This window comes from Actinokineospora alba, from assembly GCF_004362515.1.
GTDB classification, from domain to species: domain Bacteria; phylum Actinomycetota; class Actinomycetes; order Mycobacteriales; family Pseudonocardiaceae; genus Actinokineospora; species Actinokineospora alba.
In genome coordinates, this window is sequence record NZ_SNXU01000001.1 from 1,031,060 (window position 1) to 1,257,124 (window position 226,065).

The window sequence follows — 226,065 nt, forward strand, 5'->3', positions numbered from 1 at the left end:
TCGGCCAAAGACTTTCCAGTGGCGGTGACCCTGGCCATGAGGCGCATGGCGGTCAGGAGGCCGTCGCCGGTGGTGGCGTAGCCGGGGAGCAGGACGTGGCCGGACTGCTCGCCGCCGAGGGAGTAGCCGCCGTTGCGGAGTTCCTCCAGGACGTAGCGGTCGCCGACGGCCGTGGTGCGCAGGGCGATGCCCGCGTCGCGCATCGCCAGGTGGAGGCCGAGGTTGCTCATGACCGTGACCACGAGGGTGTCCTCGACCAGTTCGCCCGCGTCCTTCAAGGCCAGGGCGAGGACGGCCATGATGTGGTCGCCGTCGATGACGTTGCCCGCGCTGTCCACGGCGAGGCAGCGGTCGGCGTCGCCGTCGTGGGCGATGCCCAGGTCGGCGCCCTCGGCGAGAACGGCCTCGCGGAGCTGGTCGAGGTGGGTGGAGCCGCAGCCGTCGTTGATGTTCTCGCCGTCGGGCAGGGCGTGGATGGCGATGACCTCGGCACCCGCCTCGCGGTAGGCCTGCGGGGCCGCGGCCCAGGCCGCGCCGTTCGCGCAGTCGACGACCACGCGCAGGCCGTCGAGGCGGTTCGGGATGGACTTGAGCAGGTGGGCGACGTAGCGGTCGTGCGCGTCGGCGATGTCGTAGACGCGGCCGACGGCCGCGCCGGTCGGACGGGGAGCGGCGCTGTTGAGGCCCGCTTCGATCTCGTCCTCGATGGCGTCGGCGAGCTTGTGCCCGCCCGCGGTGAAGAACTTGATGCCGTTGTCCGGCATGGGGTTGTGCGAGGCGGAGATCATCACGCCCAGGTCGGCGCCCAGTTCGTTGACCAGGTACGCCACGCCGGGCGTGGGCAGCACGCCGACCTGCATGACGTCGACGCCCGCGGAGGCGAGGCCCGCGCACACGGCGGCCTGCAGCATCTCACCGCTGGCGCGCGGGTCGCGGCCGACGACGGCCACCGGTCGGTGGGAGCCGTCGTGTCCCGCGAGGACCCGGGCGGCGGACGCGGCGATGGTGAGCGCCAGCTCCGGGGTCAGGTCGGAGTTCGCGAGTCCACGCACCCCATCGGTACCGAACAGCCGTGCCATCGTCGGAAAACCTCCGCTGCGCTGGGGAGAGGAAGAGAGCGGTGAAAAGACCGGCGGGAGCAGCATCGAACGTGCTGCTCCCGCCGGGTCGTGCGTGTGGCTGACGCGCAGGGTCAGCGCTTGCTGTACTGAGGCGCCTTGCGGGCCTTCTTCAGACCGTACTTCTTACGCTCCTTGGCCCGCGGGTCACGGGTCAGGAAGCCGGCCTTCTTCAGGGGCGGGCGGTCCTCGCTGTCCAGCTCGATCAGCGCGCGGGCGATCGCCAGGCGAAGCGCACCGGCCTGGCCGGTGATGCCGCCGCCGTGCAGGTTCGCGCGGATGTCGAAGGACTCGGGCTTCTCGACCAGCACCAGGGGCTCACGGATGAGCTGCTGGTGGACCTTGTTCGGGAAGTACTCCTCAAGGGACTTGCCGTTGAGGAGGAACTTGCCGGTGCCCGGGGTGAACCGGACGCGGACGATGGCCTGCTTGCGGCGGCCGACCGTCTGCGCGGTCTCCGAGGTCAGGTGCGGGATCGCCGGAGCGTCCGCGGCCTCTTCGGTGGCGTCTTCGGCGACAGGAGCCTCGTCCGCGACGGGGGCTTCCTCGTCAGCGGCGGGGGCGTCGGCCTCGACGGCCTCGGTCTCCGCTGCCTCGGTCTCGACGGCCGCGGGGGCTTCGTCGGTCTCGACGGCGGCGACGGCCTCGTCGGTCTCGGGGGTCACGGCGTCCTCACTCACTTGACGACCTTCGCAATCTCGAACGGCTTGGGCAGCTGGGCGGCGTGCGGGTGATCAGGGCCTGCGTAGACCTTGAGCTTCTTACCCTGGGCGCGGCCGAGCTTGGTCTTCGGCAGCATGCCCTTGACGACCTTTTCCAGCAGCCGGTCGGGGCGAGTGTCGATCAGTTCACCGAACGACTGCTTGCGCAGACCGCCCGGGTAACCGCTGTGTCGGTAGGCGAACGCCTGGTCCCGCTTGTTGCCGGTCAGGAGGACCTTCTCGGCGTTCACGATGACGACGAAGTCGCCAGTGTCCATGTGGGGGGCGAACGTGGGCTTGTGCTTGCCTCGCAGGAGCGTGGCAACATGCGTCGCGAGACGGCCGAGCACCACGTCCTCGGCATCGATCACGTGCCAGGCGCGGTCGACCTCGCCGGGCTTAGGGCTGTACGTGGGCACGGGTCTACCTCATCGTCAACTTGCGTCATGGGTGTGCGTGCGGGCCTCACCTCTGGATGGGGTCACCCAGAGGCGCGCAACGCGGCTCGACTCGCGTTCGACCAGTCGAGCAATGCGCCCCGCGCCGCACAACAAAGTAAGAAGATACCGGGTGGCCCACCGAAGGGTCAAAACGGGTCCCCCGACCAGGCTCCGACATGGCGATTGCCACGGATTGTGACCAGACTGCGACCCGGTTCTCGCCCGCACCCCCAGTGCGGGCGAAAACCGAATCCCACGACCAGGCAGGCACCTGACACCCCTAGGGTGCGGACTGGACCATGAGAAAACCTTGAACGGACCTGGACCTGTGTCTCAGGACACTGATAGGGGCGGTGGCAGAGCGGCGATGGTGACGACCTTCCGGTTGCTCGGTGAGATCGAGGCCACCGTGAACGGTGAACCCGCCGACCTCGGCCATGCCCGCCAGCGGTCGGTACTCGCGGCACTGCTCGTCGAACCGAACCGGCCGGTCTCGACCGGTGCGCTGACGGACCGGGTATGGGGCGACCGGGTTCCCTCCAGCGCCCAGAGCAGCGTGCACAGCTATGTGTCCCGGCTGCGCAAAGCCCTCGCCGGTGCCGATGACGTCTCCCTTTCCAGGCAGTCCGGCGGCTACGTGGTGCGGGTCGACCCAGAGAAGGTCGATCTCCACGAGTTCCGGGCACTGGTCGCGGCGGCGAAGGACGCGAACGCGGAGTCCCGGCTCGAGCGCGCGCTCGGGCTGTGGCGTGGGCGCCCGTTCGGCGACCTCGAGACGCCGTGGCTCGACCGGGTCCGCGACGAACTGGAGCGCGAACGGTTCGCCGCCGAGCTGGACCACAACGACATCCGACTGCGCGGCGACGGCCACGGGTCCCTCCTGGCCAGGCTGTCCACCCTTTCCGCGGCGCATCCGACGGACGAGCGCGTCGCGGGGCAGCTCATGCTCGCCCTCTGGAAATCGGGCAGACAGGCCGACGCGCTGACCCATTTCGACCGACTCCGCCGTCGGCTATCCGAAGAGTTGGGCATCGACCCGGGCAAGCCCCTGCGCGACCTCCACCAGCGGATCCTGCTCGCCGATTCGAAACCGGATCCGCCCGCTCGGCAGGCGCCCGCCCAACTGCCCGCGGACGCCGCCCACTTCACCGGCCGCGCGGCCGACCTGGACGAGTTGGCGCGCGCGGTCCGCGACCACGACAGCAGCCGGGTCACCATCTGCGCGATCGAGGGAACGCCGGGTGTCGGCAAGACCGCGCTCGCGGTGCGCTTCGCCCATCGCGGCGCCGACGCCTTCCCGGACGGCCAGCTGTTCCTCAACCTGCGCGGCTACGGGCTGGGCTCGCTGATCTCACCGGATGCCGCACTGGCGACCTTGTTGCACGGAGTCGGAGTCGCGGGCGCCCACATCCCGGCGGGGCTCGACGCCCGCGCCGCGCTGTGGCGGACGCAGACCGCAGGCCGAAAGCTGCTGATCCTGCTGGACAACGCGGCCGACTCGACACAGGTCCGGCCACTGCTGCCGGGACCGGGCAGCGTCGTCATCGTCACCAGCCGGGCCCGGCTGCGCGGGCTCGTGGTCCGTGAGGGCGCCCACCAGCTGCGGCTCGACCGGATGCCGACCGACGACGCCTTGGAGATGCTGCGCAGCATCGTCGGGCCCGGCCGGGTCGCCGAGGCGCGGACCGAGGCCAGGAAAATTCTGGACGTCTGCGCGCGGCTGCCGCTCGCGATTCGCATCCTGGGCGAGCGCGCCGGCTTCGACCCAGAACTCGGCTTGACCGGCCTGCTCGACGAACTCGGCGACGAGACGGGCAGGCTGGCCGCGTTCGACTTGGAGGACGACGAGGACAGCGACCTGCGCTCGGTGTTCCTGCATTCCTACAAGGCATTGGGTGAGCGGCCCGCCCGACTGTTCCGGCTGCTGGGCGCGCAGCACGTCGCCGACTTCACCGCGGCCTCAGCGGCGGCGGTCGGCGGGATCACCGAGGTGGGCGCGGCGGCTCAGCTGGACGAGTTGGTTGCCAGGCACCTGGTGGAACAACCCAATCCCGGCAGATACCAATTCCACGACCTCATGCGGGATTTCGCGCGCACGCTGGCCCGGGAAACCGATGCACCGGACGCAATCCAGGTATCCACGCGGCGCCTGCTCGGGTATTACCTGTCCGGGCTGACCAATGCCGGGACGCGGATGAACTCGAATAAGCCCCCTTTGACGCTCCCGTATCCAACAGACGTCCTGGACACGCCATTCAGCGGTCTAGAATAAGCCATCACCTGGTGCGACGACGAGAGTCAGAACATCGTCGCACTGGTCACGAACACCCACGACGTGACTTTGCTCGACTATGTGATGCGCTTCCCGAAGGCCATCTTCGATTACATGGTCGCCCGGGCGCACAAGTCGGCCGAATGGATCGCGCTCCATGTGCACGCGCGGGCCGCGGCCGCCGCCGTCGGCATGCCCGATCACGAGATGCTTTCCCTCAATGGTTTGGCGATCGCGCATAGCGTGTCCGGCGACCACGACGCGGCCATCACGTGCCTCGAAGACATGCTGCGTATCGCGCGTGCGGAAGGCGACACATCGCGCCTATACCTGGCGCTGAACAACCTCGTGATAGCGCATCTGCGCTCGGGAAATGTTGGCGAGTCTCTGCGCTACGGCACGGAACTGCTGAATTCGCCATGGGTCACAGGGGATCCCAGGAACGAAGGCAGCGCACGCGTGACCATGGCCAGTGCGTATCTGCTGGGTCAGAACTATGCCAAAGCCATCGAACAAGCGCGGGCGGCGCTCCCGCTGTGCACTGAGGTCGGGTTGCGGTTGGCAGTGGCTTCCGCCCGCCAAACGATCGCCAGTGCCCTCGCCGGGCAGGGCGACCTCGCGTCAAGCGTGGCCGAGTACGAACTGGCCCTCCTCGCATACCGCGAGCTGGACGTCCCCTACCTGGAAGGCGACACCCTGCTCGAACTCGGCGATGTGCACCACCGCCTCGGTCAGGACGGATCCGCGCGCGAGTGCTGGCGGGCGGCGCTGGACTTGTTCGAGCGCACCGGCAGTCCACGATCGACTGAAGCTCTGGGCAGGCTGGCGGATGGAACAAACCCGAGTGGGGCCCAGGAGTCGCCTCCGGGCCCCACTCGGGTGGTGTAGCACTAAATCAGCGAAGCGGGTTTAGCCCCACTTGGCGGCGTTCGCCTTCTCGGTGGCCTCGTAGTTGTCACCGGACTGCTGCACGGCCGAACCGATCGAGGCGAGGACCTGACGCAGGTCGTCCTGCGCGCGGTTCCACTCCTGCTGCTTGGCGTGCCAGGCCTCCTTGGCGGCACCTTCGTAGCCCGCCTCGAGCGGCGCGAGGCGCTGCTGGAGCTCGCCGAGCAGGGTCTCGAGCTTCCCGGCGGACGAGGACAGGGCCTGGGAGGCGTTGGCCACCTCCGCGAAGTTGACCTTGATGATGTCGTTAGGCATTGCGATGCTCCCTTGGAATCAAGTCTTGGATATGCGGAACGAAGCTGAGAAGCGAAGAGCGGGGCAGGTCAGCCGCCGAGCACATTGGCGATGTTCGACATCGACTGCGCGGCCTCTTCTTCCTGGCGTACGTAGGCCTCGTTGGACGACTTGAGCTGCTCGGAGATGCCCTGCAGCGCATCGGCCAGCTTCGCGGCGTCGGCGTCGAAGCGCTGCATCAGCGTCTGGAAGGCGCGAGCGGCCTCACCGTTCCAGTTGTCCTCCAGCGGCACGAGGGCGCTGCGGAGGCTGGACAGCACGCCGCGCGACTCCTCGTTCACGTTGTCGACGTCGACAGCGGCCTTAGCCATCTCTTCGGGCGAAATTCCGTAACCGGCCATTGGGAAGTAACCCCCTGGTTAGTAGTTGGTCGTACATGTTCTTCGTTCGTACAACCCTTACGACGGAACCCTGCCAGGTTCGGTTCCGACTCGGTGCCGGGATCAGTCAGGTAGTTGCTCTAGTGAACGCTCTTTTCAGGAACCCGCAGGTCACAGCGGGTTCCGCCATCGCGAACGCACCCGAACGTGGTTCACAATGGCGAATTCGGACCTGATTCGACGGGCCGGTGGGAGCTTTCAGCGACGTTCCGCGGCGAAGTCAGCCGCGGAAAAGCACGGAGTGCTGAGAGAAGTCCTCGTCATCATCATCGTCATCCGGGCGGGGCGCGTGTTCGGGCTCAGCCGGTTCCGCGACGCGGTCGGCGTCGGGCGGGAACTCCGTGACCGGGAGTCCTTGGGCGCGGCGCCATTCCTCGGCGGCCGCGCGGCGGTCCTCGTCGGTCCGCTCGGCCGGGTCCACCTTGGACTTGCCGATCCGCTTCGCCAGGTCGTCGTTCTCGGCGCGGAAGTTCGCGGACTGGTCGCGGGCCTCGGCGGCGGCCCGGCGGGAGCGGGTGACCGCGGCGGCGAGTTCGGCCCGGTAGCGGGCGACCGCCTCGGCGAATCCCTGGTTCTGACCGGTCATCTCCACCTCATCCCTCGATGGCCATCGTGCGGACCACCGATTCGCAGGCCTGGCGCACCTTGTCGCGGCCGCTCTCGGTGTACTGGCAGCCGACGCTGACTTGCGACTTGCCCTTGAACAGTACGTACCAGTCGACAGTCGCGTCCTTGCGATCGAGCCGCTCGCGGTAGTTGACGACCTCGCGGCCGCCGAAAGTCACTTTCTCGGTGAAGTCCGAGAACTCGTCGCCGCCGGACTCGAAGTCGCTGCGCAGCTTGTCGACGGCTCGCGCGCGATCGGTGTCGCTGTCGAAGACGAGCCGCTTCTCCTCGACGAGCACGAGGTCGTCGCCCCGCTCGGCGCCGACCGGCTTGATCTCGGTGCGCAGCAGGCCGGGGTTGCCGCCGGTCTGGGTCCAGCCGTCGGGCCGGGTGAAGCGGTACTCGTACTGCGCGATGACCGGCCCCGTCTCCGCGGGTGGGGTCTCACGGCCGAGCAGCACCACCATGGTCACGGCGACGGCGGCGATCACGACGACCGCGGCGCCGATGAGCAGTGCGGTGCGTCGCGGCTTCGGCGGCGGCGGCGTGGGGCGCGGCAGCGGCAGCGGTCCGGACGGCGGTCCCATCGGCCGGGGCGGGAGCGGCGGCCGGTGCGCGACCGGCATGGTCGGCTCAGCGGCGAGGACACCGCCCGCGGGCACGGTTCGGCCCGGATTCGCGGCCATGGCGCCGGTGTTGTCCGGTTCGACGGCCACCGCCCGCAGCGCGCCGCGGGCGACCACGGTCTCGGGCTGGTCGAGCGTCACCGGGACCATGCCGGTCCGCTCGGCGACGAGGCGTGCGACCAGTGGGATCCGGCTGGAACCGCCGACGAGGAAGATGCCCGAGAGCTGCTGCGGCGCCAGGCCCGCCTCGCGGATGGTGGCCAGCGTCAGGTCGACCGCCCGGCCGACCGGGACGCCGATCAGCCGTTCGAGGTCGGTCCTGGTGACGTGCGCGTCGGGGAACGGTGAGGGCAGCGGCACGTCGGTGTACGGGTGGCGGGACAGGGTTTCCTTCGCGCCGCGGATGTCCTGGCGCAGCACGCGCCTGCGCCTGCGGTCGGCCAGGTCGCGGCCTTCCACGAGCGCACGCCAGGAATCCGGGTCGTCGGTGGAGACCATGTCGCCGACGTGGCCGAGGAGCAGTTCGTCGATGTCGGCGCCGCCGAAGTGCGGGTCGCCCCTGGTCGCGAGGACCGTGTACGCGGGCGGCAGCCCAGGGCGGGCGGCCCGGGTGGTGCGCACGACACTGACGTCGACCGTGCCGCCGCCGAGGTCGAGGACGGCGAGGGTGCGGCCATGGGGACCGGTCGGCGCCGGGTAGCTCGCCGAGTGGAAGACCGCGGCCGCGACCGGTTCGGGCACCAGCGCGATCCGCTCGGCCAGACCGGCGGCGGCCTGCCGGAGAACCTGGGTGCGGACGCCGCCCCAGTCGGCGGGGTGGGTCAGGACCAACTGCGCGACCTGCACGCCGCCCGCGACCCGGCGGGCCTCGTTGACCGCGCGGCCGAGCACGGACCGGAACACGGAGCCGACGGGCAGCACGGTGTCGCCGAGCAGCAGTTCCTTCTCGTCGATCCGCCGCTTCGGATGCGGCTCGTAGCGCGAGGGGTCTAGCGCGGCCTGGCGGTCGGCTTCCTGACCGACGAAGAGAGTTCCGTCCGACGCGGCGTAGACCGACGACGACAGCAGCGGCTGCCCGTCGACCACGACGACCTGAGGCTCCCGACCGTGCACGGACACCGCGACACACGTGCTCGACGTCCCAAAGTCGACCGCGACGCGCAGTGCCACTCTCTTCGCCCCTTGACCCGCCTGATCTCGACCCGCCTGATACTGCCCGAGTCACCCTACGTGATCGCCAACGCGGATGAATCCACCCACAGCCAAGGGCTCTGGAGTGCCCCGTGATTCGGTGTGAGCCCCTACGGCGCCCGGTGGGCCCGGGTCGGCCCGGCCATTGCCGCCCCCCAGCGCAGGCGACGGGCAGATCCCAACGGCCTGTTTGGGTGGTTTGCCTTGATTTGGGGTGAAATGGGCCAAAATCGCGGTGCGGGTGAGGTTCCTTGACCTCGCCTTTTGACCCGCACGGCCCATTTCGAGGGGCCCCAAATCAAGGCAAACCACCCAAACAGGCACCCACCAAAGAAAATCCCGGTTGGCGGCACAAAACCGCGCCGCCAACCGGGAAGACACGCCACGGACTACTCCGGCGGGATCCACGCCACATGCATCAACGCCTGCCCAACCTTGCGGCTGACCAGCGTTCCACGACCCGGCGGCATCGCCGACGGCTTCACCGTGCCGAGCAGCGCGCCCTCGTCCTTGCTGCCGCTCATCACGATGCCGGGGCTCGCGATCTCGCGCAGCTTGCCGAGGATCGGGTCGAACATCGCCCGGCTGGCACCACCGGAACGACGGGCGGCGATCACGTGCAGGCCGACGTCCTTGGCCTGCGGCAGGAACTCCGCGATCGGCTGCAGCGGGTTGTTGCCCTGCGGGGCCACGAGGTCGTAGTCGTCGACGATGACGAACAGCTCGGGGCCCTTCCACCACGACCGGTTCCGGAGCTGGTCCTGCGTGACATCCGGTCCCGGCAGCCGCTTGAGCATCGACCCGCGGACATCCTTGACCATGTCGCCGAGCTGGTTGGACGAGACCGCGTAGCCCAGCAGGTGGTTGGTGTCGATGAACCCCAGCATCGTGCGCCGGTAGTCCACCAGCAGGATGACCGCTTCCTGCGGGGTGTAGCGGTCCATGATGCCGCGCACGATCGTGCGGATCAGGTTCGTCTTGCCCGACTCGCCTTCGGCGAAGGCCATGAAGTGCGGCTCGGCGTCGAAGTCGAGGTACACCGGGGCCAGGTCGTTCTCGTCGATGCCGATCGGCACCAGCTTGGAGTCGCGGCGGGTGTCCTGGGTGAGCAGGTCCTCGTAGCTGATGACCTCGGGCAGCAGCCGCACCTTGGGTGCGCCGCGGCCACGCCAGGCTCCCTTGATCTTGGCGACCGCGTCCTGGACGCCGGTCGCGACGTCGTCGGCGTTGCTTGAGCCGTCGATGCGGGGCAGGCCGGTCAGGAAGTGCAGCTTGTCGCGGGAGAGGCCGCGGCCCGGTCGTCCGGCGGGGATGTTGACCGCCACTCGACGGTCCACATCGGACTCACTCGGGTCACCGAGGCGCAGTTCGAACCGGGTGCCGAGCAGGTCCTTGAGCGCGGGCCGGATCTCGGCCCACCGGTTGGCCGCCACGATGACGTGGATGCCGTAGGACAGACCCTGCGCGGCGAGGTTGACGACCTGCGACTCCAGCGACTCGAACTCCTGGCGGAAGTTGAGCCAGCCGTCGACGATCAGGAACACGTCACCGAACTGGTCTTCCGGGATCCCGCCCTGCCGCTTGCGGTTGCGGAAGTCGGTCATCGAGTCGATGCCCAGGTCGCGGAAGCGCTGCTCCCGCTCGCCGATCAGGCTGCTGACCTCGGCGACCATGCGGCGCGCCTTGTCCGGGTCGATACGACCGGCGACACCACCGACGTGCGGCAGCCCTTCGAGCGTGCCCATCGTGCCGCCACCGAGGTCGAGCACGTAGAACTGGACTTCCTCGGCGGTGTGCGTCAGCGCCATCGACATGATGAGCGTTCGCAGCATCATCGACTTGCCGGACTGCGGGCCGCCGGCGATCGCCGCGTGGCCCGCCGCGCCGGAGAAGTCGGCCCAGAGCAGGTCGCGGCGCTGCTCGAACGGCTTGTCGATGATGCCCAGCGGAACCTGGAGCCTGCCGTTGCCGTAGAAGCCGACCGGCGACAGGCCGCGGTCCTCGGTGGGCTGCAGCGGCGGGAACAGCGTGTCGAGCGAGTTGGGCTCGTTGAGCGGGGGCAGCCACACCTCGTGCGCGGGCGGGCCCTGCCCGACGAGCCTGCCGACGATGACGTCGAGTTCGCTGGCCTCGGTGCCGCCCTCGGGCTTCTTCTCCTCGACGACCGGAACCAGCGGCTTCTCCGGCTCCTTGGGGATCTCGACGTAGTCGGGCACGAAGAGCTTCGCGCGCCGGTCGCCGGACACGGCGGCCGCGGGGCCCGCGACCTGCATGCCCGCCGGGCGGTACGGCCCGGAGACGTAGGCGGCCTTGAACCGGACCATCGTGCTGGTGTCGAACTTCAGGTAGCCGGAGCCGGGGATCGACGGGAGTTCGAACGCGTCCGGCACACCGATCGCGGCGCGCGACTCGGCGGCGGAGAACGTCTTGAGACCGATCCGGTAGGACAGGTGCGAGTCGAGGCCGCGCAGCTTGCCCTCTTCGAGCCGCTGCGAGGCGAGCAGCATGTGCATCTGCAGCGAGCGGCCCAGTCGACCGACGGCGACGAACAGGTCGATGAAGTCGGGCTTCGCGGCGAGGAGTTCGGAGAACTCGTCGACGACGATGAACAGCGCGGGCAGCGGGTCGAGGTCGGCGCCGTTCTCGCGGGCCTTCTCGTACTCCCACACGTTCTTGAAGTTGCCGCCGTTCTTGAGCGCTTCCTGGCGGCGGTTCATCTCGCCCGCGAGGGCGTCCTTCATGCGGTCGACCAACGTCAGGTCGCCCTGCAGGTTGGTGATCGTCGCGGCGACGTGCGGCGCGTCGTCGAGGCCGAGGAAGGTCGCGCCGCCCTTGAAGTCGACGAGGATGAAGTTCAGCGTCGTCGACGAGTGCGTGGCCAGCATGCCGAGCACCAGGGTGCGGAGGAACTCGGACTTACCGGAACCGGTGGCGCCGATGCACAGGCCGTGCGGGCCCATGCCCTCCATGGCCGATTCTTTGATGTCGAGTTCGACGAACTGGCCGAACTCGCCGATGCCGAACGGCACCCGGTACCGGTCGCGGACCGGTCGCGGCCGCCACGCCTGCTGGACGTCGAACGTCATCGGGTCGCCCGGGATGCCGAGCAGTTCGAGCAGCGTCGGGTTGGCGTTCAACGGCTCGTCGTCGCCGGAGTCGGACGCGCCGACACCGAGCCGGTACGGCGAGAGCTTGCGGGCCAGCGCCTCGGCCTCGGCCACGCTGAGCGTGTCGGGGTTGGCGAACCACTCGACGCCGCTGGCGCTGCGCGCGCCGAGCCGCTCCTCTTCCACGACCAGGCGCAGACCACGCCGCGCGGTCAGGTTGCCGAGGCTGTCGGAGAGATCCATCAGCGTGACGCCGACCAGCCCCTCCTCGAGGATGATCTGCTCTTCGCGGGTGACCTCGCCGTCGTCGATGACGATCACGATGTGCGGCTGGTCGGGCTGCGGCGGGGCGTTGCGGGTGAACCGCTGCCGGTCGCGCAGCTCCTCGTCGAGCCACTCCTCGATCTGGGCGAGCGACCCGGCCATCATCCGCAGCTGGCCGATGCCGTCGGCCATGGTCGGGTGCTGGGCGTGCGGCAGCCACTTCGCCCACTCCCACTCCTGCTTGGCCTTGCCCGCGGTGACGACCGCGACGAGCACGTCCTCAGGGGTGTGGAAGGTGACCAGCTGGGCGATCAGCGCCCGGGCCAGGCCACGGGTCAGCTCGCGGTCGCCGGTCAGGCCGACGGCGGCGAAGCCGCGGATGGCGACCTGGATGGGCAGCTCGGGGACGATCGAGTGCGCGCGCACGAACCGGCGCAGCGCGAGCGTGGCGATCGGCTCCAGTTCGTCGACCGGGCCGGTCTGCGGCGGCACGAGCCGGGTGGCCAGCCGCTGCGAGCCGCGGCCCGCGCGCAGGTGGCAGAAGTCTGGGTCGGCCTGGCGGCGCTCCCACATCCGCCTGCTGGTCGCGATCGACCACAGGGCCTGCGGGTCCGGGTGGGTCCACTCCAGGGAGGCGCGCTGGTCGAGCGAGGCCTCACGGGCCCGGTCGCGCATCTGGCCGAGGTAGCGCAGGTAGTCCTTGCGGTCCTCGTTCATCTCGGCCTTCTTCTGGCCGCCGCCCTTGCCACCCATGCCGCCGGCCATCATGCCCACCGTCGACATCACCATCATGCCGCCGAACATCAACGAGGTGGGATTCCTCCCGCCCGTCGTGAACATGAAGACCATCATCCCGACGGAGGCCAGGATCATGACCGCGGGCAGCATCTTCATCACGATGCTGCCGGGAATGACCCTGGGCACCTCGGGTGGCGGCTCCAGGTGAACCTCACCGCCCGGCTGGCGGGGCGCGGCAAGGCGGGGCGAACGCTTGAACTGCAGCGTGCTCACCGGTCGGACACCTCTTTTATCTCGACAGCTGCTGGGGAGAACCTACCGAACCGCAAGGTCACCGGCGGCCGGATCGGTCGATTGCCGTGCCTTGCCCAGGTTGAGCGTGACTAAAAGGGCCACCAGGGCCGCGCCGCCGAGGCCGACCCGGCCGACCTTCGTCCCGCCCATGGGAGTCCAGTTCTGCGCCACCGTCGCGGCGAGGAGGACCAGGCCGGGGACCACAGCGGCGGGATGCCTGCCCGCCTCGGTGAACGAGAACACGGCCATCCCGAGCGCGCCCAGACACATCAGGACGGAAAGCAACCGCAAAGCACTGCTTCCAGGCACGACTGAACCGTCGCCCATCGAAGATCATCCCCCAACTCGACACGCTTTCTCGGAACCGCCGTACTCGCCGATCCCGGTGCGGCCATACTAGGGGCGGTCCCGGCACGGCCGGGACCCTTCGCGCATACCTGTGGATAACTCAAAGGGGGCAGGCGTGGCAACCGGGACGACCGTGTTCAGCCGGGTGACGGTGGTGGCGCCCAGAACACGCATCGACGTGGCGCTGCCGGCGGACGTGTCCGTCGCGGACCTGCTGCCCATGTTGTTGGAGATGGCCAAGGAGGCCACTCCCGACGGCGGCGCGCGCCACGGCGGCTGGTGTCTGGCCAAGCTCGGCGACAACCCGCTCGACCCGAGCCGCACGCTCGGCTCCCTCGGGATCGTCGACGGCGACATGCTGCAGCTGCGCAAGCGGGCCGAGAACCCGCCGCCCGCGCTCTACGACGACGTCGTCGACGCGATCGCGGAGTCCACGCCGGACAGTTACCGGCCGTGGACCAAGGAGACCGCCAACCGGATCGGGCACATCGCGGGCTCGCTCGCGCTGATCGCCGGTGCGCTGGCGGTGTTCATGGCGGGCCCGATGTGGGGCGGCGGCAACATCGGCCCGGCGATCACCGCCGGTGTGGCCGCGGTCGTCGCGGTCGCGCTCGGCGCGACCATCGCGCGGGCGTACCAGGCGCAGTCGACCGGCGTGCTGATCGCGGCGGCCGGCGGGCTGCCGATGGCGTTCGCCTGCGGCCTGTCGATCGTGCCGGGCGTGCCCGGCCGGGCGAGTCTGCTGCTCGCCTGCACCCTGGTGCTGATCGTCGCGTCGGCCTCGATCATGCTGATCGGGGCGGGCATCACGACGTTCGTCGCCGCGGGCAGCGCGGCCACGCTCGGCGTCGTCGCGTTCGGTGTGGCGACCCTGATCGCGCACCCGGCGCACGGCATCGCCGCGGGCACGGTCGCGGTCGCGCTCGGCGCGCTGTCGGTGCTGCCGCGGCTGACGATCCAGCTCGCCCGACTGCCGCTGCCCAACGTTCCGGGCAGTGCCGAGGACCTCAAGGAAGACACCGGGTTCCCCGACTACCGCTCGATCGAGCGGCGCGCGGGCCTGGCGCACGAGTACATGACCGGCATGATCATCGGCTGCGGTCTCGCCGCGGCCATCGGCGCCATCGTGGCGGCCGCTTCTCCGGGCATCTGGGGTGTGATCCTCGGCGTCGTGGCGACCGCGGTGCTGCTGCTGCGTGCCCGCACGTACGCCAACGGCAGCCAGGCGGTGGCACTGCTCGCGTCGGGCTTGATCAGCGCGTCGGGCATCCTGCTGGGCTGGCTGATGACCGCCGACCCGTTCTCCCGCCTGCTGTGGGTGTTCGGCGTCCTGGTGCTCCTCGGCGCCACGGCGCTGGTGCTCGGCGTGATCTTCCCGAACCAGCGCTTCTCGCCGCCGCTGCGGCGCACCGTCGAGATCGTCGAGGCCATCTGCATCGCGTCGGTGCTGCCCATCGCCCTGGCCGTGATGGACCTGTACAGCACGCTGCGCCACATCTCGATCTAGGGGAAAGCATGCGAGTGGGAAAGAAGCGGGGCACAGCCGCGCTCACGGCCGCCTTGCTGGTGACCGTGGTCGCGGCCCCCGGTGCGGCGGCGCAGCAGGAAAACCAAGAGCCGACGTCGATGGCGACCCCACCGCCGCTGGAGCCGGGCTGGCCCGTTCCCCGGGGTATCGCGCCCGACACGAACTACGAGATCAAGACCCAGTGCATCTCCTCGCTCGACAAGGGCGTCGACCTCAAGAACAAGCCGTGGGGCCAGCAGCAGCTGCGGTTCGACGAGCTGCACAAGTTCTCCACGGGCAAGGACGTGCTGGTCGGCGTCATCGACACGGGGGTGAAGGCGCACCCGTTCTTCCAGGACCGGATCAAGGGCGGCGGCGACCTCGTCAAGGGCGGCGACGGCCTCGAGGACTGCGACGGGCACGGCACGGAGGTCGCGGGCATCATCGCGGCCAAACCGCCGGTGGAGAAGGGCATCGGATTCAAGGGAATCGCCCCGGATGCCCGGATCCTCTCCATCCGACAGTCGAGTACGAACTACCAGGGCAGGCGGGCGGGTGAGCAGCAGGATCACGGCGCCGGGTCGATCGACTCCCTCGCCCAAGCTGTTGTGCACGCGACCGACCAAGGTGTCCGGGTCCTGAACATGTCGGTGGACAGTTGCCGACCTGTTTCGCAAGGGGGGATCAAGCAGGCGGAGAAGAACCTTCAGGCCGCCCTGCGATATGCCTTCGAGAAGGACGTCGTGCTGGTCGCCTCGGCAGGCAACTCCGGTGAGAACTTGTGCCCGGACGCGAGGAACGGGGACGACCCGAACAACCCGACCCATCTGGTGACGCCGCCGTGGTTCTCCGAGTACGTCCTCTCGGTCGCCGCGACGGACCGCAATGGCGACCCGGCCAAGTTCTCGGTGCAGGGCCCCTGGGTGTCGGTGGCCGCGCCTGGAACGGAGATCATCTCGCTCGACCCCGCCTTGGGCAGCGACGGACTGGCCAACCTTCAGGTCCTCAAGGACGGCAAAACGGCCCCGATCCAGGGCACCAGCTTCGCCGCGCCCTACGTGGCCGGGCTGGCGGCGCTGATCCGCGACCGCCACAAGCACCTGACGGCCAAGCAGGTGATGGACCGGATCAAGATCACGGCGTCGCATCCGGCGGCGCCGGGCGGACGGGACAACCTCGTCGGACACGGCGTGATCAACCCGATCGGCGCGCTGACCGCGACCATCCCCAGCGAGCACGGCATCGCGGCCGACTCGAAGCTGGACATGAAGCTCGACCTGCCGCCCGCCGTGGAGACGAACTGGCTGCCGATGCGGGTGGCGGTGATCGGGTCGAGCGCGGGCGTGGTGGCCTTGCTGCTGACCCTGTTCATCGTGCGCACCGTGCGCCGCAACAACGGCGACACAGCCGAGCCACGCGGTTCGGCGTAGGGCTGACACCTGCACGCGGCCCCGCCGTCGTCTTCCGACAGCGGGGCCGCGTGGGTTCAGATCTTTAATCCTCGCCGATTACCGACGGGGAAGTCTTGGTGGGCTTGCCGAAGATGTCGACCGGGTCGGCCATCACGCGGTTGCGGGTCTTGTGTTCGGAGTCGCCGCCCTGCTGGCCGCCGCCCATTCCGCCCATCATCGGCATGCCGCCCATCATGCCGCCGCCCGTTCGGCCGTCACCGCCGCCGGCCGCGTTCGCCGCCGCGGCGGGCGGCATGCCTGTCGCGGGGGCGGGAAGGGCCTCTCCCGCCATGACATGGCCGCCTGGCTGTGGAGTGGGGGGATTCGCGGCGCCACCGCCGCCGCCACCGCCGCTGATCGCAGCGCCACCACCACCGCCGCCGCCGCCGGAACCGCCGCCGCCCTTGATCGCATCCACCTGCTCGGGGGCGGGTTCCTCGGCCGCGCCGACCTTCGCCGGGATGGCAGGCAGTTCCTGGCTGAACGCCCAGTTGTCGACGGGCATCGGGTGCGCCATGGTGATCTTGTCGAAGACCTCGGAGCCGTCGATCCCCTCGCACAGCCGCACCAGCGCCTCAAGGACCTGGCGAACCGACTCGAAGAGCTCCTTGGTGGGCCGCTTCATGTGGTCGAGGTAGAGCCGGGTCCGGTCCTCGCCCTGCAGCGGCATCGCCATGGCCGACGACGCCGTGTCGGCCGCGTCGGCGAGCAGGCCCGCCATGTCCGTGACGATCTCGCGCAGGGCGTCGGCCGTGTCGTCGAGCACCTCGGACATCGCGACCATCGCGTCGGACATGTCGTGGCCCGCGAGGCCGATGCCGTTCATGTAGTCAATGAAGGAGTCCGCGTCGGCGCCCTCCCAGGCGGCGTCGAGCCCGCCCAGGGGTTTGGTGAGGTTGTCGGCGACCTTGTCCGCCCGGAGGCCGACCGTGCGCCAGCGCACCGCCTCGTCGTGCATGTCGCTCCAGCGGCCGACGACCGGGGCGAAGTACTCCTCGACCGGGTCGGGCACGCCGAGTTCGCCGCAGAGCCTGCTCAGGTAGTCGAGGTAGCCGCTGACGTCGGCCTCGACGTCGGCGCCGTTCGGGCCGCCGCGCTCGGGACCGGCCGGGGCCGCGAAGTGGTCCGACTCGACCACCGGCCTGCCGGGCCGGTCCTGGTCGAACCGCTCGACCACCGGCCGCTCCGTGCCGAACCGCTCGACGCCGGACCGCTCCGCCACCAGCCGGTCGGCGACCGGCCGCCCGTCGGCGAACCCGTCCTGGTCGACTCGTTCCGCGACGACCCGCTCCGGTCGTTCGGCCGCGCTGCGCTTGTCCATCGGAGCCCCTTACGCCTGGCCGCTGCGGTTGATCTCGCGCACGCTGTCGCCCTCGGAGACGGCGTACCGCTCGGCGACCTGGCCGAGGCTGTCCGCCGCGGACTCCAACGCCTCCACGGCCCGCGTGAGCTGACCGCGCAGCACCTCCGCGGCGCGACCGTACGACTCGGCGATGCGCACCGTCCGGCCCAGCGACCCGAAGGCCTCCGCGGTCAGCGGCGCGGTGTTGAGCACGTCGGCTCCCGCGCCGAGCGCTTCCGCGTTCTCGGCGACCTTCTTCGCGTAACCACTGACCCAGTCGGGATCGACCTTGATGGCAGTCATCGACTACCGACCTCCTCGCACGCCCTTGTCACGTTCTGACGGTAATGCGCGCGAGCCGGTTCCCGAAGTGCTCAGCCGCCTGGAGCTTTAGGGGTCGCGGACGGGAACTGCCCCGGTTGCACGGCCACGGAGTCGAAGGTCTGCCTGACGTCGCGGGTGTTGAGCGACGCGCCGTTGGGCAGCAGGCGCATGATCGCGTCCGGCGCCGGGCGCTGGTTCGCCAGGCCGAGTGCCGTCGCGGTCTTCGCGTCCGGCACGCCGAACTTCACGCCCCGGTCGGACACCAGGTAGATCGGCCCGGTCGCGAAGTCCACTTTGGACGTCGCACCGCGCACGACCGCGGCCCGGCCCGGCGGCATGTAGAAGTGGTCGAGGCGCTGACCGTCGGCGCTCGGGGTGCTGATCGGCACCGTGGCGGGCTCGCCGCGCGGGGTGCGCGGCAGCGGCAGCTGCGTGCCCACGTGGACCTGCGTGTGCTCGTCGGCGTCCGGGCCTTCGCCCACCACGTTCCAGCGCAGGCAGGCGACCGGGAAGTTCACCGGATCGAGTGCTTCCGGCACGACCTTAGGGAAGGTGCTCTCGTCGATCTCGTTCGACGGCGACGCGCCGGGGATCTGGTCCGGGCGCACCTCCGTGATCTTGTCGCCGCCCGCGGTCGACTTGAACCGGATGAGGTCGGCCGTGGTCTTCTTGATCTTCTGCACACCGTCGCGCAGGATCACGTAGTAGTCGTTCTCGACCGCCGCGGCGCCCGCACGCTGGATGGACACGATCGAGCCCACCGGCAGGCCCTCGATGTCGACCTGGCCCACGGTGCCGTGGCCCGGGATCTCCGGCGACGCGAGCCGGGGCGCCTCCGGGATCGCGTTGAGCAGTCCAGTGGTGATCTGCCGGATGTTCTCGGTCCGCAGGTTCAGCGCGGTCGTCACCCGGTTGTCGCCCATGTCGACCTCGGCGCGCACCGTGTTGGCGTTCTTCTTGACCGCCGTCTCGGGCGTGCGATAGACGAGGTAGACCTTCTTGTTCTCGGCCTGGACCAGCAGCGCCTCGTTGACCGCGAGTTCCGGTCCGAAGTCGGTGTGGCCCGCCGCGACCGTGGTCTCGATCTTGTTCTCGCTCGCGGGCTTGTTCAGGCTGCGGTCGAGCTGGTACTCGTCGCACACCGCCCAGTCGCTGTTGATCCGCTGGTCGTCGCCGGGCAGCATCTGCGGTCCGTCCGGAATGCCGGTCAGCCGCTCACGCGTGATGTCGACGAGCTTCGAGTCGGGAACGACCTCGACCTTGGCCGGTCCGCCCGCGGCGCCGCCGCCACCGTCGTCGGTCTGGCTGCCGGGCTGCTCCTGCTCACCGCCGTTGCTGCCGCGAGCCAGCAGCAGCAGCCTCGCGGAGGCGAGGTTGAACGTCGGGACAAGCACCTTGCCCCGATCGGTGTTCGTCAACAGCACATAGATCGCCCCCGAAGGCTGGGCGATGACGATGCCGTCCTGGTTGGGCGCCTTCGGCGCGGGCTTGAGCAGCCCGAAGATCAGCACGCCGATCATCCCGATGGCGGCGATGCACACACCCACGATCGTGGCTCTGGAATGTGTGCGCATCGGGTCGTGGAGCATCACCGCGTCCTTGCGGACCAACGCCGACTGCATCCTGCGCAGTACGAAGCGGTATGCCTGAACCTGAGACTTGGTAGTCGGTGTTGATGGCATTCTCGGCCTGCTGCTCTCCCCGTCGCGGTACGGTTCCGGAGGATAGCCGTACGGCCGTCGCCGTATGTGGGGTTCTCCACCAACCGAGGGGAAGAGATCTAGCGGATGTCCGTGACCACTCCTCCGCGACAGGGCCGGACGCCACCTCCCGGTGGCCCGGGTCGACCTCCCGGCCCAGGCGGACCCGGCAGACCAGGCGGTCCCGGTGGACCCGGCGGACCTCCCGGACCAGGGGGTCCTGGGGGACCCGGCGGGCCTGGCGGTCCCGGTGGGCCTCCGCCCGTGGGTCCCGGCCCGGCCGCCGCCGCGCAGCCGCCCGCCGGACCGCGGGTCCGCGTGTCGGCGCGCAGGCGCCACCGCGGGTCGAGCCTCGGCAGCCTGCCGGTGTCGAACCTTGTCGTGCTCGAAGTCGGCCTGGCACTCGGGCTGGTGCTGCTCGCCATCGACCTCAAACTCCTCTACGTGTCGATCGGCATCGTCGTCGCCGCGCTGGTTCTCGCGTTCCTGCGCTGGCGCGGCCGCTGGTTCACCCAGTGGATCGGCCTGACCGCCCGCTATTCAGTGCGTTCACACGCTCGCGTCACCAGGCCACCGAGCCCGGTGACCATGGAGGCCGTCGCGGCGCAGGACGAAGCCGCGGTGACCGGCCCGGACGACCCGCGGGTCAACCTGCTGCGGCTGGCGGTGCCCGACCTGGTCGTGGCGCACGCGGTCGACCACGAGCAGCGTCCGCTGGGCCTGGCCTGGCACGAGGGCACGTGGACCGCGGTCCTGCTGGTCGACCCGGCGCCCGCGCTGGTCAGCCAGGTCGGGTCCACCCCGAGCCTGCCGCTGGGCGCGCTGGCGCCCTGCCTGGAAGACCGCGGCGTGGTACTCGACGCCATCCAGGTCATCTGGCACTGCTACCCCGGAAGTGTCGCGCTGCCACCGAGTTCGCCCGCGCTGGCGTCCTACCTGGAGGTGCTCGGCCCGCTGCCCGCGGCGGCCCGGCGCACCACCTGGGTCGCGGTCCGGCTCGACCCGCGCCGCTGCCCGGCCGCGGTCCGCGAACGTGGCGGCGGCGTCGTCGGCGCCCACCGCGCGCTCATCGGCGCGCTGTCCCGGGTGCGCAACGCACTCGAGTCGCGCGGCGTCCCGACGCGGCCGCTGGATCCGGACGAGCTGCTCAAGGCAGGCATCTCCGCCGCCGAGCTCACCTCGGTGGCGGGCTCCAACACCCGGGTGTCGCTGCGCGAGCGGTGGACCGGGGTCACGGCGGCGGGCATCGGCCACGCCAGCTACGCGATCACCGGCTGGCCGCAGGGCAAGCTGGCGACGAGCCTGAACTCGCTCACCGGTGTGCGCGCGATGTCGGCGACGGTCGCGATGTCGATCTCGCCCGGCAGCGACGAGGGCAAGGTGGGCCTGCGCGGCCTGGTCCGGGTCAGCGCCCGCAACCCCGACGAGCTCAGCGACGCCGACGACCGGCTCTCGGCGATCTCCGACCGGCTCGGCATCACCCTGACCCCGCTGCGCGGGCTCCAGGTCGCCGGGCTCGCGGCGACGCTCCCGTTGGGAGGACAAGCGTGAGTGGTTCCAGCAGGCTTCTCGACACCCAGGGCGGCAACGGCGGGATCGCGCCGGAGTTCATGGTCTCGCCCGAGATGCTCGACGCGGTCAGCCCGTCCGGCGACCGCGGCGGCATGGTCCTGGGCTCCGGCCTGCAGGGCGAGCCGCTGACCATCTCGGCGCTGCGCCCCGCGCCGACGAGGATCGTGCTCGTCGGCGGGCTCTACCTGGCTCGCCAGGTGGCGCTGCGGGCGATGGCGGTCGGCGCGTGGGTGGTCGTGGCCACCGGTCGTCCTGGCGCGTGGCAGGTGCTGCAGAAGGCGGCGGGCAACGGTCCCGACGGACGCCCCGCTCCGCTGGTGCAGATCCGCAGGCTCAGCCCGGTCGAGCTGCCGCGGCCGTCCGAGGACGGTCCGCTGCTCGTCGTGCACGACGGCGGCCCGACGCCGCAGGAGCTCTTCCCGCCGCGCTCACCGTGGCAGACCACGGTGTACGTGCTGCCCTATATGCACCCGCAGGCCGGGGCAACGGCCAACGCTGCCGACCTCGTGCTCCTGCAGCGGCTCCCCGTGGGCCAGGCGCAGCTCGCGGCCCGGATCTGGCGGCTGCCGCCGCCGATGGTCCAGCAGCTCACCACGCTGGCCGACGACCAGGTCGTCGCTCTTGGCCGCAACCTGTGGCGGCCGCTGCGGCTGGTCACCACGGCGAAGGAACAGCAGATCCTGGGTCCGGTCCGCCGAGGCGACTGACCAGGCTCGATCCGGCTCGATCTCCGCCCCGGCACCCATGTGGTGCCGGGGCGGAGCCATGTGGGTGACCGTTGTCCGGTTTGGGCGCTCGACCGTTCCGGCGATACTGGACCGTTCGGAGGTCTTGGATCGCCGCGAATCGGTGTAATCAGCGCATCCGAACGGCCCATCGACTGACCAAACGCGATATCTACTCATAAGTACCTCAAGCCGGATGGCGAACACCTGCCCGACGACACATCCCGGACGTGGTCTGCCTTGCTACCAACGGGTTCAGCCGCCAAGTCGCTTTTCCGCGATTCCCCGAACAATACGTCGGGCAATTTCCAAAGAATGGCCGAAACGGTCCTGTGAATGAATTCTGGCACTGAATGGACACCGGCGCGTCCGGCGGGGCAAACCGGACCAAACGGACAACGTCCGGCCAAACTGTAGCTTTGACCAGGACTGTTCGGCGGCGGTAAATCCACCGAACGGTCCAACTCGTTACCAAGAACGGTCAACTGGCGAAAAGAGGACTTCTTAAACACGGTAATTCTCTTGCGCGCCCAAGTGTCGCTGTCTCAATGTTATCCGCGTTCGCGCGAACACCTTCAGCACCCTCTCGAGCAGCACCCGACCTGTTGTGAGGCAGGTTGGCGTGCCCCTGGCCAAAGGAGAACGTGCAATGGGTATGTCTCGCGCCAAAGCGCTGCGGCGGTTCGCCGCCGCGGGCATCACGACCGCCGCCTGTGTGGCGTCCGTGATCACGCTGGCGACCCCCGCGACGGCGGCCGAGGCCCAGATCCTGGGCGCCGACGCGGCAAACGTGGTCAAAGACAGCTACATCGTCGTGTTAAAGGATGGCGCCCAAGCTCAAGGCGCCAGCGCCGACAGCCTCGCCGCCAGGTACGGCGGCAAGGTCAACCACCGGTACTCCGCCACGGTGACCGGCTACGCGGCGACGATGACCGAGCAGCAGGCCAAGCGAGTCGCGGCCGACCCCCAGGTCGCCTATGTCGAGGCCGACCAGACCATGAGCATGTCGGTTGACCAGCTCAACCCGCCGTCGTGGGGCCTGGACCGAGTCGACCAGCAGTCCCTGCCGCTGAACCAGAAGTACTCGTACTCGACGACCGCGTCGAACGTGAACGCGTACATCATCGACACCGGCATCAACCTCACCCACTCCGACTTCGGCGGGCGCGCGGTCAGCGGCCGCGACACGGTCGACCACGACGCCGACGCCACCGACTGCCAGGGCCACGGCACGCACGTGGCGGGCACCGTCGGCGGCGGCGCGTACGGCCTCGCCAAGGGCGTCAAGCTGATCGCCGTGCGGGTGCTGAACTGCCAGGGCTCCGGCACCAACGCCGGTGTCATCGCGGGCATCGACTGGGTGACGGCCAACCACGTCAAGCCCGCTGTCGCGAACATGAGCCTCGGCGGCGGCGCGTCCACCACCCTCGACGACGCGGTGCGCCGCTCCGTCGCCGCGGGCGTCAGCTACGCGGTCGCGTCGGGCAACTCCAACGCCAACGCGTGCAACTACTCGCCCGCCCGGGTCGCGGAGGCCCTGTCGGTCAACGCGAGCGACAGCGCCGACGCGCGCGCGTCGTTCTCCAACTACGGCACCTGCACCGACCTGTTCGCGCCCGGCGTGAGCATCAAGTCGGCGTGGATCGGCGGCAGCGCGGCCACCAACACGATCAGCGGCACCTCGATGGCCTCCCCGCACGTCGCGGGCGCCATCGCGCTGTACCTGGCGGCCAACCCGTCGGCGAGCCCGGCCACCGTGCACAGCGCCATCGTGAACGCGGCCACCGCGGGCAAGATCACCAACCCGGGCACCGGATCGGCGAACAAGCTGCTCTTCACCGGCACCGGCGGCACCGAGCCCCCGCCGCCCACCGGCTGCGCGGCGGTCACCAACGGCACCGACGTCAACATCCCGGACAACACCACCGTGAGCAGCTCGATCACCATCTCGGGCTGCAGCAGCACCCCGTCGACGGCCGCCACCATCGCGGTGGACATCCGCCACACCTGGCGCGGTGACCTGGTCATCGACGTCGTCGCCCCGGATGGCACCGCGTACCGGCTGAAGAACTCGAGCTCGAGCGACTCGGCCGACAACGTGATCACCACCTACACCGCCAACCTGTCGTCGGAGGTGGCCAACGGCACCTGGAAGCTGCAGGTCCGGGACGCCTACACCTACGACACCGGCTACATCAACAGCTGGACGCTCGACCTGTAGGCCCTGAGCTCCGGTCGGCTCCTCCCTGCTGGGGGCCGACCGGGGGCCTGAGTCCGGCAAGGCCCGTTTCACACGCCGGGCGCGGCAATCAGCCGCGCCCGGTTTTTACCCTTTCCCAGCTCGACGCCATCCGTCCAGGTCACGCCGGTGTGCCCGAATGGCCCAGGATGATCGTCGGTTACCCCTCGCTCAGCGCGGCTCTAGCGTCCGCGGTCGACGCCTGTCCCCTGCAAAGCAGGCGCGCCAGCGAGGGAGCTTTCATGAACGTTCTCGTGAAGATGGGCGCGGTGGCGGCCTGCGCGGCCATCGCCACCACGGCCGCGGGGTTATCCGCGCAAGCGGAGCCGTCCGCCGAAGCCCAGTACATCGTCGTCCTCAAGTCCGACGGCGCCCGCCAGTCCTCCGCGGACGCGGCCGCCGCACTGACCGCCCGGCACGGCGGAAAGGTCGAACGCACCTACTCCGCGGCCCTGCACGGGTTCGCCGCGGCGATGACCGACCGGCAGGCCCGGCGGCTCGCCGCCGACCCCGCGGTCGCCTACGTCGAGGCCGACCAGGTTGTGCGCACGACCACCGACCAGCTGAACCCGCCATCGTGGGGCACGGACCGGGTCGACCAGCGGGCCCTGCCGCTGGACCAGAAGTACGCGTACTCGACCACCGCGTCGAACGTGACCGCGTACGTGCTCGACACCGGCATCACCATCACCCACGAGGACTTCGGCGGCCGCGCGGTGCACGGCCGCGACACCGTGGACAACGACAACGACTCCAGCGACTGCAACGGCCACGGCACGCACGTCGCCGGAACCGTGGGCGGCACCAAGTACGGCCTCGCCAAGGGCGTGAAGCTGGTCGGGGTGAAGGTGTTCGGCTGCGACTCGGGCAGCACCAACACCGCCATCATCGCCGGGATCGACTGGGTGACGGCGAACGCGGTCAAGCCCGCCGTGGCGAACCTGAGCCTGGGCGGCGGCAAGTCGCAGGCGATGAACGACGCGGTGCAGCGGCTGATCGACTCCGGGGTGACCGCGGTCGTGTCCGCGGGCAACTCGAACGAGGACGCCTGCGGCAACTCGCCCGCCAGCCTGGCCACCGCCATCACCGTGGGCGCGTCCAACATCAACGACGCCCGGTGGCAGTACTCGAACTGGGGAACCTGCCTGGACCTGTTCGCCCCCGGCCAGGACATCCTGTCGGCGAAGTGGGGCACGACCAGCGGCTCGTTCTCGACCAGCGGCACCTCGATGGCCGCCCCACAGGTCGCGGGCGCGGCGGCGCTGTACCTGAGCGCGAACCCGCAGGCGACGAACCAGCAGGTCCGCGACGCCCTGGTCGGGGCGACCACGCCGAGCGTGCTCACCGCGATCGGCACGGGATCGCCGAACAAGCTGCTCTACATCGGGTCCGGCACCACCGAGCCCCCGCCGCCCACGGGCTGCGCGACGGTCACCAATTCCGCCGACCTCGCCATCCCGGACGCCGGCGCGGCGGTGACCAGCCCGATCACTGTGTCCGGTTGCTCGGGAACGGCGTCGTCGACCAGCAAGGTCGCCGTGGACATCACCCACCCGTACCGCGGCGACCTGGTCATCGACCTGGTGGCGCCGGATGGCAGCAGCTACCGGCTCAAGGCATCGTCGAATGATTCCGGGGACAACGTGGTGCAGACGTTCACCGTGAATGTCTCGTCGGAAGCCCGCAATGGTGTGTGGAAGCTCAAGGTGCAGGACATCTACCGTGCGGACACCGGCACCTTGAACAGCTGGAGCCTGACGCTCTAGGTCAGAGGGTGCGGACGTTGCGGGTCAGCGTCGCGCGCGTGGCCAGGTCCTCATCGGCGGGGTAGTCGACGCCGATGAGGGCCAGGCCGTGTGCGGGGGCCACGGTGATCGCGCTGGGGCGTTCGGTGGCGCTGAGCATGGAGGCGGGCCAGTCCGCGCCCTTGCGGCCCTCACCGACCGCGAGGAGGGCACCGACGAGGCTGCGGACCATCGAGTGGCAGAAGGCGTCCGCGGAGACCCAGGCCGCCAACAGGCCGTCGGATTCCCGCGTCCATTCCAACCGCTGCAACTCACGGATCGTCGTGGCGCCCTCGCGGCGTTTGCAGAAGGCGACGAAGTTGTGTTCGCCCAGGAGTTTGCGCGATGCCTCGTTCAGGGCGTCCAGGTCCAGCTTGCGCGGCCAGGCGACCACGTGGCCTCGGCGCAGAGGGTCGGCGGACCAGGCCGTGTCACAGATTCGGTAGACGTAGTGCCTGCGCAGGGCGCCGAACCGCGCGTCGAACTCCGCGGGGACGCGCCGCATCGCGGTGACCCGCACGTCTGCGGGCAAGGCTCGGGCCAGCCTCAGGACCAAGGCGTCCGGGTCCGTTTCCGTCGGCAGATCCGCGTGCGCCACCTGGCCGGTCGCGTGCACCCCGGCGTCCGTGCGTCCCGCGACAGTCAGGCGGACGTCGTGGCGCAACACCAGCGACAGCGTGTCCTCCAGGACACCACACACCGTGCGCCGCTCGGGCTGGCGGGCCCAGCCGGAGAAGTCCGTGCCGTCGTAGGCGATGTCCAGGCGAATGCGGACGAGCCCGCCGCCCCCAGCGGGGGTGACGGGCTCGTCCGAGGTGTTCTGCGGTGTCAGGACTCGTCCTTGGCGGACTCGTCCGACTCCTCTTCCCGCTGCGACGGCGGCAGCTGGAAACCAGCGGCCTCCGCGGCCTCGGCGGTGGCGAACCACACCTCGGCGACCGTGCGGTCGTAGAAGGCGCTGTCCGGCACGTGGTACAGCATCGAGTCGGCGTTGCCCTTGATCGGGAAACCCTCCGGCTGCGAACCGTCCTCGAGCGGCAGGTGGCTGCCCTCGCCGTACGACTTGGTCTCCTCGGACACCTCAGTCGCCTCGACGTCAGCTGCCTTGTCGGCCTTCTTCGGCTTCTCGGCGAACTTGGTCTTGCGGGCGGCCTCGGCCTCCGCGGTGACCGTCTTCTCGCTGATCAGCTCGATGACCGCCATGCTGGCGTTGTCGCCCTTGCGCGGCATGGTCTTCGTGATGCGCAGGTAGCCACCCGCGCGGTCGCTGAAGAACGGGCCGATCTCGACGCAGAGACGCTGCACGACGTCCTTGTCGCGGATCACCTTCATGATCTCGCGACGGTTGTGCAGGTCACCGCGCTTGGCCTTGGTGATCAGCTTCTCCGCGAACGGACGCAGCCGACGAGCCTTGGCCTCAGTGGTCTTGATCCGGCCGTGCTGGAACAGCGCGGTGGCCAGGTTGGCCAGAATCAGCCGCTCGTGGGCCGGGCCCCCGCCGAGACGGGCGCCCTTGGTTGGGGTGGGCATTCCTTGCTCCTTGTGGAATTCCGCTGCTCAGCCAGTCCGGAATGGACTGGATCAGAGCTGCTCCGTCTCTGCGTAGTCCTGGCCGTCGTCGTTGCCGGTGTCCGCGCCTTCCGACCAGCCGTCGGAGGCGTAGTCCGCCGCGGCAGCCGTCGGGTCGAACCCGGGAGGGCTGTCCTTGAGCGCGAGACCGAGGCCGACGAGCTTCATCTTGACCTCGTCGATCGACTTCGCACCGAAGTTGCGGATGTCCAGCAGGTCCGCCTCGCTGCGCGAGACAAGCTCACCCACGGTGTGGATGCCCTCGCGCTTGAGGCAGTTGTAGGAACGCACCGTCAGGTCGAGGTCCTCGATCGGCATCGCGTAGGCGGCGATGGTGTCGGCCTCCTGCGGCGACGGGCCGATCTCGATGCCCTCGGCGTCGATGTTCAGCTCGCGGGCGAGACCGAACAGCTCGACCAGCGTCTTGCCCGCGGACGCCACGGCGTCGCGCGGGGTGATCGACGGCTTGGTCTCGACGTCGAGAACGAGCTTGTCGAAGTCGGTCCGCTGCTCGACACGGGTGGCCTCGACCTTGTACGTCACCTTGAGGACCGGCGAGTAGATCGAGTCGACCGGGATCCGGCCGATCTCGGCGCCTGCCTGCTTGTTCTGCACGGCCGGGACGTAGCCGCGACCGCGCTCGACAACGAGCTCGATCTCCAGCTTGCCCTTGCCGTTCAGCGTGGCGATGTGCAGGTCGGGGTTGTGCACCGTGACACCGGCGGGAGGAACGATGTCCCCCGCGGTGACCTCACCGGGTCCCTGCTTGCGCAGGTACATCGTCACCGGCTCGTCCTCCTCCGAGGAGACGACAAGCTCCTTGAGGTTGAGGATGACGTCGGTGACGTCCTCTTTGACGCCCGGAACCGTGGTGAACTCGTGCAGCACACCGTCGATGCGGATGCTGGTCACCGAGGCGCCGGGGATCGAGGAGAGCAGCGTGCGCCGGATCGAGTTGCCGAGCGTGTAGCCGAAGCCGGGCTCGAGGGGCTCGATGACGAAGCGGGAGCGGGTCTCGTTGACCGGCTCCTCAGCCAGGGTGGGTCGCTGTGAGATGAGCACTTCTTGGTTCTTCCTTCCCGAGGACGCCCGCTATTTGACGTCACTGAAATGGGATAACGGGCCGGCGGCATTGGCCGCCGGCCCGGTCACGATTACTTCGAGTAGTACTCGACGATGAGCTGTTCGGTCACCGGAACGTCGATCTGCGCGCGCTCGGGGAGCTGGTGCACCAGGATCCGGAGGTTGGACTGCACGACCTGCAGCCAACCCGGGATCGGGCGGTCACCGAAGGACTCCTTGGCGGCCACGAACGGGAGGGTGCCCAGCGACTTCGGCTTGACGTCGATGATGTCGAACTTCGACACCTGGTAGCTGGGGATGTTCACCTTCTTGCCGTTCACCAGGAAGTGAGCGTGGCTCACGAGCTGGCGGGCCTGGCGGCGCGTGCGGGCGAGGCCCGCACGGTAGACCACGTTGTCCAGACGCGATTCGAGCAGCTGGAGCAGGACCTCACCGGTCTTGCCCTCGCGGCGAACCGCCTCTTCGTAGTACTTGCGGAACTGACGCTCGAGGACGCCGTAGGTGTAGCGCGCCTTCTGCTTCTCCTGCAGCTGGAGCAGGTACTCGCTCTCCTTGATCCGACCGCGGCCGTGCTGGCCGGGCGGGTAAGGACGACGCTCGAATGCCTGGTCTCCGCCGACAAGGTCGACCTTGAGCCGACGCGAGATGCGGGTCGCGGGGCCGGTGTAGCGTGCCATCTCTTCTTACTCCTCCCCGTTCCTCAGACCCGGCGCCGCTTGGGCGGGCGGCAGCCGTTGTGAGGCTGCGGGGTCACGTCCTGAATGGTGCCGACCTCGAGGCCCGCCGCCTGCAGCGAGCGGATCGCGGTCTCCCGGCCGGAGCCGGGGCCCTTGACGAACACGTCGACCTTCTTGACGCCGTGCTCGGCGGCCTTGCGGGCCGCGTTCTCGGCGGCCATCTGGGCGGCGAACGGCGTCGACTTACGAGAGCCCTTGAAACCGACGTGGCCGGACGAGGCCCACGCGATGACAGCACCGGTCGGGTCCGTGATGGACACGATGGTGTTGTTGAAGGTGCTCTTGATGTGAGCGTGGCCGTGCGTGATGTTCTTCTTTTCCTTGCGCCGGACCTTTTTGACTCCGGCGCCGGTACGCGACTTCGGTGGCATGTCTCTGGGTTTCTCCTAGCTGCTTCGCGAGGTGGTGATGACTGGAGCTGCGTGCCGGATTCGAGTTCCGGCGTCCGTGTAGAGGTCGCGCAGTGCAGCCGGACGGGCGCACTTGGGCGCGACCATGAGGGCCACGAATGGCCTGTTGCGTCGCCTCTGTGGAACAACGGCGACCACGGTCTCGCAGCTCTTGCTCACTTCTTTCCGGCCTTCTTCTTGCCGGCGACCGTCTTCTTCGGGCCCTTGCGGGTACGGGCGTTGGTCTTCGTCCGCTGACCGCGGACGGGCAGACCGCGGCGCCACCGCAGGCCCTCGTAGCAGCCGATTTCGATCTTCCGGCGGATGTCGGCCTGAACCTCACGGCGCAGGTCACCCTCGACCTTGAAGTTCTCTTCGATGTATTCACGAAGTTTGACGAGCTCGTCGTCGGACAAGTCCTTGACGCGCAGGTCCGGGCTGATCTCGGTGGCGACCAGGAGCTCCTTGGAGCGGGTCCGGCCGATACCGAAGATGTAGGTCAGCGCGATCTCCATCCGCTTTTCGCGGGGGAGGTCTACGCCGGCGAGTCGTGCCATGTCGGCGGTTTCTCCTCTGATTCGTCTTCAGGTCTGCTCCCCTACCGCCCTGAGACCGACTCGATGGTCTCAAGACCCGGCCTGAAGTCCGGGCGTGAACCAGGTCCGTCTGACCTGGCAGGTGCGGGAAGTTCGTCTGTGTAGCTGTCGTCGTCCGAACTACGACGGGGAACTGCTCAGCCCTGGCGCTGCTTGTGGCGCAGGTTCTCGCAGATCACCATGACCCGGCCGTGACGGCGGATCACCTTGCACTTGTCGCAGATCTTCTTGACGCTCGGGTTGACCTTCACGTCTGCTTTCTCCTGCTTCGGCCGCGTGCCCCCGAGAAGCCGAGGGCACCGATAGTGGCATCCCAGTCAGAGCGACTGGGGAGTCACTTGTAGCGGTAGACGATGCGGCCGCGGGACAGGTCGTAGGGCGAAAGCTCTACGACGACCCGGTCCTCAGGCAAGATACGGATGTAGTGCTGCCGCATCTTGCCGCTGATGTGCGCGAGAACCTTGTGGCCGTTCTCCAACTCGACGCGGAACATCGCGTTGGGGAGTGGCTCGACCACGCGGCCTTCGACCTCGATGGCCCCGTCCTTCTTGCCCATGTCCTCCGCGTTTCGTGACGTGTTGACTTTGCATCGACGGGCATGACACACGGCGACGACCTGCACCACTGAGTGACACGCACGGCGAAACCGGCACTCGAATAGTGCCAGCGGTCAAGTGTACGCGCCGGTCACTTGGCGCCCAAATCGGGTCGTCAGAACTCGTCGATGAACCTCAGGATCCGGTCCCACAGTGTCTCAGGCCTGCTGGGCTGCTGCGCGGCCGGGCGGCTCGGGCAGCCCAGGATGTGGAGATAGCGCTGGTCGTCGGGAATCGCTTGGCGACACCACACGCAGGGCTGGGGGGTCTGGCGCGCGATCGAAGCCTGCTGGTTGGCGACGAGCTTGCCGAAGTTGGTCGTGGCAGGACGGGTGGGCTGCGGCCGGGTAGCGAGGAGCTTCTTGAAGTCAGTCGTGGCCGCGGGACGCGTGACCTGCGGCTTGGTGGCGAAGAACGTGCTGTAGTCGGGCTTCCCGGGACTGGCGGACACCGCGGTGATCCGGGACCGCAGGGGCAGGTCCAGCGAACTGTGCTGACCGACCTGGACCGTGGTTCCCGACACGCCGGTGTAGGGATCGGCCAGGGTGAACAGCGAGTTCCGGGTGCCGCCGAACGCGCTGAGCGAGTAGCTCCCGCGGGGCACGGCGACAGTCAGCGGGCTGCCTATCCGCGCCGGGATCACCAAGCCGCTGCGCCCTTGGACGAACCGGTGTCCGGAGACGACGACACTGACCGGGTCGCCAGCGCGCAAACCCAGGGCACGGGCGGCCGGGGTCAGCGCTGGGTTGATCGACAGCGATCCCAGCTGGGACGAGCCCCGGTCGTCCAGCGACCCGAGGCGCAGCGGTGCGCCTCTGGCGGTGAACGCCTGCACCGGCATACCCGACTGAGTGAAGATCAGGTCGCGCCGGTCGTAGAGGTACTCGAACGCCCACAAAGCCAGCGGACCGAGCGGGCCTGCCAGCGCCGAGACGATCTCCAGCGACGCGAACACGCCCTTGCGCTTCTCCGCGCTGGTCAACCGCCAGGACGGCGAATCCTCACCAGGCATCGTCCCCCCAACTCCCGCCGGAAATGACCTTCGCGAAGTATGTCGCGACCAGGCGGCGAGGGGTTACGGGTTATTCGGGGGCGGTCAGGACCCAGGGGCCGTCGTCGGTCACCGCGACGGTGTGTTCCCAGTGGGCGGCGCGGGAGCCGTCGGCGGTGACGACGGTCCAGCCGTCCTCCAGCTCCACCGTCTCCTCGGCGCCGAGGGTGAGCATCGGCTCGATGGCGATGGCCATGCCGACGCGCAGGCGCGGGCCCTTGCCGGGCTTGCCGTAGTTCGGCAGGAACGGGTCCATGTGCATGGAGCTGCCGATGCCGTGGCCGCCATATTCGCGGACGATGCCGTACGTGCGGCCGTCGGCGCGCTCCGAGGCGTGGACCGAGGTCTCCACGGCGTGGGAGATGTCGGTGAGCCGGTTGCCGGGGCGGATGGCTTCGATGCCCGCGAGCATGGACGCCTTGGTGGCGTCGGACAGCGCCTGGTCGGCGTCGCTGATGCTGCCGACGAACAGGGTCACGGCCGAGTCGCCGTGCCACTCGTCGAGGATGGCGCCGCAGTCGACGGAGATGAGGTCGCCGTCGGCGAGCACCTGGGACTTGCTGGGGATGCCGTGGACGATCTGCTCGTTGACCGAGGCGCAGATGCTCGCCGGGAAGCCGTGGTAGCCCTTGAAGGACGGCACGGCCCCGGCGTCGCGGATGGTCTGCTCGGCGATCTCGTCGAGCTCGGCGGTGCTGACGCCAGCGCGCGCCGCGGCCGCGACGGCGGCCAATGACTTGGCCACCACCAGGCCCGCGGCGCGCATCGCGTCGAGCTCGCCAGGGGACTTGATCTCGATCATGCGGGAACGCCAGGTCGAGATCGCCATGCGGAGGCCGCCGAACATGCCACCGCCGCTCACGTCCGAGCGCGGATCGAGTCCAGCACGCGACCGGTGATCTGGTCGACGTCGCCGACCGCGTCGATCGTGATGAGCACGTCGGCGTAGTAGTCGAGCAGCGGGGCGGTCTCCGAGCGGTACACCTGCTGGCGGTGCCGGATGACCGACTCGTTGTCGTCGTCGCGGCCGCGGGCGAGCAGCCGCTCGACCACGACCTCTTCGTCGATCCGGAACTCGACCACAGCGTCGATCTTGGTGTCCGCGGCGCTGAGGATCTCTCCCAGCACCGCGGCCTGACCGACATTGCGCGGGAAGCCGTCCAACAGGAAGCCGTCGACGGCATCCGGCTGGGCGAGCCGCTCGCGGACCATCTCGTTGGTGACCTCGTCGGGCACGAGCTGCCCCGAGTCGAGGTACCGCTTGACGTCCTGGCCGAGTTCGGTGTTGTTCGCGATGTGCGCCCGGAAGAGGTCACCGGTGGAGATGTGCGGTACGCCGAGCTTGTGGCTCAAAGCGGTCGCCTGGGTGCCTTTTCCCGCTCCGGGCGGGCCAACGAGAACAACACGAGTCACTTGAGGAACCCTTCGTAGTTTCGCTGCATGAGCTGGCTCTCGATCTGCTTCACCGTGTCCAGACCGACGCCGACCATGATCAGCACCGCGGTGCCGCCGAACGGGAAGTTCTGGTTCTGCCCCTCGGCAGTGATGTCGAGGAAGAAGTTCGGCAGAACGGCGATGGTGCCGAGGTAGAGCGAACCGGGCAGGGTGATCCGGCTCAGCACGAAGCTCAGGTAGTCGGAGGTGGAGCGGCCCGGGCGGATGCCCGGAATGAAGCCGCCGAACTTCTTCATCTCGTCCGCACGCTCGGTGACGTTGAACGTGATCGTGATGTAGAAGTACGTGAAGAAGATGATCAAGCCGAAGTACACCGCGATGTGCACCCAGCTGGACTGCTTCGTCAGGTGGTTGGCGACGAACTGGTTCCACCAGGAGCCGCTCTCGGTGCCGACCAGCTTGGTGATCAGGTCCGGCAGGTAGAGCAGCGACGAGGCGAAGATGACCGGGATGACGCCCGCCTGGTTCACCTTGAGCGGCAGGTAGGTCGAGGTGCCGCCGTACATGCGGCGCCCGATCATGCGCTTGGCGTACTGGACCGGGATCCGGCGCTGGCCCTGCTCGACGAACACGACGCTGGCGATGATCAGCAGCGCGAAGACGCAGACGACCGCGAAGGTCACGCCGCCCTGGTTGTCGAGGATGGTCTTGCCCTCGAACGGGATGCGGGCGGCGATGTTGACGAACATCAGCAGGGACATGCCGTTGCCGATGCCGCGCTCGGTGATGAGCTCGCCGAACCACATGATCACCGCGGTGCCCGCGGTCATCGTCGTGACGATGACGATCAGGGTGAAGGTGCTGCCGTTGGGGATGACGTCGTCCGGGCAGTTGCCGAAGAGCTGGTCACCGTTGGCCATGGCCACGATGCCGGTCGCCTGCAGGACGGCGAGGGCGATCGTCAGGTAGCGCGTGTACTGCGTCAGCTTGCCCTGACCGGCCTGGCCTTCCTTCTTGAGCTGCTCGAACCGTGGAATGACCACGGTGAGCAGTTGGATGATGATGCTCGCGGTGATGTAGGGCATGATCCCCAGCGCGAACACCGAAAGTTGGAGTAGGGCGCCGCCGCTGAACAGGTTCAGCAGCTGGGTGATGCCCTCGGTCTGGACGCCCTCGATGCACTTCTTGACGTTCGGATACGACACACCGGGCGACGGCAGGGCCGCGCCCACGCGGTAGATCGCAATGATGCCGAGCGTGAAAAGGATCTTGCGGCGCAGGTCCGGCGTCGCGAGAGCCGAGCGGAAGGCGCTGAGCACGCAGGAACCTCCATCGGCGTCACCGGCAACTCAGTGCCGGTGAACGGCTTAACCGGCTGGTCGCCGGCAGGGAACATGTCCCGACTGCCAGGTGCTGGCAAGCCAGGAACGCTTCGGGGTACCTACCCCGAAGCGTGCTGACGACTGTAACAGCACTACCGGGGCATCTATCACCCATGGGGTGGCCAAACCTGCCACACGGATGGCCCTAACGCGGTGATGAAGCTAACATCCCGGCCATTCCCAGCAGAATCACACCTGTGCCCCGGTCCAGGTTGCGCTGGGCACGCTTGCTCATGCGGACCGCGCGGACGATCGCGCCGATGCCGACGTAGATGCTTCCCGCCGCCAACTCGGCCACCAGGTAGACCGCGCCCAGGGTGAGAACCTGGGCCGTGACCTGGCCGCGAGCGGGGTCGATGAACTGCGGGACGAACGCGGTGAAGATCAAGACGGCCTTCGGGTTGGTGACCGCCGTGATGAACTCTTTCCTCGCGAGCGCGAAGAGGCTCGGTGCCGTTGTCACGTCGTCGGCCGCGGTGAAGGCGCCTGCGCGGAAGCTCGTGTAGAGGATCCGGGCGCCGATCCAGACCAGGTACGCGACGCCGACCCATTTGATGACCGTGAGGGCGTGCTCGGAGGCGGCGAGCAGGCTGCCCAGCCCCGCGGCCACGGCGGCGATAAGGATGGCGAAGCCGGTGAGCCTGCCGAAGAGGCCGGTGACACCGCTCGCGGGGCCGTAGCGCATGCCGTGGTGCATGCCGAGCAGGTTGTTCGCCCCCGGGGTCATGGCGACCAGGAAGGCGGCGCCGAGGAAGACGAGCAGCCACATAGGGCCATGCCTACCAGGGGCGATGCCGGCGGCGCGCGTGGATTTCGGCTATCTCACTGTTCGGGCTTGCCGCGGGTTCCTGCTGCGTCCCCGGCTTTCGTGAGGGTTCCGAGGGATGCGGGTGGTCGGGTGCGAGTCCGGGGGCCGTTCGGCTTGATCTGGGGACCCCGGAGAAGGACCTGCGCGGGAAAAGGGGCAGGGTGATGAAACTGCCCCGCGCCACGCGAGTTTAGGTCCTTCTCCCCCCAGATAAAGCCGAACGGCTCTGCGTCGAAGAAGCCAACTGTCTGGAGGTGGCCTGCTTCGGGTGGCGGTGAGTGGGGGGCTGGTTTAGGACCAGGAGCCATTGCCTTGCCTAGGCGGGTTGGCTCGCCTTCCCTCGCCCTCTCCGCACGCTCTTACTCGCCTTCCCTCGCCCTCCCCGCACGCTCTTACTCGCCTTCCCTCGCCCCTCCCCGCCTCTCACCGCATTCCACTCGCCCCATCGCACGCGCCACCCCATCTCACGCGTCCAGCGGGCGCGGCAGTGGGTCAGGCCGTGGGGTGGGTGGGGATTTCGGCGGTCACCTTGGTCGGGGTGGTGGTCAGGGTGGCCCCGCAGCGAGTGAGGGCCCTGATGGCCGCTGTGTTGTCCGGTGTGGTGTCCGCCCGGACCTTCTGGATGCCCGCCTCGGCGGCGATGTCCAACAGGATGCGCAGGGCGTCCACGCCGATTCCCTGGCTGCGCATGTGCCTGCCGAGCCACATGCCCGTCTCGGCCGTCCCAGGTTCCTCCAGGCGCCGGAGGCGGATCATTCCGACCGTTTCCCCGCGCAGCTGGATCGCGTACATCAGCGTGCCCTTGGCGCCGTCGGCGTGGGAGCGGTGGAAGGCGCGGAACGCGGTTCGCCGGGCGTCGGTCCAACCGGGTGGGCCCTCGACGGGCGGCATCACGTCATCGGGCTCGGCGTAGGCCACGGCGACCGTCAGGAGGTCCTCGGTCAGGGCTTCGTCGAGCGGGGTCAGTCGAACGATCACACCGAGGAGTGTGTCCCTCACCCGCCGCTGAGCCAACTCTTATCCAGGCACGACAAAGCCGGGCACGCGAGTGCGTGCCCGGCTTTGTCGGGTGTTTCTGGCTGGATCAGACCAGCGCGATGGCGGAACCGCCACCGGCGTTGAGCTTCTCCACAGCGCTGCTGGAGAACTTGTCAGCAGTGATGTCCAGCTTGACGCCGTTCAGGTCCCCGTTGCCGAGGATCTTCACGAGCGAGTTCTTGCGGACGAGACCGGCCTGCACCAGGTCCGGGATACCGACGGCGCCGCCATCGGGGAACGCCACAGCGACGTCTCCGACGTTGACGACCTGGTACTCGGTCCGGAAGCGGTTCTTGAAGCCCTTGAGCTTCGGGAGCCGCATCTGGATCGGCATCTGGCCACCCTCGAAGCGCGCGGGGACGTTCTTGCGCGCCTTGGTGCCCTTGGTACCGCGACCAGCCGTCTTGCCCTTGGAGCCTTCACCGCGACCGACACGGATCTTGTCGCGCTTGGCGCCGGGGGCCGGACGCAGGTGGTGGATTTTGATCGACATCAGGCGTCGACCTCCTCAACGACTACGAGGTGGCGGACACAGTGGATCAGGCCACGCACCTCAGGGGTGTCCTCGCGCACCGTCGACTGACGAATCTTGCGCAGGCCGAGAGTCCGGAGGGACTCACGGTGGTTGCGCTTCGTGCCGATGGTGCTCTTGATCTGGGTCACCTTGAGCTGTGCCATGTCATCCCACCTGCCCAGCGGCCGCGGCCGCCGCACGGGCGCGGAGCATGCCTGCCGGAGCGACGTCCTCGAGGGGGAGGCCACGACGGGCCGCGACCTCTTCCGGACGCTGCAGACCCTTGAGGGCCGCAACGGTGGCGTGCACGATGTTGATGGCGTTGTCGCTACCCAGCGACTTCGACAGCACGTCGTGGACGCCCGCGCACTCCAGCACGGCGCGAACCGGGCCACCGGCGATAACACCGGTACCGGCGCTGGCCGGGCGCAGGAGCACCACGCCGGCAGCCTTCTCGCCCTGGATGGGGTGCGGGATGGTGCCACCGATACGCGGGACGCGGAAGAAGTTCTTCTTGGCTTCCTCCACACCCTTCGCGATCGCGGCGGGCACCTCCTTGGCCTTGCCGTAGCCGACACCGACCATGCCGTCGCCGTCACCGACCACGACCAGGGCGGTGAAGCTGAAGCGACGACCACCCTTCACGACCTTGGCGACGCGGTTGATCGCCACAACGCGCTCGAGGTGCGGGCTCTTCTCCTGAGCCTGACCACGACCGCCACCATCGCGACGGTCGCCGCGACCGCGACGCTCGCCACGCTCGCCGCCCTGGCCACCGCCCTGGCCGCCCTGGCCGCCAGGTCCGCCCTGGCCGCCGAACTGCCGCGTACGTCCCGGCATCAGGCGTTCCTTCCCTTGTTGCTCTGCATGATCAGAACTCCAGCCCCGCGCCGCGGGCCGCGTCGGCCAGCGCCGCGATACGGCCGGTGTACTTGTTGCCGCCGCGGTCGAACACGACCGCGGAGATGCCGGCGTCCTTGGCCCGACCGGCAACCAGCTCGCCGACCTTGGCCGAACGGGCCTTCTTGTCGCCGTCGACCGCGCGGACATCCGCCTCGAGGGAGGTTGCCGACGCGAGCGTGCGGCCCGCGAGGTCGTCGACGATCTGCACGGTGATGTGCCGCGCCGACCGGTGAACGACCAGGCGAGGACGCTCCGGCGTACCGCTGATCTTCTTGCGGAGCCGGAAGTGCCTGCGGGTCTTCGAGACGCGGCGCTTGGTGGACACATCGGTGCCCACCGGCTTGCGCTTCGTGATAGTCGCTTCGCTCATGATCACTTACCCGTCTTTCCGACCTTGCGGCGGATCTTCTCGCCGGAGTACCGGACGCCCTTGCCCTTGTACGGGTCGGGCTTGCGCAGCTTGCGGATGTTGGCGGCGATTTCGCCGACTCGCTGCTTGTCGATACCCGAGACGGAGAACTTGGTGGGGCTCTCCACGGTGAAGGTGATGCCCTCGGGGGCGACGACCTTCACCGGGTGGCTGAAGCCGAGCGCGAACTCGAGGTCCGAACCCTTCGCCATGACGCGGTAACCGACGCCGTGGATCTCAAGCTTCTTCTCGTAGCCCTCGGTGACACCGACGACCAGGTTGTTGACAAGCGAACGGGTCAGACCGTGCAGCGCACGGCTCTGCCGCTCGTCGTTGGGGCGCTTGACCTCAAGCGTGCCGTCCTCGGCGCGCTCGACGACAATGGGCTCCGAGACGGTGAGTGCCAGGGTGCCCTTGGGGCCCTTCACGCTGACGTTCTGACCGTCGATGTTGATGTCGACCCCAGCCGGGACGGGGATCGGAAGCCTTCCGATGCGAGACATACGTTGCTCCCCCTTCCCTTACCAGACGTAGGCGAGGACTTCTCCGCCCACGCCCTGCTTGTTTGCCTGACGGTCGGTCAGCAGGCCACCGGACGTGGAGATGATCGCCACGCCCAGGCCACCGAGAACCTTCGGCAGATTGGTCGACTTCGCGTACACCCGGAGACCGGGCTTCGACACCCGGCGCAGACCGGCGATGCTGCGCTCGCGATTGGGGCCGTACTTCAGCTCGACGACGAGGTTCTTGCCCTTCTCGCCGTCTTCGTCGCGGAAGCCGGTGATGTAGCCCTCACGCTGAAGGATCTCGGCGATGTGCGCCTTGAGCTTCGAGTGCGGCAGCACGACCTCGTCGTGGTATGCCGAGTTGGCATTACGCAGACGGGTCAAGAAGTCTGCGATCGGGTCGGTCATCGTCATGGTGACCTGTCAACCTTTCTCGCCGTGGTTCCCTTTCAGGCCTACGGCGAACTGGGGGTAAAGCGGGCTAGGCAGCCCGGTCCACAGCGGACTGTGGACCGGACGGTCCTACCAGCTGGACTTGCTGACGCCGGGCAATTCGCCCGCGTGGGCCATCTGGCGCAGGCAGATTCGGCACAGGCCGAACTTGCGGAACACCGAGTGCGGACGGCCGCAGCGGTTACACCGGGTGTAGCCGCGCACCTTGAACTTCGGCTTCTTGGAAGCCTTGTGGACAAGAGCCTTCTTCGCCATCGGCTCAGTTCTCCTTGAACGGGAAGCCCAGGTGCTTCAGCAGCGCCCGGCCCTCTTCGTCGTTGATCGCGGTGGTGACGATGGTGATGTCCATGCCGCGCTGGCGGTCGATCGAGTCGGGATCGATCTCGTGGAACATCGACTGCTCGTTGAGGCCGAACGTGTAGTTGCCGTTGCCGTCGAACTGCTTGCCCGACAGGCCGCGGAAGTCGCGGATACGCGGCAGCGCGATCGTCAGCAGGCGGTCGAGGAACTCCCACATGCGGTCGCCGCGCAGGGTGACCCGGGCGCCGATCGGCATGCCCTCACGCAGCTTGAACTGCGCGATGGACTTGCGGGCCTTGCGGACCTCGGGCTTCTGGCCGGTGATCGTGGCGAGGTCGCGGACCGCACCCTCGATCAGCTTGCCGTCGCGGGCGGCGTCGCCGACACCCATGTTGACGACGACCTTGACCACGCCGGGGATCTGCATGACGTTGGCGTAGTTGTACTCGTCCCGCAGAGCGACCGTGATTTCCTCGCGGTAGCGCGTCTTGAGACGGGGGATGATCTTCTCAGTGGTAGTCATGATCAGATCTCCTTCCCATTGCCGCTGCCGCGAGCGATACGGACCTTGCGGCCCTCGTCATCGAACTTGTAGCCCACGCGGACCGCCTTGCCCTCGGACACCAGCATCACGTTCGACACGTGGATGGGCGCTTCCTGGGTGACGATGCCGCCGGACTGGGCGCCGCGCTGGGTCTGCGAGATCCGGGTGTGCTTCTTGACCCGGTTCACACCCTCGACGAGGACCTTGGAGGTCTCGGGGTAGGCCTGAATGACCTTGCCCTTCGCGCCCTTGTCCTTGCCCGCGATGACGACGACCGTGTCGCCCTTCTTGATCTTCATCTTGGTCTTCATGAGTCAGAGCACCTCCGGCGCGAGCGAGATGATCTTCATGAACTTCTTGTCGCGCAGCTCGCGGCCGACCGGGCCGAAGATGCGGGTCCCACGGGGCTCACCCTCCGGCTTGATCAGCACGGCGGCGTTCTCGTCGAACCTGATGTAGGACCCGTCCGGACGGCGACGCTCCTTGACGGTGCGAACGATGACCGCCTTGACGACGTCACCCTTCTTCACCGCCGCACCGGGGATCGCGTCCTTGACGGTGGCGACGATGATGTCGCCGATGCCCGCGTAGCGACGGCCCGAGCCACCGAGAACACGGATGCAAAGGATTTCCTTCGCACCGGTGTTGTCGGCGACACGCAGCCGCGACTCCTGCTGGATCACTTCAACTCCTGACCATTCTTGGCTCGCCAGATTTCCGACCTGACAAGCTCGGTCTTACCTGGAACAGCTTGTGGTTACTTGGCCTTCTCGAGGATCTCGACGAGCCGCCAGCGCTTGGACGCCGACAGCGGGCGGGTCTCCATGATCTGGACCCGGTCGCCGATACCCGCGGTGTTGCCCTCGTCGTGCACCTTCACCTTGGTGGTGGAGCGCAGGACCTTGGAGTACCGCGGGTGCTTCTTGCGGTCTTCCAGGGCGACGACGACGGTCTTGTCCATCTTGTCGGACACGACCAGGCCCTCGCGGACCTTGCGGTTGTTGCGGACTTCGGTTTCAGTCTCGTTCACAGTGTTCTCGCTCATGCTGCGCCCTCAGCAGACGCGTCGGGGGCCGACGAGAGGCCGAGCTCGCGCTCGCGCATCACGGTGTAGATCCTGGCGATCTCGTGCTTGACCGTGCGCAGCCGACGGTTGTTGTCGAGCTGCCCGGTGGCCATCTGGAAACGAAGGTTGAAGAGCTCTTCCTTCGCCTCACGCAGACGCAGCACGAGCTCTTCTTCGTTGAGCTCGCGGAGGTCTGCCGCGGTGGTTCCCGCTGCCATCAGAAGTCACCACCTTCACGCGTGACGATGCGGCACTTCATCGGAAGCTTGTGGATCGCGCGGCGCAGTGCCTCGCGCGCCACGGTCTCGTTCGGGAAGCTCATCTCGAACATGACGCGACCCGGCTTGACGTTGGCCACCCAGTACTCGGGGGAACCCTTACCGGAACCCATGCGGGTCTCGGCAGGCTTCTTGGTGAGCGGGCGGTCGGGGAAGATGTTGATCCACACCTTGCCGCCACGGCGGATGTGCCGGTTGATGGCGATACGAGCGGACTCGATCTGCCGGTTGGTGACGTACGCGGGCTCGAGCGCCTGGATGCCGAACTCGCCGAACGTGACGCGCGTGCCGCCCTTGGCAGCGCCCGATCGCTTCGGGTGGTGCTGCTTGCGGTGCTTTACCCTGCGCGGGATAAGCATGACTCAGCTCTCCCCGTTGCCAGAGGCTTCTGCCGCGGGGGCTTCTGCCTTCGTCTGCTGCGCCTCGGCGGCCGCACGGCCCGCCTCGGTGCTGGTAGCGGTGGTGCCGGAGGCACCGGAGCGACGCGCCCGGTTCGGACGCTCACGACGCGGCTCGCGACGGTCGGCCGACGGAGCAGCCGAACGCGCCTCGTGCTCGCGGCGGCCGCCGACGACCTCGCCCTTGTAGATCCACACCTTGACGCCGATACGGCCGAAGGTGGTGCGGGCCTCGAAGAAGCCGTAGTCGATGTCCGCGCGCAGCGTGTGCAGCGGGACGCGACCCTCGCGGTAGTGCTCCGAGCGGGACATCTCGGCGCCGCCGAGACGGCCACCGCACTGCACCCGGATGCCCTTGACCTGCGGCGAGCGCATGGCCGACTGGATGGCCTTGCGCATCGCGCGCCGGAACGACACACGGTTGGACAGCTGCTCGGCGGTCACCTGGGCGACCAGCTGGGCGTCGGCCTCGGGGTTCTTGACCTCGAGGATGTTGAGCTGGACCTGCTTCTTGGTGAGCTTCTCGAGCTCGCCGCGAATACGGTCAGCCTCAGCGCCACGACGGCCGATGACGATTCCGGGACGCGCGGTGTGGATGTCGACGCGAACCCGGTCACGGGTCCGTTCGATCTCCACGCGGGAGATGCCGGCGCGCTCCATGCCCTTGGACAGGAGGCGGCGGATCTTCACGTCTTCCGCGACGTACTCGGCGTACTGCTTGTCGGCGTACCAACGGGACCGCCAGTCGGTGGTGATCCCAAGCCGGAAGCCGTGTGGGTTGATCTTCTGCCCCATTAGCGGGCACCACCCTTCTTGGCAGCCTTGGCTGCGGGCTTCGGCCGGGACTCGACCTCGACCGTGATGTGGCTCGTGCGCTTGCGGATCCGGTAGGCGCGCCCCTGGGCACGCGGACGGAAACGCTTCAACGTCGGACCCTCGTCCACGTACACCGTCGACACCCAGAGGGTGTCCGGGTCGAGGTTGAGGTTGTTCTCGGCGTTGGCAATGGCACTGGCGAGCACCTTCGCGACCGGCTCACTAGCTGCCTGCGGCGCGAACTGGAGCACGGCCAGGGCCTCGCTGGCGCTACGGCCCCTGATGAGCTCGACGACGCGGCGCACCTTCATGGGCGTGTCGCGAACGTAGCGAGCCCGAGCAACGGCGCGAGGAAGTTCCTCCTGCGCCGGAGCTTCGTTACGGGCGTTCATCGCTGCTTCCCCTTGCTAGGACTAGCCCCGCTCACGCGGGGAGAGTTTGCTCTGTTAGTTCGAGCCGCCTGCTAGCGGCGACGGGCCTTGCGGTCGTCCTTGATGTGGCCCTTGAACGTGCGGGTCGGGGCGAACTCGCCCAGCTTGTGACCCACCATGGCCTCGGAGACGAACACCGGGACGTGCTTGCGGCCGTCGTGCACGGCGATCGTGTGCCCCAGCATGTCGGGGATGATCGTCGAGCGACGCGACCAAGTCTTGATCACGGTCTTCTTGCCGGACTCGTTGAGAGCGTCCACCTTCTTGAGCAGGTGGTCGTCCACGAACGGGCCCTTCTTCAGGCTGCGTGGCATTGCTTCTACCTCCCTGCTCAGCGCTTGTTCTTGCCGGTGGTCCGGCGGCGGACGATCAGCTTGTCGCTCGGCTTGTTGCGGCGAGTGCGGCCTTCGGGCTTACCAGCCGGGTTCACCGGGTGGCGACCACCGGAGGTCTTACCCTCACCACCACCATGCGGGTGGTCGACCGGGTTCATCGCGACACCGCGGACGGTCGGGCGCTTGCCCTTCCAGCGCATGCGGCCCGCCTTGCCCCAGTTGATGTTGGAGTGATCGGCGTTGCCGACCTCTCCGACCGTGGCGCGGCAGCGAACGTCCACGTTGCGGATCTCGCCGGACGGCATACGCAGCTGGGCGTAGGGGCCGTCCTTCGCGACGAGTCGCACGCTGACACCGGCGGACCGGGCGATCTTGGCGCCGCCACCGGGGCGGAGCTCGATCGCGTGGATCACGGTGCCGACGGGGATGTTGCGCAGCGGCAGGTTGTTGCCCGGCTTGATGTCGGCGCGGGGGCCGTTCTCAATCGGGTCGCCCTGCGACAGCTTGTTCGGCGCGATGATGTAGCGCTTCTCGCCGTCCGCGTAGTGCAGCAGCGCGATGCGGGCGGTGCGGTTGGGGTCGTACTCGATGTGAGCGACCTTGGCCGGCACGCCGTCCTTGTCGTTGCGGCGGAAGTCGATGAGGCGGTACGCGCGCTTGTGACCGCCACCCTTGTGCCGGGTGGTGATCTTGCCGTGCGCGTTACGCCCGCCCTTGCCATGCAGGGGACGGATCAGCGACTTCTCCGGCGTCGACCGGGTGATCTCGGCGAAGTCCGACACGCTGGAGCCACGACGGCCCGGGGTGGTCGGCTTGTATTTGCGGATGCCCATGTTTTAGTCAGTCCCTTACGCGGCCGGGCCGCCGAAGATCTCGATCGGCTTGCTCTCCGGGGAGAGCGTGACGATCGCGCGCTTCGTGTCCTTGCGCTTGCCGAACCCGGTGCGGGTGCGCTTGCGCTTTCCGTTGCGGTTGAGCGTGTTGACGCTCACCACCTTCACGCCGAAGACCTTCTCGACCGCGATCTTGATCTGGGTCTTGTTGGCGTCCGGAGACACCACAAAGGTGTACTTGTTCTCTTCGAGGAGCCCGTAGGACTTCTCGGAGATCACCGGCGCGAGCAGGATGTCGCGGGGATCGGGGATCACTTGTCCTCCTCAGACTTCCGCTGCGACGGCGGCAACTGGAAGCCAGCCTTCTCAGCGTCCTCGGCGGTGGCGAACCACACCTCGGCAACGGTCCGGTCGTAGAAAGCGGTGCCCGGCGCGTGGTACAGCTTCGAGTCGGCGTTGCCCTTGATCGGGAAACCCTCCGGCTGCGAGCCGTCCTCCAGCGCGTCGTGGCTGCCCGCACCGAAGCGCGAGTCGCCGACGAGGCCCTGGACCTCGGAGCCCTTGGCCGAAGCCTTGGCGCCGCGGGTCGGGGCGGACAGGAACGAGTCGAGCGCGGCCTTCGTGAACACGATGTCGTCGTTGACGAGCACGTCATAGGTGTTCAGCTGGTCCGGCGCGATCACGTGCACGTTCTGCAGGTTGCGCACCGACACCCAGGCGACGTCCTCGTCACGGGTCAGCACGACCAGAACGCGCTTGGCGTCGGTCAGCGTGGCCAGCAGGTTGCGGGCGGTCTTGGTCGAGGGCTTGTCGCCGTCCACCAGGCCGGTCACCACGTGCACCTGGCCGGAGCGGGCCCGGTCGGAGAGGGCACCGCGCAGAGCGGCGGCCTTCATCTTCTTGGGGGTCCGCTGGGCGTAGTCGCGCGGCTGCGGGCCGTGCGAGATACCGCCGCCGACGAACTGCGGGGAACGCGTCGAGCCCTGACGGGCGCGGCCGGTGCCCTTCTGGCGGTACGGCTTCTTGCCGCCGCCGGAGACCTCGCCACGAGTCTTCGTCGAGTGCGTGCCCTGGCGGGCCGCGGCGAGCTGCGCCGTGACCACCTGGTGCATCAGCGGAATGTTCGCCTGCACGTCGAAGATCTCTGCGGGAAGCTCGGCAGTGCCGTCGGTCTTGCCCGCGGGGGTCTTGATGTCAATGCTGGTCATCAGGCACCACCCTTAGCTGCGGAACGCAGGAACAAGAGGCCGCCCTTGGGCCCCGGAACGGCGCCCTTGATCAGGATCAGGCCGGACTCGCCGTCGACCTGGTGCACCTTGAGGTTCTGGGTGGTCACCCGGACGTTGCCCATCCGGCCCGCCATCCGCAGGCCCTTGAACACGCGGCCCGGGGTGGCACAGCCACCGATGGAACCCGGGGAGCGGTGCTTGCGCTGGGTGCCGTGCGAGGCGCCCAGACCCTTGAAGCCGTGCCGCTTCATGACACCCGCGGTGCCCTTGCCCTTGGTGGTCCCCGTGATGTCGATGACCTGACCGGCCTCGAACACCTCAGCGGTGATCTCCTGGCCGAGCTCGTATTCGGTGGCGTCGGTGGTGCGCAGCTCCGCGAGGAAGCGGCGCGGCGTCACACCCGCCTTGCCGAAGTGGCCGGCTTCAGGCTTGTTGACCTTGCGCGGGTCGATGGCGCCGAACGCCAGCTGGACCGCGACATAGCCGTCGGATTCCTGGTTACGGATCTGCGTGACCACGTTGGGTCCCGCCTTGACGACGGTCACCGGAACGATCCGGTTGTTCTCGTCGAAGATCTGGGTCATCCCGAGCTTGGTGCCCAGGATTCCCTTCATCTGCCTGTCAGACATGGCTATCGTTACTCTCCGCCGCTCTCGCCACGCACGCTTTACTGGATGTTGACGTCGACACTGGCCGGCAGGTCGATGCGCATGAGCGCGTCGACCGTCTTCGGCGTCGGGTCGAGAATGTCGATCAGACGCTTGTGCGTACGCATCTCGAAGTGCTCGCGCGAGTCCTTGTACTTGTGCGGCGAGCGAATGACGCAGTAGACGTTCTTCTCGGTGGGCAGCGGCACTGGCCCGACGACCCGCGCGCCGGTGCGCGTCACGGTCTCCACGATCTTGCGCGCGGACGCGTCGATCGCCTCGTGGTCGTAGGCCTTGAGCCGGATGCGGATCTTCTGTCCCGCCATAATGGCTTGCCGTTCCTCTGTCTCGTACCGCTGCGGTGCGGTTGCGATCCCCGGCGGGCCCGCAAAGGCCGTGCCGCGCCGCTTCCCTGTTCATAAGTCAATTCGGTGTTCGGATCCCTGGCTTCCCCGGTCCACGCGGTCGGGCGTGTCGCGCCGACTCCACATGCGGGTCCCTTGTCGATTCCGAGCTCCACTGGTGGAGGACTCATCGCCACGGGGGCCAAACCAAAGATCCGAGGGTCGTAATAGACCCCGGCACTCGTGCCGAGGCGGCCGGTAAGAAGCTGACCGGCCGCCCCGCAACGAGCAACCCATAAAGAATGCCACACGAGGGTGCGGCAATCCAAACCGGGGTGTCCGAGCTAACTCGGACACCCCGGATCGGAACTAAGCGATGATCTTCGTGACCTGACCGGCACCCACGGTGCGGCCACCCTCGCGGATGGCGAACCGCAGACCCTCGTCCATGGCGATCGGCTGGATCAGCTTCACGGTCATGGAGGTGTTGTCGCCCGGCATGACCATCTCGGTGCCCTCGGGGAGGGTAACGACACCGGTCACGTCGGTGGTGCGGAAGTAGAACTGCGGGCGGTAGTTGTTGAAGAACGGGGTGTGACGTCCACCCTCGTCCTTGCTCAGGATGACCGCCTGCGCCTCGAAGTCGGTGTGCGGGGTGGTGGTGCCGGGGCGAACCACAACCTGGCCGCGCTCGACATCCTCACGCTTGACACCGCGGAGCAGCAGCGCCGCGTTGTCACCCGCCCGACCCTCGTCGAGGAACTTCTTGAACATCTCGATGCTGGTGACCGTGGTCGACAGCGCCTTCTCGCGGATTCCGACGACCTCGACGGTCTCGTTCACCTTGATGATGCCGCGCTCGATACGGCCGGTCACGACGGTGCCGCGGCCGGTGATCGTGAAGACGTCCTCGATCGGCATGAGGAACGGCTTCTCGGTCTCCCGCTCGGGCTCCGGGATGCTCTCGTCGACCGCGGTCATGAGCTCCATGAGGCGCTCGCCCCACTCGGCGTCACCCTCGAGGGCCTTGAGCGCGGAGACGCGCACGACCGGCAGGTCGTCGCCCGGGAACTCGTACTCGGTCAGCAGCTCGCGAACCTCGAGCTCGACGAGCTCCAGGATCTCCTCGTCGTCCACCATGTCGGCCTTGTTCAGCGCGACAACGATGTACGGCACGCCGACCTGACGGGCCAGGAGCACGTGCTCCTTGGTCTGCGGCATCGGACCATCGGTCGCGGCGACCACGAGGATCGCGCCGTCCATCTGGGCGGCACCGGTGATCATGTTCTTGATGTAGTCCGCGTGACCCGGGCAGTCGACGTGCGCGTAGTGACGCTTGCCGGTCTCGTACTCGATGTGTGCGATCGAGATCGTGATACCGCGCTGCTTCTCTTCCGGCGCCTTGTCGATCTGATCGAAGTTCATCAGAGGGTTCACGTCGGGGAACTTGTCGTGCAGGACCCTGGAAATCGCCGCGGTCAGCGTGGTCTTGCCGTGGTCGATGTGACCAATGGTCCCGATGTTGACGTGCGGCTTGGTCCGCTCGAACTTCGCCTTCGCCACTTTGTGTCCTCCTGGACTAGTACTTCCCGCCTGACCGGACATTCGGTGGCGGCTATTCAGGGTCAAATGTGCGGACCCCGGGGAGACCCCCCGGAGAGCCCGCACCTATCGTGCGGTGCTCCGGTTGGGGGTCATTCCCCCGTAGCCTTTGCGATGATCTCCTTGGCGACGTTCGTGGGAACCTCGGCGTAGGAGTCGAACACCATCGAGTAGTTCGCGCGGCCCTGGGTCTTGGACCTCAGGTCGCCGACATACCCAAACATTTCGGACAACGGCACCAGTGCCTTGACGATCCGGGCACCGCTGCGCTCCTCCATGGCCTGAATCTGGCCACGGCGGGAGTTCAGGTCGCCGATGACCTCACCCATGTAGTCCTCGGGCGTGGTCACCTCGACCGCCATCATCGGCTCGAGCAGGACCGGGTCGGCCTTCCTCGCGGCTTCCTTGAGCGCCATCGAACCGGCGACCTTGAAGGCCATTTCCGAGGAGTCGACCTCGTGGTACGCGCCGTCCAGCAGGGTCAGCTTCAACCCGACGAGCGGGTATCCGGCGAGCACGCCGTAACGCATGGCGTCCTGCGCACCGGCGTCGACCGACGGGATGTACTCCCGCGGCACGCGACCACCGGTGACCTTGTTGTCGAACTCGTAGAGCACGCCGTCCGTGGTGGCCAGCGGCTCGAGCTTGATGATGACCTTCGCGAACTGGCCGGAGCCACCGGTCTGCTTCTTGTGGACGTAGTCGAGCTTGTCCACCGTGCGGCGGATCGTCTCACGGTAGGCGACCTGCGGCTTGCCGATGTTCGCCTCGACCTTGAACTCGCGACGCATGCGGTCGACGAGGATGTCGAGGTGGAGCTCGCCCATACCGGCGATGATCGTCTGACCGGTCTCGTCGTCCTGGTTGACCCGGAAAGTCGGGTCTTCCTCGGCGAGCTTCTGGATCGCCGTGCCCAGCTTCTCCTGGTCGGCCTTGGTCTTCGGTTCGATCGCGACCTGGATGACCGGGTCGGGGAACGTCATGGACTCGAGGACGATCGGGTTGGCCGGGTCGCACAAGGTCTCACCGGTCGTGGTGTCCTTGAGGCCGATCACCGCGTAGATGTGACCCGCGATGGCCTCTTCGACCGGGTTCTCCTTGTTGGCGTGCATCTGGAAGAGCTTCCCGATGCGCTCCTTGCGGTCCTTGGTCGCGTTGATGACCTGGGAGCCGGAGGCGAGCCTGCCCGAGTAGACCCGGACGTAGGTCAGCTTGCCGAAGAACGGGTGCGACGCGATCTTGAAGGCCAGCGCGGAGAACGGCTCTTCGGTGTTCGGCGCGCGGAGGACCTTGGTCTCGCCGTCCTGCAGGGTGCCCTCGACCGGCGGCACGTCCAGCGGGGACGGGAGGAAGTCGATCACGGCGTCGAGCATGGGCTGGACGCCCTTGTTCTTGAACGCCGAGCCGCAGAGCACGGGGTAGGCCGACCGGTTCGTGACGATCCGGCGGATACCCGTCTTGATCTGCTCGACCGACAGCTCCTCGCCCGCGAGGTAGAGCTCCATCAGGTCGTCGTCGGTCTCGGCGACGGCCTCGATGAGCGCCTCGCGGTACTCGTTGGCCTTGTCGACGAGGTCGGCCGGGATCTCCTCGACCGTGTAGTCCTCGCCCTTCGAGACCTCGCCACGCCACGTCAGCGCGCGCATCTGCACCAGGTCGACGACGCCGATGAAGTCACCCTCGCTGCCGATGGGCAGCTGGATGGGCAGCGGCTTCGCGCCGAGGCGCTCGGAGATGGTGCGCACGGTGAAGTAGAAGTCCGCGCCCAGCTTGTCCATCTTGTTGACGAAGCAGATACGCGGGACGTCGTACTTGGTCGCCTGGCGCCAGACCTGCTCGGACTGGGGCTCGACACCCTCTTTGCCGTCGAAGACGGCGACAGCGCCGTCGAGGACGCGCAGCGAGCGCTCGACCTCGACGGTGAAGTCGACGTGACCGGGCGTGTCGATGATGTTGATCTGGTGGTTCTTCCAGAAGCAGGTCGTCGCGGCGGACGTGATCGTGATGCCGCGCTCCTGCTCCTGCTCCATCCAGTCCATGACCGCGGCACCGTCGTGGACCTCGCCGATCTTGTAGCTGATCCCCGTGTAGAAGAGGATCCGCTCCGTCGTCGTGGTCTTGCCCGCGTCGATGTGAGCCATGATCCCGATGTTGCGGACCTTGGCCAGGTCGGTGAGCACGTCGAGTGCCACGGGTTTCTTCCCCTGTCTTTGCAGCTACGGCGCCGCTGGAGCCCCGGCCGGGAGGCCGAGGCTGGTTGTCACCAGCGGTAGTGGGCGAAGGCCTTGTTCGACTCGGCCATCTTGTGGGTGTCCTCGCGACGCTTGACGCTGGCACCAAGGCCATTGGAGGCGTCGAGGAGTTCGTTCATGAGTCGCTCGATCATGGTCTTCTCGCGGCGAGCCTGCGAGAAGGAGACGAGCCAGCGCAGCGCCAGGGTGGTGGAACGACCGGGCTTGACCTCGATCGGCACCTGGTAGGTGGCGCCACCAACGCGGCGGCTCTTGACCTCGATGGTCGGCTTCACGTTGTCCAGCGCACGCTTGAGCGTGACCACGGGGTCCGTGCCGGTCTTGTCGCGGGCACCCTCGAGGGCACCGTAGACAATACGCTCGGCGACGGAACGCTTGCCGTCCTTCAGCACCTTGTTGATGAGCTGCGTGACCAACGGCGAGCTGTACACCGGGTCGGAGATCAGCGGCCGCTTAGGGGCCGGTCCCTTGCGGGGCATATCAGCTCTTCTCCTTCTTCGCGCCGTAACGGCTGCGGGCCTGCTTGCGGTTCTTCACGCCCTGGGTGTCCAGCGAGCCGCGGATGATCTTGTAACGAACACCCGGCAGGTCCTTCACTCGGCCACCGCGAACGAGCACCATGGAGTGCTCCTGCAGGTTGTGACCCTCACCCGGGATGTACGCGGTGACCTCGATGCCGCTGGTCAGCTTCACGCGTGCGACCTTGCGCAGTGCCGAGTTCGGCTTCTTCGGGGTGGTTGTGTACACACGGGTGCACACGCCACGCCGCTGCGGGCTCCCCTTGAGAGCCGCAGTCTTCTGCTTGGCGACCTTGTCCTGGCGGCCCTTGCGGACCAGCTGCTGGATCGTGGGCATAGACCGGCTTTCTCTGCTTCATGTCGACACCCGGTATCGGGCACCGATATGCACTGTGTACTTACGGTTCCTGCTGTTCCGCCCGTCCCCCGAGGTCGGGCGTGTCGCCCGTTCCCGGCAGCACCCCACGCGGGAGTGAAACATCCCAGCGGGGTTCGGAAGGAACTCCGGCGTGACTGACAGGAGCCCGCTTCGTGGCGATCGGGTAAACGACCATCCAGTTCGCGGACCGCGCGGCACAGGCACACGGATCGACCCGACATGGGTCGGGCGCGAGTAGCAAAGATACCTTCCCGACTGGCACGGGGACAAATCGGGGTCCTGTTACGGCGCTCAACGCCAGGACACGCACTGTGTCGACCCGGAGGGGGTACTTGATTCCGATGGTAGTCGGAGCGTCCAGTCGATCTCATGAAATGGGCCGCGACGCGCCGACACAGGTGCTGCGTCGGCCCGCCGCGGCCCGGTCTTCCCAGGTCAGATGCCGCAGTTGGGCGCCGACCAGAAGCGGCTGGAGCGGCCGTCGAGGTGCGTGTGGTCGTTGTGGCCGGGGTAGCCCGGCCCGAGGATGCCCGTGAAGCCGTGGCTTCGGGCCTGCTGTGCCAGGCGACACAGCGAGTGCGGGCCGGAGCCGAGGTCCGCGGCGTCCCCGTACAGGTGACGGCTGTTCGAGGCTCCCCCGACCGCGTTGTTGCACGCGTGGCTGCGGAAGCCACTGGTGACGGTGATCGACTGGTCACCCAGGGCATGACGCATGGCCTGCAGCTTCCACATCGTCACCCGGGCGTTGAATTTCGCCGTCGACGCCGAGACCGCGCCGCCCGACCAGTCGCTGTTGCAGCGGTTCAGCTCGGCGTAGGAGAAGTTGACCGGCGTGCAGTCGTCGTCCTGCAACGCGTAGATCTTGCTGTAGGTCGCGGAGCCCGCGACCCCGTCGGCGCCGAGACCGTAGGCCTGCTGGAACCTGGTCACCGCCGCCCTCGTGCCGGGACCGAACTGGCCGTCGATGGCGACCACGCCGCCGTAGCCGGGGTAGCCGGAGACGCGGATCTGGAGTTGGCGCACGTCCTCACCGGACATGCCTTCGGACAGGGTGCGGCCCCAGGTGTAGCAGCCGTCGGCCTGGGCCGGGGCGGCGGTGAGCACGAGGGTGGACAGGATGGCGGCGGCGAGGATGGGCAGGGTGGATAAGAGTCGGGCCAAGCGTCGGTTCACACGGCACCTCACTGATCCGAGCGACAGGACTCACTCAGCGTCGTCAGGCACATTCGCGGCGGTCAATGGACCACGACGTTGTTAGGGGTCCGATCGCCGCACACCAAGGGGTGCGCGGGCGCGCGGGTGAACCGCCGATGAAAGTGGGGTGTCGCGGCACGGTCGGTCCCGTGCCGCGACACCCGAGCCCGCTGCCTAGTACCTCCCGAAGTAGCCGGTGACGTCGACGACGAGGTCGGTGGTGGCATCACTCCCGTTATGGAAGGCCACGGTCCCGCTGCCCACGACCGCGAGATTGGACACGATCCCCCCTGGAGTGAAGTTCAGCGTCGAGGTCGAGGTGGCCGACCACGGCGCTTGCGGGGCGTGGGCAGTCAGATATCCGCTCGTCCGAGGATTCACCACGGTGACGTTCATGACCGCTGCGTCCGGCACGAAGGTCCCGGGCGGGCTGACCCCCTCGAGAACCGGGAAGTACGTGCTGACCCGGGGATCCAACGGCTTCGGGGCGCCCTGTCCCGTCCCCATGCGGGTGTCGACCTTGCGCACCGGCGTCACCGGGACGAAGTAGGTATCGCCGCCCACGTAGCCGACGATGTCTACGACCAGGTGTGTGGTCGTCGTCGTGAAGTAGCTGATCTCCCCGTTCACTCCGACCGGCACGACGACCGCGTTGGTGAGGATCTGACCCGCGACATAATTCAGGTTGGACGCCAGCGGCTTGGCCTTGCCCGTGGGGAACACGGTGAGATGTCCACTCCCAGCAGGACCGGCGGCCGTCACGTTGAGGACTACGGCCGTGGCCGACGTCGGCACGTTCCCGCCGACGATCCGCCGCGACCAAGTCTGTCCGGCAGGCAGCTGTGCTGGTGCGCCCGTGGGCGTGCCGGTGCCCTGGCGGGTGTCGAGCACGCGCGACGCGTCCATCGGCGCGTACCCCTCGCTCCGCTCCCGGACGAAATACCCCGCTACGTCCCCGACGAGGTCGACCGTCCCCGAACTTCCGTTGTGGAAGTCGATGGCACCGCCCGCGCTGACCGGCAGGATCACCAGGTTGGACACGGTCTGACCGGCCCGGAAATTCACGATCGACGCCAGTGGGCGCGCCTCTCCCGCCGGGTACCCGGTGATGTGTCCCGGCTGGGTGGGATTGGTGACGGCGACATTCACCGCCACCGCGGTCACGCCGACCGGGATGCCCGCCTGGCCGCCGACCGCGAGCCGAATCGACTTGAATGGGTCGATCTTGCGCACGGCGCCGCCCTGCCCGACGCCGGTCCGCGTGTCGAGCACGCGGGTCGGACCGAACGGCACGATGCCGGAGCCGCGGGTGGCGAAGACCGTCGAGGTGACGGCGGTCCGGCCGCCCGCGTCGGTGACCGTGGCCCGGACGGTGTACGTGCCCGGCGTGCGGTAGCTGTGCCATCCACGGTCGGACGACTGGTTCTCCGTGACCCCGTCCCCGTAGTCCCAGACCACGCTGACGACATTCCAGGGCGACGTGCCGCCATCGGCCTGGAAGTTCGCGCTCATGACTCCGTTCTGGGTGGCGGTCACCGACGGGGTGAGTGCGCCGCCCGCGGCCACTACCTCGATTCGCCAGGGCAGTGCGTAAGTGAGCTTCGACGCCGTGCTCGCGGTCACGGAGATTTGGTAGGTGCCCGTGGCCGAGTACGCGTGTGGGGTCTCGCATGGCGCGTCATCGAGTTTGCTGCCGTCACCGAAGTCGATGTCGCAGGTGACCGGCAGGCCCCAGCGACTGGTGAGTGTGCTGACGACCTTCACCTCGCCGCCCACTGGGGCCCTGGTGGCGCTGAACGAGAGATGACCATCGAGCTGATCTTGAGTCTCGCGGGCGCCGCGGTCGTGATAGGTGACCGCGCCACCGCCGAGATCGGCGACGTGGGGATTGTCGACCCTGGGGTGTCCATCGATGTCGTCCGCGAGCTGTCCTGGCGCGTCCGCGTTCGCGGAGTCCACCCAGGCGGTGACCGTGTCCGGATCGACGTTGTAGTCGTGCCCGCCCTGCCCGGTCGCGGCGGTCAGTTCCGCGGGCGAGGCGTAGGTCGTACCAGCCCACAGGTACACGCGATTCGACGAGGTATGAACGATGTTGTAGTCGACCGTGACGCCGGGCGCGGCGGCGGCGTCGACCGCGAGGGGGTAGGTGTATCCGCTCTCGCAGAGCGAACTGGACGACGCACTTGTCAGGTGGGAGATGATGTTGTTCTGGATCGAGGTCCCTGCGGCGTCGCCGGTCACTGAGACCGCCTTGTTGCAGGAGCCCCGCACGGTGTTGCCGGTGAAGGCGGTCCCCGGTGCGTTGTTCAGCGTGACGCCCCGGTGCGGCGCCCGCGATGGCAGCTCGTTGCCCGTGATCGTGACGTGACTCGCGCCGTCGACAACGATCCGCTTGCCGTAGCCCCAGATCGAGTTGCGGCTGAGCGTGACCGCGGAGGATCCCCCGTCGACCCGCATCCCGTCGCTTCCCGGGCTCCCTTCGAACTGCCCCCAGGTCGTGAGGCGGTCAACCGTCACCCGGCTCGCCCCCGCGACGTGGACCGCGGGAATGCCGACGGCACCCGCCACTCGCATGCGCCGCAGCACGACATCGTGTGCCTCGCGCACGGTGATCGTGGGAACGGTATCGCCCTCGGCGCGGCGCACGGTCGCGTCGCCTTCGAACACGATGGGCGCGGTTTCGGTGCCGGAGCGGGTGATGGTGACAGTCTCGCGATGGTCACCTTCGATCTTCACGGTCTGGCCCGCCGTGACGATGTCCGCGGCTGCCTGGACGGTGCAGAACGGCTGTTCAACGGTTCCGGCACCGGTGTCGGAACAGGCACTCTTGTCGCTGACATGCAGAACGGATGGCTCCGCGAGAGCGGGCCGGACGGCCAGGGGTCCTGCGGCGAGACTCAACGCGCAGACCACCACTAAGCCTCGTCTGGTGAACGAGGTCATGATCATTACCCCCAGAGGTCAGTTGTAGCTCAGATATCCCGTGAGATCGACGACAAGATCGAGTGACCCGTCGCTTCCGTTGTGGAAAGCCACGGGATCGCGGACCACGGCCAGATTCCCCACGACCGCGCCGGGCTGGAAGTTCAGTGTCGAAGCCGTGGGCGGCGTCAGGCCAGACGGATACGCGGACAGGAAGCCTGCCGCCTTCGGGTTCACCACCGTCACGTTGGCCACGGCGTGCTCGGGAATGTCGATCTGGCTGCCGGGTACGAGATCGAAGGCCTCACTCGAGCGTGGGGCAAGCGCATGGGCCGACGACTGCCCGGTCCCGATCCGGGTGTCCACGACTCGGGTGGGAGTCAGTGGGGCGAAGAACTTGCGGTACGCATTGCTCTCGGTGGCGTAACCGACCACATCGACGACCAAGTCGGTACGGGTGGTGGAAAAGTAGCTGATGGCTCCGCCCGTGCCCACGGGCACCAAGACCGCGTTGGATACGGTCTGCCCAGCGACGTAGTTCAGGTTCGACGCGAGCGGTTTGCCGCCACCAGCGGGAAAGACCGTCACATGACCGCTTGCCGCGGGGTTCGTCACGGCCACGTTGAGCAGCACCGCCGTCGCCGAGTCGGGCACGTTCTGAATGGTGATGTCCTGCGTCCACGTGCCGCCGCCCGGCAACGGTTTCGCGCCGCCATCCGGCGTGCCCAGCCCGGTCCGAGAGTCGAGAACCCGTGACGGGACAACTGATTCGAAGCCGGAGACGCCAGCGGTCCGCGCGAAGTAGCCGGTGACGTCCGCGATCAGGTGCACCGTGCCCGCGGCGGCGTTGTAGAACTCGACGGCGCCGTCCGGGCCGACGGGGAGGATCGCCATGTTCGGCACGGTCTGCCCAGCCACGAAGTTCAACGTCGAGGCCAGCGGCCTTGCGGCGCCCGACGGATAGGCAATGATGTGCCCGGAGGTCGTGGGGTCGGTGACCGCGACGTTCATGGCGACGGCCGTGACGCCCGCCGGAATTCCGCCCTGCCCCGCCACGGCGAGTCGGATACCGGAGTACGGCTTGATCTTGCCCGTCGTACCGCCGGTGCCCACGCGGGTGTCCAGCAGACGGGTCGGCCCGTACGGCACGAGCCCGGATCCCACGGTGGTGAACTCGGTGGCCGCCGTCGTCGCGGTGTTGCCGCCAGCGTCGGTCACCGTGGCGCGCACGGTGTAGGTGCCGGGCATGTAGTAACGGTGATGGAGCGCCGTGCCCTCCACCGTCCGCGTGCTTTCGCCGGTTTGGAACTCCACCTTGGCGATGTTCCACGGGGTACCGCCGCCGTCGGCGCGCAGCACGACGCCCATCACATTGCTGGCGGTCACGGTCAACGTGGGCATCAAGGCGCCGCCCGCCTGCACCACCTGGATCGTGCTGGAGCGGTGCTCGACACTCCCGCCGTCAGTCGACGCGGTGGCCCGCACGGTGTAGGTACCGGGCTGCGTGTATGCGTGGGTGGCCGAGCACGCGCCCTCGATGAGGGTGCCGTCGCCGAAGTCGATGTCGCACGTGACGGGGATGTTCCAGGAACTGGTGAACGACCCTTCGAACCTCACCTGGCCACCGACCGGCGCCTTCGTGGCGGACTGGGCAAACGAGCCCGTCACCCGGTCTGTCGACTCCGTCGCGCCGCGGTCCTGGGTCGCGACCTTGCCGACTCCGGTGTTCGCCACCTGGGGCTGGTCGACGGGGCGCACGCCGGAGCGGTCGGTCGGCAACTGGCCGGGCGCGTCGGCGTTGGCCGAGTCGATCCAGTTCGTGTTTGTGTCGGGGCCGTTGTTGAAGTCGTGGGCGGCCTGCCCGGTGACGGCGTGCAGATCCTTCGAGAACGGGTAGGTGCGGCCCGACCACGCGTACGCCTTGCCCCAGGCGTACACGATGTTGTAGTCGGTGATGACACCCTGCGCCGCCGCGATGTCGACGACCACGCCATGTACCTCGGTCGAAGCGGGCCGACAGGACGTGTTCCCGCTGGTGGCGATGCCGTTGATGATGTTGTTCTGAATCGAGGTCCCGGTGGCGTCGCCGAAGACGCCGATGGCCCGGTAGCACGCGTTCTTGATCGTGTTCCCGGCTATCGCGACCCGTGGGGCGTTCACGAGTTCGATCCCCGTCCCATGGTCTCCGGTCACGTTTCCCGCGATCGTCACGTCGTTCGCGCCGTTGACCACCAGCGTCTTTTCCTTGGCCCACAAGGACGAGCGGCGGAGAGTCACGGCGCTGGACCCGTCGTCGATCAACAATCCGCGCGCGGTGGAAGTGTTCCAACTCGTTCGCACTGTGAGCGCTTCCAGCATCACCCGGCTCGACCGCGCGACCCGCAGGGCGAGCCCTTGGGTGTCGCTGCTGGACTCCGTCTCCGTTCCACGGACGACGATGTCGTGGGCGCCGTGGATCAGCAACGCGGGGACCGTGTCGCTCGCAGCGCCGCGGATGAAGCCGCCCTCGAACACGATGGGCGCGGCTTCGGTGCCGGAGCGGGTGATCGTCAGCCTGCCGATGTCCGACCGGTCCAGCTTGACCGTCTGCCCCGGCTCGACGACATCGGCCGCGGCCTGCGCTGTGCAGAACGGCTGCGCGCTGCTGCCCACGCCGGAGTCCGAACAGCCCGAGGTGTTGCTGACGTACAGCACCGACGACTCGGCCATGGCGGGCCGTACCGCCAGTGGGCCCACGGCGGCACCTACCGCACAGGCGATGGCTAACGCTCTACGCGAAAGTGTGGTCACGATGGATGCTCCCCCAGGAGTCAGCTGTTGCTCAGGTAACCGGTGCCGTCAACGACAAGATCGGTTGAGCCGTCGTTTCCGTTATGAGAAGAGCCAAAATCGCGCACGACGGCGGCGGCGAACCCCGACTATCCACGTGACGTCCCCAAGATCCCAGGCCCACCGAGTGGGCGACGAGCGGACACTACCTTGTGGACAGTCGGGGAAGAAGGGCCTTGTGTTCCAAGACGACTGGTCGTATTGTTCCCGGCATGGCGCGACCGCGACTCAGTGAGGGCACCCGCAAGCGGCTGCTCGAAGCGAGCACGCACGCGTTTCTTCGGCAGGGCTACCACGGCACGGGCTTGAAGGACCTGCTCGACAGCGTCGAGATCCCCAAGGGCTCGTTCTACAACTACTACCCCAGCAAGGAAGCGCTCGCCGTGGCCACGATCGAGCACACCCAGCGATGCACCGCCGAAAGCCTGACCGCGGCATTGGAGAACGCGCCCAACCCGGTCACCGGGCTGCGGGCGTTCTTTCAGGCCCAGGCCGCCGAGTTCGAGCGAACCCGATTCGAGGGCGGCTGCCTGCTGGCCAACCTCGCGGGCGAGCTCGACGAGAGCGAGGCCTGCCGGGTCGCGCTGTTCACCGCCTTCCTGCACTGGCGCGACGGCGTCCGCGACGCCATCGCCGACGCGCAGCGACTCGGGCTCATCCGGGCCGATGAGGACGCCGCCGAACTGGCGGACATGCTCATCGAGGCGTGGGAGGGCGCGGTGATCCGAATGAAGGTGGAGCGGTCGGTCGAGCCGCTGCACAAGTGCCTGCGCAGGCTGCTCGACGGTTACTTCCGGCCCTGAGCCGGTCTCTTTTTTTTGCCCCAATTCCAAGACGACTGGTCGTCTTGTTCTGACAGGAGTTCCATGAGCACCGCGATCATCACCGGAGCATCGAGCGGCATCGGCCTCGACGTCGCCCGCGAATACGTCAAGCGAGGCGGAAACGTCGTCATCAACGGCCGCGACGCGGACAAGCTCGCCGCCGCGGCCGCCGACCTCGGCTCCCCCACCCAGGTCGCCACCGTGCCGGGCGACATCGGCTCGGCGGCGACCGGCGCGGCCCTGGTCGCCGCGGCCGTCGACCGCTTCGGCGGTGTCGACCTGCTCCTCAACAGCGCGGGCATCTTCGGCGTCAAGCCCTTCGTCGACGTCACCGAGGAAGAGCTCGACCAGTACCTGTCGATCAACCTGCGGGGCACGTACCTGGTCACCCAGGCCGTGGTCCGCCGGCTGATCGCCCAGGGCAACGGCGGCGCGATCGTCAACATCGGCACCGTCTTCGTCGACCACGCCAAGTCGGGCGTACCCGCGTCGGCGCCGCTGGCCGCCAAGGGCGGGGTGCACTCGCTGACGGTGAGCCTGTCGGCCGAACTCGCGCCCGAGCGCATCCGCGTGAACATGGTGGCGCCCGGCATCATCCGCACTCCCCTGCACGACGGGATCAACGTGGACGACCTGGCGGGCCTGGCCCTGCTGAACACCGTCGGCGAGGTGTCGGACACGACTGCGGCGGTGCTGTACCTGGCGGACGCGGACTTCGTCACCGGCCACGTGCTGAACGTGGACGGCGGCTACGTGGGCGGGCGGGCCTGATGCCGTACGTCAACATCAAGATCACCGAAGGCGCGACGGTGGAAGAGAAGGCGCTGCTGATCAAGGGCGTGACGGAACTGCTGGTCGAGGTCCTGGACAAAGACCCGGCGCTGACCCACGTGATCATCGATGACGTCGCGCTCACCGACTGGGGAGTGGGCGGACGCAGCACGGCCGAGATCCGCAAGACCTGACAGTCGCGGATGGACATCTAAGGGCGGCACCCCCGGTCAGTCGACGGGGGCGCCGCCCTCGTCCATTGTGGATCGTCAGGGGTGGACCCGGAACGAAACGCGCCCCCGGCCGAGTGGCCGGGGGCGCGTTCCCTGTCTGTCTACTTCGGACTAGCGGTAGTCGCGGCCGAAGTCGTAGTCGTCCAGCGGAACCGCCGCACCAGTGCCCGCGCCGAACACGTCCGGCGTGTAGTAGCCGTCGTCGTAGGACGGGATGGCGTAGGCCGCCACTCGCGCCTCTTCGGTCGGCTGGACCTGGATGTTGCGGTACTTGTTGATGCCCGTACCAGCCGGGATCAACTTACCGATGATGACGTTCTCCTTCAGACCCACGAGCTTGTCGCTGCGCCCGTTGATCGCGGCGTCGGTCAGGACCCTGGTCGTCTCCTGGAAGGAGGCGGCCGAGAGCCACGAGTCCGTGGCCAGCGAGGCCTTCGTGATACCCATCAGGACCGGGCGACCCGAAGCGGGCTCGCCACCGGCGCCCACGACGCGGCGGTTCTCCGACTCGAACACGGCGCGCTCGATGAGGGCGCCGGGCAGGAATTCGGCGGTGCCGCTGTCAAGGATCGTGACCCGGCGCAGCATCTGCCGGACGATGACCTCGATGTGCTTGTCGTGGATCGACACACCCTGGGCGCGGTAGACCTTCTGGACTTCCTCGACCAGGTGCAGCTGCGCCTCACGGGGACCCATGACTCGCAGGACCTCGTGCGGGTCGCGGGTGCCTTCCAGCAGCTGCTGGCCGACCGACACGTGGTCGCCGTCGGCGAGCGGTCCGGTCGGGGTCGCGGCGAGCCGCTGACGCTTCGACAGCTTCTCGAAGATGATCTCCTCGCTGCCGTCGTCCGGCGTGAGGGTGATCTTCCAGAAACGGTCGCCGTCCTCGATGCGCACGCGGCCGTCGACGTCGGCGATCGGGGCCTTGCCCTTGGGGACGCGGGCCTCGAACAGCTCCTGGACACGCGGCAGACCGGTGGTGATGTCGTCTCCGGCCACACCACCCTGGTGGAAGGTACGCATCGTCAGCTGCGTGCCGGGCTCACCGATGGACTGCGCGGCCACGATGCCGACGGCCTCGCCGATGTCGACGAGCTGGCCCGTCGCCATGGAGCGGCCGTAGCAGGTGGCGCAGACGCCGACCGCGGCCTCGCAGGTCAGGACCGAGCGGACCTTGACCTTCGAGACACCCGACTCCAGCAGCTTCTCGATCGCCGGGTCGCCCAGGTCGTCCGCCCGGTTGAGCAGGACGTTGCCTTCGGCGTCCTTGACCTCGTCGGCGACGCAGCGCGCGTAGACGCTGGTCTCGACGTGCTGGTCGCGCAGGACCTTGCCACCCTCGATGGGGTCGCCCAGCGTCATCACGATGCCGCGGGTGGTCCCACAGTCGACCTCGCGGACGATGACGTCCTGCGAGACGTCCACCAGACGACGGGTCAGGTAACCCGAGTCGGCGGTACGCAGCGCGGTGTCGGCCAGACCCTTGCGGGCACCGTGCGTGGCGATGAAGTACTCCAGCACCGACAGGCCTTCACGGAAGTTGGCCTTGATCGGTCGCGGGATGAACTCACCACGCGGGTTGGTGACCAGACCGTTCATGCCCGAGAGCTGACGGATCTGGGTCATGTTGCCCGCCGCGCCCGACTTCACGATCGTGGGGATCGGGTTGTCGTCGGGGTAGTTGTCCTCCATCGCCTTCGCGACCTCTTCGGTCGCGTTGCTCCAGACCTTGACCAGCTCGTTGTTCCGCTCGGTGGCGGAGAGCTGACCACGCTGGTAGCGCTTCTCGACGGTGTCGGCCTTCTTCTCGTAGTCCTCGAGAATCCCGACCTTGGCCGGCGGCACGATGACGTCGGACATGGCGATGGTGACGCCCGAACGCGTGGCCCAGTAGAAGCCCGCGTCCTTGAGCTTGTCCAGGGTCTGCGCGACCTTGACCATCGGGTACCGCTCCGCGAGGTCGTTCACGATCGCGGCCTGACGCTTCTTCGGCATCGGCTCGTTCATGAACGGGTAGTCCGGCGGGAGCAGCTCGTTGAACAGCACGCGGCCAAGGGTGGTCTCGGCCAGCCACGGCTGACCGGGAGCCCAGTCCTCAGGCTGCATGCCGGGGCCCGGGGTCCGGTCCGAGATGCGGATCTTCACCATGGACTGCAGGCCGAGGACCTTGCGGTCGTAGGCCATGATCGCCTCGGCGGGCGAGGAGTACGCGTGCCCGGCGCCGAGACCGTCTTCCTTGAGGCGGGTCAGGTGGTACAGACCCGTCACCATGTCCAGACGCGGCATCGCCAGCGGGCGACCCGACGCCGGGGACAGGATGTTGTTCGACGACAGCATCAGGATGCGGGCCTCGGCCTGCGCCTCGGCCGACAGCGGCAGGTGGACCGCCATCTGGTCACCGTCGAAGTCGGCGTTGAACGCCTCACAGACCAGCGGGTGCAGCTGGATGGCCTTGCCTTCCACCAGCTGCGGCTCGAAGGCCTGGATGCCGAGACGGTGCAGCGTGGGCGCACGGTTCAGCATCACGGGGTGCTCGGTGATGACCTCTTCGAGCACGTCCCACACGGCCGGGCGCGCACGCTCGACCATCCGCTTGGCGGACTTGATGTTCTGCGCGTGGTTGAGGTCGACCAGCCGCTTCATGACGAACGGCTTGAACAGCTCGAGCGCCATCGCCTTGGGCAGACCGCACTGGTGCAGCTTGAGCTGCGGGCCGACGACGATGACCGAACGGCCGGAGTAGTCGACTCGCTTGCCGAGCAGGTTCTGGCGGAACCGGCCCTGCTTGCCCTTGAGGAGGTCGGACAGCGACTTGAGCGGGCGGTTGCCCGGTCCGGTCACCGGGCGACCGCGGCGGCCGTTGTCGAACAGCGCGTCGACGGCCTCCTGCAGCATCCGCTTCTCGTTGTTGACGATGATCTCGGGCGCGCCGAGGTCGATCAGTCGCTTGAGGCGGTTGTTGCGGTTGATCACGCGGCGGTACAGGTCGTTCAGGTCGGAGGTGGCGAAGCGGCCACCGTCGAGCTGGACCATCGGCCGCAGGTCCGGCGGGATCACCGGGACGCAGTCGAGCACCATGCCCATGGGCGAGTTGCGGGTCGCCTGGAACGCCGCGACGACCTTGAGCCGCTTGAGCGCGCGGAGCTTCTTCTGCCCCTTGCCGTTGCGGATCGTGTCGCGCAGGATGTCGGCCTCGGCGTCGACGTCGAAGTCGCGCGCCAGGGTCTGGATCGCCTCGGCGCCCATGGACCCGGTGAAGTAGTCGCCGTAGCGGTCGATGAGCTCGCGGTAGAGCATCTCGTCGGCGATGAGCTGCTTGATGTCGAGCTTGGTGAAGGTCGACCAGATCTCGTCGAGCCGGTCCAGCTCACGCTGGGCGCGGTCGCGGAGCTGGCGCATCTCCCGCTCGCCGCCCTCCTTGACCTTGCGGCGGACGTCGCTCTTGGCGCCCTCGGCCTCAAGCTGCGCGAGGTCGGCTTCGAGCTTCTGCGCACGGGCCTCGATGTCGGCGTCGCGCTTGTTCTCGACCTGCTTGCGCTCGACGCCCATCTCGTTCTCGAGCGTGGGCAGGTCGTTGTGGCGCAGCTCGGTGTTCACCGTGGTGATCACGTACGCGGCGAAGTAGATGATCTTCTCGAGATCCTTCGGCGCGAGGTCGAGCAGGTAGCCCAGGCGGCTCGGGACACCCTTGAAGTACCAGATGTGGGTGACCGGCGCGGCCAGCTCGATGTGGCCCATGCGCTCACGGCGAACCTTGGCGCGAGTGACCTCGACACCACAGCGCTCGCAGATGATGCCCTTGAAGCGCACGCGCTTGTACTTGCCGCAGTAGCACTCCCAGTCCCGGGTCGGACCGAAGATCTTCTCGCAGAAGAGCCCGTCCTTCTCCGGCTTCAGGGTGCGGTAGTTGATCGTTTCGGGCTTCTTTACCTCACCGAAGGACCACTGACGGATGTCGTCTGCGGTCGCAAGGCCGATGCGGAGCTCGTCGAAGAAGTTGACGTCCAGCACGTCGGTTCCTTCTCCCCTTCTTGGTTACAGCACGAAAATGGGGGGATCAGTGCCTGCCCGCCGGGAGGAGTTTCCGGTTCCTCCCGGCGGCGGCAGCGAGGTTAATTGACGACGTCGTCCACGGACGGCGACTCATTGCGCGAGAGGTTGATGCCCAGGTTCGCGGCGGCGCGCTCCAGGTCCTCGTCGTCCCCGTCGCGCATCTCGATGGCAGCGCCGTCCGAGGACAGCACCTCCACGTTGAGGCACAGCGACTGGAGCTCCTTGAGGAGCACCTTGAAGGACTCCGGGATACCCGGCTCCGGGATGTTCTCGCCCTTGACGATGGCCTCGTAGACCTTCACGCGGCCGAGCACGTCATCGGACTTGATCGTCAGCAGCTCCTGCAGCGTGTACGCCGCGCCGTAGGCCTGCATCGCCCAGCACTCCATCTCACCGAAGCGCTGGCCACCGAACTGCGCCTTACCACCGAGCGGCTGCTGGGTGATCATCGAGTACGGGCCGGTCGAACGCGCGTGGATCTTGTCGTCGACCAGGTGGAGCAGCTTCAGGATGTACATGTAGCCGACCGAGACCGGGTACGGGTACGGCTCGCCGCTGCGGCCGTCGTACAGGACCGCCTTGCCGTCCGAGCCCACCATGCGCTCGCCGTCGCGGTTGGGCCGCGTCGAGCCGAGCAGACCGGTGATCTCGTCCTCGCGGGCGCCGTCGAACACCGGCGTGGCGGTGTTCGTGTCGGGCTCGACCTCGAAGAGCTCCTCGGGGATCTTCTTCGCCCAGTCCGGGTTGCCCTCGATGGACCAACCCTGCTTGGCGATCCACCCGAGGTGGGACTCCATGATCTGCCCGATGTTCATACGACGCGGAACACCGTGGGTGTTCAGCACGACGTCGACCGGGGTGCCGTCCGGCATGAACGGCATGTCCTCGACGGGCAGGATCTTGCCGATGACGCCCTTGTTGCCGTGGCGGCCCGCGAGCTTGTCACCGTCCTGGATCTTGCGCTTCTGGGCCACGTAGACCCGGACCAGCTCGTTGACGCCGGGGGGCAGCTCGTCCTCGTCCTCACGGGAGAAGACGCGGATGCCGATGACCTTGCCGGTCTCGCCGTGCGGGACCTTCAGCGACGTGTCGCGGACCTCGCGGGCCTTCTCACCGAAGATGGCGCGCAGCAGGCGCTCCTCCGGGGTCAGCTCGGTCTCGCCCTTGGGCGTGACCTTGCCGACCAGGATGTCGCCCGCGCCGACCTCGGCACCGATGCGGATGATGCCGCGCTCGTCGAGGTCCGCGAGGACCTCCTCGGAGACGTTCGGGATGTCCCGGGTGATCTCCTCGGCGCCGAGCTTGGTGTCGCGCGCGTCGATCTCGTGCTCGTCGATGTGAATCGAGGTGAGCACGTCGTCCTGCACGAGGCGCTGCGACAGGATGATCGCGTCCTCGTAGTTGTGGCCTTCCCACGGCATGATCGCCACGAGCAGGTTCTTGCCGAGGGCCATCTCGCCGTCTTCGGTGCACGGCCCGTCGGCGATGACCTGTCCGACCTCGACCCGGTCGCCTTCGGCGACGATGGGCTTCTGGTTGATGCAGGTGCCCTGGTTCGACCGGCGGAACTTGTGCATCCCGTAGGTCTGGCGGGTGCCGTCATCGGCCATCACGGTGATGAAGTCGGCGGAGAGCTCCTCGATGACACCGGCCTTCGCGGCGGTGACCAGGTCGCCGCCGTCGACCGCGGCGCGAAGCTCCATGCCGGTGCCGACCAGCGGGGACTCGCTGCGCAGCAGCGGGACCGCCTGACGCTGCATGTTCGCGCCCATGAGGGCACGGTTCGCGGCGTCGTGCTCGAGGAACGGGATCATCGCGGTCGCGACCGAGACCATCTGGCGCGGCGAGACGTCCATGTAGTCGACGTCGAACGGCTCGATGAACTCGACCTCGCCGCCACGCTTGCGGACGAGCACGCGCTCTTCGGCGAAGTGGTTCTCGTCGTCGAGCGGCGCGTTCGCCTGGGCGATGACGTGCCGGTCTTCCTCGTCCGCGGTCAGGTAGTCGATCTGGTCGGTGACCTGACCTTCGACGACCTTGCGGTACGGGGTCTCGATGAAGCCGAACGGGTTGACCCGCGCGTAGCTCGACAGCGAGCCGATCAGGCCGATGTTCGGGCCTTCCGGCGTCTCGATCGGGCACATGCGGCCGTAGTGCGAGTGGTGGACGTCGCGGACCTCCATGCCCGCGCGCTCACGGGACAGACCGCCGGGGCCCAGAGCCGAGAGCCGACGCTTGTGCGTCAGACCGGCGACCGGGTTGGTCTGGTCCATGAACTGCGACAGCTGGGAGGTTCCGAAGAACTCCTTGATCGCGGCGACGACCGGGCGGATGTTGATCAGGGTCTGCGGCGTGATCGCCTCGACGTCCTGAGTGGTCATCCGCTCGCGGACCACGCGCTCCATGCGGGAGAGGCCGACCCGGATCTGGTTCTGGATCAGCTCACCCACGGTGCGCAGGCGGCGGTTGCCGAAGTGGTCGATGTCGTCGACCTCGACCGGGATCTCGCGCTGGTTCTCGCCCTCGCCCGCCATCATCGAGGTGTCGCCCGCGTGCAGGCGGACCAGGTACTCGATGGTGGTGACGATGTCGTCCTCGGTCAGCACGCCGGTGTTCGTCGGCATCGCGAGGCCAAGCTTCTTGTTGATCTTGTAGCGACCAACCTTGGCGAGGTCGTAGCGCTTCTCCTTGAAGAACAGGTTCTCCAGGAGCGTCTGGGCGCTCTCCTTGGTCGGCGGTTCGCCCGGGCGCAGCTTGCGGTAGATGTCGAGCAGCGCCTCGTCGGTGCCGGCGGTGTGGTCCTTCTCCAGGGTCGCGAGCAGCGTCTCGGAGAAGTGGAACCGCTCGCGGATGGCCTCGGTGGTCCAGCCCAGGGCCTTGAGCAGCACGGTGACCGGCTGGCGGCGCTTGCGGTCGATGCGGACGCCGACGGTGTCGCGCTTGTCGACGTCGAACTCGAGCCACGCGCCGCGGCTGGGGATGACCTTGACGCTGAAGACGTCCTTGTCGGTGGTCTTGTCAATCGCGGTGTCGAAGTAGACACCGGGCGAACGGACCAGCTGCGACACCACGACACGCTCGGTGCCGTTGATGATGAACGTGCCCTTGTTGGTCATGACGGGGAAGTCACCCATGAACACCGTCTGGCTCTTGATCTCGCCAGTGGTGTTGTTGGTGAACTCGGCCGTGACGAACAGCGGCGCGGCGTAGGTCATGTCCTTGTCCTTGCACTCCTCGACGGAGGCCTTGACCTCGTCGAAGCGCGGGTCGGAGAAGGACAGTGACATGGAGCCGGAGAAGTCCTCGATCGGGGAGATCTCGTTGAGGACTTCCTCAAGGCCGCCGACAGGGTTCTCGTCACCGGCATCGATGCGGCGCTGGAACCACATCTCGTTGCCGGTGAACCACTCGAACGACTGGATCTGCAGGTCCAGCAGGTTGGGCGTTCCCAGGGGCTCGCGGATCTTCGCGAAGGAGACCCGACGGGGCGCTCCCGGGATACCCGAGTTCGAAGCAGTGGCGGAGTTGGTCGCAGCAGTGGCCTTGGTCGCGCGGGAGACTGCCAAGATGCGTCCTTCCAGGACTATGAGCGGTTGACAGTCACATGCTCTGCTCGCGCTAGCAAGCTGAATACGCGCCTGTCAAGGGTGCCGTGGTGCCCAACATCCTAGCTCTTGGCAAAGGGCGTGCGGAAAGTGGGCAGCGCAAAGGGGCAGTCTAGCCACTAAATGGGCGACTGTCGAGGCCCGCCGCTCAATCGGTCCTCCCGCTCAGTACGTGCTGGGTATCAGCGTGACCCCGGACGGTCGCGTAGTCAAGATGCCACGCCTGAGAATCCACTTTTGCAGCAGCGCCACGCCGCTCACAGATAGCCGCTTGACCTGGGGAAACTTGACTGCTACAAGCAGGGACTCAGCACGATGGAGCAGGCTTGCCGTCGGGTAGTGGCTGATCAAGCATGTCGAAATCGGTGATCTTCCAGGCCCCGTCGAGCTTCTCCGCGCGGATGCCGAACTGGGCGCCGCTGGCGGTGGTCTGGTTCTGGTCGGTGCGGGTGGTCGACTGGTCGACGAAGACCAACAAGTCGGCCTTGTCACCGTCGAGCCGGGTCACGCCGAGCTGGCGGACCTTGGTCGTCAGCACCAACTTCTGGGCGGGTGCGAGCTCCTTGAGCTGGCCGAAGAGCTTGTCGTACTCGCACACGGCGTTGCCCGCGAGGTGCTCCTTGACGGCCTTGGCGGTGTCGTCGAGGGCGGTGAAGTTGTACGACAGGGTCTTCTCGATGGCGACCGTGAGCTTGCCCTGGACCTCGCTGGTGGCCGCGCTGTCGGTCAGGGCGCGGTTGGTGCCGTCGGCGCCGCCGGTGAGCGAGCCTGCCTCGCCGCGGAACCACAGGGCCAGCCCGGCGAGCACCAAGGCGAGCACGGCGAGGGTGATGGCCAGGTTGATGGACCGGTTGCGGGCGGCGGCGGCCACCTCTTCCGGCGACCGCTCGTCGACAGCGTCCTCATCGTCGGCGTCGCGACCGCGTTCGGCGGCCTCGAGGTCTTGGGGAACGCGGATCCCGGTGGCCCGTCGCTTGCCTGAGGGCCGCGGGGAGGGCACTGCGGCTTCAGCGGCCTGGTCGTCCTCGTCGACACCCAGCACGGCCGGGCTCACAACGTCGACATCGCCCTCGCCGCCCACCCGACGCGCCTCGGCACCCAGCTCGGACTCACCAGCCGCATCCACCACAGTGGACTCTTCGGGCTCATCCGCCACAGTGGACTCATCGGCAGCGTTTTCCGCTTCGACCGAACCCCGCGCAGCCCCCACCCTCTCCGGGGGGACTGCCCCTGCCCAGTCTATCGGCGTGGCGGGGGTTTTCGGGTCCGGCTTGGTGGGCTGTGGATCAGTGGGCGCGGCTGTGGACGACTCGGTGGTCGGGTCCGTGGGCTCGAGTATCTTGCTGTCCGCCTGCTCGGCGTCGTGGTGCGGCCGGTGCAGGCCCGCCACCTTGGGGCGGCGGACGGGCGTCGTCGGGGGCGTGACCGGGCGGCGGCGCGACGGGGGCGTGGGCACTGTGTGGACAGTCCTCTCGGCGATCAGGCGGGGGTGAACGGGACGAAGCCGACGCCGCTGAGCTTCCAGCCCGCGTCGGTCCGCTCCAGCGACCCCTGGATGCGCTGGTACTTGGACGTGGTCGGCTTGCCGTCGGGGGTGACGTCGATCCGGATGGCGGCGATGATGACCGCCTTGCCCTCACGGTCGCGCAGATCGGTCACCGCGGACTTGAGCACCCGCGCGCTGGTCACCGTCTTGGCCTGCTGGATGGCCGTCTTGCTGGTCTCGCGCCTGCCGACGACCTCGTCGTGCAGCGGGCCGACCGAGGCGTTGAGCCACCGGTCGAGGTCCTCGTCGACCTTGCGGTAGTCGAGGGTGTTGAACGTGATGATCGCTTGCTCGCCGACCCGGGTGACCTCGTCGCGCATCCGCGACAGCTCGAGGTCGTCGTCGTTGGCGGCCTTGATCCAGGCGACGCCGAACCAGACCGCTGCGGCAGCGCTCACGACCACCAGACCGAGGGCGACGAGCACGAACGGGTTCAGCCTTCTGCGCGCGGGCTGCTCGTCGGTGACGTCGTCGATCTCAGGGTCCGTGCTGGTCATGACACTCCAGGGTAGACGGGTGCGAAACGGTCAGGCGGGCAGGCCCAGCAGGCCCGCCAGGCTGGACAGACCGCCGATGCCGGGCTGGGTCACCGTGCCGGGGACGCTGTTGGTCGCGAGCTCCTGCAGCTGCTCGGAGCCGCGGTTCTGGTTGGCCGCCAGCTGCTCCTGGGTCGGCGCCACCGGCTTGCCGCCGAACGGCGCGTTCGCGGAACCGCGCACGTTGATCGGGCTGCCGACCGGCTCGGCGCAGTAGGCCTGCTCGTTCACCGGCGCCGGCGCGGTCTCGTTGCCGTCGCGGCGCTCGGTGCCCTCGTAGCCGCGGGTGCACGGCGGCGGGTCGAACAGGTTGAGCGCCAGGCCCAGGTGCGTCTGGCCCTTCTCGTCGATGACCGTCTTCGGGCCCACCGCGACCAGCGGGTACGCGACCAGCGCCAGTTCGAGGCCGTCCGTGCGGCTGACCATGATGTTGGAGACGGTCAGCAGGTTGGCGAACACCGCGCCGAGACCGTTGCCCGACTCACGGAGCAGGCCGGTGATGGAGTCGGCCGCGCCGGGCGTGGCCGCGATCAGCGTGCGGATCTGCGGGTCGGACTGGCGCAGCTGCGCGGAGAGCGCCTTGAGGTCGCCCGCGAAGGACTTGATGTTGCCCGACTGCTGCAGCTGCGTGTTCAGCACGATCGAGCCGTCCTCGATCAGCTTGATCGTCTGCGGCAGGTGCTCGCGGGCGGTCTGGGTGAACGCCATCTGGTTGTCGAGCAGCACTTGGAGGTCGTCGCCGGTGCCGGAGAACGCTCGTTCCAGCTCGTCGACGACGGTGCGCAGCGAGTCGGTGGGGACCGAGGTGGCGAGATTGTCGAGATCGCGGATGACCTCGTCGGTGCTGATCGGCGTCTTGGTCCGGTCGGCCGCGATCAGCGAGCCTTCCTTGAGCACCTCGCCGCCGTCCTTGCGCGGACGCAGGTCGACGTACTGCTCGCCGACCGCGGACCGGTTGGCGATCACGGCGTCGAGGTCGGCCGGGATGTCGGGGGCCGACGGCTCGATCTCGAGGTCGATGCGCATGCCCTCGCGGGTCAGCTTGATCTCGCCGACCCGGCCCACGTTGACGCCGCGGTAGGTGACCTCGGCGTTGGTGAAGATCCCGCCGGACTGGACCAGGTCCATCTTGACCCGGTAGCCGTCGGCGCCGAAGACGCGGCCGAGGTCGGTGAAGCGGAACGCCGCGTAGACGACGGCGACCACGGCGATCACGAAGAACGCCACGAGCTGGAGGCGGACGGTCTTGGTCAGCATCAGGAACCGCCTCCGAGGAGCACGTCGAAGATGCCGCCCATGCCGCCGCCGGACTGCGGCGAACCGGGCTGCACCGGCGTGGACTGGCCGCTGTTGAGCTGCGGCAGCGGCAACACCGGCGGGGCGTTGCCGGGCACGCCGTCCTGGCCACCGCTCAGCCCGCCGGGCAGGCCGAGGTCCTGCAACGGGTTCTGCCTGCTGCGGCCGAGGTTGTTCACGATCTCGCCGAGGTTGAGGTCGAGGGTGGCGTAGAGGTTGAAGTAGTCGCCCTTGACGCCCTTCACGGCCTGGTCGGTGAACGGGTAGGTCACCAGCAGCTCCAGCGCGTTGGGCAGGTTGTTGCCCGCCTCCCCCAGCTTCTGCAGGGTCGGGGCGAGCGCCTTGAGGTCGGCGACGAGGTCGGCCTGGCTCTTGTTGACGGTGTCGACCGCGATGCCGGAGAGCGAGTCGAGGCTCTGCAGCATCGTCACCAGCTGCTGGCGCTGGTCGGTGAGGACCTTGAGGCCGGGGCCGATGTTGTCGATGACGCCCGCGATCTGGTCGCGCTGGGCGTTGAGCGTGCTGGCGAGCCGGTTGATGCCGTCGAGCGCCCGGGTGATGTCGGCCTTGCCCGCGTCGAGTTCGGTGACCATCACGTTGACGTTGTCGAGCAGCGCGCGGATGTTGGTCTCGTTGCCCGCGAGCGCGTTGTTGAGCTCCTTGGTGATGCTCTGCAACTGCTCGACACCACCACCGTTGAGCAGCAGCGACAGGGCGCCGAGGACTTCCTCGACCTCGGTGTTGCGGTTGGTCCGCTCGACCGGGATGAACGCGTTGTCCGCGAGCACGCCTTCGCCCTTGCCGCCGGGCGGCGGGCCGAGCTCGATGTACTTCTCACCCAGCAGGCTGGACTGGCGCAGCTTGGCCAGCGCGTTGGCGGGCAGCTCGACATCGCCGTTGACCAGCAGCGTGGCCTCGGCGGTCCAGCCGTCGGGGGCCAGCGCGATGTTGTCGACCCGGCCGACGGTGACCTCGTTGACCTTGACCCCGGACTGCGGGACCAGGTCGAGGACGTCGCGGAGCTGGACCTTGACCGTGTACGGCCGGTCGCCGAGGTCGGCGCCGCCGGGCATCGGGAGGTCGTAGATGCCGGTGAACCCGCAGCCGGACAGCGACACCGCGGCGGCCGCGGTCACGATCACACTGGCGAGCTTGATCCTGGTGGTCATCAGTTCCCCCCTCCCGATCCGACTGGGTCGCCCGCCATCGGCAGCGGCAGGGACGGCATGTGGCCGCTGCGGAGCCCGTCGATCACCTGGGCGGGCGACGGCAGCGGGACCGCGCCCTGCACGATCGGCGCGAGCTGGTCGCACACATCGGCGAGGGCGGGCGGCAGCGCGCCCGGGGTGCCCTGGCGGACCAGCTTGCAGACCGTGACGATCGGCGGCTGCGTCAGCTCGTTGAGGTTGGCCCGCGCGTCGCTCGTGCCGGACGAGGCGTTGTAGGTGTTGACCAGGTTGCTCAGGGCCAGGGGCGCGATGTCGAGTGTCTCGGCGAGCGCGGAGCGCTGGTCGACGAGCACCTGGGTCACCGTGGCCAGTTTGTCCACATTGGACTTGATCCGGCCGCGGTTGTCGTTGATGAACTGCTGGACCGTGGTGAGCGCGATGCCGAGCTGGTCGACCGACGCGGCGAGGTTGCCGCGCTCGCCCGCCAGGAACCTGGCCGCCTCGGCCAGCTGCTGGTTGAACTGCCGGACCTGGTCGTCGCTGCCCGCGAGGGTCGTCGTGAACTTCTGCAGGTTGTCGACCGTGGCGAACAGGTCCTCGGAGTTGCCCGACAGCGTGGACGTCAGCTTGCTCAGGTCGGTGACCGTGTCGTTGACCGCCTGGCCGTTGCCGTCGAGGTTCTTGGCGAGGGTGTTGAGCAGGTCGGACAGGGCACCGTCCTTGTTGACCCCGTTGGGGCCCAGGGTGCGGCTGACCCGGCTGAGGCTGGCGTAGAGGTCGTCGACCTCCAGCGGCGCGGCGGTCCGCTCGCGCGGGATGACCGTGCCGGTCGCCATCAGCTCGCCGCCGGTGAAGACCGGGGTGAGCTGGACGTAGCGGTCGGAGACCAGCGACGGCGCGACGATGACGGCCTTGGCGTCCGCGGGGATCTTGATTGCGCGGTCGACGAGCATCGTCACCTCGACGACGTCGCCCTTCGGTGTCACTTCCTCGACGGTGCCCACCTTGACCCCGAGCACGCGGACATCGTTGTGCTCGTAGAGGCCGACCGTGCCGGGGAACATCGCGGTGTAGCGCTTCTCGTTCGCCTCTTTCAGCAGCCACCACAGCGCGGCGGCGATGACCAGGCCGAGCACGCACACGATCGCGACTGTCCGGGCGGCGTCCTTGCCCAGCTTCGTGGAGAAACTGCTCATGACGGGTCCCCCAGGCAGCCGGTCTGGTTGAGCGGGCCGAACGAGGGCGGCAGCAGCCCGCAGATGTAGTTGTCGAACCAGCGTCCGTTGCCGACCGCGTTGTTGAACTGCCTGGCGAAGGGCGCGAACTTCTTGATGCCCTCAGCCAGGGAGTCCTGGTTGCGCTGCAGCATCGCGGTGAGCTGGTCGAGGCTCTGCAGCACCGGGCCGAGCTGCGCGTTGTTGTCGGACACGAGGCCCTGCAGCTCCTGCGAGAGCGTCTTGGTGCCGGTCAGCAGCGCGGAGATGGCCTTCTTGCGGCTGTTCAGCTCACCGAGCAGCAGGTTGCCGTCGGCGAGCAGCTTGGCCACCTCGGCGTCGCGGTCGGCGAGGGTCTGGCTGATCTGCCGGGTGTTGCTGAGCAGGGTCGCCAGCTCCTGGTCGCGCGAGGAGATGGTGCGCGAGAGGGACTGCAGGCCGTTGAGCGCGCCCTTCACCTCGTCCGGGGTGTCGGCGAAGGTCTCGGAGATCACCTCGAAGCTCTTGGCGAGCTGCACGGTGTCGACCTCGTTGACCGTCTCGGCCAGGCCGCGGAAGGCTTCGAGGACGTCGTAGGGGGCCATCGTCCGGTCGCGCGGGATGCGCACGTCGGGGTTGAGGACCTCGGCACCCTCGGGCTCGAGCGACAGGTACTTCTGCCCGAGCAAGGTCTTGATCTTGATCTCGGCTCGGGTGCGGTCGCCGATCCAGGCGTCCTTGATCTTGAAGGTGACCAGGACCTTGTCGCCGTCAAGCTCCACATCGGACACCTTGCCGACCTTGATGCCCGCGATGCGGACCTCGTCGTCGGCCTGGATGCCGGACGCCTCGCTGAACTCGGCGCTGTAGCTGGTGCCCCCGCCGATGACCGGCAGGTCGTCGGAGTTGACCGCGGCGACCAGCGCGAGCGCGATCACCAGGATGCTGACGATGCCGATCGGGATCGGGTTGCGTGACCGGAAAGGCTTCATGACGTGCACCTTTCCTGGGTCGCGGGCAGCGGCGTGATGTTGATCGGGTGGCTGATCAGACCGGGCACGCTGACCTCACCGGAGCCCTCGCACAGGAAGAAGTTGAACCACGAGCCGTAGCTCACGGTGCGGGTCAGGGTGCTGAGCTTGGTCGGCATGAACTGGATGAAGTGCTCGACCGTCTTCTCGTTGTCGTTGAGGTTCTTCGTCAACGTGCCGAGCGCGGCGATGTCCTGCTTGAGCGGCTCGCGGGCCTCCTGCAGCAGGCCGGTGGTCGTGGTGGCCAGGCCGCCGATCGCCTCGATGGCGTCGCCGATGGGCTCACGGTCCTCGGCCAGGCCGCTGACCAACTGCTGCATCTGCACGATGAGCTGCGAGAGCTGCTCGCCGCGGCTGTTGACCGTGCCCAGCACGCCGTTGAGGTTCGTGATCACCTCGCCGATCACCGCGTCCTTGTCGGCGATCGTCGTGGTCAGCGAAGCGGTGTGGGCCAACAGGTTCTCCACCGTGCCGCCCTCGCCCTGCAGGACCGTGATGATCTCGTACGACAGCTTGTTGACGTCGTCGGGCGAGAGTGCCTGGAACAGCGGCTTGAAGCCGTTGAACAGTTCGGTGAGGTCGAGCGCCGGGCGGGTGCGCTCCAGCGGGATCGACTCCCCCGGGTCGAGCACCGAGTTCGGGTCGTAGCCCGCGCCCTGGGTCAGCGAGATGTAGCGCTGGCCGACCAGGTTGCGGAACTTGATCTGCGCCATCACCGACTCGGGCAGCTTGCGGTCGGCTGCGACGGAGAACTTGACCTCGGCCTGGTTGCGGTCGGCGATCGCGACCTCCTCGACCTGTCCGACCCGCACACCGGCGATGCGCACGTCGTCGCCGGGAAGCAGCAGCGTCGCGTCGGAGAACCGCGCCGAGTAGGAGTTCGTGGAACTCAGGTTCGTGTTGGCGATGCTGATCGCGAGCACACCGGTCGCGGCGATGGTGATCGCCATGAACAGCGCCAGCTTGATCAGCGGAGCGGCCATTCCCCTCATTCGAACCTCACCTCCGCGCCGCGGAAGGCCGGGCCGAGCAGCAGTGTGCTCCACCTGGGGACCTGGTCGGGTTCGACGCCCATACCGGGCGCGAGCAGCTGCGACACGAACGCGATCTCCCCGGGAGAGTTGGGCAGGCCAAGACCTTCGCCGCCCGCCGCGCTGGGCGCGGTGTACTGCGTCGTGTTCGCGGGCGGCAGCAGGCCGTCCGACGACGAGCGGGCAGGCGGCGGGAAGCTCGACCCGTCGTTGAGCGGGCCGTCCGGCGGCGCCTGCGGGAACGGGTTCGGGAACTGGGTGAAGTCGTAGCAGCGAGGACCACGGTCTTCCTCGTAGCGCGGCTCGTCCTTGCCCGGCTTGTAGGCCCCGCGGTTGACCACCACCTCGATGTTGGCGTGCAGACCGGGCTTGTTGGTGCCCTTGCCGAGCGTGGTGTCGACCTGTTTGACGGCCTCGGTCATCAGCTGCAGCAGGCACGGGTACTCCGGGGAGTACCGCGCCAGGACTTCCAGCGTGGGCCGGGAGGTGTCGGCGAGCTGAATCAGGTTCGAGGAGTTGGCCCGCAGGAACGACTCCAGGTCACGCGAGGCGGTGGTCGCCGTGGCGAACAGGGCGTCGAGGTTCGCGCGCTGCTCGGCGACGGTCTTCGACGTCACCGTCAGGTCGGTCAGCGCCTGGACCAGGTCCGGCGTGACGTCGCCGTAGGTCTCGCTGACGGAGGCCAGCAGGCGCAGGTCCTCACGCAGCTTGGGCAGGTGCGGGTTGAGCTCGCCGACGAAGTCGCCGAGGTCGGCAAGCGACTTGCCGAGGTCGTCGCCGCGGCCCTGCAGGGCGGTCGAGATCGCGGTGAGCGTGCTCGACAGCTTCTGCGGCTGCACCGCCTGCAGCACCGGCAGCAGACTCTCGAACGCCTGCTCCAGCTCGACCGCGCGGATCGAGCGGTCCTGCTTGATCGTGTCGCCCGCGCGCAGCGCCTGGTCGTCGATCTCCTCGGGGATCTGCAGCGAGACGTAGCGCTCGCCGAACAGCGTCTTCGGCAGGAACCGCGCCGAGACGTTGCGCGGGATGACGTCGATCATCTCGGGGTTGATCGCGAGGTCGAGCGTGGCGCCGTCGGCCGTGGGCGTGATCTTGCGGACCTCGCCGACGATCAGGCCGCGGACCTTCACATCCGAGTGCACCGCGAGCTGGTTGCCGACCTTGTCCGTGGTCAGCGACACCTTCGCGACCGGGGTGAACGCCTTGTTGTACATCGCGATGCTCAGTGACACGAGCGCCGCGATCACCACGATGAAGCCCAGGCCGAGGAGCCTGCGCTTGATGACCTTCCCGGTCGTCTCCCGCCCGCTCATCCCGCGATCCTCACCGTCGTCGTGGTGCCCCAGATCGCGAAGCCGATGAAGAAGTTCACCAGCGCGACCGTGACGATCGTGGTCCGCACCGCGCGGCCCACGGCCACGCCGACGCCCGCGGGGCCGCCGCTGGCGTTGTAGCCGTAGTAGCAGTGCGTCAGGATGATGATGATCGCGAAGATCAGCACCTTGCCGAACGACCAGAACACGTCTTCAGGTGGCAAGAACAGATTGAAGTAATGGTCGTACGTACCGGCGGATTGGCCGTAGAAGTACACGGTGATCGTCCTCGAAGCCAGATATGAGGACAGCAACCCGATGATGTAGAGCGGGATGACCGCGATGAAGCCTGCGATGATCCGGGTGGTCACCAGGAACGGCAGGCTGGGCACCGCCATGACCTCGAGCGCGTCGATCTCCTCGGAGATGCGCATGGCGCCGAGCTGGGCGGTGAAGCCGGAGCCGACCGTGGCCGAGAGCGCCAGGCCCGCCACCAGGGGCGCGACCTCGCGGGTGTTGATGTAGGCCGACGCGAACCCGGAGAAGGCGGCCGTGCCGATCTGGTCGAGCGCGGCGTAACCCTGCAGGCCGACGACGATGCCGGTGAACACGGTCAGGCCAACCATGACGCCGATGGTGCCGCCGATGACCGCGAGCGCGCCGCTGCCGAAACTGACCTCGGCGAGCAGGCGCATCGTCTCGCGCATGTAGCGGCGCAGGGCGCGCGGGATCCAGGCGAGCGCGCGGATGTAGAACGAGAGCTGTTCGCCGAGGTCGTCGAGTGTCCGCAAGGGACGGTCGACGGCCTTCTTGGCGGTCTCTGTCACCGAGGCCATGGTCAGCTCCCCTTCGCCGGGACGACCGTGAGGTAGACCGCGGTCAGCACGAAGTTGACGAAGAACAGCAGCAGGAAGGTGATGACGACGGACTGGTTCACCGCGTCGCCGACCCCCTTCGGGCCGCCCTTGGGGTTGAGGCCGCGGTAGGAGGCCACGACGCCCGCGATGAAGCCGAAGATCAGCGCCTTGAGCTCGCTGATCCACAGGTCGGGCAGCTGGGCCAGGGCCGAGAAGCTGGCCAGGTAGGCGCCCGGCGTCCCGCCCTGCAGCACGACGTTGAAGAAGTAGCCGCCCATCACGCCGACGACACTGACCAGGCCGTTGAGCAGCACCGCCACCAACATGCAGGCCAGCACCCGGGGCACGACGAGGCGCTGGATCGGCGAGACGCCGAGCACCTCCATCGCGTCGATCTCCTCGCGGATGGTGCGTGAGCCGATATCGGCGCACACCGCACTGCCGCCCGCGCCCGCCACCAGCAGCGCGGTGACCAGCGGGGCGGCCTGCTGGATGATCGCGAGCACGCTGGCCGCGCCGGTGAACGACTGCGCGCCGAGCTGCACGATCAGGGTGCCCAGCTGCAGGGCCACGATCGCGCCGAACGGGATCGCGACGAGCGCGGTCGGCAGGATCGTCACGCTGGCGATGAACCAGCACTGCTGGATGAACTCGCGGGTCTGGAACGGCCGCCGGAAGACGTTGACGACGACGTCGAGACCGAGCGCGAACAGCCGACCGGTCTCGCGGAGCGCACCGGCACCGGGGAAGTTCGCGGGAGCGGTGCGCGTGGTCATGAAGCGCCGCCCGGGGGCTTCCAGTTGGTCTCCGGGAGCCGGGCCACCTGGGGATCAGCCAGATCGCCCTGGAAACCGCGCGGCGGATCCTCCACCGGTCGCGGCCGTGGCGACGGCTGCACGGGCTGGAAGTTCTGGGTCGGCTGGTCGAGCCGGGGCCGCGCCGCGGCATTGGCCGGGACCATGTGCGAGTGCACGCCGTAGCGGGCGCGTTCCTCGTCGGTCAGCGACTCGATGATGCCTTCCTGCGCGGCGTGCGGCAGCGTGTTCAGGATCCGCATGACGCGGTCCTTGCGGCGGCGCACACCGGCCCGCTCGGGCATGCCCGGGGTCGGCTCGATCTGCGGGACGACACCACGCACGTCCTCTTCGGACGAGCCGTCGGAGTGACCGGCGTCGGCGTGCGCCTGCTCGCGGGCCATCTGGGCGGCGTCCTTCTCCTCGGACATGCCGATCGGGCCGAGGCGGCGGCCGTTGAGGAACTGCTCCACGACCGGCTCGTCGCTGGTCAGCAGCACCTCGCGGGGGCCGAACATGACCAGTTCCTTGCGGAAGAGCATGCCCAGGTTGTCCGGGACGGTCCGGGCCAGGTTGATGTTGTGGGTGACGATGAGGATCGTCGCGTCGATCTGCGCGTTCAGGTCGATGAGCAGCTGCGAGAGGTACGCCGTGCGGACCGGGTCGAGACCGGAGTCCGGCTCGTCGCACAGGATGATCTCGGGGTCGAGCACCAGGGCGCGGGCCAGGCCGGCGCGCTTGCGCATACCACCGGAGATCTCGCCCGGAAGCTTCTTCTCCGCGCCCGACAGACCCGTGAGCTCGAGCTTCTCCAAGACGATCCGCTTGATCTCGGCCTCGGACTTCTTCGTGTGCTCACGCAGGGGGAACGCCACGTTGTCGTAGAGGTTCATCGAGCCGAACAGCGCGCCGTCCTGGAACAGGACACCGAACAGCTTTCGCGTCTCGTAGAGCTTGGCCTCGCTGCAGGTGACGATGTCGACACCGTTGATCACACACTTGCCACGGTCGGGCTTGAGCAGCCCGATCATGGACTTGAGGAAGACGGACTTGCCGGTGCCCGAGGGCCCGAGCATGACCGACACTTCACCCGGCGGCAGGGTCAACGTGACATCCCGCCAGATGGCCTGCTTACCGAAGGACTTCGTCAGACCCTCGATGACCACCTCGGCGCCCATCGAACCTCCCGACCTGTGGTTCTACCTGCCGCTTCGAGTGCGGACGGTGTCTTCCATGCAACGACAGCGGGGCCTTCGGGTTACTGCCGAAGTTACCGCTGAGTTGGGAACGTACCTGGATGGCCCTTGTCACAGGAAATCGGGTATGAGCTAGAACACAAAAGAGGCCCGGTACCAGCAGGTACCGGGCCTCTTTGGAGTGAAGTGAGAACTACTTCACGGAGATCTTGGCGCCAGCGGCTTCCAGCTTCTCCTTGGCGGCCTCGGCGGCCTCCTTGTTGACCTTCTCCAGGATCGCCTTCGGAGCGGCCTCGACCAGCTCCTTGGCCTCCTTCAGGCCCAGGCCCGAGACGACCTCACGGACGACCTTGATGACCTGGATCTTCTTGTCACCGGCCGACTCGAGGACGACGTCGAACTCGTCCTGCTCCTCAGCGGCCTCGGCCGGAGCAGCGGCGCCACCGACGGCGGCGACGGCGACGGGGGCAGCGGCGGTGACCTCGAAGGTCTCCTCGAACTGCTTCACGAACGCGGAGAGCTCCAGCAGCGTCATTTCCTTGAACGCGTCGAGCAGCTCGTCAGTGCTGAGCTTCGCCATGTTGGCGGTTCCTTTCACTTGCACACCCGGTAGAACGGGCGCGGTGTATTTCCGGGTGGTTGTGTTCAGCTCTCGGCTGCGACAGCGTCCTCGGCGGGAGCCTCGGCGGCGGGGGCGGACTCGCCCTCGGCGGCCTTCTTCTCCTGCAGAGCAGCGGCCAGGCGGGCGACCTGCGACGCCGGGGCGTTGAACAGGCCAGCGGCCTTCGCCAGGTTGCCCTTCATCGCGCCCGCCAGCTTGGCGAGCAGCACCTCACGGGAGTCGAGGTCCGCGATCTTCGCGACCTCTTCCACCGTGAGCGGGCGGCCATCCATGTAGCCGCCCTTGATGACCAGACCCTTGTTTTCCTTCGCGAAATCGCGCAGGGCCTTCGCCGCGTCAACCGGTTCGCCCTCGACGAAGGCGATGCCGGTCGGACCGATGAAGAGGTTTTCAAGCCCCTCCACACCGGCGTCGTCGGCTGCCCGCTTGACGAGGGTGTTCTTCGCGACGCGGTAGGTCGTGCCAGTGCCGAGAGCGCGACGCAGCTTCGTCAGCTGCGACACGGTGAGGCCCGTGTACTCGGTGACGACGGCAGCCGAGCTGTTGCGGAACTTGTCCGCGATCTCGGCGACTGCATTCACCTTGTCAGGCTTCGCCATGGTCGCCTCCTCTCGATGTGCATTGGGTATTCGCCGGCATCGAGGGCCCCGGAAACGCAGAACGCCCCGGCGCAGTGGCACGGGGCGTAAAAAGCGCGCGAGCGCTTGACACTTCCTCGTCCTCCTGCGCGGGCCGCCCGCCTGTCGCGGGACCTTCGCCCTCCTCGGCTTGCGCCTCGGGGGAACCAGCGGTCTTCGGTAGAACCACCGATGAGAGTACGTGGTGCTCTATGCGGTCTCCAAATCGGGTCCACGGCATGATGGTCAGGTGGCCGACGACGAAGAGCCCAAGGGACTGACCCCCGCGTCCGGTGACCGGGGCAAGCAGCCCGACCTGCCCCCTCCGCCGTTCGTCCCGCCGGGGGTGCCGCCGGGGCCGGTGCCGGACCAGCAGTGGCGCGAGTTCCAGGAGTTCCAGCGCTTCCAGGAATTCCAGCGGAACTCGCCGCCCCCTCGGAAGAAGCCGAAGTGGCTGGGCATCCTGCTCGGCAAGTGGGCCCGGCGGCTCATCTTCCTGCTGGTGCTGGCGTTGGCGGCGATGTGGGCCTACCAGCACTACCTGGGCGGACCGGACGAGGCGCTGCCCGCTTCGGAGACCGGCGGGGGGAAGACCGAGCGGACCGTGCTGTTCGCGTCCTCACCCAAGGAGGCGGTGCGGGCGCTGTACGACAACATCGCCCAAGACGTCCTGCCCGACGCCTGTACCCGTTTCGAGACCGAGGCGGTGGCGCTGAAGTTCGCGGACGCCTTCGGGGCCGCGAACTGCGACGCGGCCGTGCACATGCTGAACGAACAGGTCGGCACGGCCAATGAGTACGCGGAACCTTCGTTCCCGTCTCCCGCGAAGATGCTCCCGAACGCGGACGGGACAGTCGTGATCAGCTCGTGCGACATGGTGGTTCGCGATGGCCCGCGGCTGGGACGGTTCACCCTGCGCAAGATCCCGAACGCCCGGGGCGAACAGTGGACGATCTCGGGGTTCGCTTCCGAACCCGCATGTCCTACCCCTTGATCCGACTTGAGGTGGACGCGCGCTGAGACAGGCGCCTCATAGCTTGCTCGTCATGAGTGCGTATGACGGTGCTTCTTCGGCGGTGTTTCTGGTGGGGATCTACGAAGGCGTCGTGCCGTTCGTCTCCAAGGTGTTCGGGTGGCAACCGTTCTTGGCGTTTCCGCTGCGGCTGCCTTCGCCTTGGTGGTGGATCGTGTCGGCCGCGGTGATCGTTGTGGCGGTCGTGGTGCTGGATGTGTTGGACAAAGCCAAGAAGCGCGCTGCTTGAGCGGGGGCTGGGCCGCTCGGGTGGCGCGAGCAGGTTTCGCACTGGGCGCCCGGGCGCGGGGGTGCCTGTTTGGGTGGTTCGCCTTGATTCGGGGACCCCGCCAAATGGGCCTGGCGCGGGCTCAAAAGGTGGGCGAAGTACAGCCCACCCGCGCCGAAAGTTTAGGCCCATTTGCCCCGAATCAAGGCGAACCACCCAAACAGGCCGTTCTGTTCTGCCCCTTGCGTTCATGCTGGTGGCTGCGCTGCCATCTCCTCACCACAACCTCTTCACAAACAAGAAAGGCCCCGCCGAGGCGGGGCCTTTCTTCATGTCGCTGTCGATCAGGCGTTCGCGTCGTCCTCGAGGAGGTTGCGGGTGCGCGCCGGGTCGACGGGGATGCCGGGGCCCATGGTGGTGCTGAAGGTGACCTTCTTCAGGAACCGACCCTTGGCCGAAGACGGCTTGGCCCGCAGGACCTCGTCCAGGGCGGCGGCGTAGTTCTCGACCAGCTTCGCGTGGTCGAAGGACGCCTTGCCGATGACGAAGTGCAGGTTGGCCTGCTTGTCGACGCGGAAGTTGATCTTTCCGCCCTTGATCTCGTTGACCGCCTTGGTGACGTCGGGCGTCACGGTGCCGGTCTTCGGGTTCGGCATCAGACCACGCGGGCCCAGGACGCGGGCGATGCGGCCGACCTTGGCCATCTGGTCGGGGGTCGCGATCGCGGCGTCGAAGTCGAGCCAGCCGCCCTGGATGCGCTCGATCAGGTCTTCCGAGCCCACGGCGTCGGCGCCCGCGGCCTCGGCCTCGGCGGCCTTGTCGCCGGTCGCGAAGACGATGACGCGGGCGGTCTTGCCGGTGCCGTGCGGCAGGTTGACGGTGCCGCGGACCATCTGGTCGGCCTTACGCGGGTCGACGCCGAGTCGCATGGCGACCTCGACGGTCGCGTCGAGCTTGACCTTGGAGGTCTCCTTGGCCAGCTGGGCGGCCTCGAGCGGGCTGTAGAGCCGCTCGCGGTCGACCAGCTCGGCCGCCTGACGGTAAGCCTTGCTGCGCTTTGCCATTGCTGTTCCTTCACATTCATTGCACACCTGGGGCAGGAAACCGTCCCCGGCGTTACGGATCAGTCGTGGTGCGGACCAGCGCCTGGCCCTCCCACACTTGCTTGGTCTAGCGGGTGGTGCTTATTCGACCGTGATGCCCATCGAGCGAGCGGTGCCCGCGATGATCTTCGCGGCCTGCTCGACGTCGTTGGCGTTGAGGTCGGACTTCTTGGTCTCGGCGATCTCGCGGACCTGGTCCCAGGTCACCTTGGCGACCTTGACCTTGTGCGGCTCGGCCGAGCCCTTGTCCACACCGGCGGCCTTGAGCAGCAGCTTCGCGGCGGGCGGGGTCTTCAGCTTGAAGTCGAACGTGCGGTCCTCATACACGGAGATCTCGACCGGCACCACGGTGCCACGCTGCGACTCGGTCGCGGCGTTGTAGGCCTTGCAGAACTCCATGATGTTGACGCCGTGCTGACCAAGCGCGGGGCCGACCGGCGGCGCCGGGTTGGCCTGACCCGCCGTGATCTGCAGCTTGATGATCGCTGCAAGCTTCTTCTTCTTGGGTGGCATTTCCGTGCTTCCTGTTATCGCGTTGTCCACCGCGGGCGAATGGCTGCGCCCGGGTGGCCGGCCGGTCCGGTGCTCGGACCGGTCAGATCTTGGAGACCTGGGTGAACGACAGCTCGACCGGGGTCTCCCGGCCGAAGATCGACACCAGGACCTTCAGCTTCTGCCCGTCGGCGTTGACCTCGCTGATCGTGGCGGGCAACGTGGCGAACGGGCCGTCCATGACGGTGACCGACTCGCCGATCTCGAAGTCCACCTCGACCTGCGGGCCGCGCGACTGCGCCGCCGCCGAGCCCTTCGCGGGCTTGGCTTCCTCGACCTGCGGGAGGAGGAACTTCAGCACCTCGTCGATGGTCAACGGGGACGGCTTGGAGGTGGCGCCCACGAAACCCGTCACGCCCGGGGTGTTGCGCACCGCGGACCAGGACGGGTCGTTGAGCTCCATGCGGACCAGGATGTAGCCGGGCAGCACCTTGCGCTGCACCAGCTTGCGCTGGCCGTTCTTGATCTCGGTGACCTCTTCGGTCGGCACCTCGACCTGGAAGATGAAGTCCTCCATGTCGAGGGTCTGGATGCGGGTCTCGAGGTTGGTCTTGACCTTGTTCTCGTAGCCCGCGTAGGAGTGCACGACGTACCAGTCGCCCGGAGCGCGGCGCAGGGCGTCGCGCATCTCGGTGGCCGGGTCGGCCGGGGCCTCGTCGATCGGGGCGGCGTCGGCCTGAGCGCTCGCGGTGTCCTCGGACTCCACAGCGGTCTCGGCTTCGGCGGTCTCCACGGCGTCCGACTCGGTGGCTTCGGTGGGCTCGACATCGCCTTCCGGCGACGGGGTGACAACCTCGTCGTCGGTGAGGCTGGTCAGCTCACTGCCGCCCGCGGCGCCGTTCTCGGAGGTCACAGTTGGTCTCGCTTCCTTTCATACAACACGTATTCCGCTTATTCGACCGGCGCGCCCCGCTGGGCGCAAGCTCAGCCGAACAGCCAGAACACGCCCTTGCCGAGACCCAGGTCGAGGCCCGAGATGAGGGCGACCATGAAGGCCACGAACACCAGCACCACGGTGGTGTAGGTGATCATCTGCTTGCGCGTCGGCCAGATGACCTTGCGCAGCTCGGCCACGACCTCGCGGAGGAACCGGGAGATGCGGGCGAAGATCGAGCCCTTCGACTCCTTGCGGTCCCTGGCGGGGGTGGGCCGACCCTTGCGGTCGGCCGCGTCGGAGTCGGCCTTGGCGCCGGACTTCGCGGCCCGGGCCTTCGCCCGGTCCGACTTGCTGTCCGCGTCCTTACGGGCGGCCGGGCGAGCCGTGCCACGGCGTTCCCGCCGCGCAGCGGCGGTGACCGGACGAGAAGGGCGCTCCTGCTGCCCCTCTTCCCGTTCCTTGTCCTCGGCCACGCCAGTTCCTCCAACTCGGTGTGTATTCACCGCCCAGCCGGAGGTTCACCCGGGCTGGACGTCAAACGCAGGGGCGACAGGACTTGAACCTGCAACCTGCGGTTTTGGAGACCGCTGCTCTACCAATTGAGCTACACCCCTTCGCTGCCCACCAGCGAGCCGCTGGACCGCGTTCGGACGCCTTTGACTATCCCCACTCTAACCAAGCGGGGAGCGTCAGGGCGTTCAAGCACGGAAGCATACGGCACCGGGCCCGAGGTACCGCAACCGAGTACCTCGAGCCCGGCCGTGGGCTCAGCCCGCGGCGACCTGAAGCGACTTCAGGGCGTCGGCGAGCCGGGTGATGCCGTCTTCGATCTGGTCGACGCGAACGCCGGAGTACGCCATGCGCAGGGTCGACTGACCACCCTCGATGAGGAAGTCGGTGCCCTTGACGAACGTCACACCGCGCTCCTCGGCGGCGGGCAGCAGCTTCGCCACGTCCACGCCCTCGGGCAGCTCCACCCACATGAAGTAGCCGCCCTCGGGGGCGGTGAACTTCGCCTCCGGGATGTGCTTCTCCAGCGCCGCGCACAGCACGCCCACGCGCTCGGCCAGCGCCGCGTTGACGGTGGCGATGGAGCGCTCCATGCCGCCGCTGACGCAGAACTGGTGCACGATCGCCTGCGCGAGCATGTTCGGCGAGATGTAGGTGTTGGTCGCGCGCACGCGGATCTTGTCGATCAGCGCGGCCGACCCGACCAGGTAGCCGACGCGGGTGCCCGGTGCCACGGTCTTGGAGAACGAGCTGGCGAACACGACGCGGCCGCGGCCCTCGTCGAGCTCCAGCATCGAGGGCAGCGCCTCGCCCGCGAACCGGATCAGCCGGTACGGGTCGTCTTCGAAGATCGTGAAGTCGTACTGCTCGGCCAGCTCCAGCAGGCGCTTGCGCTTGGCCAGGCTCAGCGTGTAGCCGGCCGGGTTCTGGAAGTTGGGGATGATGTGCGCGAACGTCGGGCGCAGGCCGCCTTCGAGCAGGGCGGCCAGCTCGTCGGTGTCGATGCCGTCGACGTCGAGCGACACCGGGCGCACGTCGGCGTCGCGGCCGCGCAGGCCCAGCAGCGTGCGGTCGTAGGTCGGGCGCTCCACGATGACCGGCTGACCGGGCTTGGCCAGCTCGTCGAAGAGGAACGCGTCGGCCTGCATCGAGCCGTTGGTGACCAGCACCTGCTCGACTGGCACGCCGTGGAGGTCGGCGAGGTACTTGCGGAGCGGGACGTAGCCCACTGCCGTGCCGTAGCCCAGCGCGCCGCCGGGGTCGGTGGTGAGTGCGGCGTCCGCGGCGGCTTTGAGGCCGTCGACGTCGATGATGTCGAGGGACGGGGCACCGCGGGCGAAGGAGATCATTTCTGAGGCCGTCACCCTGTGAAATCTAGATGAGCCGCGCCTGGGGAGCCCGGTCGGGGCTCCCCAGCGCGGTGACGCTCAGGCCTGGAACGGCGCCAGGGCGGCGATGGCGGACGCGCGCTCGGCGTACTTCCACTTCGCCAGGTCGGCGACGGACTTGATGCCCAGCTCGGCGAGCAGCTCGTCGTGCTTGGGGGTCAGACCCTCCAGCGCCGAGGGCGGAGCGTCGAGCAGCTCGCTCAGGCTCTTGTCCTCATACGCCTTGTCGACCAGCTTGTTCAGGTTCACGGCCACGAACATCCTCCTGGAGCGTGTCACGACAGTCACGAAGCGTGCCCAGCCTGCACCCGTCGAGGTGTCACCGCAATGGCTGGCGATGACCTTCCCTGAAACAGCTCATGAACGCGGTCGGATAACCGCCACCGGCTTGCCGAGCACGGTCTTCCCGTCGAACTTCGCGGTGAGGTCGATCCGCACGGTGCCGTCGTCGTTGACCGCGCCGACCTTGCCGGACACCTCGACCAGCGCTCCCTTGTCGTCATCGGGCACGACGACGGGCCGGGTGAAGCGCGCGGAGTAGTCGACCAGTTCGCCGCCCCAGTCGCTCACCACGCGGCCCGCGATGGCCATGGTCAGCATCCCGTGCGCGATCACGTCGGGTAGTCCGACCTCGCGGGCGAAGCGCTCGTTCCAGTGAATGGGGTTGAAGTCGAGCGAGGCACCGGCGTAGCGCACCAGGTCGGCGCGGGTGAGGGTGACCTCGATCGTCGGCAGCGGGTCGCCGACCTGCGGGGTGCTCATTCGCCTGCCTCCTCGGCGTCGCGCACGACGAGCTGGGCCTTGGCGGTGACGACCGGGTCGCCGTTCGCGTCGGCGATCTCGGCCCGCAGGGTGATGAAGTCGTTGCCCGCGCGGCTCATGATGTTGTCCACGTAGCCCGTCACGAGGAGCTGGTCACCGGCGACGAGCGGGCGGTGGTAGGTGAACCGCTGGTCCCCGTGCACCATCCGGCTGTAGTCCAGGCCGAGTTCGGGGTCGCTGACGATCCTGTTGATCGCGGCGAGGTTCACGATGGTGGTGAAGGTGGGCGGCGCGATCACGTCCGGATACCCGGCGGCCCGCGCGGCCTCGACATCGACGAAGAGCGGGTTGGAGTCCCCGATCGCCTGGGCGAACTCGCGGATCTTCTCCCGACTTACCTCGTACACCGACGACGGCGGATACGACCGCCCGACAAATGATTGATCCAAGGCCACCGGCGAAGGCTACCCAAAGGGTTGTCCGCAAATGCCGAAGACCGCCCTACCAGCGGGTAGGGCGGTCTTCGGTGATCAGTCCTGGACCCGCGTCAGCGAGTTTCCTTGTGGAGCTGGTGAGTCTTGCAGTTGGGGCAGAACTTCTTCATCTCCAGGCGATCCGGGTCGTTACGCCGGTTCTTCTTGGTGATGTAGTTCCGGTGCTTGCAGCTCTCACACGCCAACGTGATCTTGGGCCGCACGTCCGTCGAAGCCACAGCAGTACCTTTCTCACATCACAACCAGGCGGGCCATTTCCCAGCCCAGGTTCCCACCCAAATCGGGTGGGGGTTCAGACCCATCGCGTAGCGGTGGCCGGACTTGAACCGGCGACACAGCGATTATGAGCCGCTTGCTCTACCAGCTGAGCTACACCGCTTTGACATGGATCAAGCCGCGACACACCGCAAGGATATCTCGGTGCAACGCGGCCGATCTGTCGAGCCCCTTTACGGAATCGAACCGTAGACCTTCTCCTTACCATGGAGACGCTCTGCCGACTGAGCTAAAGGGGCTTGTCCCTGGGGACGGGCGTAACTTTACACAGCCTCCCGGAAAGCTCCAAAACCGGGGGTGGCATCACGAGAGCAAGGTCAACACGGTCTCGTCGCGCAAGCCCTTGGCCTGCATGGTTCTGGCCTGTAGCCACGCTTCCAGCCGACTTTCCGACAGCGGGCGGGAGATCAAGTAGCCCTGCGCGACGTCGCAGCCCATGGCCGCGAGCTGATCACGCGCGACATCTTCCTCGACGCCCTCGGCGACCACGGTGAGGCCGAGCGAGTGGCCGAGTTCGACGATCGAGCGGACCACCGCGTGGTCGCCGAGGTCGGTGCCCATGCCGAGCACGAAACTCTTGTCGATCTTCACCTCGTCGACCGGCAGCTGGCGCAGGTAGGCCAGCGACGAGTAGCCGGTGCCGAAGTCGTCCACGGCGAGCACGACGCCGAGCGCGTGCAGCCTGCGCAGCACCGGGAGGGCCCGCTGCGGGTCGGCCATGACGCCGGACTCGGTCAGCTCCAGGGTGAGCAGCTCCGGCGGCACGCCGTGCCGGTCGAGCGCCTCGGCGACCCGGTCGGGGAACGCGGCGTCGTCGAGGCTGCGCACCGACAGGTTGACCGCGGCGGAGATCCGCAGGCCCCGGTCGAGCCACTTGCGGACCCGGATGAGGGACTGGTCCATCACGAACCCGGTCAGCGCGTCGATCAGCCCGGCCGCCTCGACGGCGGGGACGAACTCGTCGGGGTCGAGCTTGCCGAACTCGGGGTGGCGCCAGCGGACCAGCGCCTCGACGCCGAGGACCTGGCGGCTGGGCAGCGCGACCTTCGGCTGGTAGTGGACCTTGACCTGGCCGGTCTCCAGCGCCTGGCGGAACTGGGTGACGAGCTGGAAGCGGCGCAGGAAGATCTGGCCCATCGTGGGCAGGTACACGCGGACGTTGTCGCCGCTGGACCGCGCGGCCCGCAGTGCGACGTCGGCCCGCTGCAGCAGCGCGTCGACGTCGACGTCGGCGGCGAGGCTCTCGCCTTCCAGCGACTTCGGCGTGGAGTAGCCGACGACCGAGCCCGCCTCGACGGTGAGCCGGTCGACCGGGTACGGCGCGGCGACGGACGCGCGCAGGCGTTCGGCGATGGCGTGGGCGCGGTCGTCGTCGGTGTCGACGAGGAGCGCGGCGAAGGCGCCGCCCTCGAGCCGGGCCAGGGCCACGGCGGAGCCGAGTTCGTCGCGCAGCCTGCGGCCCGCGGCGACGACCATCCGGTCGCTCCACGCGTAGCCGAGGGCGTCGCTGACGGTGGCGAGCACGTCGAGGTCGATGCGCAGGACTACGGAGTCGGGGTGGCGGCGCAGCTGGTCGCCCGCGGCCCGGCGGAAGCCGAGGCGGTTGAGCAGGCCGGTCAGCGGGTCGTGGTAGGCGTCGTGGCGCAGGGTCGCGAGCAGCCTGCGGTTGTCCATGGCGGTGGCGAGGTGGCTGGCCATGGTGCCGATGAGCCGCACGTCGGGCCTGCCGAAGCCGCGCCAGCGCGACAGCTTGTCGTGCGCCTCGACGATGCCGAGCAGGTGGCTGCCGCTGCGCAGCGGGACCACGAGGGCCTCGTCGGCGCCGCGGCGCATCAGCGCGTGGCGGATCTCGGGCGCCGCGTCGCCGCGGCGGAAGTGGCGGACCTGTGAGCCGGGCAGGCGCAGCAGCGCGTCGGCGCGGGAGCCGGTGGCGTCGACGCCGTACATCTCGGCCGGGAGGTCCTCGCCGGAGACGACGGTGTGCAGCGGCTGCTGGGCGTCGAACCGCAGGCGCAGCACGACGCGGGCGGCGCCGAGCTGGTCTTTGATCCGGTCGGCGATGACCTGCCACTCGTCGTCGGTGCTCTGTTCGACGCGCGCGGACTCGCTGACCCCGAGCGACGGTTTCGCCGCGGCCTGGTGCCCGGCGCGGGCGACGATGAGGCTGACCTCGGAGAGCGCTTCGAGGTCGCGCTGTTCGCGCAGCATGCCGGAGTAGGCGAGGTAGAGGGCGGACAGGCCGCTGAGCGCGAGGACCAGCAGCGGCGCGCCGGACTCGGCGTGCACCGCGACCTGGTAGCCGATCACGCCCGCAGAGGCGTTGACCATGCCGAGGACCAGGGTGCGCAGGACCAGGCGGACAGCCGCGCCGACGCGCATCCGGCGGCCGAGGATGCGCACGCACACCAGGGCGAGCAGGGTGCTCGACAGCGGTGCGACGAGCGCGCCCGCGATCACTCCGGCCCAGGAGGGGCCGAAGCCGCCGAGCAGCTGGTTGACCAGGGTGAGCGTGGCGAACGCGGAGCAGATCTCGAAGATCATCGCGCCCGCGTTGTAGAGGATGCGGTCGTGGACCCGGCGCACGAGCAGCGTGCCGACGCCCGCGGCCAGGTGCGCGGCGAGGACGACTTCGAACGGCGCCACGAACAGGCCGATGACCAACGGGATCTCACAAAAGGAGATCGACCACGACACCCCGCTGCGGACGTCGATGTTGATCGCGAGCTGTTCGGCGATCAGGAACCCGAGGGCGAGCAGCAGGCCGATCCAGATCAGCTGCGGGCGCGGGTACGAGGGAAGCCACCACGACACCAGGCAGGCGGCGGTGACGGCGGAGACAAGAACGAGGAGGGAGAAGACCAGGAAGCGCCGGTTTGGAGCCGGATCCTCGGCAGGCCACTGCGGGACTTCAGACTGCGGGCTTTCAGCAGCGGGCGGCGGCGGTGTCGCCACCGGTTCGGCCGCGCCTGAGTGGTCCGGCATGCAACCTCCTCGGACGGCCGATGGTGGGCCCGGTTGGTGTACCCCGCACATGGCGGGTCCCCCGACGGCTCGCTGACTGTACCCCGATCAGGCGAAAGAGGCACGTGTGCTAGTTACCCGCCGACACCATGATCCGGCCACATTCCCCGCAGGTTGATGACACTGCGCCGACCGTGACGTGCGCGTGGACACTGTCCGACGCGATCGGCGGATTGTCATCGAATGACTACGGTCACCCCGTGCGGGTGATCTTTTCCCCTGCGCTTTGATGAGCGGCGTGGACCCTGCCGCGACCATCGCCGAGCACGCAGCCCGCGTCGGCGCGTCCGATCCCCTGCTTCCCGTCCCCGCGGAGTTCCGGGCGGGGACGCGGTTGTCGGTCGACGGTGGGGAGGCGGTGACCTGGTTCCAGCACCTGCCGGAGGGGCTCGCGGCCCGCAGTTGGGAGCCCGCGCGCTCGCACCACCTGGACGTCCGGCTGGCGGGCGCCGACCGGGCAGCGACCCTCGGCGTGCTTCTGGACCGGTGGCTGGACCTGATCAGGGACACGGTCACGCCCGGCGACAGCGACTCCGCGGCCGTGGTCGAAATGCCGAGTCGCGATACCGAGGCGGTGTCGGCGCTGGTGCACCGCGGGTTCGTGCCGTGCAGCGTGGTCGCGGTGCGCAAGGCGGGCCGCGGCGGTCAGGCGGGCGACCCGGGGGTGCGCATCCGGGCGGCGACCGCCGATGACCTGGCGGTGGCGACCGAGCTGAACCTGACGGTCGTGCGCTTCGACGCCGCCTTCGGCAAGATCACGCCGCGCGACAGCACCGAGGAGGTGCTGCGCAACCAGCTGGTGTTCCTGCTGTCCCAGCCGGAGCCCCTGGTGTGGCTGGCCGAGCGCGCGGGCCGGGTGGTGGGCCTCGTCCACATCCAGCTGCCGCCGGTGTCGAACTGGGCGGGCCGCTATGTCGCCGCGCCCGCCGTGGGTTACCTCGGGTGTCTCGGCGTGGTCGAGTCCGAGCGCGGGGGCGGGATCGGCGCCGCGCTCACCGCCCACGCGCACGCCGTCATCGACGCCGCGGGCGTCCCCGTGACGCTCCTGCACCACGCGTTGGCCAACCCGTACTCGACCCCGTTCTGGTACTCGGCCGGCTACCGCCCCCTGTGGACCACCTGGCTCCGCCGCCCCACCCTCCCCACCCCGCGAGTCGCCCCGCCAGGCAAACGAGTCGCCCCCTCAGGCAACTGAGTTCGACGTTCAGGACAACGAGTTCGCAATCCAGGACACCGAGTTCGCAGTTCAGCCCTCGAGGAACCGCGCGATGTCGACGATCTCGGCTTCGACGGCGTCGCCGATGCCTTTCGGCAGCTTCCCGAACGGTTCGACGTCGATCTCGCCGCGGGTCCGGCGCCAGGTCGCGACCGCGCGGCCGTCGACCAGCACCGCGGGCATGATGAACCCGCCACCCGCCTGGAGCTTGCGCGTGTGCTCGGCGGGCACCGGCCGCTCGCGGTAACCCAGCAGGTAGGCGTCGAAGTGGCCGACCAGCCGGACCGTCCGGCCGGGATCGGCGGGCTCGGGCGGCTCCTCGGCGTCCTTGAACGCGGCCCGGGCCTTCCCCAGCGGCAGTCCCGACCAGGTGGCGAAGTCCTCGGCGGTGGCGGGCGCGTGGCCTGCTAGGTACCGCTCCGCGAGCCGGGTCAGCGCGCGCTGCTCGTCCACCGCGGGGAGACCGCCGAACCGCACGTAGGTCGGCTCGTCGTCACTGCGGTCGGGACCTCGGCGGATCAGGCCGGTCATCGCGGCGTAGGCGATCAGGTGGGCGGGTGCCTGGGTGCGGGGGTCCAGGTCGATGCCCTCAGCGCGCAGGGTCTCGACCAGCTCGGCCCGGGTCCGAGGCGTGGCCGCGGCGTCGGCGATCAGCTCGGCGCCGCGGGTGGAGAGGTCGTCGTCCAGGCCGAGCCGGGACCGCCTACCGCGCAGGCCGTGGGCGAACCGCGGGCCGAGGAGCGCGACGATCCAGCCGACGTCCTCGGCGGCGAGCAGGTGCAGGGTTCCGCGCATCGCCCACGTGCGGACCACCTCCCCGGAGGTGACCGCCGAGTCGACGTCTGCGCGGGTGAGACCGTCGGTCCGGGCGCGGACGGCGAGGCGGTTGGCCCGGACATCCTGTGCCTGCAAGGCCACGACCCGGCGGACCGCGTCGGCCGTCGACGCCGGTCGACGGCCCGCGAGCCCTTGGGCGACAGTGCGGGCGACCAGCGGATTCACCGTCGTCATGGGCCAGAAGGTAGCGGTCATGGGTCCGATCGGGGAAAGTTCGACGATCGCGGCAACCTTTCGGCGCTCCCCACGGTCTAGGGGGTGGATCGGGACGGAAATCGGCGGCGGATGGGGGGTGGCGGTGTGCGGGAGGACCTGGATTTCGACGGGTTCGTCCGGGAGCGGTACGACCAGCTCCTGCGGTACGCCGTGATGCTCACCGGCCGCCGCTGGGACGCCGAAGAGGTCCTGCAGGAAGCGCTGGTGCGCTGCCTTAAGAGATGGCGCAAGGTGCCCGCGGACAACGCGGTGGCCTACGCCCGCAAGGCGATCTACCACGAGTTTCTGCGCTCAGCCAAGCGCAAACCGCTGGTGACGCTCGACGAGATCGCCGGACAGCTGGACCTCGAGGACTTCGCCGGTGCCGTGGTGGCGCGCGAACACGTCCTCGCGGTCCTGCAGATCCTGCCGCCGCGGCAGCGGGCCGCCGTGGTCGCGCGGTTCTGGCTGGATCTGACCGAGGCGCAGACCGCGATCGAGTTGGGGTGTTCGGTCGGCACCGTCAAATCACTGACAAGCCGGGGGCTGGCGAAGGTCAGGGAAACGTGGAAGGCGGGGGCCGTGCAACACGCGCAGGCAGTCACCTCGCTGGAGAGGAGGTGGGCATGATCGCGGACGAGCAGGACCGGACCGTGGCCCGGCTCCGCCACGAACTGGGGGCCATGGACGTGCACGCGCACGTCGATCAGGTCGACCGGATGCTGCGCAGGGTGCACACCCGCAGGCGGGAACAGCGGCAGCACACGGTGCAGATAGTGGCGGCGTTGGCCGTGGTGCTGATCGCGGTGGCGGGCGCGTTCGTCGTGAGCTGGCGGCCGACCGAGCCGGATCTGGCGACACCGGCGGCGCCGGTCGTCGAGTGGCCGATGCGCGGCAACCTGGTGGGCGACTTCGCGCTGCACGAGCGGGCCGAGGCGCTCTGGCGTGGCGCCGGGGAGAACGGGCCGACCGGGCCCGTGCGGACGATCTACGCGGGCAACCGGGTCGACCGGACGGCGAGCATGGTGGTCATCGCCATGGTGGCGCCGATGGACGCCGGGCGCAGCCGGGTGGCGTTCGTCACCAGCGCGGTCAGCATCCAGGGCATCGCCGACGAGACGAAGCTGTTCCTGCGGTCGGTGACGACGGTGGAGCCGGGGCAGCGGGCCGTGGGCTTCATCGTGGCCAAGCCCGCGTCGGGCGACGAGGAGCTGCGCGGCGGCGGCGCGGTCGGCTTCGCGCTGGCCACGCCGGGGGCGACGGCGGTCAAGTTCCGGTCGTCGATATACGACATGCACCTTGAGGAAAATCAGCCGATCACGTCGGACGGCGCCGTGTGGATCATCAGCCAGTCCGGGGTCGCGGCGTGGAACTCGACCATCGAGGTGGCCGCGCTGGCGTCGATCTCGGTGCGGCTGGCTCCGGCCCTGACCGACGCGAGTGTCGAAGCGGTGACGCTGACGACGTCGGGGCAGACGACCAAGGCGCTCGGCGACGTGCGCGAGGGTGACTTGATCGTCACCCCGCAGGGGCTGGTCGGCGTGGTCGGCTCGGACGGGACGGTGGACACCAGGCTCACCGGGCTGGGCTCCATCGGCACGGTCCAGATCGCCCGGTCGGTCATTCCCGGCGACCTGGTCGAGCGGGCAGGCGTGCTGACCTTCGCGGCGACCGGGCCGGGAGACGTGCTGCCCGGCAACCGGGTGGTGCTGGCCAACGGGGACCTGGTGGTCAACCTCGGCAAGATCGCCGCGGACCGCCTGGCCGTCGAGCGGATGGTCGACCCGAACACGGTCACGACCGCGATGCGGGTCAGGCAGCGATGAACAGGCTTACAACCGCGACGGAGGTGGGGCGCCAGCCCCACCCCCGCCATACCGCGTCAGTTCGGCGACGCCCAGCCGTCGCCCCAGACTCTGGAGGGGCCCCAGTCCTTGGTCAGGCGGAAGTAGTGCTCGTTGTACGGGTTGAGGCCGTACCAGCAGTACCCGTAGTAGTACCCGTCGAGCTTGTACCGGACGGGCAGGCCGATGCGGGTGTCGACGCCGTAGGCGTTCCACATCTCGACCTTGATTTCGCGCGACCAGTAGCTGGGGTCGGTGCTGCCGGTCGCGCGGAGGTTCACGCAGGCGGTGCCGTTGTACGACGGCCAGAACGAGCGGGAAGCCAGGCTCGTGGAGAAGTCGTACGAGAAGTTGAACGGCAGGTAGTAGGCCGCGACCGTGTACTGGGTCGTGGCCCCCGGACGATCCTTCCCATCGTCCGGGACCATTTCCAGCCAGGGCGCGTTCGGATCGGGGCGGCCGGGTACCGGTTTCGCCGCATCCGGCCGGTCACGGCGATTTCCACCATCATCGGCGACCGCGCTGGGCGCCGACACCGTAATAGACAGTATTGACAGCCCAACCAGCAAAAGACGCTTCATTTTCGAAGACAACACCATTACTCCCTCCCGGAGTCAGGAATGGAAAGTTAGTCACAGAGCATGGTGGTACACGTCCATCTTTCGGGTGACACCAGGTCGGCGCGGAGTGCGTCGGCCGGAAAGTGCGACAAATGGCCGCAGGCATCCAGTCCAAAGGGAGCAACGGGTGGACGCATCCGGCATACCCGGGGGACGCCGAAGTCACGGTCCCGCCACTGGCCGGCAGGGGCGCCCCGTGGCGGGACCGCGGGCGAACGCGTCCTCGACGGGGGACTCCCGACCCCGCATTCGCCGGGCGACATCCTGCCCGACGCTTCGCGGACACCTGTCATTCATAGAATTTCAGCGACGAACCATGGGGGCTGAAATTCAAGAGACGTCCGCCGGGAAGTGAAAAACCCGGCGGCACCTCCCGATCGCGCTGCCCTCGCGCGCGATGGGGACCGGGTCCGGCCGCATTTGCAGGGATGCGGCCGGGCCCGCCTTAATTCAGCGGGTCAGGTGCCGACATAAGTGGCAATTGGCATGCGGCACCCAACGGGCCCACCGGGCCGGAACACAACGAAACAAGCCTATGACCGTTCGGACAGGTCATAGGCTTGTTTCGTTGGTGTGGCGGGTGAAGGATTCGAACCTTCGAAGCTTTCGCGACGGATTTACAGGCCATTCCACGCACCCGCTCTGACCTGCGTGTTTAGGTCTCACGCCCGCCATTTCGGCACACATTCGGCACAGGAGCACCGCCTCAGGCCCCCACGAGCAGCCCGACTACGCCCCGATCGGGGCAACTTCCGCGCCTTGAGCAGCCAGTCCTAGCGCGCCTCTCATGGCTGCCCTCTCCCCCGGTTCCAGTGTCAGCGTCGTTCAGCCCCCTGGGCTGGACGCAACGGCACCGTCGTGCAGCAGCTCGACATGCTCCCCGAGTTCGACCACCTTGACCCCGGTGGCGCGTACGACGTCGCGCTGGACGGCGAAGGCGGCGAGATCCCATCCGATCCAGCGTTCCCGGCGCAGGCCCATCAGTGACGGCCGGTAGACCAATCGCGATCTCACCCGGACCGGGTTCACGGACCCTGATTTTGCGGTAACTGCGGTAACTGCGGTAACCATGCAGGTCAGATGGTTACCGCAAGAACTGTGGTTACCGATGTTGCGGTAACCAGCGGAGCGAACCCACGACCTGGTTACCGATGTTGCGGTAACCAGCCCTCGATCGGTAACCATCTGACCTGCATGGTTACCGCAGTTACCGCAGTTACCGCAAAATCAGGCTCCAGCGCGAAGACGCCGCACATGTAGACCAATCTCGATCAGCAGCCGTGGGAGCGATCGCAGAGCGACGCGCTCGCGCTCGTCACCTCCGGGACAGCCAAGGGCAACCCGTTCTCGCTAGCTTCCCCGCGGGCCCAACGGCAGCTCGAACAGCGCCCCGGACGGCCGCCACGACCGATAGACCGTACGCACGTGTTGCCATCCAAGCCGTTGGTAGTACCGCTGCAATGACGTGTTGTCCCGATTGGCATCCAGTCGCAAGCGTGACTTGCCATGATCCCTACCGAGCTTCGCCGCCCATTCGAGCATGAAGGCCCCAATGCCCCGTCCGGCATCTTCGCGTCGAACAGCCATCCTGTGCACGTACAGCGCAGAGTCCAAATCATCGGCTTCTGTCCAAAAATCCATGTCTGCGAACTCGTCGACGGTTATTGTTCCCACGACTTCACGATCAACACCCCGTTTGCCTTCCGCGAACCAGACGCGACCCGCCGCGATTCCGTCAGCAATTCGCTCCACACGGAACGGGCCTTGCCATTGGTCGACACCTATGGACTTCAGCCAACTGGCAGCCTCACCCATCAGGTCGAGCACAATATTAAGTTCGCCCGGCACCGCCACACGCATTTCCAGGCTCGAATAGTCAGTCATCGGGGTCCAGCCTGTCGCGCTCGAACACGATCACGTGCTTAGTTCCTGGCAGTACGGTCACCACGGCCCTGACAGGCCGATCGTCTGCCGTGTAGCCGGTCGAGCGGATCACAGCAACCGGCGTTCCTGGACCCAAATCGAGTTGTGTTGCCTCTGTAGGCGTGGGCATCCTCACTTCAATCTCGTCAATTGCGCGTACCTGTCGCGCACCAAGTTCCGCCAGAACCTCATTTGCGCCGCGCTGAATGTCATGTGGAACCATGATCTCTGACGTGCTTACGAGGGAAAGCGGGAAGTAACTGTCGTTTGCGTTAAATGGTTCGCCGTCAAGATACCGAATACGGCGACGAACAACGGTCATTTCGTCTGGCTTGAGGCCAAGTCTGTTTGCGATCTCGTGAGGCGGATTGACGATCTCAACGTTGATGGTCTGCGATGGCTCTCGCCCGTCCTCAGCCTGTTCTTCCATCCATTGATCCATCTCAGCGAAGTGCGGGCGTGGCCGAAACTCCGCCTGAGGTCGATAGATTGACCGTCGAATCTTGCGGACGAAATAGCCGCGCGGTCGAGCGGGAATGATCAGGCCCTCGTTCTTTAGGAGTGTCAGTGCTTGCCTGACCGTGGCCCGCGCCACTTCGTACTCCGCGCCGAGCGCATGTTCCGTGGGGAGCTGCTGCCCCGGTTCGAGCTGCCCGCTCTCGATCTGCCCGCGCAGAGCGTTCGCGATCCGTACGTACACGGCCTGGGGTGCGCCTCGTGCTGCCATACCCCAAGTCTTCACCCAGATGGACGCTTTGTCTATTCAATGCGCCCAACCGCTTGACACGCCGACGCCGGGCCGGGCAGAGTCCTGACTGTCAGATTGTCTAGTCAATGCGTTCAGGCTAGACAGCCCGCCAAGGTTGGAGCACTCATGAAGAAGCGAATCAAGAAGGTGCAGGGGCGGTTCAGGCCGGGTTCTTGCCTGGTGGACAGGTTGCTGATGGAGGTCTACCTGGAGTTGCGAGTGTCGCCGCCTGCGGCTCCGACGTCGGCGTTGCTGGATGGTTCGGCGTTGGAGCGTCGGGAGCGTCGTGAGGCGCGTCGGGCGTTGGACGCTGTTGTTCGCGCACTGCCAGTTCGTCGTGTGGTGTCGGACCTGGAGGCGGCGTGATGTCGGCTTCCGGGTTGACGTTCGCGGTGTTGCTGCCGGGGTTGCTGGTGGCACACAACGTGGCGGACCACTGGGTGCAGTCGAGCCACCAGGCGGGTTGTAAGGGCCTGCCGGGTTGGGCGGGTCGTCGTGCCTGTGCGGCTCACGTCCTGGGCTACACGGTCGTCACCGCGTGGTTGGTCGTCGGCCTGTGGGTGGCGTTCGATCTGTCGATCTCTCTGCCGGGTTTCCTGCTGGGACAGGTGATCTCTGCGGTGACGCACTACTGGGCCGACCGGCGCACCACGTTGGCGTGGCTGGCCCGCATCGTCGGCCGCGCCCAGTTCTACCGCATGGGCGCACCGCGCGAGAACCGTGACGACAACCCGTCGCTGGGGACCGGGGCTTATGCGCTGGACCAGTCGTGGCACTGGTTGTGGCTGGGTGTGGCCGCGTTCGTGACGGCGGTGGCCTGATGGCCAGTCGTGAGATTCACCCGCATCGGCTCGCGGTGGCCGTGCACGAGCTGGGGCACTGGGTCGTCGCCAAGGACGCGTCGATCCGCGTGCTGAAGGTCCGCCTCAGCGGTAGCGGTGCGGGGACGAACGGGTTGTGTCGGGTGCGGTGGCCGAATGACGACGACGGCGCTCTCGATCACGCCTACCTGCTGTTCTGGTTGGCCGGGTGCGAGGCGCAGCGGCTGCACTCGGAGAAGACCGGCACCAAGTTGGACACCAGCGGGTGGTCCGCCGACCTGGCCAAATTCAAGAAAGTGCGCCGCCAACACGCCCCATCGCGCAAGTGGTCGGAAAGCTCGCTGCGCGCCGACGCCCGCCGCCTGGTCCGCGCCCACTGGTCCGAGATCAGCCGTCTCGCCCCGCGGCTGGCTGAGCGCGGCCACCTCTGAGCACCCCACCTGTTTCACCAACCGTTTCACGATCGCTGACTGTCCGGGAAGGACACACGGAATGTCTACGGAAACCCGCTGGGACGCCCAGGTTCGCGAGTACACGAGCGGCGGATGGGTGCGACTGACCAAGGTGCGTTCTGGCCTGTCCTGGCAGGGCACCAGCCGCGCCGCGCAGGACAAGCACCTGACGCGCATGTTCCGCGAGAACAAGATCGAGCTGCGCCGAGAGCGGTCGGTATCCGCTGCGGACACGGCGGCCGCGTTGACCGTCTCCCGCACCACCTACCACTCGGTGCGGTGGGTCGGCCACCACTGACCAACCCGCACACCTGTTTTCCGACAACCGTTTCACCCCGATGGAAGGAACCACCTGATGTTCGGCAAGACCAAGAACCCCGGTATCCGCGTCCGTCCGATCGAGGCCCAGGGCCGTTGCCTCGGGTGCGGCAAGCACGTCAGCAAGAAGTCCAACGTCTGCTCCACCCGCTGCGCCAAGGCCGCAGCCAAGCGCTGGGACAACGAGAACGACTGACCGACCTACCCGCCCACCGTTCGCAAAGGAAGTTCGTAGATGACCGGCAACAACGTCCGCACTCGGAACGTGAACATGATCGACATTGGCAAGGGCGACGTCATTGAGGTCAAGGGGAGCTGGTGGCAGGTCCTGAAGAAGACCGTCGCGGACTGCGGCTTCGTGAGCCTCGGGGTCGTCGCCTGGCCCATCACCAAGGGCCGGAAGAGCTTTCGCTACATCAGCGGCGCTGCTGACTACAAGCGCCCCATCCGTATGGACCGTTAGGTCTGCCCCGGCTCGGAGGCTGTCCCGCCAAGAGCACCCCACCGGGCCGGGTCTGCCAACCCACACCAATCGAGAAGGAAACCGTTGTGAGCACCAGCTTCCGCACCAAACGCCGCAAGCTCATCCAGATCCACGAGGGCGATGTGGTCGAGCACTCCGGCCGCTGGTGGGTGGTGTCCCGCACCCGCCCCGAGGACACCGGCCGCATCCGCCTGGACCTGCACAGCATCGACGGCCGCGCCACCGGCGCCCGCGTCGGAACCCCCGGCGACAACCTGCTCATCCGCTTCTGAACCCAGGAAGGAAACACCGTCATGGCCGCACGCATCGCCTGCCTGCACTGGTCGTTCGTCGCCCGCCTGGTCAACACCACCGTCCACAAGCGCTGCACCCAGTGCGGGCACCGCTGGCGCGAACGCGCCACCAGCGCCGCCCGCAAGCGCACCGCCTGAGAGCCCCGAAAGGAACGTATCCGATGTCGACGAACAGCGAGAACACGGACGAGAGCGCCGAACGGCGCAGCCAGGACAAGCGCCCGCCGAGCAGGCGCGCGTCGGACCGTTTGCCTTGTGGCCACTACGAAGAAGGCGTCTGCAACGACAACTGCGACTGCTACTACGACTGAACCGAACCGCCTGAGTAAGCCCCGCCCCCGGTGGCTGTCCCGCCAAGAACACCCCACCGGGGGTGGGTCTCCCAACCCACACCAACTGAGAAGGAAGAACCCCAATGCTAGGCACAACCGTGAGCGCAGATCTATTGGCTGCCATGTACGAGTCGGAGCGCGACGCGCACCGGGTCACCGTGAACTGGGCTGCCGGTGTCTCCCTCGACAACTCCCACCTGCGGTTCGAGCTGAACCGGGTCCGCCGCCAGCGGGCCGCCCTCTGGACGTTGCTGCGCGAGCAGACCCGCACCGTCCTCGCCCTGCGCACTGAGGTCGACGACCTCGCCGCCGAATGCACCACCCACGAAGACGCCATTGCCGAGCTTCGCCACGAGATCGACGGGGGGAACCACTGATGAGCTGGCGTGAGGAGATCCGAGCCGACAAGGCTGCCGCCGCCGCGCAGCAATTGGCCGCCACGAAGTTGGACGCCGAGGAGCGTCGTGCCGACCGTGTCGCCGCCGCAGAACAGAAGCGGGTCGACGCCGAAGCGAAGATGAAGCGCAAGCGCGCGGCCAGCGCCGACCGCGCCAAGCGGACCACCGCACGACGCGCCGCTAGGTCCGCCTGGGTGCGTGCGCACCTCATGGACCTGTTGTTCGTCCCGGTGATCGTGGTCCCCGCGGTTCTGGCGTGGACGGCAATGGCCGACTACGGGCACACCGTGTTCGGCCCGGTCGGTGTGCTGCTGCCACTGTTCTCCGAAGCGGCCATGTGGGCGTTCGCCATGGCCGTCACGATGGCCGTGCGGGCAGGCAAGCCGACCGGTTGGCTCAAGGCCGGTGTGTGGCTCTTCGCCGCCGTAGCCGGGCTGCTCAACTACGTCCACGGTGCGGCCACCCCCGGTGGCGCGGCTGCCGGGGTCGTCATGGCCACCGTGTCCGTAGGCGGTGTCCTGGTCCACCAGCTGGTGACCGCAGGTCCCGCCCGGCCGCGCCGGACCAAGGCCGAACGGGCCGCCGCCCGCCTGACCCGGCTGACGCAGAAACGCACCGACGCCGTGCGCCGAGCCGCGGTTCGGCAGGCCGTGGCCGAGCTTGCCGAGGACGGCACCGCGCGCCTGGTGTTCCGCCCCGGCCTGGTCACCATCACCCACCACGGCCTGGCCCGCCGCACCCGGTTGGTGGAAGCCGTCGTCCCCGGCCTGGCCCCAGTGGACGAGGTCGACCCGATCGGCGACTCCCTCGCTGACGAGATCGCTCTGTACCTCTCCGAGCTTCCCGTGGGGAACACCCGGAACACACCGGGAACAGCACAAACAGAGCCCGTTCCGGCCGCCATCGCCAAGCGTGTACCGGGCCTGCTCGCCCGCGTGCGCGCCGCGATCGACGCCGGGAAACTCCCCGCCCACCCCACCCGCAAGGACGTCCAACGGCTGCTGCGCTGCCGCGCCGAAGTCGCCGTCGCGGTGACCCACGCGCTTAACGCCGACGAGGACGGCAACGGACAGGAGGTCTCCGCATGAGCACCCCGAACCTGAACAACCGGCCCGACGACGACATGGGCAACGTAGTACCGCTGCGACCGGCCACCGAACCTACGAACGAGATCGAACCGCAGATCATCGACGCTGAGATCGTCGACGACGACGCGCCCGGTTGGGGCCGTGTCCCCGGCACCGAGATCGAGCGAGCGACGCCGCGCACGGTCGCGTTGGTCACCGCCGTCCGGCAGTCTCAGCAACTCGCCAAGGTTCGTCAGGTCGCCGCGTACCGGGCGCGCCACGCTCACCGGGACGCCTGGCAGATCACCAAGTACACGGTGCGCGGGCATGCCCGCTGGTTCCGCAAGGGATGGGACTGGGCCACGCACGCGGACCTTCGTGCCGACGCCCGCGCGGCGAAGCTGTCGCAGGACCGGGAGACCCGCCGCGTGGCACAGGAGATGCTCAAAGCGGATGGCCGCGCCCGGTGGGAGCGGCTTGGTGTCGCCGCCCGCCGCACGGCCGTGGCGCTGGCCGTCGTCGCTGGTGTGGTGGCGGTGTTGTGGCTGCTGGGTCAGGTGATGCCGCGTGAACAGATGTGGCCATGGCTGGCGTTCCTCTACACCGTGCCCGCTGGTATCGCCGCTGCGGCAAACTTCGTGTGGGTGTGGCTGTTCTGGCCGATCGTCATCGCTTGGGTCGCAGCCGCCGTGTACGAAGGCCGCGACAAGACGCCGGGTGTTGGCTGGCTGCACCGCCCCGACCGCGACGACGCTGACTCATGGGTGGATGAGCGCATGATCTCCCAGGCGTTGGCGCACCTGGGTGTCCCGCCGCTGGACCGGTTCTTCAAGTCCGGTGGGGAACTGGTCTACAGCGTCCCTGCCCGCGTCGACGGCGACGGTACGTTCGCCCAGGTCCGGCTACCCATGGGCGTCACTGCGGAGATGGTCGCGAGCAAGCGCAAGACCCTCGCAGCGAACCTGGGCCGTGCGTCTCTGGAGACCTGGCCGACCCAGGGCGACGAAGACGGTGTCCTTGACCTTTGGGTTGCTGACAAGGGCAAACTTGGTGGCGGCGCTGGGATGTGGCCGTTGCAGCATGACGGCATCGTGGACCTGTTCGACGGTGTCCCGTTCGGCCTGACCCAGCGTGGGATGGTCGTCAACGCGCCGCTGTTCGAAGCGAACTGGCTCATCGGTGGCCGACCTGGCCAGGGCAAGTCCGCCGCCATGCGCACGTTGCTGCTGGGTGCCGGGCTCGACCCGACCGCTGAGCTGTGGGTCTACGTGATGGGCCAGTCCCCGGACTTCGACCCGTTCACCCCGCGCCTGTCCCGCTACGCCATGGGCATGGACGACTCCGTTGCCCTAGCTGTGCTCGATGGCTTGCGGGACCTGCTGTCCGAAATGGAGCGACGCGGCAAGGTGCTCGGGCAGCAGCCCGGCAAGCCGCCGAAGGTCTCCCGCAAGCTGGCGAACAACCCCAAGCTGGGTCTTCACCCGCTGGTCTGCGCCATCGACGAGTGCCACGAAGCGTTCATGCATCCCAAGTACGGCAAGGAAATCGCCGACCTCGCCGTTCGCCTGATCAAGCGTGGCCGCAAGTACGGGATCATCCTGGTCCTGGCAACCCAGTCGCCGACCAAGGACAGCATCCCGCGGGAAGTCACCCGCAACGTGAGCTGTGGTGTCGCGTTCGCCGTGGCCGACCACGTCGCCAACGACGGGCTGCTCGGCTCCGGCAAGTACAAGGCCGGAATCCGGGCGACCGACCTGCGCATGAAGACCGACCGAGGCACCTGCGTCGCGGTCGGAGTCACCGACAACGTGTTCGAACTCGTCCGCACCTTCTATGTGCCGTTCGAGGACGGCAACGACCAGGTCACCCCCGTCATCAACCGCGCCATGGCTGAGATCGGTGAACTCAACCGCACCGGACACACCGACCAGGCCGACGACGAGATCGAACAGGTCGACCACCTGGCCGATATCGCCGACGCGCTCCGCGGGGAACGCCGGGTCCGCACTCAGGTAGTGCTCGGTCGGCTCGCCGAGGCCAACTCCGCCGAATACGAAGACTGGTCGTTCACCGATCTCGCCGCCGCACTGGCCGAACACGGGATCGAGCCCCGCAAGTCTGACGGCTACAAGGTCATCCGCGCCGAAGACGTCACCACGGCACTCACTGAGCGTGACGAAGACGGCGACGAACGGGCAGGGATCTAGCCAGGGACCCCGGCAGGGAGGCAGGGAGTTCTCCCTGCCGGGTCCCTGACACCGGGTCCCTGTCCTGAGCAGGACTGATATCCGACAGGGACCCACTCCCACGGCAACGCCACAACCAGCGAAAACCCCAGAAAACGAGGACAGGCGACGCACGCCGCGCCTCCCTCCCTGGTTCCGCACGCCCACACGCTGCTACTCAGCGTTACCAAAGGACTTCACATGCCTAGCCCCACGATCGACCCGGAAACCATCGTCCTAGGCACGCTCATGCAGGCCACGCCCGCCAACGCGCGCCCGATCCTGGCCCGACTGCACTACCGCGACTTCGCCGACCCGCGCGGCCGGTACGTCTTCGACCTCATGGCCGCGTTCGTCACCGACAACGTGCCCAGCCTCGACCCGGCAACGCTGCTCGGGTTCGCCGACCGGATCGGCGCGTTCCGCGACACCAACCACGCGCACCTACTCACCCGGTGGGTCTTCAACGCCTACAGCGTCACCGTGCCGCTCGTGGCACTCGACTTCCACATCGCCCGGCTGATCGAGCACAGCTACCGCCGCACAGTGGCCGCCAACGCAGCCCGGCTGGCCCAGCTTGCCGAGAGCAGCACCCTTGCCGAGTTGGACGCCCACTGCGCGCACTTCACGGCCCAACTCACCGAGCACCGCGCACGCATCACCGACCCGCGACCGACCGGACCGAGCGCGATCCGACCGAACAGGAGCGCGGCATGACCACCATGACCGAATCCACAGTGGACACCACATTGTCGGCCATCGACGACGTCATCGGCGACACGTTCGCCGCGTGCCACCATTGCGGCCGCTCCATGGCCGGATCGGTGTCCGACGACTTCTGCTGCGAGGACTGCGAGACCGCATGGCTGGCCGCACGGTGCGAGCCGCCACCGGTCGACCGCGGGCAGGGTCCCGACCCGACCGTGCCGGAGACGACGCCGGAGCGGCCTTTGGCTTCCTTCCTGGGTGACCCGCCGCCTGGCGCGGTCGCCAAAACCGGGGCGGAAGTCCTCGACGAGGTCGCCACGTTCGTGGCGCGGTTCAACGTCTTCCCGGATGAGCACTGCGTGCCAACCCTGGCGCTCTGGTACGCCCACACCCACGCAGCAGCCCAGTTCTACGTCACCCCGCGGCTCATCCTCGACTCAGCCGAACCAGGGTCTGGCAAGACGCGGGTGCTCGAAGTGGCGGCGCTGCTGTGTGCGGCACCGGAGATGACCATCTCCGCAACGTCCGCTGCGTTGTTCCGCATGGTCTCCGCTGGGCCGATCACGATCCTGTTCGACGAAGTCGACGCCGTGTTCAACCCCAAGTCCGGGGGTAGCTCGGAAGACCTGCGCGGGTTGCTCAATGCCGGGTACAAGAACGGCGCGACCGTGGCCCGCTGTGTCGGCGACGCCAAGGCGATGAAGGTTCAGCGGTTCCCTGTCTTTGCCCCGGCCGCGCTGGCTGGGATCGCCGGGGGGATGCCGCCGACCATCACCACCCGCGCCATCACGATCCACATGCGCAAGCGCCGCCACGACCAACGGGTCGACCAGTTCCGGCAACGCACCATCGAACGCGAGTCCGCGCCCCTGCGGGATGCGCTCGCCGCGTGGGTGGCCAGCATCGCCGAACAGGTCGGCGAAGCCGCGCCGATCCTCCCGGACGGTGTGACCGACCGAGCTGCCGAGATCTGGGAACCGCTGCTCGCCATCGCCGACGCAGCAGGCGACCACTGGCCCGACACCGCCCGCGCGGCGTGTGAGCACTTCGTCCTCCACACCTCGACCGAGAGCACGTCGACCGGCGTAAGCCTGCTGGCCGACCTGCGCAACCTCTTCACCAAGCACAACACCGACCGGCTTCCGACCAAGACGCTGCTGGCCGATCTCGCGCAGATGGAGGAGGCCCCTTGGGGAGACCTTGACGGCAAGCAGCTCGACGCCCGACGCATGGCCAAGGAACTCGGCAGGTTCAGCGTCAAGCCGACCACCTTTGCCAATCCAGACGGAACCAAAAGCAAGGGCTACGTCACCTTCGCAACCAAAGAGCAGGTCGGACTCATCGACGCATGGGACCGATATCTCCCACCCGCCAACGCCGACAACGACGAGAACGGGGAGGGCTGAGCATGGCCACCGCAAAGCGACTCACTGTCGATGAGATCTGTGCCGACCTCGACATTTCTCGCTCCACGTTCTACGAATGGCGCGCAAAAGGAAAAGCACCGCGCATCATTCGACTCCCCAATGGAAAACTTCGAATCCGCCAGGCCGATTACGAGGCGTGGCTCCAGCAGCTTGAGGTGGCGGCATAATGGGCGAAACGTCGTTTGATGTGCGCATCCACAAGACAGACGTGTATCAGGGTGCCAGAACCACCACGTGGTGGGTGCGATGGTCTGTGGCACGAGAAACGTTCAAAGAGCCATTCAAGAGTTCAGCATTGGCGGACGGATTCAGGTCCGAGCTGGTTACCGCTTCCCGCAAGGGTGAGGCATTTGAGACTGCATCCGGCCTGCCGCCGTCGATGGTGCGGAAGACCAAAGCAATGTCATGGTTCGCGCTCGCTTGCTCGTACGTAGACATGAAATGGCCGGATGCCGCGCCCGGCCACCGAAGGACTATCGCCGACGCTCTTGTGCCAATCAGTATGGCGATGCTACGCGTGGAACCGTCCAGCACTGAGGTTTCCCGCGAGCTGCGCTCTCGTCTACGAATGGCGTTCAGCGTCACGAAGCGGCCAGATGCTGAACAGATACGTGAGCTTGAGCGCAACAGTATCCAGGTTTCGGATCTAGCAAAGCCAGACGTATTCCGACAGCGCTATTCCGCAATCATGCGGAAACTTGATGGCGGTACGGTCGCCTACGATACCGCCAGGCTCCGGCGCAACACACTACGGGAAACACTTGATTTCGCGGTGGCGGAAAAGGAACTGCTGGACGCTAACCCGCTCAGTCAGATCAAGGTCAAAAAGACCACCACCGTGGTGCGCAAGGTCGACCGACGCTGTGTCGCCAATGCCATCCAGATTCGTACAGTGCTGAACGAGGTCAGGTCCATAGGACGAACCGGACGCAAGCTGGTGGCTTTCTTCGGACTCATGTACTTGACCGGCGCTCGGCCAGAGGAAGCCGTCAATGTTCGCCTCTCCGATTGCAAGCTTCCGCCACGGGCGTGGAACCAAGCCGCGGGTGCATGGGAGGTCAAGGAGTGGGGCGACATCGTCTTCAGCGGCGCGCGGCCAGAAGTCGGAGCGGAGTGGACCGACAGTGGCCAGGCCAACGAGGAGCGCGGCCTCAAGCACCGCGAGGAATCCGACGACCGCACGGCCCCATGTCCCCCGGAACTAGCCCTGCTCATCTACGAACACGTGGATGAGTTCGGCACAGCACCGGATGGGCGTCTGTTCGTCGCTGAGCGGGGCGGTCGGATCAGCAGCAGCACCTACGGCCGGATCTGGGCGCTTGCGAGAGAGGCGGCGTTCACGGCCGAGGTGGCCGCCTCCCCGCTGATTAAGCGGCCTTACGACCTCCGTCACTCGTGCCTGTCCATGCACCTGAACGCAGGTATCGAGCCCACCAGGGTCGCCAAGTGGGGTGGCAACAGCCTGCGTGTGCTGCTGGAGGTCTACGCCGATTGCACCGACGCAGGGGAGCAGGCAGCCCGCGCCAGGCTCGGAGTAGCCCTCAACAACGCCACGGAAAACTTCGGCACGCATTCGGCACAGACGCCCGACGACGGTCGTTGACGACCGGACGCAGCCGGACAAACGAAAACAAGCCCGTGACCTGTTTACGCAGGTCACGGGCTTGTTTTCGCAGGTGTGGCGGGTGAAGGATTCGAACCTTCGAAGCTTTCGCGACGGATTTACAGTCCGCTCCCATTGGCCGCTCGGGCAACCCGCCGGGTTCGTCCAGCGCCGCTGGACGGAGGGAACAATACCTAACGCCCTCCACCGGGTTCCAATCGGTACCCCCAGTGCCGCGCGGCGGTAGCATCCTGGCCACCAGAACCCCTGATGTGGAGGTGCGAGACACGTGGCGGACCCGTCTTTCGACGTGGTGAGCAAGGTCGACCGGCAGGAGGTGGACAACGCGCTCAACCAGGCCGCGAAGGAACTGTCCACTCGGTTCGACTTCCGCAACACCGGCGCTCAGGTGAGCTGGAGCGGTGACGAGGCGATCACCTTCCAGGCCGACACCGAGGAGCGCTGCGCGGCGGCGATCGAGGTGTTCAAAGAGAAGCTGATCAAGCGCAACATCTCCCAGAAGGCGTTCGACGTCGAGGAGCCCGCGCTCTCCGGCAAGGTCTACAAGGTCACCGGCACCCTCGTGCAGGGCATCACCTCGGAGAAGGCCAAGGAGATCGCCAAGAAGATCCGCGAGGAAGGCCCCAAGGGCGTCCAGGCCCAGATCCAGGGCGACCAGCTGCGGGTCACCGGCAAGAAGAAGGACCACCTGCAGGACGTCATCACCCTGCTCAAGACCGGCGACTTCGGGATCGCGCTGCAGTTCACGAACTACCGGTAAGCACGATGGGAGACCCCGGCAGGGTGTCTCGGCGGCAAGGTGGAGTTTCACCCCGTCCCCCTGCCGGAGGTCGCCATGAGTGAGCACACCGCGGGCACCATTGACGTCGACGACATCGAGCGTCGGCTCTCGTTCGTGATGCGGTCGATCGATGTCGCGCTGGCGCTGCGCGACCGGGCGCGGTTCCACCGGGCGTGCGCGCTGCGGCGCGACTTGCTCACATTGAGGGCGAAAGCGGTTAACGAAAGCGGCCAAGGCTCGATGCTGGACGAGACACGACAGGAGCCGCGATGAAGGGCATCATCCTCGCCGGAGGAAGCGGGACGCGGCTGCATCCGATCACCCAGGCGGTGTCGAAGCAGCTGCTCCCGGTCTACGACAAACCCATGGTCTATTACCCGCTGTCGGTGCTGATGCTGGCCGGGATCCGGGACATCCTAATCATCTCGACCCCCACCGACCTGCCCAACTTCGAGCGGCTGCTCGGTGACGGCAGCCAACTGGGTGTGCGTTTCTCCTATGCCGTGCAGCCGGAGCCCAACGGGCTGGCGGAGGCCTTCATCATCGGCGATGAGTTCATCGGCGACGACCCGGTCGCGCTGATCCTCGGCGACAACATCTTCTTCGGCCAGAGCTTCTCCCACCAGCTGCAGGAATGCGTGGCGTCGCTGAACGGGGCCGTGCTGTTCGGCTACCGCGTGAAGGACCCGGAGCGCTACGGCGTCGGCGAGGTCGACGCCGAGGGCACGCTGGTGTCGATCGAGGAGAAGCCGGCGAAGCCCAAGTCGAACCGGGCCATCACCGGGCTGTACTTCTACGACAACGACGTCGTCAAGATCGCCAAGAACCTGCGGCCGTCGGCCCGGGGGGAACTGGAGATCACCGACGTGAACCTGGAGTACCTGCGGCAGGGGCGGGCCAAGCTCGTCGACCTGGGACGCGGGTTCGCGTGGCTCGACACCGGGACGCACGACTCGCTGCTGGAGGCCGGGCAGTTCGTGCAGGTCCTGGAGCACCGGACCGGGGTTCGGGTCGCCTGCCTTGAGGAGGTCGCGCTGGAGCGCGGGTTCATCACGGCGGACGAGTGCTATGCGCTGGGCGAGAAGCTGGCCAAGTCGGGGTACGGGGAGTACGTGATGTCCGTGGCCAAGGCCGCGGGCGCTCGCTAGACCGCCGACGCTAAGCCTCGGCCATCGCCTCCAGGCGGGCGATGCGGTCGTCCATGGGCGGGTGCGTGGTGAACCTGCGGGCGAAGCGGGCGTTGGTGCGGAACGGGTTCGCGATCATCAGGTGTGACTGCGAGACCAAGGCGGGCTCAGCGGGCAGCGGCGCCGCCCGGGTTCCCGCGTCCAGCTTGCGCAGGGCCATGGCGAGGCCCAGTGGGTCGCCGGTGAGTTTCGCGCCGGACTCGTCGGCCTGGTACTCGCGGGAGCGGCTCACGGCCATGCGGACGATCGTGGCGGCGACCGGGCCGAGCATGCCCACCACCAGCAGGGCGATCGGGTTGTCGTCGTCATCGTCGCCGAAGAAGCCGGTGAGCATGGCGATGCCGGCGATCATGCTGACGGCGCCCGCCAGCGCACCCGCGACGCAGGAGATGAGGATGTCGCGGTTGTAGACGTGGGACAGCTCGTGGGCGAGGACGCCGCGCAGTTCACGTTCGTCGAGCAGGTCCAGCAGCCCGGTGGTGCAGCAGATGGCCGCGGTGCGCGGGTTGCGACCGGTTGCGAAGGCGTTGGGGGCCAGGGTGTGGCTCAGGTAGAGGCGCGGCATCGGCTGGCGGGCGGCCGTGGCCAACTCCGCGACGATTCGGTACAGCGCCGGGTGCTCGGCCTGGGAGACCGGTCGGGCGCGCATCACCCGCAGTGCGATCTTGTCCGAGTTCACGAACGCGTGGACGCTCAGGAGGACCGCCACACCGCCGCCGATGATCAGTGCGGTGCGCCCGAACAGGGAGCTGACCAGCAGGATCAGCGCACTCATGCCACCCAGCAGCAGGACGGTTTTGAGCCCGTTGCCATGCGAGTGCACGTTGTCGCCTCCCCGATGTAAAGCTGCTGTTGGGTCCGGAAGACAAACGCCCGTGCCTACTGAGAAGTTCCTCAGTTGCCGCTCTCGCCCAGTCGCCAGTATGTGGTGGGGCGCACACGCTGCCTCGGGTAGCCGCGTTCGTCGAGCAGGTGGGCACGGACGGCGAGCATCGCGGTGCGCTCCCCCGCCATCCACACCTCGGGCAGGCCGTCGGGCAGTTCCGCGGCCCGGATGGCGTCGACGAGGACCGTGCTCTCACCCGCGGGCACACCGTCGCGGTGCAGCCACGTGATGGCGTGGCCGGGGTGTTCCTCGGCGGCGTCGGCGACCTCGACGAACGCCAGTGCCTGCTTGCCCTCCGGGAGCGCGCCCAGGATGGCGGTGATGGCGGGCAGCGCGGTCTCGTCACCGGCGAGCAGGTACCAGTCGGCGGCGGGGTCGGGCTGGTAGGCGGGCGAGGGGCCGACGAAGATCAGCTCGTCGCCGACCTTGGCCCGCTCCGCCCAGGCCGACGCGGGGCCGGAGTCGCCGTGCAGGACGAAGTCGAAGTCGACCTCGTTGGTCGCCGGGTCGTGCCTGCGGATGGTGTACGTGCGGGTCAGCGGGCGGACCTGCGACCACAGGCCACGCGCGGATTCGAGCGTCAGCGGCTCGGGCAGCACGACGTCGTCGGGGTAGAAGTAGAGCATCACGTTCTGGTCGGTCCCGGCGCCCGCGAGGTCGGCCAGGGAGTCACCCTGGACCGTGACCCTCGCCATGTGCGGGGTGATCCGCTCGACCCGGACCACGGGGACGCGCCAGAGGCGGGTCTCCTGCCTGCGGGAGCGGCGGCGGGCGGGGGTTTCGTTCGCGTTCATCGGTGCCATCCTCACGCGCGCGCCGCGCCGCCGTTCACCGAGGGTCGGGATAATTGTCACCGCCACCCCGTGGCCGGCCATTTAGAGTTCCGCGAATGACCTGCGTCTTCGACCAGGGCGATCCCGACGCGGTCTCGATCGGCGTGGACTGGTGACCATCGATCTTGGCGAATTCCTGTGTGCCGCGGCGGCGGAGACGCTGCGGGCGCCCCGCCGGTGGATCTCCGCCGACACGGATCTCACCGTGGACGTGGAACGGCACCCCTGAAACAGCAAACCCGGGTGGCCGATGGCCACCCGGGCTTCTCGCCGATCATCAGCTGGTCTCGAGCTCCCAGTGGATGTTCGCCTTGTAGATGCCGTCCGCGCTCCAGTCGCCGGTTTCCTGGTAGAACGTCGACGTGTGGGTGCCCGTGCGCCAGTTGTCCCAGCCCGAGGTGACCCCGTTGTCGTAGCGGTAGGCCCACTTCGACGGCAGCTTGACCGCGACGGTGACCGGCTTGAACAGGTCGTCGTAGAACAGGTTGATGATCCAGCCGACGAACGTGGTGACCAGCCAGGCCACGATCTGCCCGAGCGCCTCGGCGAGGGCCGCGCCGAGGAACGCGCTGGTCAGACCCTCGATGGCCTCTTCGATCACCTTCTTGACCTTGTCCTTCACCTTCGCCCACGCCGCGTTGAGCACCTCGGCGAAGCCGCCGTCGTCCTCCTCAGCCATGATCATCGTGACCAGGTACTTGCGCGGGTAGGCGCCCGGGTTGATGTCGAACCGGGTGTAGGACTTGCCAGGCGCGGCGTAGGTGAACACCTCGCCCTGGTCGAACGCGAACGGCGGGACGAACCGGGCGATCTTCTCCGTCGTGCCGTCGTTGTCGACGCGGACGCCGCCCAGCGCGATCTCGTCGGAGCCGAAGGCGTTGTTGTCGGTCTCCTCGACGACCTTGATCTTCTCCAGGCGCAGCCGCAGGTCGGTGACCTGGGGCAGCGCCGACCACTGCGACACCGGGATGCCGCTGTACTTCAGGTACCTCAGGTGAGCCGCGTCCTCGGCGCGGGACTCCTGTTCGATCCGGTCGGCGATGGCGCGGATCTCGGCGGTCAGCGCGTCCTTGTCCGCCATCGCGCTGTCGGCGGTGAACGCGCCGTCGAAGCCGAGGCGGGCGAACTCCTCCGGGCTGTGCGCGGCGTGTCTGCCGAACTCGGCCTTGCGGGACTCGGGCGAGTCGAGCAGCCGGGTCGAGGCCGCCTTCGCCTTGTCCCGCACGTCGGCGGGCGCGGCGGCGAACGCGGCGGCGAGGTCGGCTTCGACGCTGCCTTCCCGGTACGCCGCGGGATCCTGGTTGGCCGCCACGGTGGCGAGCGCGTACTTGAACGCGTTGTTGGCGTCGTCGGCCACGCGCGCCAATGCGGGTGTCTCCCGGAGGCTTCCCGCAGTTGGCGCGGGCGGGTACTCGATGAAGTCCCGGTCCTGCGCGATCGCCTGCCCAGGCACCAGAGTGGCGGTGAGACAGGCCGCGGCCAGCGCCGCGACCGCCGCGACACCGCGGCTTCGTTTCAAGGTCGACATCGGACTCTCCCCTGGTCACCGAGCGGGCCCCTCGCCCGCTCGTCGCTGCGCACAGCAGACGCCCGCACGGCTGTGGACCGGCTGCGGAACGGTTGTGACCCGGCACGAATCGGCCCCGATTCGCGATCTGACCAGTGCAAGCGCGTGGCCTAAGCTCCACGTGATCACACCGGCCGGGAGACCAGATGACCCAGCAAGGCGACGGCGGCTTACCCGACCTGCGGGTTCTCGGACCGGTCGAGATCGTCGGGCCCGACGGACCGGCCGCGCTGGTCGGCGCCAGGCAGCGGGCGGTGATCGCCGCGCTCGCCCTGCACCCCGGCACGATGCTGCCGTTCAGCAGGCTGGTCGACGCCGTCTGGGGTGAGGATCCGCCGCGGACCGCGGTGAAGACCCTGCACAGCCACGTCGCACGGATCCGGCAGGCGCTCACCGCAGGCGGCCTGCCGCAGCTGGTCCTCACCCGCGAGCCCGGCTATGTGCTCGCCGCGCCACGCCACGCGGTCGACGCCCACCAGTTCATCGCGGGCGTCGAACGCGGTCGGGCGCTGCGCGCGGGCGGCGCGCTGGACGAGGCCGCGGTCCAGCTGCGCGCGGCGGTCGCGCTGTGGCGTGGGGACGCCCTGGCCGACGCGCCGGTCGAGGGGTGGGCGGCGGGCGAGGTCGACCGGCTGCACGAGCTGCGGCTGTCCGCGTTCGAGGAGCTCTACGACATCGAAGTGCGGATCGGCCGACACCACGAGGTCATGGGGGCCGTGTCGGGCCTGCTGGCCGAACACCCGAGCCGGGAGCGGCTGACCGGCATCCACATGCTCGCGCTCTACCGAGCCGGTCGGCAGACCGACGCGCTGGACGCCTACCAGCGGCTTCGGCACCGGCTCGCCGACGACCTCGGCGTCGATCCGGGACCGGAGCTGTCCGGGCTGCACTTGGCGATCCTGCGTCGTGACCCGGCGCTGGACTCACCCGCGCCCAAGCCGATCCCCGCCGCGGTCGTCCCCGCCCAGCTTCCCGCGCGGGTGGGCCACTTCACCGGTCGCGACGAGGAACTCCAAGCGCTCGAAGCGGTGTCGGCGGCCGACGACGACCTGCCGGTGGTCGTGGTCTGTGGACCCGCGGGGATGGGCAAGACCTCGCTGGCCGTGCAGTGGGCGCACACCGCGACGAGCCGGTTCCCCGACGGGCAGCTGTTTCTCGACCTGCGCGGCCACGACCCGAAGTCCGCGCTGTCCGCCGAGGACGCGCTCACCCACGTCCTGCGCGGCCTCGACGTCCCCGATGACCGGATGCCCAGCTCACCCGCGGAGCAGGCCGCGCTCTACCGGACTCTGTTGCACGGCAAGCGTTTCCTGGTCGTCCTCGACAACGCCTGCCGCGCCGACGACGTGCTCCCGCTGGTGCCCGGCGGCCGGAACCTGCTGGTGGTCACCAGCCGCAACAGCCTGGCCGCGCTGTCGACCCGGCACGCCATGCGGGTGATCGCCGTCGACGCGCTGGGCCACGACGCCGCGGTGGCGCTGCTGGGCAGCGTGCTGGGCGCCGACCGGGTCGCCCGCGAGCCGGGGCCCGCCGCCCGGCTGGCGAGGCTGTGCGGTGGGATGCCGCTGGCGCTGCGGATCGCCGCCGCCCGGCTGATCGGGCACCCGAAGCGGCCGATCGCGGAGTTCGCCGCGGAGCTGAACAGCGCGGGCAGGCTCGACAACCTCGCTGTCGAAGGGGACACCCGCACCGTCCGGACCGTGCTCGCCAGCGCGTACAGCCCGCTGTCCGAGGAACCCGCGCGGCTGTTCCGCAGGCTCGGGCTGCACCCGGGTCCGACGTTCAGCACCCACCTCGGCGCGGCGGTCTGCGGTGTCGCACGGTCGGTCGGGGGGCAGGCGATCGACGAGCTGTCGACGGCGCACCTGGTGACCGCCGTCGCCGCCGACCGGTACCGCTTCCATGACCTGACAAGGGTTTTCGCCCGCCAGTGCGCCACCGCGGACGAGCCCGACGACGTCGGCGAGCGGCTGCTCGACTGGTATCTGCTGGTGGCGCACCAGGCCAACCAGCTGATCAACCCAGCCCGCGACGTGGTCACGCCGTCGATCCGCTACCCGGACGCGGTGGTCCCGTTCGGCGACGACCAGCGCGCCGCGATCGCGTTCCTCGACGCCGAGCGCGACAACTTCCTGCCGGTCGTGCAGCACGCGCGTGAGACCGGGCGGCCGAGGCAGGCCTGGGAGCTGACCTACCTGCTCACCAGCTTCTACGAGGCCACCGGGCACTGGCACGAGCGGATCGAGCTGTGCCGCCAGGGCGCGGCGGCGGCCTGCGATCTCGGCGACCCGCTCGCCGAAGGGGAGATGCTGCGCGCGCTCGGCGTGGCGTTCTACATGTCCCGCCGACTCGACGACGCGCTGGAGACCAACATGCGCGCGCTGGCCGTGGTCGAGCGCGGCGGCGATCTGGCCGGTCAGGGGCACGTCTACAACAACATCGGCAACGCCTACGCCGAACTGCGCCGGTTCGACGAGGCCGTCGCGGCCCTGCGGCTCGCGGTGTCGCGCTGCGCCGATGCGGGCAACCGGCTCGGCCGCGCGCTGTCGCTGCGGAACCTGGGCCGCACGTACATCCGCATGGGCCAGGCCGACCTGAGCGTCGAGCCGCTCAACGACGCCCTCGCGCAGCTGCGGGATCTCGGCAACCGCCGCTTGGAAGCGGGAACCCTCGACACCCTCGGCGAGGCGTATCTCCAACGAGGACAACACGACCGCGCCATCACCGAGTTCACCGCCGCGCTCGCGATCAGCCGGGAGATCGGCGACCGGTGGCTGGAGTGGGAGATCCTGCACGACCTGGGCGTCGCCCACCTGGACCGGGGCGCTGTCGCGGCGGCGCTGGCGGCCCTGGAGGCGGCGCTGGCCATCACCCGCGAGGTCGGCGGCCGCCACGGCGAGGCGATGGCGCTCGACTCGGTGGGCCGGGCCTACCTGCACGCGGGTGACCTGGAGCGAGCCGACCAGCACCTGACCCTCGCCGTCGCCGCCCGCGCCCGCGTCCCCGACGTCTTCGCCGAGGCGCACCTGCACCGAGACCTCGGCGACCTGGCCGCCCGCCGCGCCGACTCGGCCGCCGCGACCCGCCACTGGGACCGCGCGATGCGGCTCTACCAGCAGGCGAACGCGACGGCCGAGGCCGCGGAACTCGCTACTCGACGGACTTGATCGTCACCTCGGCGGTGGCGTCGACGACCGTGCCGGTCGCGGGGTTGAAGATCTCGACGAAGAAGTTCTCGTCCTTCTCCTCGACCCGATCCTCGAACACCTTGACCGTCGTGGACACACTGGACGCCCCGGCCGGGATCGTCAGCGTCCGGTCGCGGATGGCGTCGAAGTCGAGCCCACCGATGGCGGACCCGTCGTGAGTGCGCAGGTGGATGGTCGTGTCGACGGCCGCGGCCCGATCCAGGACGACGGTGATCAGCACCTCGTCGGGCTCCCAGCAGATCCCGTCGCCGAGGATCCAGTACTCCGGCTCCTTGCTGACGCCTTTGTCGTCGTCGAGGATCCAGCCGACCGCCGCCTCGGTCCGGATGTCGACACCGGTGCCACCGACGACGGCGAGACCGAACCGCTCGGAGCCCTCGTCCTTGTCGTCATCGTCGACGCGGATCTTGATCTCCTGCTCGGCCGCGGTCAGCTCAAGCGTTCCGTTCTGCACAGGCAGGTAGTCGTCCCACGGGGTCGCCCGGTGTGGGTCGGTGGTGCCGAAGTCGTCCGTCGAATAATCGATCTCGCCGGACACCGAGCACCCGGAGGCCACCGAAGCGGTGACCAGGAACGAGATGGTCTCACCGGCTTCGTCGATCACACCGTCCTGCACCCGCACCTCGGGCGCGCCACAGACGGGCGCGGCCGCCACCGGGCCCGCCCCGACCACCATTGCCGCGGCGATGACCGCCACACCGAACAGAGATCTCATCGAGTCTCCCCCTCATGTCAGGAACCGGACCTCTTTGTAGAGACCGTCGGTTGTGGCTCGGTTGTGACGGTTCGACGCCTAGTCCAGGCCCGCGGTCTCCCTGACCATGACGGTGGCGTGGCTTTCCTGGAAGCTCTGCTCGGAGACCAAGGTGAGGCGGGCGGTGTCCTTGAAGGCGCGCAGGTCCGCGGCGCCGCAGGAGACCATGGTGGCCTTGATCTTGGCGATCGTCGTCGCCAGGCCCTCGTGGAGGTCGCCCGCGTAGGGCACGTATCCGTCGACGCCTTCCTCGAACTGCAGGCCCCGGCCGCCCTGGCCGTAGCGCTGCCAGTTGCGGGCCCGGCTGGAGCCCTCGCCCCAGTACTCCTTGACGAACCCGTCGCGGGTGGGGACCTTCGCGCCGGGGGCCTGGTCGAAGCGGGCGAAGTAGCGGCCCATCATCACGAAGTCCGCGCCCATCGCCAGGGCCAGCGCGACGTGGTAGTCGTGCACCAGCCCGCCGTCGGAGCAGATGGGCACGTACTGGCCGGTGTTGTCGCGGTAGGCGTCACGGGCGGCGGCGACGTCGAGGACGGCGCTGGCCTGTCCGCGGCCGATGCCCTTCTGGTCGCGGGTGATGCAGATCGAGCCCCCGCCGACACCGACCTTGATGAAGTCGGCCCCGGCGTCGGCGAGGAAGGTGAACGCCTCCGCGTCCACGACGTTGCCGCCGCCGACGGGCACCTCGGGATAGTGCTTCTTCGCCCAGGTCAGCGCTTCGGCCTGCCAGTCGCTGAATCCGTCGGAGGAGTCGAAGGCCAAGGCGTCGACTCCGGCCTCGACCAGTGCCGGGATGCGGTCGCGGTAGTCATGGGTGTTGACGCCCGCGCCGACCCGCAGCCGCTTGCCGTCGTCGACCAGCTGGGTGGGGAAGCGCTTGTTGTCGGTGTAGTCCGAGCGGAACACGAGGTGCCGCAGCCGCCCCGACTCGTCCACCGTGGGCAGGCAGTCCAGCCGCTCCTCCCACAGCCGCGCGTTCGCCGTGGAGAGCGCGATGTCGTCGCCGCTGTGCGGGACCTTGTCGATGGGCACCATGCGGGTGCTGACCAGCGCGGCGGCGTCGTGCCGCTGCGGGTGGAAGTCCCGGGAGGTCACCAGGCCGAGCAACCGGCCGGACGCCGTCCCGTCGTCGGTCACCGCGGCGGTGGTGTGCCCGGTTCGCTCCATCAGCTCCCACAGATGCCCGAGCGTGTCGGTGGGGCGCACGTTGGTGTCGCTGAAGACGAAGCCCGCTTTGAAGTTCTTGACCGCGCGGATGTCGGCGACCTGGTCTTCGACCGGCCGGTTGTGGTGCAGGAAGCCCAGCCCGCCTTCACGCGCCAGGGCGATCGCCAGTTCGGGGGAGCTGACGGCCTGCATGATCGCCGAGGTGAACGGCGTCCGCAGCTCGATCGCGGACGGTTCTCCGGCCACGTGCCGAACCAGCGGCGCCCGCAAATCCACGGTGGCGGGGGTGCAATCGACCGAGGTCCGATTGGGCAGCAGCAGGAATTCGTTGAAGGTTCGCGATATGCCGTCTACCAGCTGTGCCACGGGCTCCCCTTGATCAAAGTGGGCGCCTTACGCGCCCCCAACGCGGTTGCGCCAGCATGCCTGACAGGCCAACCGGAGGTGTCAGGCACCCGAAGACCCCGAAACTCAGGCGGGACGAATGAGAGCGGCTCCCAGTGTGGGCACTGGGAGCCGCTCTCTGTTCCGTGAAGACCGACCTAGCCTCGCAACTCCATCGTGCAGCACTTGGGGCCGCCGCCGGACTTGCGGAGTTCGGAGATGTCGACCATGACCGGCTCGTACCCGCGCGCCGTCAGGACGGCGGCCAGGCGGGTGGCCTCGACGGGCAGCACCACGTTGCGGCCGTCGGACACCGCGTTGATGCCGAGGCAGGCCGCGTCCTCTTCGGTGCAGATGACGGCGTCCGGGAAGAGGCGGGCGAGGACTCGCTGGGTGCCTTCGGAGAACGCCGCCGGGTAGTACGCGATCTCGGCGCGGCGGCCGTCGTGGGCTTCCGAGAGGACGAACAGGGCCACGTCGAGGTGGTAGTAGCGCGGGTCGACCAGGTGCAGCGACACCACGGGGACACCCAGGGTTTCCTGGGCTTCGGCGTGGGCTCCGGGGTCGGTGCGGAAGCCGGTGCCCGCGAGCAGGACCTCACCGGTCCAGGCGAAGTCGCCCTCGGCCTCGTTGATCCGCTCCGGCATGACGACATCCCGGTAGCCGTTGTCGAGGAACCAGCGGCGGAAGTGGTCGGCCTCAGCCGCTCGCTGGGGGGCGCGGAAGCGGGAGCCGAGGACGCGGCCGTCGACAACCGTTCCGGAGTTCGCCGAGAAGACCATGTCGGGCAGGCCCGGCTCCGGCTCGATGGTCTCGACCTTGTGGCCGAGCCGCTCGTAGGTCTCCTTCAGCGCGGTCCACTGCTCGACCGCCTTGGCGGTGTCGACCGGCTGGTCAGGGTCCATCCACGGGTTGATGACGTACTCGACGGTGAAGTACTTGGGTTCGCACATCAGGTAGCGGCGGGTCGTCGGAACCCGCTCGACCGCGGCCGGGTGGGCCGCGGTTTCGGAGAGCAGCGTCATGGATCGAAATGTATGGCCACATTCGACACACATCAATGTCGCTCCATTGCTCTTGAGCATGCACAATGTTGCGTGTGGACCTCATAGATCAGCGAATCATTGCGCAGCTTGTGGCCGATGCCCGGTCGAGCTACGCCGAGATCGGGAAAGTCGTGTCGCTGTCGGCCCCGGCGGTCAAGCGCCGGGTGGACCGTCTCCTGGAGACAGGTGTGCTGCGTGGGTTCACCGCGGTGGTCAATCCGGAGGCGCTGGGCTGGGGCACCGAGGCCTTTGTGGAGGTGCACTGCCAGGGCAACGTCTCACCCGACCGAATTCGCCGCAAGCTCGAACCGCTGACCGAGGTCGTCGCCGCGTACACGGTGTCCGGCGCCGCGGACGCGATCGTCCACCTCCGCGCCGCGAACATCCATCACCTGGAGGACGCGCTGGAGCGGCTGCGGGCCATCGACATGGTGTCCCGCACGGTCTCCACTGTGGTGTTGTCGACACTGCTCGAACGTCCCCCTGCGCCTGAGCCCGGATAAGGTCCGCAGGCATGACCGACGTTCTCCTCGACCGCCGCGACGGCGTCGCCGTGATCACGCTCAACGCTCCCGACCGGCGCAACGCGCTGACGCTGCCGATGTCGGCGCGGCTGGCCGAGCTGGTCGGCGAGTGCGAGGCCGACGACCAGACCTCCGCCATCGTGATCACCGGCGCGCCCCCCGCGTTCTGCGCGGGGGCCGACCTCACCGTCCTCGGCGAGTCGCGCGAAGAGGGGCTGCGGGCGATCTACGCGGGCTTCCTCGCGGTCGCCCGGTCGTCGCTGCCGACGATCGCGGCGGTGGGTGGGGCGGCGGTCGGCGCCGGGCTGAACCTGGCGCTCGCCGCGGACGTGCGGCTCGCCGGACCCAAGGCGCGGTTCGACGCCCGGTTCCTGCAGCTGGGCATCCACCCGGGCGGCGGCATGACCTGGATGCTGCAGCGGATCGTCGGCCCGCAGACGGCCACCGCGATGACCCTGTTCGGCCAGATCCCGGACGCGGCCGAGGCCGAGCGGGTCGGGCTGGTCCTGCGGGCGGTCGACGGCGACCACGACGCCTTGGTGGACGCGGCCGTGGCGCTCGCCGCGCCCGCCGCCGCGGGGCCGCGGGAGCTGGTGCTGTCCATCAAGGCGACGATGCGCGCGACCGCGTCAATGGACGCGCACGCCGACGCTGTCGAGGCCGAGCTGGTGACCCAGGTGGCGTCCATGGACACCCCCGAGTTCGCCCAGCTCCTGGCCAAGATGCGAGCCAAGATCAGCGGCAGCGCCTAGACCCTACGTGGCGTACCACACAGCGAACTCGAACCGCCGGCATCTGGGATACTGTAACCATGAGTTACAGTTAAATTTGGGGTTTCCGGGCCACCCTGTGGACACTCGGAGGGCGATCGCAGTCTCCCGACTGTGATGTGTAGCGCGTTGCGAGGGACCTGCCGATTTCGATGCCTACCGTGGAAGGCGGAAGTGGTCGGCGACCAGGCCGGGTTGAGCAATCGAACGCCAGCTTCGCCGGGGGCGGAAGACTACCCTTGGCAGTAGCGGACGGCACTGGCCAAGCACGCTGTCAGGAGAGAGGGATCGGCGAGTTCATGAGCACAAGTGTGGACGGCGACGTGGCCGGAGGCGCTGACTCCGCCGGGTCTTCCCGTCAGGCCGGGACCAAACTCGACCGAGTCGTGATCCGGTTCGCGGGCGACTCCGGCGACGGCATGCAGCTGACGGGTGACCGGTTCACCTCAGAGGCGGCCGCGTTCGGCAACGACCTTTCGACGATGCCCAACTTCCCCGCCGAGATCCGCGCCCCCCAGGGCACGATCCCCGGTGTCTCCAGCTTCCAGGTGCACTTCGCCGACTACGACATCCTGACCCCGGGCGACCGGCCGGACGTGTTGGTCGCGATGAACCCGGCGGCGCTCAAGGCGAACATCGCCGACCTGCCCGCGGGCGGGACGCTGATCGTCAACACCGACGAGTTCACCAAGCGCAACCTGACCAAGGTCGGCTACGCGGCGAACCCGCTCGAGGACGAGTCGCTGTCGTCCTACCAGGTGCACGAGGTCGCGATGGCCACGATCACCCAGGGCGCGCTGTCGGAGACCGGTCTGGGCAAAAAGGACGCCGAGCGCTGCAAGAACATGTTCGCGCTGGGTCTGCTGTCGTGGATGTACCACCGGCCGACCGAGGGCACCGAGGCGTTCCTGCGCGAGAAGTTCGCCCGCAAGCCCGACATCGCCGAGGCCAACGTCCTGGCGTTCCGCGCGGGCTTCTACTACGGCGAGACCACTGAGGCCTTCGCGGTCACCTACCAGGTCGCGCCCGCCAAGCTGCCCGCGGGCACCTACCGGCAGATCACCGGCAACACCGCGCTCGCGTACGGCATCGTCGCGGCCGGGGTGCAGTCGAAGCTGCAGGTCCTGCTGGGCACGTACCCGATCACCCCGGCGTCGGACATCCTGCACGAGCTGAGCAAGTACAAGCAGTTCGGCATCACCACGTTCCAGGCCGAGGACGAGATCGCGGGCATCTGCGCCGCGCTCGGCGCCTCCTACGGCGGAGCGCTGGGTGTCACCTCGACGTCCGGCCCTGGTGTGGCGCTGAAGTCGGAGACCATCGGCCTCGGCGTGATGACCGAACTGCCGCTGCTGGTCGTCGACGTGCAGCGCGGTGGCCCGTCCACCGGTCTGCCGACGAAGACCGAGCAGGCCGACCTGCTGCAGGCCATGTACGGCCGCAACGGCGAGTGCCCGGTCCCGATCATCGCCCCGCAGTCCCCGGCGGACTGCTTCGCCGCGGCGGTCGAGGCCACCCGGATCGCGCTGAAGTACCGCACCCCGGTGCTGCTGCTCTCGGACGGCGCCATCGCCAACGGCTCCGAGCCGTGGCTGATCCCGGAGCTCGACACGCTGCCCGACCTCACCGTCGAGTTCGCCACCGAGCCCAACGCCCCCGACGGGTCCGGCGAGTTCTGGCCGTACCTGCGTGACCCGGAGACGCTGGCCCGCGCGTGGGCGCTGCCCGGCACCGCGGGCCTGCAACACCGCATCGGCGGCCTGGAGAAGCAGGACGGCACCGGCAACATCTCCTACGACCCGGACAACCACGACAAGATGGTCCGGACCCGTCAGGCCAAGATCGACGGCATCGACGTGCCCGACCTCGAGGTGGACGACCCGTCCGGCAAGGCGCGGGTGCTGGTGCTGGGCTGGGGCTCGTCCTACGGCCCGATCGGCGCGGCGTCGCGGCGGGTGCGCAAGCTCGGCCACGCGGTCGCCCAGGCGCACCTGCGCCACCTGAACCCGTTCCCCGCCAACCTCGGTGAGGTTCTGCGGAGCTACGACAAGGTCGTCGTTCCGGAGATGAACCTCGGCCAGCTCTCGCTGCTGCTTCGCGGGCGCTACCTGGTCGACGTGATCAGCTACACCAAGGTCGCGGGCCTGCCGTTCATGGCCGAGGAACTCCAGAACGTCCTCACGGACATCGTGAAAGGGGTCGACGCATGACCGCGATTGATCTTGGGCTGCCCGGCCTCGCGGGGGTGCCGACGACCGACGAGCCGCAGAAGGCCAAGGACTACAAGTCCGACCAGGAAGTCCGCTGGTGCCCCGGCTGTGGCGACTACATCGTGCTCAACGCGGTGCAGTCGTTCCTGCCGACGCTGGGCCTCAAGCGGGAGAACATCGTCTTCGTCTCCGGCATCGGCTGCTCCTCACGGTTCCCGTACTACATGAACACCTACGGGATGCACTCGATCCACGGCCGCGCCCCGGCCATCGCCACCGGCCTGGCCACCGCGCGTCCCGACCTGTCGGTCTGGGTCGTGACCGGTGACGGCGACTCGCTGTCGATCGGCGGCAACCACCTGATCCACACGCTGCGCCGCAACGTGAACCTCAAGATCCTGCTGTTCAACAACCGGATCTACGGCCTCACCAAGGGCCAGTACTCGCCGACGTCGGAGCCGGGCAAGGTCACCAAGTCCACCCCGATGGGCTCGCTGGACCACCCGTTCAACCCCGTGTCCCTCGCACTGGGCGCCGAAGCGACGTTCGTCGGCCGGGCACTGGACTCCGACAAGGTGGGCCTCACCGACGTGCTGCGTCAGGCGGCGGAACACCGAGGCTCGGCCCTGGTCGAGATCTACCAGAACTGCCCGATCTTCAACGACGGCGCGTTCGACGTGCTGAAGGAGCCGGGCGAGGCCGAGCAGCGCCTGATCAACCTGGAGCACGGGAAGCCGATCCGCTTCGGCGCCGAGAAGGAATACGGCGTCATCCGCAGCGGGTTCGGGTCGCTCGAGGTCGCGAAGGTCAGCGAGGTGGGTGAAGAGGCGCTGGTGGTGCACGACGCCCACATCGAGGACCCGTCCTACGCGTTCGCGCTGTCCCGGCTGTCCACTCAGGACCTGAGCCACACGATCACGGGCGTCTTCCGCTCGGTGCGCCGCGACACGTACGACGATCTGGCACGGGCGCAGGTGGCGCAGGCCGTGGAGAGCAAGCCCGCGGACCTGCGGAGCCTGCTGCACGGCAAGGACACCTGGACCATCGCGCCTTGAGTTGAGCTACAAGCAAACAAGGGCCGCTACCCCAGTGGGTAGCGGCCCTTGTTCTTGATCCGTGCGCCTGCCGAGGGTTAGCTCTTCTCGATGCGCCGCTTGTTCCAAGCCGTGAAGCCGGCCTGCTCAGCGTCCGCAGCGGTCTTGAACCAGACCTCAGCCCGAGTCCGCGGGTAGTACGGCGACTCAGTCGTGTGGAACAGCATCGAGTCCGCGTTCCCCTTGATGGTGAATTCATCCGACGGCGCCGAGCCATCAGCCTTCGGATTCGCCGAGTTCGGCCCGAACGGCCCCTCAGGCACGCGGGCGACCGCCTGCTGGGGAATCTCCGTCTGCCCCCGTTCGGCGCCACCAACCCGGTTCCAGGGCCGGAAACCCGCTGCCTCAGCCTCGTCGGCGTCGCGGAACCAGACCTCGGCCTGGGTCACCGAGTAGAACGCTGACTCCTCGGTGTGGAACAGCATCGAGTCGACGTTGCCCTTGACCTTGAACTCGTCCGACGGCGCCGTGCCGTCGGCCTTCGGCTTGGCCGAGCCCGCGTACTCACCCGGCTCCCACGTCGGCTGGGAGACCACAGGCCGCACGTCCCGCTTGGCGCGGGTCCACGGCGTGAAGCCCGCCCGTTCGGCGTCAGCGGCGGACTTGAACCACACCTCCGCCTTGGTGCGGCCGTAGTACGGGGAGTCCGTGGTGTGGAACAGCATCGAGTCCGCGTTGCCCTTGATGGTGTATTCCGGCGACGGGGACGCCCCGCCGGGGCCGGGACGCGCCGAGCCCGGGCCGTACGGCTCGTCGGTGGCCGGGGACGCGGCGGGGGCCGAGGCAGCCGAGGTGGCGAACATCGGGGTTCCCTTGCCTGAACCGGATTCCGCGTCGGACTCCGGTTCGACGGGCAGGCCGCGGTCCGCGCCGGACCCGGTGGAACCGACGACGTGCGAGCCGAGGCCCTTGTCGGATGCCGGGTCCGTGTCGGCGACCGGACCGGTGCCCGCGAGACCATCGGCACCCGAGCCGGTGGCCACGCCCGTGGCGGCCGCGCCGGCGATCGGACCCGAACCCGCGAGGGAACCGAACTCGCCGTCCGTGTCAGCCGGAGCGCCGTTCTTGTCGGACGCACCCGCCCGCCGTGCCGCCATCCCGGCCGCCGCGCCCGCGGCCGCGCCGCTGGTCGCGGAGCCGCTCACGTTGACGTCGCTGACGGCGTCCTCGTCGGACCTGGCGGGAAGGGTGTCGCGGTTGCCTTCCTCCATCGAGGGCGGCGGGGCGGCCATCCACTCCGTCTTGGCCGGGTCGGCCGAGACCGCCGAGTCGCCATCGTCGGCGAGGTGGTGCTTGGCCGTGGTGCCCGCAGTACCCGCAGTGCCCACGGTGGCTGTGTCCTTGGCCGTGGCTGTTTCTCCGGCCGTGGAAGCGGCGGTGTCTTCGGCGGTGTCCTTTGCCGTGTCCTTTGCCGTGTCCTTGTTGGCCTTCTTGCCCTTCGCCTTGCCCACCGCGGCGCCGCCCGCAGTCGCGAGACCGGCCGCGCCGAGCATGGCGGCCGTGTCGGACTTGGGCTCGTCGGACTTGGGCTCGTCGTCCAGCGACCCCTTCAGCGTGCCGGAGCGGCCCGTGTCGTCGAGCGTCTGGACCGGGATGCGGCCCGTCGGGGTGTCGTCGCCCGGGGTGTCGTCCACCCGCAGGGCGCTGGTGCGTTCATCGTCGTCGAGGGCGCCCAGCGCGGAAGCACGTGGCCGCGCCGAGGCGCTCGCCTTGTCCGTGCTCGCGGCGCGCTTGGGTTCGCGGTCGCTGTCCTGGACGGCGGGGCCACCGATGCGTTCCTCGGTCACCTCGACCTTCGGCTTGCGGAAGAACCGCTGAACCAGCCAGGTGAAAAGCGCACCCAGCAGAAAGGACAGCAGCAACCAGAGCCACACCTGCCCGAAGAGATATTTCATGGTCTGGTCTCCTAAAGGACGACGATTTCGACCCGGCGGTTGGCCGCCTGGCCTGCTGCGGTGTTGTTGGGCGCCACGGGCTTGGTGCTGCCGTAGCCCTTGGCGGTCATGCGGTCCGCGGCGACTCCGAGCTGCGTGAGTCGCGAGTGGACGGTGGCGGCGCGCTGGTCGCTGAGCTGCTGCCCGTCGACACTGTCGTTGCCCGGGGCGTCGGCGATGTGGCCGCCCACCTCGATGGACACGCCCTTGAGCAGCGGCGCGATCTGCTGCACCGTGTTCTCCCCCGCGGGGGTGAGCGTGGCCGTGTTGGGCTCGAAGGTGATCGGCTGGGCGGCGATCAGCGCGTTGATCTGCTGCTGCACAGCCGCTTTGTCGACCGCCGGGGCGGCGACGGTCAGCTTGTCGTCGACCTTGACGCCCGGTGCCATCGCGGCAGCGGCCTTCGCGGCCGCCGCCTTGTCCTGCTCGGTGGGCACCGAACCCGACAGGGTCACGGTGTCGCCATCCCAGCTCAGGCCCCGGTTTCCGGGAGCGGTGCCCAGGATCGCGACAGCCTTGCCGAGTTCGGCGGCGGGCGCGGGCAGGGTGGCGCCCGGGGTCACGGTGAGCTGGTCGACGACGGGCCGCCCGCCTGCCGCCTGTGTGGCGGAGGCGATGAGTTCGGCACGGGCCGCCTCGTCGGGAACGCTGCCGCCCAGCACGACCGAGCCGTCCTTGAGGTCAGCCGTCATCGGCACGCTCGGCGCGGGCGGCACCGGGTTCGCCGAAGCCGACGGCACACCGGAAGCGTTGGGATCATTGGGGTTCGCGCTGTCGTTGTCCCCCGCGGGCCCACCCGCGATGTCCGCCGACCAGACGCCGTCGACCGACTCGACCGCGCCGCGCGCGGCGTCGATCTGGCCTGCCGGGACACCCGAGACGTTGGCGACGACGCCGTCCATCCGCACGTCGGCACCGGAGATTCCCGCCGCCGCGAGGGCGTTCTGCGACTTGAGCGCGAGGTCGGACTCGACGTCGTCGCGTTTGCCGAACGGCGTGACGGTGGCCAGCAGCGCGAGCAGGGCCGGGATCAGCACCAGCCCCAACAGCCAGGGCAGTATTCCGCCGCGTCGATCGTAGTTCGTGGTCTTCGTGCGACGAATCAGAGTTTCGCCTGGTTGAAGGGAATCTGATACGGAACCTGGCATGGCCGCTCCGAACGGGACAAACACCTCCGGTCGTCCATTTGGACGACCTCTAGCACTCCGAAAAGCGCACGGTGTCTTTTATCATTCCCGCAACAGAGCCGCCACTTGGAGTGAACGGCTGACTCCCCCGCGTCAGGCGAGCGGTCGGAATCCCACTCGCTCGGCGTCGGCGACCGAACGGAACCACACCTCGGCGATGGTCCGGTCGAACTTCGGCGACTCGGGTGAGCAGTACCGAAGCGCGGTGACGCTCGCCTTGATGACGTAGTCGCTCGACGGGGATTCCCCACCGGGCAACGGCATCGCCGATCCCGGGCCGAACGGCCCCGGCGGGACGAACGGGTCGACCCCGCCCATCGGCGCCTGCTTGAGCGCGGTGCGCGAGCGCCGCGGGCGGCTCTCGGGCAGGACCGACGTCGCGGCCACGGTCTCGTCCGCGGGGCGGATCGGCTCGAACAGCGAGCGCTCGGCCTCAGCCGCGGGCGCTGTGGCGGTCGCCGGGGTGGCGGGCGCGGGCGGCGCGGGCTGGATGCCGAACGGGATCCGACCCTGTGGCTTGGCCGGAATGCGCTTGGGCAGAGCGCTGGTCGTGGTGGTGGCGCGCACCTCTCCGTACGCCAAGTTCGGTTCCTCCGCGGGCTCGGTCGCTACCACTGGCTGCGCGACTGGCGGCGCGGGCAGTGGTTCCGGCTCGACGACAGGCGCGGGCGGCACGGGACGGACGAACTGCGTGGCGGCGTCGATCGACGCCGCGGGCGCCGGGACGACCTCGGTCCGGTCTGGTGCGGCCTGCTCCTCCTGCTCTTCATCGAGATCGTCGATGAGAGCGTCGTCGGTGTTGTCCTGCTCGCCTTCGGCGTCGATCCGGCGGATCAACTCGGCGGGGATCGGGGTGGTGTGCTGGGTGAAGATCGTGCCGCCGCCGGTGTCGGACCGTTCGTCCGCCCGGGTGCGGGCCACCTCGGCCTCGGCTTCGGCCAGGTCGTCGACGAGGTTCTCGTCGGCGGTCTCGGGCTGCCCGGCGAACCACTGCTCGGCGGGAGCCTCGCTCAGCTCCGCCACGCGGTCGGCCGGGATGTACTGGGTGGTCTCGGTGGCCCCGTTGGCTTCGCCGAGCAGCGACCCGGCGTGCCGGGTCTCCTCGACCCCGCCCAAGCGCAGCGCGCCGCGCTCGTCGGCAGTGTCCTGCTGGTCCTGCTCGTCCTCGGCGCGGTCGTAGTCGTCCTGGTCCGCGTGGTCCGCGTGGTCACTGTCCGCGCGGTCCTGCTCGACGTCGTAGTCGTCCTCGGTGTCGAGGCGGGCGTGCTCGGCGGCGAACAGCGCCTGGTCGAACTCGCCGCTGTCGCTGCGCCGAGTGTCCTGGTCGTCGTGCTCGTCGTCGCGGCGGTCGTCGTGCTCGTCGCGCTGGTCGTGCTGGGCGAAACCGTCGCGGTAATCGCCGTGGCCCTGGGACTCGAAGCCGGGAACGAGAGCGGGCGTCGACCGGAACTCGTGCGATTCGTAATCGTCGCCGAAGTCCGCGGCACGCGGCAAAGGATCGGAGTACGGGGTCGCGTAGTCGTCGGCGGGCGCCTGGGCCTCACGCCTGCGGGAAGCGGCGAGCCTGTTCTGCAAATCGGCGACGCGCTTGCGTGCCGGGTTCGCGATCAGGATCCAGCACAGCAGCGCGCCGACCAGGAATCCGGCGAGGCTCCATACCCACACCTGACCGAAGAACGGCATCTGCCACTTCTCCCTCCCGGCCGCGCCGTCGCGGCGCGTAAGACCGTTGTTCGAGCCTAGAGGAGGCTACTGCGGTCGAGTTCACGACAGGGATGCTCCCCGGGATTTCCCGGACACATCACAGTTTCGCGTCGCCTACCGTGCCTTATCGGGTACGGGCGACTACATAACGTGTCAGTAGATCCAATGCCTCGCGTGCCGCGCATTCCGGAAGGGCCGCCAATTCGTTCTGCGCCGAAATTGCGTACTCGTCGAGAGTCTTGCGCGCGCGCTCCAGGCCGGGCGACTTCCGCAGCCGGGTGAGGGCGTCCTCGACGTCGTCGTCGTCGGTGATCGGGCCGCCGAGCAGCTCGGTGAGCCGGGGGTCGCCGCCGTCGTCGATCGCGTAGAGCATCGGCAGCGTCAGCACGCCTTCGCGCAGGTCGGTCCCGGGCGTCTTGCCGGACTCGGCGGCGGGTGAGGCGATGTCGATGACGTCGTCGGAGAGCTGGAACGCGGCGCCGATGATCTCGCCGTACTTGAACAGCGCCTCGGTCTGCTCGGGGGTGGCCCCGGAGAACATCGCGCCGTAGCGGCCCGCGGTGGCGATCAGGGAGCCGGTCTTCTGGCCGATCACCGAGAGGTAGTGCTCGATCGGGTCGCTGTCGCGGGGTCCGACGGTCTCGCGCATCTGGCCGGTGACCAGTTCGCGCATGGTCTCGGCGATGATCCGGGTCGCGGACGCGCCGAGGTCGGCGACGAGCATGGAGGCGTGGGCGAAGAGGAAGTCGCCGGTCAGGATGGCGATCGAGTTGTCCCACCGGGCGTTCGCGCTCGCGTCGCCGCGGCGCATGGTGGCCTCGTCCATGACGTCGTCGTGGTACAGCGTGGCCAGGTGGACCAGCTCCACAGCGGCGGCGGCGGCGATGACCTGCTCGGTGTTGCCGTCGTTGAACTGGGCGCTCAGCAGGGTGAACAGCGGCCGAAAACGCTTGCCACCCGCCTTCACCAGGTGCAGGGCGGCCTGGTCGACGAAGTCGACGTCGCTGTGCACGACGGAGCGCAGCAGCTCCTCGACCGTCGCCAGGCCGGTGACGACGGCCTCGACGAGCGCCGGGTCGGCGTTGTCGAGCCCCAGCGACGCGGGCACCTCGGAAATGGCCGAGTTCTCGGTGTCAGTCACTCGCGGCGCTCCTGATCAGCGTGGTTGGTGAAAATGAGCCTACTTGGCGGTTGAACTCCGACGTCAGGCAATGGACGTGACCCGCGCAACGTTCGCGCCTGAGTGGTTGTCCTGAGTAGTTGTCCGGATTCGTGATCCGGGGTCGATGGGTCAGGATCACCCGGTGCGAACCTCGGTGAATGTGACTGTGCAGCTGGCGGCTGTGGTGCTCTTCCTCGCCCTGCGGCTGTCCGCGGGCGGCTGGCTGCTGGTGATTTACCTTTTCTCGATCATCGGCCCGATCGTCACGCTGGTGCCGCTTTTCTTCGCCATCAAGACCGCCCGCCGGGAGACACTGCCGAGCGGCGTCGCCGCTCCGTTCGTGACGGCGGCCGTGTCCCTGGTCGGCGCCGGGCTGCTGGTGGCCGACTTCGGCGACTCGGCGTGGGGATCGATCCCGGTTCTCGGCGACACCTTGGTAGGCAGTGGCAGTGCGCTGATGGCGTTGGACTCGCTGGGCTGGCTCTTCGTGCTGGGGTTCGTCGGCTCGGTCGTGTGGATCTTCGTGGCGGTGAGCGCCGCCGAACCGGCGCCGGTGACGCGCAAGGGTGCGCTGATCATCGGCGGGGTGGTGGCGGCCATCGCCGCGGTGCTCGTCGTCCCACCGCTCGTCCAGGCGTCGTCGAACGCGGGCAATGAGGACCTCGCGGCGGCTCGTTCGGCGGCGGAGTCGGCGGGCCGGACGCTGCGCGCGGACCTGCGGCCCGCGCCCGAGCGCATGTCGGGCGTCTGGGAAGTCTGTGCCGACTCCAAGAGCGCCCAGTTCGTGGTCAGCATGGGCGTCTCCGGGGACGTGAGCGACGTGCACAACCAGTTGGACGACCGGATGGAGTCGTCGCGGTGGGAGCGAGTGGACAACTGGTCGTACTGGCACGCGAAGACCCGCGACGGGCACGAAGTGGTGGCGAGCCAGGCCACGGTGGCGGGCGCGAAGGCGAGCGTGGCGGTCAAGAGCACCTGCGTCGCGGTCGGGAGCGCCAGGGCCAGGGAGCTGGCGCTCGAACTCCCGGTGAAGCTGGGCGAATGAGAAAGGGCCCCGGCGCGGTGCGCCGGGGCCCGTTCACGAAGCGGTCTAGCGGATGGCGAACGCTCCGCCCGCCGCCCAGTCGAGGGCGAAGGAGGGGGCGATGCCGAGCAGCAGGGTCACCAGGACGCCGAGAGTGATGGCGGCCGTGGTGAACGCGCCCGGGACCGTGACGGTGGGGCCGTCGGCGGCGGGCTCGCTGAAGTACATCAGCACGATCACCCGCAGGTAGAAGAACGCCGCGACCGCCGAGGCGATCAGGGCGATGACCACCAGCGGGGCCATGCCATCGGCCAGGGCGGCCTCGAACACGACGAACTTGCCGACGAACCCACTGGTCAGCGGGATACCGGCCAGCGCCAACAGGATGAAGGTGAACACGCCCGCCACCAGCGGCGAGCGCTTCGCCAGGCCCGCCCACTGCGACAGGTGCGTCGCCTCGCCCGAGGAGTCGCGGACCAGGCTGATCACGCCGAACGCGGCCAGCGTGGTGAAGCCGTAGGTCAGCAGGTAGAACAGCGTCGCCGACAGGCCCTTCTCGGTCAGCGCGATCGCGCCGACGAGCAGGAAGCCCGCGTGGGCCACCGAGGAGTAGGCGATCATCCGCTTGACGTCGGTCTGGGTCAGGCCGAGGACCGCGCCGATGATCATCGAGACGATCGCGACGCCCCAGAGGACGCTGCGCCATTCCCAGCTGGTGGCCTCGAACGCGACCTGCAGGACGCGCAGGATGCCGCCGAACGCGGCGACCTTGGTGCAGGCGGCCATGAACGCGGTGACCGGCGTCGGCGCGCCCTGGTAGACGTCGGGGGTCCAGGTGTGGAACGGGCCGACGGAGGCCTTGAACAGCAGGCCGACGATCAACAGCGCCATACCGGCGAACAGCAGGGTGTCGGAGCGGTCCGTGCCCGCCGCGGCGCCCGCGATGTCGGACAGCCGGACAGAACCCGCGTAGCCGTAGAGCAGGGCCAGGCCGTAGAGGAAGAACGCCGAGGCGAACGCACCGAGCAGGAAGTACTTGACCGCCGCTTCCTGCGAGAGCAGGCGGCGACGACGGGCGAGGCCGCACATCAGGTACAGCGGCAGCGACAGCACTTCCAGCGCGATGAACATCGTCAGCAGGTCGTTGGCCGAGCAGAAGATCATCATGCCGCCGAGCGCGAACAGCGTCAGCGGGAAGACCTCGGTCTGCATGCCGGTCGCGGTGACCTGGGCCCGGTCCTGGATGGTGCCGGGGCGGATCGCCGCGGTGGCGACGAACGCGCCACCGGGCTCGACCGACCGGTCGGCGATCATCAGCACCGCGCCGAACGACAGCGCCAGCAGCGTGCCCCACAGGAACAGCGCCGGGCGGTCGACGGCGAGCGTGCCGAACATGGCCAGCTCACCGGCCGCGGGCGCGTCCGTCAGGTACAGCGCCAGGGAGATCCCGGCGCCCGCCAGCGTCAGCAGCGTGAGCACGACCTGCGCGGGCCAGCGCTGGTGGCGGGGCAGGAACGCCTCGAACAGCACACCCACGCACGCCGCGCCGAGCACGATCAGGATGGGCCAGATCGCGGTGAGCGGCGGGGCCTCCACCTTGGGGGCGGGTGGCAACGGCTGGTCCTGGGCGAGCAGCAGGACCGTAGACATCACTGACACTGCAGTTGCCTCTCTGCGGGAACCGGGTCGACCAGGGCCGCTTCACACATCGTGGCGTCCACGGTGGGACCCACGATGTCGAGAACCGGCTTCGGGTACACACCCAGGCCGATGATCAGCAGGAGCAGCGGTGCGAGCACCAGCTTCTCCCGGCCGTTCAGGTCGAAGATCGCCTTGTGCGCGCTGACCTCGGGTTCGAGTTGGACCTTCACCGCGCCGGGCCCGCCGGAGGTCGTGTCGACCGGCGCGTCGATGGGCGGTTCCTGGGCGGTCAGCGCGTTGCCGCGCAGCGGGCCGGTCATGATCCGCTGGTAGAGCCAGAGGACGTAGATCGCGGCCAGAACCATGCCGACGGTGGCGATGATGGTGAACACCGGCCGGTTCGGGAACGAGCCGATGAGGACCAGGAACTCGCTGATGAACGAGTTCGTGCCCGGCAGCGACAGCGTGCTCAGACCGGCGATCAGGAACATGCCCGCGAGCACCGGGGTCAGCTTCGACATGCCGCCGTAGTCGGCGATGCGGGTCGAGCCGCCGCGGCTGACCACCATGCCGATCACCAGGATCAGCATCCCCGTGGCGATGCTGTGGTTGACCATGTAGGTGACCGAGCCCGCCATGGCCTGCGTGCTGAACGCGAAGATGCCCAGCGCGATGAAGCCGAAGTGGGCGATCGAGACGTAGGCGACGAAGCGCTTCATGTCGGTCTGCCCGGTGGCCAGCAGCGAGCCGTAGACGATGCCCGCGATGGCGAGGACCAGCACCCACGGCGCGAGTTCCTTGCTGGCGTCGGGGAACATCGGCAGCAGGTAGCGCAGGAAGCCGAAGGTGCCGACCTTGTCGAGCACGCCGACGAGCAGCACGGCGACGACGATGGGCGCCTCCGCGGTGGCGTCGGGCAGCCAGGTGTGGAACGGCACCAGCGGCGCCTTGAAGGCGAACGCGGCGAAGAAGCCGAGGAACAGCCAGATCTGCGTGCTCAGCGGCGCGTCGGAGACCACGCCGACCAGCGTCTGCCAGTCGAAGGTGCCCTGGCCCAGTTCGTCGCCCGCCATGACGTAGCAGGCGATCACCGACGCCAGCATGATCAAGCCGCCGAGGAACGAGTACAGGAAGAACTTCACCGCCGCGTACTGCCTGCGGGCGCCGCCGTAGGAGCCGATCAGGAAGTACATCGGGATCAGCATGAGCTCGAAGAGGACGTAGAACAGGAACACGTCCGTCGCGGCGAACACGCCGATGGTGAGTGCCTGCTCCAGCAGGATGAGCGCGAAGAACCCGCCCGCCGTGCGGCCTTCGGGCAGCTTGTCGGCCCAGCCCGCGCCGATCACGATCGGGGTCAGCACGGCGATGGTCGCGATCATGACGAGCGCGATGCCGTCGACACCGAAGGAGATGTGCACGCCGAAGGACGGGATCCAGTCGAACGAGAACGACTGCTGCAGCCGCGCCCCGCTCGCCTCGAACTTGCCCCAGGCGCAGGCGGCCATGGCCAGCTCGCCGAGGGAGAACGCGAGTGCGGCTTGCTTGGCGAGTTTCGCGTTCCCGCGAAGCGCCATCACCACGCCTGCGCCGACGAGCGGCAGCAGGAGTAGGACGGCCATGACCCAGGAGCCGTCCCCGGACACTGTCGGGGTCATGCGAACCTCACCATCAAGAACGCGGCGATCACGATGATCGATCCTCCGAGCATGGATAGCGCGTAGGAGCGGACGAAACCGGTCTGGGTGCGCCGCAGGCGACCCGAGCTACCGCCCAGACCCGCCGCGAGACCGTTGACCAAACCGTCCACACCCCGGTTGTCGACGAAGACCAGCGCCCGGCTGAGCCAGATGCCCGGACGACCGAACAGCGCCTCGTTGAGGTGGTTGCCGTACAGGTCGGCACGCGCGGCGCGGACCGGGAACGACACCCGCGCCGGCCGGGTGACCGGCTGCTCGCGGCGACCGAAGAGCAGGAACGCGATGAGCGCGCCGAGCGCGGACAGCGCGACCGTGAGGACCGCGATCATGCCGTGCGACAGCGGTCCGTGCGTGGCGAGCGTCGCGTCGAGGGACGGTTCGAGCCAGCCGGCGAGCCGGTCGCCGAGGGCAAGGAAAGCGCCCGCGCCGACCGAGCCGACGGCCAGCACGATCATCGGGATCGTCATGGTCGACGGCGACTCGTGCGGGTGGTAGTCGCGGCCGTCCTCGGACTTGAGGTTCTCGTAGCGCGGCTTGCCGAGGAACACCAGGATCAGCAGGCGTGTCATGTAGAACGCGGTGATCCCGGCGCCGAGCAGTGCCACGCCGCCGAAGACCCAGCCGCGCCAGCCGTGCTCGCCGAAGGCCGCCGCGATGATCGCGTCCTTGGAGAAGTAGCCGGACAGGAACGGGAAGCCGATCAGCGCGAGGTAGCCGAGGGTCCAGGTGATGAAGGTGATCGGCATCTTGCGCGCCAGCCCGCCCATGCGGCGGATGTCGCCCTCGTCGTTCATGCCGTGCATGACCGAACCGGCCCCGAGGAACAGCCCGGCCTTGAAGAAGCCGTGCGTGAGCAGGTGCATGATGCCCAGCGCGTACCCGGCCGGGCCGAGGCCCACGGCCAGGATCATGTAGCCGATCTGGCTGACCGTCGAGTACGCGAGGACCTTCTTGAAGTCGTCGTACGCGCAGCCGATGATGCAACCGATGATCAGCGTCAGCGCACCGATGATCATCACGCCGAAGCGTGCGTCCGCGGCCTGCGGCAGCGAGTAGATCGGGCTGGACCGGGCGATCAGGTACACGCCCGCGGTCACCATGGTTGCCGCGTGGATCAGGGCCGAGACCGGGGTCGGGCCCGCCATCGCGTCCGGAAGCCAGGCCTGCAGCGGGAACTGGCCGGACTTGCCACAGGCACCGAGCAGGAGCAGCAGGCCGATCGCGACGACGGTCGCGGTGGACTGCTCGCCGATCTTGTCGAACACCACGTCGAACTGGGTGCTGCCCATGGTCTTGAACATCAGGAAGATCGCCAGGGCCAGGCCGACGTCGCCGACCCGGTTCATGATGAACGCCTTCTTCGCCGCCGTGGCCGCGAAGTCCTTGCCCTGGTACCAGCCGATGAGCAGGTAGGAGGCGAGACCGACGCCCTCCCAGCCGAAGTAGAGCGTCACGAACGAGTTGCCCAGGACCAGCAGCAGCATCGCCGCGATGAAGAGGTTCAGGTACCCGAAGAACCGCCTGCGGTCGCGGTCGTCGTGCATGTAGCCGATCGAGTAGATGTGGATCAGCGAGCCCACACCGGTGATCAGCAGCACGAAGGTCAGCGACAGCGGGTCGAGGCGCAGCCCGAAGTCGATCTGCAGCGCGCCGACGTTGATCCACTCGAACAGGCTCAGGTTCTGCAGCCGGTCGTCCGCGGCGAGCGACGTGCTGCCGAAGAAGAGGACCAGGCCGTAGACGAAGGCCGCGATCACGGTGGCGCTGCCGAGCAGGTGGCCCCACTTGTCGGTGCGGCGGCCGCCGAGCAGCAGCACGGCCGCGCCGAAGGCGGGCAGCAGGAGCAGCAGCCAGGCAGCGCTCGCCGCGCCACTGGCTTGCTGGACCTCAGCAGCGAGGTTGATAGTTCCCGACACCGAGTTCTCCCTAGTACTTCAGCAGGTTGGAGTCGTCGACCGAGGCGGTGCGGCGGGTGCGGAAGATCGACATGATGATCGCCAGACCCACCACCACCTCGGCGGCGGCCACGACCATCACGAAGAACGCCATCACCTGGCCGGACAGGTCGCCGTTGATCCGCGCGAACGTCACCAGCGTCAGGTTCACGGCGTTGAGCATCAGCTCGACGCACATGAACACGACGATGGCGTTGCGGCGCACCAGGACGCCGACCGCGCCGATGGTGAACAGCAGCGCCGACAGCAGCAAGTAGTAAGTCGGGGTCATGACCCGTCCTCCTTACCGGGGGCGAGCGCGCGGGCGTCGGGCTCGGGCAGCGTGCCCGCGACGGCCTTGCGCTCCCGCTCGAGCTTCTGCGACGCGGTGGCCTCGATGAGCCGCGACAGCGACTCCGGGGCGACCGAGCCGTCGGGCAGCAGGGCCGGGGTGGCCACCGAGTTCGCCGTGGCGAACACACCGGGGCCGGGCAGCGGCGAAGGCCGGTCGTGCTCGCCGCGGAAGCGGGCCTCGACCAGTTCCTTCTGCGTCTTGCGGCCCTTCTGGTGCCGGTCGACGTAGCCCAGGATCATCGCGCCGACGGCGGCGGTGATCAGCAGCGCCGAGGTCAGCTCGAAGGGGAACAAGTAGTCGGTGAAGATCAGGCGGCCGATGTTGGCGACGTTGCCGTCGCCGCCGTTGGCCTGCTCGCCCGCCAGCCCCATGATCGTGACCTCGTTGAGCGACCGCGCGATGGCGGCCACGATCAGCACCGCGAGACCGACGCCGAGGACGCCCGCCCACAGCCGCTGACCGCGCAGCACTTCGACGACGGAGTCCGAGGAGTCACGTCCGACGAGCATCAGCACGAAGAGGAACAGCATCATGATCGCGCCGGTGTAGACGATGATCTGCACAAAGCCGAGGAACGGCGCCTGCTGGACCATGTACAGCGCGCCCAGGCTGAGCATCGTCAGCACCAGGAACAGCGCCGAGTGCACCGCGTTGCGGGCGAAGATCATGCCGAGCCCGCCCGCCAGGGCGAGTGGGCCGAGCACCCAGAAGGTGATCGCCTCACCGGTGGACACGGTCTGCTGGACCGCGAGGAGCGTCGCGCTCACTTGAGTTCCTCCCCGACGGAGTCCGGGTAGCCGTGCTTGCGCGCCAGGAACGGAGCGTTGACGTAGTAGTCCTGCTCGTTGTCGCCAAGGCGCATCGGGTGCGGCGGCTGCTCCATGCCCGGCAGCAGCGGCGCGAGCAACTGCTCCTTGGTGTAGATCAGCCGCTGCCGGTCGTCGTCGGCCAGCTCGAAGTCGTTGAGCATGGTCAGCGACCGGGTCGGGCAGGCCTCGATGCACAGGCCGCAGCCGATGCAGCGCAGGTAGTTGATCTGGTAGTCGGCGCCGTAGCGCTCACCGGGCGAGTAGCGCTCGTCGTCGGTGTTGTCGCCGCCCTCGACGAAGATCGCGTCGGCGGGACACGCCCAGGCGCACAGCTCGCAGCCGACGCACTTCTCCAGGCCGTCCGGGTGTCGGTTGAGCTGGTGGCGGCCGTGGTAGCGCGGTGCGGTGCCGGGGAAGTTCTCCGGGTACTCCTCGGTGACGACCTTCTTGAACATCGTCGAGAAGGTCACTCCGAAGCCCTTGAGGGGATCGAAGACGCTCATTCTGCTGACTCCTTGTCACCCGCGGCGACAGCGGCGGGCTCGCGCCGCGCGCGACGCACCCGGGCGGGCTTCGCGTTCTTGTCCGGCACCCGCAGGTCCAGCGGCGGGATCGGGTAGCCGCCGCCGGTGACCGGCACGCGGTTGTCGTCCATCTGCACCTTGCGCTCGGGCAGCAGGAAGCTGAGGCCGATGAGCAGCACCAGCACCACACCGCCCGCGATCAGGATGGTCGGCGCGGAGATGGCCTCCTCGTTGCGGAAGGCCCGCAGCGCGACGACCAGGACGATCCAGACCAGGTTGGCCGGGACGAGGATCTTCCAGCCCAGGCGCATGAACTGGTCGTAGCGCATGCGGGGCAGCGTGCCGCGCAGCCAGATGAAGGCGAAGAGGAACAGCCACACCTTGCCGAGGAACCACAGCAGCGGCCACCAGCCGGTGTTGAGGTAGTTGTCGCCGATCAGCGAGAGCGGCCACGGCGCCATGTACCCGCCGAGGAACAGCGTGGTCGCCATCGCGGAGACGATGACCATGTTGACGTACTCGGCGAGGAAGAACAGCGCGAACTTCATCGAGCTGTACTCGGTGTGGAAGCCGCCGACCAGCTCGGACTCGGCCTCGGGGAGGTCGAACGGAGCGCGGTTGGTCTCACCGACCATGGAGATGATGAAGATCAGGAAGCTCGGGATCAGCAGGTAGAAGTACCAACCGGTCTGCTGCGCGTCGACGATGTCGCCGGTGGACAGCGACCCGGTGTAGAGGATCACCGCGACGATCGACAGGCCGAGCGCGATCTCGTAGGAGATCACCTGCGCGGCCGAGCGGAGACCACCGAGCAGCGGGTACGGCGAGCCGGAGGCCCAGCCCGCGAGCACGATGCCGTAGACGCCCATCGACGAGCAGGCCAGCACGACCAGCACGCCGACCGGCAGGTCGACCAGCTGCAGCACGGTGCGCTCACCGAAGATCGAGACCTCGGGGCCGAACGGGATCACCGAGAACGCCAGGAACGCGGGGATCGTCGCGATGACCGGCGCGAGGAAGTAGACCTTCCGGTCAGCCGTGTCCGGGATGATCTGTTCCTTGAACGGCAGCTTGATCGCGTCCGCGAGCGACTGGAACCAGCCGTTCGGGCCGACCCGGTTGGGGCCGGGGCGCTGCTGCATCCTGGCGACGATCTTGCGTTCCAGGATGATCATCGCGGTGGTGGCGATCGCGCCGAGGCCGAGCAGCACCACACACTTGATCGCGATGAGCCAGATCGGGTCGTCGGCGAGCAGTTGCGCCCGGTTCATGAGTTGCCTCCAGGTTCCACGGTCACCACGGAGCCGTGGCCCGCGCCCAGGACCCGGCGGGTGGCCGAGTCACCGGAGTTGCCCGGCAGCCAGACCACGCCGTCGGGCAGGTCGGCGACCTGGACCGGCACGGTGATCGCGCCGCGGTCGGTGGCGACCTTGGCGGTGCCGGTCACGGCGATACCGAGATCCGTAGCGGTCTTGAGGGACAGACGGGCGAAGACCGGTCGGGCGGTGCCCGCCAGGTTCGGCTCGTCGTCCTGCATCGACCCGTTGTCCAGCAGCATCCGCCAGGACGCCAGCACGATCGCACCGTTTGTCGCGGCATTGGCCGCCACGTCCGGAGCGGTGGCCGTGCGGGGCACGACCGGGAGCCGGGCCAGGTCGGCCGCGGCGGCGGCCGGGGTCTGGGTGAACAGGTCGACGTCCATCTCCACGGCGAGCGAGTCGAGGACCCGGCCGTCGGGCATGGCGCCGGTGCCCTCGATGGTGTTGGCGAACTCGCGGCGGCGACCCTCCCAGTTGAGGTAGCTGCCGGACTTCTCGACCGCCGGGGCGATCGGCAACACCACGTCGGCGTGCGCGGTGACCGCGCTGTGCCGCAGTTCCAGGCTGACGACGAAGCCCGCGGCGGTCAGCGCCCGCTCGGCGAGCGCCGGGTCGGCCAGGTCGAACGGGTCGACACCGCCGACGACGAGACCGTCGAGGCGGCCGTCCGCGGCGGCGGCGAGGATGCCGTCGGTGTCGCGGCCGGGGGCGGCGGGCAGCGAGCCGGGCTTGAGGCCCCACGCCTGCTCGACGTCCACGCGGGCGGAGATGTCGGTGACCAGGCGGCCACCGGGCAGCAGCGTCGGCGCGGCGCCCGCGTCGAGTGCTCCGCGCTCACCGGCGCGACGCGGGATCCACGCGACCTTGGCGCCGGTGGAGTTCGCCAGCCGCAGCACCGCGCTGAACAGGCCGGGGACCTGCGCGGCGCGTTCGCCGACGAGGATCACCGCACCGTCAGCGCCAAGGGCTTCGGTGACGTCCGGGGCGTGGGTGGCCAGGCCGTCGAGCGCGCCGGGCTCGGCACCGGGCTTGCAGGCCAGCAGCGTGCCCTGGGTCTTCTCGACGCTCGGGCTCGTCCACTGTCCGACGTGGAACACCTTGGTCTTGTTCTTGCGGGCCGCCTTGCGCAGCCGCAGGAACACGATCGGCGCTTCCTCTTCGGGCTCGAAGGCCACGCAGAGCACCGCGGGAGCCTTCTCGATGCCCGTGAAAGTGACACCGGTTTCCGGCGTCGTGCCGACCACGGTCGAGGCAAGGAAGTCGAGTTCCTCGGTCGAGTGGGGGCGGGCGCGGAAGTCGATGTCGTTGGTGCGCAGCGCGATGCGCGCGAACTTGGCGTAGGCGTAGGCGTCCTCGACGGTCAGCCGACCGCCCGCGAGCACCGCGGCGCCCTTGCCGTCACGCGCCTTCGCCAGGCCCTCGGCCGCGATCTGCAGCGCCTCGGTCCAGCTCGACTCGACCAGTTCGCCGGTCTTCGCGTCGCGCACGAGCGGCCGGGTGATCCGGTCGGTCGCGGTGGCGTAGCGGAAGGCGAAGCGGCCCTTGTCGCAGATCCACTCCTCGTTGACCTCGGGGTCGTCGCCCGCGAGCTTGCGCATGACCTTGCCGCGCCGCCAGTCCGTGCGCTCGGCGCAGCCGGACGAGCAGTGCTCGCACACGCTCGGGGTCGACACCAGGTCGAACGGCCGGGAGCGGAACCGGTACGCGGCGCTGGTCAGCGCGCCCACCGGGCAGATCTGGATGGTGTTGCCGGAGAAGTAGCTCTGGAACGGCTTCTCCTCGGCGATGCCGATCTGCTGCTGCGCGCCGCGTTCGAGCAGTTCGATGAACGGGTCGCCGGCGATCTGCGCGGAGAACCGGGTGCAGCGCTGGCAGAGCACGCAGCGTTCGCGGTCGAGCAGCACCTGGGTGCTGATCGGCAGCGGCTTCGGGAAGGTCCGCTTGGTCTCGACGAACCGCGAGTCCGTGCGGCCGTTCGACATGGCCTGGTTCTGCAGGGGGCATTCGCCGCCCTTGTCGCAGATCGGGCAGTCGAGCGGGTGGTTGATGAGCAGCAGCTCCATCACGCCCTGCTGCGCCTTGTCGGCGACCGGCGAGGTGAGCTGGGTCTTGACGACCATGTCGTCGCCGACGGTCATCGTGCAGGAGGCCTGGGGCTTGGGCATGGGACGCCCGCCCATCTCGACCTCGACCAGGCACTGCCGGCAGGCGCCCGCCGGTTCGAGCAGCGGGTGGTCGCAGAACCGCGGGATCTGGATGCCGAGCCGCTCGGCGGTGCGGATGATCAGCTCGCCCTTGGGCGCGATCACCTCGGCACCGTCGATCGTCAGCCGCACATGTCCTTCGGGGACCGGTGCTTTCTCGACCGTGGTGGGGTTCTCGGGCGCGATGGTCATGACTGCGCTCCTGCCAGTGCGTGCGCGCCGACCCTGTTCTTCTCGCACAGGGCCAGGAATTCGTCGCGGAAGTACTTGATGCCGCTGGTGATCGGGCTGACCGCGCCGTCGCCGAGCGCGCAGAACGAGCGGCCGAGGATGTTGTCGCAGATGTCGAGCAGCGTGTCGATGTCCGCGGGTGTGCCGTGGCCCTCGACCATGCGCTGCAGGATGCCAGCGAGCCAGTACGTGCCCTCACGGCACGGGGTGCACTTGCCGCAGGACTCGTGCTCGTAGAACTCGGTCCACTTCATGACCGCCCACGGCACGGACACGGTCTCGTTGAAGACCATGACCGCGGTGGTGCCCAGCATGGAGCCGGCCTCCGCCGCGCCTTCGAAGTCCAGGGGGACGTCGAGGTGTTCGGCGGTGAACATCGGCGTGGACGAGCCACCCGGGGTCCAGAACTTCAGCGGGATGCCGTCTTTCATGCCGCCCGCGAGTTCGAGCAGTTCACGCAGCGTCGTGCCGAGCGGGGCCTCGTACTGACCGGGCTTCTCGACGTGCCCGGAGATCGAGTAGATCTTCGGGCCGGGCGACTTCGCGGTGCCCATGGTGCGGAACCAGTCGGAGCCGCCGTTGACGATGAACGGCACGCTCGCGATGGTCTCGACGTTGTTGACCGTGGTCGGCGCGGCGTAGAGGCCGGCCGCGGCGGGGAACGGCGGCTTGAGTCGCGGCTGGCCTCGGCGGCCCTCCAGCGAGTCGAGCAGCGCGGTTTCCTCACCGCAGATGTAGGCGCCCGCACCGGCGTGGACGGTGATCTCCAGGTCGAATCCGGAGCCGAGGATGTCCTTGCCCAGGTACCCGGCGGCGTGCGCCTCGCGGACCGCCGCGTTGAGCCTGCGGATGCAGTGCAGGGCCTCGCCGCGCACGTAGATGAAGCAGTGGTGCGACCGCATCGCGTACGAGGCGATGACGCAGCCCTCGATCAGCGAGTGCGGGTCGGCCATCATCAGCGGGATGTCCTTGCAGGTTCCCGGTTCGCCTTCGTCGGCGTTGATGACGAGGTAGTGCGGCTTGTCCTCGTTCTGCGGCATGAACGACCACTTGATGCCAGCGGGGAAGCCCGCGCCGCCGCGGCCGCGCAGACCGGAGTCCTTCACCAGCTGGACAAGCTGCTCGGGCGTGCCCTTGAGCGCCTTGCGCAGCGCGGTGTAGCCCTCGAGCTGCTCGTAGGTCTTGATCGACCAGGACTGTGGGGACAGCCAACGCTTGGTCAGCACGGGGGTGACCGGCGCGGGCTTGTTGGGAGTGGTCATTTCTTCTCGACCTCCGGCAGCGCGACATCAGTCATCGCGGGAGCGGTCCAGCCGCGGTCCTCGGCGAGCTTGGCTCCGCGCAGCGTCTCCACGGCGGCGGACGGGCCGTCCACAGTGGAGCGGTAGTCGACCTCGTCCTCGGGCCAGAACCCGGCCAGCTCCAGCTCCGCGGTGCGGAAGTCGCGCAGCGGCGCGCCCCGCGTGGGCTGGGGCTTGTCCCCCGCGCGCAGCGCGTCGACGAGCGCGACGGCCGACTCGGGGGTCTGGTTGTCGAAGAACTCGTAGTTGACCTGCAGCACCGGGCCGAGGTCGCAGGCCGCGAGGCACTCGGCGTGCTCCAGGGTGATCGAGCCCGGCGCACCCGGCTCGCCCACGGTCTCGTTGTGGCCCAGGCGCTTGCCGCCCTCGCCGAGGTGCTCACCGAGCGCCTTGTAGATGGCGTCGCCGCCGAGCACCGCGCACAACGTGTTGGTGCACACCGAAACCAGGTGCTCACCGCAGGTCTTGCGCTTGTACATGGTGTAGAACGTCGCGACCGCGCTGACCTCGGCGGCGGTCAGGTCGAGCTGGCCGGCGCAGAACTGGATGCCCGCCTGGCTGACCCTGCCCTCGACCGACTGCACGAGGTGCAGCATCGGCAGCAGCGCCGACCGCGACTGCGGGTACCGGGCGACGATCTCCTGGGCCTTGGTGACGATGTCCTCGCCGAAGACACTGAGGTCGACGGATTCGGTGACGGCGATGGGTTCCGCACTCATCGGTCACAACCTCCCATCACGGGGTCGATCGAGGCGACGGCGGCGATCACGTCGGCGACCATGCCGCCCTCGGACATCGCGGGCATCGACTGCAGGTTGATGAAGCTTGGTTCGCGCACGTGCACGCGCATCGGGCGGGTGCCGCCGTCGGAGACCAGGTGGTAGCCCAGCTCGCCGCGCGGGGACTCGACCGGCACGTACACCTGGCCCGCGGGGACCTTGAAGCCCTCGGTGACCAGCTTGAAGTGGTGGATCAGCGACTCCATGGACTGCCCCATGATCTTGCGGACGTGCTCCAGGGAGTTGCCCATGCCGTCGGCGCCGATGCTCAGCTTCGCCGGCCACGCGATCTTCTGGTCGGCGACCATGACCGGGCCCGGCTCCAGCTTCTTGAGGCACTGGGCGACGATCTTGAGCGACTGGTGGATCTCCTCGACGCGCAGCAGATACCGGGCGAAGGAGTCGGCGGCGTTCGAGGTCGGGACCTCGAAGTCGTACTCCTCGTAGCCCAGGTACGGCTCGGTCTTGCGCAGGTCCCAGGCCAGGCCCGCGGACCGCAGGATCGGACCGGTGACACCGAGCGCGAGGCACGCGTCGACCGGCAGGTACCCGACGCCGACGAGCCGGTTGCGCCAGATCGGCTGACCGGTCAGCAGCTTGTCGTAGTCCGGCAGGCGCGAGTCCATCACCTTGATGAAGTCGGTGACCTTCTGGTGGTAGTCCGCCGGAAGGTCCTGGGCGAGACCGCCGGGCCGGATGAACGCGTGGTTCATCCGCAGGCCGGTGAGGTGCTCCAGCAGGTGCAGGACTTCCTCGCGCTCACGGAAGCCCGCGGTCATCGCGGTCAGCGAGCCGAGCTCCATGCCGCCGGTGGCCAGGGCCACCAGGTGCGAGCTGATCCGGTTGAGCTCCAGCAGCATCACCCGGGCGACCTGGGCGCGGCGCGGGGCCTCGATGCCGAGCAGCTTCTCGATCGCCAGGCAGTACGCGGCCTCGTTGGACAGCGGCGCCAGGTAGTCCATGCGCGTCACGAAGGTGACGCCCTGGGTCCAGGTGCGGTACTCGCAGTTCTTCTCGATGCCGGTGTGGAGGTAGCCGACGACCGAGCGGGCCTGGGTGACCGTCTCGCCCTCGAGTTCGAGCACCAGGCGGAGCACGCCGTGCGTCGAGGGGTGCTGCGGGCCCAGGTTGATGACGATGCGCTCGTCGTGGATGGCGTCGTCCAGGATCTCGTCCCAGTCGCCACCCGTGACGGTGTAGACGCGACCCTCAGTGGTGTCGCGCTCGTCTGCGGGATGGATGTCGTTCGTGGTCACGAGTAAGACCTCCGCTGGTCGGGCGGGGGAATCTCCGCGCCCTTGTACTCCACCGGGATCCCGCCGAGCGGGTAGTCCTTGCGCTGGGGGTGGCCGTCCCAGTCGTCCGGCATGAGGATCCGGGTCAGCGCGGGGTGTCCGTCGTAGACGATCCCGAACATGTCCCAGGCCTCGCGCTCCTGCCAGTCGGCGGTCGGGTAGACCTCGACGACCGACGGGATGTGCGCGTCGTCGACATCGACCGCGACCTCCAGCCGGATGCGGCGGCGGAACGTCATCGACGTCAGGTGGTAGACCGAGTGCAGCCGCTGCGGGATGTCCACGCCGTAGTCCACACCGGACACCGAGCTGCACAGCTCGAAGCGCAGGGCGGGCTCGTCGCGCAGGGTCCAGCAGAGCGCGACCAGGTCTTCGCGGCGGACGTAGAAGGTGATCTCGCCGCGGTCGACGGTGACCTGCTGGATCGCCTCGGCCGGGATCTCCCGGCGGGCCATGGCCGCGCGCAGGTCGTCGGTCAGCTCGTCGAACCAGCCGCCGTACGGGCGCTCGGCCGGGGCCGGGGCGTACCCGGGCAGGCTCAGCCCGCCGAAGCCGGTGGTGTCGCCGGTGCCCGCGACGTTGAACATGCCCTTGCGGGTTCGGCCCAGGACGACGGGCTCCGCGGGGACGGGCTCCTGGTGCTCGGCCGGGCGGGCCAGGTCCTTCTCAGGCTCCTGGCCGGGCGTGGGACGGTCGGCGCTGGACTGCTCGCCGCCGGTGGTGGGTTCGTCAGCCATGGCTCTATTTCTTGCCGTACTTGATGGAGGACGCGATCAGCTCGGTGCGCTCACCGCTGGCGGCGCGGATCGCGGCGCGGGTGGCGTTGATCGGCTCGTCCTGGATCTTGGCGTGCAGCTTGAGGATCGCGTCGAGCAGCATCTCCGGGCGCGGCGGGCAGCCGGGCAGGTACATGTCGACCGGCACGATGTGGTCGACGCCCTGCACCACGGCGTAGTTGTTGAACATGCCGCCCGATGAGGCGCACACGCCCATCGCCAGCACCCAGCGCGGCTCGGCCATCTGGTCGTAGATCTGCCGCAGCACCGGGGCCATCTTGTTGGTGACCCGGCCGGCGACGATCATCAGGTCGGCCTGGCGCGGGGAGGCGCGGAACGCCTCCATGCCGAAGCGGGCGATGTCGTAGCGCGGACCGCCGGTGGTCATCATCTCGATGGCACAGCAGGCCAGTCCGAACGTGGCAGGCCACAGCGAGTTCTTGCGTCCCCAGTTCACCAGCTTTTCCAGGCTGGCCAACATGATTCCGTTGGGGAGCTTCTCTTCGATACCCATGACGTCTGCCTCCTTCCCCCGTCAGTTCCAGTCGAGGCCGCCGCGACGCCAGACATAGGCGTACGCGAAGCCGACCGTTGCGATGAACAAGAAGATCTCCACCAGGCCGAACAGGCCGAGGGCGTCCGCCGAGACCGCGAACGGGTAGAGGAACACCATTTCGATGTCGAACAGGATGAAGAGCATCGCCGTGAGGTAGTAGGCGACCGGCACGCGGCCACCGCCCGCGACCGGCTGCGGCGATGGCTCGATGCCGCACTCGTAGGCCTCGAACTTCGCCCGGTTGTAGCGGCTCGGGCCCAGGAGCGGGCCGAGCAACGCCGAGAACACCGCGAAGCCCGCCGCCAGGACGAACATCACGACCAAGGGGAAGTAGATCCCCAAGCCTGACGACACATCCGCTGACTGTGCTTGGAGCATCGACACCGCCGCTGTCCTTTCCCGCCGCCTACGGCCGGAACCCTATGGGTCCTCGGTCACACCCGAGCTGGTTAGGATGACCTAACTAATTCGGGCGTAGTTTGTGAAAACATTCACAAGCCAAATCGCTCAGATGTGAAGGGGTTCACAACTTATCGGCGCCAGTCTAGGACCTGGCTCACAACGCGAAACGCGGCCCCCTCGACAACTCTCCGTGAACGAGTGATGTCCACAACAGAGCGTCCGAGAGGGCCGCGGCCTGCGCTAACACGCTGCTAGCGGATGCAATCAGTAGTTACTTGACGGTAGGAGCGAGTCGCGTGGCCGCGGTGATCACGCGGTCGAAAGCGTCGCCGTCCTTCTGGTCGTAAAGGCCCGCGAGAAGCTTCAGCACGAGTTTCATCAGCGTCTCGCGCGGCATGCCGTATTTGGTCGCGGTCCGCATGACGACCGGATTTCCGATCAGCTTGGAGAAGACGTTGCCGAGCCGGTAGTAGCTGCCCAGCGACTGCCGCAGCGCCAGCGGGTACCCGGCGAGAGCGCGCTCGCGGGCCGGTCCCTCCCTGCGGGCCATCGCCTGGATGACGCACTCGGCGGCCAGCCGGGCCGACTCCATCGCGTAGCCGATGCCCTCGCCGTTGAACGGGTTGACCATGCCGCCGGCGTCGCCGACGAGCAGCAGGCCGTCGCGGTAGTGCGGGGTCCGGTTGAAGCCCATGGGCAGGCCCGCGCCGCCGATCTTGCCCAGCGCGTTGTGCTCGCGGAAGCCCCATTCCTCGGGGGTGCCGTCGAGCCAGGAGCGCATGAGCTTGCGGTAGTCGGTCTTGCCGTAGGCCTTCGACGTGGAGAGCATGCCGAGGCCGACGTTGACCGTGCCGTCGCCCATGCCGAAGATCCAGCCGTAGCCGGGGAGCAGGACGGGGTTGGCCGGGTCGGAGCGGTCCCACAGCTCCAGGTGCGACTCCAGGTAGTCGTCCTTGCTGCGGGGGCTGGCGTAGTAGCGGCGGACCGCGACACCCATGGGGCGGGCGTCGATCTTCTCCATGCCGACCGAGAGCGCGAGCCGCGCGGACACGCCGTCGCAGGCCAGGATGATCGGCGCGCGGTAAGTGACCGGAGTCTTGTCCGGGCCCGCCTTCGCGGTCACCCCGACGATCCGGCCGGTGCGCTCGTCGGTGACCGCGCCGATGACGGTGGTCTGCTCGGCGAGCCGGGCGCCCGCGCGCTGGGCGGTGCGGGCGAGCATCTCGTCGAAGTCCTGCCGGGTGCGGACCACACCATAGGGCGGGAACGACGCCAGGTCCGGCCAGTCGAGCTCAAGGGTCACCCCACCACCGACGACGCGCAGGCCCTTGTTGTGCAGCCAGCCCGCTTCCTCGCGGGTGTCGATCCCCAGGTCGATGAGCTGCTTGACCCCGCGCGGAGTCAAACCGTCGCCACAGACCTTCTCGCGGGGGAAGGTGCTCTTCTCCAGGAGCAACACATCCAGACCCGCGCGCGCCAGGTAGGTCGCGGCGGTGGACCCGGCCGGGCCCGCACCCACCACGATGACCTCGGCGTCCTCGCCCGCCTTGCGGCGACTGATCGAAGTGCTCATGACGCTCCTTGTGAAAGCCTTCACGTACTCACGCGAGTCTAGAGGGGCGAAACAGCCCGTCCGCCGTGTCCGATGTCTCGCGGCACGTCTAACACTCCTGGCGGCGCCAGCAACTGATCACCGGCGCGGTGAAATCACTCGGCTGCCGACGGTCCCCCGCGCCTAATCTGGGTGCGACGCCGATCACGTTCTGGGGAGCCATGGCCGAGTCGCAGCCGCGCCGCTATCTGTCGGTCCGACCGCTGAGCAGGCGCGGTCTCGTCGCGTCAGTGCTGATCGCGGCTTCGGTGCTGTTGGCGATCGCGTCGGCGGTGGCGAACTGGAACGCCTATCTCGCCGTGGTCGACTACAAGCGTCAGGACGCGGAGTTCGAGGACGCGCTCGCCGCGCGTGATCTGACCATCGAGTACGGCATGACCTACTTCTTCGTGTCGGCCGCCGCCGCTGTCGCGTTCCTCTTGTGGCTCTATCGCGCCCGCGCGAACGCCGACTTGCTTTGTGACGCGCCTGCCCGGCACTCGCGGCCGTGGGTCGGCGGGTCGTGGTTCTGCCCGGTGGTGAACCTCTGGTTCCCGTACCAGGTCATGTCCGACGTGTGGAAGGCCAGCAGGCCCGACGTGCCGTGGCGGCTGGAGTCGCTCAGGCAGGTGCCGGGCAGCGCGCTGCTGCGGGTGTGGTGGGTGTGCTGGGTCGGCAGCTTCGTGGCGGGCCGGGTGTCCGCGCTGGTCAATGACCAGCTGGTTTCGCCGACGCTGGAGAAGTACTACCCGTTGGCTATCGCCAAGTCGGTGAGCGCGGTGCTGATGACCGTGGCGGGCGCGTTGATCATCGTGGTGATCGTCCGCATCAGCCGCTGGCAGGAGCAGAACCAGGACTTGGCCGTGGCTACGGCTTGACGGCCCGGTGCAGGGCGACGACGCCGAACGTCAGGTTCAGCCACTCGACCTCGCCCCAGCCCGCTTCGGCGATCATCTCCGCGACCGCGCGCTGGTCGTGCCAGTCGCGCATCGACTCGGCCAGGTAGGCGTAGGCCTCGGAGTTCGACGAGAACGGGCGGGTCACCAGCGGCAGGCCGCGCAGCACGGTGTTGTGGTAGAGCCAGCGCAGGACCTTGGCGGGCGGCTGGGAGACCTCGCAGATCACCAGTCGGCCGCCGGGCCTGGTCACCCGGGCCATCTCGCGCAGGGCGGAGACGGTGTCGTTCATGTTCCGCAGCCCGAAGGACACCGTCACGGCGTCGAAGGCGTCGTCGGTGAACGGCAGGTGGAAGGCGTCCGCGGCGACCTTGGGGACCGCGCGGGACTTGCCGCCGCGCAGCATCTCCTGGGAGAAGTCGGCGGCCACGCACCAGGCGCCGGTGCGGGCGTGCTCGATGGTCGAGACCGCGGTGCCCGCGGCCAGGTCGAGCACCTTCTCCCCCGGTCCCGCGTCGAGCACGCGGCGGGTCTGTTCGCGCCATCGCCGATCGAAGCCGAGGGTCATCACCGAATTGGTGCGGTCATAACCCTTAGCGACCCCGTCGAACATCTCGGCGATGTCGTGCGGATCTTTGTCCAAACCGGCGCGAGCCATGAGCCGAACTGTACGAGAAGGCGTCAGTTCAGGCTCAGCGCGGTCAGCATTCCGCGCACCGACGTGGGCCAGTCGAACTGTTCGGCACGCGCCCGCGCGGCGGCCCGGCGATCGGGCTCCGGTACGGAGAGCAATCCCTCGACCGCGCCCGCGAAAGCGGGGGCGTGGTCTGAGACCGCGGCGCCGCATTCCGGGCGCACCAGCTCACCGAGCGCGGACGACTCGGACACGACCACCGGGGTGCCCGACGCGAGGGCTTCCAACGCGGCCAGGCCGAACGTCTCGTGCGGTCCGGGGGCGAGCGACACATCGGCGGTGGCCAGGAGCGCGGCGACGTCGGCGCGGTCGGAGACGAAACCCAGGAAGGTGACCGGCAGCCCGGTCGCGCGCCTGCGCAAAGCGGACATCCGAGGGCCGTCGCCCGCGACGACGAGCCGCACCCGGTGCCCGGAGCCGTGGAGTTCGGCGAGGGCGTCGACGCTGCGTTCGACGTGCTTCTCCGGGGAGAGCCTGCCGCAGTGCACGAGCAGCGCGTCGGCGCCCGCGGCCAGGGTCGCGCGTAGAGCGCCGTCGTGGCGGGTGGGGGCGAACGTGTTCAGGTCGACGCCGAGGGGGACGCGGCGGATGTTGTCCGCGCCGATGCGGTCGAACTCCCCGCGCGCGAACTCGGTCGTGCAGACCACGGTGTCGTAGGAGGCGGCCATCCGGCGGTTGGCGGCGTCCGCGCAGCGCCGGGCGACCGGGCCCGGCAGCAGGAACTGCTCCAGCAGCCGGTCGAGCCGCTCATGGGAGATGACCACGCTGGGGACGCCGTGGTCGGCGGCCCACCGGCCCATGCCGCGCAGGGTGAGCCGATCGGAGACCTCGAGGCGGTCCGGGCGCAGCGACGGCAGGAGCGTCTTCACCCGCAGCGGGTCGACGGCCCGGTAGCCGCCGGTGCCGGGGATGGCGGGCGCGGGCAGGGTGATCCGCCGGACCCCGGACGGCAGCCACTCGTCATCGCGGCGGCGGCCGGGGACGACGAGGGTGACCTCGTGCCCGGCGGCCACGTACCCCGCGCCCAGGTGATGCAGCGCGGTTCGAAGACCGCCGGAGCGAGGCCCGTAGAAGTTGGCCAACTGGACGATGCGCACTAGGCGGCCTTGGACCGTCGCCTTCCAATGGCGACGTCGTCGTAGTGGCCGACCAGTTCCTCGCACACCGCGGTCCATGTCCGGCTGAGCACGTCGGCCCTCCCCGCGGCGCCCATCCGGCGGCGCAGCAGGGTGTCGGCGAGCCGCTCGACAGCCGCGCGCAGGTCGGGGCCGAAGCGGGCCGGGTCGAGGAGGAAACCCGTACGGCCGTGGTCGACCAGGTCGCGGGGGCCGCCCGCGTCCGGCGCGATCACCGGCAGCCCGGAGGCCATCGCCTCCTGGACGGCCTGGCAGAACGTCTCGTGCGGCCCGGTGTGCACGAAGACGTCGAGGCTGGCGTAGGCCGCGGCGAGTTCGTGGCCGCCGCGGAAGCCGAGGAACGCCGCACCGGGCAGGCGGGCACGCAGGTTGTCCAGGTCGGGTCCGTCGCCGACCACGACGACCCGCACCCCGGGCAGGTCGTTGAGCACCGCCAGGTGTTGGACCTGCTTCTCCGGCGCGAGCCTGCCGACGTAGCCGACGAGCAGCTCGCCGTTGGGCGCGAGTTCCGCGCGCAGGGCGCGGTCGACGTGTTCGGCGGCGAAGCGCTTGGTGTCGACGCCGCGGCCCCACCGGTGGACGCGCGGGATGCCGTGGCTGGTCAGGTCGCGGACCGACGCGGTGGACGGCGCCAGGGTCCGGTCGGAGTTGGCGTGGATGCGGCGGATCCACCGCCAGGCGGCCCGTGAACCACGGCTGAGGCCATACGCGGCGGCGAACCCGGCGACGTCGGTCTGATAGACCGCCACGGTCGGCACGCCGAGTCGTCTGGCCGCCCAGAGGCCGCCCGCGCCGAGGACGAACGGCGAGGCGAGGTGGACGACGTCGGGGTCGAAATCGGCCAGGTCGGTGAGGATCTTCGGCGTCGGGACGCCGATGGGCAGGGACGTGATGACGGGCAGGTCGACCGCGGGCACACGACTCACGTTCGCGTGCAGGTAGCGGTCGGGCCCGGCACCGGGCGCGATGACCATCGCCTGGTGCCCGCGCTGATGGAGGTGTTCCACGACCCGCAGCACGGAGTTGCTGACCCCGTTGACCTGCGGCAGGAAGCTCTCGGTGACGATGGCGACGCGCACACCAGCAACGTCGCACCCGGCCATTGCCCGCGAGGGGTCACCCGAATGACCGAGAGGCGAACTGCGCCGGAACTCCCTGTGAGTGGAGTGGGCGCGGCCAAGCTTGGCCTGGTCATCCGCCCGTTGTCATCTCAGCGTCGCACCACGGACACCCGGAGTGGTCACTCTAGGTTGGCATGACGCTCTTGTCCTCTCGTCCCCGCAAGCCGGTCGAGCCCGGTCTGCTGTCCAGGGCCCTCGAGGTCGCTGGACGCCTCGCCAACGACGCGACCGATGTCATCACCGCGACAGCAGGACGCGGGGCCAGGCCCGGATTCGAGGACTCGCCCTTCGACTGGGTCACCGACACCGACCGCACCCTCGAACGCCACACCCGCCGCATCCTGACCGCCGAATTCCCGGGGATTCCGGTGGTGGGCCAGGAGTTCGGCGCGGACGTCGGTTCGGAGGACGCCGAGTACCGCTGGGTCGTCGACCCGGTCGACGGCACCGCCAACTACGTCGCCGGGGTCCCCTGGTGCGCCTACAGCCTCGCGTTGGTGGACGCCGAGGGGCCGGTCGTCGGCGTGGTCGCCGACCCGTTCCGCGGCCAGATCTACGCCGCCGCGCGGGGACGCGGGGCCCGGGCCAACGGCAAGCGGGTCTCGCTGACCGACCGGACCTCCACGGCGGGCGCGATCGTGTGCACGGAGTTGACCCGCACCGGGCCGTGGCCCGGAATGGGCGGCTTCATCGAACGGGCCGCGTCAGCCCGCGCCGGCGTCCGGGTGCTGGGCTCGGCGGCCTTGGCGATCGCCCAGGTAGCCCTGGGCCACGCGGCGGCGGCGGTCCTGCACAGCTACCACGAGTGGGACGTCGCGGGCTCGGTCGCGCTGGCCCTGGAATCGGGGGCGGCGGTGCTGGACCGGCGTGGCGAGGACTTGGCGCTGCCGGTCGACGGGCTGCTTGTGGCGGCGCCTGGGGTGGCCGACCAGGTGCTGTCGTGGTGGCAGGAGTCGGCCAACGCCTGAACGGGTGACCGACTTTCGATTGAGTCCGGCTCCGTCTTTCGACTCGCTGATCCTGAACCTTCGACGGATGTCTCCCTGCCGTCGCGACGGCAGGGTTAAGGCATGCCCACTCACCCGACCCGAGAACGAGTCCGCCACAGCACCAACACGAAGTACGGCGTCCCGATCAACGCGATGACCAGCCCGGCAGGCACCTGCGCGGGTGCGATCACCGTGCGCCCCAACGTATCCGCGACGCTGACCAACCCTGCACCCAGCACCGCGGCCACCGGGATCACCCGACCATGCCGCCCACCGACGAGCGACCGGGCCAGGTGCGGCGCGACCAGGCCGACGAACCCGACCACCCCGATCGCCGACACCGCGGTCGCGGCCAGCACGCCTGCCGCGGCAAGGAGCAGCAACCGCGAGCGGTCGACCCGAAGACCGAGCACCCGAGGGGTGTCGTCATCGAGGGCGTGCAGATCGAGTTCCCGATGCCGGGACCACAGCAGAGGAGTCAGCACGGCCAACGCCATGGCGATGGGAATGAGCTGTTCCAGCGTGCGCCCGTAGGTCGAGCCCGACAGCCAGGTCAGGGCCTTCGCGGTGTTCCACGGATCGGAGGTGACCAGTAGGAGCGTGATCACGGCCATCCCACCCGACCAGGTCGCGATGCCGATGATCACCAACCGGTCCGAGTCCAGGCCCGATCGCCACGCCAGGCCGTAGACCAGCGCGAACGCGGCCGCGGCGCCGAGTCCCGCTGCACCCGCGATGTGCCAGGCGCCCGCCATCGGCACGGCGGTGATCAGCGTGACGGCGCCGATGCCCGCGCCCGCGGTGATCCCGAGCAGGCCGGGTTCGGCAAGTGGGTTGCGGCTGACGGACTGCACGGCGCAGCCGGCGATCGCCAGCGCGGCTCCGGCGGTGAGGGCGGCGGCAACCCGGGCGAGTCGCTGGTCCAGCACGAAGGTCAGGGCCGGTCCGGTGCGGCCGGAAAGCCAGTTCGCGAGGTCGCCGAGCAGAACCAGGCGGTCGCCGAGCATGAGTCCGAGGAGAGGGGTGACAGCCAGCAGCACCGCGAGCACGACCCCGGTCACGATGAGCCTGCGCCGCGATCCGGCGACGGCCACCCGGCCCGTGGGCGCGCTCGGTGCCGGGCCGCTTGACCGGCCGCGGCGGGCGAGCCAGACCAGGACGGCGGCGCCAAGGATCGTGGTGACCACGCCGGTCGGGACGCGCAGGGCCTCGGCCGAGCCCATGGCGGCCCGCAGGGCGACGTCCGCGCCGAGCACCAGGACGACGCCGACCAGGCCGGACAGGGGCAGCGTGATCCGGTGCCCGCCGATCCTGGGGGCGAGCAGGCGGGTGATCACGGGCGCGCACAGGCCGACGAAGCCGACCGGGCCCGCCACCGTCACGGCGGCGGCGGTGAGGGCGACGGTGAGCAGGACCGCGCCGATCCTGGTGCGGCGGACCCGCAGGCCGAACACGGTGGCGGTGTCGTCGCCGAGGGCGAGGACGTCGAGGGAGGGGCCCATCGCGATCAGGGCCACGAGGGCGACCAGCACGACCGGGGTCATCTGCTGGGTCGCCACGAGATCGCTGACCGTCAGCGATCCGCTTCCCCAGGCGAACAGGCCGGTTGTCTCCTGTTCGAACAGCAACAGCAGCAAGATCGTCGCGGAATGGAGGGTGAGAGCGATTGCCGAGCCGACAAGCACCAGGCGGGGACTAGCCGTTCCGCCGCCGGACATCCCGAGCACGGCGGCGGCCGCGGCGAGGCCGCCGAGGAAGGCGACCGCGCCGGCGGGGACGGTCGGCAGGGCGATGCCCGTCACCGCGGCCGCCACCACGGCCAGGTGGGCGCCCGCGTTGACCGCGAGGGTGTCCGGTGACGCCAGCGGGTTACGGGCGACCGACTGCATGCCCGCGCCCGCCACGCCCAGGGCGAGCCCGACCAGCAGCGCCGTCAGCAGCCGTGGGATCCGCGACCCTTCCAGCACCGCCAGGGTCGCCGGGTCTCCTTGGCCGACAACGGCTTTGAGCACGTCGAACACATCAACCGAGGAGGTGCCCTGGGTGAGGTGAACGGCCGCGAGCACCACGATCGCCGCCAGTGTTCCGACCGTCACCACGCCGGCGCGGGTGCTGTTTGTCCGCCGCACCAAGGGACTCGGTGGCTCGACACCAGCCGCGGGCTGGCCGGCGGCGCGGACTGGACGAGCGTGATCGGTCGGCATCAGGCGGTGGCGGCCTTGACGACCTGCTCGGCGATGGCGACGACCGACTTCGGTCCGCCGAAGGTCCAGGTGCCCGCGGCGAGCTTGGTGACCTTCTTCGACACCACGAACGGGAGCCGCTGCCACACCGGGTTCGCCGCGAGGCCGTCGGTGAACACGTCTTCGCCGGAAGCACTGTAAAGGAGGATTGTCTTTGGATCGGTGATCGAACTCAGGCCCTCGACGTCGGTCTGGCCCAGGCCCCACTGCGGGTCGACCTTGCCGGTGTAGGCGTTCTTCAGGCCCACGCTCTCGGCGATGTCGGAGACGAGCGAGCCCTTGCCGAAGGGGCGGAGGTTGATCGTGCTGCCTTCCTTCCAGCCGTCGGCCATCAGGAACGGGGTGCCCGTCGCGCCCTTGGTCTCGACGGCCTTACGGCTCTCGGCGAGCTTGGCGTCCATGTCGGCGAGGATCTTGTCGGCCTCGGTGGTCTTGCCGAGGGTGGCGGCGATGAGCTTGAAGTCCTCGCGCAGGCGGTCGACGTTGCGGGTGGCGTCGGTGCTCTTGGTGACCACGACGGGGGCGTACTTCTCCAGCCGCGGCACCAGGGTGGAGTCCCGCTCCTCGGCCATGATGATCACGTCCGGGGCGAGGCCGGCGATCGCGTCCTCACTGGGCTCCTGGCGCTTGCCGACGTCCTTGACGGTGCTGTCGAGGGTGGCGGCGGTGTCCCAGGTCCGGTAGCCATCGGGGTCGGCGACGCCCGCGGGCATCACGCCGAGGGAGGCGACCATCTCCGCCTCGCCCCACTCCAGCACGACGACCTTCTTGGCCGCGGACTTCAGGGTGACCTGCTTGCCGCGGGCGTCGGTGACCGTGACCGGCGCGTCGGCGTTCACGGTCACTGTCGCGGGGGTTTCGGTTGTGCCGCAGGCGGAAAGGAGGATCGCGGCGGCGATCAGGGGCAGTGCGCGCATGTGCTCGGCTTTCTATCGGGGAGGGGGAAGTCAGACGGTGGACACGGCACGCGGCGCGTGTCTGCCGACGGGGCGGCAGTGGACCGCGCCGGTCACCGGGTCGGTGGCCACGTGGACGGTGACGCCGTAGGCGCGCGAGAGGTGCTCGGTGGTGAGGACGTCGGCGACGTCGCCGCTCGCGACGGCGCGGCCCTCGGCGAGCAGGACGACGTGGTCGGCGATGATCGCGGCGTGGTCGAGGTCATGCAGGACCACGCCGACCGCCACGCCGTCGTCGGCGAGGTCGCGGACCACGTCGAGGATCTCCACCTGGTAGCGCAGGTCGAGGTGGTTGGTCGGCTCGTCGAGCAGCAGCACGGAAGTCTGCTGCGCCAGGCAGGAAGCGAGCCAGACGCGTTGGAGTTCGCCGCCGGACAGTTCGTCGACGCCGCGGTTCGCCATCGGCTCGACGCCGGTGAGTGCCATGGCGCGGTCGATCGCCGCGGTGCCCTCGAGGTCCGCGCCGCGCCAGCCGGAGCGGTACGGGTAGCGGCCGAAGGCGACGACGTCGCGGACGGACACCCCCGCCGGGACCGGGCGGTGCTGGGTGAGCAGGGTGACCTCGCGGGCGAAGTCCTTGGCGGACAAGGCGGACACCGCGCGGCCGCCCAGTTCGACAGCGCCCGCGGCGGGCCGGTGCAGCCGGGCCAGCGAGCGCAGCACCGTGGACTTGCCGGACCCGTTGGGGCCGACGAGTGCGGTGACCGTGCCCGCCCGCAGGTCGAGTGAGACGTTCTCGACCACGGTCCGGTCGTGGTGCGCGAGGACCAGGCTGTGCCCGGCCAGCGCGACGAGTCCTCCAGCTGACATGGAGGTTAGGCTAACCTAAATCGGAACCCAGTCGACGTGGTCTGCACCACGCCTACCAGCGTTGATCACTAAGCGTCGAAGTCGACCGTCACCGAATCCGTCACCGGCAGGCCCTGGCAGGTGAGGACGAAGCCCGCGTCGAGTTCGTGCTGTTCGAGGGCGTAGTTGCGGCGCATCTCGACCTCGCCGACGACGACCTTCGCTCGGCACGTCCCGCACACGCCGCCCTTGCAGGCGAACGGGAGGTCGGCGCGGACCCGCTGCGCGGCGTCGAGGATCGGCTCGTCGTACGGGAGCGCGAGGGTGGTCTCGCGGCCGTCGAGCAGGATCGTGACGGCGGACGTGGGTCCATCGACTCGACGGTCCTCGGCGCGCTTGGGCTCGGGCGGCGGTTCGTCCACATAGAACAGTTCGCGGTGGATCTTGGTGCCCGGAACACCACGCTCGGTCAGGACCGCATAGGCGTCCTGGACCAGGCCGAACGGGCCGCAGAGCCACCAGTGGTCGATGTCCGTCGCGGGCACGACCTGGTCGCACAGCGCGGCGAAGCGCTCGGCGTCGAGGCGGCCGGAGAACAGCTCGACGTCGCCCGGCTCGCGGGACAGGACGTGCACGAGCTGCAACCTGGTCGGGTAGCGGTCTTTCAGGTCGGCGAGTTCCTCGGCGAACATGACCGTGTCGGAGCGGCGGTTGCCGTAGAGGAGGGTGACGCGGTTGCCCGGCTCGGCCAGGACCGTGCCGACGATCGAGATGACCGGCGTGATGCCCGAACCGGCGGCGACGAAGGCGTGATGGCTCGGGGTGGTCAGGTCGGGGGTGAAGTTTCCTTGCGGGGCAAGGACTTCGAGGGTGTCACCGGGCGCGAGGTCGTCGACCAGCTTGCTGGAGAACAACCCGCCCTCGACGCGCCGCACCCCGATGCGGGGGGCGTCGCCAACCGGCGCGCAGATCGAGTACGACCGGCGTTCCTCGCGGCCTTCGACGTCCTGCCGCAGCGTGAGGTACTGGCCCGCGCGGAAGGCGAACTCGTCGGCCAGACCTTCGGGCACGTCGAAGGTGACCGCGACGGCGTCGTCACAGAGCCGGTCCACGCGCTTCACGGGAAGCGAGTGGAAGGTCGACCGGCGGGTCATTGCGGCGGTCAACTAGATCTCCTTGATCTGTTCGAACGGCTCGCGGCAGTCTTCGCAGCGGCGCAGGGCTTTGCATGCGGTGGAGCCGAAGCGGGACAGTTCGGTGGTGCGCGCGGAGCCGCAGTGAGGGCAGCTCACGCGGCGCTTCGGGGGTTCGAGGGTGAGCGGGATCGGGCCCACGGCCCGCGGTCCGATGCGGGACGGCGGGGCGATGCCGTGCTCGGTGAGCTTGCGCAGGCCGTCGTCGCTGATCCAGTCGGTGGTCCACGCGGGGTGCAGGACGGTGCGGATCTCGACGTCGCGGTAGCCCGCGTCGGTCAGCTTCTCGTGCAGGTCCGACCGCATCTCGTCGAGCGCGGGGCAGCCGGAGTACGTCGGTGTGATCGTCACGACCACGCGGTCGCCGACCTCGCTGACCTCGCGCAGCACGCCGAGGTCGGCCAGGGTGAGCACTGGGAGCTCGGGGTCGAGCACCTGCTCGGCGACCTGACGCGCGCTCACCACACGCCTCCCGGCAGGGCCCGCGCGACCACCTGCATCTCGGCCAGCAACGGCGCCATGGCCTCGGTGTGCACGCCGCCTCGACCGCCGGCGGGGACGCTCTGGACGTCGGGACGCGTCAGGCCCGCGGCACCCAGGACGGTGTCGAGCACGCTGTCCACTTCGGACTTGAGCTCGGTCGGGTCGACGGCGACGCCCGCTTCGGCCAGGCGGTGCTCGATGGGGTGCGCGGTGAACAGTTCGTCGAGGTGCGGCCAGACCACGGCGAGGCCGGCGACCATGCGCTCGCGGGAGTAGTCGGTGCCGCCCGCGAGCCGCAGCACCCACTGGGCGGCGTGGTCGCGGTGGTAGGTCAGCTCCTTGACGCCCTTCGCGGCGACCGCGGCCAGCACCGGGTCGGCCGAGCCGGTCAGCCGGTGCAGCAGCGCGAGGCGCCACGCGGAGAAGACGAGCAGGCGGGCGATCGTGGTCGCGAAGTCGCCACCGGGGCCGGGGCCGCAGTCGATCTCGGCAAGGTGCACGTTGCGGAACTCGGCCGGGTCGCGCAGGTACGCCAGCGCGTCCTCGTCGGTCCCCTGGATCTCACCCGCCCGGGAGAGCAGCATGCGGGCTTGGCCGAGGAGGTCGAGCGCGATGTTCGCCAGCGCGACGTCCTCTTCCAGCTCGGGCGCCTTGGCGCACCACTCGGCGAGCCGCTGGGCGTAGATCAGGGCGTCGTCGCCGAGCATGAGGCAGTAGGCGGCGAGGTCGTCACGGTCCACAGTGGACGGGATGGCGCGGTCCACACCGGACAGCGCGTCGGTGAAGCCGGTGCCGAAGGCCCAGTGCTTCTCCTCGTGGCCCTCGACGAGGGACTCGTAAGCGTTGTCGAAGCTCATAGGTGCGGCACATCCTCGGGGATGGCGTAGAACGTCGGGTGCCGGTAGACCTTGTCGCCCGCGGGGGCGAAGAACGGGTCCTTCTCATCCGGGCTGGACGCGGTGATGGCGTCGGCCTTGACGACCCAGATGCTCACACCCTCGTTGCGACGCGTGTAGAGATCGCGCGCGTTGCGCAGCGCCATCTCGTCGTCGGGGGCGTGCAGGGAGCCGACGTGCACGTGGTTCAGCCCGCGCTTGCCGCGAACGAAAACCTCGTAGAGAGGCCAAGACGACCTGGGCTGAGTCATGCCACCTGCTCCTTCTTCGCCGCGTACGCCGCAGCGGCTTCCCGAACCCACGCGCCGTCTTCGTGCGCCTTGCGGCGGTTCTCGATCCGCTCGGCGTTGCACGGGCCGTTGCCCTTGACGACCTGCCAGAACTCGTCCCAGTCGATCTCACCGAAGTCGTGGTGGCCGCGCTCGGCGTTCCAGGCGATCTTGGAGTCCGGCAGGGTGACGCCGAGCTTCTCGGCCTGCGGCACGGACATGTCGACGAAGCGCTGACGCAGCTCGTCGTTGGTGTGCCGCTTGATGCGCCAGACCATGGACTGCTCGGTGTTGGACGACTCGGCGTCCGGCGGCCCGAACATCATCAGGGAAGGCCACCACCAGCGGTTGACGGCGTCCTGGACCATCGCCTTCTGCGCGTCGGTGCCGCGCATCATCGTCATGAGGAGTTCGTAGCCCTGGCGCTGATGGAAGGACTCTTCCTTGCAGACGCGGATCATGGCGCGGGCGTACGGGCCGTACGAGGTGCGGCAGAGCGGCACCTGGTTGCAGATCGCGGCGCCGTCGACGAGCCAGCCGATGACGCCGACGTCGGCGAAGGTCAGCGTGGGGTAGTTGAAGATCGAGGAGTACTTCTGGCGGCCCTCGATGAGCTTGGTCGTGAGGTCCTCGCGGTCGGCGCCGAGGGTCTCGGTGGCGGCGTAGAGGTAGAGGCCGTGGCCCGCCTCGTCCTGCACCTTGGCCAGCAGGATCGCCTTGCGCCGCAGGCTGGGGGCGCGGCTGATCCAGTTGCCCTCGGGCTGCATGCCGATGATCTCGGAGTGCGCGTGCTGCGCGATCTGCCGGATCAGCGTCTTGCGATAGCCGTCCGGCATCCAGTCGCGCGGCTCGATCCGATGGTCGGCGGCGACGACGCGCTCGAATTCGCGTTCCAGGTCCACGGGGTGAATGTTACACCTGGAAGCAAATTTTGAAGAGAGGTGTTACACCGCGAGCTTGCGACGTGCGCGCAGGGAGCGAAGGTGCAGTGGTCCCGGCTTACGCAGCCACCACACCAGCCCCACTGTCACCGCCCAGACGGCGAAGAGGGTGGTGAAGGCGGGCAGGAAGGTCAGGGTCGCCCCCCGCCCCGCGACGCGCACCAGGTCGGGTTCGCGCAGGTCGTACTCGACCCGGACGACCTGGCCCTCTTCGAGGGCTTCGGGGTAGAGGACGCCGACGTTGGGCACGTGCTCGGCGCCGTCGGGGGTCTGGAAGCGGACGAGGGTGCGATGGGTGGTGACATCGACGACCTCGGCGTCGGCCCGGCCGGTGTGGCTCTCGATGGCGGAGTCCTCGGTGACGGCGGCGATGACGAGGAGGACACCGAGGAGCGTGGTGATGACGGCGATGAAGAGGATGGCGCAGGCGGCGGCCCGGCGGAGCTTGTAGGGCTGGGGCTTGATGCCGTCACGGTGGGCGTCGGCGGGGCCGGGCAGGTCGCCATCGCCAGGACGATCGGCAGGCGGCGACTCGGCACCGTCGCCTAGCTTCCCGACTGAGTACGACTCAGCAGACTGGAACTCGGCATCGTCGCCGCGTGTTTCAGCGCTGCCGTGAGGCTCACCATCACCGTGCCGATCGGCAGGCGGCGGCTCGACACCGTCGCCCACAAGCCCGCCCAAGAGCGACTCGGCGGGCTCGGACTCAGCCTGGGCGCGGCGGGTTTCACCGGGGTTGGCCGTGATGACGTGATCAGCGGCGGGTTGCGACCCGACAGCAGCACCAGCCAGGTCCGCCAGCTCGGCGATCTCGAACTTCACCTCGTGCGCCTCGGCAGCCGACCAGGTGTGGCTGATATCCCGCGACATCTCTGCGGCGACAGGCCCACGTGGGTCGGCTTGGGCAGCCGCAAGCGGGTCGGTGGGGGCTTTGAGCTGGGCGTTCACCGAATCCGCGCCGGTCGGCCGGTGTGGGGTCTGGGCGGGCAGGGGCGTCGCCAGTTCCGGCCCGGTGCCGTCCAAGGCCCGGACGGGGGCTCCCCGCTCCTCCATCTTTGCCACCCCCCGAGCCTATCCGCACCGGATTTCGCTGGTCGGCGTTTCCCCACAGACGACGCGTCGTCGCAGGTGAGGCGCTATGGGGTGTGCAGCTGGGCGATGGTTGCGCGGAGGTGGGCGTGCAGTGGGCGCAGGATCGCCCGGTCGGCGCGCACTTCGATCACGCGTAAGCCGGGGGTCGGGGTGAGGGCCTCGGCGAGGGAAGCCGCGGAGTCGGCCACCGTGTGGGGCACGTGATAACCAGCACAAAGGCTGCGCAGGTCAGCGCCGTGCGGGGTGCCGAAGACGCGTTCGAAGCTGGCCGCGTGTTCGTCGGCGCCCTGTTCGAGCAGGGAGAAGATGCCGCCGCCGTCGTCGTTGAGGACGATCACCGTCAGGTTGGGGCGTTGCTCTTCGGGGCCGAGGAGCAGGGCGTTGAGGTCGTGCAGGAACGTCAGGTCGCCGATGAGGGCGTAGACCGGGCCGCCGGTGCCGATGGCGGTGCCCGCCGCCGTGGAGACGTTGCCATCGATGCCGGCGACGCCTCGGTTGGCGTGGATGGTGAGGTCGGCGCGGTGGTCGGCGGCGACGTCGACGTCGCGGACCGGGTTGGAGGAGCCGAGGAACAGGGTCGCGCCCGCGGGGAGGGCGGCGACCACGTCGCGGGCGACGTGCAGGCCGGTGGGCCAGGGCTGGTCGTCGAGGACGGAGTCGACGGCCTTGACGGCGGCTTTCTCCGCGGCGCGCCAGCCTGCGAGCCAGGTGGGGTCGTAGTCGGTGACGTGGGTGAGGTCATCGTCGTCGAGCCAGCCGCGGACATGGGTGGCGACGTACTGCGGGTCCGTCCACTGTGGATGGTCGCCGATGCCGTAGACCGGCGCCCGGTCCATCAGGCCGCGCACCCCCCGGGACAGGGTGGGCCTGCCGACGACGATCACCGCGTCCGGTCGCAGGTGTTCGGGCAGGGCGCCGCTCCCGAGGAGCAGCGGGCCGCGGCGCAGGACGTGGGCGCCGCCGATGACCGCGGCTGCCGCACCCACGGGTTCGGCGACTACCGGCCAGCCCGCCTTCGCCGCCACGGCCGCCGCCGACGCGGCGCGGGCCGGGTCGCCGCTGCCGACGACCATCAGGGAACGGGCGGGCAGGGGGAAGTCGACGCGGTTGCCGGGGACGGTGCGGGCGGCCGAGGAAGTGGTCCAGCGGGAGCCGTCGGGGCGGCCGTCGAGGGTGTCGGGCCAGTCGGCGGCGTCGGTGGGGACGAGCGGCTCGCGGAAGGGGATGTTGAGCTGCACCGGCCGCCCGGTCTCGGCGCGCGCGACGCCACGGCAGACCAGCCCGCGCCACACCGGGTTCAGCCCCGCGCGCGCCTCCGCGACCGGAAAGTCGACGGCGACGGCGGAGCTGCCGAAGATGTTGCGCTGGTCGATGGTCTGGTTGGCGCCGGTGCCGTGCAGCTCCGGTGGGCGGTCGGCGGTGATCAGGAGCAGGCCGATGCCGGAGTGGTGGGCTTCGAGGACGGCCGGGTGCAGGTTCGCGACGGCGGTGCCGGAGGTGCAGACCACGGCGGCGGGGCGGCCGGTGGCCTTGCCGATGCCGAGGGCGAAGAAGGCGGCCGACCGCTCGTCGACGCGGACATGCAGGGTGAGCGCCCCGGCCAACGACGCCTTGTGGAGGGCGAAGGACAGGGCGGCGTTGCGGGAGCCGGGGCACAGGACGATGTGCCGCACGTCGTTGCGCACCAGCTCGTCGACGACGACGGTCGCCATCGCGGTGGACGGGTTCACTCGACTCCATTCCGATCGACCACGAGCCGCCTGCCCGCGATCCCTGACTTGCGACTCGGAGGCGCGACCCTAGAGCCCGTGGCATCCGACCGAGACTTCGCTGACCAGCGACTAGCCGGCGCGAATGTTGAACTCACTCGCCCCGAAGGGCGACTCATTCGCCTGACAGGGCGACTCGCGATCACAACCCCAGAGGCCCCGGCACCCAAACGAAGGTTCACTGACCAGCGACCAGCCGCCGCGAATGGTGAACTCACTCGCCGGGAGGGGCGACTCATTCGCCTGACAGGGCGACTCGCGATCACAACCCCAGAGGCCCCGGCATCCGGTCGAAGGTTCGCTGACCAGCGGTGAGGCGGTGCCGGGCGAGCCCCCGCGAATCGTGAACTCGCTTGCCGGGAGGGGCGACTCGCTTGCCGGGAGGGGCGACTCGCTTGCCGGGAGGGGCGACTCGCTTGCCGGGAGGGGCGACTCGCTTGCCGGGAGGGGCGACTCGTTTGCCTGGCGGGGGGACTCGCGGGTGCCGACCGGGCACTCGGGGTCGCGAATGGTGAACTTGGGGTCGCGAGCGTGGGACTCGGGGTCGCGGAGGTGGGACTCGCGGGTGGGGTGGGGGTCACGGGAGGGTGGGGGCTGGGAACAGGACCTGCGTGCGCAACGCCCAGCGGGCTATGGAGGTGCCGGCGTCGGTGAGGCCTACGCGGCGGGCGTTCCAGTCGGCGTCGAGGGCGTCGAGGGTTCGTAGGGTTCTGAGGAAGCGGGAGCCTGCTTCGCGGGCGTGGGCTTCGCCCAGGGGGAGGCCCGCTGGGTCGGTCCACGAGTCTTCGGCGAAGACGTGGGCGATCTTGGCGAAGATGCGGTCCGGGGCCATCCGGTCTTCCAGGAGCAGCGCGCCGAGGGCTACTTCCTGGATGACGGCCATGGCGGGGCGGTCGGTGGCGACGATGGTCTCCCCCACGGCCATGAGCAGGGCGTCCGGGTCGTCGACGACGGTGTCGCCGCGGTCGGTGAGGAGGAGCCTGGGACCCGCGCGTTCGACCAGGCCGAAGTCGGTGGCCAGTTCCCGCAGGAGGCGGATCGGGGGCCAGGCGGACTCGCCGCGGCCCGACGCCGGGGTTTCGCGGCAGGTGGGCATGACGGCCGCGAGTTCGGCGACCAGGGCGGTGGGCAGGTAGCCCCGTTCGGTGAGGCGGGCGCCCTTGCCGCGGCAGGCGTCGAGGAGGGTTTCCAACGCTGGGAGGTCGTAGCCCGCGGCCTCGGGTGGCCTGCGGACTTCGGGGCGCAACCTGACGAGGACCTCGCGGCGGGTCTGGCTGCCGCGGCCGAGGATCCACGAGTCGAGGCGTTCGTCGAGGAGTTTGCCGAACCAGGTGTCCTCGCCGCTGGTGTCCGGGCTCATCAGCAGCCGCAGCACCAGCTCGACGCGTTCGGGGTCGTCGGTGGCGTCGGCGCGCAGGGTGCCCGCGTCGATGGCTTCCTCGAGCATGCGCCCGGCGGCGGCGCGGAGGGCCTGTTCGACGTCGCCCGCGTGGTCTGACCAGGTCAGGGTGGGTGGGTCGGGCGGGTAGACGCCGGAGGAGCGCCAGGCCCGCTCGACCAGGCCGCGGTAGCGGTCGTCGTCGCGGGCGGCGTCGAGGATGGCGTGGGTGGTCTCGTCGCGGCAGAGGCAGGCGTAGTCGCGGTGGCCGAGGAGGTCGAGCAGCTCGGCGAATGCCTCGCAGGTGTCGTGCAGGTCGTCGAAGGCCTCGGCGCCGTCGGGGCGGCGGGCGGCCAGCGGCAGCGTGCCCCACACCATCTGCTGGACCTCGTACTTGGTGACCTTGGTCGGGTGGGCCGCTGTCGCGCGCATCACCTGCCAGAGGGCGTGCGCGTGCTTCGCCGCGGTGTCGTCCCGCGCGCGAATCACTTCCAGAGCCGAGTCGAGGTCGTGCACACCCCCAGCTTTACACGGCGACCCCGAACCCCGCGAACGACTGTCCACAGGTGCGCCGGCATGCTCGCGGTGTGGCTGACCGCGATGTATCCGAGCTGTTCGACCCGGCGCAGTGGCGCGAGATCGACGGGTTCGACTTCACCGACATCACCTACCACCGCGCCGTGGACACGGGCGCCGTGCGGATCGCGTTCGACCGGCCCGAGGTGCGCAACGCGTTTCGGCCGCACACGGTCGACGAGCTGTACCGCGCGCTCGACCACGCGCGGATGAGCTCCGATGTCGGCTGCGTCCTCATCACCGGCAACGGCCCGTCCGCCAAGGACGGCGGCTGGGCCTTCTGTTCCGGCGGTGACCAGCGCATTCGTGGCCGCACCGGCTACCAGTACGCCTCCGGCGAGACCGCCGAGACGGTCGACCCGGCGCGCGCGGGCAGGCTGCACATCCTGGAGTGCCAGCGGCTGATCCGGTTCATGCCGAAGGTCGTCATCGCGGTCGTCCCCGGCTGGGCCGCGGGCGGCGGGCACAGCCTGCACGTGACGTGCGACCTGACCCTGGCCAGCACCGAGCACGCCCGGTTCAAGCAGACCGACGCCGACGTGGGCAGCTTCGACGGCGGCTTCGGCTCGGCGTACCTGGCGCGGCAGGTCGGGCAGAAGTTCGCGCGGGAGATCTTCTTCCTTGGCCGGACGTACACCGCCGATGACATGGTCAAGATGGGCGCGGTCAACCAGGCGGTGCCGCACGCGGAGCTGGAGGCGACCGCGCTGGAGTGGGCGCGGGAGATCAACGGCAAGTCGCCGACGGCGCAGCGGATGCTGAAGTACGCGTTCAACGCGATCGACGACGGGTTGGTGGGCCAGCAGATCTTCGCCGGCGAAACCACCCGGTTGGCCTACATGACCGATGAGGCCGTCGAGGGCCGCGACTCGTTCCTGGAGAAGCGGGACCCGGACTGGTCACGCTTCCCGTACTACTACTGATCGACCCGGCACGGCTGTGACCGGCGCGAGCGGGCGTGGCGGCGGCGGGGGTGGGTTAGTCGGCGGTGGCTGCTCGACGGTGGGCGGCCTTGCCTGCCAAGTACTGCTCGTGGTCCACGCACAGGCGGGACCACAGGACGTCTCGGCGGTCCGCGCCGATTTCCGGGAGGGACAGGCCGAAGACGTTGCCCAGCAGACCGAAGTAGTCGGCCCGGTCGTCGATCGTGGTGTGGGTGACGCCGGTCGCGGTGGTTTCCTTGTACAGGCGGCCGCGTAGTTCGCGGATGGTTTTGGCGTCGCGGTTTGACACCGTGACCACGCGGACGAAGCCGGATTCCGGGGACGTGCACAGGTGGTCGTGCTTGGCGAGGAAGTCCTCGACCTTCGCCTGCGCGGGCGCGAAGTCCATGCCGAGAAACGACCCGCGCCCATCGTGGTCGAGGCGCCAGCCGCCGGGGACGACCTCGGATGGGCGTAGCGCGAAGGTGTACGGCGCCTGCTCGTACACGCCCTCCACCAACGGGATCGGCTCGTGCAGGCCGTCGCCCAGGCCCGCGTCGACCATCCAGGGGCCGCCGTCGAGGCCCTGGACTTCGATCACCAGGTGGTTGGCGCTGGCGCCGGGCGCGTCACCCACAGCGCCCTGGACGCCGCCGACCCGCCAGTGGACGTCGAAGCCGAGCCAGTCGAGCAGGGTGCTGAAAGCGCCGTTGAGGTGGTAGCAGTAGCCACCCCGGCCGCGCAGGAGGTAGCGCAGGGAGTCCAGTGGCTCGACCGTTCGCTGCTCGCCGAGGGCGATCCACACCGTCTCGTACGGCACGCGTTCCACCTGGAGGCGGTGCAATTCGAAGAGGGTGTCCAGGGTCGCAGGCGGCGGGGTGCGTAAGCCGAGCCTTGTGAGATAGGCATCGCGCAGCGGCTCGTTCACCTGTCGCCCCCAGGTTTTGGTCATCGCCAGAGGCTAGTGGTGGAAACTGTGTATATGCACGACCTGCGAGTTCTCGATCCGGACACATCCGAGTTCATGAAGGCGCTGCGGGCGGCGCTGGACGGGTCGGGGCCCGCCGTGCTGCCGGTCGCCGCGGGGCAGTCCGCAGTGGACATGGCGCCGGACCACCCGCTGGAACCCGACACGGCGCTGATCGTGCGCACCTCCGGCTCCACCGGGACACCCAAGGGCGTGCTGCTGTCGGCGGCGGCGCTGCGGGCCTCGGCGGAGGCGACCCATGAGCGCCTCGGCGGGTCGGGGACCTGGCTGCTCGCGATGCCCGCCCACCACATCGCCGGTGTGCAGGTCCTGGTGCGGTCGATCGTGGCGGGCACCGAACCGGTGCGGATGCCCCGGACCGCGTTTCGCCCCAAGGTTTTCACCGAGTCGGCCTCGGACGCGCTCGGTTCGCTCGGCCCGGTCTACACCGCGCTTGTCCCGACCCAACTGGCCAGGATCGTCGAGGACGGCGGCGACGCCCTGGCCGCGCTGCGCGCCTTCGACGCCGTTCTGGTCGGCGGTGCCGCCGTGTCCGCCGCAACGCTGCTGCGTGCGCTCGACGCGGGCGTCCGCGTCCGCACCACGTACGGCATGTCCGAGACAGCGGGCGGCTGTGTCTATGACGGACTCCCGCTGGCAGGCGTGGGCGTGCGGATCGCCGACGGGGTGATCGAGCTGAGCGGCCCCATGCTGGCGAACGGCTACCGACTGGACCCGACGGCCACCGCAGAGTCCTTTGTAGACGGATGGTTTCGCACCTCGGACACCGGCGAGTTCCGCGACGGAGTGCTGCGCGTGTTCGGCCGGGTCGACGACATGATCAATACCGGCGGGGTGAAGGTCGCGGCGGCCGCTGTCGAGAATGTCCTTACCGCGCAGGGAAATGTCGCCGAAGCCTGTGTCGTCGGGGTGCCGGACGCGGAGTGGGGGCAGCGGGTCGTGGCGGCCCTGGTGCTGACGGGCGCGGTGGATGAGGACGAGCTGCGGTCTGCGGTGCGGGCCGAACTCGGTGCCCCCGCGGCACCCAAGGAATTCCGAGCCATGGACGCGCTACCGCTGATCGGGCCGGGGAAACCGGACCGGCGGGCGTTGGTCGAGATGTTCTGTTCCCAGGGCGGGAACGGCTAGCGCGATGGGGTGGAATCGGCGCGCGCGGACACCGGGCGGCACAAGAAGTCCCTAGCGTGTGGGGAATGGGAGCGAGAAACCGGGCTAGCGTGCGCGAGCTGGGCGATTTGTTGCGGGAACACCGGGAGGCGGCGGGGCTGACGCTGCGGGACCTCGCGCCGAAGTTGGGGCGGTCCATCGCGCATCTGCACCGGATCGAGACGGGGGTGCGCGGATGCACTTCGGAGACGGAGGTCGTGCACTACCTGGCGACCTGCGGGGCGCGGTATCAGGACGTGGAACGGCTGATCAAGGTGTGCCGAGAGGCCGCTGATGACCGGGGCTACTGGATCGCGCCGCACGGCCAGTGGATGACGGACTCGCTGCGATCCCTGATCTTCCATGAGGCAACAGCCGAGCGGTGCGTGAACTACGAACCCGAGGTGATCCCGGGACTCCTCCAAACCGAGCCCTACATCCGCTCGCTCTTCGCGCGGGAGGACATCTCGGAATCCGATCGCGACGCATGGGTGCGCGCGAGGATGGAACGACAGCGAATCCTGTTCCGCAACAACCCGGCGAAGTTCACGTTCTTCGTGCACGAACGGGCGTTGCGGCTGGAGGTCGGCGACTACCGGACCATGGCGGAGCAACTGCTCGCGATGGTGTTCTTCTCCGACCAACGCAACATCACCATCCGCGTGGTGCCTTCGGCGACCCGGCATCGGGGACTCTTCGGAGGTTCGTTCCTGCTGCTCACCTACCCCCGGTTCCGATCACTCGTCTTCCTCGATGGCCTGGTGACGGGCCTGTTCATCGAAGATCCCGAGTATGTGACTGCCTACCGTTCACTCCTTCCGCAGATAGCCAAGGCGGCGCTGAGTGCGGGAGAATCCCGGGTGCTGTTCGCCGAACTGGCGGACGAGTACGACCGGGCGGAAGGCAGCTGGGATGACGAGTGCCAGGTGGCGCAAGAGCAGCTTTAGCAGCGGTTCGCAGAACAACTGCGTCGAGGTGTCCCTAGCAGTGGAACACGCGCGCGTGCGCGACTCGAAGAACGCGACCGGGCCAATCCTCGCTGTGAACGCCCAAACCTGGCAGGCCCTCCTCCGATGGGTCGAATAAGGATCAGTGACTGAGGCCGACAGCCTCCCGCCGCTGGGCCTCGGTGAGGGCGACTCCCTCCACGTTCGCGCCGGTGAAGTCCGCCTTCGACAGGTCGGCGCGGGTGAAGTCGGCCAGGGCCAAGTTGGTCGCCATCGTGTACTTGCCGCCCGTGCGGGTGTCGAGTTCGGCCGAGGTGAACTTGGTCGACGCCAGCTGGGCCCCGGTGAAGTCCGCGCCGATCATGCTCGAGCTGGTGAACACGGTGTTCCAGAAGATGGACTCGCGCAGCTTCGTTCTCCACAGCAGGGACCGGCCGAGGTCGGCGTCGTTGAAGTTGGCGTTGCCGAAGTCGAGGCTGCTGAGGTTCGCTCCGCGTAGGCAGGTCTTCGACAGGTCCAGCCGATTGACGCTGTCGAACTTCGTGGCACGCCTGCCGATGACGGTGAGGGCCGACTGGACATCGACGGCCAGGACCGGTTCCGCGACGAGCACCTGCGGACACGAGGACAGCGGAGCCTGGGTGCGGACGAACGCGGTCAGGATCTCCATGATCGTGGAGTGGTCGCGCGGCGAGTCCTGCGCGAGCCGTTCGAGGGCGTAGATGCCGCCGTGGCGCACGGTGAGCTTCTCGGAGGCGAGCTGCTCGACGGCCTTGCCGAACCGGTCGGTGACCTGCTGGGTGCCGCTCGCCTGGAGCGACTGGTTGGTGAAGTACAGGGCGGCGATGGCGGCGATCGCCGTCAGCAGCGACGCGAGCGTCGTCCATTCGAAGGTCCGCGGTCTTCGTTCCATAGTTCGATGATCGCGAACCTTCGCCGGGATGTCACCGGGTCTGGCCGTGGCTGAGCAGGTCACCGGGCTGGCAGTCGAGCACCGCGCACAGCCTGCTCAGGGTGCTGAACCGGACCGCCCGCGCCCGGCCGTTCTTGAGCACCGACAGGTTCACCAGCGAGATCCCCGCCCGGTTCGACAGTTCGGTCAGGGTCATGCCGCGCTCGGCCAGAACCCGGTCGAGGTGAACGGTGATCTCGTGGTGGTCCGTCACACCGTCCACGCGAGGTCCTCCCGCATCCGGGCGCTGATCCGCAGGACGCGGGCGAACGAGATCAGCAGCGTGCCCAGGAAGATCGCCAACACCGAGAGCTCGGCGTCCCATACCCACGTCCCGGTGAGCGGCCATTCGAGCATCGACTGCAGCAGACCGCGACGGGCCCAGGCCTCGGCGACGGCGGCGAGGACGCTGCCGCCGATCACCACCCAGCCGATGATCCGCAGCCGTGTGGCGAACCGGTCGGTGAGGACGCCGTGCCGCCGACCGGCGCGGAACATGGCCATGGCAAGAGAAAGCGCGCCCGCGAACACGAGGAAAGACGGCAACTGCGTCCCGACCAGCAGGGCACGCTGGCCGGCCGACGGGGACTGCGTACAGAGGTTCACGGAGCCGACGTTCGCCCGCACGCCCGGTGCGGATTCGGGCACGAGACTCTCCTCGGTCGACCTGACCGGGACACCCTGACTCGCCTCCGCGCACACGCTGTCGCTCCCGAGGCCGAACAAGGAACCCGACCCCCAGATCGTCGCGGCCACAGTGATCGCGGTGACGGCCACGATGAAAGCGAACACGATCGTCACCCACGTCTGGATCGGATCCAGCGGATTCTTGGTCATCGCCACCCCCGGGTTATCGTTTGTCGATAACAACGATAATCGATAAACCCGGGCCTGTCGCCCCCCTCTTCCGACCCGTCAACAAAGATGGGGACATGGCGACAGTCGCGGAATGGGTCCAGGGCGCACGGGTGCGGACGCTGCCGAACTCGGTCGCACCGGTGTTGGTCGGTGCGGGCGCGGCGGCGGCGCTGGACGGGTTCTCCTGGTGGAAGTCGCTGCTCGCGCTGGTGGTGGCGTTGTCGCTGCAGGTCGGGGTGAACTACGCCAACGACTACTCCGACGGCGTGCGGGGCACCGACGACAACCGGGTCGGGCCGCTGCGGCTGGTCGGATCCGGGGTGGCGACGCCGTCCTCGGTGAAGCTGGCGGCGTTCGCGTGCTTCGGCATCGGCGCGGTGGCCGGACTGGTGCTGGTGATCGCGAGCAGGCAGTGGTGGCTGCTGGGCGTCGGCGCGCTCTGCATCGCGGGGGCCTGGTTCTATACCGGCGGTTCGAAGCCGTACGGGTACTCCGGGTTCGGCGAGGTCGCGGTCTTCCTGTTCTTCGGACTCGTGGCTGTCCTTGGCACGCAGTACATCCAGGCCGGAACGGTCAGCTGGACCGGTCTCGCCTGCGCGGTCTCGATGGGGACCTTCTCCGCGGCGGTGCTCGTCGCCAACAACCTCCGCGACGTGCCGACCGACCGGGTCGCGGGCAAGACCACCCTGGCCGTGCGGCTCGGTGAGCCACGGACGCGGGTGCTCTACGCGATCCTCGTGGCGATCCCGTTCCTGATCAGCATCGTCCAGGTGATCCAGACCCCGGCGGCGCTCGCGGGCCTGCTCGCCGCGGTCCTGATCGTGGCCCCGCTCAAACTGGTCCTCGGCAAGGCGACCGGGCCCGCGCTGATCCCGGTGCTCAAGCAGACCGGGCTCGCCATGCTGGCCTGGGCGGTCATCACCGCGCTGGCCGTCGGGCTCAGCTAGCCGCGGCCCGCGCCTTGGCGAAGGTGTTGCGCAGCACCGCCAACAGCGCGTCGCGCACGGAGAGCTTCTCGCGGGCGTCGAACATGATCAGTGGGACCTCGTCGGCGATGGCCAGCGCCCAGCGGATGTCGTCCGGGTCGTGGGCGAGTTCGCCGCCGAACATGTTGACCCCCACCACGAACGGCAGGCCGGCCTTCTCGAAGTAATCGACCGCCGGGTAGCAGTCGTCCATCCGTCTTGTGTCGACGATGACCAACGCGCCCAACGCGCCGCGCACGAGGTCGCCCCACATGAAGCCGAAGCGGTCCTGGCCGGGGGTGCCGAACAGGTACAGCTTCACCTCTTCGTCGATGGTGATGCAGCCGAAGTCCATGGCCACGGTGGTGGTCGTCTTCGCCGGGACCGCGCCCGCCTGGTCGACCTGCGCGCCGACAGAGGTGATGGCGGCTTCGGTCGTCAGCGGCGAGATCTCCGAGATGGCGGCCACCGCGGTGGTCTTGCCGACGCCGAACCCGCCGGCAATGACGATCTTGACCGGTGCCGGCGGACGCTGCTGGCGCTCAGCGGATGGCTTCGAGTCCACGAATGACCCTTTCGATCATGCTGAGATCCTGGGCCGGGGTCGCGCCCGGCCGCCGGAGGACGACGTATCCGAGTTCCGCGAGATCGGCCACCAACACCCTGGCCACCCCGATGTGCAGCTTGAGCGACGCGGCGATCTCAGCGACGGACATGGTCTTGCGGCACAGCGCGATGATCTCCCGCCGCTCGAAGGCGAGGTCGGAGTGCGCCGCGGTGCCGAGGCTGCTGGACATCACCTGCGCCTCGATCTCCAAGGTGTCGTCCACCGGCTTGGCCCGACCCGCGGTGAGCAGGTAGGGCCGCAGCGGCGAGACGTCCGGTCGGCTATCCGACACTGTTCTTGAGCTCTTCGATCAGCTGCGGGGTCAGCACGGCGCTGGCCCGGTTGGCGAACATCGCCATCTCGTAGGCGATCGTGCCCAGGCTCGCCTCCTTGGTGGCGAGCACGCCGAGCGAGCAGCCGATGCTGATCGTGCAGACCAGCAGGTAGCCGCGCTCCAACTCGATGATCACCTTGTCCGGCTGGCCGAGCGGGTGGCTGTCGGACACACCGTTGGCCAGCCCGAGCATCGCCGAGGAGATGGCCGCGAGCCGGTCGGCGTTGGCCCGCATCAAGTCCGCGGACATCGCGATCAGCAGGCCGTCGGCGGACACCGCGATGGCGCCGATGGCGCCCGCGGTGTTCTGGGTGAACCTGCTGACCAGCCAGTTGAAGTTCTGCGCGTCTGCGCTGATCGCGGGGGCCGGCGGCCTGCTCATCTTGTGCTCTCTCTCCTCGGACTCGCCCCTGGGTGTCGGGCGGTTTCCTGGGGGGTGACGTTATCCGTAACTATCGCCGCTTTCGCCAGTCCCATGGCGTATTTGTCGAACGCGGCCCGTTCGGACTCGGGGTCTCGGCTGCGCCAGGCCCGCACCGCCGGAGGCGCGGACGCGAAGGCGGCCGGACGCAGGCCCGGCGCGAGGTTCTCGCCGGGAACCCGCCTGCTCAGCCCGCCGCGCGCGGACGACGGCGGCGGGTCGGCGGCGCGGGCGAACGCGCCGTGGAAGTCGTCGAGCGCCGTGCGGGCGGCGTCCGGGTCGTGCACCGGTCTGGTCTGTCGGGGCGCGGGGGGCGCTGGGGGCGCACCGGGCAGCTGGGCGCCCGCGACCCGGCGGTTCAGGCCGCCGCGCGACTCGGGGGGTCGGGCGTCGGCCTGGATGAAGCCCGTGTGGAAGTCGTCCATCGCGGCGCGCGCGGCTTCCGGGTCCCGCTGGGCGGGTTGGGTCGCGGGCTTCGGGGGCACGGGGTTCGGGGTGTCGCCGGCGAGCTGGGCGCCCGCGACTCGGCGGCGGAGGCCGCCGCGCTCCGCTTCCGCGGGCCGCAGTGCGGGCGGTGCGGGCTCGGGCGCGGGCTGGGCCTGGTCGCCGGGGAAGGTGGGGAACCAGAAGAACCCGTCGGTCGGGGTGGCGGGCGGGATCTGGAAGTCCGGCATCAGCGGGACCACCGGCTGGTGCGCGGGCTCCGGTTCCACGACCCGGCGCAGATAGGAGTCGACCGCGATGTAGACGCGCGCGGTCACACCGCCGCCCGGCGTGGAGTCCAGCTCGACGCGCAGCGAGTGCCTGCGGGCGAGCCGACCGACCACGAACAGGCCGAGCACGGTGGTCGGGACGATGTCGAGCCGCTCACGCTCGACCAGGCGCCGGTTCTCCTCGGCCAGCTTCTCCGGCGGCAGGCCGATGCCGTGGTCGACGATCTCGATCACGGCGGTGCCGTCGGTCTGGAACCTGGCGCCGACCTCGACGGTCGTGTCCGGCGGGGAGAACGACGTCGCGTTCTCCATCAGCTCGGCGAACACCAGCACCAGGTCGGCGCCGATGTCCGCGGCGAGGGTGACGTCGGAGATCGACCCGAGCTGGACCCGTTGGTACTCCTCGATCTCGGCCAGCGCGGACCGCAGCGCGGTGGACAGCTCGATCGGCCCGGACAGCCTGCCCCGGTCGGCCGTGCCCGCGACGACGAGGAGGTTGTCGGCGCTTCGGCGCAGTCGGGTGGAGACGTGGTCGAGCCGGTAGAGCCGTTCGAGGAGCCGGACGTCCTGCTCGTCGCGTTCGAGTTCGTCGACCAGGGCCATCTGCCTGCCGACGAGGTTCTGCGTGCGCTGCGCGACGTTGACGAACATCAGGCTGACGTTGCGGCGGGTGAGGGCCTGCCGTTCCACCAGCGAGGACGCGGTGGTCTGCACGCGGTTGAACGCGACGGCGAGCTTGCCGATCTCGTCGTCGCTGGCGACCTCGATCTCGGCGAGCCGGGGCGCCTGCACCTCGGCGACCTCGGTGTCGGTGACCCGGACCAGCTCGGTCTCGGCCAGGTCGGCAACGGAGGTGGCGGCGTCGGTGAGTCTGCGCAGCGGGTCGGAGATCGAGCGGCTGACCCGGATCGCGAGGACGGCGACCAGCATGAACAGCAGTGCCGCGCCGAGGCCGACGCTGTGCGCCAGCAGCCCGGCGTCCGACGCGCGGTCGGTGGCGGCCGTGGTGACCTGCTCGGTCACCTTGTCCTGGGCGACCCGGCGCATCCGCGAGTGGTTCTGCACGGCGGCGAGGGCGTCGAAGATGAACGACTCGCCCGCGTTGGCGTTGGGGTCCAAGGGCAATCGCGCGGCCAAGGCGGCCACCTGGCGGGCCACGTCGCCCTGGTCGACGGCGACGACGATGCCCGCGTGCTCGACGTCGGCCTGCTGGACGAACCGCTCGGTCAGCATCCGGGCCTGCGCGGAAGCCTTGTCCAGCAACACCTGCCCGGTGGTCGGGTCGAGCGCGGTGGCGATGATCGCCATGCCGTAGAGCTCGTTCTCCTCGTTGGCCCGCAGCAGCGAGTCCAGCACGGTGAGCTGGCGGGTGCCCTCGGCGTCGCTGGTTCGCTGCGGCACCAGGCGAAGCGCGTCGAGGATCGCGCCGATGACGGCGTGGTAGGTGCGGGCCACCGCGTCCGGCGAGACGCCCCGGCGCAGCGCGCTCTGCCGCAGCTCACGCAGCGAGCCGATGCGCACCAAGGCGGACGCGAGTTCCTCGGTGTTCTCGCCTTGCAGCGAGTCGAGAGCGGCGGCGGCCGCGGTGTCGACGGCCCGCTGCTGGCGGACCAGGTCGGTGTTGTCCCCGCTCGCCGACGCCAGGTAGCCGGCGGTGAGCAGGCGTTCGCGCTGCAACTCCCACACCAGGCCACCGAAGTCCCTTGCCCGGCCCGCGATATCGGCGGTGCGGCTGGCGGAGCGGGCGTCGTCGACCCCGCCCGCGACGAACGGGACGGCCACGAGGACCACCGCGGTGAGCGGGACCAGGAGCAGGACGTTGAGCCTGCCGCGGATGCCGAGCCTGCTCAGGATTCCTAGAGTCACCGTCCACCTGCCGTCGCCCGGGCGGTGTAGGCCCGGTGTTGGGCGCGGACGATGTCCTCGATCGACGCGCGCAGGGCCAGGAAGTCGGGGTGGCGCTTGACATCGAGGTCGCGGTCCTCGGGCAGCGCCACGGTGATGTCGGCGGCGACCCGGCCGGGGTCGCACGCCAGGACGACCACCCGGCCGCCGAGGAACACGGCTTCCTCGACGTCGTGGGTCACCATGAGCACGGTGGTGCCGGTGTCTTTCCACACCTGGCGGACGAGGACCTGCATGTCCTCTTTGGTCTGGACGTCGAGCGCGCCGAAGGGCTCGTCGAGCAGCAGGACCTCGGGCTCGCACGCCAACGCGCGGGCGATCGCGACCCGCTGCTGCTGACCGCCCGAGAGCTGCTTGGGCAGCGCGTGCCGGAAGTCGGTCAGGCCGGTCTCGGCCAGGTGCCAGTCGACCCGGGCGGCGCGGTCCTCTGGCGTGATCGGGAGCAGCTCCAGTCCGAAAGCGACATTGCGCTCGACCGTGCGCCACGGGTACAGCGTCCCCGCCTGCGGCACCAGCCCCCGGTCCGGCCCGGGGCCGGTGACGTCGGCGCCGTCGAGGGTGATCTGGCCCTCGGTCGGCACGTCGAGCCCGGCGACGAGCGAGAGCAGGGTGGACTTGCCCGAGCCGCTCGCGCCGACGACGCACACGAACTCGCCGGAGGCCACGCGGAGATCGACTCCGTGGAGCGCGCGGAGGTTCCCATAGGACTTGCCGACGCCCGAGAGTTCCAACTTCATCCGGTCCACCGCCCGACCTTGTTGCGCAGCAGGCGAAGCACGACGTCGATCAGCACCCCGCAGAGACCGATGACGACGAGCACCGCGAAGATCTTGTCGGTCTGCAGGAACCGCTGGGAGCGCACGATCCGGTAGCCGAGGCCCTCGGTCGAGTTGACGAGTTCGGCGACCACCACGAAGTTCCACGCGGCGGCGGCGTTGACCCGGGCCGCGTCGATGATCCCGGGCAGCGAGTGCGGCACGATCACCTTGCGCAGCACCTCGCCCCGGCGGGCGCCGAGGGTGTACGACACGTCGATGAGCGGGCGCGGCACGCCGCGCACGACGTCGGCGACCATCAGCGTGTTGAAGAAGACCGTGCCGATGAACAGCAGGGCGACCTTGGACGGCTCGCCCAGGCCCATCCAGATGATCAGCAGCGGGATGAACGCGCTCGCGGGCAGGTAGCGCAGCACGCTGATCAGCGGCTCGAACAGCGCCTGCCCCGCCCGGAACGTTCCCATCACGATCCCGATCGGCACCGACACCGCCACGGCCAGGCCGAACCCGAACAACACCCGCTGGACGGTGGCCCAGAGGTCGGCGAAGAGCTCGCCGGACTCGGCCATGCCGATGCCCGCCGCGAGCACCGCGCCCGGTGAGGGCAGGAACCGCGACGGGACAACGCCGGTCGCCGCGAGGACCACCCACGCGAGGAACGGCACGGCGAGCGAGAGCACCGCCAGGGTCAGCCGCGACCGGCGGGAGATCGGGGCCCGGATCGTGAACAGCGGCGAGGTCCGGCCGGGGCGCGGCCTGCGCGGCAGCGGGCGCCATCCCTCCCGGCCGGACGGGGAGGGACGGCTGGTGTCGGTCGCCTCGGCGCCGACGACGAGCGGACTCACTCGGGGACCGCCTTGACGAACCGGTCGTCGAGCAGGCCGTCGAGGATCGGACGTTCCTTGACCAGGCCGGTGGCGAGCATGAAGTCGATGATCTTGCCCGCCTGGTAGTTCAGGTGCGACGGCGTGGTGCCGGGAGTGAAGGCGTCGAGGTTCTGCTGCCGGGTGAAGATCGTGGTGCCCGCGTCGTAGGTGCGGTACTCGTCGGCGGTCACCCCGCCGCGCTTGGCCATGATGTCGGTGGCCGGGCCCTTGTTGTCCCTGATCCACTTGACCGTCTCGAACCAGGTGTTCACCAGGCCCTGGACCTCGGTGGGGTGGTCCTTGACGAACTCGGCGGTGAACACCAGGTGGTCCGGGATCGCGCCGGGGAACTCCGCGGAGTTGGCGACGGCCCGGCTGCCCGGACGTTCGAGCGCCACGCTGGTGAAGGGCGCGAACGCGCCGACCGCGTCGACCTGTCCCGCGGCGAACGCGGCGGCCGCGGCGTCGGTGGCCAGCGGGACCAACTCGATGTCCTTCTCGGTCAGCTTGGCCTCGGCCAGCGCGAGGAGGAGCAGGTAGTGGTCGACGGTGCCCTGTTCCACGGCGACCTTCTTCCCGCGGAGATCGGCGACGCTGACGATCCCCTCCGCGGCGATGATCTTGTCATTGCCGGTGGAGTTGTCGTTGACCAGGACGATCTTCTGCTGGGCGCCGCCGCTGACCGAGGCCAGCGTGTCGTTGAGGGTCTGGCTGTTGGCGTCGATCGCGCCGGTCGCCAGGGCGTTGAGGCTGTCGGTGTAGCTGTCGAAGTACTTCAGCTCGACGTTCACACCGTTCTTGGCGAAGAACCCCTGCTCCTGCGCGACCTGCCACGGGAACCAGCCGGGCCACGCGCTGAAGCCGAGCGTCACCTTCGTCCCCGACTCGGCGGCGGGCGACGAGCACGCCGTCAGGCCGGACGCGACGAACAGGCATAAGACAGCGGCGATCAGCCTGCGGGCCGAACTGGACTTCACTGCGCACTCCAGGGGAAGACGAACGGAAACGGCGGCTAGTCGGCCGACTATCGCGCGGCGAAATACAGCAATTCACTCTGGGAAGAAGTGGGAATGCATTCGTCCACACTAGAGTCGACGCCGGACTCCGTCATCAAACATCCCCGTCCAACCCGATGAACCTCCGCCGTACCGAACCCTAACGGGGTACGGGACCGGCGACCAGGCACCGGACAGTGGATCTCACCCGATCGGACTATCAGCGCTAAAGCATGTCACTATGCGCAATTATCGACTTATTAGCGAGAACGCGCCCGCGCCGCCCGGAAAGTGACCGGGATTACTGCCCACTCCCGCCGTTTAGGGGTTGCGCGCAGGCTGATTCCGTCTTCTACGAATTACCAGCAATAGAATGGGAACGGAGATGAGAAGTGACGCGCCGGTGAAGAACAGCGGGTGCCGGGTGATCAACCGCAGGTCGGCGGCCCGCCCGGTCCACACCGTCAGACCGCCCTGGCATTTGATCATCGCGCCACCCGGGAACCAGGGGCGCAACTCGGTCACCGCGCCGAACGCGCCTTTGCTCGATCCGATCTCCACGGCCTCCTCGGCGCCGCCGTCGGGCGTGACCGTGCAGCCGCGCGCTCCGGCCTTGCGTTGCACCGCGATCGTGTCGCCGGTCCACTGGTAGATCGCCGGGTCACGCACGGTGCCTGACACGTACGTCCCGCTGAACGCTCCGACGGCGTAGACCGCCGCATAGAGCGCCAGCAACGCCACCGTCAGCGCGAGTGCCCGCTTCACCAGGCGTCTTCGCGGAGCACGATGCCCTCATCGCCGTCATCGTCCGAGCGACCGGAACGCGACCGGCCCGCCTCGATGACCTCGTCGACCGAGTGGCCTTCCTCCAACAGCGCGTAGGCCTGCCGCAGCTGCGGCAGCCCGGACTCCAGCGCCTCCCGCACCCCCGGCTCCCCCGCCGCCCGGCCGCTGGTGATGTCGCGCCAGGTCAGCTCGCCCGCGTCGATCCGGGCCTGCAGGTCGCGCAGCGCCTGGGGCGCGTCGGCGCCGCGGGCGTGCTCGGAGATCGCCTTGATGTCCTCATCGCTGAGGCCGTCCTGCGGCTTGTCCGCGAACTGCTTCTCGACGCTGGCCAACGTCGCGTCGAGCGTCGCCAGCGCGACGTCGAGGCTCGCCTCGGCCTCGCGGAGCCGGACGCTCTTCCAGTCGTCGTTCATCGCGTTCCTCCGGTGGGCACCGGTGTGCCCTGGCGGTTCTGGGTCGACGGGTCCGGGCGGTTCGCCTCCGCCCGGTCGTCCTGGTACTGGCCGTAGTGCTGGTAGCCCTTGTAGCCGTTCTTGGCCGCGCCGACCCCGCCCTTGCCGACGTCCTTCGCGCCCCCGGAGACCGAGGCCGCGCCGTCGCTGATGTCGCCCTTGGCGTCGGAGATGTCGTTGGCCGAGTTGATGGCGTCGTTCAGGTTACGGACGTCTTTGATCTTCATCAAAGCCGAGCCGAGGTCGCGGACACCGCTGACGACGGTCTGGCAGCCCTCGATGATCTGCTCGATGCCGCGGATGATCTGCATGACCGCGTTGTAGATCTCGATGGCGTCGATGACCATCTTGACCGCGCGCGCCCACCCGACGACCGGGATCGGCATCAGCGCGATCGCCTCGATCAGCTTGTTGACCAGCTTCTTGATCAGCTTCAGCGCGAGCTCGCAGGCCTTCTTCGAGGCCTCGGCGACCTTCTCGAACGCGGTGCCGACAAGCTTCGCGGCCTGCGCGTCGGCCTCGATGCCGACCGTCCACACAGTACGGATCAGCAGCTCGAACTTCTGCGCGGCGTCGCCGTCCCAGTGCGGGTCGAGCTCGTCGAGGCCGGTGTTGAGGTTGTCCCGAACCGACTGCAGCGCCTCGGAGATGTTCTCCCACTGCTTGCCGGTGGCGGAGATCTTCTCGAAGTCGCCGGTGATCGGGGTGATGATCGAGCTCACGAGGTCGTCGCCGACGACCTGCTCCCAGATCCAGTTGACGACCTGGACCTGCGCGCCCGCGTCACGGATCGCGTCCTCGATCTTCAGTCCGCCCGCGATGGTGTCGGCGTTGTTCAGCGCGACGGTCGGGTCGACCGCGTCGTCGTAGCTCATCGCGCACCTACCGTCGGGACGCCACTGGCGGCGGCGGACCGCTGACCGTCCACAGTGGTCATTCGACCGCAGGACGTGCGGTCGGCGGTCTCATACGCGGCGGCCGCGCTTTCCAGCGAGGACTGGACGTTGCCCAGCTTGTCGTTGGCGAACTGGAGGGTCTCGCCGTAGAGGCCGACGACGCCGTCGACCACAGGAACGAGCAGGCTCAGCAGGCCGGTGAAGCCGCTGGTGTCGCCACCCTTGCTCCGGGCGTGGTCCTCGATCGTCTTGAAGTGGCCCGCGTTGCGGCCGAGCAGACCCGCGTAGCCGCGCAGCTGCTCCGGCTCGACCTTGAACTGTTCGCCCATCGGTGGTGCTCCTGACGTGTCCCGCGCTCGGCGTGTGTCCCAGGGTTGACGGCCGCCTCCGGACGTCGGTTCCCACCGGGTGTCAGGGCTTTTCAGTTGCGAATTGGCGGGAGACTGTCCTCATGCCACTCGCCGGTGGCCAGGAAGTGCCGCAGGAACTCCTGATACGGCTCGATGTCGAGTCCCTGGGCGGCGACCCACGCGTCGTCGTAGTAGGTGTGCGAGTAGCGCTCGCCGCCGTCGCACAGCAGGGTCACCACGCTGCCGGACACCCCGGCCGCCCGCAGTTCGGCGATGATCTGGAACGCGCCCCACAGGTTCGTGCCGGTCGACCCGCCCGCGCGGCGGCCGATCAGCTCCTCGACGACCCGGATGACCGCGATCGACGCCGCGTCCGGCACCTTGATCATCCGGTCGATGACCTGGCCGAGGAACGACGGCTCGACCCGCGGCCTGCCGATGCCCTCGATGCGCGAGCCGCGGCTGCCGGTCAGGTCCGGCTCGGTGTCGCGCCAGGCGTCGAAGAACACCGAGTTCTCCGGGTCGACCACGGCCAGGCGGGTGTCGAGGGCGCGATAGCGGATGTAGCGGCCGATGGTCGCGCTGGTGCCGCCGGTGCCCGCGCCGACCACGACCCACGCGGGCTCCGGGTTCGGCTCCTTCGACATCTGCTCGAAGACGGACTCGGCGATGTTGTTGTTGCCCCGCCAGTCGGTGGCCCGCTCGGCGTGGGTGAACTGGTCGATGTAGTGCCCGCCGAGCTCGTCGGCCAGCTTGCGCGACTCGGCGTAGATCTGGCCGGGCTCGTCGACGAAGTGGCAGCGCCCGCCCTGGCGCTCGATCAGCGCGATCTTCTCCGGGCTGGTCGTGCGCGGCATGACCGCGATGAACGGCAGGCCCAGCATCCGGGCGAAGTACGCCTCCGACACCGCCGTCGAGCCCGAGGACGCCTCGATGACCGGGGTGCCGTCGACGATCCAGCCGTTGCACAGGGCGTAGAGGAACAGCGAGCGGGCGAGGCGGTGCTTGAGCGAGCCGGTCGGGTGGGTGGACTCGTCCTTGAGGTAGAGCTGGACGTTCCACTCCAGCGGCAGCGGGAACGGCAGCAGGTGCGTGTCGGCGCTGCGGTTCGCGTCCGCCTCGATGATCTTGATGGAGCGGCAGACCCAGTCCCGGGTCTTGGCGCTGCAGCGGTCGACGGCGGTCATCGCGCGAGCAGGACGAGCACGAGCGCGATGGCCGCGGGCACCGTCTGGACGTACAGGATGCGCAAGGACACCGTCGCGGCGCCGTAGAGACCGGCGATCATCACGCAGATCAGGAAGAACACCTGGAACGACAGCGAACCCGCGGCCAGGCCGTAGAACAGGCCGGCGGCCAGGAAGCCGTTGTAGAGCCCCTGGTTGCCCGCCAGCATGGCGGTCTCGGCGGCGAACTCGTGCGAGGTCCCGAAGGTCCGGCGGCCGAGCGAGGTGTTCCAGAGGAACATCTCCAGCACGAGGATGTAGACGTGGATCAGGCCGACGAGCCCGACCATGACCTTCGCGGCGGTGTCCATCTCAGTCCTCATCCGGTTCTTCGCCGCGCAGCTCCGCCCGGAGGCGGTCGCGTTCTGCGTAGCGGTCAGCGAGGCCCGCGGTGACCCGGTCGTTGAGGCTTCGGAACAGCAGCATGCCCAGCGGGAACCCGACGACCACGGCGATGGCCACCGACACCAGCAGCGGGAGGTCGAAAAGCACCAGGATCCCCGTCACGGCGCCGACCAGGGCGACCCGCGCGAGGGTGTAGAGAGCGATGTCGCGCCCAAGGTGCGCGCCGGGCTTGTCCTGCACGGGCTGGACGTTACTCGGCATGGGCGCTTTCCTCATCGACGGTGTTCGGCCTGCCCTCGAACCGGGTCGACAGCACCACGGTCGACCTGGTGCGCGCGACACCCTTTATCCGGCGCAGCCTGCTCAGCGACCGCTCCAGGTCGTCCACAGTAGCCACGCGGACCTTGACCACGAAGGACTCGTCGCCCGCGACCCGGTAGCAGGACTCGACCTCGTTCAGCTCGGCCAGGGCGTCGGCGACGTCCTCGTCGTCGGCGGTGTCGGTCGGGTGGATGGAGACCAGGGCGGTGACGTCGAGTCCGACCGCGCGCGGGTCGACCATGGCGTGGTAGCCGGTGATGACGCCCGCGGACTCCAGTTTGCCGACCCGCTCGTGCACAGCCGACGCGGACAGGCCCACCTGCCTGCCGAGATCGGCGTAGGTGACGCGGCCGTTGGTACGCAGGGCCGCGATGATTCGGCGATCGACAGTGTCCACGGCGAAAGCCTACGATGCCGGCCCCGGGTGTCCGAACCGGCCGTTTTGTCCCTTACTACCTCTTTACCATCACCCAACCGTTCGAGTACCCGACGGGCGAGATGCCACGATGATCCCGTTGGTCGACTATCAAGGAGGCGGCGAAGGTGACCGTTGGCCACGTGGGGGAACGCCTGCTCACCCCGGGGGAAGTGGCGGCCCTGTTCCGGGTCGACCCCAAGACCGTCACCCGGTGGGCCACGGCGGGCCGCATCGGGTCCATCCGCACCCCCGGCGGACACCGCCGGTTCCGCGAGACCGAGGTCCAGGCACTGCTGGCCGAGCTGACGACCGAGGCGACGGAGCACGTGGAGCACGCGTGACCTGCGCGTCCCCAAAATCCGGACAAACCGGCTAACCTCGTGTTCTAGGCTTTTCGGAGGTGCCTCAATGACTTACCTGCTGGCTGCTGTCGGCGCGATCACGATCGCGGTGCTGATGTGGAAGGCCTTCGGCCCACGCGCGGCCGAAGCCACCACCACGCGCACCTCGATCGCCCCCGACGACGACCCCGACTTCCTCCGCAAACTGGGCGAGAAGCACCGCAAGCCCCCCGCCGAAGACCCACCCGCCTAACCCGCGAGTCGCCCCTCCAGGCAACCGAGTCGCCCCTTCCGGCAACTGAGTGCACCCTTCGGGCAAGTGAGTTCGACATTCGCGCACTAGTGCCCGGCAACCGATGGACTGGTTGCCGGGCACTTGTGCTGCGCGAACGGTGGACCCGGTTGCCTGGTGGGTGAACTCGCTTGCCGGAGGGGGCGACTCGGATGCTTGGCGGGTGAACTCAGTTGCCGGAGGGGGCGACTCGGTTGCCCTGGCGACTCACCTGCCGGAGGGGGCGACTCGGTTGCCCTGGCGACTCACCTGCCGGAGGGGGCGACTCGGTTGCCCTGGCGGGCGACTCACCTGCCGACGGGACCACCCGCTCACCCCTGGCGACCAACTCACCTACCGGACGGGACCACCCGCCCACCCCGGCGAGCAACTCGCTTGCCGGAGGGGCGACTCAGTTGCCGGAAGGGACCACCCGCTCACCCCGGCGAGCAACCCGCTTGCCGGACGGGGCGACTCAGTTGCTCGGCGGGTGAACTCAGTTGCCGGAAGGGACCACCCGCTCACCCCGGCGAGCAACCCGCCTGCCGGACGGGGCGACTCAGTTGCTCGGCGGGTGAACTCAGTTGCCGGAAGGGACCACCCGCTCACCCCTGGCGAGCAACCCGCTTGCCGGACGGGGCGACTCAGTTGCTCGGCGGGTGAACTCAGTTGCCGGAAGGGACCACCCGCTCACCCCTGGCGAGCAACCCGCTTGCCGGACGGGGCGACTCAGTTGCTCGGCGGGTGAACTCAGTTGCCGGAAGGGACCACCCGCTCACCCCTGGCGAGCAACCCGCCTGCCGGACGGGGCGACTCAGTTGCTCGGCGGGTGAACTCAGTTGCCGGAAGGGACCACCCGCTCACCCCGGCGAGCAACCCACCTGCCGGACGGGGCGACTCAGTTGCTCGGCGGGTGAACTCAGTTGCCGGAAGGGACCACCCGCTCACCCCGGCGAGCAACCCACCTGCCGGACGGGGCGACTCAGTTGCTCGGCGGGTGAACTCAGTTGCCGGAAGGGACCACCCGCTCACCCCTGGCGAGCAACCCACCTGCCGGAGGGGGCGACTCAGTTACTTGGCGGGTGAACTCAGTTGCCGGAAGGGACCACCCGCTCACCCCTGGCGAGCAACCCACCTGCCGGAGGGGGCGACTCAGTTACTTGGCGGGTGAACTCAGTTGCCGGAAGGGACCGCCCGCTCACCCCGGCGAGCAACTCGCTTGCCGGAGGGGGCGACTCAGTTACTTGGCGGGTGAACTCAGTTGCCGGAAGGGGCCACTCGGTTGCCCCGGCGGGCGACTCGCTTGCCGGGGGGCGCGAACGTTGAAACCACTTGCCTGGCGGGGCGACTCGGTTGCCTGGTGGGGCGACTCGCGGTTAGCGGGGGAAGTCGTCGGCTACGGTGGCGGCCATTTCGAGGAGGGCCAGGCGGGTTTCGGGGGCCAGGCGGTCCAGTTCGATCTCCGCGCCCTCTTCCAGGTGCGGGTCGAACGGGATGCGGCAGACCGCGCGGCAGCGGGATCCGAAGTGCTGGGCCAGCTTGTCCAGGTCGACCGAGCCCGACTTCGGGCGCACCGAGTTGATCACCGCGACGGAGCGGGAGACCAGGTCGCGGTAGCCGTGGGCGTCGAGCCAGTCCAGGGTGGCCGAGGCGCTGCGGGCGCCGTCGACCGAACCGGACGAGACGATCACCAGCGAGTCCGCGATGTCGAGGACACCCTTCATCGCCGAGTGCATCAGTCCGGTGCCGCAGTCGGTCAGGACGATGTTGTAGAAGTGCTCCAGCAGAGTCACCGTGCGCCGGTAGTCCTGCTCGCTGAACGCCTCCGACACCGCCGGGTCCTGCTCGCTGGCCAGCACCTCAAGGCGCGACGGGCCCTGCGAGGTGTAGGCGCGGATGTCGCTGTAGCGGCGGATCCGGTCGGCGTCGCGCAGCAGGTGGCGGACGGTGGCGGTGGTCTCCAGCGGGATCTTCTGGCTCAGGGTGCCGCGGTCGGGGTTGGCGTCAACCGCGATGACCCGGTCGCCACGCAGCGACGAGAACGTCGAGCCGAGGGTGGTCGTCGTGGTGGTCTTGCCGACGCCGCCCTTGAGGCTGAGCATGGCGATCTTGTAGCACCCGCGCAGCGGCTGGTTGACCCGGCCGATGAGCTCACGCCTGCGCACGTCCGTCGGGCTCTCGCCCGGGTTGATCAGGTGGCCGCTGGCCACGAAGACAGCTTTGCGCCAACCGGACTGCGGCGCGCGCTTGTTCTGCTTGATCAGGCGGGCGGAGGACAGGTCGTGGCCGTGGCCGCCGTCCTGGGGCCTGCCCGCCTGCGGGTAGCCGTACTGCTGGCCCTGCGGGTAGGACTGGCCCACCTGGTGCGGGCCGGACTGTCCGGGGTTCACGTGGTGCGGACCGGACTGACTCGGGTTCACGTTGTGGGGACCCGACTGGTTCGGGTTCACATAGTGCGGACCCGACTGGCTCGCGCTCACCTGGTGGGGACCCGACTGGCCCGGGTTCACGTTGTGCGGGCCCGACTGGTTCGGGTTCACATAGTGGGGGCCGGACTGGCTCGGGTTGACCTGGTGGGGGCCGGACTGGCTCGCGCTCACCTGGTGCGGACCCGACTGTCCCGGGTTCACCTGATGGGGACCCGACTGGCTCGGATTCACCTGGTGCGGCCCCGACTGACCGGCGTTGACCTGGTGCGGACCGGACTGGCTCGCCTCGGCGGCGGACGACGCCTCCGGGTGGCCGGTCGAGTCCGTCGCGGCGTCCTCGTCCAGGTGGCTCACGCCCAGCTCCGCGGACGGGCCGAAGTCGTGCCCGTCGCCCTGGGTCTCAGGACCGTTGTTCGGCGGCCGCCAGGCCAGGTCCGACTCTTCTCGGCGTCCAGTCACCCGTGCGACTCCTCCTGCACCCGACAGCGGGAAATCCCCGTTCTCGGTGTCGACGGTAACGCACTTCGCACGAGCAACCGCAGGTGAGGGGCACTACGCGTAGGAGTGCAGTCCGGCTATCACCAGGTTGATGAAGAACAGGTTGAACACGACCATCGCGAAGCCGACCGAGTTGATGACCGCGGCCCGCTTTCCACGCCAGCCCGCGGTAGCCCGCGAGTGCAGATACCCCGCGTAGACGACCCACGCGACGAACGCGACGGTCTCCTTCGGGTCCCATCCCCAGAACCGGCCCCAGGCCGCCTCGGCCCAGATCGCGCCGCAGATGATGCCGAAGGTGTAGATCGGGAACGCGAAGATCGTGGTGCGGTACGCGAGGCGGTCGAGGATGTCCGCGTCCGGCAGCTTCGGCCCGAAACGGGTGAACTTCGCCGGGTTCGCGTCGTGACTCGCCTTGACCAAGTACAGCAGGCTGACCACGCCGGGGACTAGGAACAGGCCGCTGGACAGGATGGCCGCGGAGACGTGGATGACCAGCCAGTACGACCGCAGCGCCGGCTGCACGGGGGCGGCCTCGGTGTAGAGCACCGTGCCGCCGAGGAACATCAGGATCACGATGGGCGTGAGCACGAAGACACCGAGCCTGCGCACCTCGAACTTGCGCATCAGCACCAGCCAGCTCACCACCGCGACCAGGGTGACGGCCATGCCGTACTCGTACATGTTGCCCCAGGGGGCGCGGCCGGTCGCGACTCCGCGCAGGACCAGCGCCGAGAGGTGCAGCGCCGCGCCCAGGACGGTCAGGGCGACGGCCATCCGGCCGAACCGGTCGGGCCTGCTCCGCGCGGGGGCTTCCTCGATCAGTCCGTAGGCCGGCGCACCCGCGCCGACCAGCGCCTGCTCGGACTTCTTCGCCGCGCGGTTGAACGCCTGCTCGACGGCGTAGCAGACCATCGCGATGACGTAGACCAGCGTCGCGGCGCCGAACGTCCAGTCGCTGTAGGTCGACAGCGTGTCGTTGACCGGCATCAGGTATCCCTCCTGGGACTGAGCAGCTCGGCGGCGATCCGGTGGAACTCCTCGCCGTATCCCGCCTGGTCGGTGCGGGCCAGCCCACCGACGCGGACCACGGTACGACCCTCGTCGTCGGGCGCCGCGCGGACCCACAGCCTGCGGCGTTTCACGGTGAGCGACGCGCCGAGCCCGAGGATCATCAGGATGGCGCTGACCAGCACCCACACCTGGGTCGGGTCGTGCGAGACCTGCAGCGACACCCAGCGCACGACACCGTCGAAGGTGACTTTGGTGCCGTCGTCGAGACTGATCGACTCCCCCGGCTTGAGGTTCTGCCGGGCGACCCGGGTGAGCCTGCCGCTGTCGACCAGCGAGCGGTCGATCTCGAAGATCGACTGACCCCGTCCGGAGTCGATGCCCAGGTCGCCGCGCATGACGTCGATGGCGGCGGCCGGGTCGGTCAGGTCGGGGAAGCCGGAGGTGAGGATCTTGTCGTGCATCAGCGCGGTCGGTGCGAACAGGCCGGTTACGGCGATCTGCTTGGTGCGGCGCTCGGCGGAGTCGGTCACCCCGGGCGGGTCGAACTTGGTGGCACCCTCGGACAGCAGGGTCAGGTTGTCGACCGGGCGCCACTGGACGGTCTGGGTGCGGGACTCGCCGTTGGGGAAGGTGACCGTGAACGTCGGGGCGTAGCCGTGGCCGAGCAGGTAGACCCGGTCGCCCGCCGTGCGCAGCGGGGCGTTGACCTCGAGGTCGTAGGGCCGCCAGGTGTTGGCCGTGAGGTCGTCGCCCGCCTGGTAGTCGATCTTGGCGCGGAACGTGTCGGCCTGGCCGTTGGGCAGGTACTCGGCGTCGAACTTGTTGACCCGCACGCAGAACGGGCTCAGGTCGGTGCCGTCGACGCGCAGGCCGGGGCGGAACGAGTCGTAGTTGAGGGTGCCCGAGTTGCAGAACTCCGAGCCGTTGGCCAGCACGATGACCTGGCCCTCGTAGTTGACCATCTTGCCCAGCGCGAGCGTCACGATCAGGCCGAGCATGGCGAAGTGGAAGACCAGGTTGCCCGCCTCGCGGGTGTAGCCGCGCTCGGCGCTGACGCTGCGGGCGCCGTCGGCCTCCTCGCGCTCGACCAGCCGCCACCCGCGCAGCCGCGTCCGGGCCGCGGCGATCGCGTCGTCGGGCGAGCCGTCGAGGGTCGCGGTCTCGTGGTGCGGCAGCCTGCTGAGGTTGCGCGGGGTCAGGACCGGCTTAGCAGTGAGTTGCTTCGCGTATTCGAGGGTGCGCGGCAGCAGGCAGCCGACCAGGGAGACGAACAGCATCAGGTAGATCGCGGAGAACCAGACGCTGGCGTACACGTCGAAGAACTGCAGCCGGTCGAGCGCGCGGCCCCACCAGCCGTGGGTGGCGATGTAGGTGTCGACGTTCGGCGGGTTGAGCGAGCGCTGCGGCAGGAGCGCCCCGGGCATGGCGGCTAGGGCGAGCAGGAACAGCAGGATCAGCGCGGTGCGCATCGAGGTGAGTCCGCGCCAGGTGTTGCGCAGGAAGGAAAGGCTCACAGCGGCAGCTTCACGTCGCTGATGAACGCCACCCGCAGCCAGCCGACCACCTCGGCCCACAGACCGGTGACCAGCAGGATGCCGACGAGAAGGAGCAGGCCGCCGCCGACGTACTGGATGGTCCGGCCGTGCCTGCGCAGCCAGTCGGAGGCACCCACGGCCCAGCGCAGGCCGAGCGCGATGAGCAGGAACGGGATGCCGAGGCCCATGCAGTAGATGAAGACCAGCAGGTAGCCGCGGGCGGCGTTCCCGCCGGTGGCGGCGGCCATGGACAGCACGCCCGCCAGGGTCGGGCCCAGGCACGGTGTCCAGCCGAGGGCGAAGATGCCGCCAAGGACCGGCGCGCCCGCGAGTCCCATACGCGGGACCTTGTGCAGGCGCAGGTCTTTCTGCATGGCGGGGACCAGGCCGATGAAGACCAGCGCCATCGCGATGGTGATCACGCCGCCGATGCGCTGCAGGAGCAACTCGTTGACCAGGAGGGCGTCGGCGAGCCAGACCAGGCTGCCGACGGTGGCGGCGAAGACGACGGTGAAGCCGAGGACGAAGAGGGCGACGGCACCCAGAACCCGGTAGCGGCCCTGTTTACGTCCCTCGTCGGTGGTGACGGCGGGGGCCTCGGCGCCGACCAGGGCGGCCAGGTAGGCGAGGTAGCCGGGGACGAGCGGGACCACGCAGGGGGAGGCGAACGAGACCACCCCGGCGAGCAGCGCGACAGCGGCGGCCAGCAGCAGCGGGCCGGACGTGGCGAGCTCGGTGGGGTCCACCCGATCAGGGTAAGGAGTGAGCGTGGGCACGCCGTAAGCGGTAGTCAGTAAAGCGTGCCGGCTCACAGCACGACACATGAGTACTTCTACTCGACCCCCAGCGCTTGGGGATCCAGGACGAACCGGAGCCGATTTTGGGCAGACGACTTGGATGCGAGACACATGGTGACGAAGGCTTGGGTCTGGACCGCTCTGCTGGCGGCGTCCACGGCGGTCGCCGGCTGTGGTGAGCCTGAGGTCCCAGGTGGTTCCTCACCGCGGGTGTCCGACGGGGCGCGGCAGTTCGTGGAGCGGGCATGCCAGTCGACGCCCGAGGCCGTCTCGAAGCGGATACCCGGTGCCGTGGCGACCTACCGCGCGGATGCTCCGGGTGGGCTGAACTGCTCGTGGAGTGCCGCTGCGGGCAATCCACTCGACCGGGTGCTGCTTGCCGCCCTCCAACAGGGCGACCTCGCGGCTTGGCGGAAGCTGAACGCGGGCACGTCCGAGGACCTTGTGATACGAGACCGACCGGCCGTGCTGGCACGCAACGACAAGGGGTGCTCGGTGCTGCTCGAGATCGAGAGCACCGTGGTCAGCGCGGACTTCGGCGGCGGCGACGACAGCGACTGCGGCCACGCCAAAGCCCTCATCGAGGAGCTGACTACTCCTTGATCAGTTCGTCGAGGACCGGGGTGAGGTCGTTGGCGAGGAGTTCGCGCATGTAGGCGGCGGCTACTCGGCCTTGTTTGTCGATCACGAAGGTGGCCGGGACCACGGCTCGCGGGTAGCCCTTGAGGGCCAGGAGGCTGCGGCCGCCCTGGTCGAAGATCGACGGGTACGTGATCTTGCGGTCCCGCATGAAGTCCTGGGCCTCCGAGCGGCCCGGTTCGCGGACGTCGATGCCGAGGACCTGGACGCCCTTGGCCGCGTAGTCATCCTGCAACCGCTGCAGTTCCGGGGCTTCGGCGCGGCAGGGGCCGCACCACTGGCCCCAGACGTTGAGGACTACGACCTTGCCCCGGTAGTCGCTCAGCTTGAGCTGCTTGGACTCGTCCATCAGGTCCGGGCCCGAGACCTCCGGCAGGACCTTGCGGTCCGCGCCGTCGTAGCGGATCTCGGTCTTGCCGCCGGGGGAGACGAAGACGAACTCGGCGCCCGAGGAGGCCGCGTCCTTCTCCGCCGTGCAGCCTGCCAGGGCCAACAACGCGGCGAGACCGACGACCAGGGCTCTCATGCTCCGGTCGCCTTCGGGTCGCTGCCGCCGACCGGTTCCGCGTAGCGGATGTCGATGAGCTGCTCGTCGTCGAAGACCAGGCTGGTCAGGGAGGCCAGCGAGCACTCCCGCTTGGCCGGGTTGTGCCACAGCCGCTTGCCTTCGAGGTAGCGCCGCAGCGTCCACACCGGCAGCTGGTGCGACACGCACACCGCCTCGTGGCCGTCGGCGGCGTCGCGGGCGCGGTAGACCGCGGCGAGCATCCGGTGGGCGATCTGCAGGTACGGCTCGCCCCAGGACGGCCGGAGCGGGTTGCGCAGGTGCGGCCAGTTCTTCGGCGACCGCAGCGCGCCGTCGCCGACCGAGACGCGCTGGCCCTGGAAGACGTTCTCCGACTCGATCAGCCGGTCGTCGGTGGCCAGTTCGAGCCGGTGCGACGCCGCGATCGGGGTGGCGGTCTGCTGGGCGCGCTCGAGCGGCGAGGCGACGACGTGCGTGATGTCGTGCTCCCGCAGGTACTCCGCGACGGTCAGCGCCTGGCGCTCGCCGGTGGCGGAGAGGCGGAAGCCCGGGATGCGGCCGTAGAGGATGCCCGTCGGGTTGTGGACCTCGCCGTGCCGTAACAAGTGGACGATCGTCTTGCTCACGAGGGCTCCTCAGCGGCGGCAGCGGCCGCGGCCGCGTGGGGAAGGGCGGCGGCGATCTCGGTGAACGCCGCGTCGTCGAGGGCGGCGCTGACGAACCACGCCTCGAACGCGCTGGGTGGGGCGTACACCCCGTGGTCGAGCAGGGCGTGGAAGAACGCCGGGAAGCGCCAGGTCTGCGCGGCCTTGGCGCCCGCGTAGTCGGTGACCTCATCCTCGGTGAAGAAGACGCTCACCAGGTTGCCCGCGAACTGCACGCGGTGCGGGACGCTCGCCTTGGTCAGGGTCTCGGTGAGCAGCGCGCCGAGTCGGGCCGCGTTCGCGTCGAGCGCCTTGTACACCTGCGCGTCGGCGGCGCGCAGGGTCGCGAGGCCCGCGGCGACGGCGACGGGGTTCCCGGACAGCGTCCCCGCCTGGTAGACCGGGCCGGACGGGGCGAGCGCGGCCATGATGTCGGCGCGGCCGCCGAACGCCGCGGCGGGCAGCCCGCCGGACATGACCTTGCCGAACGTGTAGAGGTCGCCCGCGACGCCCTCGAGGCCGAACCAGCCCGCGGCGGAGACGCGGAAACCGGTCATCACCTCGTCCATGACCAGCAGCGCGCCGTGCTCGCGGGTGATCTCGCGCAGGCCCGCGTTGAAGCCAGCGCTGGGGGCGACGGCGCCCATGTTGCCCGCGGCGGCCTCGGTGATCACCGCGGCGATGGTCGGACCGTGCTCGGCGAAGGTCGCGCGGACCGCGTCGAGGTCGTTGTAGGGCAGGACGATGGTGTCCTCGGCCTGCGCGCCGGTGACGCCGGGCGTGGTGGGCAGGCCCAGCGTGGCGACGCCGGAGCCCGCCTCGGCGAGCAGCGCGTCGACGTGGCCGTGGTAGCAGCCCGCGAACTTGACGATCCGGCTGCGGCCGGTGAAGCCGCGGGCCAGGCGGATCGCGCTCATCGTGGCCTCGGTGCCGGAGTTGACCAGCCGCACCTGCTCGACCGGCGCGACCCGGCGGATGATCTCCTCGGCGAGGTCGATCTCCCCCGCCGTCGGCGTGCCGAACGAGAGCCCGTTGCCCGCGGCGGTGCGCACGGCGTCGACGACGGCCGGGTGCGCGTGGCCCAGGATCATCGGACCCCACGAGCAGACCAAGTCGACATAGCGGTTGTCGTCGGCGTCCCAGAGGTACGGGCCCGCGCCGCTGACCATGAACCGCGGGGTGCCGCCGACCGCGTTGAACGCGCGGACCGGCGAGTTGACCCCGCCCGGGATCACGGCCTTCGCCCGGTCGAAGAGCGCGGCGGAGCTGCTGACGTGTGCCTGGCTGACCTCGGAAGTCACGCTGTCAGTGTTTCAAACGGCGCGAGGATCACTTCGAGCGGGAGCGGACCGCCAGGATCAGCTGGCGCAGGGCGTCGAGCACGAGGATCAGGGCCAGGGTGGCGACGGCGACGGACGCGCCGATCCAGCCACCCTGGTAGCGCTCGATGGTCAGGTCCGGGCGGTCGCGCACGCCGCCGACGGTGTCGACGCCCTCACCCCACAGCCAGACCGCGAGCCACAGCAGGAGCGCGGCGGCGACGACCTCGACCAGGGCCCACACGGCCCGGCGCGGCTCATGCACGGCGCCTTCACGGACGGGCCAGGTCAGGTCGGACTCGTCGTCGGTGACGGTCGGGTCGGAGGCGGTCACCCGGTCAGCCTCTCATGTCACACACCACGACGTAATCGCGGACGTCGGCGCGGGCGAGCAGGGCGATGACGACAGCCCACGCGGCCACCAGAACCGCGCCGAGCACCGGCGCCGCGGAAGATCCCACGGCGTTGGCCACGGCGGGGGCGCACAGGACGCCGAAGAGGGCGCTGACGAACAAGCCGATCCGGGCCCAGGGCCGCCCGACACGCATCGGGAACGCGAGAACCAGGGACGCGACGGCGGCGACCGCCGCGCCCATGCCTAAGTAGCTGATCGAGCGGTCGGCGACGCCGAGCAGGACCGCGGCGAGCGCGGAACCGGCCACCGCGCAGGCGAAAGCGCCGTCGACCGCACGGGGACGCTGAAGGGGCGGGAGACTCACGCGAGGTAAGTCCCCGCGACCCTTCTGCGTGTTACGCGGTCTTGGTCACGGCCGGTGCTTGGCCGCGTCGAAGTAGGCGCTCGCTTCCTTGGTGTACATGAAATAGATGGCGCCACCGATCAGGGCGATCTGCAGCACGGAGAGGATCATCTCGAGCGCGTTGCCCGTGCCGCCCGCGAGACCGATCAGGCCGAAGATCAGGCCGATGCCACCGAGGACCGCCAGGGTGATCCGGGCCCAGTTGCGGCCGGCGCGCATCTTGAACGCGAACAACAGGTACAGGCCGAAGAACACCGCGGCGATGACCCCCGCGAAAACGATGCCCGCGGTGACCAGGCTGTCGACCTGCGACTCGGTGAACGTCTCACCCTGCTGCCGGAGCTGATCGATGATCTGCGTGCGGGTGGCCTCCCGGCCGACCGAGACGGTCAGGAGGAACCCGAGCAGCCCGAGGGCAGCGTTGGCGATCCACAGCATGAATGAGGTGTCGACCGGCTTGGGCCGGACGGGGGCGACCGGATCCGGGTTCGAGGAGGAGTACTCCGGATAATTCGGATAGTTGCTCGTCATGGGTCGAAACTATGCCCGAGCAGGGGTGCTCGCACCTCAGATCTCGGGAGTTGCTCCGACCAGCGGAGTCAGCGCCGCGCGCAGTGCGGCCCCGTCGCGGGCCCAGGCGAGGACGGTGGTGCCGTCGTCGAGTTCGAGCGGGATCTCATAGGTCTTGCGCGGGACGGTCAGGCCGCCGCCCAGGGGCCTGCCCAGCGCGTCCTCGTCGTCGATGACGGCGACGATCCGGTCGACGGGGAGGTCTTCCTGGCCTTGGCGCAGGGTTCGGGCGGTGAGCGACAGGGAGCAGACCCGGCGGCGGGCGTTGACCCAGCCCGCGGTCATCCCGGCCAGCACGACCGCGAGGACCAGCCACGCGACCCAGTGCACCGGGCCGGTGACCAGCTCGACGATCGCGCCGGTGGCGGCGAACACCGGGCCCCAGAGGACCGGCCACCAGGTCGAACCGGGCTCGGCGTAGAGCACCGGCCCGTCGACGTCGTCGCTCACCGCTCGTCGCTGACCGCGAAGAACTTCCGCGACGCGGGCATGAACATCATGCCCAGCGCCACGATGATCAGCAGGGTGCTGAGCAGCCCGAGGATGCCGACGCGGCCCACCGAGTACTGGAACAGGGCGGCGAAGACGCCGACGACGACCAGGAGCGTGCGGGCTTTGCGGGTGCCGCCGCGCGCCTTGTAGGCGAGGAGGACGAAGAAGCCGAGGAACATCAGCGAACCCAGCACCAGCCACCACGACAGCCCGGTGGCGATCTGTTCGAGTTCGGCCTTGTTCTGCCCGGGCTGCCGGCGCAGGGTCTCCTCGACGATCTTGGACCGCAGGAAGAAGAAGCTGAACGCGCCGAGCACCCCGACGACCCCGGCGGCGACCCACACCCAGAACGCGGCCCGCACGACCCCGGGGGCGTCCGCGCGGTCCTCGCCCGCCAGGAACGCCTCGTCGGCGGTGGGCATGATCGGGGCTTCGCGCTTGGGCTCGTCTTCCGTCACCGGGCGACGATATACCGGCGCCGTGATCGTCTTCGGGACAGGGAGCACTACCTGCGTAAATGCTCCGACTGGCGCAAACCCTGCCTGCTGTGATCGCCCCTTCGTGAGACGGTGATAGACCGAGTGAGTGCACTCGTCCAGATGGCTCATGACCTACGCCACAGCCCCTAGTCCTTCCGTTGAGTAGCCACTACGTTGCTGTTCGCATTCGTCATGGCCCTCGCCCGAGCGCGACGTGACCGCTCTGGTTCGCAGACCTGGCTTTGTCCCGACTCTCCCGCGGAACGCGGCGCCCCGGCGCCGGGTTCACCGACTGAACAGGAAGTGGCACGAATGACGGGCCTCGCACTGGACCGGCACGTCTCCCAGCAGCCGGAGATCATCGCCGGGCTGCTGGAGCGCGACGACGTGCCCGCCCTGGACCCGGCGCGGCCGATCGTGTTCACCGGGAACGGGACCTCACTGCACGCCTGCCGGGTCGCGGCGGCCTGGGTGCGCCTGCTGTCGGACGGCAAGATCCGCCCGGCCGCCCTCGACTCACACGACGTCGCCCTGACGGAGACCCTGCGGCCCGAGGACCAGGTGGTGGTCGTCAGCCACCGGGGCACCAAGCGCTACCCCAACGCGGTCCTCGCGAAGGCCAGGGCGGCGGGGGCGACGAGCTACGCGGTCACCGGGATCGGGCCTGCCGAGCCAGCCGCCGACCACATCGTGCGCACCTGCCCGCAGGAGAAGGCGAGCACGCACACGGCCTCGTACACCGCTTCCCTGACGATCCTGGGGCGGATGGTGGCGGCGACCCTGGGGGCTGACAACTTCACCGCGGCGCTGCGAACGGTCCCGGAGGCCATCGCGGAAACCCTGACCCGGGAAATCCCGGTGCGCGCGGTGACGGCTGTCGCGTCTTCCTCGATGACTTTGGTGACGGGCACGGGCCTGGACGCTGTCACCGCGTATGAGGCGGCGCTGAAACTCAAGGAAGGCACGTACCGGTGGGCGGAGGGCATGCACACCGAGTTCGCCCTGCACGGGACACCGGCGGTGTTCTCCCGCGAGACAGCGGCATTCCTGATTCGGCACGGCAACCAGGGCGGGCGGACCGACGACCTGCTGGGCTTGTTCAGGGCACTGGGCTCAGCGGTGCTGACCGTCGGGGACTCGCCGGAGGACGACATCACGTTCGCCGCTGTGGACCCGTTGGTACGGCCGCTTGTGGCGGTGGTCCCGTTCCAGCGGTTGGTGTCGGCGGCGGCGGCGAAGCTGGGGGCGAACCCGGACTTGACCCACCTGGAGAGCGAACCTTGGACGACGGCCATTCGGTCGGTCACCCTCTAATTGGGAATCGGGGCTGATCCGCCACCACAGCCCCACCCCGGCAGACGAACCCCGGCCGAAGAGACCTCCAGGGATGCCTTTGTCCTTGCACCTCCGGACGTGGTCACCTTCGGGGACAGCCCTTGTCCTTGCATCCAAGGACGTGGTCGCTTTCAGGGACAGCCCTTGACCTTGCACCCAAGGACGTGGTCGCTTTCAGGGACGGCTCTTGGTCCTTGACCTCCGGACGTGGTCACCTTCGGGGACGGCTCTTCGCCCCTGCACTTCCCCCTTGCCCCTCGTCCTGGCCGCTTTTAATTCTCGATCATCGCTGTCAAGGGTCGCGCAGCGATCGCGCAGCGACGGCCGTTTACGGCCGCCCTTGACAGCGATGATCGAGAATTAAACACTCGCGCCAGAGGGGCCCACCACGTTGATCCCCGAGTTCTTGTTGGCTCCCAAGGGAAATCAGTCTCCCTCGGCCACAATTGTTTAACTCTCGATCATCGGCGTCAAGGGCGGCGCAAGCGCCGTCGCTTCGCGATCGGCAAGCCGACCCTTGACACCGATGATCGAGAGTTAAAGATGGCCAGGACGAGGGGGCAGGGGGTAGAGCAGGGATTAAAAGCCAAAGACCGCAAAGGCAACCCACTTGGAGTGGGGCTGTGGGTGACTTGCGGGTGGGGTTGCGGGTGACTTGCGGGTGGGGTTGCGGGTGATCTGCGGGTGGGGCTGTGGGTGGTGCGGTTTCCGGAGGCTGTGCCGTTGTCGGCGGGGGCCGTAGTGCTGGTGTGGCTTAGTTCTCGCGTAGCCAGCCTGCTGCTTCGACTGCCCAGTACGTAAGGATTACGTCCGCGCCCGCCCGGTGAATCGAGGTCAGGGTTTCCAGGATGGTGCGCCTGCGGTCCAGCCAGCCGTTCGCTGCCGCTGCCTCGATCATCGCGTACTCACCCGACACCTGGTAAGCCGCAACGGGAACGTCGGCGATTTCCGCTACCGCGCGGATTACGTCCAGGTAGGCCAAAGCGGGCTTGACCATCACCAGGTCCGCGCCCTCGGTCAGGTCCAAAGTGGTCTCGCGCAGGGCTTCGCGGATGTTCGCCGGGTCCTGTTGGTACGTCATGCGGTCGCCGGTGAGCTGCGACTCCACTGCCTCGCGGAACGGGCCGAAGAAGGCCGAGGCGTACTTTGCTGAGTACGCGAGGATTCCGGTGTCGAGATAACCCGCCGCGTCCAGGGCTTCGCGGACTACCGCTACCTGGCCGTCCATCATGCCGCTCGGGCCCAGCAGGTGGGCGCCCGCCTCGGCCTGGGCCACCGCCATCTCCGCGTACACCGCGAGAGTCGCGTCGTTGTCGACGTTTCCCTTGGCGTCAAGTATTCCGCAGTGGCCGTGGTCGGTGAACTCGTCGAGGCACAGGTCCGACATCAACACCGTCTCGTCGCCCAGTTCCGCACGCAGGTCGCGCAGGGCCAGGTTCAACACGCCGTTCGGGTCGGTGCCGCCCGAACCCACCGCGTCTCGGGTGGTGGGGACGCCGAAGAGCATGATGCCGCCGACGCCTGCCTCGACCGCTTCCAGCGCGGCCTTCCGCATGCTGTCCCGGGTGTGCTGGACGACGCCGGGCATGCTCGCGATGGCGACCGGTTCGGTGGCGCCCTCCTTGACGAACATGGGCAGCACCAGCTGGTTCGGGCGCACAGCCGTCTCCGACACCAGACGCCGCATGGCGGGGGTGGTGCGGAGCCTGCGGGGGCGGTGGTTCGGGAACATCGAGCACCCTTTCCGAAGAAACAAACGCGGGCGGCGTGCCGAAGCACACCGCCCGCGGGTGGTCTAGCGCCGTGCGCGCTTGGTTTTGCGCGGTGGCGGGAGCGCGCCCTCGGCACGCAGCCTGGCCGCGTGCTCGGCCAGAGCGTCGACCAGGGCGGGCACTGTCGCGTGCTCCGGCTGGACGTCGACCCGGAGGCCGAACTCGCGAGCCGTCTCCGCGGTCTTGGGGCCGATGCAGGCCACCAAGGTGCGGGTGTGCGGCTTGCCCGCGATGCCGACCAGGTTCCGGACGGTGGACGACGAGGTGAAGCACACCGCGTCGAAGCCGCCGGTCTTGATCATCTCGCGGGTGTCGGCGGGCGGCGGGGCCGCCCGGACGGTGCGGTACGCGGTGACGTCGTCGATCTCCCAGCCGCGGTCGCGCAGGCCGGCCGCCAAGGTCTCCGTGGCGATGTCGGCGCGCGGCAGCAGGACCCGCTCGACCGGGTCGAGGATGTCGTCGTACGGCGGGAAGTCGGCCAGCAGGCCCTCGCTGGACTGCTCGCCCGAGGGCACCAGCTCCGGGTTGATGCCGAACGACCGCACCTTCTCCGCGGTCGCCTCGCCGACGCAGGCGATCTTCACACCGCTGAACGCGCGGGCGTCGAGGCCGAACTCGGCGAACTTCTCCCACACCGCGCGGACCGCGTTGGTCGAGGTGAAGATGACCCACTGGTAGCGGCCGTCGACGAGACCCTTGACCGAGCGCTCCATCTGCGCGGGGCTGCGCGGCGGCTCGACGGAGATCGTCGGCACCTCCGACGGGATGGCGCCGTGCATGTGCAGGCGCTCGCTCATCTCACCGGCCTGGTCCTTGGTCCGCGGGACCAGCACGCGCCAGCCGTACAGCGCGCGCGACTCCCACCAGGACAGCTTCGACCGCTGCGCCACCGCGGCACCCACGGTCACCACCAGGCTGCCCGACACCTCACCGGCGTCGGCGGCCAGCGAGGCGAGCGTGGTGTCGATGGTGCGCTGGCTCGAACCCGTGCCGTCCGCGGTCACCGCGACCGGGGTCTGCGGGGCCAAACCGTGCTCGACCAGCGAGGACGCCGCCTCGGCCAGGTGGCTCGAGGTGGCGTGCAGGACGATCGGGCCGGGCACCCCCGCGAGGCCCGCCCAGTCGATGTCGCCGCGGACGTCGACCTCGGTATGCGTCGAGCCGAGCGCGATGCCCGCGTACGCGGGGACAGCGGTCGCGGCCGAGACGCCGGGCACCACGTCGAACACCGCGCTGGTGCGCGCCACGGCTTGCGCCTCGGCGACGACCGCGGAATGTGTCAGCGGGTCACCGGCGACCAGGCGGACGACGACGCGTCCGGCTTTGGCCTCGGTCACCAGGTCCTTCGCCACGTCGGCGGGTTGCCCGACGGCCGGACGCACCTCGGCGTCCGCGCGGGCGAACGCCAGCACGCCCGAGGGGACGTCCGGGTCGGTCACCACGAGCTCGGCACGTTCGAGCAGTTCCCTGGCGCGAACGGTGAGCAGTCCGGCGTCGCCGGGGCCCGAGCCCACGAACGCGACGCGGCCGGGGGACTTTCGTGCACGGGTGGTCATGTCAGGCCACTTCCCATCAACTACGCCTCGGGACCGGAGAGCACCCCGGCCCCGAGTTCCAACAGTTCGGCGGCCAACGCACGACCGAGCTGCTCTCCTGCGGTCAGGTCTCCGGTGGCCGATGCGCGCAGGATCTCTCCCGCGGGCGTCGCCGCGACTCCACGCAACGACAGGCGGAAGATCACCTTGTCGTCGGCGTCGAAGTCCTCGACGACATCGGCCAGTGCGCCAATGGGGGCGCTGCAGCCTGCTTCGAGCGCGGCCAGCATGGCGCGCTCCGCGACTACGGCGGCCCTCGTGTATTCATCCTCCACAGTGGACCGGAGGAGGTGCTCGACGTCGACGTCGTCGACTCGGCACTCGATGGCCAACGCGCCCTGCGCGGGCGCGGGCAGCATCTGGATCGGGTCCAGCGTCTCGGTGATCTCGGCGAGCCTGCCGAGCCGGGCCAGGCCCGCACGGGCCAGGACCACGGCGTCGAGCTTGCCGTCGGTGACCATCGAGATCCGGGTGTCGACGTTGCCGCGGATGGGCACGATCTCCCAGCCAAGGCCCAGCGCTTCGAGCTGCGCGGCACGGCGCGGCGACCCGGTGCCGATCTTGGCGCCCACGGGCAGCTCGCCCAGGGTCAGGCCGTCGCGGGCGATCAGCGCGTCGCGCGGGTCCTGCCGCTGCGGCACGGCCGCCATCGACAGGCGCGGGTCGGGCGCGGTCGGCAGGTCTTTGTAGGAGTGCACCGCCACGTCGACCTCGCCGTCGGCGAGGGCGTCGCGCAGCGCGGAGGTGAACACGCCGATGCCGATCTCGGCGATCGGCGCGGAGGAGCGGTCGCCCGGGGTGGAGACCGTGATGATCTCGACCTTGGCGCCCGCCTTCTCCAGCGCGTCGGCGATGGTGCCGGTCTGCGCCAGGGCGAGCGCGCTGCCGCGCGTGCCGATCCGGATGGTGCGAACCATTACCTACCACCGTCCACAACGGGTTCGTGGGTCGCGGTCAGGCTCGCGGGCGCCTGCGGGTCGAGCCCGAACAGCTCGCGCAGGGCCTCGGCGTAGCCGGTGCCTTCGGGGCCCGAGGCGAGTTCCTTCACTCGGACCGTCGGGGTGTGCAGCAGCTTGTCGACGACGCGGCGGACCGTGCGGGCCAGCTCGTCGCGGGTGGAGCCGTCGAGGTCGGGCAGCCGCGAGTGCAGGCGCAGCAGTTCGGCGTCGACGACCTCGGCGGCGCGCTTGCGCAGCGCGGTGACCGTGGGGGTGACCTCGGCGGAGCGCTGGGCGGCCAGGTAGGCGCGGACTTCCTCGGCGACGATCTCGCCCGCGCGGCGGGTGTCGAGACCGCTGGGGGCGTCGGCGAGCCTGCGCTGCAGGCTGTCGAGGTCGACCAGGCGCACGCCCGCGATGGCGGTGACGCCGTCCTCGACGTCGCGCGGGAGGCCAAGGTCACAGATCACGAGTGGCCGGTCGGTCCGCGCAGCCACGGCGGACACCGGGACGACCGAGCCGACGGCGCCGGTGCAGGCGACCACGACGTCGGCCGCGGCGATGAGTTCGGGCAGTTCGGCCAGACCGGCGGACCGGGCCGGGACGCCCTGCTCGGTGAGCGACGCGGCGAGCCGGGCGCCGTTGGCCTCGGTGCGGTTGGCCACGACGACCTCGCCGATGGCCGCGCGCCGCAGCGCCGCGGCGGCGAGACCGCCCATGGACCCGGCGCCGATGATCAGCGCGCTGCGGCCGGTGAGCCCGCCCAGGGCCTGCTCGGCGTCGGCCAGCGCCTCGGACACGACCGAGCCGCCCGCCTGGTCGAGGCCGGTGTCGGTGTGCACGCGCTTGCCGATGCGCAGCGACGTCTGGACCAGCTCGTGCAGGACGCGGCCGACGGTGCCCTGCTCGCGGGCGACGTTGTAGGCCTGGCGGACCTGGCCGAGGATCTGCGGCTCGCCGACGACCATCGAGTCGAGCCCGGCGGAGACGGTGAACAAGTGCTGCGCGGCGGCACCCGCGTAGTGGACGTAGAGGTGCTCGTGCAGCGCGCTCACGTCGTCGCCGGAGTGCCGGGCGAGCACGTCGACCACGTCGTTGAGGCCGGCGTGGAAGGCGTCGACGACCGCGTAGACCTCGACCCGGTTGCAGGTGGAGACGAGCAGCGCCTCGGAGATGTTGGGGCGGCTGAGCAGGTCGGCGAGCACCTTGGGGACGTCGACCGCGGGGACCGTCACGCGCTCGAGAACGCGCAGGTCAGCGGTGTGGTGCGACATGCCCACTGCGAGAATGCTCACGACACCACCATCCCATTGATCTTGCCGCCGACCTTGCCGTTGAACTCCGGCGCCACACCGTTGGTGGCGGCCGCGTTGTCCGCCCGCCGGGCCACGTGGAAGGACAGGACCTGCAGCTCGACCGCGAGGTCGACCTTGCGGACCTCGACGTGGTCGGGAACCTGCAGCACGACTGGAGCGAAGTTCAGGATGCACTGAACTCCCGCCTCGACCAAACGGTCACACACAGTCTGGGCCGCGGGAGGGGGTGTGGCGATGACGCCGATGGACACTTCCCGCTCGGCGCAGATGGTCGGGATGTCGTCGATGTGCTCCACCGGCAGGCCGCCCACGGGCACGCCGATGAGGTCGGGGTCGACGTCGAACAGTGCGGTCACGGGGAAGCCTCGTCCGGGGAACCCGCCATAGTTGGCAAGGGCATGTCCGAGGTTACCGATTCCGACGACCGCGACGCTTTGCTTCCTGGTCAGGCCCAGGATTCGCTCGATCTCCTCGATCAGGACCGCGACCTCGTAGCCGACGCCGCGGGTGCCGTAGGAGCCGATGTAGGAGAGGTCCTTGCGGAGCTTGGCGGAGTTGACGCCCGCCGCGACGGCGAGTTCCTCACTGGAGACGGTGCCGGAGCCCTGGTCCTGCATTCCGGAGAGGACCCGCAGGTAGACGGCGAGTCGGGCGACGGCGGCTTCCGGGATGGCCCTGGCTCGTTCCCGCGCGGCGGGGACCTCCGCGACCACCCGAGGGATGGGTGCGGTGATCTCGGCGGCTGTCGGGGCGGGCGGGGTGTCGCCGACCCCGTTCCGCTGGCCTCGCTGTGCCGCCACGCTGGTACTCCTCGACAGATTTCGTCTCCGGGATGGGCTAACGGTACCGCTTGTGAACGCATGCACAAAGTCGCTGGCCACCCGCTTGACCAAGCCCACACTCAAGCCCGATGCCCCACCCACCTCCCCCAACCGGCAACCAGCCGCCAACACCGACCGCCAACCACCCACTCCGATCCGCAAGCAACCACCCAACGTGGCACCCCCTAACTCACTCCCCAACCTCCTCCCCAGACCCCGACTACTCATCTCCCCCCATGCCAACCCCCACCCGCGAGTCGCCCGTTCAGAACAATGAGTTCGCATTTCAGGCACGAAGAACCAAGAGACCCGCGGCCGAACCGCGAACTCACGTGCCTGAAATGCGAACTCATTGTTCTGAACGGGCGACTCGCGCTGTCCTGAACCCGAACTCGCCCACCGCGAACGTTGGACTCGGTGTCGGGAACGTTGGACTCGCGGGTTACATGGCCGGGGTCATGACCTTGTCGATGACGAAGACGGTGGCGTTCTTGGTCGGGATGTTGCCGCAGAGGATCTTGGCGCCGTTGACGGTCAGGTTGTCGCCGCTTCCCTCGATCTTGAGGTCGCCGCCGGCGAGGGGCTTGAGGGTGCCCGCCGAGGCGAGGCCGTCGGCGTCGTAGCGCTTCGGGACCACGTGGTACTGCAGGATCGGCGCCAGGGCCGACGGGTTGCCCGCGAGTTCCTTGAACTTGGCGTCGCCCAGTGCGGCGAACGCGGGGTCGGCCGGGGCGAACACGGTCAGGTTGTCCGTGGTGTTCAGCGTGTCGGCCAGGCCGGGGACGGCGCCGACGGCGGCGACGAGCTTGGTCAGCAGCGGGTTCGTGCTCGCGGCGGTGGCCACGGGCTGCGGGCCCATCGCGTTGAGGCCGCCGGGCGTGTCGCCCTGGGGGAGGTCCTTGCAGTTGGGGCCGAAGGTGTCGGCGGCCGTGGTGACGCCGTTGTCGGCGGCGGGGGCGCTCGCCGCCGTGGTCGTGGTCACCGGCGCGGAAGCCGCCGAGCTGTTCGCCGACGGCTGGTCGGCGCCGCCGCAGGCCGTCAAGGTCAACGCCGCCGCCGCGAGGGCCGCACCACCGGAAATCAGCTTGAGGTTCAGCACTGGATCACTCCGTTTCGACTTGGACATTCATCGGTTCTTCGGAGCTGATCGCCGCAGGGGTGGGTCCACGATCGGATGACTCGAAAGTCTTAGGCGACAGTGAAAAGCGATGAGTGCCAGCCGGTGGCGCCATCCGGGATCGGGGGCACGCGCCGGTCGGTCTGCGTCTGTCCATTTCGGTCGGTCGCGCGCACTTCGGCGCGGTGGCTGCCCGGGCCCAGGGGGAATTCGACGCTCCACATGCGCCAGGTCTGGTCGTTGACCTCGTCGGCGAGCGTGGCCTGCTGCCACTGGCCGCCGTCGATCCGGACCTCGACTTTGTCGATGCCCACGTTCTGCGCCCACGCGATGCCGGCGACGGTGACCTTCCCGGGCGGGACCGTGGCGAAGCCGCGCGGCACGTCGATGCGCGACTGCGTCTTGATCGGCGCCTCCCGCGCCCAGCCGCGGTCCTCCCAGTAGAAGCTTCTGGAACCCGCCTTGATGACCTCCATGTCCACGACCCACTTGGTGGCCGAGACGTAGCCGTAGAGGCCGGGGACGACCACGCGCGCGGGGAAGCCGTGTTCGAGCGGCAGCGGCTCGCCGTTCATGCCGATGGCGAGCAGCGCGCCGCGCCGTTCGTCCAGCAGGTCGGCGATCGGGGTGCCGGTGGTCCAGCCGTCCACGCTGGTGGAGAACAGCTGGTCGCCGCCGGGTTTGACGCCCGCCTCCAGCAGCAGGTCGCGCATCGGCACGCCGATGAAGTTCGCGGTGGAGATGTACGGGCCGCCGACCTCGTTGGACACACACGTCATGGTGATCGTCTTCTCGACCAGCGGGCGGCCGCGGATGTCGTCGAAGTCGAGGTCGAGCTCGGTGTCGACCATCCCGTGGATCTTCAGCCGCCAGTCCTCGGCCCGCAGCCGGGGCACGGTGAGCGCGGTGTCGATCCGGTAGAAGTCGCGGTTGGCGGTGATGAACGTCGGCGTGCCCGTGGCCGCCAGGTCCGCGCCCGCCGGGATCGCGGGAGCGGGCGTGCGCGGAACGAGCTTTCCCACCCCGGCCCGGGACGCCTCGACGTCGACGCGGCGGGTGAGGAACTGCCCGGCCACGCCCATCAGCGCCGCGCCCGCCGCCACCCCACCCGTGATGAACAGGAAATCGCGGCGCGACGAGCTGTCGGACTCGGCCTCGGACGCCCGACCGTGCAACCAGGTGAACACGCCCACACCGGCGAGCAGGCTCGCGGCGGGCGCGAGGATGGCCAACTGGCCCAAGTCGGGGCGGTCGAGCACGGCCACCACCGCCAGGATTCCCAGCACCGCGGCCAACACCTGACCCGGCCGCGGGCTCCGCCGGGAGAGCAGACCCGCGACGACAGCGGCGGCGAGCAGCGTCAGCGCCATCCCACCGAGCAGCACGAGCTTGTCGTAGACGCCGAACGTGCGGATCGCGAAATCCTTCAGCGGGTGCGGCGTCAGGTCGATCGCGGCGTTGCCGACAGCGAGGTAGGGCGAGGCGTTCGGCCCGACGAAGCCCGCGACCAGGTGCCCGGCGGCGAGCGCGGCGGCGACGGAGACGACGCCGATGAGTGCGGCGACCCGGCGCGACAGGGTGCGGTCAGCGGTGTCCTCGTTCATACCGACTATTCGAACCCGGTCGGCCCCCGGATGGACTTATCAGAGTCTTACGACTCGAACGGGTTACGTCAGAGCGGCCCGCAGCCGCGGCTCCTCGACCTTCCAGTACCCGTGCTCCTCGCCGTCGACGAGGATCACCGGCACCCGGTCGCCGTACTCGGCGCGCAGCTCCGGGTCGCTGTCGACGTCGGCGGTGTCCCACTCGACCCCCAGGTCGGCGCAGATCCGCTCGACGTCGGCCTTGGCCACGTCGCAGGCGTGGCAGTCCTGCCTCGTCATCACAGTCACCCTGGTCACGGCGTGACGCTACCTCGCAGGCCCGCCCGGCGGAGCTTGCCCATGACCGAGTGCGGCAGGGACTTCGCGAACTCGACGGTGGCCGGGATCTTGAACTTCGCGAGCCGCTCCGCGCAGTGCGCGCGCAGGGCGTCCTCGCTGAGTTCGGCGCCGGGGACGAGGACCACGACGATCTTGACGTGCTCGCCGGTGCGCTCGTCGGGCTCGCCGACGGCGGCGGCCTCGGCGACGACGTCGAGCTCGGCGACGACCTGCTCCACCTCGTGCGGGTAGACGTTGAAGCCGTTGACGATGATCAGGTCGTTGGCCCGGTCGATGAGGTGCAGGTCGCCGTCCTCGTCGAAGTAGCCGACGTCGCCGGTGCGGAACCAGCCCTCGGCGTCGGGACCGCCTTCGCCGTCTGGCCAGTACCCGCTGAACAGGTTGGCGCCGCGGGCGGAGACCAGGCCGGTGTCGGTGGCCTCGTCGGTGAGGTCGGCGGTGAACTCGTCGGGGTCGGTGAGCGCCACGACCGGGTTGCCCTCGCTGTCGACGAGCCGCAGCTCCACGCCCGGGATCGCGCGGCCGACCGAGCCGGGCTTGGCGACGCCGCCTACCAGGGTCGAGGTGAGGACCGGGCCGGTCTCGGTCAGGCCGTAGCCCTCGAAGACGGCCAGGCCGGTCTCCTGGCGGAACAGCGCGAGGGTGGCGGCGTCGAGCGGGGCCGCGCCGGAGGTGCAGACCCGGACGGTGGACAGCGCTTCGCCCAGCCGCTCGTGGCCCGCGGCGACGAACGCCTGGTAGATCGCGGGGACACCGATGACGGTGGTGACCCGGTGCTCCTGGCAGGCGGTCAGGGCGGTCTCGACGCCGAACTTGTCGAGCAGCACCGCCGTGGCGCCCGCGGCGGCGACCTGCCACAGCCCGGACAGGCCATAGGCGTGCGACAGCGGGACGGTCAGCAGGACGCGGTCGCCGGAGATGACCGGCGCCGGGTGCAGCGCGGCGCACTGCTCGACGTTGGTCAGCAGCGCCCGGTGCGACAGCATCACGCCGCGCGGGGTTCCGCCGGTGCCCGAGGTGTAGGCGAGAACCGCGAGGTCCTCCCCGCTACGGGTGGTCTTCGGCGCGGGTTCGAAGGGGTCGGTCGCGTCGAGGTCGGGCAGCGCGACGGCGGTGACGTCGGGCGAACTCAGGTCGCCAGCCGTGAACGCGGCCCCGCTGTGCGCCAGGACCCGCTCGATCTCGCGTGGTGCCGCATCGGTGCCGATCGGCACGACCGCCCCACCCGCCCGAAGCACGCCGAAGAGGGCCACGACGGACTCCGCGGTGTTGGGCAGGCGCAGCGCGACCCGGTCGCCCGCGGCGAGACCCGCTCCCACCAGCGCCGAGGCAAACCGCTCGACGAGCTCACCGACCTGCTGCCAAGTGAGTGAACGCGCGCCCGAGATATCGACCAGCGCCAAGTGCCGGGGTACTTTTTCGCAGGTTCGCGCCATCAGATCCGCCACCGTGCCGGTCGGCGTACGGGCCATGTGTTCGACCTCATCTCCGCGGGAAGCAGGGGGAAAATCACAGGGATACGCAGTGTGGCACGGGTCACCAACGTCACGGTTAACTACCCACTGCGTCACATTCTTGGACCTCAAGCTTGTTGGCTACTACAAAGTAACTACCACTGAGGCCCTGATTGACGACCTCCGGCGGACACGGCCGCCGAAGACCGCGTGAGGAGTGTGCGGCTGCTTGATGACCCGCCAGACGCGACCGACCACGGCGCCCGCCGTGCCGCAGGCCCGCCCCTCGACGGATCGGGCCCTGTCGCCGCGCGACGACACCTTGCCGGTCGACGCCGATGCCGAGGCCGAACCGATGACTGAACCGGACGCCATCCCCGCGGGCCCGGACGTTCCCGACACCGACGCGGCGCACGCGGCGGCGTGGGAGCTGGTCGGCGCGGCCCAGGGCGGGGACACCCACGCCTTCGGCCTGCTCTATGACCGCTACGTCGACATGGTGTTCCGGTACGTCCTGTTCCGGGTCGGCGACCGTGAGCTGGCCGAGGACGTCACCAGTGAGACCTTCCTGCGCGCGCTGCGCAGGATCACGTCGGTCAGCTACCAGGGCCGTGACGTGGGCGCGTGGTTCGTCACCATCGCGCGCAACCTCGTGCTCGACCACGTGAAGTCCAGCCGGTTCCGGCTGGAGATCACCACGTCGGAGATCCGGGACTCCGAGCGCACGGAGGCCGGTCCCGAACAGCAGGTGATGTCGAAGGTGACCCGCGAGGCGCTGCTCGTCTGCGTCCAGCAGCTCGGCGAGGACCAGCGCGAGTGCATCGTGCTGCGGTTCCTGCAGGGCCTGTCGGTCGCCGAGACGGCGCACATCATGAACCGCAACGAGGGGGCCGTGAAGGCCCTCCAGCACCGAGCCGTGCGCAGGCTCGCACAATTGTTGCCCTCGGAAATTCGGTAAAAGGTTCACCCTGCAGAGTGGACCTGCCCAGGACGGCATCGATGCCGTAACCCCGGGCACCGGCACTCGTTTCACACAGCGGGGATCAATATCCGGTTTCCTGGGGATTCAGCAGGGCCAACACGAGTCGGAGTGGGATGGTGGAAAGCGGATCGGGGCCGCGTAGCCCGCAGGGTCGGCACGAGCGCGACGCTCGTGCCGGTCAGTCGCGCGCGGAGCTGCCCGGGTTCACCGACGACGACCTCGCGGTCGTCGACCTGCTCTCGGCCATGGCCCCGCTCACGGCGCCGTCGGGTGACGCCCGCGCCCGGATGCGGGCCAAGGTGCTCGCCGGGATCGCCGAGCCCGCCACGACCACGCACGGCCCCCGCCCGGTCCGACCCACTCGCGCGGGCCGAGCGCCCCGCGGCCGCCGTTCGGAGTCCGCCCCAAGCAACCGCCCCGAATCCGCAAGACCTGGGTCCGGGGCGCGGGGCCGGTTCGCCGTGGCCGCCATCGCGGTGCTGGCGCTGGTGTTCTCGCTGGCCGGGATGAGCCTGCTGCTGGCCCGCGACGCGCTGCCGGGCGACACCCTCTACGCGGTCAAGCGGACCGGTGAGGCCGCGGCGCTCGGACTGACGTTCGGCGATGAGGAGAAGGCGTTCAAGCACCTGCAGTTCGCCACCGCCCGCATCACCGAGATCGAGACCCTCACCCAGCGCTACCCGGACCCGGCCGACGCGCCGGTCGGCGGCTACCTCTCCGCGCTGCGCGATTTCGACAACGACGCCTCCGCCGGTTCACGCCAGCTCATCGCGCTGGCCACGGCGGGCGACGGCACCCAGCTCGAGACGCTGCGCTCCTGGGCCGACATCCAGGGCGGCAGGCTCGACGCCCTGGGCCCGCGCCTGCCGAGCGCCGCAGCCATCAGCCAGGACGCGTCCGTCGCGCTGTTGGACAAGATCGAGGCGCGGGCGACCGCGCTGTCCGCCCGGATGTCCTGCTACCAGATCACGTCCGGCTCGATCGACGACATCGGCGCCCTGCCCGCCACGGCCACCTGCGAGCGCCGGGCCGACGCCGACCTGCTGCCGACACCGGGGACCCAGGCGGGCAACGCCCCGTCGACGAACTCGACGAACGCGCCCTCGGTCGGCACCGCCGTCCCGCCGCCACCGGCGCAGCCGAGCACGCCGGGGCAGCCGGAGCCCGGCGCGCCCGTGCTGACGACACGGCCGCCGCTGGTGACGGTCCCGCCGATCCTTGGTGGACCGACTTACACCACGCCGCCGGAGAGCACCTCTTCGGCGGCGCCGACCGTCTCGCTGCCGTTACCGCTGCCCCTTCCCACGATCGCCCTCGCGCCGCTGCTCCCGGGCCTGCCCGGCGTGCAGATCGGCTGATCCGCGCCTGACACGCGGCCTGGACCAGCGCATACCGAGGGCACCGTTGTCGGTGGAACCACTAGGCTGGTGACCACGGAACGGATGACACATCCGACCCCCCGGGAGGCAAGCGGTGTCAGTACGGCGTGGGGCTGACAAGGGCTCCGAACTCGAGCGCCTCGCCGCGCTCGCGGGCGCGGCCAGTGCCGAGGCGGCCGTCGCGCTGGAGCAGCCCGATGACGACCGCGACATCGCGATGGACCTCACCGCCGCCGCCTTCTTCGACGTCGACAACACGATCATGATGGGCGCGTCGATCTTCCACTTCGCCCGCGGCCTGGCGGCGCGCAAGTTCTTCAGCAACTCCGACCTGGTGAAGTTCGCGCTGCAGCAGGTGATGTTCCGGGTAGGCGGCAAGGAATCGGCCGACGGCATCCGCAGCAGCCGCGAACAGGCCCTCTCGTTCGTCGCGGGCCACACCGTCGAGGAACTGAGCAGGCTCGGCGAGGAGATCTACGACGAGCTGATGGCCGACAAGATCTGGCCCGGCACCCGGGCGCTGGCCCAGATGCACCTCGACGCGGGCCAGCGGGTCTGGCTGGTCACCGCGACGCCGGTCGAGCTGGCCACCATCATCGCGCGCAGGCTCGGCCTCACGGGGGCGCTGGGGACGGTCGCAGAAAGCACCGACGGCGTGTTCACCGGCAAGCTGGTCGGCGAGATGCTGCACGGCCCGGCGAAGGCGCACGCGGTGCGCTCGCTGGCCGCGCGCGAGGGCTTGGACCTGCGGCGGTGCACCGCCTACTCGGACTCGTCCAACGACGTGCCGATGCTGTCGGTGGTGGGCACCGCGGTGGCGGTCAACCCGGACAGCGGGCTGCGCGAGGTCGCCCGCAAGCGCGGGTGGGAGATCCGCGACTTCCGGACCGGGCGCAAGGCGGCGAAGATCGGCGTGCCGTCGGTTCTCGGGGCTGGGGCGGTAGCGGGCGCGGTGGCGGCGGGGCTCGCGTATCGCAAGCGCGCGGTTTGAGCGTTTCGGGCTATTCCGCGATCACCTCGAGGGGCCACGGTCCGCCGGTCGCCTCCATCGAGGAGCCCTCGGCTTCGGTCAGCACGATCTTGGCGTAGATCTCATACCGGCCCGGCGCTAGTTGGCCGTCGGTGGCGCAGTCCCGGGCGCTTCCCGGTGCGTCGAACGCCGCGCTGCCGCCGGGTTCGATGTCGACCTGCCTGCCGACCAGGTCCTTCGGGACGGGAACGGAGACGATCTTGCCGTCGCGGGCGAGGTAGACGTCCGCGCCTGGGGTGGTGACTCCGGTGATCTTGGCCGTGCCGGCGATGATTGTGACCTTGCCCGTGAACTGGTCGGGTGTGGTCGTGGCCGGAAACTCACCGGTCATCTTCACCGGGCCGGAAGCACCGATCGATTCGCCGCAGCCGACCGGGACGACGTCGGCTCGGCGTTCGCCGTCGGTGGCCGAGGTGTCGGGCGCGACCGGCGCGGGGCTGGGCGGCGCGACGGGTGGTTGACCGCCCGCGCACCCGGAGGCGCACAGGGCGGCGGCGGCGATGACACGAATCCAGGACATATCTCCCAGACGTAACAGATCGCGGTTCCGGTTGCCATCGACGCGCGGGTGATCAAGGCATACGTTGGAAAGCATGCTGCCTGAGCTGCGTGTAGGTGCCCGGCTGGCCGTGCAGCGGCTGGCCACCCGCGGGTTCGCGCTCGCGGGCGACCCCCTCGCCCGACTGGCCACCGCGCCGTGGCGGTACGACCCGTACCCCATCTACGCGGGGTTGCGCGCGCACGGCGTGCACCGCAGCCGGTTCGGCTTCCACACGGTCGCGACCTACGACCTGTGTTCGCGGATCCTGCGCGATCGCACCTTCGGCGTGCGCACCCGCGACGGGCTGGAGCCGCCGCCCGCGACCCAGTCGCCGCTGCCGATGGCCACGGCGGTGATCCCCACGTTCCTGGAACAGGACCCGCCCGACCACACCCGGCTCCGGGCGCTGGCCCGGCCCGCGTTCAGCCCGCGCAAGATCGAGAACTACCGGGAGGTGGTCCGCAAGACCACGTCCCGGCTGCTCGACGACGCCATGGCGAAGGGCACCTTCGACCTGATCGCCGACTTCGCGGCGCCGCTGCCGATCGCGGTGATCTCGGACCTGCTGGGCATCCCGGACGTCGACACCGAGCGGTTCGCCCGCTACGGCCGCGTCCTCGGCGCCTCCCTGGACGGGACCACCACCCTTCGGCAGGCGCGGGCGCTGCGGGCGGCGACGGTCGACCTCCAGGCCCTGTTCAGATCCCTGATCGCCGTGCGGCGGGCCACTCCCGGCGACGACGTGATCAGCGCTCTCGTGCACTCCCTCGACGCGGGCGAGCTGACCGAACTGGAACTGGTCACGACCTGCGAACTGCTGCTGATCGCGGGCTTCGAGACGACGGCGAACCTGATCGGCAACGGGATGTGGACCTTCGCCCAGCACCCGGAGCAGTGGGAGCTGCTCCGCGCGGATCCGTCGATGGCTTTGGGGGCGGTCGAGGAAGTGCTGCGGTATGAGTCGCCGATTCAGCTGACCCAGCGGATCACCCACGCCGACTCGGTGATCGGCGACGTGGAGATTCCGGCGGACCGGATGGTGATCGTCGCGCTCGGCTCTACTGGGCGAGACCCTGGGGCGTACTCGGACCCGGATACATTCGACATCTCGCGGACGCCCGAACGCGACCATCTTGGGTTCTCCAGCGGGATCCACTACTGCCTGGGGGCGCCGCTGGCTCGGATGGAGGCGGAGATCGCTTTGTCCGCGTTGGCTGAGCGGCTTCCCGCTGTGCGTGTGTTGCGGCGGCCTCGGTGGCGGTCTACGACGGTGATTCGGGGTCTTCGATCGCTGCCTATGCGGAGCTAGGTTTTGGTGCCTGTTTGGGTGGTTCGCCTTGATTTGGGGACCCCGGAAATGGGCCTGCGCGGGTAAAGCGGGCAGGATAGGGAAACTGCCCCGCGCCGCGAAAGTTTAGGCCCATTTCACCCCAAATCAAGGCGAACCACCCAAACAGGCAGGTGGGATTGGCCCGTTGCGTTCAGGGGGTTTGGGCTCAGCCCCACGGCCCATATGCGCAGGCAGTGGGCACGACCCTCGTGTTCAAGGGGTTGGGCACGGCCCCTTGCATTGCGGGGAGTGTGGGGCTCAGCGGAAACTCAGCCCAGGAACGGGTTTCCGCGCTGGCTCAGCATCCGATAAAGGGTCTGCTGAATCGTCTCCCGGACCTGGTCGGTCAGGTTGAACACCAGCATCGGGTCGTCGTCGGCCCCGGCGTCGTACGAGTCGGTGGCGATGGGTTCGCCGAAGCGGATGTGCCACTTCGAGGGCAGTGGGATCGCGCCCAGTGGTCCGAGTAGCGGGAAGAACGGGGTGATCGGGAAGTACGGCAGCCCGAACAGCCTCGCGATCGTCTTCAGGTCGCCGATCTTGGGGTAGATCTCCTCGGCTCCGACGATCGAGCACGGGATGATCGGGACGCCCGTCCGCAGCGCCGCCGAGACGAAGCCGCCCCGGCCGAAGCGCTGGAGTTTGTAGCGGTCCGCGAACGGCTTTCCCACTCCCTTGAAGCCCTCGGGCCAGACTCCCACCAGTTCGCCCGCGTTGAGCAGCTGTTCGGCGTCGGGGTTGCACGCCAGCGTCTGTCCGGACTTGCGGGCCAGGGCACCCAGCAGGGGGACCTGGAAGACCAGGTCGGCGCCCAGCATGCGGAGGTAGCGCTGCCGTGGGTGGTTGTCGTGGACGGCCACCGCGGTCATCAGGGCGTCCAGGGGCAAGGTGCCCGAGTGGTTGCTGACGACCAGGGCGCCGCCGTTGACGGGGAGGTTCTCGATTCCGCTGACCTCTACGCGGAACCAGTTCTTGTAGAGCAGCCGCAGCGGCGGGAGCAGGACCCGCTCGGTGAGGTCCGGGTCGAAGCCGAACTCGTCGATCGGGTAGTCGCCGGTCAGCCTGCGCACGGCGAAGCCGAGGGCGTCGCCGATGCCGCGGCGCACCGCTGAGACCGGTGGGTGTTCGCGGGTGGGGTGCAGCGGCGTCGGCTCGACGATCGGGCCGTCGGCCTTCGGGGGGTTCGGGGCCGGACGACGCCGGTCCGCTCTCTGCAACGGGATCACACGGGCTTCCTGCATGCCTGTGGCACCTTCCAAGGGCAGATCTAGGTACGCGTCTCCAGGACGCGGCTGCGGGCGGCGGCGAGCAGCGCGGGGGTGAATACGGGACGCAGCTGGCTGCCGGATACGTAATCGTCGAACGCCTGCCGGGTGGTCCACCGGGGGGTGAACGCCAGCTCGGCCTTGAGCCGGGTGGTGTCGAGCACCCGGCCGTAGTTGAGGTAGCGGACGTGATCGGGTGAGAAGTCGACCAGCCGCGCGCCGCGCAGGAGCCTGCCGGCGGCGGGCAGGGCCTGGCGCAGCACCGGCAGTGGGAGCCTGCCCGCCCGCCGGATGGCCTGCGACAGCATCAGGACGCCGTCAGCGGCCACGTTGAACACCCCCGCGACCTCACCCAGGCTCGCCAGCTCCAGCACGGCGAGGGCGTCCTCGGAGTGCAGCAGCTGCATGCGGGCGTCGAAGCCCAGCACCGTGGGCACGATCGGGAGGGCGAAATACCTGGTGAGCACAGTGTCCACGCTCGGCCCGATCAGGTTGGCCAGCCGCAGGGTCGCCACCGACACGTCGGGGCGCCTGCGGGCGAAACCGCGGACATAGGCCTCGACCTCGACCGCGTCCTTGGCGTAGCCACTGGAGCCGATGTCCTTGGGGGTGTCGTCCTCGGAGAACACCGCGGGCGAACGCGAACTCGCGCCGTAGACCGAGGCGGTGGACTTCACCACGAGCCTGCGCACCGAGGGCGCGCGCTGGCAGGCGGCCAGCAGCTGCATGGTGCCGATGACGTTGAGCTCCTTGAGCACCGTGCGCCGGGCGGGGCCCGCCGGGTTGGTGGTCGTGGAGGCATGGACGACGGTGTCGACGCCCGCGGACGTGATCACCTTCGCGATGAGCGGGTTGCGGATGTCGGCCCGGACGAACTCCGCGCGGCCCATGGAGCGGACGACGTCCTTGCGCGGAGGCACGGTGTCGACGCCGAGAACGCGGTCGATGTCGGGGTTCGCCGCCAGGCGGGCGGCGAGATTGCCGCCGAGGTAGCCGCCGACACCGGTGACGAGGACGACTTTTGGCGTCATGCGATTCCCTAGGGTGGGCGCTTGGGAATGGCCGACTCTACTCGCGAGTCAAGATCGAAAAAGCCCAGGCAACAGACTCTTAACGCAGGTCACATGGGCTGTTAGGCAATGTCACCCGATTGGTCCACTGCCCGAAACGCGGCGACGCCCGCACCGTGGAGGTGCGGGCGTCGCCGGACACGTCGAACTACTTCTTCAGTTTGCGACGCTGCACGCGCGTCTTGCGGAGCAGCTTGCGGTGCTTCTTCTTCGACATGCGCTTGCGGCGCTTCTTGATGACCGAGCCCATGTGTGTCCTCAACTCTCAGGTGGGTCGTTCCAGGTGTTCCGGCGCTCCGGTGTGGCCACGTCACGGAACGCACGCCAAAACACCAGGCACAACGGTTATCCAGCGTACCCGTCGGCCTTCGTGGCTCGACCGGGGGCCTCAGCCCGCGTCGAAATAGGCGTTTTGCAGGTAGTCATGCACCGCTTTCTCCGGCACACGGAAGGACTTGCCCACCCGCACCGCGGGGAGGTCGCCGTTGTGCACCAGTCGGTAAACGGTCATCTTGGACACTCGCATCAGGGTCGCCACCTCGGCCACCGTCAGGAATTGCACCTGCGGAAGTCCGGGTGCGCCCGGGTCGCGCTTGTTCGCCGGCATCATCACCGCGTCCTTCAACACGCGTCGCGCCGTCGGCTTCCCCACCGACGGATTCGACACGCACGTGCTTCTGTCGAGAGTAGCGGGACACGTGTGACTAAAGCGACGCCACGTTTGGCTCAAATCTGCAAAGTGCAGACCGGGTCAGTGCGCTTCGTGTTCGGCGCCCAGCTCCCTGGAACGGTCCCTGGCAGCCTCGATGGCGGCCAGCAGGGCGGCACGGACCCCGTGGTTCTCCAGCTCGCGGATGGCCATGATGGTCGTCCCGGCGGGCGAGGTCACAGCCTCGCGCAGGATCACCGGGTGCTCCCCGGTCTCGACGAGCATCGCGGCCGCGCCCACGGCGGACTGGATGATGAGCTTCTCGGCGACCGCGCGCGGGATGCCGAGCAGGATGCCCGCGTCGATCATCGCCTCGACCAGGAAGAAGAAGTACGCCGGACCGGACCCGGACAGTGCCGTCACGGCGTCCTGCTGCGACTCCGGCACGCGCACGACCTTGCCGACGGCGCTGAGCATGTCCTCGACGGTCGCGAGGTGCTCCGGGCGGGCGTGCTTGCCCGGAGAGATGGCGCTCATGGCCTCGCCGACCAGCATCGGGGTGTTCGGCATGACCCGGACGACGGGCACCCCAGCGGGCAGCCTGCGCTCGAACAGCGACGTCGGCAGACCGGCGCACAGGGACACCACGAGGGTCTCGGGGTCGACCACCGGCGCGAGCTCGTCGAGCAGCGGCTCGATGTCCTGCGGCTTGACCGCCACGACGAGCACGTCGGCGTCCTTGGCCGCCGTCGGCACGTCCGTGCAGCGAATGCCGTAGGTCTTGGTCAGCTCCGCCGAGCGCTCCGGGTAGCGCTCGGTGAACAACAGGTCGTCGGCACTGCGGCCGCCGTGCAGCAACCCGGACAGCAGCGCCTCGCCGATCTTGCCCGCACCGAGCACCGCGATCGTGGGCCGCGCGTTCGCCTCAGTCATGGGACAAGGCTAACGACCCACGCTCGTCGATTAAGCGGTGGCGGTGAGGGCGAGCTGGCGGGCCTGGCAGACGAGGCGGCCGGTGGAGTCCACGACGGTGGCGTCGGAGTCGAACCACATGCCGTGCACGGCCTTGGACTCGACCTGGATGCGCAGCCAACCGGGCGCGGGACGCGAGCGCAGGTGGGCGGTCAGCTGGACGGTCGGCGACCAGCCGAGCCTGCCCAGGTTGAACGTCACCGGCATCGAGATGTCCCCCGCGACCAGGGCGAACAGCGGGTCGGCGTGCTCGCCGCGCGGTCGCGCCCACAGCCGCAGGCGCAGCGGGTCACCCACGTGGCCGTGCAGGAAGCCCGCGCCGTTCGGGTCGAGCCGCACGTCGCAGGTCTCGGTCAGCCGGAACACCGACGCCGACGGGACCGTCGACAGGTCGATCGCGTTGCCCGGCGGCTCAGCGGGCTGGTTGGGCAGGTCGGCCCAGGCGGCCCGCTCGCGCGGGAGCCTGCCGGTGGTGACCATGCCCTCGACGCACGCGCGGCCACTCTGCTCAAGATGGACCGAGACGACCGTGGTTCGGCGGCCGGTCTTGCGGACGTCGGTGCGCAGCAGCACCGGGCCCACCCCCGGCGGCCGCAGGAACTGCGCGCTGACCGACAGCGGGTCCACCAGCGGCGCCCCCGCGCCGGTCTGGCCCGCCACCGCCGCGCGCGCCAGCAGGGCCAGCAGGAATCCGCCGTGCGGTCGCCCTCCCACGGTCCACTGGGCCGGGAGATCCGCGGTGAAGGTGCCGTCTCCCAGCGGACGCACCTTGACCGCGGCGGCGAACGCCCCACCCGCGGGCACGTGTCCGGACGCCCGCACATCGCCGTGGCCTGTCGCACTACTCATGGGCAACAGCCTGCCACGCCGAGCTACCGGATCCCGCGCGGCTCCGCGGGATGAGCGTCACTCATTTCTTGCTCATGAGCGCACGGAGGAAGAACACGGTGTTCGCGGGGCGCTCGGCCATCCTGCGCATCAGGTAGCCGTACCACTGGCCGCCATAGGGGACGTACACCCGCACGGTGTGGCCCTGGTGGGCCAATCGGAGCTGCTCGTCGGGGCGGATCCCGTAGAGCATCTGGAACTCGAACTCGCCGGGCTTGCGGCCGTGGTGGTCGGCGCGCTCGCCGATGATCCGCACCAGCCGCGGGTCGTGGGTGGCGAACATCGGGTAGCCGGTGCCCGCGAGCAGCGCGTTGGCGCAGCGCACGTAGCTGCGGTCGACCTCGGGCATCTCGTCGAAGGCGACCGTGCCGGGTTCCTTGTAGGCGCCCTTGCACAGCCGGACCCGGGACCCGTCGCCGGAGAGGCGGACGGCGTCGTCGAGCGTGCGGTGCAGGTACGACTGCAGGACCGCGCCGACCCAAGGCCAGGTGGTGCGCAGCTCGGCGAGGATGCGCAGCGTCGAGTCGGTGGTGGTGTGGTCCTCCATGTCGAGGGTCACCGTGGTGCCCGCCTCCTCGGCCGCGCGGCAGATGCGCGAGGCGTTGGTCAGGGCGAGGTCCTCGTCGAGGAGCTGGCCGACGGCGGAGAGCTTGACGCTGACCTCGGCGCGGTCGGACAGGCCCTCGGCCTTGAGCCGGTCGAGCAGCTCCAGGTAGGCCTGCACGGTCTGCTCGGCCAGGGCCGCGTCCGTGGTGTCCTCGCCCAGGTAGTCGAGGGTGACGGTGAGACCGGACTCGACCAGGCGCCGGGTCACGGCGACGGCTTCCTCGGTGGTCTCACCGGCCACGAAGCGGCGGACCACGTCCCGGCTCACGGGCGCGGTCGCGATGACACGGCGGATGGTGTCGTTGCCGGCGGCGGCCAGGATCAACGTGCGCAACGGGTTCACGCGCACAATGTACGACGCGGCTCGCCAGGGGAGAACAAGGCATCCGGTCGTCCTACGTTTCCGCTCGGATTTGCCCGCCTCGGAGTGCTATCCGGGTGGTTCGCTACCGGCCGTCCGGGGAGATCAAATGCAGCCGGGCGAACAGCAGCGCCTCGGCCAGGTCCTTCGCCCGCTCCGCCGGACCCCGGGCGCGGCGGGTCGACACCTCCAGGACCACCTGGCCCTTGAAGCCGTTCGCGGCGAGCGTCTCGCACAGTTCGGCGCAGGGCTGGTCGCCGCGGCCGGGGACCATGTGCTCGTCCTTCGACAGGCCCGAACCGTCGGCGAGGTGGACGTGGGTCAGGCCCTCGCCCATTCGCTCGGCGAGTTTCATCGCGTCCATGTGGGCGGCCGAGGTGTGCGACAAGTCCAGCGTGTAGTTGCGGTGGCCGACATCGGTCGGGTCGATCGACGGCCGGAACGCGGTCATCTCCATCGACCTCGTGCCCAGGCCCCGGCGGACCGGGAACATGTTCTCCACCGCGATCGCCACCCCGGTGCGTTCCTCCAGGCTGGCGACCAGGTCGGGGAAAGCGTCGGCGTAGCGGCGCTGCCAGCGGAACGGCGGGTGCACGACCACCGTGCGCGCGTCCAGGTCCTGCGCGGCCTCGACCGACCGGCGCAGCCTGACCTCCGGGTCCGGCGACCAGACGCGCTGGGTGATCAGCAGGCAGGGGGCGTGCACGGCCATGATCGGCACGCCGATCCGCGCCGAGCGACGACGCAGGCCGGGGACGTCCTGGCTCATCGGGTCGGCCCAGACCATGACCTCGACGCCGTCGTAGCCGAGTTCGTCGGCCAGCTTGAACGCGGTCGCCGCGGTCTGCGGCCACACGGATGCCGTCGACAGGCCGACGGGGATCGCGGTCACCGACCGAGGAGCAACAACACCGCGGGCGAGACCGTGACCACCAGCCCGACGAGCACGGCGAGCACGGTGGTCTGCAGGTCCTCCGCCTTGCGGATCTTGCGGACGATGAGCACCAGCCCGACGATCACGGCCAGGGCGGCGGCCAGCGCGGCGGCGGGGAGGAAGCCCCACAGCCAGTTGAACGCCAGCCAGACCGCGGCGCCGCCGACCACGCCGAGGGCGAGTTGGCCCGCCATGATCGCCCACTCGCGACCGGGGTTGGCGTCCTCATCGATCTCGTCATCGTCGTCGTCCCGATCGCGCGGGTCCGGGTCGAAGTCCTCGTCGAAGTCGCTGTCATCAAAGTCGCGGTCGGCGCCTGCGGGGGCGCGGTCGAAGTCCTCGTCGAGGTCGTCGTGCGCCTGGTACTCGTTGAACCGGACCGCCGCGCGGTCGTCGAAGGACTCGACTTCCTCGAGGAACTCCGGCCGCGGACCGCGCGGATCGATGGCCGTCTCGGAGGCGTCGCCGGGGAACTCGCGGGCTCCCCGGTTCGGCGCGGGCGGGAAGGTCGGCAGCGGCCGCGCCTCGCCTGCGGGCAGCGGCGGCTTCGGCAGCTGCTGCGACGGCTGCGGGAGCTGCTGGGAGACCTGCGGCTGGGGTATCGGCTGCGAGGGCTGCGGCTTCGGGATCGGCTGCGACGGCTGTGTCGGCTGTGGCGTCACTGGCTTGGGCAGCTGCTGCGAAGGCTGTGGCATCCGCTGGCCGGGCTGCGGCTGCTCGGGACGCTGCCCGCGGCGCGGGAGCAGCGGGAGGCGGTTCGGCCCGCCCGCCAGGCCCGCGGGCGGCTCGCTCGGGTCGGGACCGTCGTCGGTGACCCGCGGGATCTGCTCGGTGTGGCCCTCGGCGGGCACCGGTCGCGCGACCGGCCGCGGCAGGCGCAGCGACTCAGGTGTGGCCCGCGGAGGCTCCGGGCGCACGGGCTCCGACCGGGTCGGCTCGTGGCGCACGGCCTCGGGCCGGGCGACGTCCGGTCTCGGCGGCTCCGGCCGGGTGGGCTCGGGCCGGGGCGGCTCCGGGTGGACCGGCTCGGGTCGGCGCAGCCCAGGGCGGACGGCCTCCGGTCGGACCGGCTCGGATCGCGGCGGCTCGTGCCTGGGCGGCTCGTGCCTCGCTGGGTCATGCCGCGGTGGGTCATGACGCGGCGGCTCGCCCATGGGCGGGCGGCCGAGCAGCTCCGGTGGCGGCGTCGACGCGGGCTGACGGCGCTGCGGCGCGGGCTTGGGCGCGTGCGTGGTGCGGCCCTGCCGGTGCGACACCCGCTCCGGCGGCGTCTGCTCCTCGGTGATCGGCAGCATCTTCCCGCTGTCGGACATCACCCGCTCGATGATCGCCTGCGGCGCCGTGTCCGAGCCGTCCTCGGGCTTGCGGCGCCGTCGCCTGGGTGCGCTTTCGCCCGAGGTGCCGCCGTATTTGGCCAGCAACTCGGCAACGGTGCGCTGGGTGCGCTCCGACCCGCCTTCTTGACTCATCCACTCCACCGTGCCCCGTGCTGGCCGATCCGTCCAGTGCCGGCACGCTCCGCGGAGGCTTCCCGGGCGGGAAGTCCCCGACTTCTCTCAGTCCGAGGAGACAGTGTGGTCCCCACCGTTCGTCTGGTCCAGCCGCCGGAGGATCACGCCTTCGCGCAGGGCCCACGGCCCGATCTCCAGTTCCGGCAGTGATAACGCTCGCATAGTGGCCTGCGCCACAAGTGCACCGGCTACCAACTGGTGCGCCCGGCTGGGGCTGACGCCCTCCAGTTCGGCGAGATCACCCGCGGACATGCGGGAGATGAACGCGATCAACTGGCGCAGCCCGGCCTCGGTCAGCGTGCGGCGCACCCGCGGTCCCGCCGACGACGGCGCCGCGCCGGTCAGCCGGGCCAGGGTGCGGAACGTCTTGGAGGTCGCGACCACCCGATCGGGTTGGCCGAACTTCGCGACCCGCCTGGCCACGGGGGCCAACTGCTCGGCGAGCCACTCCGTCGCCGACTCGATCTCACCGCGCTGCGGCGGGTCGCTGGTGAACCGGGTCCGGGTGAGCCTGCCCGCGCCGAGCGGGAGCGACCACGCGAAATCCGGGTCCTCGTCGATGCCCGCGGCGATCTCCAGTGAGCCGCCGCCGATGTCGAGGACGAGCAGGTTGCCCGCCGACCAGCCGTACCAGCGGCGCGCGGCGAGGAACGTGTAGCGGGCCTCGTCCTCGCCGGAGAGGACCTGCAGATCGACCCCGGTCTCCTTGGCGACCCGCTTGAGGACCTCGGCGGAGTTGCCCGCCTCGCGGACCGCCGATGTGGCGAACGCCATCATCTCGGCGCAGCCCAGCCGGACCGACGACTCCTTGGCCAAGGCGACGGTGCGGACGAGTTCGTCCGCACCGGCCTTGGACAGCATGCCGGAGCGCGTGATGCGCTCCGCGAGCCGCAGCACGGTCTTCTCCGACCGTGCCGGGGTCGGGTGGGCACCCCGATGGGCGTCCACCACGAGCAGGTGGACCGTGTTCGATCCGACGTCCAATACCCCTAGGCGCACCGGGGGAACGCTACCCGCTCAGGTCACGACTCGAACTTGTAGCCGAGCCCCCGAACGGTCACCAGGTGGCGCGGGGAGGCCGGGTCGGGCTCGATCTTGGAGCGCAGCCGCTTGACGTGGACGTCGAGGGTCTTGGTGTCGCCGACGTAGTCCGCGCCCCACACCCGGTCGATCAGCTGGCCGCGGGTCAGCACCCGGCCGACGTTGCGCAGCAGGTACTCGAGGAGGTCGAACTCCTTGAGCGGCAGCGGGATCTCCTCACCGTCCACAGTGACCACGTGCCGTTCGACGTCCATTCGGACCGGTCCGGCGGCGAGCACCTGCGGGAGCAGCTCACCGTCGCCGCCGGCCTCGCCGCCGCGGCGCAGGACGGCCCGGACGCGGGCGATCAGCTCACGGGCGGAGTACGGCTTCGTCACATAGTCGTCGGCGCCGAGTTCGAGCCCGACGACCTTGTCGATCTCGCTGTCGCGGGCGGTCACCATGATCACCGGGACGGCCGAGCGCTGGCGGAGTGCCTTGCACACGTCGGTGCCGCTCATCCCGGGGAGCATGAGGTCGAGCAGCACGATGTCGGCGCCGTTGCGGTCGAACTCCTCGAGCGCCTGCTGCCCGGTGGCGGCCACCGCGGCGGTGAACCCTTCCTTCCGGAGCAGGAAGGCAAGCGGGTCGGCGAAGGACTCCTCGTCCTCGACGATCAGCACTCTCGTCATGCCATTCCTCCGTGATCGGTACCGGCGCCGTCGGACTTCGACGGAGCGGCGGACGCGGCCAGGGACGCGACCGCGGCGCGGCCCGACCTGGTCTTCTCCGCGCCGTTGAGGGTGTCCGCCCCGGCCGGGGCCGGGGCGTCCAGGTGCGCGGGGATGCGCAGGGTGAACGTGGAGCCGAGACCGGGCTTGCTCCACAGCTTGACCTCGCCGCCGTGGTTGGCGGCGACGTGCTTGACGATGGCCAGGCCGAGTCCGGTGCCGCCGGTGGCCCGCGAGCGCGCCTTGTCGACGCGGTAGAACCGCTCGAACACGCGCTGCTGCTCCTCCTCGGCGATGCCGATGCCGCGGTCGGTCACCGCGATCTCGATGAACCCGTCGACCAGCGAGCGGCTCAGCGAGACCGGGTTGCCCGGCGGCGAGTAGGCCAGGGCGTTCTCCAGCAGGTTCGACAGGGCGGTGACCAGCAGGGTCCGGTCGCCCTCGACGAGCAGGCCGCTGTCGGCGTCGGTGGTGACGTCGATGCCGGTGGACTCCATGACCAGCCGCGCGCGGCCGAGGGCCTCGCGCACGACCGCGTCGACGTCGACGGTGTTCATGTCGGGCAGCCGCTCGGCGCCCTGCAGCCTCGACAGCGCGATCAGCTCGGTCACCAGGGTGCCCAGGCGGTTGCCCTCGTGGAGGATCTTGGTGGTGAAGCGGCGGACCTCGACCGGGTCCTCGGCGGCGTCGAGCACGGCCTCGGCCAGCAGCGCCATCGCGCCGACCGGGGTCTTGAGCTCGTGGCTGACGTTGGCCACGAAGTCACGCCGGGTCGCTTCGAGGCGCACGGCATCGGACTGGTCGTCGGCGTCGACGACGGTGTAGCCCTCGCCGAGCGGCCGGACCTCGCCGAGCACGGCCTCCGGCGTCCGCCCGCCACGCGACTCCAGCGGCGAGAGGTCGATCTCCACCGGGTCGCCGGTCTCCAGGACCAGTTCGGAGGCTTTGCGCGCGCGCTCATCGACCTGGCGGTTGCGGACTA

232 protein-coding genes and 4 tRNA genes (2 of these 236 only partly in view) are annotated in these 226,065 nt (G+C 69.0%); 56 read left to right on the plus strand and 180 right to left on the minus strand.

The window, feature by feature from the left end:
• The 3 genes from glmM to rplM form a co-directional block, all read right to left on the minus strand.
• Positions 1-1,079 carry the 5' portion of a phosphoglucosamine mutase gene (glmM, locus tag C8E96_RS04785; protein WP_091382576.1) on the minus strand. The gene continues 256 nt to the left of window position 1, outside the view, so only the first 1,079 of its 1,335 coding nucleotides appear in the window; it begins with the start codon at positions 1,077-1,079; its stop codon lies beyond the left edge, outside the window.
• A 113-nt stretch (positions 1,080-1,192) separates the two neighbouring features.
• Positions 1,193-1,798 carry a 30S ribosomal protein S9 gene (gene rpsI, locus C8E96_RS04790; protein ID WP_228770215.1) on the minus strand — a complete coding sequence of 202 codons (606 nt, stop codon included), beginning with the start codon at positions 1,796-1,798 and terminating at the stop codon, positions 1,193-1,195.
• Positions 1,795-2,238 carry a 50S ribosomal protein L13 gene (rplM, locus tag C8E96_RS04795; RefSeq protein ID WP_091382579.1) on the minus strand — a complete coding sequence of 148 codons (444 nt, stop codon included), beginning with the start codon at positions 2,236-2,238 and terminating at the stop codon, positions 1,795-1,797. Before rplM ends, rpsI begins: the two co-directional genes overlap by 4 nt.
• A 388-nt stretch (positions 2,239-2,626) precedes the next feature.
• Between rplM and C8E96_RS04800 the strand changes: the two genes are divergently transcribed.
• Both C8E96_RS04800 and C8E96_RS04805 read left to right on the plus strand, forming a co-directional pair.
• Positions 2,627-4,531 carry an AfsR/SARP family transcriptional regulator gene (locus C8E96_RS04800; protein ID WP_091382581.1) on the plus strand — a complete coding sequence of 635 codons (1,905 nt, stop codon included), beginning with the start codon at positions 2,627-2,629 and terminating at the stop codon, positions 4,529-4,531.
• Between the two features lie 63 nt (positions 4,532-4,594).
• On the plus strand, positions 4,595-5,419 hold the full coding sequence (locus C8E96_RS04805) for a tetratricopeptide repeat protein (protein WP_091382583.1): 825 nt from the start codon (positions 4,595-4,597) through the stop codon (positions 5,417-5,419).
• A 21-nt stretch (positions 5,420-5,440) separates the two neighbouring features.
• Here the strand turns inward: C8E96_RS04805 and C8E96_RS04810 are convergent, their stop codons facing one another.
• The 6 genes from C8E96_RS04810 to C8E96_RS04835 form a co-directional block, all read right to left on the minus strand.
• Positions 5,441-5,734, minus strand: coding sequence for a WXG100 family type VII secretion target (locus C8E96_RS04810; RefSeq protein ID WP_091382585.1), 294 nt, complete (start codon positions 5,732-5,734; stop codon positions 5,441-5,443).
• 68 nt (positions 5,735-5,802) lie between these two features.
• Positions 5,803-6,114, minus strand: coding sequence for a WXG100 family type VII secretion target (locus C8E96_RS04815; RefSeq protein ID WP_091382586.1), 312 nt, complete (start codon positions 6,112-6,114; stop codon positions 5,803-5,805).
• 259 nt (positions 6,115-6,373) lie between these two features.
• Complete coding sequence (locus C8E96_RS04820) at positions 6,374-6,739, minus strand: hypothetical protein (RefSeq protein ID WP_133794173.1); 366 nt, start codon at positions 6,737-6,739, stop codon at positions 6,374-6,376.
• A gap of 7 nt (positions 6,740-6,746) precedes the next feature.
• Positions 6,747-8,555: a type VII secretion-associated protein gene (locus tag C8E96_RS04825; RefSeq protein ID WP_091382590.1), complete on the minus strand. Its 1,809-nt coding sequence runs from the start codon at positions 8,553-8,555 to the stop codon at positions 6,747-6,749.
• A 410-nt stretch (positions 8,556-8,965) separates the two neighbouring features.
• The gene (gene eccCa / locus C8E96_RS04830) at positions 8,966-12,958 is read right to left on the minus strand and encodes a type VII secretion protein EccCa (protein WP_091382592.1); all 3,993 of its coding nucleotides are present in this window, start codon (positions 12,956-12,958) and stop codon (positions 8,966-8,968) included.
• 42 nt (positions 12,959-13,000) lie between these two features.
• Positions 13,001-13,288: a hypothetical protein gene (locus tag C8E96_RS04835; protein WP_133794175.1), complete on the minus strand. Its 288-nt coding sequence runs from the start codon at positions 13,286-13,288 to the stop codon at positions 13,001-13,003.
• A gap of 154 nt (positions 13,289-13,442) precedes the next feature.
• On the opposite strand from C8E96_RS04835, the gene eccD reads away from it, so the two are divergent.
• Together eccD and mycP are read left to right on the plus strand one after the other, a co-directional pair.
• Positions 13,443-14,834: a type VII secretion integral membrane protein EccD gene (gene eccD, locus C8E96_RS04840; protein WP_166657872.1), complete on the plus strand. Its 1,392-nt coding sequence runs from the start codon at positions 13,443-13,445 to the stop codon at positions 14,832-14,834.
• Positions 14,835-14,842: 8 nt separating this feature from the next.
• Positions 14,843-16,264, plus strand: a complete 1,422-nt coding sequence (mycP, locus tag C8E96_RS04845; protein WP_091382596.1) for a type VII secretion-associated serine protease mycosin — start codon at positions 14,843-14,845, stop codon at positions 16,262-16,264.
• A gap of 64 nt (positions 16,265-16,328) precedes the next feature.
• Here mycP and C8E96_RS04850 read toward each other — a convergent pair whose 3' ends face one another.
• The 3 genes from C8E96_RS04850 to eccB form a co-directional block, all read right to left on the minus strand.
• Entirely contained in the window at positions 16,329-17,606 is a 1,278-nt protein-coding gene (locus tag C8E96_RS04850; protein ID WP_133794177.1) for a WXG100 family type VII secretion target, read from the minus strand.
• Positions 17,607-17,615: 9 nt separating this feature from the next.
• Positions 17,616-17,930: a hypothetical protein gene (locus C8E96_RS04855; RefSeq protein ID WP_091382598.1), complete on the minus strand. Its 315-nt coding sequence runs from the start codon at positions 17,928-17,930 to the stop codon at positions 17,616-17,618.
• Between the two features lie 71 nt (positions 17,931-18,001).
• Positions 18,002-19,633, minus strand: coding sequence for a type VII secretion protein EccB (eccB, locus tag C8E96_RS04860; protein ID WP_091382601.1), 1,632 nt, complete (start codon positions 19,631-19,633; stop codon positions 18,002-18,004).
• Between the two features lie 384 nt (positions 19,634-20,017).
• Here eccB and eccE point away from each other — a divergent pair, with 384 nt between their 5' ends.
• The 4 genes from eccE (at position 20,018) to C8E96_RS04885 (ending at position 25,953) form a co-directional block, all read left to right on the plus strand.
• Positions 20,018-21,202 (plus strand): type VII secretion protein EccE, encoded by a 1,185-nt coding sequence (eccE, locus tag C8E96_RS04870; protein ID WP_091382919.1) that lies wholly within the window; start codon positions 20,018-20,020, stop codon positions 21,200-21,202.
• 59 nt (positions 21,203-21,261) lie between these two features.
• Positions 21,262-21,930, plus strand: coding sequence for a hypothetical protein (locus C8E96_RS04875; RefSeq protein ID WP_091382921.1), 669 nt, complete (start codon positions 21,262-21,264; stop codon positions 21,928-21,930).
• A gap of 667 nt (positions 21,931-22,597) precedes the next feature.
• Positions 22,598-24,169, plus strand: coding sequence for a S8 family peptidase (locus tag C8E96_RS04880; protein WP_091382602.1), 1,572 nt, complete (start codon positions 22,598-22,600; stop codon positions 24,167-24,169).
• A 260-nt stretch (positions 24,170-24,429) separates the two neighbouring features.
• Positions 24,430-25,953, plus strand: coding sequence for a S8 family peptidase (locus tag C8E96_RS04885; protein ID WP_228770217.1), 1,524 nt, complete (start codon positions 24,430-24,432; stop codon positions 25,951-25,953).
• A gap of 1 nt (position 25,954) precedes the next feature.
• On the opposite strand, the gene truA is transcribed toward C8E96_RS04885, so the two are convergent.
• From truA to C8E96_RS05095, 42 genes are all read right to left on the minus strand, one after another.
• A complete protein-coding gene (truA, locus tag C8E96_RS04890; protein ID WP_228770227.1) occupies positions 25,955-26,740 on the minus strand; it encodes a tRNA pseudouridine(38-40) synthase TruA in 786 nt (261 codons plus the stop codon).
• A 59-nt stretch (positions 26,741-26,799) separates the two neighbouring features.
• Entirely contained in the window at positions 26,800-27,501 is a 702-nt protein-coding gene (gene rplQ, locus C8E96_RS04895; protein WP_091382605.1) for a 50S ribosomal protein L17, sunset domain variant, read from the minus strand.
• Between the two features lie 51 nt (positions 27,502-27,552).
• A complete protein-coding gene (locus C8E96_RS04900) occupies positions 27,553-28,602 on the minus strand; it encodes a DNA-directed RNA polymerase subunit alpha (protein ID WP_091382607.1) in 1,050 nt (349 codons plus the stop codon).
• 92 nt (positions 28,603-28,694) lie between these two features.
• A complete protein-coding gene (rpsD, locus tag C8E96_RS04905) occupies positions 28,695-29,300 on the minus strand; it encodes a 30S ribosomal protein S4 (RefSeq protein ID WP_091382609.1) in 606 nt (201 codons plus the stop codon).
• Between the two features lie 23 nt (positions 29,301-29,323).
• Positions 29,324-29,731: a 30S ribosomal protein S11 gene (rpsK, locus tag C8E96_RS04910; protein WP_054052188.1), complete on the minus strand. Its 408-nt coding sequence runs from the start codon at positions 29,729-29,731 to the stop codon at positions 29,324-29,326.
• Positions 29,732-29,925: 194 nt separating this feature from the next.
• Complete coding sequence (rpsM, locus tag C8E96_RS04915) at positions 29,926-30,306, minus strand: 30S ribosomal protein S13 (RefSeq protein ID WP_091382611.1); 381 nt, start codon at positions 30,304-30,306, stop codon at positions 29,926-29,928.
• A gap of 176 nt (positions 30,307-30,482) precedes the next feature.
• The gene (gene rpmJ / locus C8E96_RS04920; protein WP_018682809.1) at positions 30,483-30,596 is read right to left on the minus strand and encodes a 50S ribosomal protein L36; all 114 of its coding nucleotides are present in this window, start codon (positions 30,594-30,596) and stop codon (positions 30,483-30,485) included.
• Positions 30,597-30,679: 83 nt separating this feature from the next.
• A complete protein-coding gene (gene infA / locus C8E96_RS04925) occupies positions 30,680-30,901 on the minus strand; it encodes a translation initiation factor IF-1 (protein ID WP_005166804.1) in 222 nt (73 codons plus the stop codon).
• A 155-nt stretch (positions 30,902-31,056) separates the two neighbouring features.
• Positions 31,057-31,953, minus strand: coding sequence for a hypothetical protein (locus tag C8E96_RS04930; protein ID WP_133794181.1), 897 nt, complete (start codon positions 31,951-31,953; stop codon positions 31,057-31,059).
• A gap of 70 nt (positions 31,954-32,023) precedes the next feature.
• Positions 32,024-32,794 carry a type I methionyl aminopeptidase gene (gene map, locus C8E96_RS04935; protein ID WP_091382925.1) on the minus strand — a complete coding sequence of 257 codons (771 nt, stop codon included), beginning with the start codon at positions 32,792-32,794 and terminating at the stop codon, positions 32,024-32,026.
• Between the two features lie 56 nt (positions 32,795-32,850).
• A complete protein-coding gene (locus tag C8E96_RS04940; protein WP_091382615.1) occupies positions 32,851-33,405 on the minus strand; it encodes an adenylate kinase in 555 nt (184 codons plus the stop codon).
• A complete protein-coding gene (gene secY / locus C8E96_RS04945; RefSeq protein WP_091382617.1) occupies positions 33,402-34,706 on the minus strand; it encodes a preprotein translocase subunit SecY in 1,305 nt (434 codons plus the stop codon). The genes C8E96_RS04940 and secY overlap by 4 nt, the downstream gene beginning before the upstream one ends.
• 208 nt (positions 34,707-34,914) lie before the next feature.
• Complete coding sequence (locus tag C8E96_RS04950) at positions 34,915-35,538, minus strand: LysE family translocator (protein WP_091382620.1); 624 nt, start codon at positions 35,536-35,538, stop codon at positions 34,915-34,917.
• Positions 35,539-36,069: 531 nt separating this feature from the next.
• Positions 36,070-36,555 (minus strand): GNAT family N-acetyltransferase, encoded by a 486-nt coding sequence (locus C8E96_RS04955; RefSeq protein ID WP_166657873.1) that lies wholly within the window; start codon positions 36,553-36,555, stop codon positions 36,070-36,072.
• A 106-nt stretch (positions 36,556-36,661) separates the two neighbouring features.
• Positions 36,662-37,111 carry a 50S ribosomal protein L15 gene (gene rplO / locus C8E96_RS04960; protein ID WP_091382624.1) on the minus strand — a complete coding sequence of 150 codons (450 nt, stop codon included), beginning with the start codon at positions 37,109-37,111 and terminating at the stop codon, positions 36,662-36,664.
• Positions 37,108-37,293, minus strand: coding sequence for a 50S ribosomal protein L30 (gene rpmD / locus C8E96_RS04965; RefSeq protein ID WP_091382626.1), 186 nt, complete (start codon positions 37,291-37,293; stop codon positions 37,108-37,110). Before rpmD ends, rplO begins: the two co-directional genes overlap by 4 nt.
• A gap of 1 nt (position 37,294) precedes the next feature.
• Complete coding sequence (gene rpsE, locus C8E96_RS04970; protein ID WP_091382628.1) at positions 37,295-37,969, minus strand: 30S ribosomal protein S5; 675 nt, start codon at positions 37,967-37,969, stop codon at positions 37,295-37,297.
• A 31-nt stretch (positions 37,970-38,000) separates the two neighbouring features.
• Positions 38,001-38,402: a 50S ribosomal protein L18 gene (rplR, locus tag C8E96_RS04975; RefSeq protein ID WP_166657874.1), complete on the minus strand. Its 402-nt coding sequence runs from the start codon at positions 38,400-38,402 to the stop codon at positions 38,001-38,003.
• 2 nt (positions 38,403-38,404) lie between these two features.
• On the minus strand, positions 38,405-38,944 hold the full coding sequence (gene rplF / locus C8E96_RS04980) for a 50S ribosomal protein L6 (protein WP_091382632.1): 540 nt from the start codon (positions 38,942-38,944) through the stop codon (positions 38,405-38,407).
• Positions 38,945-38,962: 18 nt separating this feature from the next.
• Complete coding sequence (rpsH, locus tag C8E96_RS04985) at positions 38,963-39,361, minus strand: 30S ribosomal protein S8 (RefSeq protein WP_091382634.1); 399 nt, start codon at positions 39,359-39,361, stop codon at positions 38,963-38,965.
• 108 nt (positions 39,362-39,469) lie between these two features.
• On the minus strand, positions 39,470-39,655 hold the full coding sequence (locus tag C8E96_RS04990; protein ID WP_091382637.1) for a type Z 30S ribosomal protein S14: 186 nt from the start codon (positions 39,653-39,655) through the stop codon (positions 39,470-39,472).
• A 4-nt stretch (positions 39,656-39,659) separates the two neighbouring features.
• Positions 39,660-40,223: a 50S ribosomal protein L5 gene (rplE, locus tag C8E96_RS04995; protein WP_091382640.1), complete on the minus strand. Its 564-nt coding sequence runs from the start codon at positions 40,221-40,223 to the stop codon at positions 39,660-39,662.
• 2 nt (positions 40,224-40,225) lie between these two features.
• Positions 40,226-40,543, minus strand: coding sequence for a 50S ribosomal protein L24 (gene rplX / locus C8E96_RS05000; RefSeq protein ID WP_091382927.1), 318 nt, complete (start codon positions 40,541-40,543; stop codon positions 40,226-40,228).
• Between the two features lie 15 nt (positions 40,544-40,558).
• Positions 40,559-40,927 carry a 50S ribosomal protein L14 gene (rplN, locus tag C8E96_RS05005; protein WP_091382642.1) on the minus strand — a complete coding sequence of 123 codons (369 nt, stop codon included), beginning with the start codon at positions 40,925-40,927 and terminating at the stop codon, positions 40,559-40,561.
• A gap of 74 nt (positions 40,928-41,001) precedes the next feature.
• On the minus strand, positions 41,002-41,289 hold the full coding sequence (gene rpsQ / locus C8E96_RS05010; RefSeq protein WP_091382643.1) for a 30S ribosomal protein S17: 288 nt from the start codon (positions 41,287-41,289) through the stop codon (positions 41,002-41,004).
• On the minus strand, positions 41,286-41,528 hold the full coding sequence (gene rpmC / locus C8E96_RS05015; protein WP_091382645.1) for a 50S ribosomal protein L29: 243 nt from the start codon (positions 41,526-41,528) through the stop codon (positions 41,286-41,288). The genes rpsQ and rpmC overlap by 4 nt, the downstream gene beginning before the upstream one ends.
• Positions 41,528-41,947 carry a 50S ribosomal protein L16 gene (gene rplP / locus C8E96_RS05020; RefSeq protein ID WP_091382647.1) on the minus strand — a complete coding sequence of 140 codons (420 nt, stop codon included), beginning with the start codon at positions 41,945-41,947 and terminating at the stop codon, positions 41,528-41,530. Before rplP ends, rpmC begins: the two co-directional genes overlap by 1 nt.
• 3 nt (positions 41,948-41,950) lie before the next feature.
• Positions 41,951-42,781 carry a 30S ribosomal protein S3 gene (gene rpsC / locus C8E96_RS05025; protein ID WP_091382648.1) on the minus strand — a complete coding sequence of 277 codons (831 nt, stop codon included), beginning with the start codon at positions 42,779-42,781 and terminating at the stop codon, positions 41,951-41,953.
• Positions 42,781-43,194 carry a 50S ribosomal protein L22 gene (gene rplV, locus C8E96_RS05030; RefSeq protein WP_091382651.1) on the minus strand — a complete coding sequence of 138 codons (414 nt, stop codon included), beginning with the start codon at positions 43,192-43,194 and terminating at the stop codon, positions 42,781-42,783. Before rplV ends, rpsC begins: the two co-directional genes overlap by 1 nt.
• Before the next feature lie 71 nt (positions 43,195-43,265).
• On the minus strand, positions 43,266-43,547 hold the full coding sequence (gene rpsS, locus C8E96_RS05035; RefSeq protein ID WP_018682829.1) for a 30S ribosomal protein S19: 282 nt from the start codon (positions 43,545-43,547) through the stop codon (positions 43,266-43,268).
• Positions 43,548-43,564: 17 nt separating this feature from the next.
• Positions 43,565-44,401: a 50S ribosomal protein L2 gene (gene rplB, locus C8E96_RS05040; protein WP_091382654.1), complete on the minus strand. Its 837-nt coding sequence runs from the start codon at positions 44,399-44,401 to the stop codon at positions 43,565-43,567.
• Between the two features lie 15 nt (positions 44,402-44,416).
• Positions 44,417-44,716: a 50S ribosomal protein L23 gene (rplW, locus tag C8E96_RS05045; RefSeq protein ID WP_091382657.1), complete on the minus strand. Its 300-nt coding sequence runs from the start codon at positions 44,714-44,716 to the stop codon at positions 44,417-44,419.
• On the minus strand, positions 44,713-45,609 hold the full coding sequence (gene rplD, locus C8E96_RS05050) for a 50S ribosomal protein L4, sunset domain variant (protein ID WP_091382660.1): 897 nt from the start codon (positions 45,607-45,609) through the stop codon (positions 44,713-44,715). Before rplD ends, rplW begins: the two co-directional genes overlap by 4 nt.
• Positions 45,609-46,259 carry a 50S ribosomal protein L3 gene (gene rplC, locus C8E96_RS05055; protein WP_091382662.1) on the minus strand — a complete coding sequence of 217 codons (651 nt, stop codon included), beginning with the start codon at positions 46,257-46,259 and terminating at the stop codon, positions 45,609-45,611. The genes rplD and rplC overlap by 1 nt, the downstream gene beginning before the upstream one ends.
• 38 nt (positions 46,260-46,297) lie before the next feature.
• On the minus strand, positions 46,298-46,603 hold the full coding sequence (gene rpsJ / locus C8E96_RS05060) for a 30S ribosomal protein S10 (RefSeq protein ID WP_003938093.1): 306 nt from the start codon (positions 46,601-46,603) through the stop codon (positions 46,298-46,300).
• Positions 46,604-46,990: 387 nt separating this feature from the next.
• Entirely contained in the window at positions 46,991-48,184 is a 1,194-nt protein-coding gene (gene tuf, locus C8E96_RS05065; RefSeq protein WP_091382664.1) for an elongation factor Tu, read from the minus strand.
• 131 nt (positions 48,185-48,315) lie between these two features.
• Positions 48,316-50,415: an elongation factor G gene (gene fusA / locus C8E96_RS05070; protein ID WP_091382666.1), complete on the minus strand. Its 2,100-nt coding sequence runs from the start codon at positions 50,413-50,415 to the stop codon at positions 48,316-48,318.
• Between the two features lie 68 nt (positions 50,416-50,483).
• Positions 50,484-50,954: a 30S ribosomal protein S7 gene (gene rpsG, locus C8E96_RS05075; RefSeq protein ID WP_018682836.1), complete on the minus strand. Its 471-nt coding sequence runs from the start codon at positions 50,952-50,954 to the stop codon at positions 50,484-50,486.
• 1 nt (position 50,955) lies between these two features.
• Positions 50,956-51,330 carry a 30S ribosomal protein S12 gene (rpsL, locus tag C8E96_RS05080; protein ID WP_030473471.1) on the minus strand — a complete coding sequence of 125 codons (375 nt, stop codon included), beginning with the start codon at positions 51,328-51,330 and terminating at the stop codon, positions 50,956-50,958.
• Positions 51,331-51,807: 477 nt separating this feature from the next.
• On the minus strand, positions 51,808-52,545 hold the full coding sequence (locus tag C8E96_RS05085; protein ID WP_091382668.1) for a D-Ala-D-Ala carboxypeptidase family metallohydrolase: 738 nt from the start codon (positions 52,543-52,545) through the stop codon (positions 51,808-51,810).
• Positions 52,546-52,740: 195 nt separating this feature from the next.
• Positions 52,741-55,509: a PKD domain-containing protein gene (locus C8E96_RS05090; protein WP_166657875.1), complete on the minus strand. Its 2,769-nt coding sequence runs from the start codon at positions 55,507-55,509 to the stop codon at positions 52,741-52,743.
• A gap of 18 nt (positions 55,510-55,527) precedes the next feature.
• The gene (locus tag C8E96_RS05095; RefSeq protein WP_133794182.1) at positions 55,528-58,224 is read right to left on the minus strand and encodes a PKD domain-containing protein; all 2,697 of its coding nucleotides are present in this window, start codon (positions 58,222-58,224) and stop codon (positions 55,528-55,530) included.
• Positions 58,225-58,529: 305 nt separating this feature from the next.
• On the opposite strand from C8E96_RS05095, the gene C8E96_RS05100 reads away from it, so the two are divergent.
• The 3 genes from C8E96_RS05100 to C8E96_RS05110 all read left to right on the plus strand — a co-directional run bounded on the left by C8E96_RS05100 (position 58,530) and on the right by C8E96_RS05110 (position 60,106).
• On the plus strand, positions 58,530-59,120 hold the full coding sequence (locus C8E96_RS05100; protein ID WP_091382674.1) for a TetR/AcrR family transcriptional regulator: 591 nt from the start codon (positions 58,530-58,532) through the stop codon (positions 59,118-59,120).
• Positions 59,121-59,183: 63 nt separating this feature from the next.
• Positions 59,184-59,912, plus strand: coding sequence for an SDR family NAD(P)-dependent oxidoreductase (locus C8E96_RS05105; protein WP_091382676.1), 729 nt, complete (start codon positions 59,184-59,186; stop codon positions 59,910-59,912).
• Entirely contained in the window at positions 59,912-60,106 is a 195-nt protein-coding gene (locus tag C8E96_RS05110; RefSeq protein WP_091382678.1) for a tautomerase family protein, read from the plus strand. The genes C8E96_RS05105 and C8E96_RS05110 overlap by 1 nt, the downstream gene beginning before the upstream one ends.
• A gap of 150 nt (positions 60,107-60,256) precedes the next feature.
• On the opposite strand, the gene C8E96_RS05115 is transcribed toward C8E96_RS05110, so the two are convergent.
• The 15 genes from C8E96_RS05115 to rplJ all read right to left on the minus strand — a co-directional run bounded on the left by C8E96_RS05115 (position 60,257) and on the right by rplJ (position 80,986).
• Positions 60,257-64,156, minus strand: a complete 3,900-nt coding sequence (locus C8E96_RS05115) for a DNA-directed RNA polymerase subunit beta' (RefSeq protein ID WP_091382680.1) — start codon at positions 64,154-64,156, stop codon at positions 60,257-60,259.
• A gap of 101 nt (positions 64,157-64,257) precedes the next feature.
• Positions 64,258-67,764 carry a DNA-directed RNA polymerase subunit beta gene (gene rpoB, locus C8E96_RS05120; protein ID WP_091382682.1) on the minus strand — a complete coding sequence of 1,169 codons (3,507 nt, stop codon included), beginning with the start codon at positions 67,762-67,764 and terminating at the stop codon, positions 64,258-64,260.
• 346 nt (positions 67,765-68,110) lie between these two features.
• Positions 68,111-68,959 carry a hypothetical protein gene (locus C8E96_RS05125; RefSeq protein ID WP_091382683.1) on the minus strand — a complete coding sequence of 283 codons (849 nt, stop codon included), beginning with the start codon at positions 68,957-68,959 and terminating at the stop codon, positions 68,111-68,113.
• 323 nt (positions 68,960-69,282) lie between these two features.
• On the minus strand, positions 69,283-69,846 hold the full coding sequence (locus C8E96_RS05130; protein ID WP_091382687.1) for a hypothetical protein: 564 nt from the start codon (positions 69,844-69,846) through the stop codon (positions 69,283-69,285).
• Positions 69,847-69,876: 30 nt separating this feature from the next.
• The gene (locus C8E96_RS05135) at positions 69,877-71,142 is read right to left on the minus strand and encodes an MCE family protein (protein ID WP_091382690.1); all 1,266 of its coding nucleotides are present in this window, start codon (positions 71,140-71,142) and stop codon (positions 69,877-69,879) included.
• Positions 71,142-72,350 carry an MCE family protein gene (locus C8E96_RS05140; protein ID WP_091382691.1) on the minus strand — a complete coding sequence of 403 codons (1,209 nt, stop codon included), beginning with the start codon at positions 72,348-72,350 and terminating at the stop codon, positions 71,142-71,144. Before C8E96_RS05140 ends, C8E96_RS05135 begins: the two co-directional genes overlap by 1 nt.
• Entirely contained in the window at positions 72,350-73,546 is a 1,197-nt protein-coding gene (locus C8E96_RS05145; RefSeq protein WP_091382694.1) for an MCE family protein, read from the minus strand. Before C8E96_RS05145 ends, C8E96_RS05140 begins: the two co-directional genes overlap by 1 nt.
• On the minus strand, positions 73,543-74,535 hold the full coding sequence (locus tag C8E96_RS05150) for an MCE family protein (protein ID WP_091382929.1): 993 nt from the start codon (positions 74,533-74,535) through the stop codon (positions 73,543-73,545). Before C8E96_RS05150 ends, C8E96_RS05145 begins: the two co-directional genes overlap by 4 nt.
• Complete coding sequence (locus C8E96_RS05155) at positions 74,532-75,566, minus strand: MCE family protein (protein WP_091382696.1); 1,035 nt, start codon at positions 75,564-75,566, stop codon at positions 74,532-74,534. The genes C8E96_RS05150 and C8E96_RS05155 overlap by 4 nt, the downstream gene beginning before the upstream one ends.
• Entirely contained in the window at positions 75,563-76,918 is a 1,356-nt protein-coding gene (locus C8E96_RS05160; RefSeq protein ID WP_091382698.1) for an MCE family protein, read from the minus strand. The genes C8E96_RS05155 and C8E96_RS05160 overlap by 4 nt, the downstream gene beginning before the upstream one ends.
• Positions 76,915-77,754, minus strand: coding sequence for an MlaE family ABC transporter permease (locus C8E96_RS05165; RefSeq protein ID WP_091382699.1), 840 nt, complete (start codon positions 77,752-77,754; stop codon positions 76,915-76,917). Before C8E96_RS05165 ends, C8E96_RS05160 begins: the two co-directional genes overlap by 4 nt.
• Before the next feature lie 2 nt (positions 77,755-77,756).
• Complete coding sequence (locus tag C8E96_RS05170; protein ID WP_091382700.1) at positions 77,757-78,551, minus strand: MlaE family ABC transporter permease; 795 nt, start codon at positions 78,549-78,551, stop codon at positions 77,757-77,759.
• On the minus strand, positions 78,548-79,747 hold the full coding sequence (locus C8E96_RS05175) for an ABC transporter ATP-binding protein (RefSeq protein WP_091382702.1): 1,200 nt from the start codon (positions 79,745-79,747) through the stop codon (positions 78,548-78,550). The genes C8E96_RS05170 and C8E96_RS05175 overlap by 4 nt, the downstream gene beginning before the upstream one ends.
• Positions 79,748-79,958: 211 nt before the next feature.
• Entirely contained in the window at positions 79,959-80,345 is a 387-nt protein-coding gene (gene rplL / locus C8E96_RS05180; RefSeq protein WP_091382704.1) for a 50S ribosomal protein L7/L12, read from the minus strand.
• 65 nt (positions 80,346-80,410) lie between these two features.
• Positions 80,411-80,986, minus strand: a complete 576-nt coding sequence (gene rplJ / locus C8E96_RS05185; RefSeq protein ID WP_091382706.1) for a 50S ribosomal protein L10 — start codon at positions 80,984-80,986, stop codon at positions 80,411-80,413.
• A gap of 268 nt (positions 80,987-81,254) precedes the next feature.
• Here rplJ and C8E96_RS05190 point away from each other — a divergent pair, with 268 nt between their 5' ends.
• Both C8E96_RS05190 and C8E96_RS05195 read left to right on the plus strand, forming a co-directional pair.
• Positions 81,255-81,998: a hypothetical protein gene (locus C8E96_RS05190; RefSeq protein WP_091382708.1), complete on the plus strand. Its 744-nt coding sequence runs from the start codon at positions 81,255-81,257 to the stop codon at positions 81,996-81,998.
• Positions 81,999-82,050: 52 nt separating this feature from the next.
• A complete protein-coding gene (locus C8E96_RS05195; RefSeq protein WP_091382931.1) occupies positions 82,051-82,266 on the plus strand; it encodes a hypothetical protein in 216 nt (71 codons plus the stop codon).
• Between the two features lie 323 nt (positions 82,267-82,589).
• On the opposite strand, the gene rplA is transcribed toward C8E96_RS05195, so the two are convergent.
• From rplA to C8E96_RS05260, 13 genes are all read right to left on the minus strand, one after another.
• On the minus strand, positions 82,590-83,309 hold the full coding sequence (gene rplA / locus C8E96_RS05200; protein ID WP_091382710.1) for a 50S ribosomal protein L1: 720 nt from the start codon (positions 83,307-83,309) through the stop codon (positions 82,590-82,592).
• A 120-nt stretch (positions 83,310-83,429) separates the two neighbouring features.
• Entirely contained in the window at positions 83,430-83,861 is a 432-nt protein-coding gene (gene rplK / locus C8E96_RS05205; RefSeq protein ID WP_091382711.1) for a 50S ribosomal protein L11, read from the minus strand.
• Positions 83,862-83,943: 82 nt separating this feature from the next.
• Complete coding sequence (gene nusG / locus C8E96_RS05210; protein WP_091382713.1) at positions 83,944-84,753, minus strand: transcription termination/antitermination protein NusG; 810 nt, start codon at positions 84,751-84,753, stop codon at positions 83,944-83,946.
• Between the two features lie 71 nt (positions 84,754-84,824).
• Positions 84,825-85,250, minus strand: a complete 426-nt coding sequence (gene secE / locus C8E96_RS05215) for a preprotein translocase subunit SecE (RefSeq protein ID WP_091382715.1) — start codon at positions 85,248-85,250, stop codon at positions 84,825-84,827.
• A 68-nt stretch (positions 85,251-85,318) separates the two neighbouring features.
• A tRNA-Trp gene (locus C8E96_RS05220) sits at positions 85,319-85,391 on the minus strand.
• Positions 85,392-85,544: 153 nt separating this feature from the next.
• Positions 85,545-86,651 (minus strand): aminotransferase-like domain-containing protein, encoded by a 1,107-nt coding sequence (locus C8E96_RS05225; protein ID WP_091382718.1) that lies wholly within the window; start codon positions 86,649-86,651, stop codon positions 85,545-85,547.
• Between the two features lie 63 nt (positions 86,652-86,714).
• The gene (locus C8E96_RS05230; RefSeq protein WP_091382932.1) at positions 86,715-86,930 is read right to left on the minus strand and encodes a hypothetical protein; all 216 of its coding nucleotides are present in this window, start codon (positions 86,928-86,930) and stop codon (positions 86,715-86,717) included.
• A 102-nt stretch (positions 86,931-87,032) separates the two neighbouring features.
• A complete protein-coding gene (locus C8E96_RS05235; protein ID WP_091382719.1) occupies positions 87,033-87,437 on the minus strand; it encodes a MaoC family dehydratase in 405 nt (134 codons plus the stop codon).
• Complete coding sequence (locus tag C8E96_RS05240; RefSeq protein ID WP_091382721.1) at positions 87,434-87,892, minus strand: MaoC family dehydratase N-terminal domain-containing protein; 459 nt, start codon at positions 87,890-87,892, stop codon at positions 87,434-87,436. The genes C8E96_RS05235 and C8E96_RS05240 overlap by 4 nt, the downstream gene beginning before the upstream one ends.
• Positions 87,893-87,984: 92 nt before the next feature.
• Positions 87,985-88,149 carry a 50S ribosomal protein L33 gene (gene rpmG, locus C8E96_RS05245; protein ID WP_091382724.1) on the minus strand — a complete coding sequence of 55 codons (165 nt, stop codon included), beginning with the start codon at positions 88,147-88,149 and terminating at the stop codon, positions 87,985-87,987.
• Between the two features lie 88 nt (positions 88,150-88,237).
• Positions 88,238-88,310, minus strand: a tRNA-Met gene (locus C8E96_RS05250).
• A 63-nt stretch (positions 88,311-88,373) separates the two neighbouring features.
• Positions 88,374-88,446 (minus strand) — tRNA-Thr (locus C8E96_RS05255).
• Between the two features lie 64 nt (positions 88,447-88,510).
• Complete coding sequence (locus C8E96_RS05260) at positions 88,511-91,189, minus strand: putative bifunctional diguanylate cyclase/phosphodiesterase (protein ID WP_091382727.1); 2,679 nt, start codon at positions 91,187-91,189, stop codon at positions 88,511-88,513.
• Between the two features lie 268 nt (positions 91,190-91,457).
• Here C8E96_RS05260 and C8E96_RS05265 point away from each other — a divergent pair, with 268 nt between their 5' ends.
• Positions 91,458-92,423: a GNAT family N-acetyltransferase gene (locus C8E96_RS05265; RefSeq protein ID WP_091382729.1), complete on the plus strand. Its 966-nt coding sequence runs from the start codon at positions 91,458-91,460 to the stop codon at positions 92,421-92,423.
• Between the two features lie 51 nt (positions 92,424-92,474).
• Here the strand turns inward: C8E96_RS05265 and C8E96_RS05270 are convergent, their stop codons facing one another.
• Positions 92,475-93,455: a winged helix DNA-binding domain-containing protein gene (locus C8E96_RS05270; protein WP_166657877.1), complete on the minus strand. Its 981-nt coding sequence runs from the start codon at positions 93,453-93,455 to the stop codon at positions 92,475-92,477.
• Between the two features lie 126 nt (positions 93,456-93,581).
• Between C8E96_RS05270 and C8E96_RS05275 the strand changes: the two genes are divergently transcribed.
• Together C8E96_RS05275 and C8E96_RS05280 are read left to right on the plus strand one after the other, a co-directional pair.
• Positions 93,582-94,106, plus strand: a complete 525-nt coding sequence (locus C8E96_RS05275) for a SigE family RNA polymerase sigma factor (protein WP_166657878.1) — start codon at positions 93,582-93,584, stop codon at positions 94,104-94,106.
• Positions 94,103-95,302 (plus strand): hypothetical protein, encoded by a 1,200-nt coding sequence (locus C8E96_RS05280; RefSeq protein WP_133794186.1) that lies wholly within the window; start codon positions 94,103-94,105, stop codon positions 95,300-95,302. The genes C8E96_RS05275 and C8E96_RS05280 overlap by 4 nt, the downstream gene beginning before the upstream one ends.
• A gap of 56 nt (positions 95,303-95,358) precedes the next feature.
• On the opposite strand, the gene C8E96_RS05285 is transcribed toward C8E96_RS05280, so the two are convergent.
• The 4 genes from C8E96_RS05285 to C8E96_RS05300 form a co-directional block, all read right to left on the minus strand.
• Positions 95,359-95,856, minus strand: coding sequence for a hypothetical protein (locus C8E96_RS05285; RefSeq protein ID WP_133794188.1), 498 nt, complete (start codon positions 95,854-95,856; stop codon positions 95,359-95,361).
• Between the two features lie 909 nt (positions 95,857-96,765).
• Positions 96,766-96,954 (minus strand): hypothetical protein, encoded by a 189-nt coding sequence (locus C8E96_RS05290; RefSeq protein WP_133794190.1) that lies wholly within the window; start codon positions 96,952-96,954, stop codon positions 96,766-96,768.
• A 336-nt stretch (positions 96,955-97,290) separates the two neighbouring features.
• A complete protein-coding gene (locus C8E96_RS05295) occupies positions 97,291-97,824 on the minus strand; it encodes a GNAT family N-acetyltransferase (protein WP_091382741.1) in 534 nt (177 codons plus the stop codon).
• A complete protein-coding gene (locus C8E96_RS05300) occupies positions 97,817-98,563 on the minus strand; it encodes a GntR family transcriptional regulator (RefSeq protein WP_228770218.1) in 747 nt (248 codons plus the stop codon). The genes C8E96_RS05295 and C8E96_RS05300 overlap by 8 nt, the downstream gene beginning before the upstream one ends.
• A gap of 174 nt (positions 98,564-98,737) precedes the next feature.
• On the opposite strand from C8E96_RS05300, the gene C8E96_RS05305 reads away from it, so the two are divergent.
• The 16 genes from C8E96_RS05305 to C8E96_RS05365 all read left to right on the plus strand — a co-directional run bounded on the left by C8E96_RS05305 (position 98,738) and on the right by C8E96_RS05365 (position 108,739).
• Positions 98,738-98,977 (plus strand): hypothetical protein, encoded by a 240-nt coding sequence (locus tag C8E96_RS05305; RefSeq protein WP_091382746.1) that lies wholly within the window; start codon positions 98,738-98,740, stop codon positions 98,975-98,977.
• Positions 98,977-99,432: a DUF3307 domain-containing protein gene (locus C8E96_RS05310; RefSeq protein WP_091382749.1), complete on the plus strand. Its 456-nt coding sequence runs from the start codon at positions 98,977-98,979 to the stop codon at positions 99,430-99,432. The genes C8E96_RS05305 and C8E96_RS05310 overlap by 1 nt, the downstream gene beginning before the upstream one ends.
• A complete protein-coding gene (locus C8E96_RS05315) occupies positions 99,432-99,863 on the plus strand; it encodes a M50 family metallopeptidase (RefSeq protein ID WP_091382751.1) in 432 nt (143 codons plus the stop codon). Before C8E96_RS05310 ends, C8E96_RS05315 begins: the two co-directional genes overlap by 1 nt.
• Before the next feature lie 61 nt (positions 99,864-99,924).
• Positions 99,925-100,182: a hypothetical protein gene (locus tag C8E96_RS05320; RefSeq protein ID WP_091382753.1), complete on the plus strand. Its 258-nt coding sequence runs from the start codon at positions 99,925-99,927 to the stop codon at positions 100,180-100,182.
• A gap of 57 nt (positions 100,183-100,239) precedes the next feature.
• On the plus strand, positions 100,240-100,398 hold the full coding sequence (locus tag C8E96_RS33095) for a hypothetical protein (RefSeq protein WP_166657879.1): 159 nt from the start codon (positions 100,240-100,242) through the stop codon (positions 100,396-100,398).
• A 39-nt stretch (positions 100,399-100,437) separates the two neighbouring features.
• Positions 100,438-100,665, plus strand: a complete 228-nt coding sequence (locus C8E96_RS05325) for a hypothetical protein (RefSeq protein ID WP_091382754.1) — start codon at positions 100,438-100,440, stop codon at positions 100,663-100,665.
• An 86-nt stretch (positions 100,666-100,751) separates the two neighbouring features.
• On the plus strand, positions 100,752-100,958 hold the full coding sequence (locus tag C8E96_RS05330; protein ID WP_091382756.1) for a hypothetical protein: 207 nt from the start codon (positions 100,752-100,754) through the stop codon (positions 100,956-100,958).
• A 21-nt stretch (positions 100,959-100,979) separates the two neighbouring features.
• Positions 100,980-101,117, plus strand: a complete 138-nt coding sequence (locus C8E96_RS33100) for a hypothetical protein (protein WP_166657880.1) — start codon at positions 100,980-100,982, stop codon at positions 101,115-101,117.
• A 23-nt stretch (positions 101,118-101,140) separates the two neighbouring features.
• Positions 101,141-101,290 (plus strand): hypothetical protein, encoded by a 150-nt coding sequence (locus C8E96_RS33105; RefSeq protein ID WP_166657881.1) that lies wholly within the window; start codon positions 101,141-101,143, stop codon positions 101,288-101,290.
• Positions 101,291-101,433: 143 nt separating this feature from the next.
• Positions 101,434-101,688 (plus strand): hypothetical protein, encoded by a 255-nt coding sequence (locus tag C8E96_RS05335; protein ID WP_091382758.1) that lies wholly within the window; start codon positions 101,434-101,436, stop codon positions 101,686-101,688.
• On the plus strand, positions 101,688-102,797 hold the full coding sequence (locus C8E96_RS05340; RefSeq protein WP_091382760.1) for a hypothetical protein: 1,110 nt from the start codon (positions 101,688-101,690) through the stop codon (positions 102,795-102,797). The genes C8E96_RS05335 and C8E96_RS05340 overlap by 1 nt, the downstream gene beginning before the upstream one ends.
• Complete coding sequence (locus C8E96_RS05345) at positions 102,794-104,983, plus strand: FtsK/SpoIIIE domain-containing protein (RefSeq protein ID WP_091382762.1); 2,190 nt, start codon at positions 102,794-102,796, stop codon at positions 104,981-104,983. The genes C8E96_RS05340 and C8E96_RS05345 overlap by 4 nt, the downstream gene beginning before the upstream one ends.
• A gap of 219 nt (positions 104,984-105,202) precedes the next feature.
• Positions 105,203-105,718 (plus strand): DnaB-like helicase N-terminal domain-containing protein, encoded by a 516-nt coding sequence (locus tag C8E96_RS05350; protein WP_133794192.1) that lies wholly within the window; start codon positions 105,203-105,205, stop codon positions 105,716-105,718.
• Positions 105,715-107,115 (plus strand): DUF3631 domain-containing protein, encoded by a 1,401-nt coding sequence (locus C8E96_RS05355; RefSeq protein ID WP_228770219.1) that lies wholly within the window; start codon positions 105,715-105,717, stop codon positions 107,113-107,115. The genes C8E96_RS05350 and C8E96_RS05355 overlap by 4 nt, the downstream gene beginning before the upstream one ends.
• Before the next feature lie 2 nt (positions 107,116-107,117).
• On the plus strand, positions 107,118-107,303 hold the full coding sequence (locus C8E96_RS05360) for a helix-turn-helix transcriptional regulator (protein ID WP_091382766.1): 186 nt from the start codon (positions 107,118-107,120) through the stop codon (positions 107,301-107,303).
• The gene (locus C8E96_RS05365; RefSeq protein ID WP_091382768.1) at positions 107,303-108,739 is read left to right on the plus strand and encodes a tyrosine-type recombinase/integrase; all 1,437 of its coding nucleotides are present in this window, start codon (positions 107,303-107,305) and stop codon (positions 108,737-108,739) included. Before C8E96_RS05360 ends, C8E96_RS05365 begins: the two co-directional genes overlap by 1 nt.
• 76 nt (positions 108,740-108,815) lie before the next feature.
• On the opposite strand, the gene C8E96_RS05370 is transcribed toward C8E96_RS05365, so the two are convergent.
• A tRNA-Tyr gene (locus C8E96_RS05370) sits at positions 108,816-108,896 on the minus strand.
• Positions 108,897-109,028: 132 nt separating this feature from the next.
• On the opposite strand from C8E96_RS05370, the gene C8E96_RS05375 reads away from it, so the two are divergent.
• The 3 genes from C8E96_RS05375 (at position 109,029) to rfbA (ending at position 110,689) form a co-directional block, all read left to right on the plus strand.
• Positions 109,029-109,520 carry a YajQ family cyclic di-GMP-binding protein gene (locus C8E96_RS05375; protein WP_091382770.1) on the plus strand — a complete coding sequence of 164 codons (492 nt, stop codon included), beginning with the start codon at positions 109,029-109,031 and terminating at the stop codon, positions 109,518-109,520.
• Positions 109,521-109,595: 75 nt separating this feature from the next.
• Entirely contained in the window at positions 109,596-109,814 is a 219-nt protein-coding gene (locus C8E96_RS05380; RefSeq protein WP_133794196.1) for a hypothetical protein, read from the plus strand.
• Positions 109,811-110,689, plus strand: a complete 879-nt coding sequence (rfbA, locus tag C8E96_RS05385) for a glucose-1-phosphate thymidylyltransferase RfbA (RefSeq protein WP_091382774.1) — start codon at positions 109,811-109,813, stop codon at positions 110,687-110,689. Before C8E96_RS05380 ends, rfbA begins: the two co-directional genes overlap by 4 nt.
• A 10-nt stretch (positions 110,690-110,699) precedes the next feature.
• Here the strand turns inward: rfbA and htpX are convergent, their stop codons facing one another.
• From htpX to C8E96_RS05400, 3 genes are all read right to left on the minus strand, one after another.
• Positions 110,700-111,551 carry a zinc metalloprotease HtpX gene (gene htpX / locus C8E96_RS05390; RefSeq protein WP_091382776.1) on the minus strand — a complete coding sequence of 284 codons (852 nt, stop codon included), beginning with the start codon at positions 111,549-111,551 and terminating at the stop codon, positions 110,700-110,702.
• A gap of 71 nt (positions 111,552-111,622) precedes the next feature.
• Complete coding sequence (locus C8E96_RS05395) at positions 111,623-112,408, minus strand: siderophore-interacting protein (protein ID WP_166657882.1); 786 nt, start codon at positions 112,406-112,408, stop codon at positions 111,623-111,625.
• A gap of 316 nt (positions 112,409-112,724) precedes the next feature.
• The gene (locus C8E96_RS05400; protein WP_091382780.1) at positions 112,725-113,975 is read right to left on the minus strand and encodes a hypothetical protein; all 1,251 of its coding nucleotides are present in this window, start codon (positions 113,973-113,975) and stop codon (positions 112,725-112,727) included.
• 185 nt (positions 113,976-114,160) lie between these two features.
• Here C8E96_RS05400 and C8E96_RS05405 point away from each other — a divergent pair, with 185 nt between their 5' ends.
• On the plus strand, positions 114,161-117,181 hold the full coding sequence (locus C8E96_RS05405; RefSeq protein WP_091382782.1) for an AfsR/SARP family transcriptional regulator: 3,021 nt from the start codon (positions 114,161-114,163) through the stop codon (positions 117,179-117,181).
• Here C8E96_RS05405 and C8E96_RS05410 read toward each other — a convergent pair.
• From C8E96_RS05410 to ddaH, 3 genes are all read right to left on the minus strand, one after another.
• A complete protein-coding gene (locus tag C8E96_RS05410) occupies positions 117,165-117,938 on the minus strand; it encodes a Calx-beta domain-containing protein (RefSeq protein ID WP_091382784.1) in 774 nt (257 codons plus the stop codon). The genes C8E96_RS05405 and C8E96_RS05410 overlap by 17 nt on opposite strands.
• A 78-nt stretch (positions 117,939-118,016) precedes the next feature.
• Complete coding sequence (locus C8E96_RS05415; RefSeq protein WP_091382786.1) at positions 118,017-119,510, minus strand: IMP dehydrogenase; 1,494 nt, start codon at positions 119,508-119,510, stop codon at positions 118,017-118,019.
• Between the two features lie 176 nt (positions 119,511-119,686).
• Entirely contained in the window at positions 119,687-120,553 is an 867-nt protein-coding gene (gene ddaH, locus C8E96_RS05420; RefSeq protein WP_176926838.1) for a dimethylargininase, read from the minus strand.
• A 74-nt stretch (positions 120,554-120,627) separates the two neighbouring features.
• On the opposite strand from ddaH, the gene C8E96_RS05425 reads away from it, so the two are divergent.
• The 4 genes from C8E96_RS05425 (at position 120,628) to C8E96_RS05440 (ending at position 125,133) form a co-directional block, all read left to right on the plus strand.
• Positions 120,628-121,077 (plus strand): Lrp/AsnC family transcriptional regulator, encoded by a 450-nt coding sequence (locus C8E96_RS05425; RefSeq protein ID WP_091382938.1) that lies wholly within the window; start codon positions 120,628-120,630, stop codon positions 121,075-121,077.
• A gap of 11 nt (positions 121,078-121,088) precedes the next feature.
• Positions 121,089-121,850 (plus strand): enoyl-CoA hydratase, encoded by a 762-nt coding sequence (locus C8E96_RS05430; RefSeq protein ID WP_091382788.1) that lies wholly within the window; start codon positions 121,089-121,091, stop codon positions 121,848-121,850.
• 317 nt (positions 121,851-122,167) lie between these two features.
• On the plus strand, positions 122,168-124,078 hold the full coding sequence (locus tag C8E96_RS05435) for a 2-oxoacid:acceptor oxidoreductase subunit alpha (protein ID WP_091382790.1): 1,911 nt from the start codon (positions 122,168-122,170) through the stop codon (positions 124,076-124,078).
• Positions 124,075-125,133, plus strand: a complete 1,059-nt coding sequence (locus C8E96_RS05440) for a 2-oxoacid:ferredoxin oxidoreductase subunit beta (RefSeq protein WP_091382792.1) — start codon at positions 124,075-124,077, stop codon at positions 125,131-125,133. The genes C8E96_RS05435 and C8E96_RS05440 overlap by 4 nt, the downstream gene beginning before the upstream one ends.
• A 77-nt stretch (positions 125,134-125,210) precedes the next feature.
• Here the strand turns inward: C8E96_RS05440 and C8E96_RS05445 are convergent, their stop codons facing one another.
• From C8E96_RS05445 to C8E96_RS05460, 4 genes are all read right to left on the minus strand, one after another.
• Complete coding sequence (locus tag C8E96_RS05445) at positions 125,211-127,067, minus strand: sunset domain-containing protein (RefSeq protein ID WP_091382794.1); 1,857 nt, start codon at positions 127,065-127,067, stop codon at positions 125,211-125,213.
• A gap of 11 nt (positions 127,068-127,078) precedes the next feature.
• Positions 127,079-128,143, minus strand: coding sequence for a channel-forming protein ArfA/OmpATb (gene arfA / locus C8E96_RS05450; protein WP_228770229.1), 1,065 nt, complete (start codon positions 128,141-128,143; stop codon positions 127,079-127,081).
• A gap of 243 nt (positions 128,144-128,386) precedes the next feature.
• Positions 128,387-129,976 carry a sunset domain-containing protein gene (locus tag C8E96_RS33860; RefSeq protein ID WP_228770220.1) on the minus strand — a complete coding sequence of 530 codons (1,590 nt, stop codon included), beginning with the start codon at positions 129,974-129,976 and terminating at the stop codon, positions 128,387-128,389.
• 145 nt (positions 129,977-130,121) lie between these two features.
• Positions 130,122-131,138, minus strand: a complete 1,017-nt coding sequence (locus C8E96_RS05460; protein ID WP_091382798.1) for a polyprenyl synthetase family protein — start codon at positions 131,136-131,138, stop codon at positions 130,122-130,124.
• A 181-nt stretch (positions 131,139-131,319) separates the two neighbouring features.
• Between C8E96_RS05460 and C8E96_RS05465 the strand changes: the two genes are divergently transcribed.
• Positions 131,320-132,204: a hypothetical protein gene (locus C8E96_RS05465; RefSeq protein WP_133794198.1), complete on the plus strand. Its 885-nt coding sequence runs from the start codon at positions 131,320-131,322 to the stop codon at positions 132,202-132,204.
• Between the two features lie 45 nt (positions 132,205-132,249).
• Here the strand turns inward: C8E96_RS05465 and nuoN are convergent, their stop codons facing one another.
• The 15 genes from nuoN to C8E96_RS05540 all read right to left on the minus strand — a co-directional run bounded on the left by nuoN (position 132,250) and on the right by C8E96_RS05540 (position 149,582).
• Positions 132,250-133,833, minus strand: coding sequence for an NADH-quinone oxidoreductase subunit NuoN (gene nuoN, locus C8E96_RS05470; RefSeq protein WP_091382940.1), 1,584 nt, complete (start codon positions 133,831-133,833; stop codon positions 132,250-132,252).
• The gene (locus tag C8E96_RS05475; protein WP_091382802.1) at positions 133,833-135,482 is read right to left on the minus strand and encodes an NADH-quinone oxidoreductase subunit M; all 1,650 of its coding nucleotides are present in this window, start codon (positions 135,480-135,482) and stop codon (positions 133,833-133,835) included. The genes nuoN and C8E96_RS05475 overlap by 1 nt, the downstream gene beginning before the upstream one ends.
• Positions 135,479-137,440, minus strand: a complete 1,962-nt coding sequence (nuoL, locus tag C8E96_RS05480) for an NADH-quinone oxidoreductase subunit L (RefSeq protein WP_228770221.1) — start codon at positions 137,438-137,440, stop codon at positions 135,479-135,481. Before nuoL ends, C8E96_RS05475 begins: the two co-directional genes overlap by 4 nt.
• A gap of 10 nt (positions 137,441-137,450) precedes the next feature.
• On the minus strand, positions 137,451-137,750 hold the full coding sequence (gene nuoK, locus C8E96_RS05485; RefSeq protein ID WP_091382804.1) for an NADH-quinone oxidoreductase subunit NuoK: 300 nt from the start codon (positions 137,748-137,750) through the stop codon (positions 137,451-137,453).
• On the minus strand, positions 137,747-138,580 hold the full coding sequence (locus tag C8E96_RS05490; protein WP_091382806.1) for an NADH-quinone oxidoreductase subunit J: 834 nt from the start codon (positions 138,578-138,580) through the stop codon (positions 137,747-137,749). The genes nuoK and C8E96_RS05490 overlap by 4 nt, the downstream gene beginning before the upstream one ends.
• Complete coding sequence (gene nuoI / locus C8E96_RS05495; protein WP_091382808.1) at positions 138,577-139,125, minus strand: NADH-quinone oxidoreductase subunit NuoI; 549 nt, start codon at positions 139,123-139,125, stop codon at positions 138,577-138,579. Before nuoI ends, C8E96_RS05490 begins: the two co-directional genes overlap by 4 nt.
• Complete coding sequence (nuoH, locus tag C8E96_RS05500; RefSeq protein ID WP_091382810.1) at positions 139,122-140,417, minus strand: NADH-quinone oxidoreductase subunit NuoH; 1,296 nt, start codon at positions 140,415-140,417, stop codon at positions 139,122-139,124. Before nuoH ends, nuoI begins: the two co-directional genes overlap by 4 nt.
• Positions 140,414-142,861: an NADH-quinone oxidoreductase subunit G gene (locus C8E96_RS05505; protein WP_091382812.1), complete on the minus strand. Its 2,448-nt coding sequence runs from the start codon at positions 142,859-142,861 to the stop codon at positions 140,414-140,416. The genes nuoH and C8E96_RS05505 overlap by 4 nt, the downstream gene beginning before the upstream one ends.
• Positions 142,858-144,162 carry an NADH-quinone oxidoreductase subunit NuoF gene (gene nuoF / locus C8E96_RS05510; RefSeq protein WP_091382814.1) on the minus strand — a complete coding sequence of 435 codons (1,305 nt, stop codon included), beginning with the start codon at positions 144,160-144,162 and terminating at the stop codon, positions 142,858-142,860. Before nuoF ends, C8E96_RS05505 begins: the two co-directional genes overlap by 4 nt.
• Positions 144,159-144,920, minus strand: a complete 762-nt coding sequence (gene nuoE, locus C8E96_RS05515) for an NADH-quinone oxidoreductase subunit NuoE (protein WP_091382815.1) — start codon at positions 144,918-144,920, stop codon at positions 144,159-144,161. The genes nuoF and nuoE overlap by 4 nt, the downstream gene beginning before the upstream one ends.
• Positions 144,917-146,236 (minus strand): NADH-quinone oxidoreductase subunit D, encoded by a 1,320-nt coding sequence (locus C8E96_RS05520; RefSeq protein WP_091382817.1) that lies wholly within the window; start codon positions 146,234-146,236, stop codon positions 144,917-144,919. The genes nuoE and C8E96_RS05520 overlap by 4 nt, the downstream gene beginning before the upstream one ends.
• On the minus strand, positions 146,233-147,012 hold the full coding sequence (locus tag C8E96_RS05525) for an NADH-quinone oxidoreductase subunit C (protein ID WP_091382819.1): 780 nt from the start codon (positions 147,010-147,012) through the stop codon (positions 146,233-146,235). Before C8E96_RS05525 ends, C8E96_RS05520 begins: the two co-directional genes overlap by 4 nt.
• A gap of 4 nt (positions 147,013-147,016) precedes the next feature.
• Entirely contained in the window at positions 147,017-147,565 is a 549-nt protein-coding gene (locus C8E96_RS05530; protein ID WP_091382821.1) for a NuoB/complex I 20 kDa subunit family protein, read from the minus strand.
• Between the two features lie 21 nt (positions 147,566-147,586).
• A complete protein-coding gene (locus C8E96_RS05535) occupies positions 147,587-147,985 on the minus strand; it encodes an NADH-quinone oxidoreductase subunit A (protein ID WP_091382944.1) in 399 nt (132 codons plus the stop codon).
• Between the two features lie 295 nt (positions 147,986-148,280).
• Positions 148,281-149,582: a geranylgeranyl reductase family protein gene (locus C8E96_RS05540; RefSeq protein ID WP_091382823.1), complete on the minus strand. Its 1,302-nt coding sequence runs from the start codon at positions 149,580-149,582 to the stop codon at positions 148,281-148,283.
• A gap of 200 nt (positions 149,583-149,782) precedes the next feature.
• Between C8E96_RS05540 and C8E96_RS05545 the strand changes: the two genes are divergently transcribed.
• The gene (locus C8E96_RS05545) at positions 149,783-150,478 is read left to right on the plus strand and encodes a DUF4328 domain-containing protein (protein WP_091382825.1); all 696 of its coding nucleotides are present in this window, start codon (positions 149,783-149,785) and stop codon (positions 150,476-150,478) included.
• Here the strand turns inward: C8E96_RS05545 and C8E96_RS05550 are convergent.
• The 3 genes from C8E96_RS05550 to C8E96_RS05560 are packed head-to-tail and all read right to left on the minus strand — an operon-like array spanning position 150,468 to position 153,405.
• Positions 150,468-151,154 (minus strand): demethylmenaquinone methyltransferase, encoded by a 687-nt coding sequence (locus C8E96_RS05550; RefSeq protein ID WP_091382828.1) that lies wholly within the window; start codon positions 151,152-151,154, stop codon positions 150,468-150,470. The genes C8E96_RS05545 and C8E96_RS05550 overlap by 11 nt on opposite strands.
• A 23-nt stretch (positions 151,155-151,177) precedes the next feature.
• The gene (locus tag C8E96_RS05555) at positions 151,178-152,287 is read right to left on the minus strand and encodes a glycosyltransferase (protein ID WP_091382830.1); all 1,110 of its coding nucleotides are present in this window, start codon (positions 152,285-152,287) and stop codon (positions 151,178-151,180) included.
• Entirely contained in the window at positions 152,287-153,405 is a 1,119-nt protein-coding gene (locus tag C8E96_RS05560) for a glycosyltransferase family 4 protein (RefSeq protein WP_228770222.1), read from the minus strand. The genes C8E96_RS05555 and C8E96_RS05560 overlap by 1 nt, the downstream gene beginning before the upstream one ends.
• Positions 153,406-153,581: 176 nt before the next feature.
• On the opposite strand from C8E96_RS05560, the gene C8E96_RS05565 reads away from it, so the two are divergent.
• Positions 153,582-154,415 (plus strand): inositol monophosphatase family protein, encoded by an 834-nt coding sequence (locus tag C8E96_RS05565; RefSeq protein WP_091382833.1) that lies wholly within the window; start codon positions 153,582-153,584, stop codon positions 154,413-154,415.
• A 110-nt stretch (positions 154,416-154,525) separates the two neighbouring features.
• Here the strand turns inward: C8E96_RS05565 and C8E96_RS05570 are convergent, their stop codons facing one another.
• The 11 genes from C8E96_RS05570 to C8E96_RS05620 form a co-directional block, all read right to left on the minus strand.
• Positions 154,526-156,535 carry an iron ABC transporter permease gene (locus C8E96_RS05570; RefSeq protein WP_228770223.1) on the minus strand — a complete coding sequence of 670 codons (2,010 nt, stop codon included), beginning with the start codon at positions 156,533-156,535 and terminating at the stop codon, positions 154,526-154,528.
• A gap of 104 nt (positions 156,536-156,639) precedes the next feature.
• On the minus strand, positions 156,640-157,596 hold the full coding sequence (locus tag C8E96_RS05575) for an ABC transporter substrate-binding protein (RefSeq protein WP_091382837.1): 957 nt from the start codon (positions 157,594-157,596) through the stop codon (positions 156,640-156,642).
• Between the two features lie 30 nt (positions 157,597-157,626).
• Positions 157,627-158,445 (minus strand): ABC transporter ATP-binding protein, encoded by an 819-nt coding sequence (locus C8E96_RS05580; protein WP_091382839.1) that lies wholly within the window; start codon positions 158,443-158,445, stop codon positions 157,627-157,629.
• A gap of 68 nt (positions 158,446-158,513) precedes the next feature.
• Positions 158,514-159,578, minus strand: a complete 1,065-nt coding sequence (gene paaE / locus C8E96_RS05585; RefSeq protein WP_091382841.1) for a 1,2-phenylacetyl-CoA epoxidase subunit PaaE — start codon at positions 159,576-159,578, stop codon at positions 158,514-158,516.
• A 12-nt stretch (positions 159,579-159,590) separates the two neighbouring features.
• The gene (paaD, locus tag C8E96_RS05590) at positions 159,591-160,082 is read right to left on the minus strand and encodes a 1,2-phenylacetyl-CoA epoxidase subunit PaaD (RefSeq protein WP_091382843.1); all 492 of its coding nucleotides are present in this window, start codon (positions 160,080-160,082) and stop codon (positions 159,591-159,593) included.
• Positions 160,076-160,957: a 1,2-phenylacetyl-CoA epoxidase subunit PaaC gene (gene paaC / locus C8E96_RS05595; RefSeq protein WP_091382845.1), complete on the minus strand. Its 882-nt coding sequence runs from the start codon at positions 160,955-160,957 to the stop codon at positions 160,076-160,078. The genes paaD and paaC overlap by 7 nt, the downstream gene beginning before the upstream one ends.
• Positions 160,954-161,247 (minus strand): 1,2-phenylacetyl-CoA epoxidase subunit PaaB, encoded by a 294-nt coding sequence (paaB, locus tag C8E96_RS05600; protein ID WP_091382847.1) that lies wholly within the window; start codon positions 161,245-161,247, stop codon positions 160,954-160,956. Before paaB ends, paaC begins: the two co-directional genes overlap by 4 nt.
• Positions 161,244-162,167, minus strand: a complete 924-nt coding sequence (gene paaA, locus C8E96_RS05605) for a 1,2-phenylacetyl-CoA epoxidase subunit PaaA (RefSeq protein WP_166657883.1) — start codon at positions 162,165-162,167, stop codon at positions 161,244-161,246. The genes paaB and paaA overlap by 4 nt, the downstream gene beginning before the upstream one ends.
• A 42-nt stretch (positions 162,168-162,209) precedes the next feature.
• Complete coding sequence (locus C8E96_RS33865) at positions 162,210-163,268, minus strand: DUF3592 domain-containing protein (protein WP_456049310.1); 1,059 nt, start codon at positions 163,266-163,268, stop codon at positions 162,210-162,212.
• Between the two features lie 74 nt (positions 163,269-163,342).
• On the minus strand, positions 163,343-165,028 hold the full coding sequence (gene menD, locus C8E96_RS05615) for a 2-succinyl-5-enolpyruvyl-6-hydroxy-3-cyclohexene-1-carboxylic-acid synthase (RefSeq protein WP_091382851.1): 1,686 nt from the start codon (positions 165,026-165,028) through the stop codon (positions 163,343-163,345).
• 616 nt (positions 165,029-165,644) lie between these two features.
• Entirely contained in the window at positions 165,645-166,961 is a 1,317-nt protein-coding gene (locus C8E96_RS05620; protein WP_091382852.1) for a hypothetical protein, read from the minus strand.
• A 71-nt stretch (positions 166,962-167,032) separates the two neighbouring features.
• Here C8E96_RS05620 and C8E96_RS05625 point away from each other — a divergent pair, with 71 nt between their 5' ends.
• Positions 167,033-167,944: a 1,4-dihydroxy-2-naphthoyl-CoA synthase gene (locus C8E96_RS05625; RefSeq protein ID WP_091382854.1), complete on the plus strand. Its 912-nt coding sequence runs from the start codon at positions 167,033-167,035 to the stop codon at positions 167,942-167,944.
• Positions 167,945-167,999: 55 nt separating this feature from the next.
• Here C8E96_RS05625 and C8E96_RS05630 read toward each other — a convergent pair whose 3' ends face one another.
• Complete coding sequence (locus C8E96_RS05630) at positions 168,000-168,896, minus strand: arylamine N-acetyltransferase family protein (protein ID WP_091382856.1); 897 nt, start codon at positions 168,894-168,896, stop codon at positions 168,000-168,002.
• Between the two features lie 30 nt (positions 168,897-168,926).
• Here C8E96_RS05630 and menE point away from each other — a divergent pair, with 30 nt between their 5' ends.
• From menE to C8E96_RS05645, 3 genes are all read left to right on the plus strand, one after another.
• Positions 168,927-170,060 carry an o-succinylbenzoate--CoA ligase gene (gene menE / locus C8E96_RS05635; protein ID WP_091382858.1) on the plus strand — a complete coding sequence of 378 codons (1,134 nt, stop codon included), beginning with the start codon at positions 168,927-168,929 and terminating at the stop codon, positions 170,058-170,060.
• An 89-nt stretch (positions 170,061-170,149) separates the two neighbouring features.
• Positions 170,150-171,025, plus strand: a complete 876-nt coding sequence (locus C8E96_RS05640) for a helix-turn-helix domain-containing protein (RefSeq protein ID WP_166657884.1) — start codon at positions 170,150-170,152, stop codon at positions 171,023-171,025.
• Complete coding sequence (locus C8E96_RS05645) at positions 170,991-171,164, plus strand: DUF397 domain-containing protein (protein WP_091382862.1); 174 nt, start codon at positions 170,991-170,993, stop codon at positions 171,162-171,164. Before C8E96_RS05640 ends, C8E96_RS05645 begins: the two co-directional genes overlap by 35 nt.
• A gap of 3 nt (positions 171,165-171,167) precedes the next feature.
• On the opposite strand, the gene C8E96_RS05650 is transcribed toward C8E96_RS05645, so the two are convergent.
• The 3 genes from C8E96_RS05650 to C8E96_RS05660 are packed head-to-tail and all read right to left on the minus strand — an operon-like array spanning position 171,168 to position 172,814.
• Positions 171,168-171,938, minus strand: a complete 771-nt coding sequence (locus C8E96_RS05650; RefSeq protein ID WP_091382865.1) for a pentapeptide repeat-containing protein — start codon at positions 171,936-171,938, stop codon at positions 171,168-171,170.
• Between the two features lie 31 nt (positions 171,939-171,969).
• Positions 171,970-172,200, minus strand: a complete 231-nt coding sequence (locus tag C8E96_RS33870) for a helix-turn-helix domain-containing protein (protein WP_267463808.1) — start codon at positions 172,198-172,200, stop codon at positions 171,970-171,972.
• Positions 172,188-172,814 carry a DUF2975 domain-containing protein gene (locus C8E96_RS05660; protein ID WP_133794201.1) on the minus strand — a complete coding sequence of 209 codons (627 nt, stop codon included), beginning with the start codon at positions 172,812-172,814 and terminating at the stop codon, positions 172,188-172,190. The genes C8E96_RS33870 and C8E96_RS05660 overlap by 13 nt, the downstream gene beginning before the upstream one ends.
• Before the next feature lie 95 nt (positions 172,815-172,909).
• Between C8E96_RS05660 and C8E96_RS05665 the strand changes: the two genes are divergently transcribed.
• Positions 172,910-173,782: a 1,4-dihydroxy-2-naphthoate polyprenyltransferase gene (locus tag C8E96_RS05665; RefSeq protein WP_091382869.1), complete on the plus strand. Its 873-nt coding sequence runs from the start codon at positions 172,910-172,912 to the stop codon at positions 173,780-173,782.
• Here the strand turns inward: C8E96_RS05665 and C8E96_RS05670 are convergent.
• From C8E96_RS05670 to C8E96_RS05740, 15 genes are all read right to left on the minus strand, one after another.
• On the minus strand, positions 173,775-174,365 hold the full coding sequence (locus tag C8E96_RS05670) for a GTP-binding protein (protein WP_091382871.1): 591 nt from the start codon (positions 174,363-174,365) through the stop codon (positions 173,775-173,777). The two genes, C8E96_RS05665 and C8E96_RS05670, sit on opposite strands and share 8 nt — an antisense overlap.
• Positions 174,343-174,699, minus strand: coding sequence for a DUF742 domain-containing protein (locus C8E96_RS05675; protein ID WP_091382873.1), 357 nt, complete (start codon positions 174,697-174,699; stop codon positions 174,343-174,345). The genes C8E96_RS05670 and C8E96_RS05675 overlap by 23 nt, the downstream gene beginning before the upstream one ends.
• Positions 174,689-175,123, minus strand: coding sequence for a roadblock/LC7 domain-containing protein (locus tag C8E96_RS05680; protein ID WP_091382875.1), 435 nt, complete (start codon positions 175,121-175,123; stop codon positions 174,689-174,691). Before C8E96_RS05680 ends, C8E96_RS05675 begins: the two co-directional genes overlap by 11 nt.
• Complete coding sequence (locus tag C8E96_RS05685; protein ID WP_091382877.1) at positions 175,120-177,741, minus strand: sensor histidine kinase; 2,622 nt, start codon at positions 177,739-177,741, stop codon at positions 175,120-175,122. The genes C8E96_RS05680 and C8E96_RS05685 overlap by 4 nt, the downstream gene beginning before the upstream one ends.
• Entirely contained in the window at positions 177,738-178,517 is a 780-nt protein-coding gene (locus C8E96_RS05690) for an ABC transporter ATP-binding protein (protein WP_091382880.1), read from the minus strand. Before C8E96_RS05690 ends, C8E96_RS05685 begins: the two co-directional genes overlap by 4 nt.
• The gene (locus C8E96_RS05695) at positions 178,514-179,401 is read right to left on the minus strand and encodes an ABC transporter permease (protein WP_091382883.1); all 888 of its coding nucleotides are present in this window, start codon (positions 179,399-179,401) and stop codon (positions 178,514-178,516) included. Before C8E96_RS05695 ends, C8E96_RS05690 begins: the two co-directional genes overlap by 4 nt.
• On the minus strand, positions 179,398-180,399 hold the full coding sequence (locus C8E96_RS05700) for an ABC transporter substrate-binding protein (protein WP_228770224.1): 1,002 nt from the start codon (positions 180,397-180,399) through the stop codon (positions 179,398-179,400). The genes C8E96_RS05695 and C8E96_RS05700 overlap by 4 nt, the downstream gene beginning before the upstream one ends.
• 339 nt (positions 180,400-180,738) lie before the next feature.
• Entirely contained in the window at positions 180,739-181,182 is a 444-nt protein-coding gene (locus tag C8E96_RS05705) for a hypothetical protein (protein ID WP_091382885.1), read from the minus strand.
• Complete coding sequence (locus C8E96_RS05710) at positions 181,179-181,616, minus strand: hypothetical protein (protein ID WP_091382887.1); 438 nt, start codon at positions 181,614-181,616, stop codon at positions 181,179-181,181. The genes C8E96_RS05705 and C8E96_RS05710 overlap by 4 nt, the downstream gene beginning before the upstream one ends.
• Positions 181,613-182,530, minus strand: a complete 918-nt coding sequence (locus tag C8E96_RS05715) for a WXG100 family type VII secretion target (RefSeq protein ID WP_091382890.1) — start codon at positions 182,528-182,530, stop codon at positions 181,613-181,615. The genes C8E96_RS05710 and C8E96_RS05715 overlap by 4 nt, the downstream gene beginning before the upstream one ends.
• Entirely contained in the window at positions 182,527-182,880 is a 354-nt protein-coding gene (locus tag C8E96_RS33875; RefSeq protein ID WP_228770225.1) for a hypothetical protein, read from the minus strand. The genes C8E96_RS05715 and C8E96_RS33875 overlap by 4 nt, the downstream gene beginning before the upstream one ends.
• Before the next feature lie 92 nt (positions 182,881-182,972).
• The gene (cds1, locus tag C8E96_RS05725; RefSeq protein WP_091382891.1) at positions 182,973-184,088 is read right to left on the minus strand and encodes an L-cysteine desulfhydrase Cds1; all 1,116 of its coding nucleotides are present in this window, start codon (positions 184,086-184,088) and stop codon (positions 182,973-182,975) included.
• The gene (locus C8E96_RS05730) at positions 184,085-184,438 is read right to left on the minus strand and encodes a DUF1304 domain-containing protein (RefSeq protein ID WP_091382894.1); all 354 of its coding nucleotides are present in this window, start codon (positions 184,436-184,438) and stop codon (positions 184,085-184,087) included. Before C8E96_RS05730 ends, cds1 begins: the two co-directional genes overlap by 4 nt.
• A 1-nt stretch (position 184,439) precedes the next feature.
• On the minus strand, positions 184,440-184,733 hold the full coding sequence (locus tag C8E96_RS05735; protein WP_091382896.1) for a DUF4229 domain-containing protein: 294 nt from the start codon (positions 184,731-184,733) through the stop codon (positions 184,440-184,442).
• Positions 184,723-185,190: an Lrp/AsnC family transcriptional regulator gene (locus C8E96_RS05740; RefSeq protein ID WP_091382898.1), complete on the minus strand. Its 468-nt coding sequence runs from the start codon at positions 185,188-185,190 to the stop codon at positions 184,723-184,725. The genes C8E96_RS05735 and C8E96_RS05740 overlap by 11 nt, the downstream gene beginning before the upstream one ends.
• 146 nt (positions 185,191-185,336) lie before the next feature.
• On the opposite strand from C8E96_RS05740, the gene C8E96_RS05745 reads away from it, so the two are divergent.
• Positions 185,337-185,552, plus strand: coding sequence for a BldC family transcriptional regulator (locus tag C8E96_RS05745; RefSeq protein ID WP_166657885.1), 216 nt, complete (start codon positions 185,337-185,339; stop codon positions 185,550-185,552).
• A gap of 67 nt (positions 185,553-185,619) precedes the next feature.
• Positions 185,620-185,805, plus strand: coding sequence for a hypothetical protein (locus C8E96_RS05750; RefSeq protein ID WP_091382902.1), 186 nt, complete (start codon positions 185,620-185,622; stop codon positions 185,803-185,805).
• A 1,394-nt stretch (positions 185,806-187,199) separates the two neighbouring features.
• Here C8E96_RS05750 and C8E96_RS05755 read toward each other — a convergent pair.
• The 4 genes from C8E96_RS05755 to C8E96_RS05770 all read right to left on the minus strand — a co-directional run bounded on the left by C8E96_RS05755 (position 187,200) and on the right by C8E96_RS05770 (position 192,045).
• Positions 187,200-188,711, minus strand: coding sequence for a MinD/ParA family ATP-binding protein (locus tag C8E96_RS05755; protein ID WP_228770383.1), 1,512 nt, complete (start codon positions 188,709-188,711; stop codon positions 187,200-187,202).
• A gap of 93 nt (positions 188,712-188,804) precedes the next feature.
• Complete coding sequence (gene ccsB / locus C8E96_RS05760; protein ID WP_091384509.1) at positions 188,805-189,740, minus strand: c-type cytochrome biogenesis protein CcsB; 936 nt, start codon at positions 189,738-189,740, stop codon at positions 188,805-188,807.
• Positions 189,740-191,233: a cytochrome c biogenesis protein ResB gene (gene resB / locus C8E96_RS05765; protein ID WP_091384512.1), complete on the minus strand. Its 1,494-nt coding sequence runs from the start codon at positions 191,231-191,233 to the stop codon at positions 189,740-189,742. Before resB ends, ccsB begins: the two co-directional genes overlap by 1 nt.
• Positions 191,234-191,274: 41 nt before the next feature.
• Positions 191,275-192,045, minus strand: coding sequence for a cytochrome c biogenesis CcdA family protein (locus tag C8E96_RS05770; protein ID WP_228770382.1), 771 nt, complete (start codon positions 192,043-192,045; stop codon positions 191,275-191,277).
• 162 nt (positions 192,046-192,207) lie between these two features.
• On the opposite strand from C8E96_RS05770, the gene C8E96_RS05775 reads away from it, so the two are divergent.
• Complete coding sequence (locus C8E96_RS05775; RefSeq protein ID WP_091384503.1) at positions 192,208-192,699, plus strand: hypothetical protein; 492 nt, start codon at positions 192,208-192,210, stop codon at positions 192,697-192,699.
• Here C8E96_RS05775 and C8E96_RS05780 read toward each other — a convergent pair.
• Genes C8E96_RS05780 through C8E96_RS05815 form a run of 8 tightly spaced genes read right to left on the minus strand, consistent with a single transcriptional unit; the run spans position 192,689 to position 197,502 of the window.
• Positions 192,689-193,261 (minus strand): TlpA disulfide reductase family protein, encoded by a 573-nt coding sequence (locus tag C8E96_RS05780; RefSeq protein WP_091384499.1) that lies wholly within the window; start codon positions 193,259-193,261, stop codon positions 192,689-192,691. The two genes, C8E96_RS05775 and C8E96_RS05780, sit on opposite strands and share 11 nt — an antisense overlap.
• Positions 193,258-193,887: a histidine phosphatase family protein gene (locus C8E96_RS05785; RefSeq protein WP_091384496.1), complete on the minus strand. Its 630-nt coding sequence runs from the start codon at positions 193,885-193,887 to the stop codon at positions 193,258-193,260. The genes C8E96_RS05780 and C8E96_RS05785 overlap by 4 nt, the downstream gene beginning before the upstream one ends.
• A complete protein-coding gene (gene hemL / locus C8E96_RS05790; protein WP_091384492.1) occupies positions 193,884-195,206 on the minus strand; it encodes a glutamate-1-semialdehyde 2,1-aminomutase in 1,323 nt (440 codons plus the stop codon). The genes C8E96_RS05785 and hemL overlap by 4 nt, the downstream gene beginning before the upstream one ends.
• A 28-nt stretch (positions 195,207-195,234) precedes the next feature.
• The gene (locus C8E96_RS05795) at positions 195,235-195,558 is read right to left on the minus strand and encodes a hypothetical protein (protein WP_091384488.1); all 324 of its coding nucleotides are present in this window, start codon (positions 195,556-195,558) and stop codon (positions 195,235-195,237) included.
• A gap of 4 nt (positions 195,559-195,562) precedes the next feature.
• A complete protein-coding gene (locus C8E96_RS05800) occupies positions 195,563-195,943 on the minus strand; it encodes a hypothetical protein (RefSeq protein ID WP_133794202.1) in 381 nt (126 codons plus the stop codon).
• 45 nt (positions 195,944-195,988) lie between these two features.
• A complete protein-coding gene (locus tag C8E96_RS05805) occupies positions 195,989-196,513 on the minus strand; it encodes a hypothetical protein (protein ID WP_091384482.1) in 525 nt (174 codons plus the stop codon).
• Positions 196,514-196,549: 36 nt separating this feature from the next.
• A complete protein-coding gene (locus tag C8E96_RS05810) occupies positions 196,550-197,002 on the minus strand; it encodes a hypothetical protein (protein WP_091384478.1) in 453 nt (150 codons plus the stop codon).
• On the minus strand, positions 196,999-197,502 hold the full coding sequence (locus tag C8E96_RS05815) for a hypothetical protein (RefSeq protein WP_091384477.1): 504 nt from the start codon (positions 197,500-197,502) through the stop codon (positions 196,999-197,001). The genes C8E96_RS05810 and C8E96_RS05815 overlap by 4 nt, the downstream gene beginning before the upstream one ends.
• A gap of 333 nt (positions 197,503-197,835) precedes the next feature.
• Between C8E96_RS05815 and C8E96_RS05820 the strand changes: the two genes are divergently transcribed.
• A complete protein-coding gene (locus tag C8E96_RS05820; protein WP_166657886.1) occupies positions 197,836-198,837 on the plus strand; it encodes an SIS domain-containing protein in 1,002 nt (333 codons plus the stop codon).
• 775 nt (positions 198,838-199,612) lie between these two features.
• On the opposite strand, the gene hemB is transcribed toward C8E96_RS05820, so the two are convergent.
• The 9 genes from hemB to C8E96_RS05865 form a co-directional block, all read right to left on the minus strand.
• Positions 199,613-200,590 (minus strand): porphobilinogen synthase, encoded by a 978-nt coding sequence (gene hemB / locus C8E96_RS05825; protein ID WP_091375722.1) that lies wholly within the window; start codon positions 200,588-200,590, stop codon positions 199,613-199,615.
• A 63-nt stretch (positions 200,591-200,653) separates the two neighbouring features.
• Positions 200,654-202,186, minus strand: coding sequence for a bifunctional uroporphyrinogen-III C-methyltransferase/uroporphyrinogen-III synthase (locus tag C8E96_RS05830; RefSeq protein WP_091375725.1), 1,533 nt, complete (start codon positions 202,184-202,186; stop codon positions 200,654-200,656).
• A 20-nt stretch (positions 202,187-202,206) separates the two neighbouring features.
• Positions 202,207-203,142, minus strand: a complete 936-nt coding sequence (gene hemC, locus C8E96_RS05835; protein ID WP_091375728.1) for a hydroxymethylbilane synthase — start codon at positions 203,140-203,142, stop codon at positions 202,207-202,209.
• A complete protein-coding gene (locus tag C8E96_RS05840; RefSeq protein ID WP_091375731.1) occupies positions 203,142-204,458 on the minus strand; it encodes a glutamyl-tRNA reductase in 1,317 nt (438 codons plus the stop codon). Before C8E96_RS05840 ends, hemC begins: the two co-directional genes overlap by 1 nt.
• Positions 204,455-205,279: a redox-sensing transcriptional repressor Rex gene (locus C8E96_RS05845; protein WP_091375734.1), complete on the minus strand. Its 825-nt coding sequence runs from the start codon at positions 205,277-205,279 to the stop codon at positions 204,455-204,457. Before C8E96_RS05845 ends, C8E96_RS05840 begins: the two co-directional genes overlap by 4 nt.
• A gap of 463 nt (positions 205,280-205,742) precedes the next feature.
• Positions 205,743-206,399, minus strand: coding sequence for a fasciclin domain-containing protein (locus C8E96_RS05850; protein ID WP_407642603.1), 657 nt, complete (start codon positions 206,397-206,399; stop codon positions 205,743-205,745).
• Between the two features lie 89 nt (positions 206,400-206,488).
• A complete protein-coding gene (locus C8E96_RS05855) occupies positions 206,489-208,021 on the minus strand; it encodes a molybdopterin-dependent oxidoreductase (RefSeq protein WP_091375741.1) in 1,533 nt (510 codons plus the stop codon).
• Between the two features lie 63 nt (positions 208,022-208,084).
• Positions 208,085-208,318 (minus strand): glutaredoxin family protein, encoded by a 234-nt coding sequence (locus C8E96_RS05860; protein WP_091375744.1) that lies wholly within the window; start codon positions 208,316-208,318, stop codon positions 208,085-208,087.
• Positions 208,315-209,832 carry an AMP-binding protein gene (locus tag C8E96_RS05865; RefSeq protein WP_091375747.1) on the minus strand — a complete coding sequence of 506 codons (1,518 nt, stop codon included), beginning with the start codon at positions 209,830-209,832 and terminating at the stop codon, positions 208,315-208,317. Before C8E96_RS05865 ends, C8E96_RS05860 begins: the two co-directional genes overlap by 4 nt.
• A gap of 337 nt (positions 209,833-210,169) precedes the next feature.
• Between C8E96_RS05865 and C8E96_RS05870 the strand changes: the two genes are divergently transcribed.
• The 3 genes from C8E96_RS05870 (at position 210,170) to C8E96_RS05880 (ending at position 213,166) form a co-directional block, all read left to right on the plus strand.
• A complete protein-coding gene (locus tag C8E96_RS05870) occupies positions 210,170-210,772 on the plus strand; it encodes a sigma-70 family RNA polymerase sigma factor (protein ID WP_091376925.1) in 603 nt (200 codons plus the stop codon).
• A gap of 140 nt (positions 210,773-210,912) precedes the next feature.
• The gene (locus C8E96_RS05875) at positions 210,913-212,154 is read left to right on the plus strand and encodes a DUF5667 domain-containing protein (RefSeq protein WP_133794203.1); all 1,242 of its coding nucleotides are present in this window, start codon (positions 210,913-210,915) and stop codon (positions 212,152-212,154) included.
• 115 nt (positions 212,155-212,269) lie between these two features.
• Positions 212,270-213,166: an HAD family hydrolase gene (locus C8E96_RS05880; protein ID WP_091375755.1), complete on the plus strand. Its 897-nt coding sequence runs from the start codon at positions 212,270-212,272 to the stop codon at positions 213,164-213,166.
• A 10-nt stretch (positions 213,167-213,176) separates the two neighbouring features.
• Here C8E96_RS05880 and C8E96_RS05885 read toward each other — a convergent pair whose 3' ends face one another.
• Complete coding sequence (locus C8E96_RS05885) at positions 213,177-213,725, minus strand: hypothetical protein (protein WP_091375758.1); 549 nt, start codon at positions 213,723-213,725, stop codon at positions 213,177-213,179.
• 73 nt (positions 213,726-213,798) lie between these two features.
• Between C8E96_RS05885 and C8E96_RS05890 the strand changes: the two genes are divergently transcribed.
• Complete coding sequence (locus C8E96_RS05890; RefSeq protein WP_091375760.1) at positions 213,799-215,055, plus strand: cytochrome P450; 1,257 nt, start codon at positions 213,799-213,801, stop codon at positions 215,053-215,055.
• Between the two features lie 290 nt (positions 215,056-215,345).
• Here C8E96_RS05890 and C8E96_RS05895 read toward each other — a convergent pair whose 3' ends face one another.
• The 12 genes from C8E96_RS05895 to C8E96_RS05950 all read right to left on the minus strand — a co-directional run.
• Positions 215,346-216,317, minus strand: coding sequence for a lysophospholipid acyltransferase family protein (locus C8E96_RS05895; RefSeq protein WP_091375764.1), 972 nt, complete (start codon positions 216,315-216,317; stop codon positions 215,346-215,348).
• A 26-nt stretch (positions 216,318-216,343) separates the two neighbouring features.
• The gene (locus tag C8E96_RS05900) at positions 216,344-217,372 is read right to left on the minus strand and encodes an NAD-dependent epimerase/dehydratase family protein (protein WP_091375768.1); all 1,029 of its coding nucleotides are present in this window, start codon (positions 217,370-217,372) and stop codon (positions 216,344-216,346) included.
• 187 nt (positions 217,373-217,559) lie between these two features.
• On the minus strand, positions 217,560-217,661 hold the full coding sequence (locus C8E96_RS05905; RefSeq protein ID WP_018684825.1) for a 30S ribosomal protein bS22: 102 nt from the start codon (positions 217,659-217,661) through the stop codon (positions 217,560-217,562).
• A gap of 138 nt (positions 217,662-217,799) precedes the next feature.
• Positions 217,800-218,018 (minus strand): helix-turn-helix domain-containing protein, encoded by a 219-nt coding sequence (locus C8E96_RS05910; protein WP_091376928.1) that lies wholly within the window; start codon positions 218,016-218,018, stop codon positions 217,800-217,802.
• Positions 218,019-218,162: 144 nt separating this feature from the next.
• Positions 218,163-218,993: a pyrroline-5-carboxylate reductase gene (gene proC, locus C8E96_RS05915; RefSeq protein WP_091375772.1), complete on the minus strand. Its 831-nt coding sequence runs from the start codon at positions 218,991-218,993 to the stop codon at positions 218,163-218,165.
• Positions 218,994-219,023: 30 nt separating this feature from the next.
• Positions 219,024-219,881 (minus strand): thioesterase family protein, encoded by an 858-nt coding sequence (locus tag C8E96_RS05920; RefSeq protein ID WP_228769922.1) that lies wholly within the window; start codon positions 219,879-219,881, stop codon positions 219,024-219,026.
• 61 nt (positions 219,882-219,942) lie between these two features.
• Positions 219,943-220,869: a proline dehydrogenase family protein gene (locus tag C8E96_RS05925; protein ID WP_091376931.1), complete on the minus strand. Its 927-nt coding sequence runs from the start codon at positions 220,867-220,869 to the stop codon at positions 219,943-219,945.
• A gap of 103 nt (positions 220,870-220,972) precedes the next feature.
• Positions 220,973-221,779: a sugar phosphate isomerase/epimerase family protein gene (locus C8E96_RS05930; protein ID WP_228769923.1), complete on the minus strand. Its 807-nt coding sequence runs from the start codon at positions 221,777-221,779 to the stop codon at positions 220,973-220,975.
• A complete protein-coding gene (locus tag C8E96_RS05935; RefSeq protein WP_091375778.1) occupies positions 221,776-223,290 on the minus strand; it encodes a hypothetical protein in 1,515 nt (504 codons plus the stop codon). Before C8E96_RS05935 ends, C8E96_RS05930 begins: the two co-directional genes overlap by 4 nt.
• An 87-nt stretch (positions 223,291-223,377) precedes the next feature.
• The gene (locus tag C8E96_RS05940; protein WP_091375782.1) at positions 223,378-224,331 is read right to left on the minus strand and encodes a Ppx/GppA phosphatase family protein; all 954 of its coding nucleotides are present in this window, start codon (positions 224,329-224,331) and stop codon (positions 223,378-223,380) included.
• A 23-nt stretch (positions 224,332-224,354) separates the two neighbouring features.
• The gene (locus tag C8E96_RS05945; RefSeq protein WP_091375785.1) at positions 224,355-225,044 is read right to left on the minus strand and encodes a response regulator transcription factor; all 690 of its coding nucleotides are present in this window, start codon (positions 225,042-225,044) and stop codon (positions 224,355-224,357) included.
• A protein-coding gene (locus C8E96_RS05950; protein WP_166657887.1) for a sensor histidine kinase crosses the window boundary here: on the minus strand, positions 225,041-226,065 show its 3' portion. Its footprint extends 220 nt past the window's final position; 1,025 of the gene's 1,245 nt are visible here — the last part of the coding sequence; its start codon lies beyond the right edge, outside the window; its stop codon occupies positions 225,041-225,043. The genes C8E96_RS05945 and C8E96_RS05950 overlap by 4 nt, the downstream gene beginning before the upstream one ends.

Bases quoted from the DNA above. Each gene is read 5' to 3' on its own strand.
- C8E96_RS04800 (WP_091382581.1), top strand. From the start codon at position 2,627: ATGGTGACGACCTTCCGGTTGCTCGGTGAGATCGAGGCCACCGTGAAC.
- C8E96_RS04810 (WP_091382585.1), bottom strand. From the start codon at position 5,734: ATGCCTAACGACATCATCAAGGTCAACTTCGCGGAGGTGGCCAACGCC.
- C8E96_RS04815 (WP_091382586.1), bottom strand. From the start codon at position 6,114: ATGGCCGGTTACGGAATTTCGCCCGAAGAGATGGCTAAGGCCGCTGTC.
- C8E96_RS04820 (WP_133794173.1), bottom strand. From the start codon at position 6,739: ATGACCGGTCAGAACCAGGGATTCGCCGAGGCGGTCGCCCGCTACCGG.
- mycP (WP_091382596.1), top strand. From the start codon at position 14,843: ATGCGAGTGGGAAAGAAGCGGGGCACAGCCGCGCTCACGGCCGCCTTG.
- C8E96_RS04850 (WP_133794177.1), bottom strand. From the start codon at position 17,606: ATGGACAAGCGCAGCGCGGCCGAACGACCGGAGCGGGTCGTCGCGGAA.
- C8E96_RS04855 (WP_091382598.1), bottom strand. From the start codon at position 17,930: ATGACTGCCATCAAGGTCGATCCCGACTGGGTCAGTGGTTACGCGAAG.
- eccB (WP_091382601.1), bottom strand. From the start codon at position 19,633: ATGCCATCAACACCGACTACCAAGTCTCAGGTTCAGGCATACCGCTTC.
- C8E96_RS04875 (WP_091382921.1), top strand. From the start codon at position 21,262: ATGGTCTCGCCCGAGATGCTCGACGCGGTCAGCCCGTCCGGCGACCGC.
- C8E96_RS04880 (WP_091382602.1), top strand. From the start codon at position 22,598: ATGGGTATGTCTCGCGCCAAAGCGCTGCGGCGGTTCGCCGCCGCGGGC.
- C8E96_RS04885 (WP_228770217.1), top strand. From the start codon at position 24,430: ATGAACGTTCTCGTGAAGATGGGCGCGGTGGCGGCCTGCGCGGCCATC.
- rplQ (WP_091382605.1), bottom strand. From the start codon at position 27,501: ATGCCCACCCCAACCAAGGGCGCCCGTCTCGGCGGGGGCCCGGCCCAC.
- rpsD (WP_091382609.1), bottom strand. From the start codon at position 29,300: ATGGCACGCTACACCGGCCCCGCGACCCGCATCTCGCGTCGGCTCAAG.
- rpsK (WP_054052188.1), bottom strand. From the start codon at position 29,731: ATGCCACCGAAGTCGCGTACCGGCGCCGGAGTCAAAAAGGTCCGGCGC.
- rpsM (WP_091382611.1), bottom strand. From the start codon at position 30,306: ATGGCACGACTCGCCGGCGTAGACCTCCCCCGCGAAAAGCGGATGGAG.
- infA (WP_005166804.1), bottom strand. From the start codon at position 30,901: ATGGGCAAGAAGGACGGGGCCATCGAGGTCGAAGGCCGCGTGGTCGAG.
- C8E96_RS04930 (WP_133794181.1), bottom strand. From the start codon at position 31,953: ATGCCTGGTGAGGATTCGCCGTCCTGGCGGTTGACCAGCGCGGAGAAG.
- map (WP_091382925.1), bottom strand. From the start codon at position 32,794: ATGATCGAGATCAAGTCCCCTGGCGAGCTCGACGCGATGCGCGCCGCG.
- C8E96_RS04950 (WP_091382620.1), bottom strand. From the start codon at position 35,538: ATGTGGCTGCTCGTCTTCCTCGGCGCCGCCTTCCTGGTCGCCATGACC.
- rpmD (WP_091382626.1), bottom strand. From the start codon at position 37,293: ATGGCACAGCTCAAGGTGACCCAGATCAAGAGCACCATCGGCACGAAG.
- rpsE (WP_091382628.1), bottom strand. From the start codon at position 37,969: ATGCCGGGACGTACGCGGCAGTTCGGCGGCCAGGGCGGACCTGGCGGC.
- rplR (WP_166657874.1), bottom strand. From the start codon at position 38,402: ATGAGCGAAGCGACTATCACGAAGCGCAAGCCGGTGGGCACCGATGTG.
- rplF (WP_091382632.1), bottom strand. From the start codon at position 38,944: ATGTCTCGCATCGGAAGGCTTCCGATCCCCGTCCCGGCTGGGGTCGAC.
- rpsH (WP_091382634.1), bottom strand. From the start codon at position 39,361: ATGACGATGACCGACCCGATCGCAGACTTCTTGACCCGTCTGCGTAAT.
- C8E96_RS04990 (WP_091382637.1), bottom strand. From the start codon at position 39,655: ATGGCGAAGAAGGCTCTTGTCCACAAGGCTTCCAAGAAGCCGAAGTTC.
- rplE (WP_091382640.1), bottom strand. From the start codon at position 40,223: ATGACTACCACTGAGAAGATCATCCCCCGTCTCAAGACGCGCTACCGC.
- rplX (WP_091382927.1), bottom strand. From the start codon at position 40,543: ATGAAGATCAAGAAGGGCGACACGGTCGTCGTCATCGCGGGCAAGGAC.
- rpsQ (WP_091382643.1), bottom strand. From the start codon at position 41,289: ATGAGCGAGAACACTGTGAACGAGACTGAAACCGAAGTCCGCAACAAC.
- rpmC (WP_091382645.1), bottom strand. From the start codon at position 41,528: ATGGCAGCGGGAACCACCGCGGCAGACCTCCGCGAGCTCAACGAAGAA.
- rplP (WP_091382647.1), bottom strand. From the start codon at position 41,947: ATGCTTATCCCGCGCAGGGTAAAGCACCGCAAGCAGCACCACCCGAAG.
- rpsC (WP_091382648.1), bottom strand. From the start codon at position 42,781: ATGGGGCAGAAGATCAACCCACACGGCTTCCGGCTTGGGATCACCACC.
- rplV (WP_091382651.1), bottom strand. From the start codon at position 43,194: ATGAACGCCCGTAACGAAGCTCCGGCGCAGGAGGAACTTCCTCGCGCC.
- rpsS (WP_018682829.1), bottom strand. From the start codon at position 43,547: ATGCCACGCAGCCTGAAGAAGGGCCCGTTCGTGGACGACCACCTGCTC.
- rplB (WP_091382654.1), bottom strand. From the start codon at position 44,401: ATGGGCATCCGCAAATACAAGCCGACCACCCCGGGCCGTCGTGGCTCC.
- rplD (WP_091382660.1), bottom strand. From the start codon at position 45,609: ATGACCAGCATTGACATCAAGACCCCCGCGGGCAAGACCGACGGCACT.
- rplC (WP_091382662.1), bottom strand. From the start codon at position 46,259: ATGTCTGACAGGCAGATGAAGGGAATCCTGGGCACCAAGCTCGGGATG.
- rpsJ (WP_003938093.1), bottom strand. From the start codon at position 46,603: ATGGCGGGACAGAAGATCCGCATCCGGCTCAAGGCCTACGACCACGAG.
- rpsG (WP_018682836.1), bottom strand. From the start codon at position 50,954: ATGCCCCGCAAGGGACCGGCCCCTAAGCGGCCGCTGATCTCCGACCCG.
- rpsL (WP_030473471.1), bottom strand. From the start codon at position 51,330: ATGCCCACGATCCAGCAGCTGGTCCGCAAGGGCCGCCAGGACAAGGTC.
- C8E96_RS05090 (WP_166657875.1), bottom strand. From the start codon at position 55,509: ATGACCTCGTTCACCAGACGAGGCTTAGTGGTGGTCTGCGCGTTGAGT.
- C8E96_RS05100 (WP_091382674.1), top strand. From the start codon at position 58,530: ATGGCGCGACCGCGACTCAGTGAGGGCACCCGCAAGCGGCTGCTCGAA.
- C8E96_RS05105 (WP_091382676.1), top strand. From the start codon at position 59,184: ATGAGCACCGCGATCATCACCGGAGCATCGAGCGGCATCGGCCTCGAC.
- C8E96_RS05110 (WP_091382678.1), top strand. From the start codon at position 59,912: ATGCCGTACGTCAACATCAAGATCACCGAAGGCGCGACGGTGGAAGAG.
- C8E96_RS05130 (WP_091382687.1), bottom strand. From the start codon at position 69,846: ATGACCAGCACGGACCCTGAGATCGACGACGTCACCGACGAGCAGCCC.
- C8E96_RS05135 (WP_091382690.1), bottom strand. From the start codon at position 71,142: ATGCTGACCAAGACCGTCCGCCTCCAGCTCGTGGCGTTCTTCGTGATC.
- C8E96_RS05140 (WP_091382691.1), bottom strand. From the start codon at position 72,350: ATGACCACCAGGATCAAGCTCGCCAGTGTGATCGTGACCGCGGCCGCC.
- C8E96_RS05145 (WP_091382694.1), bottom strand. From the start codon at position 73,546: ATGAGCAGTTTCTCCACGAAGCTGGGCAAGGACGCCGCCCGGACAGTC.
- C8E96_RS05150 (WP_091382929.1), bottom strand. From the start codon at position 74,535: ATGAAGCCTTTCCGGTCACGCAACCCGATCCCGATCGGCATCGTCAGC.
- C8E96_RS05155 (WP_091382696.1), bottom strand. From the start codon at position 75,566: ATGAGGGGAATGGCCGCTCCGCTGATCAAGCTGGCGCTGTTCATGGCG.
- C8E96_RS05160 (WP_091382698.1), bottom strand. From the start codon at position 76,918: ATGAGCGGGCGGGAGACGACCGGGAAGGTCATCAAGCGCAGGCTCCTC.
- C8E96_RS05165 (WP_091382699.1), bottom strand. From the start codon at position 77,754: ATGGCCTCGGTGACAGAGACCGCCAAGAAGGCCGTCGACCGTCCCTTG.
- C8E96_RS05170 (WP_091382700.1), bottom strand. From the start codon at position 78,551: ATGACCACGCGCACCGCTCCCGCGAACTTCCCCGGTGCCGGTGCGCTC.
- C8E96_RS05175 (WP_091382702.1), bottom strand. From the start codon at position 79,747: ATGGGCGCCGAGGTGGTCATCGAGGGTCTGACGAAGTCCTTCGGTAAG.
- rplL (WP_091382704.1), bottom strand. From the start codon at position 80,345: ATGGCGAAGCTCAGCACTGACGAGCTGCTCGACGCGTTCAAGGAAATG.
- rplJ (WP_091382706.1), bottom strand. From the start codon at position 80,986: ATGGCGAAGCCTGACAAGGTGAATGCAGTCGCCGAGATCGCGGACAAG.
- C8E96_RS05195 (WP_091382931.1), top strand. From the start codon at position 82,051: ATGAGTGCGTATGACGGTGCTTCTTCGGCGGTGTTTCTGGTGGGGATC.
- rplA (WP_091382710.1), bottom strand. From the start codon at position 83,309: ATGGCAAAGCGCAGCAAGGCTTACCGTCAGGCGGCCGAGCTGGTCGAC.
- rplK (WP_091382711.1), bottom strand. From the start codon at position 83,861: ATGCCACCCAAGAAGAAGAAGCTTGCAGCGATCATCAAGCTGCAGATC.
- C8E96_RS05235 (WP_091382719.1), bottom strand. From the start codon at position 87,437: ATGAGCACCCCGCAGGTCGGCGACCCGCTGCCGACGATCGAGGTCACC.
- C8E96_RS05260 (WP_091382727.1), bottom strand. From the start codon at position 91,189: ATGCCGGACCACTCAGGCGCGGCCGAACCGGTGGCGACACCGCCGCCG.
- C8E96_RS05265 (WP_091382729.1), top strand. From the start codon at position 91,458: ATGAGCGGCGTGGACCCTGCCGCGACCATCGCCGAGCACGCAGCCCGC.
- C8E96_RS05270 (WP_166657877.1), bottom strand. From the start codon at position 93,455: ATGACGACGGTGAATCCGCTGGTCGCCCGCACTGTCGCCCAAGGGCTC.
- C8E96_RS05280 (WP_133794186.1), top strand. From the start codon at position 94,103: ATGATCGCGGACGAGCAGGACCGGACCGTGGCCCGGCTCCGCCACGAA.
- C8E96_RS05295 (WP_091382741.1), bottom strand. From the start codon at position 97,824: ATGACTGACTATTCGAGCCTGGAAATGCGTGTGGCGGTGCCGGGCGAA.
- C8E96_RS05305 (WP_091382746.1), top strand. From the start codon at position 98,738: ATGAAGAAGCGAATCAAGAAGGTGCAGGGGCGGTTCAGGCCGGGTTCT.
- C8E96_RS05310 (WP_091382749.1), top strand. From the start codon at position 98,977: ATGTCGGCTTCCGGGTTGACGTTCGCGGTGTTGCTGCCGGGGTTGCTG.
- C8E96_RS05315 (WP_091382751.1), top strand. From the start codon at position 99,432: ATGGCCAGTCGTGAGATTCACCCGCATCGGCTCGCGGTGGCCGTGCAC.
- C8E96_RS05320 (WP_091382753.1), top strand. From the start codon at position 99,925: ATGTCTACGGAAACCCGCTGGGACGCCCAGGTTCGCGAGTACACGAGC.
- C8E96_RS33095 (WP_166657879.1), top strand. From the start codon at position 100,240: ATGTTCGGCAAGACCAAGAACCCCGGTATCCGCGTCCGTCCGATCGAG.
- C8E96_RS05325 (WP_091382754.1), top strand. From the start codon at position 100,438: ATGACCGGCAACAACGTCCGCACTCGGAACGTGAACATGATCGACATT.
- C8E96_RS33100 (WP_166657880.1), top strand. From the start codon at position 100,980: ATGGCCGCACGCATCGCCTGCCTGCACTGGTCGTTCGTCGCCCGCCTG.
- C8E96_RS33105 (WP_166657881.1), top strand. From the start codon at position 101,141: ATGTCGACGAACAGCGAGAACACGGACGAGAGCGCCGAACGGCGCAGC.
- C8E96_RS05335 (WP_091382758.1), top strand. From the start codon at position 101,434: ATGTACGAGTCGGAGCGCGACGCGCACCGGGTCACCGTGAACTGGGCT.
- C8E96_RS05340 (WP_091382760.1), top strand. From the start codon at position 101,688: ATGAGCTGGCGTGAGGAGATCCGAGCCGACAAGGCTGCCGCCGCCGCG.
- C8E96_RS05345 (WP_091382762.1), top strand. From the start codon at position 102,794: ATGAGCACCCCGAACCTGAACAACCGGCCCGACGACGACATGGGCAAC.
- C8E96_RS05350 (WP_133794192.1), top strand. From the start codon at position 105,203: ATGCCTAGCCCCACGATCGACCCGGAAACCATCGTCCTAGGCACGCTC.
- C8E96_RS05355 (WP_228770219.1), top strand. From the start codon at position 105,715: ATGACCACCATGACCGAATCCACAGTGGACACCACATTGTCGGCCATC.
- C8E96_RS05360 (WP_091382766.1), top strand. From the start codon at position 107,118: ATGGCCACCGCAAAGCGACTCACTGTCGATGAGATCTGTGCCGACCTC.
- C8E96_RS05365 (WP_091382768.1), top strand. From the start codon at position 107,303: ATGGGCGAAACGTCGTTTGATGTGCGCATCCACAAGACAGACGTGTAT.
- C8E96_RS05380 (WP_133794196.1), top strand. From the start codon at position 109,596: ATGAGTGAGCACACCGCGGGCACCATTGACGTCGACGACATCGAGCGT.
- rfbA (WP_091382774.1), top strand. From the start codon at position 109,811: ATGAAGGGCATCATCCTCGCCGGAGGAAGCGGGACGCGGCTGCATCCG.
- C8E96_RS05395 (WP_166657882.1), bottom strand. From the start codon at position 112,408: ATGAACGCGAACGAAACCCCCGCCCGCCGCCGCTCCCGCAGGCAGGAG.
- C8E96_RS05400 (WP_091382780.1), bottom strand. From the start codon at position 113,975: ATGTCGACCTTGAAACGAAGCCGCGGTGTCGCGGCGGTCGCGGCGCTG.
- C8E96_RS05405 (WP_091382782.1), top strand. From the start codon at position 114,161: ATGACCCAGCAAGGCGACGGCGGCTTACCCGACCTGCGGGTTCTCGGA.
- C8E96_RS05410 (WP_091382784.1), bottom strand. From the start codon at position 117,938: ATGAGATCTCTGTTCGGTGTGGCGGTCATCGCCGCGGCAATGGTGGTC.
- ddaH (WP_176926838.1), bottom strand. From the start codon at position 120,553: ATGACGCTGCTCTCCGAAACCGCGGCCCACCCGGCCGCGGTCGAGCGG.
- C8E96_RS05430 (WP_091382788.1), top strand. From the start codon at position 121,089: ATGACCGACGTTCTCCTCGACCGCCGCGACGGCGTCGCCGTGATCACG.
- C8E96_RS05435 (WP_091382790.1), top strand. From the start codon at position 122,168: ATGAGCACAAGTGTGGACGGCGACGTGGCCGGAGGCGCTGACTCCGCC.
- C8E96_RS05440 (WP_091382792.1), top strand. From the start codon at position 124,075: ATGACCGCGATTGATCTTGGGCTGCCCGGCCTCGCGGGGGTGCCGACG.
- C8E96_RS05445 (WP_091382794.1), bottom strand. From the start codon at position 127,067: ATGAAATATCTCTTCGGGCAGGTGTGGCTCTGGTTGCTGCTGTCCTTT.
- C8E96_RS33860 (WP_228770220.1), bottom strand. From the start codon at position 129,976: ATGCCGTTCTTCGGTCAGGTGTGGGTATGGAGCCTCGCCGGATTCCTG.
- nuoN (WP_091382940.1), bottom strand. From the start codon at position 133,833: ATGTCTACGGTCCTGCTGCTCGCCCAGGACCAGCCGTTGCCACCCGCC.
- C8E96_RS05475 (WP_091382802.1), bottom strand. From the start codon at position 135,482: ATGACCCCGACAGTGTCCGGGGACGGCTCCTGGGTCATGGCCGTCCTA.
- nuoK (WP_091382804.1), bottom strand. From the start codon at position 137,750: ATGACCCCGACTTACTACTTGCTGCTGTCGGCGCTGCTGTTCACCATC.
- nuoI (WP_091382808.1), bottom strand. From the start codon at position 139,125: ATGAGCGTCTTCGATCCCCTCAAGGGCTTCGGAGTGACCTTCTCGACG.
- nuoH (WP_091382810.1), bottom strand. From the start codon at position 140,417: ATGAACCGGGCGCAACTGCTCGCCGACGACCCGATCTGGCTCATCGCG.
- C8E96_RS05505 (WP_091382812.1), bottom strand. From the start codon at position 142,861: ATGACCATCGCGCCCGAGAACCCCACCACGGTCGAGAAAGCACCGGTC.
- nuoF (WP_091382814.1), bottom strand. From the start codon at position 144,162: ATGACCACTCCCAACAAGCCCGCGCCGGTCACCCCCGTGCTGACCAAG.
- nuoE (WP_091382815.1), bottom strand. From the start codon at position 144,920: ATGAGTGCGGAACCCATCGCCGTCACCGAATCCGTCGACCTCAGTGTC.
- C8E96_RS05525 (WP_091382819.1), bottom strand. From the start codon at position 147,012: ATGGCTGACGAACCCACCACCGGCGGCGAGCAGTCCAGCGCCGACCGT.
- C8E96_RS05530 (WP_091382821.1), bottom strand. From the start codon at position 147,565: ATGGGTATCGAAGAGAAGCTCCCCAACGGAATCATGTTGGCCAGCCTG.
- C8E96_RS05535 (WP_091382944.1), bottom strand. From the start codon at position 147,985: ATGCTCCAAGCACAGTCAGCGGATGTGTCGTCAGGCTTGGGGATCTAC.
- C8E96_RS05540 (WP_091382823.1), bottom strand. From the start codon at position 149,582: ATGAGCACTTCGATCAGTCGCCGCAAGGCGGGCGAGGACGCCGAGGTC.
- C8E96_RS05545 (WP_091382825.1), top strand. From the start codon at position 149,783: ATGGCCGAGTCGCAGCCGCGCCGCTATCTGTCGGTCCGACCGCTGAGC.
- C8E96_RS05550 (WP_091382828.1), bottom strand. From the start codon at position 151,154: ATGGCTCGCGCCGGTTTGGACAAAGATCCGCACGACATCGCCGAGATG.
- C8E96_RS05565 (WP_091382833.1), top strand. From the start codon at position 153,582: ATGACGCTCTTGTCCTCTCGTCCCCGCAAGCCGGTCGAGCCCGGTCTG.
- C8E96_RS05575 (WP_091382837.1), bottom strand. From the start codon at position 157,596: ATGCGCGCACTGCCCCTGATCGCCGCCGCGATCCTCCTTTCCGCCTGC.
- C8E96_RS05580 (WP_091382839.1), bottom strand. From the start codon at position 158,445: ATGTCAGCTGGAGGACTCGTCGCGCTGGCCGGGCACAGCCTGGTCCTC.
- paaE (WP_091382841.1), bottom strand. From the start codon at position 159,578: ATGACCCGCCGGTCGACCTTCCACTCGCTTCCCGTGAAGCGCGTGGAC.
- paaC (WP_091382845.1), bottom strand. From the start codon at position 160,957: ATGAGCTTCGACAACGCTTACGAGTCCCTCGTCGAGGGCCACGAGGAG.
- paaB (WP_091382847.1), bottom strand. From the start codon at position 161,247: ATGACTCAGCCCAGGTCGTCTTGGCCTCTCTACGAGGTTTTCGTTCGC.
- C8E96_RS05630 (WP_091382856.1), bottom strand. From the start codon at position 168,896: ATGACCAAAACCTGGGGGCGACAGGTGAACGAGCCGCTGCGCGATGCC.
- menE (WP_091382858.1), top strand. From the start codon at position 168,927: ATGCACGACCTGCGAGTTCTCGATCCGGACACATCCGAGTTCATGAAG.
- C8E96_RS05645 (WP_091382862.1), top strand. From the start codon at position 170,991: ATGACGAGTGCCAGGTGGCGCAAGAGCAGCTTTAGCAGCGGTTCGCAG.
- C8E96_RS05650 (WP_091382865.1), bottom strand. From the start codon at position 171,938: ATGGAACGAAGACCGCGGACCTTCGAATGGACGACGCTCGCGTCGCTG.
- C8E96_RS05660 (WP_133794201.1), bottom strand. From the start codon at position 172,814: ATGACCAAGAATCCGCTGGATCCGATCCAGACGTGGGTGACGATCGTG.
- C8E96_RS05665 (WP_091382869.1), top strand. From the start codon at position 172,910: ATGGCGACAGTCGCGGAATGGGTCCAGGGCGCACGGGTGCGGACGCTG.
- C8E96_RS05680 (WP_091382875.1), bottom strand. From the start codon at position 175,123: ATGAGCAGGCCGCCGGCCCCCGCGATCAGCGCAGACGCGCAGAACTTC.
- C8E96_RS05690 (WP_091382880.1), bottom strand. From the start codon at position 178,517: ATGAAGTTGGAACTCTCGGGCGTCGGCAAGTCCTATGGGAACCTCCGC.
- C8E96_RS05710 (WP_091382887.1), bottom strand. From the start codon at position 181,616: ATGAACGACGACTGGAAGAGCGTCCGGCTCCGCGAGGCCGAGGCGAGC.
- C8E96_RS05715 (WP_091382890.1), bottom strand. From the start codon at position 182,530: ATGAGCTACGACGACGCGGTCGACCCGACCGTCGCGCTGAACAACGCC.
- C8E96_RS33875 (WP_228770225.1), bottom strand. From the start codon at position 182,880: ATGGGCGAACAGTTCAAGGTCGAGCCGGAGCAGCTGCGCGGCTACGCG.
- cds1 (WP_091382891.1), bottom strand. From the start codon at position 184,088: ATGACCGCCGTCGACCGCTGCAGCGCCAAGACCCGGGACTGGGTCTGC.
- C8E96_RS05730 (WP_091382894.1), bottom strand. From the start codon at position 184,438: ATGGACACCGCCGCGAAGGTCATGGTCGGGCTCGTCGGCCTGATCCAC.
- C8E96_RS05735 (WP_091382896.1), bottom strand. From the start codon at position 184,733: ATGCCGAGTAACGTCCAGCCCGTGCAGGACAAGCCCGGCGCGCACCTT.
- C8E96_RS05750 (WP_091382902.1), top strand. From the start codon at position 185,620: ATGACTTACCTGCTGGCTGCTGTCGGCGCGATCACGATCGCGGTGCTG.
- ccsB (WP_091384509.1), bottom strand. From the start codon at position 189,740: ATGCCGGTCAACGACACGCTGTCGACCTACAGCGACTGGACGTTCGGC.
- resB (WP_091384512.1), bottom strand. From the start codon at position 191,233: ATGCGCACCGCGCTGATCCTGCTGTTCCTGCTCGCCCTAGCCGCCATG.
- C8E96_RS05775 (WP_091384503.1), top strand. From the start codon at position 192,208: ATGGTGACGAAGGCTTGGGTCTGGACCGCTCTGCTGGCGGCGTCCACG.
- C8E96_RS05780 (WP_091384499.1), bottom strand. From the start codon at position 193,261: ATGAGAGCCCTGGTCGTCGGTCTCGCCGCGTTGTTGGCCCTGGCAGGC.
- C8E96_RS05805 (WP_091384482.1), bottom strand. From the start codon at position 196,513: ATGACGAGCAACTATCCGAATTATCCGGAGTACTCCTCCTCGAACCCG.
- C8E96_RS05820 (WP_166657886.1), top strand. From the start codon at position 197,836: ATGACGGGCCTCGCACTGGACCGGCACGTCTCCCAGCAGCCGGAGATC.
- hemB (WP_091375722.1), bottom strand. From the start codon at position 200,590: ATGTTCCCGAACCACCGCCCCCGCAGGCTCCGCACCACCCCCGCCATG.
- C8E96_RS05830 (WP_091375725.1), bottom strand. From the start codon at position 202,186: ATGACCACCCGTGCACGAAAGTCCCCCGGCCGCGTCGCGTTCGTGGGC.
- hemC (WP_091375728.1), bottom strand. From the start codon at position 203,142: ATGGTTCGCACCATCCGGATCGGCACGCGCGGCAGCGCGCTCGCCCTG.
- C8E96_RS05855 (WP_091375741.1), bottom strand. From the start codon at position 208,021: ATGAACGAGGACACCGCTGACCGCACCCTGTCGCGCCGGGTCGCCGCA.
- C8E96_RS05865 (WP_091375747.1), bottom strand. From the start codon at position 209,832: ATGGCCCGTACGCCGACCGGCACGGTGGCGGATCTGATGGCGCGAACC.
- C8E96_RS05870 (WP_091376925.1), top strand. From the start codon at position 210,170: ATGACTGAACCGGACGCCATCCCCGCGGGCCCGGACGTTCCCGACACC.
- C8E96_RS05885 (WP_091375758.1), bottom strand. From the start codon at position 213,725: ATGTCCTGGATTCGTGTCATCGCCGCCGCCGCCCTGTGCGCCTCCGGG.
- C8E96_RS05890 (WP_091375760.1), top strand. From the start codon at position 213,799: ATGCTGCCTGAGCTGCGTGTAGGTGCCCGGCTGGCCGTGCAGCGGCTG.
- C8E96_RS05895 (WP_091375764.1), bottom strand. From the start codon at position 216,317: ATGCAGGAAGCCCGTGTGATCCCGTTGCAGAGAGCGGACCGGCGTCGT.
- C8E96_RS05900 (WP_091375768.1), bottom strand. From the start codon at position 217,372: ATGACGCCAAAAGTCGTCCTCGTCACCGGTGTCGGCGGCTACCTCGGC.
- C8E96_RS05905 (WP_018684825.1), bottom strand. From the start codon at position 217,661: ATGGGCTCGGTCATCAAGAAGCGCCGCAAGCGCATGTCGAAGAAGAAG.
- C8E96_RS05910 (WP_091376928.1), bottom strand. From the start codon at position 218,018: ATGCCGGCGAACAAGCGCGACCCGGGCGCACCCGGACTTCCGCAGGTG.
- proC (WP_091375772.1), bottom strand. From the start codon at position 218,993: ATGACTGAGGCGAACGCGCGGCCCACGATCGCGGTGCTCGGTGCGGGC.
- C8E96_RS05920 (WP_228769922.1), bottom strand. From the start codon at position 219,881: ATGAGTAGTGCGACAGGCCACGGCGATGTGCGGGCGTCCGGACACGTG.
- C8E96_RS05935 (WP_091375778.1), bottom strand. From the start codon at position 223,290: ATGAGTCAAGAAGGCGGGTCGGAGCGCACCCAGCGCACCGTTGCCGAG.
- C8E96_RS05945 (WP_091375785.1), bottom strand. From the start codon at position 225,044: ATGACGAGAGTGCTGATCGTCGAGGACGAGGAGTCCTTCGCCGACCCG.